General features: G+C 68.0%; 194 protein-coding genes, 1 pseudogene and 2 riboswitches (2 of these 197 cut by a window edge). Of the genes and pseudogenes, 99 read left to right on the forward strand and 96 right to left on the reverse strand.

Going from position 1 to position 227628, the window contains the following annotated elements:
• The 6 genes from putA to AAD027_RS02710 form a co-directional block, all read left to right on the forward strand.
• Nucleotides 1-1373, forward strand: partial view of a bifunctional proline dehydrogenase/L-glutamate gamma-semialdehyde dehydrogenase PutA gene (gene putA, locus AAD027_RS02685; RefSeq protein ID WP_341724457.1) — the final stretch only. It extends 1849 nt beyond the left edge of the window; 1373 of the gene's 3222 nt are visible here — the last part of the coding sequence; its start codon lies off the left edge, out of view; the stop codon is at nt 1371-1373.
• A gap of 248 nt (nt 1374-1621) precedes the next feature.
• On the forward strand, nt 1622-2623 hold the full coding sequence (locus tag AAD027_RS02690) for a transglutaminase family protein (RefSeq protein ID WP_341724458.1): 1002 nt from the start codon (nt 1622-1624) through the stop codon (nt 2621-2623).
• Nucleotides 2620-3300, forward strand: coding sequence for an RHS repeat-associated core domain-containing protein (locus AAD027_RS02695; RefSeq protein WP_341724459.1), 681 nt, complete (start codon nt 2620-2622; stop codon nt 3298-3300). The genes AAD027_RS02690 and AAD027_RS02695 overlap by 4 nt, the downstream gene beginning before the upstream one ends.
• A 3-nt stretch (nt 3301-3303) precedes the next feature.
• Nucleotides 3304-3840: a hypothetical protein gene (locus tag AAD027_RS02700; protein WP_341724460.1), complete on the forward strand. Its 537-nt coding sequence runs from the start codon at nt 3304-3306 to the stop codon at nt 3838-3840.
• 346 nt (nt 3841-4186) lie between these two features.
• The gene (locus tag AAD027_RS02705) at nt 4187-5347 is read left to right on the forward strand and encodes a GGDEF domain-containing protein (protein WP_341724461.1); all 1161 of its coding nucleotides are present in this window, start codon (nt 4187-4189) and stop codon (nt 5345-5347) included.
• Nucleotides 5348-5363: 16 nt separating this feature from the next.
• Nucleotides 5364-6311, forward strand: a complete 948-nt coding sequence (locus AAD027_RS02710; RefSeq protein WP_341724462.1) for an SMP-30/gluconolactonase/LRE family protein — start codon at nt 5364-5366, stop codon at nt 6309-6311.
• A gap of 63 nt (nt 6312-6374) precedes the next feature.
• Here the strand turns inward: AAD027_RS02710 and AAD027_RS02715 are convergent, their stop codons facing one another.
• On the reverse strand, nt 6375-7760 hold the full coding sequence (locus AAD027_RS02715) for an OmpP1/FadL family transporter (RefSeq protein WP_341724463.1): 1386 nt from the start codon (nt 7758-7760) through the stop codon (nt 6375-6377).
• Between the two features lie 225 nt (nt 7761-7985).
• Here AAD027_RS02715 and AAD027_RS02720 point away from each other — a divergent pair, with 225 nt between their 5' ends.
• Both AAD027_RS02720 and AAD027_RS02725 read left to right on the forward strand, forming a co-directional pair.
• Nucleotides 7986-8678 (forward strand): rhomboid family intramembrane serine protease, encoded by a 693-nt coding sequence (locus AAD027_RS02720; protein ID WP_341724464.1) that lies wholly within the window; start codon nt 7986-7988, stop codon nt 8676-8678.
• Between the two features lie 159 nt (nt 8679-8837).
• Entirely contained in the window at nt 8838-9158 is a 321-nt protein-coding gene (locus tag AAD027_RS02725; protein ID WP_341724465.1) for a DUF1820 family protein, read from the forward strand.
• 388 nt (nt 9159-9546) lie between these two features.
• Here AAD027_RS02725 and AAD027_RS02730 read toward each other — a convergent pair.
• The 3 genes and pseudogenes from AAD027_RS02730 to gpmI form a co-directional block, all read right to left on the reverse strand.
• A pseudogene (locus AAD027_RS02730) lies at nt 9547-10878 on the reverse strand (S41 family peptidase); the annotation flags it as partial.
• A gap of 118 nt (nt 10879-10996) precedes the next feature.
• Nucleotides 10997-12232 carry a murein hydrolase activator EnvC family protein gene (locus tag AAD027_RS02735; protein WP_341724467.1) on the reverse strand — a complete coding sequence of 412 codons (1236 nt, stop codon included), beginning with the start codon at nt 12230-12232 and terminating at the stop codon, nt 10997-10999.
• The gene (gene gpmI, locus AAD027_RS02740; protein WP_341724468.1) at nt 12232-13779 is read right to left on the reverse strand and encodes a 2,3-bisphosphoglycerate-independent phosphoglycerate mutase; all 1548 of its coding nucleotides are present in this window, start codon (nt 13777-13779) and stop codon (nt 12232-12234) included. Before gpmI ends, AAD027_RS02735 begins: the two co-directional genes overlap by 1 nt.
• A 161-nt stretch (nt 13780-13940) precedes the next feature.
• On the opposite strand from gpmI, the gene AAD027_RS02745 reads away from it, so the two are divergent.
• The 3 genes from AAD027_RS02745 to AAD027_RS02755 all read left to right on the forward strand — a co-directional run bounded on the left by AAD027_RS02745 (nt 13941) and on the right by AAD027_RS02755 (nt 17032).
• On the forward strand, nt 13941-14600 hold the full coding sequence (locus tag AAD027_RS02745) for a DUF4097 family beta strand repeat-containing protein (protein ID WP_341724469.1): 660 nt from the start codon (nt 13941-13943) through the stop codon (nt 14598-14600).
• A 190-nt stretch (nt 14601-14790) separates the two neighbouring features.
• Nucleotides 14791-16479, forward strand: a complete 1689-nt coding sequence (locus AAD027_RS02750; protein ID WP_341724470.1) for a M28 family metallopeptidase — start codon at nt 14791-14793, stop codon at nt 16477-16479.
• Nucleotides 16480-16642: 163 nt separating this feature from the next.
• On the forward strand, nt 16643-17032 hold the full coding sequence (locus AAD027_RS02755) for an MAPEG family protein (RefSeq protein WP_341724471.1): 390 nt from the start codon (nt 16643-16645) through the stop codon (nt 17030-17032).
• An 85-nt stretch (nt 17033-17117) separates the two neighbouring features.
• Here the strand turns inward: AAD027_RS02755 and AAD027_RS02760 are convergent, their stop codons facing one another.
• A complete protein-coding gene (locus AAD027_RS02760) occupies nt 17118-17864 on the reverse strand; it encodes a pseudouridine synthase (RefSeq protein WP_341724472.1) in 747 nt (248 codons plus the stop codon).
• A gap of 85 nt (nt 17865-17949) precedes the next feature.
• Between AAD027_RS02760 and AAD027_RS02765 the strand changes: the two genes are divergently transcribed.
• The gene (locus AAD027_RS02765; protein WP_341724473.1) at nt 17950-20733 is read left to right on the forward strand and encodes a M16 family metallopeptidase; all 2784 of its coding nucleotides are present in this window, start codon (nt 17950-17952) and stop codon (nt 20731-20733) included.
• A 169-nt stretch (nt 20734-20902) separates the two neighbouring features.
• Nucleotides 20903-21580: a response regulator gene (locus AAD027_RS02770; RefSeq protein WP_341724474.1), complete on the forward strand. Its 678-nt coding sequence runs from the start codon at nt 20903-20905 to the stop codon at nt 21578-21580.
• A gap of 54 nt (nt 21581-21634) precedes the next feature.
• On the opposite strand, the gene AAD027_RS02775 is transcribed toward AAD027_RS02770, so the two are convergent.
• Nucleotides 21635-22504, reverse strand: a complete 870-nt coding sequence (locus AAD027_RS02775; protein WP_341724475.1) for an endonuclease/exonuclease/phosphatase family protein — start codon at nt 22502-22504, stop codon at nt 21635-21637.
• Nucleotides 22505-22594: 90 nt separating this feature from the next.
• Here AAD027_RS02775 and AAD027_RS02780 point away from each other — a divergent pair, with 90 nt between their 5' ends.
• Nucleotides 22595-22906: a hypothetical protein gene (locus tag AAD027_RS02780; protein WP_341724476.1), complete on the forward strand. Its 312-nt coding sequence runs from the start codon at nt 22595-22597 to the stop codon at nt 22904-22906.
• Nucleotides 22907-22966: 60 nt separating this feature from the next.
• Here the strand turns inward: AAD027_RS02780 and AAD027_RS02785 are convergent, their stop codons facing one another.
• From AAD027_RS02785 to oleC, 6 genes are all read right to left on the reverse strand, one after another.
• A complete protein-coding gene (locus tag AAD027_RS02785; protein WP_341724477.1) occupies nt 22967-23536 on the reverse strand; it encodes a type 1 glutamine amidotransferase domain-containing protein in 570 nt (189 codons plus the stop codon).
• 112 nt (nt 23537-23648) lie between these two features.
• Nucleotides 23649-25307 carry a ubiquinone biosynthesis regulatory protein kinase UbiB gene (gene ubiB, locus AAD027_RS02790; RefSeq protein WP_341724478.1) on the reverse strand — a complete coding sequence of 553 codons (1659 nt, stop codon included), beginning with the start codon at nt 25305-25307 and terminating at the stop codon, nt 23649-23651.
• Complete coding sequence (locus AAD027_RS02795; protein WP_341724479.1) at nt 25304-25945, reverse strand: ubiquinone biosynthesis accessory factor UbiJ; 642 nt, start codon at nt 25943-25945, stop codon at nt 25304-25306. Before AAD027_RS02795 ends, ubiB begins: the two co-directional genes overlap by 4 nt.
• Before the next feature lie 136 nt (nt 25946-26081).
• Nucleotides 26082-26240: a DUF1328 domain-containing protein gene (locus tag AAD027_RS02800; RefSeq protein WP_146388387.1), complete on the reverse strand. Its 159-nt coding sequence runs from the start codon at nt 26238-26240 to the stop codon at nt 26082-26084.
• A 153-nt stretch (nt 26241-26393) separates the two neighbouring features.
• Nucleotides 26394-27395 carry a 2-alkyl-3-oxoalkanoate reductase gene (oleD, locus tag AAD027_RS02805; RefSeq protein WP_341724480.1) on the reverse strand — a complete coding sequence of 334 codons (1002 nt, stop codon included), beginning with the start codon at nt 27393-27395 and terminating at the stop codon, nt 26394-26396.
• A complete protein-coding gene (oleC, locus tag AAD027_RS02810) occupies nt 27392-29095 on the reverse strand; it encodes an olefin beta-lactone synthetase (RefSeq protein WP_341724481.1) in 1704 nt (567 codons plus the stop codon). Before oleC ends, oleD begins: the two co-directional genes overlap by 4 nt.
• A gap of 159 nt (nt 29096-29254) precedes the next feature.
• Here oleC and AAD027_RS02815 point away from each other — a divergent pair, with 159 nt between their 5' ends.
• Nucleotides 29255-29635, forward strand: coding sequence for a YkgJ family cysteine cluster protein (locus AAD027_RS02815; protein WP_341724482.1), 381 nt, complete (start codon nt 29255-29257; stop codon nt 29633-29635).
• Between the two features lie 133 nt (nt 29636-29768).
• Here the strand turns inward: AAD027_RS02815 and AAD027_RS02820 are convergent, their stop codons facing one another.
• The 5 genes from AAD027_RS02820 to AAD027_RS02840 form a co-directional block, all read right to left on the reverse strand.
• Nucleotides 29769-30677, reverse strand: coding sequence for an alpha/beta fold hydrolase (locus AAD027_RS02820; protein ID WP_341724483.1), 909 nt, complete (start codon nt 30675-30677; stop codon nt 29769-29771).
• Nucleotides 30678-30701: 24 nt separating this feature from the next.
• The gene (locus tag AAD027_RS02825) at nt 30702-31763 is read right to left on the reverse strand and encodes an STAS-like domain-containing protein (protein ID WP_341724484.1); all 1062 of its coding nucleotides are present in this window, start codon (nt 31761-31763) and stop codon (nt 30702-30704) included.
• Between the two features lie 80 nt (nt 31764-31843).
• Nucleotides 31844-32860, reverse strand: a complete 1017-nt coding sequence (locus AAD027_RS02830; RefSeq protein ID WP_341724485.1) for a 3-oxoacyl-ACP synthase III — start codon at nt 32858-32860, stop codon at nt 31844-31846.
• A 133-nt stretch (nt 32861-32993) separates the two neighbouring features.
• Nucleotides 32994-33311 (reverse strand): DUF4156 domain-containing protein, encoded by a 318-nt coding sequence (locus tag AAD027_RS02835; RefSeq protein ID WP_341724486.1) that lies wholly within the window; start codon nt 33309-33311, stop codon nt 32994-32996.
• A 245-nt stretch (nt 33312-33556) separates the two neighbouring features.
• Nucleotides 33557-36421, reverse strand: coding sequence for a M16 family metallopeptidase (locus tag AAD027_RS02840; RefSeq protein ID WP_341724487.1), 2865 nt, complete (start codon nt 36419-36421; stop codon nt 33557-33559).
• A 157-nt stretch (nt 36422-36578) separates the two neighbouring features.
• On the opposite strand from AAD027_RS02840, the gene AAD027_RS02845 reads away from it, so the two are divergent.
• From AAD027_RS02845 to trmL, 3 genes are all read left to right on the forward strand, one after another.
• The gene (locus AAD027_RS02845) at nt 36579-37283 is read left to right on the forward strand and encodes an SDR family oxidoreductase (RefSeq protein ID WP_341724488.1); all 705 of its coding nucleotides are present in this window, start codon (nt 36579-36581) and stop codon (nt 37281-37283) included.
• A 403-nt stretch (nt 37284-37686) separates the two neighbouring features.
• Complete coding sequence (locus tag AAD027_RS02850) at nt 37687-38058, forward strand: hypothetical protein (RefSeq protein ID WP_341724489.1); 372 nt, start codon at nt 37687-37689, stop codon at nt 38056-38058.
• Between the two features lie 107 nt (nt 38059-38165).
• Nucleotides 38166-38645 (forward strand): tRNA (uridine(34)/cytosine(34)/5-carboxymethylaminomethyluridine(34)-2'-O)-methyltransferase TrmL, encoded by a 480-nt coding sequence (gene trmL / locus AAD027_RS02855; RefSeq protein ID WP_341724490.1) that lies wholly within the window; start codon nt 38166-38168, stop codon nt 38643-38645.
• 179 nt (nt 38646-38824) lie between these two features.
• Here the strand turns inward: trmL and AAD027_RS02860 are convergent, their stop codons facing one another.
• The 6 genes from AAD027_RS02860 to AAD027_RS02885 form a co-directional block, all read right to left on the reverse strand.
• Nucleotides 38825-40096: an NAD(P)/FAD-dependent oxidoreductase gene (locus tag AAD027_RS02860; RefSeq protein WP_341724491.1), complete on the reverse strand. Its 1272-nt coding sequence runs from the start codon at nt 40094-40096 to the stop codon at nt 38825-38827.
• Nucleotides 40093-40806, reverse strand: a complete 714-nt coding sequence (locus AAD027_RS02865) for a M15 family metallopeptidase (RefSeq protein ID WP_425605369.1) — start codon at nt 40804-40806, stop codon at nt 40093-40095. The genes AAD027_RS02860 and AAD027_RS02865 overlap by 4 nt, the downstream gene beginning before the upstream one ends.
• The gene (locus AAD027_RS02870) at nt 40806-42839 is read right to left on the reverse strand and encodes a hypothetical protein (protein WP_341724492.1); all 2034 of its coding nucleotides are present in this window, start codon (nt 42837-42839) and stop codon (nt 40806-40808) included. The genes AAD027_RS02865 and AAD027_RS02870 overlap by 1 nt, the downstream gene beginning before the upstream one ends.
• Before the next feature lie 197 nt (nt 42840-43036).
• Entirely contained in the window at nt 43037-43852 is an 816-nt protein-coding gene (locus AAD027_RS02875; RefSeq protein WP_425605370.1) for an N-acetylmuramoyl-L-alanine amidase, read from the reverse strand.
• Nucleotides 43853-43908: 56 nt separating this feature from the next.
• Complete coding sequence (locus tag AAD027_RS02880; protein WP_341724493.1) at nt 43909-45462, reverse strand: serine hydrolase; 1554 nt, start codon at nt 45460-45462, stop codon at nt 43909-43911.
• A 113-nt stretch (nt 45463-45575) separates the two neighbouring features.
• On the reverse strand, nt 45576-48464 hold the full coding sequence (locus AAD027_RS02885) for a TonB-dependent receptor plug domain-containing protein (RefSeq protein WP_341724494.1): 2889 nt from the start codon (nt 48462-48464) through the stop codon (nt 45576-45578).
• Nucleotides 48465-48958: 494 nt separating this feature from the next.
• On the opposite strand from AAD027_RS02885, the gene AAD027_RS02890 reads away from it, so the two are divergent.
• The 5 genes from AAD027_RS02890 to AAD027_RS02910 are packed head-to-tail and all read left to right on the forward strand — an operon-like array spanning nt 48959 to nt 54491.
• Nucleotides 48959-50383 (forward strand): SH3 domain-containing protein, encoded by a 1425-nt coding sequence (locus AAD027_RS02890; RefSeq protein ID WP_425605371.1) that lies wholly within the window; start codon nt 48959-48961, stop codon nt 50381-50383.
• 8 nt (nt 50384-50391) lie between these two features.
• Nucleotides 50392-51489 carry a dipeptide epimerase gene (locus AAD027_RS02895; RefSeq protein ID WP_341724495.1) on the forward strand — a complete coding sequence of 366 codons (1098 nt, stop codon included), beginning with the start codon at nt 50392-50394 and terminating at the stop codon, nt 51487-51489.
• A 15-nt stretch (nt 51490-51504) separates the two neighbouring features.
• A complete protein-coding gene (locus AAD027_RS02900; protein WP_341724496.1) occupies nt 51505-52359 on the forward strand; it encodes a MurR/RpiR family transcriptional regulator in 855 nt (284 codons plus the stop codon).
• A gap of 18 nt (nt 52360-52377) precedes the next feature.
• Nucleotides 52378-53190 carry a L,D-transpeptidase family protein gene (locus AAD027_RS02905; RefSeq protein ID WP_425605372.1) on the forward strand — a complete coding sequence of 271 codons (813 nt, stop codon included), beginning with the start codon at nt 52378-52380 and terminating at the stop codon, nt 53188-53190.
• Nucleotides 53191-53195: 5 nt separating this feature from the next.
• Complete coding sequence (locus AAD027_RS02910) at nt 53196-54491, forward strand: APC family permease (RefSeq protein WP_425605384.1); 1296 nt, start codon at nt 53196-53198, stop codon at nt 54489-54491.
• A gap of 196 nt (nt 54492-54687) precedes the next feature.
• On the opposite strand, the gene AAD027_RS02915 is transcribed toward AAD027_RS02910, so the two are convergent.
• The 5 genes from AAD027_RS02915 to AAD027_RS02935 all read right to left on the reverse strand — a co-directional run bounded on the left by AAD027_RS02915 (nt 54688) and on the right by AAD027_RS02935 (nt 64073).
• On the reverse strand, nt 54688-57258 hold the full coding sequence (locus AAD027_RS02915; RefSeq protein ID WP_341724499.1) for a glycoside hydrolase family 3 protein: 2571 nt from the start codon (nt 57256-57258) through the stop codon (nt 54688-54690).
• A 60-nt stretch (nt 57259-57318) separates the two neighbouring features.
• Entirely contained in the window at nt 57319-58902 is a 1584-nt protein-coding gene (locus AAD027_RS02920; RefSeq protein ID WP_341724500.1) for a tryptophan halogenase family protein, read from the reverse strand.
• Nucleotides 58903-59013: 111 nt separating this feature from the next.
• Complete coding sequence (locus tag AAD027_RS02925) at nt 59014-60036, reverse strand: cupin-like domain-containing protein (protein WP_341724501.1); 1023 nt, start codon at nt 60034-60036, stop codon at nt 59014-59016.
• Nucleotides 60037-60043: 7 nt separating this feature from the next.
• Nucleotides 60044-60802 carry a SapC family protein gene (locus tag AAD027_RS02930; RefSeq protein WP_341724502.1) on the reverse strand — a complete coding sequence of 253 codons (759 nt, stop codon included), beginning with the start codon at nt 60800-60802 and terminating at the stop codon, nt 60044-60046.
• Nucleotides 60803-60905: 103 nt separating this feature from the next.
• Nucleotides 60906-64073, reverse strand: coding sequence for a TonB-dependent receptor (locus AAD027_RS02935; RefSeq protein ID WP_341724503.1), 3168 nt, complete (start codon nt 64071-64073; stop codon nt 60906-60908).
• A gap of 670 nt (nt 64074-64743) precedes the next feature.
• Between AAD027_RS02935 and AAD027_RS02940 the strand changes: the two genes are divergently transcribed.
• A complete protein-coding gene (locus AAD027_RS02940; RefSeq protein ID WP_341724504.1) occupies nt 64744-65814 on the forward strand; it encodes a LacI family DNA-binding transcriptional regulator in 1071 nt (356 codons plus the stop codon).
• A gap of 55 nt (nt 65815-65869) precedes the next feature.
• Here the strand turns inward: AAD027_RS02940 and AAD027_RS02945 are convergent, their stop codons facing one another.
• Both AAD027_RS02945 and AAD027_RS02950 read right to left on the reverse strand, forming a co-directional pair.
• A complete protein-coding gene (locus AAD027_RS02945; RefSeq protein ID WP_341724505.1) occupies nt 65870-67282 on the reverse strand; it encodes an FAD/NAD(P)-binding protein in 1413 nt (470 codons plus the stop codon).
• Nucleotides 67283-67614: 332 nt separating this feature from the next.
• Nucleotides 67615-70248, reverse strand: coding sequence for a TonB-dependent receptor plug domain-containing protein (locus AAD027_RS02950; RefSeq protein WP_341724506.1), 2634 nt, complete (start codon nt 70246-70248; stop codon nt 67615-67617).
• Nucleotides 70249-70844: 596 nt separating this feature from the next.
• Here AAD027_RS02950 and AAD027_RS02955 point away from each other — a divergent pair.
• Nucleotides 70845-71111 (forward strand): hypothetical protein, encoded by a 267-nt coding sequence (locus AAD027_RS02955; protein ID WP_341724507.1) that lies wholly within the window; start codon nt 70845-70847, stop codon nt 71109-71111.
• A gap of 7 nt (nt 71112-71118) precedes the next feature.
• On the opposite strand, the gene AAD027_RS02960 is transcribed toward AAD027_RS02955, so the two are convergent.
• The 4 genes from AAD027_RS02960 to AAD027_RS02975 form a co-directional block, all read right to left on the reverse strand.
• On the reverse strand, nt 71119-72741 hold the full coding sequence (locus AAD027_RS02960) for an ABC-F family ATP-binding cassette domain-containing protein (RefSeq protein WP_341724508.1): 1623 nt from the start codon (nt 72739-72741) through the stop codon (nt 71119-71121).
• Between the two features lie 163 nt (nt 72742-72904).
• On the reverse strand, nt 72905-74254 hold the full coding sequence (locus AAD027_RS02965) for a sensor histidine kinase (RefSeq protein ID WP_341724509.1): 1350 nt from the start codon (nt 74252-74254) through the stop codon (nt 72905-72907).
• Complete coding sequence (locus AAD027_RS02970; protein WP_341724510.1) at nt 74251-74991, reverse strand: response regulator; 741 nt, start codon at nt 74989-74991, stop codon at nt 74251-74253. The genes AAD027_RS02965 and AAD027_RS02970 overlap by 4 nt, the downstream gene beginning before the upstream one ends.
• 94 nt (nt 74992-75085) lie before the next feature.
• Nucleotides 75086-75883 (reverse strand): alpha/beta fold hydrolase, encoded by a 798-nt coding sequence (locus AAD027_RS02975; RefSeq protein WP_341724511.1) that lies wholly within the window; start codon nt 75881-75883, stop codon nt 75086-75088.
• Nucleotides 75884-76163: 280 nt separating this feature from the next.
• Here AAD027_RS02975 and AAD027_RS02980 point away from each other — a divergent pair, with 280 nt between their 5' ends.
• The 7 genes from AAD027_RS02980 to AAD027_RS03010 all read left to right on the forward strand — a co-directional run bounded on the left by AAD027_RS02980 (nt 76164) and on the right by AAD027_RS03010 (nt 81159).
• Nucleotides 76164-76292, forward strand: a complete 129-nt coding sequence (locus AAD027_RS02980; protein ID WP_341724512.1) for a hypothetical protein — start codon at nt 76164-76166, stop codon at nt 76290-76292.
• A 109-nt stretch (nt 76293-76401) separates the two neighbouring features.
• Complete coding sequence (locus AAD027_RS02985) at nt 76402-77739, forward strand: epoxide hydrolase family protein (RefSeq protein WP_341724513.1); 1338 nt, start codon at nt 76402-76404, stop codon at nt 77737-77739.
• A 35-nt stretch (nt 77740-77774) separates the two neighbouring features.
• Nucleotides 77775-78788, forward strand: a complete 1014-nt coding sequence (locus AAD027_RS02990) for an alpha/beta fold hydrolase (protein ID WP_341724514.1) — start codon at nt 77775-77777, stop codon at nt 78786-78788.
• A 16-nt stretch (nt 78789-78804) separates the two neighbouring features.
• Nucleotides 78805-79308, forward strand: a complete 504-nt coding sequence (locus tag AAD027_RS02995) for a cytochrome P460 family protein (RefSeq protein WP_341724515.1) — start codon at nt 78805-78807, stop codon at nt 79306-79308.
• Between the two features lie 36 nt (nt 79309-79344).
• Nucleotides 79345-79761, forward strand: coding sequence for an organic hydroperoxide resistance protein (locus AAD027_RS03000; RefSeq protein WP_341724516.1), 417 nt, complete (start codon nt 79345-79347; stop codon nt 79759-79761).
• Between the two features lie 148 nt (nt 79762-79909).
• Nucleotides 79910-80599 carry a cytochrome c biogenesis CcdA family protein gene (locus AAD027_RS03005; RefSeq protein ID WP_341724517.1) on the forward strand — a complete coding sequence of 230 codons (690 nt, stop codon included), beginning with the start codon at nt 79910-79912 and terminating at the stop codon, nt 80597-80599.
• A gap of 2 nt (nt 80600-80601) precedes the next feature.
• Complete coding sequence (locus tag AAD027_RS03010) at nt 80602-81159, forward strand: thioredoxin family protein (RefSeq protein WP_341724518.1); 558 nt, start codon at nt 80602-80604, stop codon at nt 81157-81159.
• Between the two features lie 120 nt (nt 81160-81279).
• Here the strand turns inward: AAD027_RS03010 and AAD027_RS03015 are convergent, their stop codons facing one another.
• Nucleotides 81280-82032: an SDR family oxidoreductase gene (locus tag AAD027_RS03015; RefSeq protein WP_341724519.1), complete on the reverse strand. Its 753-nt coding sequence runs from the start codon at nt 82030-82032 to the stop codon at nt 81280-81282.
• A 101-nt stretch (nt 82033-82133) separates the two neighbouring features.
• On the opposite strand from AAD027_RS03015, the gene AAD027_RS03020 reads away from it, so the two are divergent.
• Complete coding sequence (locus tag AAD027_RS03020) at nt 82134-83030, forward strand: AraC family transcriptional regulator (RefSeq protein ID WP_341724520.1); 897 nt, start codon at nt 82134-82136, stop codon at nt 83028-83030.
• Between the two features lie 38 nt (nt 83031-83068).
• Here the strand turns inward: AAD027_RS03020 and AAD027_RS03025 are convergent, their stop codons facing one another.
• The 9 genes from AAD027_RS03025 to AAD027_RS03065 form a co-directional block, all read right to left on the reverse strand.
• Complete coding sequence (locus AAD027_RS03025; RefSeq protein WP_341724521.1) at nt 83069-83482, reverse strand: HAD-IA family hydrolase; 414 nt, start codon at nt 83480-83482, stop codon at nt 83069-83071.
• Between the two features lie 9 nt (nt 83483-83491).
• A complete protein-coding gene (locus tag AAD027_RS03030) occupies nt 83492-84802 on the reverse strand; it encodes a ComEC/Rec2 family competence protein (RefSeq protein ID WP_341724522.1) in 1311 nt (436 codons plus the stop codon).
• Between the two features lies 1 nt (nt 84803).
• Nucleotides 84804-86411, reverse strand: coding sequence for an alkaline phosphatase D family protein (locus AAD027_RS03035; protein WP_341724523.1), 1608 nt, complete (start codon nt 86409-86411; stop codon nt 84804-84806).
• Nucleotides 86412-86484: 73 nt separating this feature from the next.
• Nucleotides 86485-89853: a TonB-dependent receptor domain-containing protein gene (locus tag AAD027_RS03040; protein ID WP_341724524.1), complete on the reverse strand. Its 3369-nt coding sequence runs from the start codon at nt 89851-89853 to the stop codon at nt 86485-86487.
• A gap of 89 nt (nt 89854-89942) precedes the next feature.
• Nucleotides 89943-90926 (reverse strand): FecR family protein, encoded by a 984-nt coding sequence (locus AAD027_RS03045; RefSeq protein WP_341724525.1) that lies wholly within the window; start codon nt 90924-90926, stop codon nt 89943-89945.
• Entirely contained in the window at nt 90901-91569 is a 669-nt protein-coding gene (locus AAD027_RS03050; RefSeq protein ID WP_341724526.1) for an RNA polymerase sigma factor, read from the reverse strand. The genes AAD027_RS03045 and AAD027_RS03050 overlap by 26 nt, the downstream gene beginning before the upstream one ends.
• 95 nt (nt 91570-91664) lie before the next feature.
• Nucleotides 91665-92699, reverse strand: a complete 1035-nt coding sequence (locus AAD027_RS03055; RefSeq protein WP_341724527.1) for a hypothetical protein — start codon at nt 92697-92699, stop codon at nt 91665-91667.
• 256 nt (nt 92700-92955) lie between these two features.
• Nucleotides 92956-93993 carry a pyridoxal-phosphate dependent enzyme gene (locus AAD027_RS03060; protein ID WP_341724528.1) on the reverse strand — a complete coding sequence of 346 codons (1038 nt, stop codon included), beginning with the start codon at nt 93991-93993 and terminating at the stop codon, nt 92956-92958.
• An 81-nt stretch (nt 93994-94074) separates the two neighbouring features.
• Entirely contained in the window at nt 94075-94551 is a 477-nt protein-coding gene (locus AAD027_RS03065; protein WP_341724529.1) for an Lrp/AsnC family transcriptional regulator, read from the reverse strand.
• Nucleotides 94552-94669: 118 nt separating this feature from the next.
• On the opposite strand from AAD027_RS03065, the gene AAD027_RS03070 reads away from it, so the two are divergent.
• The 3 genes from AAD027_RS03070 to AAD027_RS03080 all read left to right on the forward strand — a co-directional run bounded on the left by AAD027_RS03070 (nt 94670) and on the right by AAD027_RS03080 (nt 97675).
• Nucleotides 94670-96073, forward strand: a complete 1404-nt coding sequence (locus AAD027_RS03070; protein WP_341724530.1) for a M20/M25/M40 family metallo-hydrolase — start codon at nt 94670-94672, stop codon at nt 96071-96073.
• A gap of 59 nt (nt 96074-96132) precedes the next feature.
• Complete coding sequence (locus AAD027_RS03075; RefSeq protein ID WP_341724531.1) at nt 96133-96750, forward strand: glutathione S-transferase; 618 nt, start codon at nt 96133-96135, stop codon at nt 96748-96750.
• 343 nt (nt 96751-97093) lie between these two features.
• On the forward strand, nt 97094-97675 hold the full coding sequence (locus tag AAD027_RS03080) for an OmpO family porin (RefSeq protein ID WP_341724532.1): 582 nt from the start codon (nt 97094-97096) through the stop codon (nt 97673-97675).
• A 189-nt stretch (nt 97676-97864) separates the two neighbouring features.
• Here the strand turns inward: AAD027_RS03080 and AAD027_RS03085 are convergent, their stop codons facing one another.
• From AAD027_RS03085 to AAD027_RS03105, 5 genes are all read right to left on the reverse strand, one after another.
• Nucleotides 97865-98902 carry an NAD(P)H-dependent glycerol-3-phosphate dehydrogenase gene (locus AAD027_RS03085; RefSeq protein WP_341724533.1) on the reverse strand — a complete coding sequence of 346 codons (1038 nt, stop codon included), beginning with the start codon at nt 98900-98902 and terminating at the stop codon, nt 97865-97867.
• A gap of 49 nt (nt 98903-98951) precedes the next feature.
• The gene (gene secB / locus AAD027_RS03090) at nt 98952-99470 is read right to left on the reverse strand and encodes a protein-export chaperone SecB (protein WP_341724534.1); all 519 of its coding nucleotides are present in this window, start codon (nt 99468-99470) and stop codon (nt 98952-98954) included.
• Between the two features lie 100 nt (nt 99471-99570).
• Nucleotides 99571-100014 carry a rhodanese-like domain-containing protein gene (locus AAD027_RS03095; RefSeq protein ID WP_341724535.1) on the reverse strand — a complete coding sequence of 148 codons (444 nt, stop codon included), beginning with the start codon at nt 100012-100014 and terminating at the stop codon, nt 99571-99573.
• Between the two features lie 69 nt (nt 100015-100083).
• On the reverse strand, nt 100084-100506 hold the full coding sequence (locus tag AAD027_RS03100; RefSeq protein ID WP_341724536.1) for a hypothetical protein: 423 nt from the start codon (nt 100504-100506) through the stop codon (nt 100084-100086).
• A gap of 30 nt (nt 100507-100536) precedes the next feature.
• On the reverse strand, nt 100537-100995 hold the full coding sequence (locus tag AAD027_RS03105; protein ID WP_341724537.1) for a YiiD C-terminal domain-containing protein: 459 nt from the start codon (nt 100993-100995) through the stop codon (nt 100537-100539).
• Between the two features lie 16 nt (nt 100996-101011).
• Here AAD027_RS03105 and AAD027_RS03110 point away from each other — a divergent pair, with 16 nt between their 5' ends.
• The 3 genes from AAD027_RS03110 to AAD027_RS03120 are packed head-to-tail and all read left to right on the forward strand — an operon-like array spanning nt 101012 to nt 104123.
• Nucleotides 101012-101782 carry a uroporphyrinogen-III synthase gene (locus AAD027_RS03110; RefSeq protein WP_341724538.1) on the forward strand — a complete coding sequence of 257 codons (771 nt, stop codon included), beginning with the start codon at nt 101012-101014 and terminating at the stop codon, nt 101780-101782.
• A gap of 47 nt (nt 101783-101829) precedes the next feature.
• The gene (locus AAD027_RS03115; RefSeq protein ID WP_341724539.1) at nt 101830-102867 is read left to right on the forward strand and encodes a hypothetical protein; all 1038 of its coding nucleotides are present in this window, start codon (nt 101830-101832) and stop codon (nt 102865-102867) included.
• Nucleotides 102864-104123 (forward strand): heme biosynthesis HemY N-terminal domain-containing protein, encoded by a 1260-nt coding sequence (locus AAD027_RS03120; RefSeq protein ID WP_341724540.1) that lies wholly within the window; start codon nt 102864-102866, stop codon nt 104121-104123. Before AAD027_RS03115 ends, AAD027_RS03120 begins: the two co-directional genes overlap by 4 nt.
• Before the next feature lie 160 nt (nt 104124-104283).
• On the opposite strand, the gene AAD027_RS03125 is transcribed toward AAD027_RS03120, so the two are convergent.
• The gene (locus tag AAD027_RS03125) at nt 104284-105564 is read right to left on the reverse strand and encodes an acetyl-CoA C-acetyltransferase (RefSeq protein ID WP_341724541.1); all 1281 of its coding nucleotides are present in this window, start codon (nt 105562-105564) and stop codon (nt 104284-104286) included.
• 94 nt (nt 105565-105658) lie between these two features.
• Here AAD027_RS03125 and AAD027_RS03130 point away from each other — a divergent pair, with 94 nt between their 5' ends.
• Entirely contained in the window at nt 105659-106546 is an 888-nt protein-coding gene (locus tag AAD027_RS03130) for a hypothetical protein (protein WP_341724542.1), read from the forward strand.
• A gap of 89 nt (nt 106547-106635) precedes the next feature.
• Here AAD027_RS03130 and AAD027_RS03135 read toward each other — a convergent pair whose 3' ends face one another.
• From AAD027_RS03135 to glnA, 6 genes are all read right to left on the reverse strand, one after another.
• Entirely contained in the window at nt 106636-107196 is a 561-nt protein-coding gene (locus AAD027_RS03135) for a superoxide dismutase family protein (protein WP_341724543.1), read from the reverse strand.
• 167 nt (nt 107197-107363) lie between these two features.
• Nucleotides 107364-108794 (reverse strand): nitrogen regulation protein NR(I), encoded by a 1431-nt coding sequence (ntrC, locus tag AAD027_RS03140; protein ID WP_341724741.1) that lies wholly within the window; start codon nt 108792-108794, stop codon nt 107364-107366.
• Between the two features lie 4 nt (nt 108795-108798).
• On the reverse strand, nt 108799-109854 hold the full coding sequence (locus tag AAD027_RS03145) for a two-component system sensor histidine kinase NtrB (RefSeq protein ID WP_341724544.1): 1056 nt from the start codon (nt 109852-109854) through the stop codon (nt 108799-108801).
• A 62-nt stretch (nt 109855-109916) separates the two neighbouring features.
• Complete coding sequence (locus AAD027_RS03150) at nt 109917-111362, reverse strand: ammonium transporter (protein ID WP_341724545.1); 1446 nt, start codon at nt 111360-111362, stop codon at nt 109917-109919.
• A gap of 15 nt (nt 111363-111377) precedes the next feature.
• Nucleotides 111378-111716, reverse strand: a complete 339-nt coding sequence (locus tag AAD027_RS03155) for a P-II family nitrogen regulator (protein WP_341724546.1) — start codon at nt 111714-111716, stop codon at nt 111378-111380.
• Nucleotides 111717-112199: 483 nt separating this feature from the next.
• Nucleotides 112200-113609: a type I glutamate--ammonia ligase gene (gene glnA, locus AAD027_RS03160; protein ID WP_341724547.1), complete on the reverse strand. Its 1410-nt coding sequence runs from the start codon at nt 113607-113609 to the stop codon at nt 112200-112202.
• Nucleotides 113610-113825: 216 nt separating this feature from the next.
• Between glnA and AAD027_RS03165 the strand changes: the two genes are divergently transcribed.
• Nucleotides 113826-114620: an undecaprenyl-diphosphate phosphatase gene (locus tag AAD027_RS03165; protein WP_341724548.1), complete on the forward strand. Its 795-nt coding sequence runs from the start codon at nt 113826-113828 to the stop codon at nt 114618-114620.
• A gap of 154 nt (nt 114621-114774) precedes the next feature.
• Nucleotides 114775-115596 (forward strand): DUF4377 domain-containing protein, encoded by an 822-nt coding sequence (locus AAD027_RS03170; protein WP_341724549.1) that lies wholly within the window; start codon nt 114775-114777, stop codon nt 115594-115596.
• Between the two features lie 202 nt (nt 115597-115798).
• On the opposite strand, the gene AAD027_RS03175 is transcribed toward AAD027_RS03170, so the two are convergent.
• From AAD027_RS03175 to AAD027_RS03215, 9 genes are all read right to left on the reverse strand, one after another.
• Nucleotides 115799-116413: a YbhB/YbcL family Raf kinase inhibitor-like protein gene (locus tag AAD027_RS03175; RefSeq protein WP_341724550.1), complete on the reverse strand. Its 615-nt coding sequence runs from the start codon at nt 116411-116413 to the stop codon at nt 115799-115801.
• Between the two features lie 39 nt (nt 116414-116452).
• Nucleotides 116453-118522 (reverse strand): tetratricopeptide repeat protein, encoded by a 2070-nt coding sequence (locus AAD027_RS03180; RefSeq protein WP_341724551.1) that lies wholly within the window; start codon nt 118520-118522, stop codon nt 116453-116455.
• A gap of 48 nt (nt 118523-118570) precedes the next feature.
• Nucleotides 118571-119560, reverse strand: coding sequence for a YheT family hydrolase (locus AAD027_RS03185; protein WP_341724552.1), 990 nt, complete (start codon nt 119558-119560; stop codon nt 118571-118573).
• 92 nt (nt 119561-119652) lie between these two features.
• Nucleotides 119653-120450 (reverse strand): lysophospholipid acyltransferase family protein, encoded by a 798-nt coding sequence (locus AAD027_RS03190; protein WP_341724553.1) that lies wholly within the window; start codon nt 120448-120450, stop codon nt 119653-119655.
• 72 nt (nt 120451-120522) lie between these two features.
• Nucleotides 120523-120951, reverse strand: a complete 429-nt coding sequence (locus AAD027_RS03195; protein ID WP_341724554.1) for a hotdog fold thioesterase — start codon at nt 120949-120951, stop codon at nt 120523-120525.
• Between the two features lie 223 nt (nt 120952-121174).
• Complete coding sequence (locus AAD027_RS03200) at nt 121175-123124, reverse strand: phospholipase D family protein (protein WP_425605385.1); 1950 nt, start codon at nt 123122-123124, stop codon at nt 121175-121177.
• Nucleotides 123125-123135: 11 nt separating this feature from the next.
• Nucleotides 123136-123708 (reverse strand): YceI family protein, encoded by a 573-nt coding sequence (locus AAD027_RS03205; protein ID WP_341724556.1) that lies wholly within the window; start codon nt 123706-123708, stop codon nt 123136-123138.
• 5 nt (nt 123709-123713) lie between these two features.
• On the reverse strand, nt 123714-124190 hold the full coding sequence (locus tag AAD027_RS03210; RefSeq protein WP_341724557.1) for a SixA phosphatase family protein: 477 nt from the start codon (nt 124188-124190) through the stop codon (nt 123714-123716).
• A gap of 37 nt (nt 124191-124227) precedes the next feature.
• On the reverse strand, nt 124228-124860 hold the full coding sequence (locus tag AAD027_RS03215; RefSeq protein ID WP_341724558.1) for a nucleotide-binding protein: 633 nt from the start codon (nt 124858-124860) through the stop codon (nt 124228-124230).
• Nucleotides 124861-125018: 158 nt separating this feature from the next.
• On the opposite strand from AAD027_RS03215, the gene AAD027_RS03220 reads away from it, so the two are divergent.
• Nucleotides 125019-126518, forward strand: a complete 1500-nt coding sequence (locus AAD027_RS03220) for an AAA family ATPase (RefSeq protein ID WP_341724559.1) — start codon at nt 125019-125021, stop codon at nt 126516-126518.
• Nucleotides 126519-126840: 322 nt separating this feature from the next.
• On the opposite strand, the gene AAD027_RS03225 is transcribed toward AAD027_RS03220, so the two are convergent.
• Nucleotides 126841-127170, reverse strand: coding sequence for a TfoX/Sxy family protein (locus AAD027_RS03225; protein WP_341724560.1), 330 nt, complete (start codon nt 127168-127170; stop codon nt 126841-126843).
• Nucleotides 127171-127552: 382 nt separating this feature from the next.
• Here AAD027_RS03225 and AAD027_RS03230 point away from each other — a divergent pair, with 382 nt between their 5' ends.
• Nucleotides 127553-128335: an alpha/beta fold hydrolase gene (locus tag AAD027_RS03230; protein ID WP_341724561.1), complete on the forward strand. Its 783-nt coding sequence runs from the start codon at nt 127553-127555 to the stop codon at nt 128333-128335.
• A gap of 83 nt (nt 128336-128418) precedes the next feature.
• On the opposite strand, the gene AAD027_RS03235 is transcribed toward AAD027_RS03230, so the two are convergent.
• On the reverse strand, nt 128419-129333 hold the full coding sequence (locus AAD027_RS03235; protein ID WP_341724562.1) for an AEC family transporter: 915 nt from the start codon (nt 129331-129333) through the stop codon (nt 128419-128421).
• Between the two features lie 280 nt (nt 129334-129613).
• Between AAD027_RS03235 and AAD027_RS03240 the strand changes: the two genes are divergently transcribed.
• From AAD027_RS03240 to AAD027_RS03300, 13 genes are all read left to right on the forward strand, one after another.
• Nucleotides 129614-130276, forward strand: a complete 663-nt coding sequence (locus AAD027_RS03240) for an alpha/beta hydrolase (RefSeq protein ID WP_341724563.1) — start codon at nt 129614-129616, stop codon at nt 130274-130276.
• A 14-nt stretch (nt 130277-130290) separates the two neighbouring features.
• Entirely contained in the window at nt 130291-131448 is a 1158-nt protein-coding gene (gene zapE / locus AAD027_RS03245; RefSeq protein ID WP_341724564.1) for a cell division protein ZapE, read from the forward strand.
• Between the two features lie 6 nt (nt 131449-131454).
• Nucleotides 131455-132219, forward strand: coding sequence for an SIR2 family NAD-dependent protein deacylase (locus AAD027_RS03250; protein ID WP_341724565.1), 765 nt, complete (start codon nt 131455-131457; stop codon nt 132217-132219).
• Between the two features lie 94 nt (nt 132220-132313).
• Entirely contained in the window at nt 132314-132982 is a 669-nt protein-coding gene (locus AAD027_RS03255; protein WP_341724566.1) for a hypothetical protein, read from the forward strand.
• 627 nt (nt 132983-133609) lie between these two features.
• Nucleotides 133610-133807, forward strand: a complete 198-nt coding sequence (locus AAD027_RS03260) for a hypothetical protein (protein ID WP_341724567.1) — start codon at nt 133610-133612, stop codon at nt 133805-133807.
• Nucleotides 133808-133962: 155 nt separating this feature from the next.
• Nucleotides 133963-134142 carry a hypothetical protein gene (locus AAD027_RS03265; RefSeq protein WP_341724568.1) on the forward strand — a complete coding sequence of 60 codons (180 nt, stop codon included), beginning with the start codon at nt 133963-133965 and terminating at the stop codon, nt 134140-134142.
• Nucleotides 134143-134205: 63 nt separating this feature from the next.
• Nucleotides 134206-134676 carry a hypothetical protein gene (locus tag AAD027_RS03270; RefSeq protein ID WP_341724569.1) on the forward strand — a complete coding sequence of 157 codons (471 nt, stop codon included), beginning with the start codon at nt 134206-134208 and terminating at the stop codon, nt 134674-134676.
• Between the two features lie 266 nt (nt 134677-134942).
• A riboswitch (cobalamin riboswitch) is annotated at nt 134943-135166 on the forward strand.
• Nucleotides 135167-135443: 277 nt separating this feature from the next.
• The gene (locus AAD027_RS03275) at nt 135444-137780 is read left to right on the forward strand and encodes a ribonucleoside-diphosphate reductase subunit alpha (protein WP_341724742.1); all 2337 of its coding nucleotides are present in this window, start codon (nt 135444-135446) and stop codon (nt 137778-137780) included.
• Nucleotides 137781-138002: 222 nt separating this feature from the next.
• A complete protein-coding gene (locus AAD027_RS03280) occupies nt 138003-139022 on the forward strand; it encodes a ribonucleotide-diphosphate reductase subunit beta (protein WP_341724570.1) in 1020 nt (339 codons plus the stop codon).
• Between the two features lie 232 nt (nt 139023-139254).
• Nucleotides 139255-139659 (forward strand): acyl-CoA thioesterase, encoded by a 405-nt coding sequence (locus tag AAD027_RS03285; RefSeq protein WP_341724571.1) that lies wholly within the window; start codon nt 139255-139257, stop codon nt 139657-139659.
• A 200-nt stretch (nt 139660-139859) separates the two neighbouring features.
• On the forward strand, nt 139860-140867 hold the full coding sequence (locus tag AAD027_RS03290) for a methionine ABC transporter ATP-binding protein (RefSeq protein WP_341724743.1): 1008 nt from the start codon (nt 139860-139862) through the stop codon (nt 140865-140867).
• A complete protein-coding gene (locus AAD027_RS03295; protein ID WP_341724572.1) occupies nt 140864-141553 on the forward strand; it encodes a methionine ABC transporter permease in 690 nt (229 codons plus the stop codon). The genes AAD027_RS03290 and AAD027_RS03295 overlap by 4 nt, the downstream gene beginning before the upstream one ends.
• A 26-nt stretch (nt 141554-141579) precedes the next feature.
• Nucleotides 141580-142380 (forward strand): MetQ/NlpA family ABC transporter substrate-binding protein, encoded by an 801-nt coding sequence (locus AAD027_RS03300; RefSeq protein WP_341724573.1) that lies wholly within the window; start codon nt 141580-141582, stop codon nt 142378-142380.
• A 49-nt stretch (nt 142381-142429) separates the two neighbouring features.
• Here the strand turns inward: AAD027_RS03300 and metE are convergent, their stop codons facing one another.
• Entirely contained in the window at nt 142430-144721 is a 2292-nt protein-coding gene (gene metE, locus AAD027_RS03305) for a 5-methyltetrahydropteroyltriglutamate--homocysteine S-methyltransferase (protein WP_341724574.1), read from the reverse strand.
• A gap of 199 nt (nt 144722-144920) precedes the next feature.
• Nucleotides 144921-145154: riboswitch (cobalamin riboswitch) on the reverse strand.
• Nucleotides 145155-145649: 495 nt separating this feature from the next.
• On the opposite strand from metE, the gene AAD027_RS03310 reads away from it, so the two are divergent.
• From AAD027_RS03310 to purU, 12 genes are all read left to right on the forward strand, one after another.
• Nucleotides 145650-146288, forward strand: a complete 639-nt coding sequence (locus AAD027_RS03310; protein ID WP_341724744.1) for a polysaccharide biosynthesis/export family protein — start codon at nt 145650-145652, stop codon at nt 146286-146288.
• Nucleotides 146270-147664 carry a GumC family protein gene (locus AAD027_RS03315; protein WP_425605373.1) on the forward strand — a complete coding sequence of 465 codons (1395 nt, stop codon included), beginning with the start codon at nt 146270-146272 and terminating at the stop codon, nt 147662-147664. Before AAD027_RS03310 ends, AAD027_RS03315 begins: the two co-directional genes overlap by 19 nt.
• 498 nt (nt 147665-148162) lie before the next feature.
• The gene (locus tag AAD027_RS03320; protein ID WP_341724745.1) at nt 148163-149611 is read left to right on the forward strand and encodes an undecaprenyl-phosphate glucose phosphotransferase; all 1449 of its coding nucleotides are present in this window, start codon (nt 148163-148165) and stop codon (nt 149609-149611) included.
• A 48-nt stretch (nt 149612-149659) separates the two neighbouring features.
• On the forward strand, nt 149660-150946 hold the full coding sequence (locus AAD027_RS03325) for a polysaccharide biosynthesis protein GumE (RefSeq protein WP_341724576.1): 1287 nt from the start codon (nt 149660-149662) through the stop codon (nt 150944-150946).
• 18 nt (nt 150947-150964) lie between these two features.
• On the forward strand, nt 150965-152044 hold the full coding sequence (locus tag AAD027_RS03330) for an acyltransferase family protein (protein ID WP_341724577.1): 1080 nt from the start codon (nt 150965-150967) through the stop codon (nt 152042-152044).
• A 28-nt stretch (nt 152045-152072) separates the two neighbouring features.
• Complete coding sequence (locus AAD027_RS03335) at nt 152073-153209, forward strand: glycosyltransferase family 4 protein (RefSeq protein ID WP_341724578.1); 1137 nt, start codon at nt 152073-152075, stop codon at nt 153207-153209.
• Nucleotides 153206-154243 carry a glycosyltransferase gene (locus tag AAD027_RS03340; protein ID WP_341724579.1) on the forward strand — a complete coding sequence of 346 codons (1038 nt, stop codon included), beginning with the start codon at nt 153206-153208 and terminating at the stop codon, nt 154241-154243. The genes AAD027_RS03335 and AAD027_RS03340 overlap by 4 nt, the downstream gene beginning before the upstream one ends.
• On the forward strand, nt 154243-155733 hold the full coding sequence (locus tag AAD027_RS03345; RefSeq protein ID WP_341724580.1) for a lipopolysaccharide biosynthesis protein: 1491 nt from the start codon (nt 154243-154245) through the stop codon (nt 155731-155733). Before AAD027_RS03340 ends, AAD027_RS03345 begins: the two co-directional genes overlap by 1 nt.
• A 16-nt stretch (nt 155734-155749) precedes the next feature.
• A complete protein-coding gene (locus AAD027_RS03350; protein WP_341724581.1) occupies nt 155750-156982 on the forward strand; it encodes a GumK N-terminal domain-containing glycosyltransferase in 1233 nt (410 codons plus the stop codon).
• Nucleotides 156969-157757: a polysaccharide pyruvyl transferase family protein gene (locus AAD027_RS03355; RefSeq protein ID WP_341724582.1), complete on the forward strand. Its 789-nt coding sequence runs from the start codon at nt 156969-156971 to the stop codon at nt 157755-157757. Before AAD027_RS03350 ends, AAD027_RS03355 begins: the two co-directional genes overlap by 14 nt.
• A 65-nt stretch (nt 157758-157822) precedes the next feature.
• Complete coding sequence (locus tag AAD027_RS03360) at nt 157823-158602, forward strand: WecB/TagA/CpsF family glycosyltransferase (RefSeq protein WP_341724583.1); 780 nt, start codon at nt 157823-157825, stop codon at nt 158600-158602.
• 175 nt (nt 158603-158777) lie between these two features.
• Nucleotides 158778-159629, forward strand: coding sequence for a formyltetrahydrofolate deformylase (gene purU / locus AAD027_RS03365; RefSeq protein WP_341724584.1), 852 nt, complete (start codon nt 158778-158780; stop codon nt 159627-159629).
• Nucleotides 159630-159887: 258 nt separating this feature from the next.
• On the opposite strand, the gene AAD027_RS03370 is transcribed toward purU, so the two are convergent.
• Nucleotides 159888-161222: an APC family permease gene (locus tag AAD027_RS03370; RefSeq protein ID WP_341724585.1), complete on the reverse strand. Its 1335-nt coding sequence runs from the start codon at nt 161220-161222 to the stop codon at nt 159888-159890.
• Nucleotides 161223-161456: 234 nt separating this feature from the next.
• Between AAD027_RS03370 and AAD027_RS03375 the strand changes: the two genes are divergently transcribed.
• Nucleotides 161457-162770 (forward strand): amidohydrolase, encoded by a 1314-nt coding sequence (locus tag AAD027_RS03375; protein WP_341724586.1) that lies wholly within the window; start codon nt 161457-161459, stop codon nt 162768-162770.
• A gap of 316 nt (nt 162771-163086) precedes the next feature.
• Nucleotides 163087-164415: a M20 family metallopeptidase gene (locus AAD027_RS03380; protein WP_341724587.1), complete on the forward strand. Its 1329-nt coding sequence runs from the start codon at nt 163087-163089 to the stop codon at nt 164413-164415.
• 260 nt (nt 164416-164675) lie between these two features.
• Here the strand turns inward: AAD027_RS03380 and AAD027_RS03385 are convergent, their stop codons facing one another.
• The 3 genes from AAD027_RS03385 to folE all read right to left on the reverse strand — a co-directional run bounded on the left by AAD027_RS03385 (nt 164676) and on the right by folE (nt 167302).
• Nucleotides 164676-165794 carry a baeRF11 domain-containing protein gene (locus AAD027_RS03385; RefSeq protein WP_341724588.1) on the reverse strand — a complete coding sequence of 373 codons (1119 nt, stop codon included), beginning with the start codon at nt 165792-165794 and terminating at the stop codon, nt 164676-164678.
• Nucleotides 165795-166111: 317 nt separating this feature from the next.
• Complete coding sequence (locus tag AAD027_RS03390) at nt 166112-166501, reverse strand: YchJ family protein (protein ID WP_341724589.1); 390 nt, start codon at nt 166499-166501, stop codon at nt 166112-166114.
• A 195-nt stretch (nt 166502-166696) separates the two neighbouring features.
• Nucleotides 166697-167302, reverse strand: coding sequence for a GTP cyclohydrolase I FolE (gene folE, locus AAD027_RS03395; RefSeq protein ID WP_341724590.1), 606 nt, complete (start codon nt 167300-167302; stop codon nt 166697-166699).
• Between the two features lie 274 nt (nt 167303-167576).
• Here folE and dcp point away from each other — a divergent pair, with 274 nt between their 5' ends.
• Entirely contained in the window at nt 167577-169727 is a 2151-nt protein-coding gene (gene dcp, locus AAD027_RS03400) for a peptidyl-dipeptidase Dcp (protein ID WP_341724591.1), read from the forward strand.
• A 189-nt stretch (nt 169728-169916) separates the two neighbouring features.
• On the opposite strand, the gene AAD027_RS03405 is transcribed toward dcp, so the two are convergent.
• Nucleotides 169917-170828 carry a LysR family transcriptional regulator gene (locus AAD027_RS03405; protein WP_341724592.1) on the reverse strand — a complete coding sequence of 304 codons (912 nt, stop codon included), beginning with the start codon at nt 170826-170828 and terminating at the stop codon, nt 169917-169919.
• A gap of 123 nt (nt 170829-170951) precedes the next feature.
• Between AAD027_RS03405 and AAD027_RS03410 the strand changes: the two genes are divergently transcribed.
• Nucleotides 170952-171629, forward strand: coding sequence for a type 1 glutamine amidotransferase domain-containing protein (locus AAD027_RS03410; protein ID WP_341724593.1), 678 nt, complete (start codon nt 170952-170954; stop codon nt 171627-171629).
• Between the two features lie 5 nt (nt 171630-171634).
• Entirely contained in the window at nt 171635-171937 is a 303-nt protein-coding gene (locus tag AAD027_RS03415; protein WP_341724594.1) for a putative quinol monooxygenase, read from the forward strand.
• 93 nt (nt 171938-172030) lie between these two features.
• Here AAD027_RS03415 and AAD027_RS03420 read toward each other — a convergent pair whose 3' ends face one another.
• On the reverse strand, nt 172031-172396 hold the full coding sequence (locus AAD027_RS03420) for a SymE family type I addiction module toxin (RefSeq protein ID WP_341724595.1): 366 nt from the start codon (nt 172394-172396) through the stop codon (nt 172031-172033).
• Between the two features lie 418 nt (nt 172397-172814).
• A complete protein-coding gene (locus AAD027_RS03425) occupies nt 172815-174788 on the reverse strand; it encodes a hypothetical protein (protein WP_341724596.1) in 1974 nt (657 codons plus the stop codon).
• A gap of 866 nt (nt 174789-175654) precedes the next feature.
• On the opposite strand from AAD027_RS03425, the gene AAD027_RS03430 reads away from it, so the two are divergent.
• Complete coding sequence (locus AAD027_RS03430) at nt 175655-176047, forward strand: GFA family protein (protein WP_341724597.1); 393 nt, start codon at nt 175655-175657, stop codon at nt 176045-176047.
• A gap of 91 nt (nt 176048-176138) precedes the next feature.
• On the opposite strand, the gene AAD027_RS03435 is transcribed toward AAD027_RS03430, so the two are convergent.
• Genes AAD027_RS03435 through recC form a run of 5 tightly spaced genes read right to left on the reverse strand, consistent with a single transcriptional unit; the run spans nt 176139 to nt 187000 of the window.
• The gene (locus AAD027_RS03435; protein WP_341724598.1) at nt 176139-176627 is read right to left on the reverse strand and encodes a LuxR family transcriptional regulator; all 489 of its coding nucleotides are present in this window, start codon (nt 176625-176627) and stop codon (nt 176139-176141) included.
• A 48-nt stretch (nt 176628-176675) separates the two neighbouring features.
• Nucleotides 176676-177719 (reverse strand): virulence RhuM family protein, encoded by a 1044-nt coding sequence (locus tag AAD027_RS03440; protein WP_341724599.1) that lies wholly within the window; start codon nt 177717-177719, stop codon nt 176676-176678.
• A 31-nt stretch (nt 177720-177750) separates the two neighbouring features.
• Complete coding sequence (gene recD / locus AAD027_RS03445) at nt 177751-179928, reverse strand: exodeoxyribonuclease V subunit alpha (RefSeq protein WP_341724600.1); 2178 nt, start codon at nt 179926-179928, stop codon at nt 177751-177753.
• Nucleotides 179925-183650, reverse strand: coding sequence for an exodeoxyribonuclease V subunit beta (recB, locus tag AAD027_RS03450; RefSeq protein WP_341724601.1), 3726 nt, complete (start codon nt 183648-183650; stop codon nt 179925-179927). The genes recD and recB overlap by 4 nt, the downstream gene beginning before the upstream one ends.
• Nucleotides 183647-187000: an exodeoxyribonuclease V subunit gamma gene (recC, locus tag AAD027_RS03455; RefSeq protein WP_341724602.1), complete on the reverse strand. Its 3354-nt coding sequence runs from the start codon at nt 186998-187000 to the stop codon at nt 183647-183649. The genes recB and recC overlap by 4 nt, the downstream gene beginning before the upstream one ends.
• Nucleotides 187001-187400: 400 nt before the next feature.
• Here recC and AAD027_RS03460 point away from each other — a divergent pair, with 400 nt between their 5' ends.
• The 6 genes from AAD027_RS03460 (at nt 187401) to AAD027_RS03485 (ending at nt 191657) form a co-directional block, all read left to right on the forward strand.
• On the forward strand, nt 187401-188189 hold the full coding sequence (locus AAD027_RS03460) for an ABC transporter ATP-binding protein (protein WP_341724603.1): 789 nt from the start codon (nt 187401-187403) through the stop codon (nt 188187-188189).
• 130 nt (nt 188190-188319) lie between these two features.
• Nucleotides 188320-189072, forward strand: coding sequence for an MlaE family lipid ABC transporter permease subunit (locus AAD027_RS03465; RefSeq protein ID WP_341724604.1), 753 nt, complete (start codon nt 188320-188322; stop codon nt 189070-189072).
• A 4-nt stretch (nt 189073-189076) separates the two neighbouring features.
• Nucleotides 189077-189619 carry an outer membrane lipid asymmetry maintenance protein MlaD gene (mlaD, locus tag AAD027_RS03470; RefSeq protein WP_341724605.1) on the forward strand — a complete coding sequence of 181 codons (543 nt, stop codon included), beginning with the start codon at nt 189077-189079 and terminating at the stop codon, nt 189617-189619.
• A gap of 8 nt (nt 189620-189627) precedes the next feature.
• Nucleotides 189628-190302: an MlaC/ttg2D family ABC transporter substrate-binding protein gene (locus AAD027_RS03475; RefSeq protein WP_341724606.1), complete on the forward strand. Its 675-nt coding sequence runs from the start codon at nt 189628-189630 to the stop codon at nt 190300-190302.
• A complete protein-coding gene (locus tag AAD027_RS03480; protein ID WP_341724607.1) occupies nt 190283-190588 on the forward strand; it encodes an STAS domain-containing protein in 306 nt (101 codons plus the stop codon). The genes AAD027_RS03475 and AAD027_RS03480 overlap by 20 nt, the downstream gene beginning before the upstream one ends.
• Before the next feature lie 49 nt (nt 190589-190637).
• Entirely contained in the window at nt 190638-191657 is a 1020-nt protein-coding gene (locus AAD027_RS03485) for an MlaA family lipoprotein (RefSeq protein WP_341724608.1), read from the forward strand.
• Between the two features lie 222 nt (nt 191658-191879).
• Here AAD027_RS03485 and AAD027_RS03490 read toward each other — a convergent pair whose 3' ends face one another.
• The gene (locus AAD027_RS03490) at nt 191880-193223 is read right to left on the reverse strand and encodes a DNA recombination protein RmuC (RefSeq protein WP_341724609.1); all 1344 of its coding nucleotides are present in this window, start codon (nt 193221-193223) and stop codon (nt 191880-191882) included.
• Nucleotides 193224-193351: 128 nt separating this feature from the next.
• Here AAD027_RS03490 and AAD027_RS03495 point away from each other — a divergent pair, with 128 nt between their 5' ends.
• The 3 genes from AAD027_RS03495 to fabV all read left to right on the forward strand — a co-directional run bounded on the left by AAD027_RS03495 (nt 193352) and on the right by fabV (nt 197584).
• Nucleotides 193352-194470 carry a hypothetical protein gene (locus AAD027_RS03495; RefSeq protein ID WP_341724610.1) on the forward strand — a complete coding sequence of 373 codons (1119 nt, stop codon included), beginning with the start codon at nt 193352-193354 and terminating at the stop codon, nt 194468-194470.
• Between the two features lie 233 nt (nt 194471-194703).
• A complete protein-coding gene (locus AAD027_RS03500; protein WP_341724611.1) occupies nt 194704-196125 on the forward strand; it encodes an amino acid permease in 1422 nt (473 codons plus the stop codon).
• A gap of 241 nt (nt 196126-196366) precedes the next feature.
• The gene (gene fabV / locus AAD027_RS03505; RefSeq protein WP_341724612.1) at nt 196367-197584 is read left to right on the forward strand and encodes an enoyl-ACP reductase FabV; all 1218 of its coding nucleotides are present in this window, start codon (nt 196367-196369) and stop codon (nt 197582-197584) included.
• A gap of 130 nt (nt 197585-197714) precedes the next feature.
• Here fabV and AAD027_RS03510 read toward each other — a convergent pair whose 3' ends face one another.
• The 3 genes from AAD027_RS03510 to AAD027_RS03520 form a co-directional block, all read right to left on the reverse strand.
• Entirely contained in the window at nt 197715-198422 is a 708-nt protein-coding gene (locus AAD027_RS03510; protein WP_341724613.1) for a 3-keto-disaccharide hydrolase, read from the reverse strand.
• Nucleotides 198419-199480, reverse strand: coding sequence for a DUF5694 domain-containing protein (locus tag AAD027_RS03515; RefSeq protein ID WP_341724614.1), 1062 nt, complete (start codon nt 199478-199480; stop codon nt 198419-198421). The genes AAD027_RS03510 and AAD027_RS03515 overlap by 4 nt, the downstream gene beginning before the upstream one ends.
• A 278-nt stretch (nt 199481-199758) precedes the next feature.
• A complete protein-coding gene (locus AAD027_RS03520) occupies nt 199759-200928 on the reverse strand; it encodes a class I SAM-dependent rRNA methyltransferase (protein ID WP_341724615.1) in 1170 nt (389 codons plus the stop codon).
• A 255-nt stretch (nt 200929-201183) separates the two neighbouring features.
• Here AAD027_RS03520 and AAD027_RS03525 point away from each other — a divergent pair, with 255 nt between their 5' ends.
• Nucleotides 201184-201966, forward strand: coding sequence for a rhomboid family intramembrane serine protease (locus AAD027_RS03525; RefSeq protein ID WP_341724616.1), 783 nt, complete (start codon nt 201184-201186; stop codon nt 201964-201966).
• Nucleotides 201967-202266: 300 nt separating this feature from the next.
• Here AAD027_RS03525 and AAD027_RS03530 read toward each other — a convergent pair whose 3' ends face one another.
• Nucleotides 202267-204561 (reverse strand): TonB-dependent receptor, encoded by a 2295-nt coding sequence (locus AAD027_RS03530; protein WP_341724617.1) that lies wholly within the window; start codon nt 204559-204561, stop codon nt 202267-202269.
• A 527-nt stretch (nt 204562-205088) separates the two neighbouring features.
• On the opposite strand from AAD027_RS03530, the gene AAD027_RS03535 reads away from it, so the two are divergent.
• A complete protein-coding gene (locus tag AAD027_RS03535) occupies nt 205089-206126 on the forward strand; it encodes a patatin-like phospholipase family protein (protein ID WP_341724618.1) in 1038 nt (345 codons plus the stop codon).
• A 217-nt stretch (nt 206127-206343) separates the two neighbouring features.
• Here AAD027_RS03535 and AAD027_RS03540 read toward each other — a convergent pair whose 3' ends face one another.
• The 4 genes from AAD027_RS03540 to AAD027_RS03555 form a co-directional block, all read right to left on the reverse strand.
• Nucleotides 206344-206955 (reverse strand): HD domain-containing protein, encoded by a 612-nt coding sequence (locus tag AAD027_RS03540; protein WP_341724619.1) that lies wholly within the window; start codon nt 206953-206955, stop codon nt 206344-206346.
• A gap of 206 nt (nt 206956-207161) precedes the next feature.
• Nucleotides 207162-207464, reverse strand: coding sequence for a putative quinol monooxygenase (locus AAD027_RS03545; RefSeq protein WP_341724620.1), 303 nt, complete (start codon nt 207462-207464; stop codon nt 207162-207164).
• Between the two features lie 107 nt (nt 207465-207571).
• Nucleotides 207572-207994: a GFA family protein gene (locus tag AAD027_RS03550; RefSeq protein ID WP_425605374.1), complete on the reverse strand. Its 423-nt coding sequence runs from the start codon at nt 207992-207994 to the stop codon at nt 207572-207574.
• A gap of 74 nt (nt 207995-208068) precedes the next feature.
• A complete protein-coding gene (locus AAD027_RS03555) occupies nt 208069-208548 on the reverse strand; it encodes an Lrp/AsnC family transcriptional regulator (RefSeq protein ID WP_341724622.1) in 480 nt (159 codons plus the stop codon).
• Nucleotides 208549-208680: 132 nt separating this feature from the next.
• On the opposite strand from AAD027_RS03555, the gene phhA reads away from it, so the two are divergent.
• On the forward strand, nt 208681-209565 hold the full coding sequence (gene phhA, locus AAD027_RS03560) for a phenylalanine 4-monooxygenase (RefSeq protein ID WP_341724623.1): 885 nt from the start codon (nt 208681-208683) through the stop codon (nt 209563-209565).
• A gap of 9 nt (nt 209566-209574) precedes the next feature.
• On the opposite strand, the gene AAD027_RS03565 is transcribed toward phhA, so the two are convergent.
• Entirely contained in the window at nt 209575-209751 is a 177-nt protein-coding gene (locus AAD027_RS03565) for a YciI family protein (protein ID WP_341724624.1), read from the reverse strand.
• 342 nt (nt 209752-210093) lie between these two features.
• On the opposite strand from AAD027_RS03565, the gene azu reads away from it, so the two are divergent.
• The 7 genes from azu to AAD027_RS03600 all read left to right on the forward strand — a co-directional run bounded on the left by azu (nt 210094) and on the right by AAD027_RS03600 (nt 219075).
• Nucleotides 210094-210549: an azurin gene (gene azu / locus AAD027_RS03570; RefSeq protein ID WP_341724625.1), complete on the forward strand. Its 456-nt coding sequence runs from the start codon at nt 210094-210096 to the stop codon at nt 210547-210549.
• Nucleotides 210546-212672, forward strand: coding sequence for a TonB-dependent receptor family protein (locus AAD027_RS03575; protein WP_341724626.1), 2127 nt, complete (start codon nt 210546-210548; stop codon nt 212670-212672). The genes azu and AAD027_RS03575 overlap by 4 nt, the downstream gene beginning before the upstream one ends.
• A gap of 172 nt (nt 212673-212844) precedes the next feature.
• Nucleotides 212845-215460: a Fe/S-dependent 2-methylisocitrate dehydratase AcnD gene (gene acnD, locus AAD027_RS03580; protein ID WP_341724627.1), complete on the forward strand. Its 2616-nt coding sequence runs from the start codon at nt 212845-212847 to the stop codon at nt 215458-215460.
• A 45-nt stretch (nt 215461-215505) separates the two neighbouring features.
• Nucleotides 215506-215967, forward strand: coding sequence for an SRPBCC family protein (locus AAD027_RS03585; RefSeq protein WP_341724628.1), 462 nt, complete (start codon nt 215506-215508; stop codon nt 215965-215967).
• Nucleotides 215968-216060: 93 nt separating this feature from the next.
• Complete coding sequence (prpF, locus tag AAD027_RS03590; protein ID WP_341724629.1) at nt 216061-217254, forward strand: 2-methylaconitate cis-trans isomerase PrpF; 1194 nt, start codon at nt 216061-216063, stop codon at nt 217252-217254.
• An 88-nt stretch (nt 217255-217342) separates the two neighbouring features.
• Nucleotides 217343-218449, forward strand: coding sequence for a sensor histidine kinase (locus AAD027_RS03595; protein ID WP_341724630.1), 1107 nt, complete (start codon nt 217343-217345; stop codon nt 218447-218449).
• Nucleotides 218446-219075 (forward strand): response regulator transcription factor, encoded by a 630-nt coding sequence (locus tag AAD027_RS03600; RefSeq protein WP_341724631.1) that lies wholly within the window; start codon nt 218446-218448, stop codon nt 219073-219075. The genes AAD027_RS03595 and AAD027_RS03600 overlap by 4 nt, the downstream gene beginning before the upstream one ends.
• A gap of 111 nt (nt 219076-219186) precedes the next feature.
• On the opposite strand, the gene AAD027_RS03605 is transcribed toward AAD027_RS03600, so the two are convergent.
• Nucleotides 219187-220419, reverse strand: coding sequence for an MgtC/SapB family protein (locus tag AAD027_RS03605; protein WP_341724632.1), 1233 nt, complete (start codon nt 220417-220419; stop codon nt 219187-219189).
• Nucleotides 220420-220515: 96 nt separating this feature from the next.
• Between AAD027_RS03605 and AAD027_RS03610 the strand changes: the two genes are divergently transcribed.
• Both AAD027_RS03610 and AAD027_RS03615 read left to right on the forward strand, forming a co-directional pair.
• Complete coding sequence (locus AAD027_RS03610; protein WP_341724633.1) at nt 220516-221547, forward strand: class 1 fructose-bisphosphatase; 1032 nt, start codon at nt 220516-220518, stop codon at nt 221545-221547.
• A 34-nt stretch (nt 221548-221581) separates the two neighbouring features.
• Complete coding sequence (locus AAD027_RS03615) at nt 221582-222289, forward strand: 2OG-Fe(II) oxygenase (RefSeq protein ID WP_341724634.1); 708 nt, start codon at nt 221582-221584, stop codon at nt 222287-222289.
• A gap of 10 nt (nt 222290-222299) precedes the next feature.
• Here AAD027_RS03615 and AAD027_RS03620 read toward each other — a convergent pair whose 3' ends face one another.
• Nucleotides 222300-223388, reverse strand: a complete 1089-nt coding sequence (locus AAD027_RS03620; RefSeq protein ID WP_341724635.1) for a PA0069 family radical SAM protein — start codon at nt 223386-223388, stop codon at nt 222300-222302.
• 56 nt (nt 223389-223444) lie between these two features.
• Between AAD027_RS03620 and cls the strand changes: the two genes are divergently transcribed.
• The 3 genes from cls to AAD027_RS03635 all read left to right on the forward strand — a co-directional run bounded on the left by cls (nt 223445) and on the right by AAD027_RS03635 (nt 226032).
• Nucleotides 223445-224899 (forward strand): cardiolipin synthase, encoded by a 1455-nt coding sequence (gene cls / locus AAD027_RS03625; RefSeq protein WP_341724636.1) that lies wholly within the window; start codon nt 223445-223447, stop codon nt 224897-224899.
• Between the two features lie 65 nt (nt 224900-224964).
• Entirely contained in the window at nt 224965-225228 is a 264-nt protein-coding gene (locus AAD027_RS03630) for a hypothetical protein (RefSeq protein ID WP_341724637.1), read from the forward strand.
• Nucleotides 225229-225258: 30 nt separating this feature from the next.
• On the forward strand, nt 225259-226032 hold the full coding sequence (locus tag AAD027_RS03635; RefSeq protein WP_341724638.1) for a pyridoxine 5'-phosphate synthase: 774 nt from the start codon (nt 225259-225261) through the stop codon (nt 226030-226032).
• A 24-nt stretch (nt 226033-226056) separates the two neighbouring features.
• Here the strand turns inward: AAD027_RS03635 and AAD027_RS03640 are convergent, their stop codons facing one another.
• The 4 genes from AAD027_RS03640 to exbB all read right to left on the reverse strand — a co-directional run.
• Nucleotides 226057-226458: an ExbD/TolR family protein gene (locus tag AAD027_RS03640; RefSeq protein WP_341724639.1), complete on the reverse strand. Its 402-nt coding sequence runs from the start codon at nt 226456-226458 to the stop codon at nt 226057-226059.
• 165 nt (nt 226459-226623) lie between these two features.
• The gene (locus AAD027_RS03645; RefSeq protein ID WP_341724640.1) at nt 226624-227034 is read right to left on the reverse strand and encodes an ExbD/TolR family protein; all 411 of its coding nucleotides are present in this window, start codon (nt 227032-227034) and stop codon (nt 226624-226626) included.
• A 3-nt stretch (nt 227035-227037) separates the two neighbouring features.
• Nucleotides 227038-227463, reverse strand: coding sequence for an ExbD/TolR family protein (locus AAD027_RS03650; protein WP_341724641.1), 426 nt, complete (start codon nt 227461-227463; stop codon nt 227038-227040).
• 46 nt (nt 227464-227509) lie between these two features.
• Nucleotides 227510-227628: the 3' portion of a TonB-system energizer ExbB gene (gene exbB / locus AAD027_RS03655; RefSeq protein WP_341724642.1), read on the reverse strand. Its footprint extends 637 nt past the window's final position; 119 of the gene's 756 nt are visible here — the last part of the coding sequence; the start codon falls outside the window, past its right edge; its stop codon occupies nt 227510-227512.

Below are 227628 nucleotides of genomic sequence, written 5' to 3' on the forward strand. Positions count from 1 at the left end.
CGGTGGAGAAGGCGCTGGGCAACGCGGTGGCCGCGCAGCCGGCCTGGGACCGCACGCCGGCCGCCAGCCGCGCCGCCATCCTGGAACACGCCGCCAACCTGCTGGAAGCGCGCCTGCCGGAGTACATCGCGCTGTGCGTGAAGGAAGCCGGCAAGACCATCCCCGACAGCGTGGCCGAAGTGCGCGAGGCGGTGGATTTCCTGCGCTACTACGCCGCGCAGGCGCGCGCGCAGTTCGGCGCGCCGGAACACCTGCCCGGCCCGACCGGCGAATCCAACCAGTTGCAGTTGCAGGGCCGCGGCGTGTTCGTCTGCATCAGCCCGTGGAACTTCCCGCTGGCGATCTTCCTGGGCCAGGTCGGCGCCGCGCTGGCCGCCGGCAACAGCGTGATCGCCAAGCCGGCCGAGCAGACCAACCTGGTCGGCTACCACGCGGTCAAGCTGCTGCACGAGGCCGGCGTGCCGGAAGCGGTGCTGCAGTTCCTGCCCGGCGACGGCGCCACCGTCGGCGTCGCGCTGACGAAGGACCCGCGCGTGGCCGGCGTGGCCTTCACCGGCTCCACCGACACCGCGCGCGCGATCAACCGCGCGCTGGCCGGCCGCGAGGCCGGCCCCATCGCCACGCTGATCGCCGAGACCGGCGGCCAGAACGCCTTCATCGCCGACTCCTCGGCGCTGCCGGAACAACTGGTGAAGGACGCCATCGGTTCGGCCTTCACCTCCGCCGGCCAGCGCTGCTCGGCCGCGCGCGTGCTGTTCGTGCAGGACGACATCGCCGACAAGGTGATGACGATGCTGGCCGGCGCGATGGACGAACTGAAGATCGGCGACCCGGGCCTGCTGTCCACCGACGTCGGCCCGGTGATCGATGCCGACGCGCTGAAGCTGCTCGACGACCACGCCGCCCGCATGGCGAAGGAAGCGCGCCTGATCAAGCAGGCCAACGTGGACGAGAGCACGGCGCACGGCACTTTCTTCGCCCCGCGCGCGTGGGAGCTGAAGTCGCTGGACCCGTTGCACAAGGAGGTCTTCGGGCCGGCGCTGCACGTGGTGCGCTGGAAGGCCGACCAGCTGGACCAGGTGATCGACGCGATCAACGCCACCGGCTACGGCCTGACCCTGGGCGTGCATTCGCGCATCGACGAAACCATCGACCGCATCGCCTCGCGGGTGAAGGTGGGCAACGTGTACGTCAACCGCAACCAGATCGGTGCGGTGGTCGGCGTGCAGCCGTTCGGCGGCCAGGGCCTGTCCGGCACCGGCCCCAAGGCCGGCGGCCCGCACTACCTGCCGCGCTTCGCCACCGAGAAGACCGTCACCGTCAACACCACCGCGGCCGGCGGCAACGCGTCGCTGCTGACGCTGGGCGACTGACGCCACGCGGTCCGGCGTGCCTGCGAAGAACCCCGCCGGCGGCGGGGTTTTTCTTGCGCATACGGATTTTAGTGTTGGGCTGCTTGGTCAAGATGGTTCCTGACTGCCGCTGCCGTTTGTTGGAATCGGTCATTTAGCTAACCTCCCTCGGAGAGTGGCTGCGTGGGAAATGCCTCCCAGAGAACAGATGGACAGAGTCACTCTGGCAGCACTAGGATGCAGCAGGGCAGGGAGGGCGCAAGGAGCGTATGAAGACACGACTGCACCGCTGGACCACTTGGGGGCTAGGCACGCTGTTGTTGTCTTTGGCTTCCGTCGTGTGGGCCGCTGGTGATCTCACCCCACTTCGCGCTCAGTTCCAACTCTCCGAAGAGCAAGTGGACTACGCCGCCACCAAGCTGACGGTGGATCGCCTCATCGACCCATCCACCGACGACGACGCCGTCCATCGCGAACTGGACGCTTGGGAGCGTGCGGTGCGCGGCAACGTGCCCCAGGATCCGACGGCACGCCAAGTCCTCGATGCGCTGCTCAAGACGCTCTACGAGCCGGGTCCTTGGAATCAAGGCAAGCCTTTCAGCTACGATCTGACCGACCCACTGGGTAAGAACCCGAAGAACAAGCAACTGGCCACTTACTTAGCCACGCGCAAGGGCAACTGCGTGTCGATGCCCATCCTTTTTCTCATTCTGGGCCAGCGGTTGGGCCTTCCGGTTGCGCTAGTCACCGCGCCCAACCACGTGATGGTGAAGTTCGCTGACAACGCGCAACAGGCGTGGTTGAACGTGGAAGCCACAGCTGGCGGCTTCAAATATGACAGCAGCTACGAGCGCGAAACCGGCATCACCGAAAAAGCGATCGAGAACGGGCTTTACTTGCGCCCGCTGCTGCCGCGCGAGGGAATGGGCGTCATCGCCAGCTCGCTGATGGAGCACTACGGCGCAACAAAGGATGGTGATGCGCTGATGGCCGTGGCGGATCTAGCGCTGGGGGCCAATCCGAAAGACCCGGTGGCGCTGGTGTGGAAGGCCAATGCCTATTATCTCCAGTTGCAGCAGCGCTACGTGTCCAAATATCCGAACGCAACCAACATTCCACCGGCTCAGGTCGCCGACTATCAACATTTGAGCCGGGAGAACCTAGTGTGGTTCTCCAAGGCCGAAGCCTTGGGCTGGGTGCAAAAAACGCCCGAGCAGGAAGCCAGTTACTTACAATCGATTCAGCGCGAAAAAACGCGAAGAGGGCAATGATGCATAAAATCGCTTTAAGAATATTGGCCTTCCCGTTGTGTATGCTCGCATGCGACGCATCAGCGCGATTTGTCTCTACCGACCCTGTCCAAGCCAACCCAAATACAGGAACGAATTTCAATCGTTACTACTATGGAAACAACAACCCGTACATCTTTACGGATCCCGATGGCCGAGTTGTCAGGTCGATTAACCCGGCTAACAATCAGAAGATTGAGCAGTACGTTAACACTCGTGCTAACGGGGAGTTTCGCTTCGATAAGAACAATGAGTTGCAACGAGTTGGTGACGGACCTCAGGCATACCCGCAATCCGACTATTACAACACCCAAATGAAAGCAGGAATTCAGTCCTCCACTAATATCTTGGTTGGCATTCAACCGACCATAAACGGCCAGAGTATCGATGCAGCCCATGGCGGCGGCGTGACTGGCGCTCTTCCGAACGGTGATATTGCAGCTCTAGTATCAGGCAATCCATTGAGCACGGTAGGTGCTAACGGCAGCCCCATTGTCGAGCAGGCGGCGGACATCTTCATGCACGAAATGGTCGGTCACGCCATTCCTCAAGCATTGAACCCCAACCCTGCAGGCAACGCTATTACTAACGACAACAAGGCTCGTGGGGAAATCGGGCTGCCATTGGCTCCGCCCGACTCAAACCACAAGGAGAAGTGAAATATGTGTCGGTGGCTGGACCTTGGCTTGCTCTCCATACTGACTCTGACCGGTAGCGACGCCGCTTACGCGCGCGAAACGCGCGAGCTTTGCTTGGATGAAAAGATTGAATCGTCAGAAGCCATTTTCATCGGCAGAGCTGTTTTATTGGAGGAGCCATCGCCTCATCTGGCCGGCGTGAGTCAGTATGCCGCTGTAAAAGTGGAGAATGTACTCAAAGGCAATGTTGCTGATGAAGTCCGATTTGTAGTGCGCGGGTTCAGCTCCGAGCTCAACCCGCCTTGCTGCGAAACTGACAAGGTCTATTTGTTCTTTGCTAAGCACGGTTATGAGCTGCTTGAGCTTTCTGGCACCGAGATTAGCAGTACCATCCAGGACCAAGATCGCTTCCTTTCTGGAACTAACGGGCCATTCAGCACTTTCCAGATTCACGATGACATCGTAGCTGGATGGAATGTCGGCAATACATGTGGTTCTACTTCAGCATCCGTTGCCGACGTTCAAACCTGCATACGATCCAAAGTCTCTGCTGGCCGATAACAGCAAGCTTCATGTGGTTATTTCGGCGAGCGTCTTGCAGTTCTTACCATCGAACTGTGTCGCTGTACGATTGGGTTCGTACTACTCGAAATGACCTTCTTCGAGTAGCCGTGCCAACGGTGGTAGATAGGGGCCATATTCGACCACGCGCGTGACTTTCTTCTCGCATGCAGATGATGTATGGCACTGACGCCGCGCCACCGGCCCACGGGATGCTGCATTTCCGCGATCGACGTCGCTGTACCGCTCAGGCCGATGCCCCACGTCGGCGCGGCCCTGCCGGATATCCCCGCTTTCTGCGTTCACACGACGACGGGAAGCTTCATGGCCATAATGGCCGGGTACGATGACGACGGATTTCTACAACCTGCTGCTCAGCGACTGCGTGCTTGCCGCCGTGCTGCTGGGCCTTTTCTACTACGTGGGCAGGGTGTCGCGCGGCGTGCGCGGCATCGCCATGTGGGGCGTGGCCCATTTCCTGTACTCGCTGGGCGCGGCCATGCTGGACGGCACCTCGCAGGAGCTATCGCGCGCGGGCGACACGACGCTGGCCCATGGCATCGCCGGCGTCGGCGGGCTGCTGGCCTGCGCCGGCCTGGTGGGGCTGGCGTGGTCGATGATCCAGTTCGTCCAGCAGCGCGCGCTGTACCGGTGGGAAATCGCATTGCTGCCGCTGTGCATGGGCTTCTCGATGGCGGGCTGGCTGTTCGTCGACACGGTGGACGCGCAGGGCGCGGCGATGAGCGCGGCCGAAGTGATCATGCTGGTGCTGGTCATCCGCCACCTGTTCGCGCTGCGCAATCCGCCCGACCACGTGCCCGCGCGGTTGATGATCCTGGGCTGCGTCGCCCTGCTGTGGCTGTACGGCAACGACCTGCTGGCGGCGCTGACCGGCCGCTACGGCCCCAACCCGCTGTGGGTGAACGCCGACCTGTCGATCTGGTTCCTGATGAACTTCTGCATGCTGATGCTGACCAGCTTCCGCGCGGCAGAGTCGTTGCGGCAGAGCGCCCTGTTCGACCCGCTGACCGGCGCGCTCAACCGGCGCGGGTTGAACAGCGAACTGCACGCGCGCAGCCCGTGGCGTTCGGCCGAGCATGGCCTGGCGGTCATCGCACTGGACCTGGACCATTTCAAGACGGTCAACGACGACCACGGCCACGATGCCGGCGACGAAGTGCTGCAGCGGTTCTCCGACGTGGTGCGCGGCTGCATCCGCAGCGACGACCTGTTCGCGCGGCTGGGCGGCGAGGAATTCATGCTGGTGCTGCGCGACACCCATGCCGAGACCGCGCAGGCTTTGGCCGAGCGCATCCGCCAGCAGGTGATGGGGATGGAATTCGCGCCGGTGGGCGCTTCGTTCCGCATCACCGTCAGCCTGGGCATGTCGTTCACCGCCAACCGGAACGCGCAGTACAGCACGCTGATGCGGCTGGCCGACGAGGCGCTGTACGAAGCCAAGCACAAGGGACGCAACCGGATCGAGGTACGCTGGCATCCCGCCTGACCCGGGATATCCGCCCATGCCGCTCCGCCACGCCCTGTCCGCCCTCCTGCTGCTGTCCGCCCCGCCGGCCTTCGCCGATGCCGTTCACCCCGCCTGTCCTGCCGAGCCCGGCCAAGCGCCCCGCGGCGAACTGACCGCCACGCGCGTGGCTGCCGCGCAGCCGGGCGACGATCTGGACCGTCTTTACGAAGGCCCGGTCTGGCGTGACGGGGCGCTGTACCTGTCGGATTTCGTGCACGCCGGGACGTTTCCCTCGCGCATCCGCCGGTTCACGCCGCCGGACGGCTGGGAAACCGTGGTGCCCGACTCCGGCAGCAACGGCCTGGCGCTGGACAACGACGGCGCGCTGATCGCCGCCACCCACGACCGCAAGCAGGTCGCGCGCATCGCGCTGCCCGGCGGCGCGCGCACGCCACTGGTGTCCTCGTTCGAAGGACAGCCCTTCAACTCGCCCAACGACCTGGCGATGGCCGCCGACGGTACGCTGTACTTCACCGACCCTGACTACCAGCGCAAGGCGGCGCCGGGCGGCCAGCCGCTGACGCGCGTCTACCGCCACGCCGGCGGCGTCACGACGGTGGTCGCCGACGACCTGCGCAACCCCAACGGCATCGCGCTGTCGCCCGACGGCGGCACGCTCTACGTGGTCGGTGCCGTGGAGGACGGCGACGTGCTGCGCGCCTACGCGCTGAAGGCTGGCGTACCCGATGCGGGCCGCGTGCTGGCCCGCGTCTCCGGCGCCGATGGCCTGGCGGTGGATTGCCTGGGCAACGTCTATGTCACCGAGCATGCGGAACGGCGCGCGCGCGTGTTTTCGCCCGCCGGCGAGGTGCTGGCCACGATCCGCGTGGATGCCAACATCACCAACGCCGCCTTCGGCGGCGCCGACCGGCGCACGCTGTTCCTCACGGGTGCGGCCAGCCTGTGGTCGATCGACCTCGACGTGGCCGGCCTGCCGTACTGAGATTGCAGGGGCAAAAGAAAACCCCGCCGAGGCGGGGTTTTCCGTGTCCGGTCGCGGGCGCGATCAGAACCTGTACTGCACCGACACGCCGAACAGGTCGGCGCCGCCGTCGTAGGTACCCACCAGGCGCGAACCGCTGGACGACACCAGGTCGATGTCCGGATCGTTGGCCAGGTCCAGCTTCACGTAGCTGGCGTTGAGCTCGAAGTTCTCGCTGACGTTCCAGGTCAGGCCGATCGAGTACCAGTTGCGGTCCTGGTCGGGCATGCGCGGGGTACGGTGCGCCGTGGCCACCGGCGACTCGTCGCGGGCGATGCCGGCGCGCAGGGTGAACTTGTCGTTGAGCGCGAATTCGCCGCCCAGCGCATAGAACCAGCTGTCGTGCCAGTTGTAGTTCTCCACCGCGTCGGCCTGCAGCGGGTTGTCGAATTCGATGCGGATTTCCTTCAGCGAATCCCAGCCGGTGTGCACGCCTTCGGCCATGATCGCGAAGCGGTCGGTGGCCTGGTAGGTCACGCTGAGCGTATGCGTGGCCGGGGTGGTCAGCTTGGCGCCGCCACCGTCGCGATCCATGTAGACGTTCGGGCCGAACACGGCGCGCACGTTGGCGGGCACGGTGAACTCGGCGCTGCCGCGCAGCTCATGGTCGATCTCGGAGCGGTAGGCGTAACCCAGCGACAGCTTGTCGGTCGGGCGCAGGTTGACGCCGGCCAGCCAGCCGAAGCTGTTGTCGGTGCCGGAGATGCTGGCCACGCCGTCGTTCTTCTGCGGGCCGTAGGGACCGGTGATCGGGTTGGGCATGAAGCACAGCGCCTGCGAAGCCGGGTTGGCGCAGATGCCGCTGCCGAAATCGACGGCGTTGGTCAGGGTGACGTCGGAATGTTCATAGATCACGCCCAGGCCCACCGAGAGACGCTCGTTCAGCTCCAGCGAGGCCGCCAGGGTCAGATCGATGATCTTCACGTCCGATTCCAGCGCGTGGTAGCGGCCGACCCAGTCGGAGTCGTAGTCGGTCTTCAGGCCGAACGGCGCGCTGATCATCGCGCCCAGGGTCAGGTACTCGAAGTCGCCGCTCAGCGGCAGGATGAACGAAGCGGCCGGCACGGCGGCCAGGTCGCCGGCGTCGCCGCCCTGGCCACCGGTCAGCGGCTGCTGCAGCGGGCTGCCCGCCGCCGCGTTGCCGCCACCCTGGAACTTGAACGACAGGTCGACCGCGGTGACGTCGGCCTGGATGGTCTTCTCGGTGAAGGTGGACATGACGGCCGGGTTGTTGACCACGACCGAGGCGTCGCCCTTGGCGGAGGCCGAACCGGCCATCGCGCGGCCCTGGGCCTTGACGCTGTTTTCCTTCAGCTGGAAGGCGGCGGCGTGCACGTCGCCGTAGGCCAGCACGCCGGCGATACCGAGGGCCAGCGCCGAAACGCGGGTGATGTTCTTAGCAAATTCCATGAATGATCTCTCCGGAGACGTGGGTAAAAGAACGCCTGCGCCGCAACGACCGCGAGTGTGTGGTCCACCCGTTCGGCCTGCCGGAAGCCCCTCCCGACATACGACGCCGTATGCAGTATACCTGCTAACTAAACGCTAACAATCCGTCGTAAGTCATTAGCCCTGTTCAGGTTTGCGAGCGCAGCACTTGGGCTGCGCGGGGTGAAGCGGCTACAGTGCCGCCGCATGTTCGTGTCCATCCCGTCCCGCCGGAAATCGCCAGTGCGCTGGGCCACGCCCGCGCTGCTGGTGCTGCTGTCGGTCGCGTTCTGCTGGGCCGTGACCCGTGGCGGCGAGGCGCAGCGCAGCCTGGTGACCGAGTGGGGAGCGCTGACCGGCGGCATGGTCGCGCCGGAGGTCTGGCTGGCGTCGTTGAAGAGCGGCACGGTGCTGCGGCTGTTCACCGCATTGTTCCTGCACGCCGACTGGGCCCACCTGCTGGGCAACCTGGTGTTCCTGCTGATCTTCGGCCTGCCGGCGGAACGGGCGATGGGGCCGTGGCGGTTCCTGCTGCTGTTCCTGCTGGGCGGGGCGGTGGCCAACCTGGCGGCGGTGCTGACCATCGGCGCGCCGGACCGGGTGGTGATCGGCGCCAGCGGGGCGGTTTCGGCGGTGATCGGGGCGTACCTGGCGCTGTTCCCCACCGCCAAGCTGGGCGTGGTGGTGCCGCTGGGGCTGTTCCTGGAGTTCGTTAAGGCGCCCGCCTCGCTGCTGATCGGCATCTGGGCGCTGCTGCAGGTGGTGTTCGCCTACATCGGCCCGGCGTTCGGCGCGGTGGCCTGGTCGGCGCACATCGCCGGCTTCCTGTTCGGCGTGGTGTTCGCCCTGTTCGTGCGCGCCGCCATCGCCCGGAGGATGCGCAAGCGGCAGGGGTATTGAGGCGGGAAGTCGCCCGCGAAGCGGGCTGTGAGTCGGCGGCTGCGCCACCTGCAGGAGTCAGCAGGAGCGAGACCTTGGCTTTTGCTGACAGCGCCGAAGGCGCGACTTCCCCCTTTACAGGCCGCGTAGCGGCCGACTTCCCCGCCCTATAATCCGGCCATGAAGAACAAGCTCTACAAGATCACCTTCCTCAACCACAGCAAGGTCTACGAGCTGTACGCGCGCAAGGTCGCCGCCAGCGGATTGTGGGGATTCACCGAGGTCGCGGACCTGGTGTTCGACGTGCACGACGGCCTGGTCGTGGATCCCACCGAGGAACGCCTGCGCGACGAGTTCGGCAACACGCAGGTGCTGCACCTGCCCATGCAGAGCATCATCCGCGTGGAGGAAGTCGAAAGGAAAGGCCAGTCGGCGATCCGCGACGCCGCCACCGGCGAGAAGGTGGTGACGCCGTTCCCGATGCCGGCGAAGCCGCGGTAGGGACTGACCGCCCCTTCTTGTGGGAGCGACGTGAGTCGCGACGCAGGTGTTTCCGGTCGCGACTCACGTCGCTCCCACACGGACTTACGGCCCTGCATCACGGCGCCTGCGTGCGCGATCCCGACGGGCACAGGATCGAAGCGGCCTTCCAGGATGCGGCGCTGGCCGGCCAAGGTTGTCGCACCCCTGTAGGAGCGGCTTCAGCCGCGACCGTGCCCCGATGACCGTTCCGTGGGTACCGCGACAAGCGCGCCCGGACGGCGAACAGATAATAATCTTCATGGCCTGCTTGCGATGGCAGCGGTACGCCAGGGCGCACCCTACGCCAGCGCGGTCGCGGCTGAAGCCGCTCCTACAAGAGCATGTCGCCTCAGCGCATCTGCCTGCCGGCGGCCGCGGCGCGGGCGGCGGTGACGCTCTTCTTCAGTTCCGCCAGCGCGGCGGCGATGGGCTGGTCGCCATCCAGCACGTCGCCGGGCTGGTAGCCTTCCGTGCCCTCCTCGTCGCCGCGTAGATGGCCGGGCAACGTGGCCTCGGTGATGTAGAGCTGGCCGTCTTTTTCCAGCACCGAGCCGATGGCGCCTTCCTCGCGCTCGGGCTTCAGCACCACGTCCGGCACGATGCCGCTGGCCTGGATCGACTTGCCGCTGGGCGTGTAGTAGCGCGCGGTGGTCAGCTTGACCGAGTCGCCATTGTCCAGCGGCAGCACCGTCTGCACCGAGCCCTTGCCGAACGTGCGACTGCCGACCACGCGCGCGCGGTCGTTGTCGCGCAGCGCGCCGGCCAGTACTTCCGATGCGCTGGCCGAACCGGCATCCACCAGCACCACGATGGGCGCGCCGTCGAGGCGGTCGCCCGGCGTGGCGTCGAACTTGGAATCGCTGATCGACAGCCGCCCGCGCGTGCTGACGATGTTGCCCTTGTCCAGCAGTTCGTCGGCCACCTGCACCGCGGCCAGCAGCAGGCCGCCCGGATTGCTGCGCAGGTCCAACACCAGGCCGCGCAGCGGGCCCTTGGCCTGCAACTGCTCCAGCTGACGCTGGAAATCCGCGGCGGTGTCGGTCTGGAACGCGCTGATGCGCACGTAGCCGTAGCCCGGTTCCAGCAGGCGGCTGCGCACGCTGGCGATGCGGATGGTGTCGCGTACCAGGCTGACGTCGAACGGCTTGGGCGCGCTTTCGCGCACGATGGTCAGGGTGATCCTGCTGCCGGGCACGCCGCGCAGCGGTTCCATGCCGTCCTTCGCGCTGATCGGCTTGCCGTCGATGGCGGTGATGACGTCGCCGGACTTGATGCCGGCCTTGGCGGCGGGCGTGTCGTCGATGGGCGAAATCACCCGCAGGGTGTTGTCCGGCTGTTGCAGCAGTTCCACGCCGATGCCCTCGTAGGCACCGGTGGATTGCTCGTCGAAGGCCTGGCTGTCTTCCTTGTCGAAATAGGTGCTGTGCGGGTCCAGGTCCAGCAGCAGGCCTCGGATGGCCGACTGCATCAGCTTGCGGTCCTCGACCGGCTCCACATAGGCGTCCTTCACCGCATTGAACACCGCCACGTAACGGCGGATCTCTTCCAGCGGCACCTTGGCCGGCGCGGTCTCGGCACCGTCCGGATCGTCGCTGGGCGCCACCACCGGCGGCTTGTCCTGCGCGGGCACGGGCTGCTGTGCCAACGCGGGCGTGCCCAGCAGGGCGAGGGTCAGGGCCAGGGAAAGACGCGAACGCATGCAGGAACTCCGTAAGGAACCACCGTGGTGACTGCGCGCCGGAGCGCGAAGTTCACCGGATTATGCGCGAACCGGCGATGGCGGTTTGTTCAAGCCGGGTTACGACTGACAGGGCCGTTCATCGACGTTGCAGCCACGAGGACGGATCGACCGGCTGGCCGTTGCGGCGCAGTTCGAAATACAGCGCCGGCGTGCCCTGCCCGCCGGAGGTGCCCACGCGCGCCACGGCGTCGCCGCGCTTGACCTGGTCGCCGCTGTCCTTCAGCAGGCTGTCGTTGTGCGCGTACAGGCTCATGTAGCCGTTGCCATGGTCGACGATCAGGATCAGGCCGTAGCCGGTCATCCATTCGGAGAACACCACCGTGCCGTCCGCCACCGCGGTGACGGGGGTGCCGGCGGGCGCGCCGATCAGCACGCCGGTGCTGGCGCGGCCGTCCGGCATGCGGCCGCCGTAGCGCGCCAGCAGGCTGCCGGACACGGGCCAGCCCAGGCCACCGACCTTCAACGCGGGCGCCGAGGCCACCGCCGGGCGCGGCGGTGCGGTGCGCGAAGCGGTGCCGCCCTGCGCCTCGCGCTTCTGCGCGGCGGCGCGCTGTGCGGCGGCCCGGCGCTCGGCTTCGGCGCGGGCGGCCGCGACACGCAGGTTGGCCAGCAGCCGTTCCAGCGAACGCGCGTCCTGGCCCAGCGCCTTCTCGCGCGCGGCGCGGTCCTCGTAGCGCTTGTCCAGGTCGGCGACCAATCCAGCGCGCGAGGTGCGGTCCTTCTCCAGCTGCGCGACCTGGCTGCGCTGCTGCTGGCGGGCGGCATCCAGTTGCGCGCGACGCGCGGCGATGTCCTGTTCCACCTGGTCCAGCGCCGCCAGTTCGGTCGACAGCGCATCGATGCGTTGCGCCTGGTCGCGTTGCACGTAGCGGTGATAGGCCAGCAGGCGGTTGGCGTCGGCCACCCGGTCCTGCGACAGCAGCACCTTCAGCGGCGCATCGTCGCCCAACTGGTAGGCGGCGCGGACCAATCCCGCGAGCTGCCGGCGCTGCGTGCCCAACTGCCGGCGCATGGCATCGCGCTTGCCTTGCAGTTCGGCGAGCGCGGCTTCCTCGCGGCGCAGGGCGGCTTCCGTTTCGGCCAGCGAGCGGGCGGTGCGGCTGACCTGTTCGTCGGCTTCGCGCAGTTTGCGCGAGGCGGCGCCGCGCTCGCCTTCCAGCCGGCGGCGCTCCTGCGCGATCGACTTCAGTTCGCCGCGCACGCGCTCCAGCTTGCGTTCGGTCTCGCGCGGATTCTGCGCGGCCGCCGCCGCCGCGATGGCCAGCCCGGCGACGAGGGCCGCGATGAACGCAAGGCGCCGGGGCTGGGGCATCAGGCGGCGATCAGGCTGCGGCCGCTCATGTCGGCCGGTTGCGGCAAGCCCAGCAGGTCGAGCAGGGTGGGCGCCACGTCGCGCAAGGCGCCGCCGCTGCGCAGCGTGACCGCGCGCTCGCCGACGTACACCAGCGGCACCGGGCCGACGGTATGCGCAGTGTGCGGCTGCCCGGTCTGCGGATCGCGCATCATTTCCAGGTTGCCGTGGTCGGCGGTGATCACCAGCGCGCCGCCGGCGGCGCGGACGGCGGCAACGACTTCGCCGATGGCCAGGTCCACCGCCTGCGCGGCGAGGATCGCGGCCTTCAGGTCGCCGCTGTGGCCGACCATGTCGGGATTGGCGATGTTGCAGACGATGGCGTCGAAACGGCCGGAGCCGATCGCCTCCACCAGCTTCGCGGTCAGTTCCGGACAGCTCATTTCCGGCTGCAGGTCGTAGGTGGCGACCTTGGGGCTGGGGATCAGGATGCGCTCCTCGCCGGGGAACACGTCCTCGCGCCCGCCGCTGAAGAAGAACGTCACGTGCGCATACTTCTCGGTCTCGGCGATGCGCAGCTGGGTCAGGCCATGCTCGGCCAGCAGTTCGCCGAAGGTATGGCGCAGGTCGTCCGGCGCGAAGGCCACCGGTGCCGGCAGCCTGGCGTCGTACTCGGTCAGGCAGACGAAGCGCGACAGCCTGGGCACGCGCGCCTCGAAACCGTCGAACGCCGGCGACACGAACGCCGCGGTCAGCTGGCGCGCGCGGTCGGCGCGGAAGTTCATGAACACCACCGCGTCGCCATCGGCCATCGGCCGTGCGCCGTCGATCACCGTCGGCAGCACGAACTCGTCGTTCTCGCCGCGCGCGTAGGCGGCCTGCAGCGCGGCCACGCCGCTGGCGGCATGGTGCTCGCTCTTGGCCTCGACGATGGCGTCCCATGCCTTGCGCAGGCGGTCCCAGCGCTTGTCGCGGTCCATCGCGTAGTAGCGGCCGCTGACCGAGGCGACATGCGCGTTGCCCAGCCTCGCGCACAGGTCCTGCAGCGCGCGCAGGCTGGATTCGGCCGACTGCGGCGGCGTGTCGCGGCCGTCGAGGAAGGCGTGCACGGCCACGCGCGGCACGCCCTGCCGCCTGGCCAGGTCCAGCATCGCGAAGATGTGCTGTTCATGACTGTGAACGCCACCGGGCGACAACAAGCCGAACACATGCAGCGTCCTGCCATCCGCCTTCGCCGCGTCGCAGGCCGCGACCAGTTCGGCATTGCTGTAGAAGCTGCCATCCTCGATGGCGGCGTCGATGCGGGTCAGGTCCTGGTAGACGATGCGGCCGGCGCCCAGGTTCATGTGGCCCACCTCGGAATTGCCCATCTGTCCGTCGGGCAGGCCGACATGACGGCCTTCGGTATGGATCAGCGTGTGCGGGCAGGTCGCCAGCAGGCGCCGCCAGTTCGGCAACTCGGCCTGCGCCAGCGCGTTGTCGGCGGGGTCCTCGCGATGCCCCCAGCCATCCAGGATCAGCAGCACGACGGGCTTGGGACGCTTCAGGGACGTGGAGGATGCGGACACAGGGATGTTCCAGTGACTTCAGGCAGGTGACGATTGTAGCGAAGCGTGGTGCCATGGCACCCCGATGACGACCCCGGGATCCATCCGATGGCGACCGCAGGCTTTAAACCTTCTCCCGCCTCGGTGCATCCCAGTCATCAACACCACCCGAGGATGACCCCATGACCCGTACCCGCACCGCGCTGCTGCTGACCCTGGCCCTGGCCGCCACGCCCGCGCTGGCCCAGCAGGAGATCTCCAAGGTCAACGGCAGCATCACCGCCGAAGCCGGCCAGACCTATGGCGACCTGGAGACCGTCAACGGCAGCATCCGCATCCACGATGGCGCCGTGGTCGAGGACGCCAGCACCGTCAATGGCAGCATCACCCTGGGCGACAAGGTCCGCGTGGATTCGCTGGAAGCCGTCAACGGCAGCGTCCGCGCCGGTAAGGACGTGCAGGTACGCAAGGGCGTGGAAACCGTCAACGGCAGCGTCTTCTTCGACCGCGGCAGCGTGGTCGGCGGCGATATCGAAACGGTCAACGGCTCCATCGGCCTGGTCGCCACGCAACTGGCCCGCGGCATCAAGACGGTGACCGGCGACATCACCGTGGGCATCGACTCGCACGTGAAAGGCGGCATCAAGGTCGAGAAGCCGCGTGGCTTCAACCTCCGTCCCAAGCGCGACCCGCGCGTGATCATCGGCCCCAACGCCATCGTCGAAGGCCCGCTGGTGTTCGAGCGCGAGGTCACCCTGTACGTGCACACCAGCGCCAGGACCGGTCCGGTCACCGGCGCCACCGCCAAGCCGTTCAGCACCGATACCGCGCCGGCCAACTGAGCCCGGTCGCACCCCTGACCCCATCAGGCGGGGGTCAGGGTCGGCCCGTCGGTGCGGCATGGCCGCGTGCGCCGGCGGAATGCCCGGCATGCTGTGCCGGGCTGGATGGATGAGCGGACGCGCGCTTCGCGCAAAGCTTCCCCCCGCGATTCCCCGCTAGAATCGGGATTCCTTCCGTTGAGGAATCCCGATGTCCCGCAAGTTGATGCTGGCGCTTGCCGCCACCGCCGCACTGACGGCATGCAAGCGCGAATCCACCGATGCTCCCGCCGCCGCGCCGCCCGCCTCCACCCACGCCTTCACCGCCGACATCACCGAGGCCGACTTCGCCGAACTGGTGAAGACGCTGGCGTCCGACGAGTTCGAGGGCCGCGGGCCCGGTTCGGTCGGCGAGGAGAAGACCGTCGCCTACCTGGAAGCGCAGATGAAGCGCATCGGCCTGCAGCCGGGCAACAACGGCAGCTGGTTCCAGGACGTGCCGATGGTGGAAACCACCGCCGATCCGTCCACCGTGATGACGCTGGACGTGGCCGGCAAGCCGCGCGACCTGAAGTTCGGCACCGACTTCGTGGTCGGCACCCGCACCGGCCAGCCGGAAGTGAAGGTCGAAGGCAGCGAGATGGTCTTCGTCGGCTACGGCGTGGACGCGCCGGAACAGGACTGGAACGACTACGCCGGACAAGACTGGAAGGGCAAGACGGTGGTGATGTTCGTCAACGACCCCGGTTTCCACAGCGGCGACGAGCAGTTGTTCGACGGCAAGCGGATGACCTACTACGGCCGCTGGACCTACAAGTACGAGGAAGCCGCGCGCAAGGGCGCCGCCGCCGCGCTGATCGTCCACGACACCGCCGGCGCCAGCTACGGCTGGGACGTGGTGAAGAACTCCTGGGCCGGCCCGCAGTACGACCTGCCCGCCAAGGACGACCCGGAACCGCGCGTGCCGCTGCAGGGCTGGCTGAGCGCCGAGGCCGCCCGGCAGTTGTTCGCCGATGCCGGCCTCGACCTGGACGCCGCCTACCAGGCCGCCGGCCAGCGCGGTTTCAAGCCGGTGCCGCTGAAGAGCACGCTGTCGGTGGACCTGAAGAGCGCCATCGCCGAGAAGACCTCGCGCAATGTAGTCGGTGTGCTGCCGGGCAGCACGAAACCCGACGAAGCCGTCGTCTACATGGCCCACTGGGACCACCTGGGCAAGCACGAGGGCGAGGAGGGCGACAACATCTACAACGGCGCCATCGACAACGCCACCGGCGTGGCCGGCATCCTGGAGATCGCCGAGGCCTTCGCCCATCAGGAACCCAAGCCGGAGCGCTCGGTGGTGTTCCTGGCGGTGACCCTGGAGGAATCCGGCCTGCTGGGCTCCAAGTACTACGTCGCCCACCCGACCTTCCCGCTGGAGAAGATCGCCGGCGTCATCAACATCGATGCGATGTCGGTGGCCGGCAAGGCGCGCGACTTCGTGGTCACCGGCTACGGCAGTTCCGAGCTGGAGGACATCCTGAAGCCGATCGCCGCCGAGCAGGGCCGCACGCTGCGCGGCGAGACCTCGGTGCAGAGCGGCTTCTACTTCCGTTCCGACCACTTCAACTTCGCCAAGGCCGGCGTGCCCGCGCTGTACGCGGACGGCGGCGAGGACCTGGTGGAAGGCGGCATCGACGCCGGCAAGAAGGCGGCCGAGGACTACGCCAGCCACTACCACGGCCCCAGCGACCAGTACTATCCGGAAACCTGGAAGCTGGACGGCACCGTGCAGGACCTGCAGGCGCTGTACGGCGTGGGCAGGGAGCTGTCCACCGCCGGCAAGTGGCCCAACTGGTACGACGGCAATCCGTTCAAGGCCGCGCGCGACAGGATGATGCAGGCGGCCGCGGCGGAATAAGCCGCTCGTTCCTGGTATCGCGGTACGCGACGGCGCCTTCGGGCGCCGTCTTTCTTTCGATGCTCCCCTCTGCCCGCAAGCGGGAAGAGGGATCCAGGCGCAAGCGGTGGACGCCACGCGCCGCCTCGCCTTACGCTGCCCGCCTTCCTTGGAGGGAACCCGCATGTCGATCGCGTACTGGTGCATCCTGATCACCGCCCTGCTGCCCTATCTCTGGGTGACCATCGCCAAGCGTTCGGGCGAGCGCTACAACAACCGCGACCCGCGCGGCTGGCAGGCCAAGCAGACCAATCCCCGCTCGCACCGCGCCCATGCCGCGCAGCTCAACGGTTTCGAGTCGTTTCCGATCTTCGTGGCCGGCGTGCTGATGGCGCAGGCGGCCGGCGTGGCGCCGCACACCATCGCCATCCTGGCGGTGGTGTTCACGCTGGCGCGCGTACTGCATGGCGTGTTCTACCTGGCCAACCAGCACGGCCTGCGCAGCCTGGTGTGGTTCGTGGCTTTCGCCAACGCGCTGGCGCTGATCGTGCTGGCGGCGTTGCGGGTGGGCTGATGCGATGCCCCTTGTAGGAGCGACGTCAGTCGCGACGGATTGCCAGTAAAGCCTCATCGCGACTGACGTCGCTCCTACAGGGAACTTATCGCAGGTCTTCTTCCCAGCCGAACAACGCGAACGCCTTGCGGAACTCGCCATCCAGCGGCGCCACCGCCTCGATGCGTTCGCCACCGACCGGGTGCCGGAACGAAAGCCGCGACGCGTGCAGCAGCATGCGGTGCACGCCACGCATGCGGAAATGCCGGTTGTGACGGCCATCGCCGTGGCTGGTGTCGCCGATCAGGTGATGGAACGCGTGCTTCAGGTGCCGGCGGATCTGGCGGAAGCGGCCGGTCTCCGGCTGGCAACGCAGCAGGGCATAGCGCGAGGTCTCGAATCCCGCTGACGGCACCGGCAGTTCGCCCGTCGCCAGGCGCACGAAACGCGTCACCGCCGGTTTCTTCTCCGGCTTGCCGGGGCCGCCGTCCAGCGGATGATCGACGGTGAAGGCCGGCTCCGGCCAGCCGCGGCAGACGGCCAGGTAATCCTTCTCCACTTCGCGCGACATGAAGACCTTGCCGAGCGCGGACGCGCTGTCGCGGTCGAACGCCACCAGCAGGCAGCCGCTGGTCGCACGGTCGAGCCGGTGGATCAGGAAAATGGGGCGCCCGAATTGCGCGCGCAGCCGGTCGGCGACGAAATCGGTCTCGCCGCCGGCCAGCTTGCTGTCGTGCGCCATCACGCCCGCGGGCTTGTTGACCACCGCGATCCACGCATCGGCATACAGCACCGGCAGCGTGGTGCCTTCGTGCCCAACGCCGTCGTCTGGCAGCTTCTCACATTTATCCATTTCGTCCGATACGCCCGTTGAAATCTGCGACACTCCGGAAATACCGCCTGCGACGGACGCGGGCGGGATCGCTGGAGGATCGTGAATGAAGTCGCTTCGTTTTATTGTCGCACTTGGCCTGGCTGTGACGCTGAGCCTGGGACAACCCACCCTGCTGCATGCGCAGTCGCCGTTGCCGAAGGGCATCACCGCCGGCCCCAGCATCGAGGGCATCAGCGAGTACACGCTGTCCAACGGCCTGCGCGTGCTGCTGTTCCCCGACGCCACCAAGCCCACCGTCACCGTCAACCTGGTCTACGGCGTCGGCTCCGTGCACGAGAACTACGGCGAGACCGGCATGGCGCACCTGCTGGAGCACCTGCTGTTCAAGGGCACGCCCACGCAGGCCGACATCAGCGGCGAGATGAAGAAGCGGGGCATCGACTTCAACGCCACCACCGGCCTGGACCGCACCAACTACTACGCCTCGTTCCCCGCCAACAACGACACCCTGGACTGGGTGCTGGCGATGGAAGCCGACCGCATGGTCAATTCCAACATCGCCAGGAAGGACCTGGACAGCGAGATGACCGTGGTCCGCAACGAGTTGGAGGCCAACGAGAACAACCCGGGCGGCGTGCTGTTCCAGCGCATCCGTTCCACCGCCTTCCTGTGGCACAACTACGGCAACACCACCATCGGCGCGCGCAGCGACGTGGAAGGCGTGCCGATCGACAAGCTGCAGGCGTTCTACCGCCAGTGGTACCAGCCGGACAACGCCACGCTGATCGTCGCCGGCCGCATCGACACCGCCGACGTGCTCAAGCGCATCGGCACCCACCTGGGCAAGCTGAAGAGGCCCACCCGCCCGCTGCCGCGCTTCTACACCATCGAACCCACCCAGGACGGCGAGCGCGAGGTGACCGTGCGCCGCGTCGGCGACCTCAGGCTGGTCGCGGCCGCCTACCATGTACCGGCGCTGGCGCATCCGGACAGCGCGCCGCTCAGCGTGCTGGCCAACGTGCTGGGCCACACGCCCAGCGGCCGCCTGCACAAGACGCTGGTGGAAGCCAAGCTGGCCGCGGCCACCGGCGCCAGCAGCGAATCCATGCGCGACCCCGGCCTGCTCAGCGTCGTCGCCGTGGTGCCGAAGGACGGCGACACCGCCCGGGCCGAGGCCGAACTGCTGAAGCAGGCCGAGCAGGTGGCCGCGCAGCCCATCACCCAACAGGAAGTGGACGAGGCCAAGCAGCGCATCGGCAACGGCTACGACCTGTACTTCACCGACGTCAACGCGGTGGGCATGGGGCTGTCCGAGTTCCAGGCCGCCGGCGACTGGCGCCTGCTGTTCACCAGCCGCGACGCCATCGAGAAGGTCATCGCCGCCGACGTCAACCGCGTCGCCGCCGCATACCTGAAATCCAGCAACCGCACGCTGGGGCGCTTCATCCCCACCGAGAAGCCCGACCGCGCCGAGATCGCCGCCGCGCCGCCGGTGGCCTCGCTGGTCGAAGGCTACACGGGCCGGGCCGCCGTCAACGCGGGCGAAAACTTCGATCCGTCGCCGCAGAACATCCAGGCGCGCACGCAGACCTTCACCCTGGGCGATGGCCTGAAGGTGTCGCTGCTGCCGAAGAAGACCCGCGGCGAAACCGTCATCGTGAACGCCAACTTCCGCTTCGGCGACGAGGCCTCCATCGCCGGCCGCGAAGGCGCCGCCGGCATGGCCGGCGCCATGCTGATGCGCGGCAGCAAGACCATGACGCGCGAACAGATCGACCAGCGGCTGGAGCAACTGAAGACGCAGGGCAGCATCAGCGGCAACCTGCAGGGCGCCGGCATCGGCCTGCAGACGCGCCGCGCGCACCTGGCCGACGCGCTGGCGCTGGCGGCGGACGTCCTGCGCAACCCGGCGTTCCCGGAAAGCGAATTCGAGCAGCTGCGCGTGCAGGCGATCACCGGCCTGGAAGCCTCGCGCAAGGAACCCGGCAGCATCGCCGGCCGCGCACTGGCGCAATACTTCGACCCGTGGCCGGTAGGCCATCCGCTGCGCGCGAAGACGCTGGACGAATCGCTGGCGCAACTGCAGGCGCTGAAGCTGGACGACCTGCGCACGTTCCACCGCGACTTCTACGGCACGGCCTACGGCGAGATCGCCGTCGTCGGCGACTTCGATCCGGTGGAAGTGCGCGCACAGTTGGAGGCGCTGTTCGCCGGCTGGGCGCCGGGCCACGCCTACGCGCCCATCGATACGCGCTACAACGCACTGCCGGCCAAGCGCGAACGCTTCGAGACGCCGGACAAGCCCAATGCCGTGCTGCTGGCCCGCCACAACCTGTCGCTGCGCGTGGCCGACGACGACTACCCGGCCATGGTGATCGCCAACCGCATCTTCGGCGGCGGCGCGCTGAAGTCGCGCCTGGGCGACCGCATCCGCCAGCAGGAAGGCCTGAGCTACGGCGTCTCCAGCGGCGTGCGCGCCGACGACAGCCGCAGCGGGGAGGACGATGCCGGCAGCCTGACCATCCAGGCCATCGCCGCGCCGGAAAACATGGACAAGGTGGAGACGCTGGTGCGCGAGGAACTGGCGAAGCTGGTCAGCGACGGCATCACCGCCGAGGAACTGAAGGATGCGGTGAGCGGCACGCTGACCGAACGCCAGCAGTCCCGCGCCGAGGACGGCAGCGTCGCCGGCATGCTGGCCGACCAGCTCTACTACGGCCGCACCATGCAGTTCACCGCCGACCTGGACGCCAAGTACCAGGCGCTGACGCTGGAGCAGGTGAACGCGGCGATCCGCAAGCACTTCAAGCCGGAGCAGTTGAGCGTGTACGTGGCGGGCGACTTCGCCAAGGCGGCGGACAAGGCATCCACATCCGCCGGCGAATAGGGCCGGCGGCGCATATGACACAGGAAGACGGCCCGGAAACGGGCCGTTTTTCCTTGTCCATGCCGTTGCCCGGAATGGAAGGTCCCGATGCCCGCGCCGCATGCCGGTCCGGCATGCCTGTCCTCGAGAGTCGGGAACCCGTACCTGGACCGGACCATGGGAGAACGCAATGGTGGACGCTAACGCAATGGTGGACGCTCTGGCCAAACTCATCTCAGCCGTCGCGGCACTGGCGTGGCCGCTGGTGCTGGCGGCCCTTCTTTACAAGCTCTATGAGCCGATCCGGGCGCTGGTGGAATCCGGGCGGAACAGGAAGTTCACCATCAAGGTGGCCGGCAACGAACTCACGATGGAGGAAGCCTCCGAGCAACAGCGCCTGATACTGAGCGATCTGCAGGCGAAGCTTGCCGAGCTTGAAAGGAACATCCGCGTGGACCCGGTCGCCACGATGGACGCTCCGCTCGTCGAGGCAACCACCGCGAAGCGCATCCTCTGGGTCGACGACAATCCCAGGAACAACAGTTTCCTGGTGGCGTCCCTCGAGGATCGCGGCGTCCACGTCGACACGGCGCTGTCCACGGACCAGGCCATGGCCGCATTCAGGAAGAAGCACTACGACATCGTGCTGTCGGACATGGGGCGGCCGGAAGGGGAAAAGGCGGGCATCGACCTGACCCGGCAGATCAAATCGATCAGGCCGGATACTCCCGTTTTCATCTTCTGCGGATCGTGGGCCGCAAGGCATTGGCGAAAGGAGGCGCTGGAGGCGGGCGCCTCCGGAATAACATCGTCGGGGACTTCCCTGCTCAGCCTGTTGCCGCTGGATCCGGGCCCGCCTCCCCGGTAGCGCGAAGCGAGCGGACATCGCTCCGGCATGCCGGGCGACCTTCCGGATCGCCTTTCAATCGTGGCCCGAATCCTCGGGCCACGCGAGCACGGCAACCACCGGGAAATGGTCCGAAGGGTAGCGGCCGTTCCAGCGCGTCGTCACCGACTTCACCGATTCGACTTCAATGCCGCGCACGAAGATCCAGTCGATGCGCTTGTCGGGAACGCCGCGGAAGGCATGGAACGTGGCGTCGATACCCTCCACGCGCGGCGCGGTCGTCCAGGCATCCTGCAGGGTGCGCGAGAGCACCGCATGCACCTCGCCGCCGGGGCCGGTGTTGAAGTCGCCCGTGAGCACCACGGGAATGTCCTTCGGCAAGGCCGCCAGTCTTTGCGCGATGGCCTGCGCACCCTTCACCCGTGCCGCCTCGTCCCCTTCGCGATAGGGCAGGTGCGTGTTGAACAGGTAGAAGCGCTTCGCGTCGCTGCGGCGCTGGAACAATGCCCACGTCACCATGCGCGGATGCAGGTGGTTCCAGCTGATGCTGCCCGGCATGTCCGGCGTGTCGGACAACCAGAAATCCCCGGACTCGACGACCTCGACGCGATCCTTGCGATAGAAGACCCCCATGCGTTCGCCGCTGCCGTCCGCCTCGCGGCCACGCCCCAGCCAGGCGTACTGCGGCAATTCGCGGACGAGGTAATCGGCCTGGCCTTCCACCAGTTCCTGCATGCCGATCACGTCGGGCGCTTCCTCGCGCAGCATGCGCGCGGCCAGCGGTTTGCGCGTTTCCCAGTAGTCCGGGCCATCGGACTCCACCGGCAGGCGGATGTTGAAGCTCATCACGCTTATCGTCCCGTCGCCGGACGCGGATAAATCCGCACTGAAGGACAGGGACGCGGCAAGCGCCGCCATCGCCAGCAGTCGTGCAATCCTGTTCATCCGCGACACTTCATGGCATGGACCGGCCGCCATTATAGGGGCATGCCCGTGCACCACGGCCACCCGCACCCCGTCTAAGGAGAGATCGCCATGACCCTTATCGCTGTCCTGTTCGCCCTGGCGACGGGCCCTGCCGCAACGCACGACCCCTATTACCTGGACCGCACGGTGGGCGCCGCCAGCGAACTGGTCGGCTGGTGCCGCGCCGAGGCCGAGGCACGCTACGCCGCCAAGGGCGTGTCCACCTACCAGTGGACCTCGTCCTACCACGACCGCGGCAACACGCTGTTCGTGGAGGGCAAGCTGCGGGCCAACGGCAACGACATCCCCGTGCATTGCCGCATCGCCCGCGGCGCCCAGCTCCGTTACGCGAGCATCGAGATAGACGATCCCACGCTGTGAACGGACCTGCCGGACCGGCGGTTGCGATGAAGGGCGGCTCGCCGGTCCGATGACGATGCGTCAGGCGGCCGAGCGCTGCTGTCCGCGGTGCCTGCCTTCGGCGATCTCCTCGACCAGCTTGGCACAGAACGCGGGTAGGTCCTTCGGCGTGCGGCTGGTGACCAGGCCCTTGTCGACCACCACCTCGTCGTCCTGCCATTTCGCGCCGGCGCGTTCCAGGTCCCTGCGGATGTTGGGCACGGAGGTGAGAGTGCGGCCGTCGATCACGTCGGCGTTCGCCAGCACCCACGGGCCATGGCAGATCGCGCCGACCGGCTTGCCGGCCTCGAAGAAGCCACGGGTGAACGCCAGCGCCTGGTCGTCCACGCGCAGCGCATCGGGATTGAACAGGCCGCCCGGTATCACCAGCGCGTCGTAGTCCTTGGCGGACACTTCGGACAGCATATGGTCCACCTCGACGGTATCGCCCTTGTCGAAGTGCTTGAAGCCCTGGATGCGGCCGCCGTCCTGCGACACGATGTCGACCTGGGCGTCGTGCTCGCGCAGGACGCGCAGCGGTTCGGTCAGCTCGGATTGCTCGAAGCCATCGGTGGCGAGGATGGCGACACGTTTTCCGGTCAGATGGCTCATGCGGTTTCTCCGCGTTCGAATGAGCCGCCACCGTAGCGCGTGGCGTGCGCACGCAGCGCGAAGGAAACGTTGTGCGTGCGTCAACGCAGGATTGCGCCCGCGTTGCGCCCGTTCAGCGCCGCGGCCACGCCGCCAGCAACGCCCACAGGCCGCCGATGCCGGCGATCCACGAGGACGCGGGAATCGACAGGATGCTCGGACCGCCGGCCTCGAAGCCGTACAGCACCGCCGCCACGATCAGCAGGCCCACCCCGAGGATGGCGGCCACCACCCGGCGCTGCATGCCGTTCATGATCTGGGTCAGCTCGGCCAGGTCGCGCGAGCGCATCGCCAGTTCGTGCTTGCCGTTCACCTGCTGGGTGAGCCAGGCATGGACCAGGCGCGGCATGTCGGGGGCGTGCGTCATGATCTCCGGCAGGCGCTTGCGGAATTCCTGGGCGGCGCGCTGCGGGCTGTAGCGTTCCACCAGGATGCGCTCCAGCACCGGCTTGGCCACCGCCCAGATGTCCAACTGCGGGTCCATCAGCCGCCCCACGCCCTCGATGTTGAGCAGCGTCTTCTGCAGCAGGATCAGCTGCGGCTGCAGGGTCAGTTCGTACTTCTGCGCGGTGCGGAACAACTTCAGCAGGACCTCGGCCAGCGAGATTTCCGACAGCGGCCGGGTGAAGTAGGGCTCGCACACCGAGCGCGCCGCCGCCTCCAGTTCGTCGATGCGCACGGTGGCGGGCATCCAGCCGGCCTCCACGTGCAGTTCGGCGATGCGCCGGTAGTCCTTGTTGAAGATGGCCATGAAGTTCTCGGCCAGGTAGTACTGGTCCTCGGGCGAGAGTTGGCCGGTGATGCCGAAGTCGAGCGCGATGAAGCGCGGGTCGGCCTTGCGGGCGGGATCGCTGTCCACCCAGATGTTGCCGGCATGCGCGTCGGCGTGGAAGAAGTTGTCGCGGAACACCTGCGTGTAGAACACGCGCACGCCCTTGGCCGCCAGCGCCTTGCGGTCGATGCCTGCGGCGTCCAGCGCGGCGATGTCATCGGACGGAATGCCGTGCACGCGTTCCATGGTCAGCGCGCGCTCGGCGGTATGCGACCAGATCACTTCCGGCACGTACAGGTCCGGCGAATCCTTCCAGAAGCGGCGCATCACGCTGGCGTTGGCGCCTTCGCGTTGCAAGTCCAGTTCGGCGGCCAGGGTGGACTCGATCTCGGCGACGATCTCGCGGGGACGGATCTTGTCCGCGCTGGGATGGGCGCGGTCCACCAGCGCGGCCACGGAATTGAGCAGCGAGATGTCGGCGGCGATCTGCTTCTCGATGCCCGGACGCAGCACCTTGACCACCACCTCGCGTCCGCCGGGCAGCGTGGCCTCGTGCACCTGCGCGATCGAGGCCGAGGCCAGCGGCGTGGTGTTGAACGATTCGAACGACGTGCCGGTCGGCCGGCCCAGCGCCTGTTCGACGATGCAGCGCGCGGCCTCGCCGTCGAAGGGTTTGACGCGGTCCTGCAGCAACGCCAGTTCCAACGCCACGTCCGGCGGGATCAGGTCGCGGCGGGTGGACAGGATCTGCCCGAACTTGACGAAGATCGGCCCCAGTTCCTGCAAGGCCAGGCGCAGCCGCGCGCCGCGCGGCTGGGCGGCGATCTCGGCCGAGGCCCGGGGCACGAACGGCCGCGCCAGCCGCAGCCAGCGCTCGGCCGGGGTGTCGTCCAGCAGGTCGTCCAGGCGGTAGCGCAGCAGTACGCGGCCGATCTTGCTGGCCCGCAGGACCGACCTCATGCGCGGTCCTCCGCGCGCGCGGCCAACCGGCCGACGCGCACGGCAAGGCGCTCGACGTCGTCGCGGACCGCATCGACGTCGTCGTGGAAGGCATTGAGTTCCGCGCGTCCCACCACGTCGCGCGATTCCTCGGTGGCGTACTCGGCGGCCGTTTCCGCCAGGTTGCCCGCGGCCACGCGCGCCTGCCGCAACGCACCGCGCGCGGCATTGGCCACCTGCACGCCGATCACATCGCCGAACACGCGGGTGAACGGCAGCGACCAGTCCGGGTCGAAGCGCGTGGCCAGCGACTGCAGCCGGCGCGCGAGTTCGGCGTCGCCGGAAACGCGCACGCGGCCCACGGGCGTGGCCTGGTCGCGCCGGAAGAAGGGCAGCTGGCCCAGCAGGCCGCCCAGCGTGCTCTGCACGGCGAGGTCCGGCTCGACGACTTCGCTGGCCGGACCCACCTGCAACTGCCCGCCACCGACGATGATTTCCATCGCCAGTGCGGGCGCGTCGATCTTCAGCTGGATGCGCCGCCCCTCCAGCGGACGCAGCGCGGCCTGCGTGTCCGGATCCAGCGCGAGCGCGTGGTTCAGCGCGGTTTCCAGGGCACGGCCGGCAAGGGGTTTGAGGGCGTCGAACGGGGACAGGTCCATGCCGCCATTCTAGCGGTAATGAACAGGGCTTCCCCGGTCGCGGTCTTCGGGAAGACAGGAGGTGGGAGCGGCCTCCGGCCGCGAGCTCTTACGAGAACTCGCGCCGGGACGGCGCTCCCACCAACACCCGTCTTGGTCAGACCCGTTTGCCGCGCAGCAGCGAGATGATCGCCAGGATCACGAAGACGACGAACAACACCCAGGCGATGTTGGTGGCGGCACCGGCGATGCCGCTGAAGCCGAGCACGGCGGCGATCAGGGCGATGACGAAGAAGATGACGGCGTAGCGCAGCATGGAGAACTCCTTGTGGCATGTGGCCACGAAGTGGAGCCGGTAGTGGCGTGGACCATGCTGGTGGCCGGAAGGTCATGGCGGCGTGAGCATGCGGCGGCGGCGGAAGGAGAGCCTTCAGCCTTGTGATCGAGATGTAAACGCAGCGACCGTCCGTCAGAGAGGATGGTCGCGCAGCCACGCGCGCAGCCGCTCGAACCCTTCTTCCATGCCGACGCGCGGCTGGTAGCCGAAATCGCGCCGCGCCGGCCCCATGTCGTACCAGTGCGCCGTGCTCAATTGTTCGGCCAGGAAACGCGTCATCGGTGGTTCGCCCTTCAACGGAAGCACGGTCCACAAGGCCTCGCAGACCGCGCCGATGCGGTACGCGGCCTTGAAGGACAGGTGCTTGTCCGCAGGCGGCGCGCCCGCGCTGTCGAGCAATGCGTTCAACAGCCTGCGCATCGGCCACGGCTCGCCGTTGGAGATGAAGTACGCCTTGCCCGCGCAGGCCGCGGCGGGGGCAAGACGGTCGAACGCGTCGAAATGCGCCTGCGCCGCGTTATCGATGTAGGTGGTGTCCACGAAGTTCTCGCCGCTGCCGACGATGCGGAGGCGGCCGGCCTTCGCGCGCGATACCAGCCGCGGCAGGATCTGGTGGTCGCCGGGACCCCAGATCAGGCGCGGCCGCAGCGCCACGGTGGCGAGCGCCGGGCCGTTGGCCGCCAGCACCGCCTTCTCGGCGATGGCCTTGGTGGTGGCATAGGGCGCCTTGAAGCCTTCGCCGTACGGCACGCTGTCGGCGGTGCCGCCTTCGACCGGGTGCGTCGCGCGATGCGTCACGCTGGGCGTGGAGGTGTAGACCAGCCTGCCGATGCCATGCGTCCGGCACGCGTCCAGCACGTTCTGCGTGCCGACGACGTTGGCGTCGTGGTAGCTCCTGTAACTCCCCCAAGCCCCGGCTTTCGCCGCATTGTGGAAGACGGCATCGACGCCCTGCGCCGCATGCATCACCGCATGCGCGTCGGCCAGGTCGCCCTGTACCTGCCCCACGCCCAGTGCGCCCAGCACCGGGTAGTGCCCGCGGTTGAAGCTGATGACCTGATGGCCGCGTTCCACCAGGCCACGGCACAACGCCTGTCCCAGGAAACCGCCGCCTCCGGTGACGAGAACTCTCATGCGGTCTTCTCCAGTTGCGCCGTCGCCCATGCCGCCAGCTTCTCGCGCCCGATCTTGGCGTTGTGGCGGATGTCCACGGGGAAGGCGGGATGGCACAGGAAGGTGTCGATGCGCGCGGTATGGGCATGCGCTGCGGCAATGGACTTCAGCGCGGCAACGATGTCCTGCTTGTCCGGCGCAGTGGCCTGCGGCCGCAGTTCGTAGCACAGCACCGGCCGTTGGCGGCCGGGTTCGCCCACGCCGACCAGCGCGGTGCGGCGGATCGCGGGGTGGGTGTTGAACACCGGCTCCACCTGCTCGGTGTAGAGCGGGCCGCCGGCGGTTTCCACGCGCTGCGTCTTGCGGCCGCAGAACCATAGCCGGCCTTCGCGATCGAAATAGCCGACATCGCCCATGCGGTGGACGATGCGCACGCCGCCTCCGGGCAACGTTTCGCCGATCTTCGCCGCGCGGGTGGCGGCGTCGCGGTGGAAATAGCTGTCGGTGGCGGTGGGGCCGGCGACGGTGATCTCGCCCACTTCGCCCGCAGGCAATACTTCCGCGCCGGACCACTCGGCAATGGGCGCATCGACGATGCGGATGATGCGCACCTCGTTGGGCGGCACGGGTCGGCCCACGCAGGTGCCGGCGCCGGCTTCGGTCGCGGTGCGGGTGTCCTGCAGTTCGCGGCCCTCGATGACGGCGACGGGCAGGCATTCGGTGGCGCCGTAAGGCGTCCAGAACTGCGCGGTCTCCGGCAGCAGCGTGCGGATCTTCGCCACCACGTCCGGGGGCACCGGCGCGCCGGCCGAGGTCGCGCGCTGCACGGTGGGCAGCGGTTCGCCGAAGTCGGCCAGCACCTTCATCAGGGCCGGCGAACCGAACAGCTGGGTCACGCCGAAGCGCGCGATGGCCGCGTGCAGCTTGCGCGGATCGGCATTGGCCGGGCGCGTGGGATCCATGTCGGGGATGATCGAGGTCAACCCCAGCGCCGGATCGAACAGCGCGAACGGCGGGAACGTCGGCAGGTCGACGCCGCCGGGCTGCATGCCGAAGGCGTTGCGGAGCAGTTCGATCTGCGCGACGAAGTGGCGGTGGCGGTACACCACGCCCTTGGGCACGCCGGTGGAGCCGCTGGTGAACAGGATGCCGGCCACGTCGTCCGGTACAGTCGCCGCCAGTTGCGGACCGGCATCGGCGCCCATCGCTTCGATGCGCGCCAACGTGGTGCCGCCCCAGGCGCAGCGCGTGCCGACGGTGACGATCTTCTTCGCGCTGCGCGCCCAGCCCAGCAGCACGCGCGCCAGCTGCGCCAGCGGGATGCCGATGAAGGCGTCCGGCTGCGCTTCGTCCAGGCACTGCTTCAGCGCGCGCCTGTCGATGCCCGGGTCCACCAGCACCGGCACGGCGCCGGCCTTGAACAGCGCGAACATCAGCAGGAAGAACTCCGGCGTGGGCCGCACCATCACCACGGTGCGGCTTCCGCGCACGATGCCATGCTTCGCCAGTCCGGCGGCGATGGCGTCGCTGCGCGCATCGAGTTGCGCGTAGGTCAGTTCGGCGGTGTAGCGGCCGGCGCTGTCCGGGCAGCGCATGGCCACGCGGTCGGGCTGTTCGCGGGCCAGCCGCGGCAGGCTGGCGGCGATGTTGCAAGATGAAGGGTCGCGGTCGGACGACACCCCGTCGGCATCGGCTGTGGACCCGGAGGTTCGGCCAGGCATGGCCGGGCCGGACGATCCGTCGGGACTGTGCGGTGACGCCATGGAGGGCGGACGCCTTGTTCTGAGGAATGGGCCGCCCATTGTCGCCGCTGGGCGGGGCTTGCGTCAGCCAATGGCGTTGGCAGAATGCGCTTCCCGCCAGCCCATGACGCCAGCACGATGTCCCACCCCTGCCTGACCTGCGGCGCCTGCTGCGCGTTCTACCGGGTCAGCCTCCACTGGAGCGAAGCGGATCCGGCCCTCGGCGGACAGGTTCCGTTCGAGCTGACCGAGCCGTTGCGCGCGCATGAGCGCGCGATGCGCGGGACGTCGCGATCGCAGCCGCGCTGCATCGCGCTGGACGCCGACATCGGCCGCTACAGCCGCTGCACCATCCACGACCGCCGCCCCTCGGCGTGCGCGGCGGTGGCCGCCTCGCTGGAATTCGGCGAGCGCAGCCCGCAGTGCGACAAGGCTCGCCTGGCCTGGGGATTGCCGATGCTGATGGAAGCGGACTGGACAGGCGTCGGCGAGGCGGAACGCATTCCCATGCCGCTGTAGGAGCGGGCCATGCCCGCGATGCTTTTGGGCCGGCGTGGGAAAGAGCATCGCGCCCAAGGGCGCTCCTACAAACCTCCAATGCCTTGTAGGAGCGCCCTCGGGCGCGATGCTTTAAGTGGATTGTGTAAAGGCATCACGCACGCCCCAGGGCGCTCCTACAGGGATGGCGGCCCAGGAAGTCGCGGACCAGCGGCACCAGGATCTCGTGCTTGTCCTCAAGCACGTAATGGCCGGCATCCTCGTAGGCATGCACTTCGGCGTCCGGCAACGCGGCCTGGAAACCGGCCAGGAAATGCCGGTCGAACACGAAGTCCTTCAGACCCCAGCCAAGGAACGCGGGGCGGTCGGCGAACTCGTGCAGGCGGCGACCGGCCTGCTCCAGCAACGGCCACGCCTTGTCCTGCGGCCCCAGCGGGATGTCCTGCATGAAGCGCACCGTGCCGATGCGGTTCTTCCAGCTGTCATAGGGCGACACGTACGCGCGGCGGATGTCGGCCGGCATTTTCCGCTCCACACCCAGGTACGAGGCGCCGCCGGAGAACGCATTGAACGCGCGGATGACGAAGGCGCCCAGCTTCCAGTCGCGGCCCAGCGCGATCTGCCACGGCATCTTCTTCGCCGCCGGCATCGGGAACGCCGCGGTGTTGGTGACCACCAGCCGCCTGACCTGCGCCGCGTGCGACAGCGCCCAGCCGAAACCGATCATGCCGCCCCAGTCGTGCACCGCCAGCGTCACCGGGCCATCGATGCCCAGATGCTCCAGCAGCGCGGCCACGTCGTCCACGCGCGACTGCAGGGTGTAGTCGTAGCGATCGTCGTCCGGCTTGTCCGACAGGCCCATGCCGATGTGGTCCGGCACGATGCAACGGTACTTGTCCGACAGACCCGACACCAGCGCGCGCCAGTAGTAGCTCCACGACGGATTGCCGTGCAGCATCACCACCACTTCGCCGTCGCGCGGACCCTCGTCGAGATAGCTCATCGACAGGCCGGGGCGGATCTCGAAGCGGTGCGGGGTGAAGGGATAGCCGGGAAGGTTCATCGATTTCTCTGGGCGACGACAGGGTTACAACAAGGGAAGCTGGTCGCCGCCTTCATCCCGCAGGACTTCGGCGCGGCGGATCATCTGCTGGACATCCGGAACCGCATGGATGGCGACGAGTTCGACCTCGGGATGCTCATTCGCGAATACGCGGAAGATTTCGTCCGCGAACGCCTGGCCGATGCTGGTCACTCCCTCGAAATCCAGCATGACGCAACGGAACCTCTCGACCCGCTGCAACAGGCGCTTGGCCTGGGACCGGGAAATGAGGTTTTCGTCTCCGACCTTCGCCAGCCGCACCGGCACCACGGTTTTCGCGAAGGCATATTCATCCGGACCACTGGAGAATTCGTCGAATACCTGCCTCGCGGTCCGCTGGGAATCGGTTGCGATTTCCATGCGGACCGCCGTGCCCCGCATGTCGGCGGTCTCGTCGAGATCGAGGAGGATATCGTCCGGCTCCGTGGCATCGTGATCGAACACGAGCCCTGTCGAGTCGATCTCGAAATGATCGAACATGCGGGAAGTGAAGAACACGCCTTCGCCCGAATGGCGCCTGGGGTCGGTGGTCAGCTTGCCTTTGGACAGTTCGAGCAGGGCCAAACGTTCGTCCGGCAATGCGAGGGCCCGGGTAATCTTGCGGAATATCCCGACACCGTCGTCCACGACGGCCAATGAGACACGGCGGGCATCGCGCATCACCTCGACGCGGACCGTGGCACCCTCGGAATGATCGATGGCGTTGTTGACCATTTCGGTGATGGCATGGTGGCAGATGTCCAGCACGTTGCTCCGCAGACCCTGCAACAGCGGCGAGACGTCGCGAGTCCAGACGTGGTCCTCCTGCAGACCATCCACGCGATAGCGGAATTCCGCCCGACGATTGGGGCCAAGCCGATAGACCGGTCGGGTTGTTCCTTCCTTCTCGAGGAAACCGGTTTCAGCCAACGCCCTAGCCCGCGTGGCGACGGCGGCACGGCTCAGCCCCAACTGCGCGGCCACCACCCGGATCAGATCGCGCGGGTGCTCTCCGACCTGCCGCAACAAGGCTTGTTCGATTTCCTGTGACCGATCCGGGCGTGCCATCGTCGGATTGTAAAGTTAAGCGCTCTTACTTGATAGTTAAGCGCTCTTACTTGATAGTTAATCTCAATATATATTGAGACTTACCAGACCACTTCCGCCATCGAGCAGTTCAGCCCGGAGCCGATGCCCAGCAGGGCGATGCGGTCGCCTTTCTTCAGGCGGCCCAGCTCCTTCAGCTTGCTCAGCACGATCGGCACGCTGGCCGGACCGATGTTGCCGTGTTCGCTGAAGATGGTCATGACCTTCTGCGGGTCGATGCCGAAGGCCTTGATGAAGGCCTGGGTGTGCGGGCGGCTGACCTGGTGGATGACGAACTGGTCCAGTTCGTCCACCGCCCAGCCCAGCGCGATCTTGGCGGCGGCGAAGGTCTTGTTGGCCAGCTTCATGCCCTCGATCAGCAGCATGCGGGTGTCGGTGACCATGCGGTCCAGGTTGCCGCGGCACAGCTTGTTCCACTCGGTCGCCGAGCGGGTCACGCCGCCCTTGTAGCGCGGGGCGTCCGGGGTCAGGTCGACCCGCGACAGCACCATCGCGGCGGCGCCGCAGCCCAGGGTCAGCGCGGCCAGTTCGTCGCGGAACTGCTGTTCGGTGATGTCCGGGGCGTTCAGGCGCTCGATGGTCTTTTCGTAGACGAGGTTGGCGGTTTCGCCGTCCACCACCAGCGCATAGTCGATCTCGCCGCGCTCCAGCATGCGGGCGGCGATGTCCATGCCGTTGATGAAGGCCAGGCAGGCGTTGGCCACGTCGAAGGTCTGGCAGTGGTCGCTCACGCCCAGGTTGCCGCAGACGATGCTGGCGGTGGACGGCTCCAGGTAGTCGCGGCTGACCGAGGTGTTGACCACTAGGCCGATCTTGTCCGCGCCGATGCCGGCATCGATCAGCGCCTTCCTCGCGGCCAGCGTGGCGGCGTCGGAGGCCTGCACGTCGGCGTCCCACAGGCGGCGCTCGCGCACGCCGGCGACATCGTTCAGGACGTCCGTCTTGATCCCCAGCCGGTCCAGCGTGGGCTGCAGGCGGGTGTTGATTTCGTCGGAGGTCAGCGTGTGCGGCGCGTCGACGTGCGCCAGCCCCGCGATGGAGACGTTCTTGAAGAGCATCGAAGTTAGCGCCAAGGCTCAGGCGAAGGGGGCGACAAGGGTAACGGCTTCCGGTCTTCACCGCATCTTTATAAATAGGGCATCCCGGCCTGCCCTTCAGATTAAATGTGATTTACATCACATTTATGCCGCATCAGCGTCCGCAGCGGTAAGCCGCGAAGCGCTGCTCGCCATTGGCGGGGTCGCCCAGCGGCTGCAGGGTGTCGGCCTGCAGGCCGGGGGCCTCGTTGCGGGCCAGGGTTTCCAGTTCGTCCCGTACGCGCAGGGCATTGCGCTCGTAGAAGGCCACGCTGTCCTTCACCGTCACCGAGACCTCGCCACGCTTCTCGCACTGGGCGGGCGCCGGTCCGCCGGCGATGACGCGGACATCCTTCGCACTGGGGGCCAGATGCACCCAGGTACAGGCGGACAGCAGCAGGGTGGAAGCGGCGGCAAGCAGGACAAGTCGCATGGAGGCACCGGTTGGCGGAGGTGAGTGGGCATTCTGGCCCACGTTTCATGAATCGGATGGGGGATAGCATGTCAAAGGCGCATCGCCCCTGCCAGCAAGGCTTCGGCCGTGAACCGGGCGACTGCAAACGCTGGTCTTCGACGCCCCTCACCCGCCCCCACCTTCGCGGGGGCAGGCTCTTCGGCACCCTCTCCCCGCAAGCGGGGAGAAGGGTGGCAATTGGCAGGCACGGCGCGCAGGCTCACTTACTTCTTCGGCCTGCCGTCGGCGTCCAGCACCTGCACCTCGCCCAGTTGCAACGCGCGCACCGGCTGCTCGATCTTGGCCAGGTCGCCCACCACCACCCAGGTCAGCGACTGCGGTTGCAGGCGCCGGGCGGCGGCGGTCACGTCGGCCGGGCCGATGGCTTCGTTGCGGGCCTTGTACTGCAGGATGTAGTCGTCCGGGCGGCCGAAGCGCTGGTTGCTGGCGATCTGGCTCATCACCGCGCTGGCGGTCTCATAGGCGCCCGGCAGTTCCAGCGTGTTGGCGGCGCGGATCTTGGCGATCTCGTCGGCGCTCGCCGGCTTGGCGCCGGTCGCGAAGCCGGTGATCTCCAACTTCAGCTCCTTGATCGAATCGGCGGTCCTGTCGCTCTGCACCGCCGCCTGCGCGAACCACGGGCGCTGGCCCAGCACGTTGGTCGCGCCGCTGTAGGAGCCGTACGCCCAGTGCTTGTCCTCGCGCAGGTTCATGTTGAGGCGCGAGCTGAACTGCCCGCCCAGCACGCCGTTGGCGAAGTCGAAGTCGATGCTGCCGGCATCGCGCGTGGACGGCACCAGCTGGCCCACGTAGATGTTGGACTGGATGGCGCCGGGCTGGTCCACCAGGAACACGCGCGGCTGGGCCGGCAGCTTCACTTCGGTCACCGCCGGCACCGACGGCGCGTCGGCGGGCGACTTCCAGTCGCCGAAGCGCGCCTCAAGCAACGGCACGATCTGCGCCAGCGTGGTGTCGCCGACCACGATGAGGCGGGCTTTCTCCGGCTGCAGCCACTTGGCGTGGTAGTCGACCAGGTCGTCGCGGGTCAGCGAGGCGATGGATTCCTCGGTGCCGCTGCCGGTGAACGGGATGGCGTAGGCGTGGCCTTCGCCGTACAGCAGCGGCGGCATCACCCGCAGCGCGGCGGTCTGCGGGCGCGCCTTCTCCTGCTTGATGCCGGCGATCCAGGTGGCGCGCACGCGCTCGATCTCGGCGTCGTCGTAGGTCGGGCGGCGCAGCACGTCGGCGTACAGGTCCAGCGATTCGGCCAGCTTGTCGCTCAGCGCGGACAGGCTGACGGCCGCGTAGTCCAGGCCGGCACCGACGCCGATCTGCGCGCCCAGCGCCTCCTGGCGGGCGGCCAGTTCCAGCGCACTGTACTCGCCGGCGCCGTCATCGAGCATCTGCATGGCGAAGTTGGCGCGGCCCAGCTTGGCGCCGACGTCGCTGCTGTAGCCGCCGGGGAACTCCATGTTCATCTGCACCACCGGCGTCTCATGGCGCTCGGCCAGCACCACCTGCAGGCCGTTGGACAGGGTGGCGCGCTGCACGGCCGGGAACTTCAGGTCGGGGAAGGTGGTGGTCTTCGGCACGCCCTGGCTGCGGTCAACGTCGGTCCTGACCGTCCTGAACTTCGGATCGACCGGCGGGATGGCGGCCGGCGCGGTGGCCGGGGCCGCGTGCACGGTCTCCGGCAACGAGGAGGCCGGCGTTTCGCTGGGCTGCACGATCAGGGTGTGCGAACCCACGCCCAGCCATTTCTTCGCCGCGGCCCGGATGCTGGCCGGGGTGGCGCTGGCGATGTCGTCGAGTTCGTCCTGGTAGCAGTCCGGCCTGCCCTGGTAGACCGCGCACGAGGCCAGCACGTCGGACTTGCCGCCGAAGCCGCCGATGCGCTCGATGCCGCGCACGAAGCCGGCGCGGGCCACGGTGCGGGCCTGCTCCACTTCCTGCGCGGTCGGGCCCTCGGCGATCAGGCGCTGGATCTCCTCGTCGAGGATCTTCTCCACCTGAGCCGGGTCCACGCCTTCCTTCACCGTGGCGGTGACGAAGAAGGTGCCGCTGATCTCGCTGCTCCAGCTGTACGCGCTGACCTGGTCGGCCAGCTTGTCGCCATGCACCAGCCGGCTGTCCAGGCGCGAGGACGCGCTGCCGCCCAGCACCTGCGCGTACAGGTCCAGCAACGTGGCGTCCTTGCTGCCCAGTTCCGCCACCGGCCAGGCGCGGTAGATGCGCACCTGCGGCACGCGGTCGGGCACGGTTTCGCGGGTGTCCTGCGCGCGTCTGGGGATGTTGGTCTTCATGTCGGCCAGCGTGGCGCTGGCCGGGATGTCGCCGAAGTAGCGGGTGACCTTCTCCCTGGCGGTGGCCGCGTCGATGTCGCCGGCCAGCACCAGCACGGCGTTGTTGGGGCCGTACCAGCTCTTGAACCAGGTCTTCACGTCGTCCAGCGTGGCCGCGTCCAGGTCGGCCATCGAACCGATGGTCTGCCAGCTGTAGGGATGGCCCGCCGGGTACAGGGCCTCGAAGATCCTGGCGGTGATGCGGCGGCCGTAAGGCTGGTTCTCGCCCTGGCGCTTCTCGTTCTGCACCACGCCGCGCTGCTCGTCCAGCGCCTTCTGGTCGATCGCGCCCAGCAGGTGGCCCATGCGGTCCGACTCCATCCACAGCGCCATGTCCAGCGCGGTGGTCGGCACGTTCTGGAAGTAGTTGGTGCGGTCCTGGTTGGTGGTGCCGTTCTGGTCGGTGGCGCCGACCAGCTCGAACGGCGCGAAGAACTCGCCGTCGTGGTTCTCCGAACCCTGGAACATCAGGTGCTCGAACAGGTGCGCGAAGCCGGTGCGCCCCGGGGTCTCGTTCTTGCTGCCCACGTGGTACCAGACGTTCACCGCCACGATCGGCGCCTTGCGGTCGGTGTGCACGATCACCCGCAGGCCGTTGGGCAGGGTGAATTCCTCGTAGGGGATGACGATGTCCGCACCGGCGGCGGGTTTGGCCAGCAATGGCGCCGGCGAATACGCCAGCCCCCCCAGGGCGGCGGACAGGGCGACGGCAAGCAGGGCGGCGCGGGGCCGGCGGGAAACGATCATCGGATACTCCTTGTATGTAGGTGGTGCAGCCTGGAGAACCCCCCGATGCTAACCGGGGCAAACGGTCATTACACTAGGCCAACAGGCACGGCCGCCTCCTCGGGCGCCCGGCCCGCACGGCCCCCACCACGTTGTCCCGCCACAGCAGGGAGGCACCATGGACCGGAAGCATTGCCTGATCACCGGAGCCAACCGCGGCCTGGGGCTGGAATTCGCCCGCCAGTTGCTGGCGCGCCGCTGCCACGTGGTCGCCACCTGCCGGCAGCCCGGCAAGGCCACCGCCCTGAACACCCTGGCCGGCGAGTACCCCGGCCGCCTGCACGTGCTGCCGCTGGATGTGGCCGACGCCCGCAGCCGTGCCGAACTGGTCCGCGAACTGCCGCTGGTCACCGACGGCGAACCCCTGCACCTGCTGGTCAACAACGCCGGCGTGCTGCGTGGCGGCGAACGCTTCGGCCAGGTCGCGGCCGCCGACCTGGACGCCAGCTTCCACACCAACGCGGCCGGTCCGTTCCTGCTGGTGCAGGCCATCGCCGCGCAGATCGCCGACGGCGGCACCGTCGCCAACATTTCCTCCGAAGTGGGCTCGATCGCCCTGCGGCAGGAATTCCGCACGCCCAGCTACGCCATCGGCAAGGCGGCGCAGAACATGGCCACCTCGCTGCTGTCGCAGGCACTGGCGCCGCGCGGGATCGCCGTGGTGGCGCTGCATCCCGGCTGGGTACAGACCGACATGGGCGGGGCGAATGCGGCGTTGACCGTGCAGGATGCGGTGGCCGGCCTGCTGCAGGTCATCGGCCAGCTGAAGCCCGAGGACTCGGGGCGCTTCCTGGACTGGCAGGGACAGGCATTGCCCTGGTGAATCATGAACGGCAACCCCGGCGCAAGGCCGCGATTGCAACCGTTGCCGGTTAAACGACATCCAAACCAGCAAGCCCGGCACTGACCGGGGCCGGATCGAAGCGGCGTGTTGGTAGTCACAAATGCGGCCCTGAGGCGTCTTGTCACCTGTAGGACGGACAACCCGGGCGGACACGCGCAACGGACACCGGACACGGCAATAGCAACATTTTTATCAATTGGATCAATAACTTGAATTTGGCACGGTTCCTGCTTTACCCATAACAAGCAAACAGTCGTTCCGCACCAATCCTGACTGAACCCTGAATAAAATCACCGAAACGAAAGGTTTCGCTTGACCGATCTGTCTAGGTGTACTACTTTACTACCACACCACCCAACAACATCACTACAGAGGCATGACAATGAACGCCAAGAACCTGCTCCCGCTGACCGCCGCCGCCGTGTTCGCCCTGTGCGCCGGTTCCATGGTCATCTCCGCCACCCACGCCGACAACAACCACGGCGCCGCCGAGCGCATCGTCACCCTGCCGACCGTGTCGGTCACGCCGGACCCGGCCGACCTGGCCCACTACAACACGTACAAGGACGCCAAGATCGTCGACCTGGCCACCGTCTCGGTGACCCCGGCCGCGGAAGACGTGGCGTACTACGTCGCCAACCAGGCGGTGCGCATCGTCGACATGCCGGTCGTCACCGTGCGTCCGTCGGCCGACGACATGCAGCAGATCGCCGTCCAGGCGGGCGTGCTGGCCAGCCAGCTGGCTTCGCGTTGATACGCAGGCAACACGTTCACCCCGCGTAACACGCAAGCCGGCTGCGGCCGGAGTTCCACCGCACCACCCGCCAAGCCGGTCACGCAGCGCCGCGTAGAATGCGCGCCATGACCGCCGCCCTGGACATCGACGTCCTGCTGTACCAGCCGGAAATTCCCCCGAATACCGGCAATGCCATCCGCCTTTGCGCGAACACCGGCGCGCGGCTGCACCTGATCGAGCCCCTCGGCTTCGACCTGGAAGACAAGCAGCTCCGCCGCGCCGGCCTGGATTACCACGAATACGCATCGCTGCAGGTCCATGCTTCGCTGGAAGCGGCCTTGGCGCACGTGCGGCCGGCCCGCCTGTTCGCGCTCAGCACGCGCGGCGCCCAGCGCTACGACCGGCCCCGCTACCAGCCCGGCGACGCCTTCCTGTTCGGCCCGGAAACCCGCGGCCTGCCGCAGGACGTGCTGGAGGCGCTGCCGCCGGCCCAGCGCCTGCGCCTGCCGATGCGCCCCGACAACCGCAGCCTCAACCTGTCCAACAGCATCGCCGTGGTGGTGTTCGAGGCGTGGCGTCAGGCCGGGTTTCCCGGCGGCGCCTGAGCATCCCCTGTAGGAGCGACGCCAGTCGCGACCGCGGACCGAAAGCCATTCCTACCTCGAACCCGGACGGATTGAGGCGGAGAAGGCGGACGCCTTTTCCATGGACCCCACTTTGATCCCAGATCCTCGATAGCCAATGTCTGCGGTCGCGACTGGCGTCGCTCCTACAAAGGATGCGCCTAAGGCTGCGTGAAGCGCGACAGCCGATACGGCGCCAGCGGGATGTCGGTGGCTTCGCCCGCCATCATCTGGTCGATCAGCCTGCCCGTCACCGGCCCCTGGGTCAGGCCGAGATGGCCGTGGCCCGTGGCCACGTAGATGTCCTGGTCCGGCACGCGGTCGATGATGGGCAGCGAATCCGGTGTGCACGGGCGCATGCCCGCCCATTCGGCCACCGGCTTGTCCGACAATGCGGGAAACAGCTTGTGCGCCTCCGGGTCCAGCCGGCGGATCAGGTGGTAGTGCGGGTCGCGGCCCAGCGCGGTCAGTTCCTTGATGCTGGTCATGCGGATGCCCGCCTGCATCGGCGACACCACCATGTAGCGCTCCGCCCACAGCGTGGGCCGCTTCACCAAGGCTTCGGCCTGCGGATACATCAGGTGGTAGCCGCGTGCCGGAATCACCGGCAGCTTCACCCCGAACGGCGCCAGCAGCCGGTTGCTCCATGCCCCGGCCGCCACCACCACGCGCCCGGCATGCACGGCACCGTGGTCGGTGGTGACCCGGTAGCCACCGCCCTCCCTGCGTATTTCCGACACGGTGGCGATCAGCGGCGCGGCGCCGCGCGCACTGAGATGGTTGAACAGGCGACGGCAGAAATCGCCCGGGTCGCGCATCGCCAGCGAATCGCGCTGGAACACCGCGCGCTGGAATCCCGCGCCGATGCCCGGCTCCAGTTCGCGCAACTGCTGCGCATCCAGCACGTCGAAGGCCACGCCGCGCCGGCGCATCAGCTGCCGCTCCCATTCGCCCCGGGCGAAGGTGGCTTCCTCGCTGTAGACGTGCAGGTAGCCGGTATGCGCGATCAGGTCGCCCGCGCCGATGCGCTCGCCGATGTCCAGCCATGCGCCCCGCGAGGCCGCATTGATGGCGCCCAGCGCGTCGACGATGGGCAGTACGCGCGCGTGGCGTCCCTGGCCGATGAACTGCAGCAGCCACCTGGCGTAGCCGGGGCTGACGCCCCAGTCCAGCTTCAGCGGCGCCAGCGGATTGGCCAGCATGCGCAATGCCTTCCATGCGATGCCCGGCGTGGACTGCGGCAGGACGTTGCCGACGGAGATCGAACCCGCGTTGCCGAACGACGTCTCGCCGGCCGGGCCCTTGGCGTCGATCAGCGTGCACGACAGGCCGCGGTCCAGCAGGTGGTGCGCGGCCGACAGGCCGACGATGCCGCTGCCGATCACCGCGACGTCGGTGACGCGCGGCGGCTTGGGGGGAAGGGGGGAGGTCATTCGATGGGAACGTCGTAGGCGGTGTGGGGATCGGGCTCCGGCTGCAGGGTGTAATGCCACCACTCCATCGGATAGTTGCGGAAGCCGTGCCGCGCCATCGCCCGCACCAGCGTCTGGCGATTGTCGCGCTGTTCGGCGCTGAGCTGCGGATGCGCGGTGTTGGCGCGCGGATCGAAGAAGTCGAACGGCGTGCCCATGTCCAGCTCGGCGCAGGCATCGCCGTCGCAACGGGCGAGCGTCGCGTCGAGCGTGGCGCCGCGGCTGTGCCCCGACGTCTCCGCGATGTAGCCATCGAGCAGTTGCGACTTGTCCAGCATCGGGTAGTACACCGGCTTGGTGCGCTGGTCGGCGGCGTCGCCGGCCCAGCGGACGAAGTGCTTCACCGCCCGCACCGGACGGTAGCAATCATGGATGACCAGCCGCAGGTTTTCGGCGCGCAGGTCCGCCGCCACGCCGGCGAGCGCTTCGGCCACTGGGCGCAACAGGTAGCATTTCGGCGCGTCGTAGCCATCCACCACTGCACCGATGAAGTTGCGTTCGCCGGCGTAGCGGATGTCCAGCGTGGCATCGGGAATCCATCCGGCCACATCGACCAGATCGGTCTGCGCGAACGTCCGCGCGGGCGACACCTGCACCGGCGGCGCGGCCTGCGCCAACACGGCGGCCAGCATGCCCATGACCGCCAGGCACGTCCCCGCGGCACGCGCCATCAGTCCCGGTACTCCCGCAGGTAGCCGTTCAGGCCCTGCCGGTCCAGGATCGCGGCGGCGTCCGGCCACGACAGCGGATATTGCCGCGCCAGTCCTTCCAGGATGGCCACCACCGACAGCTCCACTTCGGCGGCCTGCGCCGTACCGCCCAGTTCGCCGCGCTGGCCGATCGCCTCGAACAGCACGGCGTTGGCCTCGGCATAGCTCAGCGGTTCGGTCGGACCGTGCCGCTCGCGCCATGCCGCGCCGGCCAGCACGGCGTTGACGTGCGACTGGACCAGGTAGGTCGCGCGGCCGACCAGCTTGAGGTTGCCCGGCTGCACGGCGGTCATGGTGTTGCCGACCACGCGCCCGAGCTTGGCCATCACCCCGCTCGAATGCGCGTTGAGCAGCATCTTCAACGCGATCGTCCGGTTGAGCCCCAGCGGATCGCGCCACGGCACCGTCACCGCGACCAGCGGCACCGGTCGCGGCAACGCCGACAACGTTCCCAGCACCGGCGACGGAAGCGGTCCGTTGCCGACCGAGAACACCACCAGCTCCGCGCCCGCCGCGGCGTAGGCCTCCAGCCAGGCGACCTGCAGCGGCGACAGTTCGTCCTCGCCGCACAGCACCAGCACGCCCAGGTCGCCCGCCTGCGGACCATTGAGGGCCAGATTGCGTGGCGAAACCGCCAGGTCGTAGAGCCCCTGCTGGTCCGAGCCCGCCTGTTCCAGGCTGCGCAGGGCGGTCGCCCGCAGGTAGGGATCGTCGATCGACCGTTCGAAGGCATCGCGGTAGCGCTGCGGCTCCAGCCCGCGGAAGGGGCGCTGCAGCAAGGCCTGCCACGCATCGGCCGGGTCCTCGGTCGGTGTCCAGACCTGTATCCACGAACGCCGCTGCGGCGCATCGGTCCGGTCCAGCGGCGCCAGGCGGAAGGTCGGTGCGCGCTCGGTCACGTCGACGAATACCGGCATCAACGCCTGTCGCGCCAGGTAGGTGGCGTGCCGGCCACCCGCATAGGCACGCGCTTCGTGGTCGGTCCAGGTCGCCAGGCGCTGCACGGCGGCGGCGGCCTGGCGCTGGATCGGCGCGAAATCGCGCAGCCGCGATTCCAGCGTGGCCGACGCGGAAAACCCCAGCGCCTGCATGTCGGCCGGAGAAAGGTGTTCGCCCAGCAACCGGCCGATGGCATCTTCCAGCACGACGCCCAGCACGTACAGGCTGGTGGTGGTGGCCTGCATGCGGGTGGAGCCGGCGATGGCCTGCGGGCCGGTGGGCAGCGCGAGTTTCTGGATGCGCGGATCCTGCAGCACGCGCCGGCTGCGATCGAACGGCAGCAGCAGATCATCGGGATTGTTGTAGACGAACCACACGCGATCGCCGCCGGCCGACTGCGCGGCGGCGGCCAGTGCGGTGCCGATCACCGCCGATGTCTCGCCGCCCTCGGTCACCGCGAACACGACGTCCTGCGGCCCGATCCCGTTGTCCTGCAACTGCAGTTCGCCGATCAGCGGCAGGTCCTCGAAGCCTTCCAGCGAACTGATCAGCGCGCGGTCGCCGCCGGTGATCTCGCCGCGCACGCGCTCGCCGATGTCCGGCAGGCCGCGCGCGATGCGCGGCCAGGCCGGCGACTGCGCCGCCCGCGTCCAGAACGGACGCCACAGTCCGCTCTCCAGCGTCTCCGCCAGGCGGCCGGTCGAGCCGGTGCCGTAGAAATAGATGCGATGGCCGTCGCGCAGCGCAGCCTGGACGGCCTGCGACGCCTTCCGCAGCTGGGCCATGCGCGCGGGATCGCCGGCCACCTCATCCAGCGTCCGCGCGACGTCCTCGTCCACCGACAGCAGCGCGGCCAGTCCAGCGGCGGTGTCCGCGCCGATGGCTTCGCTCAGGTCGCGCGTGCGTGGATGCCGCTGCTCGGTCAGCAGCGAATGCAGCTGGAACTGCTGCCGGTTCTCCACGAAATCGCGCGATTGCGGCGACGCCTCCACGCCCAGCCGCGAAGCCGCGAACGTGGGCAGGCTGATGGAAACAAGGCACAGGGAGAGCAGCATGGTGAGGATTGTCGGCTTGGACATGTAGTCGGCGTCATCTCGCGGTGGTGGGGCATCCCGGTGGCACGGAACCGGACGGCCGCCGCGCCTGGGCTTGCCATCGGCGCTGGCGGGGGGAATGGACATACGGCGGGAAAGGATCCGCATCCGAACCGGGACGATGGACGTTCGAAGCGAGCATGGGCTTCCGGCCTTCCTCAAAGTGCGTCTGATTCGGCCGGGACATCGACAGGATCGGTAGCGGTGGCGGAAGGCGTCGCCGGCGGCTGCGTCAGCGCGTACAGGATGCGCAGGTCCTCTTCATCCAGCTCGGTTCCCTCGCTGCCGCGAAAGCGGTGGCGGAAGGCGCGCACGGTGGCGGCGCGGTCGTCCAGCGCATACCCCATCAATCGCAGCGCCACCCACGGATCGAAACCGGGTGGCGCCGGCGGCGCATCCGCCGCCGGCCACACGCCGAACCCCGCCTCGGCCAGCCGCTTCCACGGGAACAGTGGGCCCGGATCGACCTTGCGTACCGGCGCGACATCCGAATGGCCGACGATCTGCCTGCGCGGAATGCGCAGCCGCGTGCACAGGTCCTCCAGCAGCACCAGCAGGCTGTCGATCTGCGCTTCGGCGAACGGACTCTTGCCGTCGTTGTCCAGCTCGATGCCGATCGAGGCGGAATTGATGTCGGTGATGGTGCCCCAGCGCCCGGCGCCGCCGTGCCAGGCGCGGCGCTCGTCGCTGACCAACTGGAAGCGCTTGCCGTCGGCGCCGATCAGGTAGTGGGCGCTGACCGGGCCGCCGCTGTTGCGCGTGCGCAGCGTGTCCAGGCTCTGCTGCACCGAATGCTGGTCGGTGAAGTGGATCACGATCAGCACCGGGCGGCGCAGGTCCTGGTTCGGCGACGGCACCCATTCGGCCAGCGGGTTGCGCGACGGCGCGTGCGCGCACGCCGTCAGCAACAGGGCCAGCAGCATCGGCGACCATCGCAGCCGATGCAGCGGAAAGCGGGACAGGCGACGGAGCATGGCGATTCCTCGGAACGGAGTGTCAGGGCGCGACGGGTGCATCGACAGGGACAGGTTCATCGGCTGTTCGACTCCGCGCAGGGAGCGACCCAGACGAAATCCAGGTCGGCGAAGTCGTAGCTGAAGTCCGCCGCGGGATCGACGTGGGACAGCTTCAGCGTCCCACGCCCGCCATCGCCCGCCTCGAAGATCAGCCACGGCTCGGCATCGACGCTGGCATCGTCCCAGTCCACCAGCCAGCGCCCGCCTGCCTGCATGACCGTGCCGGCCAGCATGGGCGAGCGGGCCGCATTGAAACGCACCCGCTTGCCTTCGCTGCATATCGCCACGTCGCCGAACCAGGGATCGCGATACCGGCCCAGCATCCTGTTCAACGCGGAGGCCCTGGCTGGCGTGCGCGCACGCGTGTCGACGACACTGGCGGCGGACGCGCGCTCCTTGCCGCGTTCCGCTTCCAGCAGGTCGGCGTAATGCGCCACCGAGGTCGTCTTGGCCGGTGCGGTGAAGTGATCGGTCAGCACCTGGCCCAGCACGGTCCGCGCCGCCTCGCCTTCGCCATTGATCAGGATCACGATGCCGGTGCGCTGGTCCGGCAACAGGATGACGGAGGAATACATGCCCGCCAGCGTGCCGGTGTGCGCGACCTTCCATGCGCCATTCGCATCGGACAGGCGCCAGCCATAGCCATAGGCGGAGTAATGGGTGTCGTCCCATTGCCGCATGCGCGCGCTGACCGGCATGGGCATCTGCGGCGTCCACACCGCCTTGCGCTGCGCGGGCGACAGCCATGCCGGCGTCGCATCGGGCGACAACCACATGCCGACCCAGGCGAGCATGTCGTTGAGGCTGCAGCGGATGCCGCCGGCCGCCATCGAAGGCATGTCGGGCACCACCTCGCCATCGGCGCGGATCACGCGGTTGCCTTGCGGCGTACGCATGTGCGGCTGCGCCACGTTGCCGACTTCCGCGCGGTTCCACTCGCCGACCTGGCACCGCGCCAGGCCCAGCGGCCGGAACAGCTCGCGCTTCACCAGTTCCTCGTAGGGCGCCCCGCCGGCCACCGCCGCCACTTCGCCGGCCACCACGTACAGCAGGTTGTCGTAGCTGTAATGCGAACGGAAGCTGTGCGTGGGCTTCAGGTGCGCCAACCCTGCGATGATGTCGGCACGGGTGAACCGGTTGGGCTCCGGCCACAGCATCAGGTCGCCCGCGCCCAGGCCCAGGCCGCTGTTGTGGATCAGCAGGTCGCGGACCTGCATGTTCCGCGTGACCCACGGATCGTGCATGCGGAACTGCGGCAGGTATTTCGTGACCGGATCGTCCCAGTCCAGCTTGCCGGCATCCACCAGGCGCGCCAGCACGCCCGTCGTCATCGCCTTGCTGTTGGACGCGATCTTGAACAGCGTGTCGGCATCGACGGGCTGGCCACCGCCGGCCTCGATTTCGCCCAGCGTCCTCGTGTAGACGATCTCGCCGTCCTCGATGATGCCGACGGCGAGCCCGGGCAAGCGGTAGCGATCGAAAGCCTGCTCGACCGCCGTGTCGAACGCCACCGGCGCGGCATGGGCGGGTGGCACGAGCAGCACGAGGGAAACCAGCAAGCGTCTCATCGGATCGATTCGATAGTTGAGCGGATCATCCGCGGGATTCCGCAACGTCCCTGGAAACGCCGCCGCCCATCAGGCGGCGGCGGTGCCCGCGCCGGGCCATGCGACCCTTCGCATCAATCGAACCTGTACTCGACCAGCAGGCTGAAGGAACGCCCGCGAGGATCGGCCACGCGCGGCTCCCAGGCGGCGCCCGACGCGAAGTCGTTCTGGTGCGCGGTGAACGGCGGGTCGGTATTCAACAGGTTGCGGACGACGAAGGTGAATCTCGCGTTCTCCAGGCCCGTCCAGGCCAGGCTGTAGTTGTAGGTGATGTAATCGTCGACATCCGGATCCCAGTCCTCCGGGATGAAACTGCCGTTGGCGACGCTGACCGGCCTTTCGTCCTTGTAGCCGGAACGATAGATCTGCGTGAGCGTATGCGACCAGTCGCCCTTGGCCCAGCCGAAGCCCAGCGTGTGCTTCCATCTCAATGGCAGGCTGTAGTAGCGGATGTACTCGCCGACCTGGTTGCTGCCGTACGGCGTGGACTCCAGGGCTTTCTCCTGGAAGTTGTCGATGTAGCTGCCGTTGAGGTTGACCCGCCACTGGCCGCCGGCGAGGTCGCCGGTGAGGTTGGCGTCGAGTTCGATGCCGCTGATCAGGGTGCCGCCCGAGTTGATGAAGCGCCGGTCGATGGCGACCACTTCGCCGCCGGTACCGCGGATCCAGTTGTCGACGAACAGGTCGTAGTTGTTGATCAACGTCTGCTGGTTGGGCACGCGGATCGTATTGATGCGCTCGATTTCCCACCAGTCCAAGCTGACGTTGAAGTTGCCGGTGGGCGCGAACACCACACCGAAGCTCTTCTGCTTGGCCTCCTCCGGCCTCAGGTCGGACTTGCCTCCAGTCAGGATGTTCGGCTGGATCGCCTCGCAGCCGGGAACCGCCGGATTGGCCACGCCGCCGGGACAGGTGCCCGGGTCGGCCAGGTCGAAGCCGGTGTACGGGCTCTCGGTGACGCCGCTGAACAGCTTGGTGAACTCGGGCACCTTGAAGCCGGTGCTGTACGCGCCGCGGAAGGCCAGCGCATCGATCGGCTGCCACTTGAACGAATACTTCGGATTGGTGGTGGCGCCGAAACCGTCGTAGTCGTCGCGACGCACGGCCACGCTCACTTCCAGGCTGTCCAGTACCGGCAGGTACACCTCCGCGTACACCGCCTTCACGTCCCGCTGGACCTTGGGCATGTTGTTGGTCGCATCGAAGGGCGCGCCGAAGATGTAGCTGTTGTCGAGGGTGATGCCTTCCTTCACCGAACCGAACTCGAACTCCTCGCGGCGCAGGTCGATGCCCGTCGCCGCCTGCACTTCGCCGCCCCACAGGTTGAAGCCGAGGCCGCCGGAGAAACTGGCATCCAGCGTGGTGACGGTCGATTCGCCGCCATAGAGCCTCACTCCGGCCGCCGACGCGGCCTGCAGCATGGCCACGCCTTCCGCGCTTTGCGCCTGTCCGGGCATCAGGAAGGGATTGAGGAATCCGCTGCCCAGCGCCGCCTTGAACCCGGGCGTGAAGTAGTAGCCGCTGCCGAGGACGGATTCGGATTCGCTGGAGGCGCGCGACAGGCCGATGTCGTAGTCCCAACTGCCGATGTTGCCCTCGAAGCCGGCCAGCAGGCGGTAGGCCTTGGTCGTGGTCTTGATCTGGCGCGGGCCGCAGACCTCGCAGCGCCAGCGATAGGCGATCCGGTTCTCATACACGAGATTGTCCGTGCCGAAGTAGCCGGCCAACGCGTCGTAGATCATGTTGTAGGTATCGCGCGTGTAGTCGTTCAACGGATACCAGGTGTCCGGACCGAGCGTGGTGGGACTGTCCGTCGCGCTGGAAGTGATCTGCTGCGCCTCGAACTGCCGGTTGGACTCCACGCGCGACCCCATCGCCTCGGCATAGAAGCGATGGTTGTCGTTGATCTTGAACGTGGCGCGGCCGAGGGCCTGCAGGCTTTCCTGCGGCTGCTGCATGACCTGGGCAGCCGGGTAATCCCAGGCGCAGGCGTACCTGGAGTTGGCCACGCCCCACAGTTGATAGGCATAGGGCCCCATCATGTCGCCGCCGGCTTCGCATCCCGGCCCACCCGGCAGGTTGAGGGTGTTGACCAGGGCCTGGTTGACGCCCCCGGCCGGATCGACAAGCGTCCCGTTGATCAGACCGCCGGCGATGTTGGCCACCGTGGCGAACGGCGTCCCGCGCGTGTCGGGCGACAGGCCGCGATTGGGCTGGAACGTGTTGGAGAAGTCCCGGTCGGTGCCGCGCAGTATCTCGTTCTCCCTGAAGTTGAGCGTGCCCCACACGTTCCAGCCGTCGGTATCGATGTCGCCGGTGCCGCCCAGCACGCTGTAGGTGTAGACGTCGCCTCCGCCCTCCTGGGTCACGTCGAAGCCGGCGGTGACCGTGATGCCCTGATAGTCGTTGCGGGTGATGAAGTTGATCACGCCGCCGATGGCGTCGGTGCCGTATACGGCCGATGCGCCGTCGCGCAGCACTTCGACGCGGTCGATCGCGGCGAACGGAATGGAGTTCAAGTCCACCGCCTGGCCGCGAAGGCCGTGGGTGGCGACCCGGCGGCCGTTGAGCAGCACCAGCGTGGCATCGGCGCCCTGGCCGCGCAGGTTGGCGCCCGACACGCCGTTGTTGCCGCGCAGGTCGGCCGGGGCTATGCCCGCGTTCGAGGCCAGGTTGTCCGACCCGTTGCTGGCGATGTTGAGGAACTGCAACAGTTGCTCGGCCGACGTGATGCCCTGCGCCTCGATTTCGGTTTTGTGGACGATGGTGATCGGCAGCGCCGCCTCCACGTCGGTGCGCTTGATGCGCGAACCGGTGACGGTGACCTTGTCCATGTCCTTCGCGGCGCTGGGCGCGGAAGAATCCGGCGTGGTCTGGGCGACGGCGATGGCGGGCATGCACAGCGATGCCACCAACGCCATGGCGAGGCGATGGCGCTTGGGAAGCGGGGCTCGTACGGACATGGGTCTCTCTCTCCTGGACCGATGGTTGGATACGTTGAACATCTGAAGAACCGCAACCCGCAGCCCGCTTGATCTCCCGACTTCCCCTGGATCCGCTTGTGCGTCCGTGCCGGTTGCGTACGACTGGCCGGCGCCGCCTCCCTTCAGGCATCCGGCCGCGCGGGGGTATCGATGGCCCCCGCGGTATTGCCACACTCCGTGCCCCTGACACCGCCGGGCCGGGAACGACGGAATGCGCCGGGCCGGATGAGGCACCGTCACCTTCCATCTGCTTGCCGGATTCCCGCCGGAGATCGACCCCGGAGCACGGAAGACATCCCCCTGCACGACACGCCCCTACAAGACACGTCCCCTGCAGCACGCCATAAGTGTTGTCATATGGACGCAATGCCGATGTAGCACGGACCGGGACCTTCGTCAATAATTTATTCTTGCAATTTCTCACCTGAGGAATAACTATTCTGGGAAGGCACCACGAGTCGGGAGACAAGGGAATGGGGGAGACGGCGGAGAGCAGGTCCGCGGGACGTTGGCGCCTGTCCGCCGCCCTGTGGCTGGCCACGGCCTTCGTGTCCTCCGCCATGGCCGCGGCGCCGGCGCCGATGCCTGGCGCGCTCGCCGTGCCGGGCATCGAGGAGGTACATCTGCAGGCAGAGCACTGGATATCGCGATTGCAGGCACCGGACCGGGTGATCCTCGACCGTGCCGGCATCGACGCGCAGAACGCCCGGATGCAGGCGCTCGATCCCACCCTGCACGATCTGGAGACGTTGCCTGCGCGGCTGCCCGCCGCGCAGGTGCGCGACGCGATCGGCAAACTGTCCGCGCCGCCGGCCCGCACCCTGTACGACGCGCAGGGTCGCGAACTCACCGGTACGCAGCTGGCCGCCTTCGCCGACAACCTCGCGCTGGACGCGATCCCCGACATGCGGCCACTGGAATACGGGCTGGTCACCCGGCGCGCCGACCTGCGCGCCTTTCCCACCACCGAGCGCGTGTTCAGCAGCGTCGGCGACACCGACATCGACCGGTTCCAGGAATCGGCGCTGTTCCCCGGCGATGCGGTCGCGGTGATGCACCGGAGCCGCGACGGGCAATGGCTGTTCGTGGCCAGCCAGCGCTACCTGGCCTGGATCGAGAAGCGCTTCGTCGCCGTTGGCGACGCCGGGCAGGTGTTCGGCTACGCGCGAAGGATGCCGTACCGGATCGTGACCGGCGCCACCGTGTCCACCGCCTACACGCCGGAACAACCGCAGGTCTCGCGGCTGCAACTGGACATGGGCGTGCGCGTGCCGGTGCTGGCCGACTGGCCCGCGGACACGCCGGTCAACGGCCAGCACCCGTACACGTCGCACGTGATCGAACTGCCGATCCGCGACGACGACGGCCGCCTGCGGCTGGTGCCCGCGCTGCTGCCCAGGAACGCCGACACCCGCGCCGACTACCTGCCGCTGACCGCGCGCAACCTGCTCCTGCAAAGCTTCAAGTTCCTCGGCGAGCGTTACGGCTGGGGCCACGCCTACGATGCGCGCGACTGCAGCGGGTTCGTCTCCGAGGTGTACCGCAGCTTCGGCGTGCTGCTGCCGCGCAACACCAGCGCGCAGGCGGTCAGTCCCGCGCTGGACCGGGTGCCGTTGACCGGCACGGACGGCGAACGCAAGCGCCGGCGAGCCATCGCGCAACTGCAGGTCGGCGACCTGATCTACATCCCCGGCCACGTGATGATGGCGATCGGCCGCGAGAACGGCCTGACCTACGTGATCCACGACACCGCCGGCGGCAGCTGGCGCGACGGCGACGGCCAACGGGTGCAGGCCCGGCTCAACGGCGTCGCGGTCACTCCGCTCGAACCGCTGCTGGCCGGCGATGCCGCCAGCTACATCGACCGCATCACCAGCATCCAGAGAATCCGTCCCTAAGGACCTCCATGAAGATCACCGACATCCGGTTCGGCATGCTGCGCGTGCCGCTGAAGACGCCGTTCAAGACCGCGCTGCGCACCGTGGACACGGTGGAGGACATCGTGGTGATCGTGCACACCGACAGCGGGCACGTCGGCTACGGCGAAGCGCCGGCCACCGCCGTGATCACCGGAGACACGCACGGCTCCATCATCGAGGCCATCGGCAAGTTCATCCGCCCGCGCCTGGTCGGGCAGGACATCGCCGACCTCAACCACATCACCCAGCTCGTCCAGACGTCGCTGGAACGCAACTTCAGCGCCAAGGCCGCGGTGGAGATCGCCGTCTACGACCTGTTCGGCCAGCTCTACAACGCCCCGCTGTACAAGATGCTGGGCGGCGGCGACCCGGTCATCACCACCGACATCACCATCAGCGTGGACTACATCGACAAGATGGTGGCCGACTCGATCAGCGCGGTGGAGCGCGGCTTCGAGTCGCTGAAGATCAAGGTGGGCAAGGACATCGGCCTGGACATCGAACGGGTCAAGGCGATCTATTCGGCGGTGGAAGGCAAGGCCTTGCTGCGGCTGGACGCCAACCAGGGCTGGACCGCCAAGCAGGCGGTGTTCGCCATGCAGCACCTGGAGGACGCCGGCGTGGTGCTCGAACTGCTGGAGCAGCCGGTCAGGGCGCGCGACATCGACGGCCTGAAGTACGTCACCGACCGCGTGCACACGCCGGTGATGGCCGACGAGAGCGTGTTCGGCCCCATCGAGGTCATCGACCTGATCAAGATGCGCGCGGCCGACATCATCAACATCAAGCTGATGAAGACCGGCGGCATCTCCAACGCCATCCGCATCGCCGACATCGCCGCGCTGTACGGCGTGGACTGCATGATCGGCTGCATGATCGAGACCAGCATCAGCGTGGCCGCGGCCGTGCACGTGGCGGTGGCCAAGGCCGACGTGATCACCAAGGTGGACCTGGACGGGCCGTCGCTGTGCCAGTTCAACCCGGTCGAGGGCGGGGTGATCTTCGACGAATCGGAGATCTCCATCACCGACGCGCCCGGCCTGGGCATCCGCGAGATCCGCGGGCTGGAAATGATCCCCGGCTGAGGTAGAGTCGCCACGATGCCGCCCCTGGTGAAAATCCGATCCGAGCGCGACCAGATGTCGGCCATCGAGCGCCGCATCACCGATTTCATCCTCGAGAACGCCCACCTGCTGCGCGACTATTCCTCGCAGCAACTGGCCAATGCGCTGGGCATCAGCCAGTCCAGCGTGGTCAAGTTCGCGCAGAAGTTCGGCTTCAAGGGCTATCCCGACCTGAAGTACTCCGTCGGCGAGGCGGTGGCGCGCAACGGCAACGGCCAGCCGCTGCCGCCGCTGGACGCGCCGGCGGATGCGGGCGATGCCTACACGCGGCTGCAGGAAGGCCTGCGGCGCAGCAAGGCCGCCGCCGAGGAGGAGACCCGCTCGCTCAACCCCCGCGGGCACGTCGAGCCCATCGTGGACATGATCGACCGGGCCGACAAGGTGTTCGTCTGCGGCCTGGGCGACGACGGCCTGTTCGCGCGCGAGTTCGCCATGCGGCTGTCGCTGCTGGGCGTACTGACCGTGCACCACGCCGATCCCATCCTGATGATGGCCAACCTCGCCGCCGCGCGTCCGGGCGACGTGCTGCTGATGTTCTCAGAGTTCGGCAAGCTGCCGCAGCTCTCACAGATCAGCCGCCAGTTCCAGGCCTGCGAGGGCAAGGTCATCTCGATCACGCGGCACACCGCCAACCCGCTGCGCGCGCACGCCGACGCGGCGCTGGTGATCTCCGCGCACGACCCGGCACCGCACGTGGAACAGCTGCTGTACCGTTCCTCGCTGCAATCGCTGCTCGATTTCCTGTTCGTACTGCTGTGCCAGGCCAACCCGGCCCGGCACCAGCAACTCAACATCAACCTCGAACGCATCCAGCACCTGCTGGACAGCTGACCCGGAACGGAACCGCAGATGACGCCGACAGCCCCGCATGCACCGCCCCATCGCTGGCACGCCCTGTTGGCAAGCCTGCTTTTGCCGTTCTGCGCGGCTGCCGTGCACGCCGAGCCGCCATCCGCGGCGACGCACGGCGCAAGGCAACTGGTGGTGGTCACCACCGCCGACTGGGATGCCGACCAGGGCATCCTGCGCCGTTTCGAACGCGATGCCGGGGAATCGCCCTGGCGCGAAGTCGGCGCCTTCGCGGTCGGCATCGGCCGCAACGGCAGCGCCTGGGGCGACGGCCTGCATGCGCGCGACGAACAGGGCGACGGTCCCGAAAAGCGGGAGGGCGACGGCCGCAGTCCGGCGGGCGTGTTCGACCTGGGCATCGCCTTCGGGTACGCGCCTGCCGCCGATACGGAACTGCACCTGCCGTACCGGCAGATGGACGCCGGCGACTACTGCATCGACGTGCCCGATTCGCCGCTCTACAACCGCATCGTCGATGCGCGCGAGGTGGGCGCCGACGCGGTGAAGGATTCCACCGAGCCCATGCGGCTGGACCTGCACAACGAGGGCGATCCGCGCTACCGGCTGGGCTTCGTGGTCGAGCACAACCCGGCGAACATGCCGCGCCGCGGCAGCTGCATCTTCGCGCATCTCTGGCGCCGGCCGGGCGAGGCCACCGCCGGCTGCACCGCCATGGCCGAAGGCGACATGCGCGCATTGCTGGCATGGCTGGATCCAACGGCGCGCCCGCGCTTCGTATTGTTGCCCGAGGCCGAGTACGACCGGCACCAGCCTGGCTGGCAGCTGCCGCCGCGTGGGGAGATCGCACGATGAACGACGTGAATACGCCCGGTGGGGATGCAGGTTCCGCCCAGTTCGTCCGCGCCGTGAGCCGCTGGCAGATCGTCGGACTCTCCATCAACGACGTGATCGGCAGCGGCATCTACCTGCTGCCGGCCGCGACGGCGTTGCTGCTCGGCCCCGCCAGCCTGTGGGCGGTGCTGCTGGCCGGGCTGGCGGTGGCGCTGCTGGTGCTGTGCTACGCGCAGGCCGCCAGTTACTTCGATCAGCCCGGCGGAAGCTACCTGTATGCGCGCGAGGCGTTCGGGCCCTTCGTCGGCTTCGAGATCGGCTGGATGGTGTGGCTGACCCGCATCGCGTCCGCCGCCGCGCTGAGCAACGGCCTGGCCGACGCGGTGGCCCGCTTCTGGCCGGCCGCGGCCGATGGCGCGGGGCGGCTGGCGATCATCGTCGGCTCGCTGGGGCTGCTGACGCTGGTCAATGTCATCGGCATCAAATCGGCCGCGCGTACCGGCGTGGCGCTGGTGATCGGCAAGCTGGTGCCGCTGCTGCTGTTCATCGCCATCGGCGCGTTCTACATCGACCCGGCGGCGCTGGCGGCGGGCGAGGCGCCGCGCATGGACAAGCTGGGCGAAGCGGCGCTGCTGCTGTTGTTCGCCTATGCCGGTTTCGAGAACATCCCGGCCGCCGCCGGCGAGTTCAAGAACCCGCGCCGCGACGTGCCGTTCGCGCTGCTGACGATGATCGCCACCGTCACGCTGGTGTACGCGGCGGTGCAACTGGTCGCGCAGGGCACCCTGCCCGGGCTGGCGCAGTCGGCGACGCCGCTGGCCGATGCCGCCTCGCGCTTCAGCGGCGAGACGCTGGCGTTGATCCTGACCGTGGGCGCCACGATCTCCATCCTGGGCACCAACAGCAACACCATGCTGTTCGGTCCGCGCGTGCTGTATTCGCTGGCGCAGGACGGCTTCGGCCCACGCGTGCTGGCGCGCATCCATCCGCGCTTCCACACGCCGGCCTGGGCCATCGTCACCCAGGGCGCCCTGGCGTTGGCGCTGGCCTTGTCGGGCTCGTTCGTGCAGCTGGCGATGCTGTCGGTGGTCGCGCGACTGTGCGCCTACGTCGCCACCACGCTGGCGGTGCTGGTGCTGCGCAAGCGCCATGGCCACCGCGAGGAAGCGTTGAAACTGCCGGGCGGCCCCTTGATCCCGCTGGGCGCGCTGGTCATCTCGCTGGGCCTGCTGGCCAGCGCCACGCTCGGCAACCTGATCGCGGCGGCATGCGCGTTGCTGCTGGGGGCGGTGATCTACCTGTTGCGGCGGCGCGACGCCTGATACTGGATGCCCAGGATGGCGATGCCGCTTTCCGGGGCGGCGTCCCGTCGCACTACCGCATGGTCTTCCACCGGCAGGGGCAACCCGCATGAAGGGATTGCCCCTGCCGCAACAATTCGCGTAGCCGCGGCAGGCAGCCAGGCTGCGGACGCGAGACCACAACAGGGGAAGTGGAAGTCTCTTCCCCCGGAACCGCTCAGCGCGTGCAGGGCAGCATGTGCTGGGCCTCGTTCAACGCGCCCAGCGCCACGCGCGAAACGGACAGCTGCAGCTCGCCCGCCGTGCGCAGTTGCAGCACCGAATCCAGCTTGCCGGTGTCGGCACCGGCGGTGGCCAGGCACTTCAGCGGTACGCCCAGCGTGGTCCACTGGTCGGCCGGCAGGCCGGCGAGCGCGTCGCGCAGCGGCAGGCTGGCGCGACAGCCGTCGCCGCAGCTTGCGCCCAGCGAGACTTCTTCCGTCGGGATCCGTTCGGGCCGCAGCGTCAGCACCAGCATCACGTCGCCGTTGGTTTCGCGCTGCAGGTCGATAGGCGAATGCGATTGCAGGACCACGCTGGCAGGACCGGCACCGGACCACGCGAAGCGGCGCGCATCTTCCTGCGCAAGATGATCGACGCCGGTGACGCGGAGAAGATCGCCCTCGAGCGCGCCCGGCAACGAGGTCACCGTCAGGCTCTGCCCCTGGTCTCCTTCCAGCCGCAGCGCCATGCCCGGCGCCAGATCGCCACGCGCATAGAACACGCCGCTGGCGCCCTGCTCGCCGGTGACGCCCGATTCTTCCGGCAGCGGCGCCAGGTCGCCGTTGTCGGCATAGGTCAGGCCGAAGCCGAACGCGAACAGCGGGTCGTAGCCTTCCTGCCCCACGTTGTTGGCGTACTGCGTGGCGGTGCGCGGCCAGCTGAAACTCAGCTTGCCGGTGAAGTCGTGCTGCACGCCGCCATCGGGCTTGCGCAGCAGCACGTCGGCGATGCCGCCGCCTTCCGAACCGGGCAGCCAGGCCGCCACGAACGCATCGGCGGCGTTGAGTTCGCGATTCACCCACAGCGGACGGCCGCTCAGGAACACCGCCACCACCGGAATACCGTCGGCCTTCAGCCGCCTGATCAGTTCCAGGTCGGTGTCGTTGCCCGGCTTGTACAGCAGGTTGGGAAGGTCGCCCTGGAACTCCGCATACGGGTCTTCGCCGAACACCACGATGGCCACGTCCGGCTTCTGCCTGTAATCGCCGTCGATGGCGAGGGCCGCTTCGCCACCGGCGGCCTTGGCCTGCCGGGCGATGCCTTCGAAGATCGAATCCGCATTCGGGAAATCGATGCGCCGGGTGCCCGTGCCCTGCCAGTTCAGCGTCCAGCCGCCGGCCTGCTTGCCGACATCGTGGGCGCCGTCGCCGGCCACCAGGATGCGCTGCCTGGGCTGCAACGGCAGCAGGCCGCCCTGGTTCTTCAGCAGCACCAGCGACTCGCGCACGGCCTGGCGCGCGACCGCGCGGTGTTCCTGCGCGCCGAGCAGCGCGAACTTGCCACCCACGGCGCGCTGCGAGGGCTTGCCGGCCTCGAACAGCCCCAGGCGGAACTTCACCCGCAGGATGCGGCGCACCGCATCGTCCAGGCGTTCCTGCGGAATCGTGCCGGCCTTCACCGCCGCCAGCGTGCTCTCGTAGAAGCCCTTCCAGCTGTCCGACGCCATCGCCATGTCCAGGCCGGCGTTGATCGTGGCCGGGCAGTCGGTGTTGGTGCAGCCCTCGACCTGTCCGTGACCGTTCCAGTCGCCGACGACGAAACCGCCGAAGTTCATGCGGCCCTTCAACGCATCGGCGAGCAGCGGCTTGTTGCCGTGCATCTTCACGCCGTTGACGCTGTTGAACGAAGCCATGACCGTCTGCGCGCCGGCCGCGATCGCCGGCGGATAACCGGCAGCGTGGATGCGGACCAGTTCGGCTTCGCCGATCCGCGTGTCGCCCTGGTCCTTGCCGTTGGTGGTGCCGCCGTCGCCGAGGAAATGCTTGACCGAAGCGGCCACGCGGCGACCATCGAGGAACTCCGGCGTGCCCGGCCTGCCCTGCAACCCCTCGACCATGGCGCCGGCGAAACTGGCGACGACCTCGGGCGATTCGGAATAGCCTTCGTAGCTGCGGCCCCAGCGGTCGTCCTGCGGCACCGCCACGGTCGGCGCGAACGCCCACTCCATGCCGGTGACGCGCGTCTCCAGCGCGGTGATCTCGCCGATGCGGCGCAGCAGGTCCGGGTTGCGGGTGGCGCCCAGGCCGATGTTGTGCGGGAACAGCGTGGCGCCGACGATATTGCTCTGCCCGTGCACGGCATCGATGCCGAACATGACCGGGATCGCCTTGCCGCCCTGCGAGGTGTCCATCGACGCCTCGTAGAACGCGTCGGCCAGCGCCAGCCATTCGGCCGGCGCGGCGTCGTAGCGGCCGCCGGGGTCCGAATTGCCGCCGGCCAGGATCGAACCCAGCCGATACTTGCGCACGTCGTCCGGGGTGATGCTGGCGATGTCGCCCTGCACCACCTGGCCCACCTTCTCTTCCATCGTCAGCGTGGCCAGCAGGGCGTCGATGCGCTGTTCCAGCGCCGCGTCTTCCGCCAGGGGCCACTTCACTTCGGGCCACGGCGAGGCGTTCGCGCCGGCCTGCGTGGACGCCGCATCCTGGTCCGCCTTGCCGTCGCCCTTGCAGGAAACCAGTGCGAGCAGCAGCGCCGCCAGCAGTACGCCGCCACCGACGCGCGTGAAATCACGTCCATTCGCCATGTTCGATCCTCCTCCGTTCCGGTTCCGTATTGTGGCCTGTCCCAATAGCGTCAACAGGCCCTAGGCCTCCATCGCCGGCTTCCTGGCTTCCCATACTTCGGGCGCGGCCTTGCAGTAGCGGTCGAGGAATTCCTGGTGCGAGGGCATGGCCTCCACCGCGCGGTCGATCGGCTGCCGGATCGCATCGAACAGGCGGCGCAGGTCCGGATCGGACAGCGCACGGCCGAGCAGGTGGTGCTGTTTCGGCACCACGCCCTGGCCCAGCATCACGTGGGTCCACGAATCCAGCCGGAACAGTTCGTCCTCGCCCTGCCAGGCGTAGGCACGGTCGCGGAACAGCCGGATGCGTTGCGCCAACCCGTCCGGCAGCTTCATCTCGCGACAGTCGCGCCACAGCGGCTCGTCGCGCTGGTTGAGGTGGTAATGCATGATGATGAAGTCGCGCACGTGCTCCATCTCGGCGCGGCTGACATCGTTGTAGCGCTCGACCAGCGAGTCGTCGATGCCGGCATGGGGGAACAGATGGATCAGCCGCGCCACCGAGCTGAGGGCCAAGTGGATGCTGGTCGACTCCAGCGGCTCGATGAAGCCGCTGGCCAGGCCCAGCGAGACCACGTTCTTGTTCCAGGCCTTGAGCCGGCGGCCGGTGCGGAACGGCACCAGCCAGGGATCGCGGATGGCCGGCGCGCCGGCGTCCCGCCGCAGCTTGGCCGCCGCCTCGTCGTCGGACATGTGCCGGCCGGAGAAGACCAGCCCGCAGCCCACCCGATGCTGCAACGGGATATGCCACCGCCAGCCGGCCTCGTGCGCGATGGCGCGCGTGTAGGGCACCGCCGGGCCGACCGATTCGGTCTGCAGCGCCACCGCGCGGTCGCAGGGCAGCCACTGGTTCCAGTCCTCGTAGCCGGTCCTGAGCGTCTGCTCGATCAACAGTCCGCGGAAACCGCTGCAGTCGATGAACAGGTCGCCCTCCACGATGCGGCCGTCCTCCATCACCAGCGCCTGGACGAAGCCGTTCTCCGGATCCTGCCGCACTTCGCGGATCTTGCCCTCGATGCGGGTAAGCCCGCGCCCTTCCGACTTGCGCCGCAGGTAGGCGGCGTACAGGGCCGCGTCGAAGTGGTAGGCGTAGTTGACGTCCGGCCGCCCGGGCGCGTTGGGATTGCGCGTCCAGCGCACGGACCATTGCGGGACGCCGCCCTCGGCCTGCTCGAACAGGGCGAAGCGGTCCACCCGCGAGGCCACCGTTTCCAGGCAGTAGTCGCCCAGCTCCGACTTCATGCCGCGGCGCAGGCTGTCCAGCCAGAAATGGTGGAACTCGCACGACCAAGTGCCCGCACCGGTGTAGCCGAACGGATGGAAGTAGCGATCGCCCTGGTGCTTCCAGTTCTCGAAGGAGATCGACAGTTTGAAGCTGCCGGCCACCGAGCTGAGGAACTCGCGCTCGTCGATCTGCAGCAGGCGGTGGAAGGTGCGGATCGTCGGAATCGTCGATTCGCCCACGCCCACGGTGCCGATCTGCTCCGACTCGACCAGGACGATGTCCAGCAACTCGCGGAACTGGTGCGTCAGCGCGCACGCGGCGGCCCAGCCCGCGGTGCCGCCGCCGGCGATCACGACCCTGCGTATCCTGCCTTCGTCCATGACCTGTCCTCTTTCGTTTGTCTGTTTGATTCGGGATTGGGGATTGAGGATTCGGAAGGCGAGGAGCCGCGGTGCTTCAGCTTTCACGAATCCCCAATCCCGAATCCCCAATCACCGATTGAGCTTGTCGATCAGCATCGCCCGCAGCTGCCGCGCCAGGATTTCATCGACCGGGCCGAGCATGTTGCGCGCCGCTTCCGGAAGATGCTCGCCGGCGCGATCCGCAGGGCCGAACACGTAGTAGTCGAAGACTTCGCGCCAGGCCCGTTTCTCCCGCTCCGGCCGGTCGCGGATCGTCCACAGCGCGTGGTAGAGCGCATGCATCGGCGTCGGGATGTACGCCGGCATGCTGCTCCACCAGTAGTTGACCAGCACGTTGAACGCATCCAGTCCCTGCACGTGGTGCCACCACATGCTGGGGATGAAGATCGCATCGCCCGGTTCGAGCACGGCGCTCTGCCCGACCGCCAGCGCTTCGCGGAAGCGCGGGTAACGCGCGAAGTCGGGATGGTCGAAATCCACCACGCTGACCGCCTGCCCGCCGGGTGTCGGTTCCAGCGGTCCCGGATACAGGTTGCCGATCTGGTCCGGGGGAAACACGGTGAAGCGGCGCCGGCCCACGGTGCAGCAGGCGATGTTGTTCGGCGCATCGTAGTGGCACGACGCGGTCACCCGGTTGCCGATCCAGATGCTCGGCGGCGCCTGCACGCCATGGGCATCGAAGTCCAGGTCGTTGTCCGCGCGGAAACCCGGCAGGCTGGCATCCACCAGCAGCGAGGCGACGTAGTACGTGGGTGGATGCGGATCGTCCAGGTGCGCGGCGATCCCGTCCAGTACCTGGTCCAGGCCGCTGCGCCGGACTTCGCAGTTCAGGCCGGTGAAGCCGTCGTCGTAGAAGGGCCGTCCGGCGACTTCCGGACCGCCGTACGAGTACTGCACCGGCCGGCCGTTGTAGCGGCCGCGCAGGTAGTCCATCGCCGGGCGGTGTCCTCCCAGGCCCGCCCGCACCAGTCCCCAGTCGCGCGCCAGTCCCTTGAGCAGCGCGGGCCGGCCGGCCGCGATCAACGCGTCGAGCGGCAGCGCGTCGGGCCGGCAACCTTCCAGTACGCGGACGCTGGCGGCCAGCTCGACCATGGCCCGTTCAGGCAGCGCGCCCGGATGGCATGGCGGCCTCTTCGCGCAACCGGCGCTGCTTCTCGGCGATCAGCCGGCGCATGTTGTGCAGCGAGGCCAGCACCAGGTAGACGCCTTCCAGATAGCCCGCCTGGTGCAGGCGGTGCAGCGAGGCGGCATCCAGCGCCGCCAGCCGTTCGCGGTCGATCCCGTACAGGCCGGTCAGGTTGACGCCGTGCTCGTTGTCGAACCGCACGTCCAGCCCGACCGGCTGGATCAGTTCCAGCGCGTCGAGCGCGGCGAACATGGCCTTGCCGCCCTCGACGCCGTCGTTGATGCCGCGCAGCACGGTGATGATGTGCTGCAGGTAGGGGCTGTGCCCGCCCTGCGGCAGGAACACCGGCTCGCCCTCGCCGGTGGCGACGCGCGCATGCTCCAGGTCGACGTGGATCACCGGCTCGCGGCGCAGTTCGCCATCGACCTGCTGCTCCTGGAAGCCGATCAGGAACGGACCGCGGGCGATCACGCCCGGCAGGTAGCTGGCGTTCCAGCGTTCGCCCTGGAGGAAAAGGTTCTCGTCGCGATCGAAACCCAGCAATGCGACCGAGTGGAATCCATCGCTGTCGCCGTCCTTGCGGAAGAAGATCGGATACTCCCGCTGGAGTTCGGCGTACTCGGTCGGGAACGCCGGCACCATGCCGATCGCGTCCCCGAATTCCCGGCCGAAGCGGGTGACGACGCGCAGATCCTTGTGCGTCACGTTGTTGAGCAGTTCGTATCGGGCCATCGGGCTCTGCGTCGATTCTGTTCGTGTCGGACGTTATGCACCTTCGACGCGCGGAAAGAAAGGGGGCCGCTGCTCGCGCAGCGGCCCCTTCGCGGTAGCTGTCTCAGAACTTGTAGCGCAGGCCCAGCGTGTAGCGCGGGCTCTGGTCCACCAGGCGGACGATCTGCTTGGCGTCGCGTGCGTGCCAGCGCACGTCCTCGCCGGTCAGGTTGATCGCCTCGATGCCGACCGACAAGCGGTCGCTGAACGCGTAGCTCACGCTCAGGTCGATCTGGTCGTAGGCCTCGACGTAGAACGGATTCCTGCTGCCGCCCTGGTTGGCCAGGATCAGATAGTCGTCGCGCCAGTTCCATGCCAGGCGCGCCGACCAGCCGTACTTCTCGTACATCAGCATCAGGTTGGCGGTGTCGCTCAGGCCCAGCAGCGCGAACTGGTCCACGCTGGGATCGCCCGCGTTGTTGAAGCCCACGTCGCCATTGACGACGGTGTAGTTGGCGTACACGCCGAAGCCGGTATCGCCGAAGAAGTACTGGCCGCCGATCTCCCAGCCGTGCAGCTTGGCGGAGTTCTGGTTGATCGGGCGGTTGACGTTGAACATGTACAGCGGATCGTCCGCCTCTCCATACAGATCGTAGGCGTTCTCCATCGCCAGCACCTGCGCACCGCTGCCGTTGTAGGCCGCCAGGCCGCCGGTCGCGGCCGCGTTGCGGTACATGGCCAGGGCGGTGAACAGGGCGGTGTCGTTGGCCGCGCACGCCGCACCGACGTCGTTGCCGGCCGCGCTCACCTGCGCGGTGCATTGCGCGCTCTGCAGGAAGGCCAGCGCCGCCTGGGCGTCCGGGCCCGAGGTCGGATCGGTCAGGCCGTACAGGTTCTCCTGGACCACCGAGTTGCCGATGAAGTTGTCCACGCGCTTGTTCCAGTACGTCACCGAGATATAGCTGGCGTCGGCGAAGTACCACTCCAGGGCCAGGTCGAGGTTCTTGGACTCGATCGGATCCAGCGTCGGGGTATTGGCGTTGCCCGTGGCGCGGCCGGCTTCGCTGATCAGCACCGAACCGTTGGGCTGGTTCGGTCCCGGACCCGCGTACAGATTGCCGTACGGCGCGCGCGCGATGGTCTGGCTGAACGAAGCGCGGCCCTTCAGGTCGTCGAGCAGGTCGATGCTGAAGTCCAGGTTGGGCAGCAGGTAGCTGTAGCTGTGCTTCTCGGAGAACGGCTGCACCTCGCTGGAACGGACGATGCGGAAGTCGTTGTTGGCCTGCCACTCGATCGACTGGGGAACGGCAACGGCCGACGTCGACACCAGGTCGGTCGTCTCGTAGCGCACACCGATGCGGGTGTGCGTGGCCATGCCGCCCAGCTGGCCGTCCAGTTCCACCTGCACATAGACGGAGTCGGTCTTCTCCTCGATGCGGTTGTCCGCGGCCAGCACCGGGTCCACGCTCATGCTCGCGCCGTACGCGTCCACGGCCCACAGGCCCAGCGCGCTGGTGTTGCCGCGCCACGCGCCACGCGGCGCCCCCGCGGTGCCGAAGTCGTCGAACAGGCCGATGATGCTGGTCGCGGTCAGCAGCGGGTACATGCCCGGCTCGTTGCCGGTGTTGGCCGCGCTCCAGTCGCCCAGCGTGCTGTAGTTCTCGGTCGCCTGCTTGCGGTTCATCGTGACCTTCGAGGAATCGACGCCGAACTGGAAGCGGCCGTTGTCGAAGTCCAGGATGCCGTCGATGCGGCCCTGCCTGATCTCGGTTTCCTGCCTCACCGAGTTGACGCGCAGGACCTGGGCGCCGATCTGTTCGACCGGGAAGTCCGGGTTCAGCACGCCGTTGGCGCCGGCGGCGGCATCGGTCATCGACGGATACCAGGTACGCGCCGCGATCGGCAATCCGCTGTTGAAGAACATTTCCTGCGACCAGGCGCCACCGCAGTACGGGCCGTTGGTGCAGTTGTTGGTGCCGGCGATGCTGAAGTAGGTCGCGCTGCCGCCGGTGACGGGATCGTTCGGCGTGCTCTCCGACTTGGTGTTGTGTCCGTCGAACACCAGGCGGAAGCGGTCGGTGACCTGCCAGTCGGCATTGAACCCGAACGAGTCCAGCGTGTACTTCTGCATGTTGCGCTGCTGCTCGTAGCCGAAATCCTTGGTCTCGACGATCTCGCGCAGGTACACCGGCGTGGCCACCTCGTTGCCGTCGAACTCCAGGTGGGTGTAACTGCCCTGCTGCAGCCACTGGGTCTGCTCCCCGCGGTCTTCCTTGATCTCGTTTCGCGAGTAGGTGTAGTCCAGGGTCAGGGTCAGCGCGTCGGTCGGAGCGAACTGCAGCACGGCCTGGCCGTTGGTGCGCTCGCGCTCGAAGTCGGCGAAGGCGTAGCGCAGATCGTTCGGCAACGCATAGAGCTGGCCGATCTGCGGCGCGTTGACGATGGTGCCATCCGGGCGCAGGACGCCCGCCGGGCCGTTCCAGCGCTGGATGTTCCAGTTGTTCTCGGTGGCCTGCACCGAACCGCCATGGCGCTTCTGGTAGCTGGCGCTCAGGCCGATGCCCCAGGTCTTGTCGGGGTTGGCGTAGCTGAAGATGCCTGAGACTTCAGGGGTGATGCTGCTGCCGAACACCTGCGAATCGTCGGACACCGCCTTGACGCCCGCGCTGGCCACCACCTCGCCGCCGTTGTGGTTGAACGGACGGTCGGTCAGGATGTTGATGGTGGCACCGATGCCGCCGCTGGGTACGCTGGCCTGCCCGGTCTTGTAGACCTCCAGGCCGCTGATCGCCTCGGAAGCCAGCTGGGCGAAGTTGAACGCGCGCGTACCCGCTTCGACACCGCCGATGGGCACTTGGCCGGCCGCGCCGAACGCGTCCGCGCCCGGGATCTGGCGGCCGTTGAGGGTGATCAGGTTGAACTGCGGGCCGAAGCCGCGCGCGGTGACCTGCGCGCCCTCGCCGTCGCGGCGTTCGATCGAGATGCCGGTGATGCGCGACAGCGATTCGGCCAGGTTGGTGTCGGGGAACTTGCCGATGTCCTCGGCGCTGACGGCGTCGACCACGCCCGCCGAGTCGCGCTTGATGTTCATCGCCTGGTTGAGGCTGCTGCGTATGCCGGTGACGACGACCGTATCCAGCGTGGTCGCATCGCCCGTGGTCTGCTGCTGCGCCTCCTGCGCCGACGACTCGGACGCCGGAGCCTCCTGGGCGAACGCGGGATTGACGACCAGCATGCCCCCCACGAAGGTGAACATGGCCCTCGACTTGAATCTCGCCAACTTGCTGCTCATCGGCATGCCCTCTGGTCTGGAGTTGGACGACCGACGGCATCATTCCCGGCATGCGGCACGGCGCGGCCAGCCGTCCGGCTGCCGGAAACCGTGATCGCCAGGGTCGTCGTCGGTACGTGGAATCGGAACCTGCACTCTTTCATGCGCCCTCCCCTCATCACTTCGATAGATGGATGTATCGCCCCCCCCAGGGCACCCGCGGGCCATAGCGCAGCCCGCTCTTTTTTCCAGACCGGGCGTTGAGCCCGTTGCAGCCATGCCGGTTGTTCAGGCCTTTCCCGGCGAATCCAAACCCGATGCGACGACGCTTCCAGCGGAATTCCCAAGCGACTGCCCGTCAGTGGGCGGCCGAATGTGGTAGCGCTACCATTTGGTGGGCGCAGACTAATCATGCCCGCCTGCGTTTGTCACCGTGCAGCGCAGCAAATATCCTTGCCATACGCCGGGGGAAAGCATCGGGCGGAGTCCGCAGCGCGGCATCTCCATCGCCATATGCGGGCTGCCTAACGCGCCCGATCGCCGCATCGTCCTGTTAGCGTTACCACCCGAAGGACGTAACGCTGGATACTGTTGCGCAATCGGGGGACTGCATTCGCCGCTGCGGCGTAGCCTGCACGTTGCCACAATCGCACCTGCAAAACGGTGGAGGGGACGCACGTTGGAGAAACCTATGAAGTCTGTCCGCCGGAAGGGACGCGCCGTCACGATCGACGAGGTGGCTTCGCATGCGGGCGTGTCGCCGATGACGGTCTCGCGCGTGGTCAATGGCCACGGCGGAGTGCGCGACGCGACCCGTGAACGCGTCATGCACACGGTGCGCGAACTCGGCTACAGGCCCAACCTGGCGGCCAGCTCGCTGGCCGCGGCCCAGCACACCTGCATCGCGCTGATCTACACCAATCCCAGCTCGTCCTATCTGCGCGAACTGCTGGTCGGTGCGTTGAGCGGCTCCGCGCGCACCTCCGCGCAGTTGGTCATCGCCACCTGGGACACCCTGGATGCCGACGCCCGGCGCAATGCCGCGCGCCTGCTGGCCAAGAGCGTGGCCGGCGTCATCCTGCCACCACCGCTGTGCGAATCGAAGTCGGTGGTCATGGAGTTCGTCGGCGCCGGCGTTCCCGTGGTGTCCATCGCCTCGGGGCGCTTCAGCAACGACATTTCCTGCGTGCGCATCGACGATTTCTTCGCCAGCAAGGAGATCACCGCGCACCTGATCGCCCATGGCCATACGCGCATCGGCTACATCAAGGGCAATCCCAACCAGACCGCCAGCGCGCACCGCTTCGAGGGCTTCAAGGCGGCGCTGGACGAAGCCGGCATAGCGCTGGACGAAACGCTGGTCCAGCAGGGGTACTACACGTACCGGTCAGGCCTGGATGCGACCGAGAAGCTGCTCTCGCTCGGCCATCGGCCGACCGCCATCTTCGCCAGCAACGACGACATGGCCGCCGCCGTGGTGTCGGTCGCCCACCGGCGCGGCATGGATGTGCCGCACGACCTGTCGGTGGTGGGCTTCGACGACACGTCCGCCGCGACCATGGTCTGGCCCGAACTCACCACCATCCACCAGCCCATCGCCTCGATGGCCGACACCGCCATCGACATCCTGTTGCGCACGATCCGCCGCAAGGACGCGAACGCCCGCGTCATCGTCAACCATGTCGTGCCGCATCAACTCGTCGCGCGCGATTCCGTGGCGCCGCTGAAGCCATCCAGGCGCGGAACCGCCGCAAGGAAATGACCTTGCACGGCGCCCGCCGCCGCGACGCGCGACGGCAGGGCCGGTAACAGGCCGCTCAGAAACTCCTCGACAGCACCAGCTCGCGTTCCAGGCTGCGGGATTGGCCGCGGCTGTTGGCCGCGGCCAGGCTTTCCGACTGCAGTCCCTGCGCGAGCGCCTTGGCCGCGGTCCGCAGTTCGGGGACGGCCGTGATCTCCCAGAGGTGCCCGCGAAGAAGGGGCCCGAGACAGTACAGGCCGGGGACGCGATCGCCATGGTGATCGAGCACCTCGAAATCGTCCGCCACGTTCACGCCCAACCCCTGTTCGTCCGCGCTGATCAGGCCCGCCTCGCGCAGATGGGACGCGAGCGGGTGCGTGGTGCGAAGCACGTCGGTATCCAGGCCGGTCGCGCGGACCACGTAGTCGTACTGTTCGACCTGGATCTGATCCTTGCCGCGCTCGCGGATCAGCACCTCCGCGCTGTTCGCGCGCAGTCCGGCCCTGAGCAGGCGGGCGGCGCGCACCTTGAGCCGTCCCGACGCCTGCAGGCCGTCCAGCAGGCCGGCGATTTCCGGGGCGACACGATGGCGGGCGACTTCCCAGTAGGAACGGACGTGGCGCAGGAAGCGGGCGCGTTCCGGCGTCGGCAATCCGCGCCAGAACGCCTGCGTGTGCGGCCGCAGCGCGTCGACCGCGCCACGCCAGTCCGGCACGACGTGGGACAACGAGCGGATGGCGGCGACCAGTTGGCGGACATCGTGCTTGCGGAGCGCCTGCTGGACGCTGGGCGGCAGTTCGATCGGCGCGCCCGGCGTGGCCGGGTGGGATTGCGGCAACAACCCGTGCCGCGAGATGGCGACGATTTCCCCGCGGTGATTCCGGTTCGCCAGGCTGGCCACCACGTCCGCCATGGTCAGTCCGGTGCCGACGACCAGCACGCGCGCGCCCGGATCGATCTGGTCCAGGGCATCGTCCTGCCACGGCCAGGCGATGTAGCGGGGATTGCGGGCCAATCGCGGCCCGATGCCGGTCAGCCGTTGCGGCGGCAGGGCGCCCAGCGCAAGCACGACCCGGTCGCTGGCGAAGTAGCTGCCGTCGTCCAGGTGCACGCGGAAGCCGTCGCCGATGCGGTTGATGGCGATGGCCTCCTGGCGCAGCAGGCTCAGGTTGTTGGCCCGGTCCTTGGCTTTCTGCAGGCGGTCCGCCAGGTATTCGCCGTAGGCCAGGCGGGGCAGGAAGCCTTCCCGCCCCTGTCGCCCCAGGTTCAGCCATTCGGCGAACTCCTCCGGATTGTCCGGATCCGCGCCCAGTTGCCTGGCGCGCACGTTCAGCACGTGCTCCGGCCGCGTTTCCCCGTAGGCCACGCCGCGCGCGAAGGTTTCTTCGACGCCGACCAGGCAGACTTCCGTGGTTTCGTCGCTGTCCGATGCCAGCAATGTCGCCAGGGTGCCGCCAGTGAACCCCGCGCCGATGATCGTGATCCGCATCGCCCGTCTCCCGTTAAGGCCGAGTGACTTTCTAGCAATCGGCCCGCGCGGAAGTGTGATGAAAAGGTTATCGCCGCCGACTTTTTTCGCCGTTCCCGGCGACGATGGCGCGAATGCATTGGCCTGCAATGCTTGCCGGTGCCGACCGCGGTTGATAACCCATCGTCATCTGCTTATGACCGGACATCACCAGGCCTGGCAAACGGCTTGCGGATGCGTGACGTCCCGACATGCATGGACGGCACGAACGCGAATGGCCGCACCGGCTGCCGCCGGGAGAGACGGCGGGACAGTCGGTGCGGCACGCTCACTCGCAGGCGGAGGATGCGCTGCTAGAAACGGTAGTCGAAGCCCACCGTCACGTAACGGCCACGCAGGTCGTACTGGGTGATGTCGTAGGGCACGCGGATGCCGGCAAAGCCCGCGGGATCGTAGGGTGGTTCCTCGTCCAGCACGTTCTCCACCTTCGCGTACAGGTTCCATCCCTCGAAGCCCGCGTAACCGAAGTACAGGTCGAACTGGTTGCCGGCCTTCACCCGCGCGGGGATCGCCGCGCCGGTCACCGAGCGCTGGTCGTAGCCGCCGGTGTAGAACCAGGTCACGCTGGTGCTGAAGTCCTTCACGTCCCAACCTAACGTCGTGGTGGCCTTGTTGCGCGGCAGCGACGGTCCCAGGTTGCTGCCTGCGTAGTCCACCAGCGGGCCGCCGATGGTGGCCGGACGGCGATAGTCGCGTACGTGCGTGTAGACGGAGGAGAGCGTGAAATCGCCCGCCGCCTCCGTGCGCAGGCGCTGGCGGAACTCCACGTCGAAGCCGGATGTCTTCAGCTCGCTCAGGTTCTGGTAGCGGTTGCGGATGGCCACCAGCTTGCCGTCCTCGTCGCGGATCACTTCACTGGGATCGTTGCGGTTGACGATGGCCGTGGTGTTGTTGGTGCCGATCAGGTTGTCCAGTTCGATCCTGTAGTAGTCCACGCTCAGGCTGGTATCGGCCCACGGCGACAGCACGATGCCCACGTTGTAGCTGTGCGTGCGCTCCGGGTCCAGGTCGCTGTTGCCCACGGTGAAGAACGTGGGCCGCTGGGTGGAATTGGGCAGGTCCGGATCGTAGGGATCGACCACCGCGCCATAGGAGATGTTGGTGCTGTCGGCGTTCTCCGACAGCGACGGCGCGCGGAACCCGCGCGAGGCGGCGGCGCGCACCAGCAGCGCGTCGAACGGCTGCCAGCGCAGGCTGGCCTTGGGCGAGAAGGCGTTGCCGAAGTCGCTGTAGTGGTCGCCGCGCCCGGCCAGCTGCAGTTCCAGCGTGGAGGCCAGCGGCACGTTGAACTCCGCATACAGCGCCGACACCTTGCGCTCGCCGTCCACCGCCGCGATGGCCGGGCGGATCTGCAGGCCGGCGTCGATCTGCCACGGATTGCGCGACTCCAGTTTCTCCTGCCGCCACTCCGCGCCGGCGGCGAAGCCGACGCTGCCGGCCGGCAGGTCGAACAACTGGCCCGATACCTTGGCATCGATGCCGTTGAGTTCCGATTCGGCCGGACGCACGGTACGCAGGTTGATCGCATCGAGCACCGATTGCGGCGTGGCCGCCGGATCGTGCAGGTTGTAGCTGCCGTCGGCCAGCGCGTCGGCCAGCGCGTAGCGGTTGGCGAAGCCGGCGGTGACGGTTTCGCGTTCGCGGCTGCGCGAGGTGAACACCGCGCTTTCCCAGTCCCAGCGGTCGGTGCGGCCGCGCACGCCGCCCAGCACGCGGTAGAAGCGCGAGCGGCTGATCTTGTCGGACCGGCCCAGGTTGAAGAAGGTGTATTCGATGGGCGTATCCACGCCGTACGGGTTGTACGGATTGGCCGCCGGCAGGATCGCCGGCACCGGCTCGGCCAGGCCGGTGTCGGGGTTCAGCGCGAAGCGCCCGCCTTCCAGGGTGAAGTACGGACTGGACCCGAAGATGGAGTCGCCGCGGATCTGGCTGTAGATGGCTTCGGCGAACGCCTCCGTGCGATCACTGATCCTGAAGGTGCCGTTGACGTAGGCCTGGTAGCGTTCGGTCCCCGGGATCAGCGTGGTGTACGGCGCCAGGTTGAAGGCGCAGGTGTCGCCGGCGCGGCCGTCGATCGGCGCGCTGGCGGTCAGCACGGTGCCGGCCGGGCAGTTGCCGTTCGCATCCAGCAACGGCACGGAAGCGCCGGTGCCGGTCAGGAAGCGCGCGCCCTTGGCCGACCAGCCGTTCCAGGTGCCGCCGGGCTTGTCCGAATAGATGCCCGACTTGGTCAGGTCGCGTTCGTCCTGGTTCAACCGGTCGCGCTGGAAGTACTCGAAGCTGTACAGCACGTTGAAACGGTCGGCCTCCAGGTCGCCGACGCCGCCGACCAGCTTGAAGCGGTTCTGGTCCAGCCCGCCCTCGGTGGAGGTGCCGGTGCTGCCGCCGATCTCCAGCCCTTCGAAGTTCTGGCGGGTGATGATGTTGACCACGCCGGCCACGGCATCGGAGCCGTATACCGCCGAGGCGCCGTCCTTCAGCACTTCGATGCGTTCCACCGCCACCAGCGGCAGCGCGTTGAGGTTGACGAAAGTGTCGGACAAACCGCCCTGCGGGAAGCCGTTGTTGGCCAGCCGGCGCCCGTTGAGCAGCACCAGGGTGTTCTTCTGCGACAGCCCGCGCAGGCCGATGCCCGCCGAACCGGCCGCCCAGCCATTGTTGTAGGTCTCGTTGTAGGCGTTGCCGGTGTTGGCGGAGATGGAGCGCAGCACGTCGGCGACGGTCTGCTTGCCGGACCGCTCCAGTTGCTGGCGATCGATGACCTGGACCGGATTGGGTCCTTCGCTGTCGCTGCGCTTGATGTTGGAGCCGGTGACCACGACGGTGGCCAGGGTCTTGCCTTCGGAATCGGGGGCGGTCTGTGCCGCGGCGAAAGAGGAAACGAGCGCCAGCGCGATGGCCAGCGCGAGGGGTGAAGCGGTCTGCATCTACGACGTCCGGAATTCGATCAGCGGGCGGCACAGTAGGCCACAGCGCGTCCGTTTCGCTTAATGACCGCTGTTCATACGCACATGCCAAAACGGTGTTGCATCGCCCGGCCTGTTCGTGCGCAGCGAGACCCTCTCATCGCTCGCCTTCAGCGCGATGGATGCGCGGGTCCGTCCCAGTCTGCGGGCGACATCGGCGGCCGAGTGGGAACCGTCCGCCATCTCCCTGAGCGTTCTTATCTCGTCAGGAGTCCAGGGCTTTCCCGCGTTGATCGGTCTTCTTCCCATTGCGTTTCCGCCGGATATCGTGTCCGTCGAGTCTCGCGCCATCGGCCGCGGGCGATCAACCGGATCGGCGCGCATCGACATGACGGCGCGACATAAGTCCATAACCAACCGGCCGCGGATTCCGACCCATCTTTAACCACCGTCTAACCGCATCTGGTGCACTTTCTTCTCCGTCCATCCGACGACTTACTTTCCGTACGGCGGGATGGTTTCCTGCCAGGCGTTGTCGCCGGCCGGTCGCGGCTCGCACGATCCAGCGCCGCTTGGCGCCTGGCAGGCCATGACAGGATCACGATGAGGATTACGAGATGCCCACGCCTTCCTTCAAGACGCGAGAAGATCTTGACGGCATGATCGCCGAGCTCGATGGCAAGCTCGAAACGCTGTACCGGAACGCGGACAACGTGACCCGCCCGGAGATATGGGCCAACCTGACCAACGCCACGTTGAAGCTGGTCGCCCCGGACGACCAGGACTACGCCTACGAACGCCTGTATGCCCTCTTCAAGGCGCACCAGGCATCTTCGTCCACGCCGCGACGCACGGCAGTCGAGGAAGTTCCGACGACCGGGTGAGCTGCCATCACCCAACCTCCCGCAGCATGCCGCCGGAGAGCCGCAGCCTGCGCGTCAGTCCCAGGGCATCGAGGAAGGATTCATCGTGACTGACCACGACCAGCGCGCCCTCGTAGGCGTTCAAGGCTTGCTCCAACTGGGCCACGGATGCCAGGTCGAGATTGTTGGTCGGCTCGTCCAGCAGCAACAGTTGCGGGGCCGGCTCGGCGTGCAGGATGCACAGCAGCGTGGCCCGGAGCCTTTCGCCACCGGACAGCGCGCCGACCGGCAGGTCGCGGCGCGATCCCCGGAACTGCAGGCGCGCCAGTAACCGGGCGCGTTCCGGCGCCGGCATGGCGGGCGCGGAATCGGCGAAGTTCTCCGCCACCGTACGCGCGGGATCCAGCAGGTCGAGCCGCTGCGGCAAGCCGGCGACGCGGAGGTTCGCGCGACGGACGGTGCCTTCGTCCGGGTCCTGCTGGCCCGCCAGGATCCGCAGCAACGTCGTCTTGCCCACGCCATTGCCGCCGATCAAGGCGATGCGCTCGGGCCCGCGTATCGTCAGCGACACGCCGTCCGCGCCGAACAACGCACGCTCGCCCAGCGACACTCGCAGGCCATCGCCGTGGAAGATCACCCGGTCGCCAGGCACCCGCGTCGCGGGCAGCGAGAAGTCCATGTCGACGACGTCTTCCAGCGCTTGCGAAGCCTCGAGAAGCTGCAGGCGTACGTCGGCCAACCGCCCCGCATGCACCTCGTCGGTCCTGCCCGCGCTCACCTGCGCCGAACGCTTCCGGTTGCCCGCGACGATCCGCGGCATGCCGCCGTCGGCAAAGCGGCGGGAGGCCGTTCCCGCGCGGCGGTCGGCGCGTTCGCGCGCCTGCTGCCGCTCGCGCTGCTCCCGCTGCACTTCGCCGCGCAGATGGCGCACACGCTGCTCTGCGGCCCGCTGCTCCTCCTCGACGGCCTGCCGATGGAAATCGAATCCCCCGCCATACACACGTAGAGTGGACGGCCTGAGCACGGCGATCTGTTCCATGCCCTCCAACAGCTCGCGATCATGGCTGGCCACCAGCAGGCAACCCTGCCATCCCGCCAGCACTTCGCGCAGCCGCTGCCGCGCCTCGCGGTCGAGGTGATTGGTGGGTTCATCGAGCAGCAGCACGTCCGGGCGTCGCAGCAGTCTGGCCGCGAGCGCCAGACTCATCGCCTCGCCGCCGCTGAATGTCGACAAGCGCCGCTGCAAGGACACTTCGCCCAATCCCAGACGCACGAGCAACGTGGCTACCCGCTCGCGCAGATCCCAGTGGCCGTCGATCGTGTCGAAGTCCGATGCGGTCGCTTCACCGGCCAGCACCGCCTCCAGCGCGCGCAAGCGCCGGGCCACGCCGAGCACGTCGGCCACGCTTGCTTGCGCGTCCAGCGACGCGTGCTGCGGCAGGTAGGCGAGCGTTCCCTGCGTTTCGATGCGACCTGCCGAGGGTTGGAGTTGCCCGGCCAGCAGTTTCAACAAGGTGCTCTTGCCCGCGCCGTTGGGCGCGACCAGGCCGGTGCGCGAAGCGCCGAGGGAAAAAGAAAGACCATCCAGGACGGGCGTGCCGTCCGGCCAGGAAAACGAAAGTTGCGAGACGCGGATGCGTGCGTCGGTCATGCGGGATTCCTCCATCACGGACCCGGCCGGGCTCGGAAGCCGGCGAGGCGGGACACCCGTCGAGACGCGCGCTGCCATCGGCAGCGCTGCGGGGACGATCGGGATCTATGAGGAAACCGTGTTGCTCACATGTCCGGGGGAATCTCCTTCAACGAGCGGTAGTTTAGCGCTCCGCGCCGGGAACAGGCTGAGCGGCCGCCAACGCCACCGTGGCGCGCAGCCCGCCGCCTTCGCGATTGCTCAGTCGCAGCGTGCCGCCCAGCGCCTGCGCCAGTTGCTGCGCGATCGCCAGTCCCAGCCCCGTGCCGCCGCTGCTGCGGCTGCGCGAAGACTCCAGCCGGTGGAACGGCTGCATCACCGCTTCCAGCTGATCCTCGGGAATGCCGGGACCCCGATCCAGCACGTCGATGCACACGCGGCCATCGGGCTCGACACGCAACGCGGTTTCGGCGCCGCCGCCATAGGCCAACGCGTTGTCGATCAGGTTCTGCACGACGCGGCGCAGGACCTGGGGGTGCGTCTGCAGCGAGGCGTGGTCGCCTTCGATGTGCCGCACCGGCTTGCCGGTATCCTGATAGTCGCCCACCACGCTGTCGAGGAAGGAAGGCAGGTCCAGGCGTACCGAGGGTCCCATGGCGACATTGGTGCTGCGGGCGTAGCTGACGCCTTCGCGCACCAGTTGACTGATCTGGCCGACATCGTCCAGCAAGCGTGCGTGCGCCGGACTTTCCTCCATGGACTCCAGGCGCAGGCGCATGCGGGTGATCGGGGTCTGCAAGTCGTGCGAGATCGCGGCCAGGATCTGCATGCGTTCGGTGACGTGCGCGGACACGCGCGACTGCAAGGCATTGAGTGCGCGTGCGGCCTTCGCCACCTCGATGGGGCCCTCCTGCGACAGCGGCGGGCCTGCCTGCGCGGGATCCAGCCGCTCGGCGGCCTCGGCCAAGCGCGCCAGCGGCCGCGTCGCCAGCCGCACCGCCAGCCAGGCGCACGCCAGCAGCAAGGCCACCTGCGCGGCCAGCATCCACGGCAACCAGCGCGCGAGCGGCAGCAGCGACGGCGTGACTTCGATGGTCAGGGGATGTCCGTCGGCCAGCGTCAGTTCCACTTCGTACCGCTCGGGCGATGCGGAAACGGCGCGCGGACGCAGCGGGTAGCGATGCCGCAGCGAGCCATCGATCAGCGCCGTCACCTGCCGCGCGCGGTCGCTGGCCAGGGGCGTTCCCGGTTGCGCCGGACGCAGCAGATAGCGGTACGTGCGGCGTTCCAGTTGCGGAAGCCACTGCTTTCGCTCCGCGGGAGGCAGGTGTTCGAGCAAGGCCACGCTCAGGGGAACGTCCTGCTCCAGGTTGGTCAACATCATCGAGCGCGTGGCGGTCGCGCGTTCGTGGAACAGCAGGGCGAACGACAGCGCGTGCGCCAGCAGCAACCCGGCCGCCAGGATCATCAACAGGCGAGCGGCCAGCGTGCGCGGCAACAGGCGGAAACGCGGCGGGGTCGTCTCCCGGCTCATGCCCCGTCCCCGATCAACGTGACCGGCTGGCAGAACACGTAGCCTTCGCTGCGCACGGTCTTGATGTACGTCTGCTCGCGTGCGCCATCGCCCAAGCGCTGCCGCAACCGGCTGACCAGCAGGTCGATGGAGCGATCGAACACTTCCGCATCGCGGCCCTGCGTCAGGTTGAGCAACTGGTCGCGGCTCAGCACGCGCTGGGGATGGTCCACGAAGACACGCAGCAAGCGGAACTCGGCGCCGCTGAGCGGATAGGCGGTGCCGTCCTCGTCCAGCAGGTGGCGTGCGGTGGTATCCAGCTTCCAATGACCGAAACCGATCAGCCGTGCCGCCTCGCTCACCTGCAGGTTCGGCGGCAGCATGCGCGCGCGACGGATGACCGCGTTGATGCGCGCCAGCAGTTCGCGCGAGGAAAAGGGCTTGATGACGTAGTCGTCCGCGCCCATTTCCAGGCCGACGATGCGGTCGGTCTCGTCATCGCGGGCGGTGAGCATGACCACCGGCACCGCGCGATGCTTGCCCGCGCGCAGGTTGCGGCACAACGACAGGCCGTCTTCGCCGGGCATCATCACGTCCAGCACGATCAGATCGACGTCGCTGGTGTCCAGCGCCGCACGCATTTCGCGGCCGTCCGCCGCCAGCGAGACACGCAAGCCATTCCGGCGCAGGTAGTCGCCGACCATCTGGCGGATGTCGCGGTCGTCGTCGACGACCAGGACATGATCGGTATGGGACATCGTTGCTCTCCGGTTGCGCGGACCTGCGGGCCGTCGTGGGCCGCGGTTTGGATGTTAGCGCGAGCGCGTGCGCCCAGGCGTCGGCGTGCTTCGATCAACCGCCATTAGAGCCGGGAGCCGGTTCCGATAGTTTGAGACCAGCAGCTTCCAGAATGGTATCGCTCACTTCGTGCGGGGCCGACAACGGCGATGCGTGCCCCGCATCGACCGACCGCCACTCGGCGCCGATGCGCCGCGCGGTCGCCACCTGCAATTCAGGCGAGAGCATACGGTCCTTGCGCGAAACGACATACCAGCTGGGCAGCGAACGCCATGCGGCGACGGCGACGCGCTCGGACAGCGCGTCCGCCTTCAGCGGAAGCTGGTGCGCGTAGGCGGCCCGCACCTGTGCCGGCTTGAGGTCCTGCGCGAAATCGCTGGCCATGGTCTGCTCCGAAAGCGACAGGAAACCCGCACGTTCCACCAGCTTCTGCAGACCGGGCGCGACGGGGAAGCGTTCGCCCTGCTGCGCGGAGTTCTCGCCCGCATCCGGCGCGAAGGCGGCCACATACACCAGCGCCTTCACCTTGGGGTCGCGACCGGCTTGCGTGATCACGGTGCCGCCCCAGGAATGCCCCACCAGCACGACCTTGCCTGGCGCGGCGGCGATGGCGCGCCGGGTCGCGGCCACGTCGTCTTCGAGCGAGGTCAGTGGATTGTCCACCGCCACCACCGGCACGCCACGCATCCGCAAACGCGCGGCCACCTTGTCCCAGCTGGAGGCATCGGCAAAGGCGCCATGCACCAGGACGACGGTCGGGGCATCCGGATCGACGGGGCGCGCGCGCGCCTGCGCGGCGGCGGGAAGCGCGGCGGCGGCCATCAGCATGGCCAGCAGGGGGAAGCGCAGCATGGTGAAGCTCCGGTTGGACGGGGAGCGCCATTGCAGCCTTCCGCTGTGTCGGCGCCTTGTCGGCGGGCGACCGGCTTCGTATCCCAACGCGTCGCCACGGGCCGCGCGTACATTCCGATACAAACCCGCGCCGTTTGTAAGCGTGTGTATCGGAAGGCACGTCCGCGTGGTTCGCTGACAAATCCGCGGGTTCCCCGACACGCGGGCGACGAGCCCGCGGCGTGCAATGGCCCCATCGCCAACGGCTCCCCCGCCGGTATGACCCCTCGAAGGAAACGCCATGCACCCTGTCCTGCGCTCACAGAAAGTCGCCCTCGTCTTCGGTGGCTCCGGAAGAAGGGCTGCACCGGTCGCCTACCCGGCCGGCGATGAAGCCGGCTACATGGCCGGCGCCGGCCTGACCGTCTGACGGCCGGCCGGCCGATCCGACACGACGCGGCGCTTCCCGCCGCGTTCCCTTTCCTCCCTCCCCCTGGTCGCGCCATGTCGCGTGCGCCTGCCACCCCAAGGAGTTCTTCATGTCGTCTTTCAACCCCAACGAGACCATCGACTTCCAGCGCCGGCGGCTGATCGGATCGACCGCGCTGGCCGCGGCATCCGTCGGCGTGCTGAACCTGCTGCCCGCCGTCGCCGTCCAGGCCATGGAGAACCATGGCGGCAACGGCGGCAGTGGCATCCGCCCCTTCCAGGTGCACGTGGCCGAGCGCGACCTGCAGGACCTGCGTCGGCGCGTGCAAGCCACGCGCTGGCCGGATCGCGAACTCGTCGCCGACGAATCACAAGGCCTGCAGCTGGCCACGTTGCAGGCCCTGGTGAACTACTGGGGCGGCGACTACGACTGGCGCAGGCTGGAAGCCAGGCTCAACCGCCTGCCGCAGTTCATCACCACCATCGACAGCGTGGATATCCATTTCATCCACGTGCGCTCCCGGCATCGCAACGCATTGCCGGTGATCCTGACGCACGGCTGGCCCGGCTCCATCCTGGAGTTCGTCGACACCATCGAGCCCCTGACGAATCCGACGGCATTCGGCGGTCGTGCCGAGGATGCGTTCGACGTCGTCATCCCTTCCATCCCCGGTTACGGCTTCTCGGGCCGCCCGGCCGAGTTGGGCTGGGGACCGGATCGTGTCGGACGTGCGTGGGACGTACTGATGCGACGCCTCGGCTACGACCACTACGTGTCGCAGGGAGGCGACCACGGTTCGGTGATCTCCGACGTGATGGGCCGGCAAGCGCCGTCGGGCCTTCGGGGCATCCATCTGACCATGCCGGCGACGGTCCCCGACGAGTTGGTCGGCGCGATCAACAGCGGCGCGGCGGCGCCGGCCGGGTTGACCCAGGTCGAGCGGACCGCCTTCGTGACGCTGAGCCGCTTCTTCGGTCGCAACGCCGCCTACGGCGCGATGATGGTCACGCGGCCGCAGACGATCGGGTATGCCCTGAACGATTCGCCGGTCGGCCTGGCGGCATGGATGTACGACAAGATCGCGCAGTGGACCGATAGCGACGGCGTGCCGGAAAACGTGCTCGGGCGCGATGCCATCCTGGACGACATCAGCCTGTACTGGCTCACCGGCACCGCGACCTCGGCCGGCCGGTTCTACTGGGAAAACAACAACAACAACTTCAGCGCCGTTGCGCAGAAGACCGATCAGATCACCGTGCCGGTCGCGGTATCGGTGTTCCCGGGCGAGATCTATCGCGCGCCGCGCAGCTGGACCGAACGCGCCTATCCGACCCTCTACTACTTCAACGAAGTCGACAAGGGCGGCCATTTCGCCGCCTGGGAACAACCGCAGTTGTTCAGCGCCGAACTTCGCGCGGCCTTCCGGCCTTTGCGCGGGACCGCGTGAGCCCCGCAGCCCCCTTCCCAACAAGGAGAACATCCATGCAACCGATCAAGTACCGTTTCACCCGGCTGGCGCCCTGGCTGCTGGCCGTGCAATGCGCACTGGCCGGCGTGGCAAGCGCCGCATCGCCAGCCACGCACGCCGGCACTCCGCTACCCCTGGTCGCGGACAAGCGGATCGACGCCGGCGATCTGAACATCGGCTATGCCGAGCTGGGTCCATCGCGCGGCGAGGTCGTCATCCTGCTGCACGGATGGCCGTACGACATCAACAGTTACGCGGAGGTGGCGCCGCAACTGGCGGCCCGCGGCTATCGCGTCATCGTGCCGCACCTGCGCGGCTACGGCAGCACGCGCTTCCGCTCCGCGGACACGCCGCGCAACGGCGAGCCGGCGGCGCTGGCGTCGGACGTCATCGCCCTGATGGATGCCCTGAAGATCCAGCGCGCCACCATCGCCGGCTTCGACTGGGGCGCGCGGTCGGCCGGCATCGTGGCGGCGCTGTGGCCGGAGCGGGTCGAGGCGCTCGTGTCGGTCAGCGGTTATCTCATCAGCAGCCAGGAAGCCGGCAAGACGCCCTTGCCGCCGCAAGCCGAGCTGCAGTGGTGGTACCAGTACTACTTCGCCACCGATCGCGGCCGCGCCGGCTACGCGCAATACACGCACGACTTCGCCAAGCAGATCTGGCAACTCGCATCGCCGCAATGGAAGTTCGACGACGCCACTTTCGACCGCAGCGCCGCGGCGCTGGACAACCCCGACCACGTGGCCATCGTGGTGCACAACTATCGCTGGCGCCTGGGCCTGGCCGAGGGAGAACCGAAGTACGCGGCGCTGGAGCAGCGCCTGGCGCAAGCACCGGCGATCACCGTGCCGACGATCACCATCGAAGGCGACGCCAACGGCGCACCGCATCCGTTGCCGGCGGCCTACGCCGCCAAGTTCACCGGCAAGTACGAGCACCGCACCTTCACCGGCGGCGTCGGCCACAACCCGCCGCAGGAAGCGCCGCGCGAGTTCGCGCAAGCGGTGATCGACGCCACCCGCCTGTGATCCGGGGAGCCCTGCCATGAAACCCATGCACGCTGTCGCATTGTTGGTCGCCGTCGCCGCCGTCGCGCTGATCGCCACCGCGCGCGGTGGCGAGGAACCGCCTCCGGCCGCGCCCGTCTTCGGGGTTACGCTGCCCGACGGGTATCGCGACTGGCCGCTCATCGCTCCGGCGCAGGAGGCCGCGCCCTTCGACGAACTGCGCGCGGTCGTCGGCAATGCGGTGGCGATGCGCGCGTTCCGCGACCACCAGCGCCCCTTTCCCGATGGCACCGTCCTGGTCAAGCGGGCCTGGAAACGCGTGCCGTCACCGGACTTCGCTTCGGCTTCCATTCCCGGCGGCGCCACCACCGTGCAGGTGATGGTGAAGGACTCCAGACGCTACGCCGCCACCGGCGGCTGGGGCTACGGGCGCTTCATCGACGGCCAGCCCGTGGACGAGGCGCAGCACCGCACCTGCCATGCCTGCCACGCCGCGCGCGTGAAGGACCGCGACTACGTTTTCACCCACCTGGCGCCGTAACCGCCAGATTTTTTCCCTCACTCCAAGGAAACTTCCATGACTGCTCTCGACAAGATCCTCTACACCGGCAAGACCCACACCGTCGGCGGCCGCGAAGGCCACGCGCGCAGCGACGACGGCCAACTCGACGTCGCTCTGGCGCCGCCGGGCAGCGGCCGCCCCGGCACCAACCCGGAACAATTGTTCGCCGCCGGCTGGTCGGCCTGTTTCGAAGGCGCGATGGGACTGGCTGCCCGCAAGTTCAGGATCGCGATTCCGGCGGATGCGGCCATCGATGCCGAAATCGACCTGGGCCTGGTGGGCGACGGCTACCAGTTGCAGGCACGCCTGAACGTCTCGCTGCCGGGTCTGCCGCGCGAACAGGCGCAGGCCCTGATCGACGAGGCGCATCGCACGTGTCCGTATTCCAAGGCCACGCGCGGCAACATCGACGTGCAGATCCTTTTGGCGTGACGCCCCCCTTGTAGCGCAGTGTCGCCACAGCCGCAGTCCCTACTTCCGGTTACAAAACTCCTTCATCGGCACACAACCCGGTGACATCCGGGCGGTGGAATGGCCATCCATCCACCGCATCGCACGCGCCCCCATGATCGAATTCGCATTGGCCATCGCCGCCGGCATGGCCACCATCCTCTCCCCGTGCATCCTGCCCATCCTGCCCATCGTGCTGGCCACCGGCACCGGCCGTCGCCGCGAGGATCCGCTGCTGGTGATCGCCGGCTTCGTGGCGACTTTCGCGGCCGGCGGGATAGCGATCGGCGTCCTCTCGGCATCGTCGGGCGCATTGCAGGGCATCATCCGCAGCGCGTCCATCGTGGTGCTGCTGATCGCCGGCCTGGCATGTTTCTGGTCGGCGCCCTTCGACTGGGCCGTCGATCGGATGCGCCGGTGGCGCGCGCGCCGCGCCACGGTCGCGACACATCGACTTCCGATGGGCGGCCGGATCGGCGCTTTCCTGATCGGCGCTTCGCTGGGCCTGGCATGGACGCCCTGCGCCGGCCCCGTGCTCGCCTCGGTGTTGTCGCTGGCCGCAAGCGCACAGGCGCCGGCCCGAGCGACCGCCCTGCTGGGGCTTTATGCGCTGGGTGCCGGCATTCCGATGCTGCTCGTCGCCTATGGCGGCCATTGGGTGACGTCGCGCCTGGTGTTCCTCCAGCGGCATGCCGGCTCGCTGCGTCGCCTCTTCGGCGCATTGGCCGTCGCCGTGGCCGTTCTCCAACTGCTCCAGTACGACGTGTTGGCGTCGGCCTGGGCAACGCAGTGGCTCCCCTCCGTTTCGCAAGGACTATGACCATGAAACTGATCAAACCCGCCATCACACTCCTGGCCGCCTGCCTGTTCGCCTCCGCCTGTTCGCCGAGCGTGGCCGCCGATCCGGTCCAACCCACCCACACCTCGCCCGCGCCGGTCGCGCCGGAGTTCAAAGGCATCGGCCAGTGGCTCAATGGCCCGCCGCTGACGCTGCAAGAACTGCGCGGGAAAGTGGTGCTGGTGGAGTTCTGGACCTATTCCTGCATCAACTGCATCCGTGTGCTCCCGCATACCAAGGCATGGGATGCAAAGTACCGCGACCAGGGCCTGGTGGTGGTCGGCGTGCACACGCCCGAATACGGGTACGAAAAGCGGCTGTCGAACCTGCAAGCCGCGGTGAAGCGGTTCGGCATCGCCTATCCCGTCGCGCAGGACAACGACTATCGCACCTGGAACGCCTACGGCAACCGGTACTGGCCCGCGCTGTACCTGATCGATCAGGAAGGCCGCATCGTCTACCAGCATTTCGGGGAAGGCGAGTACGAGACGACCGAAGCGAGGATCCGGCAACTGCTGTCGGCGAAGCGCGTCGCCGAATGACGGCGCCGGCTCGCGAGCTGGAAGGCGGGAAGAGACAAGAGCGTGCTTGATCATGGAGGGATCCTCATGGGGTAGCGGAGTGCGGCGTCCGCAAGCGCGGATCGCCGCACTCGCGCGGACTCAAGAGAGCGGGCGCTTTTCCGCCAGTGCCACGGCGTCCGCACCGGCCGGAAAGTGCAGTCGATCCGAGACGTCATTGGCGGCACGCCAGACGCCTTCGGCCACGTCGGTTTCCTTGGTGAAGGCCGCGACCCTGGCGAACCCGGCAAACACGTCGTGGGCGAACGCCTCGTAGGCTTCCGGAATCAGGCCCTGCATCCGCTGCTGGCCGTTGGCGGTGAAGCTGGTCGAGGGGCCGTAGCCAGGTTCCACCAGCTTGACCCGTACGCCGAAGGCCCGGAGTTCGTGCTGCAGCGAGGCGGTGAATCCCTCGATGGCGGTTTTGCTGGCCGTATAGGCGGCAACGAGCGGGAAGGGCGCCAGGGTGGCGCTGGAGGTCACGTTCACGATGGTGCCGGCCCGGCGCTCGCGGAACCGGGGGATGACGGCCTGGCACATGGCCATTGCGCCGAAGGTGTTGGTTTCGAAGACCTCGTGCACGGTGGACATGGGCGTGGCCTCGAAGGCGCCGAACAGGCCGATGCCGGCGTTGTTCACGAGCACGTCAAGGGGACCGGCGGCCTCGAGGGCGCGCGCGATGCTGTCGGCCCGGGTGACATCCAGTGCCAGGACGCGCAGGTTGCCGGAGGCGGGGAGCAGACCCTCCCGCGGGGTGCGCATGGTGGCGATGACCTGCCAGCCTTGTGCGAGGAAGTAGCGGGCGGTCTCCAGGCCATAGCCGGACGAGCAGCCGGTGATCAATACGGTCTTCATTTCGTGCTCCGAGGTGTGGGTTGACTCGGAGGGAACGATAAGTCGGCATCGCCGGATTATCGATGGTATAAAATCCGCAATTATTTAGCGAACGTCCGAATGTGAGCGACCCGCTTTCCGAGGTAGTCCGGCTCCTCCATCCCCGTGCCGTCTTTGCCAACGTCATCAGCGGCAAGGGCAATTGGGCCGTGCGCTACGCCGAGTACGGACAGCCCGGTTTCTGCATCGTGCTTGAAGGCCGTTGCCTGCTGGCAGTTGACGGGCACGAGCCGATCGCCATCGCCGCGGGCGATTTCGTCCTGCTGCCGACCACGCCGCCCTTCACCCTCTCCAGCTTCGTGCCTGCGCCGCCGGTCTTCATCGATCCCAAGGTCGTTCCCGGCGGCGACGGGGAACGACGCCATGGCGAACAGGAAGGTCCACCGGACATGCGGTCGCTGGGGGGCGCCTTCCTGTTCGACAGCGCCGATTCGGGGCTTCTGGTTTCCCTGCTGCCGGAGGTCGTCCATGTACGAGGATCCCAGCGGCTCATCCAGTTGGTCCAGATGGTGGGCGAGGAATACGCGGACCAGAAGCCAGGCCACGACTTCATGCTCTCCCGGCTGGTCGAAATGTTGCTCATCGAGGCCATGCGTTCGAGCACGGCCGGCAGTGCCCCTCCCGGCATGCTGCGCGGCCTGGGCGATGAAAGACTGGCGCTCGCCTTGAAGCAAATGCACGCCCGCATCGATCGCCCATGGACGGTGGCCCAGCTCGCGAAGGCAGCCGCTCTCTCACGCTCCACTTTCTTCGAGCGCTTCACGCGGACCGTGGGCGTGCCGCCGATGGAATATCTGCTCGCATGGCGCATGGAGATCGCCAAGGATCTGCTCAGGCGCGACGGACTGAATGTCTCGGAAGTGGCGGAGCGGGTCGGATACGGGTCCACGAGCACATTCAGCGTCGCTTTCAGCAGGCACGTGGGACGACCGCCGAGCCGATATGCACGGACCGGATAAGCGGCCGCCGCGATCTCCCTGACCGGATTCGCCTCCTTTCAAGCGCCAATCGGCGTGAAGCGCCCGTCCGTCTCCTCGATGACCTCCAACCCGGTGTAGTCGCGGGCACTGAGGTGCCGTCCTGCATCCACCGGGTGCGCGTGAGCGGAGGTGATGACAAGTACCCTGGCCCCGGCGGCTTCCTTCGCCAGGATCCCGGCCGGCGCATCCTCGAACACCAGACACTCGCCCGGCAGGACGCCAAGACGCGCCGCGGCCAATACGTATCCCTCGGGGGACGGCTTTCCGCTTGCCACGTCGCCGCCATCCGCAGAGAGCGCTTCAACCGAGCCGAGAAGAGAGGGAGCGCAAGCTACCCGCAGGAGCCGCCTGCGCACGCTGCAGGCCGGTCGGCAACCCACCGGGTCGAAGAGGTGGAGAGGAAAATCCGGCGCTTGGGACGCGAGCGCCACCGTGCTCGATCAATTCGACGCGTACGGCCCGAACACCGCCTTGACCCGCATCTCTTCGTCGTCGTCGTCCAGCACGAAGACGCGGTAGCTCGCTCCGCCGGCAGCCACGCGGATGACCACATGGCCCTGCGTACTCTTCGCGGTTTCCTCGATGCCGTACGTGGTCGCGGCGGTGGCCGGAGCAACGTTGGTGACGAAAATGTCGCGCTCGCCCGGCCACACGTCCTTCGAGGTCATGTGCTTCCACGCGTTGATGGCCGGATGGCCTTCGGCACGCGAAGTGACGACGATGACGCGCGGCTTCAGGTTGCCGAGCAGGCCGATGCTGTTCGCGTCCCAGCTTCCATGATGGTTGGCCTTCATCGCATCCACCGCGCCGGCCGCCAGCGCCACCGGCGTTTCGACATTCTTCCACGCCGGTGGGTCGAAGGCGGTTTCCGCATCGTTGTTGGAAAGGTCGCCTCCATGGAAATAGTCGAACTTGCCGTAGCTCACTCGGAACACGAGGCTCAGGGTGTTCTCGATGGGATAGTCGGCCGGCGCGAGGTCCCTTACCGACGGGAACAGGCTGCGCGTTCCGCTGTCCTTGCCCGTCCACACGACACCGTTGGTGTAGATGTTGCGAATCTCGAAGTCTGGATACGACCCGGCATCGTGCAGCAGCTTGATCTGGTCGTTGCGACCCGGCTGGAACCGCTCGACCTCCAGGCCCTGGCGCACGATCTGCCAATCGAGGAACTTCCGGTAGTTGTCCACCGTGGGGTTCTTGATCGGCGCAGGATAGTCGTAGGTCGGCCAGCCGCGGTCGATGATCTTCGCCACGTGCAGGTGCTCGGCCACTTCGGTGATGCCGCTCAATTGGTACGCGCCATTCGGCGCAAGCGGCGAATCCGGCACGATCGCGCCCATGTGATCGCCATGGAAATGCGAGAGCATGAAGTAGTCGAGTTGCCGCCGCGACCGCTCCGGCAACGCGCGGCTGGACAACACGCGCTGCACATAGCGGGCCACCCACGTGCCCGGCGGATGCGAGGCGTCCGGCTTGGTCGGCAGCGAGAACGGCGCTTGCTCCACGGTCTTGCCGCTGGCATCGGAAAGCAGGCTGGTGCCGTCGGGCAGGAGCAAGAACACCGCGTCGCCGCGGCCGGTATTGATGTGGTGGATGTCCAGTTCGCCCTTGCTCCATGCGGGCAGCGATTTGCCTACTTCGGGCGCGACTATGCCGGCCTGCGCATCGGACGTGCTGTTCTTCGCGGCCGCGTTCGCCGCGAGCAGCGCCGCCAGGAACAGCATGGAAAGCATCGGGAACTTCGTCTTCATCTCAGGCCTTGTGCAATTTCGGTCGATCCGGGGTGACGACGAAGCTGGCGCGGGTGCGCAGTTCGCCTCCCTTGCGCTGCACCTGGTCCATCGCCTTCACGTCGGTGCGCCATTCCTTCGCGCCGATCTCGTACAGGTGGTAGCCGCGCAGGTTGTCGCACAGCTTCAGGAAGGGATTGTCGGCGTCCAGGAAGCGCTTCACGCTCGGCGAATCCAGCCCGCCGTCGCCATTGGATGAAATCGACGTGGCGAGGAATTCGGTCGCCGCCGCCGGGCCGTCCGGCTCGTCGTCGCGCAACGGGACCTCGCCCACGGCGTTCATGTGCGCATCGCCGGTGGCGATCACCACATTGGTCAGCTTCCTGTCGGTGATGGACTTGACCAGGCGCTGGCGCGAATCGGGATAGCCATCCCACTTGTCCTCGAAGGAACTGCGGATGGTTCCGTCCGGATTCTTCGCCTTCAGCGGCATCACGAATACCTGCTGCGCGATCAGGTTCCAGCGCGCGTCGTTGCGCAGGCCTTCGTCCAGCCAGGCTTCCTGCTGCGCACCGAGGATGCTGGAACCCTTGCCGGCCTCGAACCTGCACTTCGGCGACAGCGGGTCGCTGCAGGCTTGGTTGGCGCGGTGGCTGCGCGTGTCCAGCACGTGCATGCGCAGCAGATTGCCGAAATCGAGGCGGCGGAAATAGCGCGTGCCGCCATCGGTGCGCGGGAATTGCGCACGGCGCACCGGCAGGTTCTCGTACCAGGCCTGCATGGCCACGAACTTGCGCAGGGCGAACACTTCCGGCGGCTTCCGGTCCTGGTCCCACTCGCCGCCCCAGTCGTTGTCGGTTTCGTGGTCGTCGAAGGACATGATGAAGGCCGCGGCCGCGTGCGCCGCCTGCAGATCGGGATCGCTCTTGTATTGGGCGTAGCGGCGGCGGTAGTCGTCGAGGGTATAGATCTCGTCGCCGAAATGGTCGCGTTCGGCGACCAGGTCGCCGGCGGCATCGTAGGTCGGGAACTTGTCCTTGTTGCGGCCGGCCGGGCCTTCGTAGATGTAGTCGCCGTAGTGGAACACGGCGTCCAGGTCGTTCTCCTCGCTCAGGTGGCGATACGCGTCGAACCAGCCCTGGTAATAGGCCTGGCAGCCGGCCACGGCGATGCGCGCGCGCTTCGGGACGTCGTTGGCCGCGGGCGCGGTACGCACCCTGCCGGTCGGGCTGGCATCCGCGCCCTCGACGAGGAAGCGATACCAGTACGTGCGCGCCGGCTTCAGCCCTTCGAGTTCGACATGCACGCTGTGGCCGAGTTCGGGGAAGGCCAGTTCCTCGCCGCTGCGCACGGTACGCTTGAACCTGTCGTCCTCGGCCACTTCCCAGCGCACCGGCACGGCCACCATCGGCATGCCGCCGTGTTCGGCCAGCGGCCTGGGCGCCAGGCGCGTCCAGATCACGAAGCCGTCCGGCAGCGGATCGCCGGAAGCCACGCCTAGCGTGAAGGGATAGCCGTCCAGTTTCGGTGCGGCCAGCACCTTGTTGAACGGGGATACACCGGCGAACAGCGCCAGCGAACCGGCGCCGAGCAGGAACTTGCGGCGATCGAGCGATGCGAACTTGCCCATGGGCGACTTCTTCCTCCGGAAGCGCGAGAACCGGGCACGCCGCGAAGGCACGCCCGGCCGGTTGATGCCACGATCAGAAACGCGCGCGGATGCCGATGGACGCGCGACGGCCGCTGGTAATGTAGATCTGGCTGTGATGGCCGCTTTCGCCCAGGCCGACCGGACCGTTCGAGTAGACGGTGTGGCGGTTCTGGTTGAAGATGTTGTTGGCGCTGAAATACGCCTCCAGACCGAACCAGTTGTTCCTGGTCTTCTTGATGAAGGTGTAGGCGCCGGACATGTTCACTTCCAGGTAGTCGTCGAACGGCTGTTCCTGGTTGATCACATAGGAACCGTTGCCGTTGTTCACCGTCACGTTGGCGGTCGGGCCGCGATCCTTTTCGTCGCTCCACACGGCGTTGATGTTCAGGCGCACCGGGCCGTACTTCCAGCCAAGGCCGAAACCGGCCACCTGCTGGGCCACGCGCGACATCACCACCGACGGGTTGGTGTGGGTGTAGGAACCGCGCACGGTCAGGCCCTTCAACGCGCCCGGCAGGTAGTCCATGGCGTGGTTGAACTCGAACTCGTAGCCATTGACGCTGATGTCGCCGTCGCTGTTGGCCGTGGTGTTGACCAGGCTGATGTCCTCGTCGCCGCTGTAGCCGAATTCTTCGGCGCTCATCGTGGTGGCGTTGATCAGGTTCTTGATCTTGTTGTGGAACAGGCCGAAGGCCACCAGGCCGACCGGCTCGAAGTACTGCGTGGCGCGGATCGAGAAGTTGTCCGAGTATTCCGGCTTCAGGTTCGCGTTCGGCGCGGTGAGCACGTTGCCGTCTTCGGTGCCGTAGGCGATCGACCACACGCCGGCCAGGTCACCCACTTCCGGGCGCATGATGGTCTTGCTGTAACCGGCGTGGATGTCCAGGCCGTTGGTGACGCTGTACTTGAGCGAGGCGCTGGGGAAGAAGTCGTCGTAGCGGCCTTCGCTTTCCTTGCGCGGATTGGTGAGGTACTGGTACTTCAGTCCTTCGACGGTGGTGGCGCGACCGGTGGCGGCGTTGACCTGGTAACCGGCGGCGGCCGTTTCTTCCGGGCTCAGCGGGACGAAGTCATGGCCGATTTCCCTGGTCTGCTCCCAGCGGATGCCGGCCTGGCCCTTGAGCTTGTGGGTGAATTCCGCCGTGCCCATGAAGTAGAGCGAGGTGATCTTCTCGTCCATCTTGTTCACGTTGGCCACGTTGGCGTTGTACCACTGCGCCGGGGTTTCGCTGTGCACCCACTGTTCCGGGTTGGCCTGCATCATCTGGTAGATCTTGCGCAGGCTGTACACGTACAGGTCGCCGCCGCTCAAGGTGGTGATGTCCATGCCGGATTCGCCGGCGTGCCATTGGTTCGCGCTCTGCACCGCGCGCAGGAATTCGGCATTGGTGAGCGGGCCATCGTAGGTGTAGATGTTGGCGTCGGAGGTGTTGCCGAACTCGTAAGCGGCCCTGGTGGCCTTCATGCCGGTCTTCCAGGTCACCGGCACGTTGCCGATGTCCTGGTAGAACTCGAAGTTCAGGCTGCCGCCGCGATAGTCCAGGTCGGCGGTGCTGCCGCTGGTGGTGCGGATCGACGGTCGGCTCGAAGCGCCGAGCGCGCCGCTGTACGAACCGAGGGTGAAGGCATCCGGGCTGGCCCAGTCGATGCCGTCGATTTGCCGGATGTTCCAGTCCTGGTGCATCCAGTCGCTGCGCGAGGCGCTGTAGTTGCCCTTCGCGTTCAGCGCGTTGAGCAGGGTGGACACCATGCCTTTCTTGCCGGAATCGTAGCGGCTGGTCGAGTTGGCCGAGAACAGGTTGCCGTCCAGCTTGAAGTTCTCGTTCTGCCACACGAAGCTCGGCACGAAGTTGCGCGAATAGCCGACCTTGTAGGTGTACGTGTGGGCCAAGGCCAGCGTGTTGGTGCTCGCCGGGAAATGCGTGGTCCAATCCAGCGACGGGTCGCCTTCATGCGGATTGGCCGCGGTGGCGCGCCCATTGGTCAGGGTCGGGGTGATGGTGTTCGGGTCGATGTCGCCGCGGCCCACGTTCGCGGCCAGCGACAGGATCAGCTCGTCGGTGGCCTTGAAGTCGGCGCTGAACGACGCGACGCGACGGTTGTATTCGCGGTCGTAGCCGGCGGCGGCGATCGAGGTCACCGCGTAGGGATACGGGCTGGCCGCGGTAGCCACGTAGTTGCGGCCGGAGGTGATCTGCGTTTGTTCCACCAGGCTCGTCGTGCTGCTGATGCCGGCGGCGATGCCGAGGCGGTTGTCCAGGAACACGTCCGAGTAGGTGATCGAGCTGCTGGGCAGCCACTTGCTGTCGTAGCCGCCTTCCATCCAGCCGGTGTTCTTGCTGTCCCACAGGCCGGAATGGGTGTTGCCGCCCAGCGAAACCGTGATGCGGCGGCCCTTGGCGTCGAAGGCCTTCTTGGTGCGGATGTCGATGGTGCCGGCCGGCGCGTTGGCGTCCATGTCGGCGCTGGTGGTCTTGTTGATGCTGATCGAATCCACGCCGGCCAGCGCGCTCTGCTCGAAGCTGAAGGTACGCGAGCTGGACGAGTTGGCGTCGATGCCCGGCAGGCTCACGCCGTTGAGGGTGACGCCGGTGTACTTGGCCGGCAGGCCGCGCAGACTGATGTTGCGCGGGGCATCGTCGGCCACGACGTCGAAATCCACGCCCGGCATGTACTTCAGGAATTCGCCCGGGTTGCCGTCGCCGATTTCGCCGAAGCTGTCGGCCGACAGGGTATTGGTGATGTTCATCGAGGCGCGCTGTTCCATGATCGCGCGGGCGTCGCCTTCGCGCGTGCCCACCGCCTGCACGGTGTCCAGGGTGGCCGCGTCGCTGGCGCCGCCGACGGTGCTGAACAGTTCGAACACCGGCTCGCTGGTTTCGCCGGCGCGCACTTCCACTTCCTTCCGCACGGTGCCGAAGCCCGTGAACTCGACGGTCAGCACCTGGGTGCCGGTCGGCACGTCGTTGATGCGGAACTCGCCGCGTTCGCCGGAGGTGGCGACCTGGCGGCCGTCGATCTTCACGCGCGCATTGCGCAGGTACTCACCGGTCGCCGGGTCGAACACGCGGCCGAGGATGAATCCGCGGCCGGCCACCTGCCGTGCCGGCGCGGCGGACGCTTCGCGCAGGGTGATGACGTTGCCGTCGTCCGACTGGATCTCCAGGTTCGTGCCCACCAGCAGCTTGCGCAGGGCTTCGCGGGCATCCATTTCGCCGTTGACGGCCTGGGCCTGGATGCCTTGCAGGGCATCGGCGGGCGCCACGATCTGCAACTGCGCCTGGCGCGCCAATTCGGGAATGGCGTTCACCGCCGATTGCGCCGGCACGTTGAACTGGCGCTGCTGCGCCAGGGCTTGCGGCGCAGTGGCCAGCGCGGCGAGCACGGCACTGGCCAGCAGGAGTTGCCTGTGGTGGATCATCGGACTTTGCTCTCGATAAGCCGCGAGGAGATACGGCACTAAGAACAAAGAGACGCCGGCCTTGCGAATCCGCCATCGGTCACAAAAATTTAATCTGCACGCCCCACGACGACCCGGTTCCGCTCCTCCCGCACGTCGGTATCGAACACCTTGGCCACGGCACGCCCGAATCCGACCGGATTGTTGGCCGCGAACAGGCCCGTGATCGGCATCCTGGCCAGCTCGGGGTCGGCGATGACGATGCGGGTATCGCTGTAGCGGGCGAAGTCGGCGACGGCTTCGGCCAGGGTTTCGCCCTGGAAAGAGATCTTGCCTTCGCGCCAGGCCAGTCTGCTTTGCAACTGGTCCGGCGACAGCGATGCCGTCTGGACCTTGCCGTGCCTGTCCGGCAGCGAGAGATGGGTGTTCGCGGCCACGGTGGTCGACGTGGCCGCCAGTTCGACTTCACCGTCCTGCACGGTGACCTGGGCGGGCTGGCCGGCGAGCATGCGCACCACGAAGACGGCGGCGCTGGCATTCAGGCGGCGGCCGTCGACTTCCACCACCAGCGGCGGCGCCACGTGCGCGGCTTCGATGAAGACTTCCCCGCGTTTGACCTTGACCCGCAGCCGGCCCGCGTCGTCGTATACCTCGACCTTGCTGTCGGTGTTGAGGGTCAAGGCGGAACCGTCGGCCAGCGACACCCGGCGCATTTCCCCCTTGGTCGTGGCATAGGCGGTCGGCACCGGCACGCTGACGAACAGGAACACGGCCAGCAGCAACGACGCCGCCATGGCGCCGGACCATTGCAACAGGCGGCGGCGATGCGGGTCCCAGCGCCGCTGCGGAGGCGAGGCAACCGTTGCCGCGCGCGGCGCGGCATTCAATTCGCGCAACTGCCCGGTGCCGCGCAGGGACTCGGCTTGCAACCACAGCGCCTTGGCGCGCAACAGGGCGCCGCGGCGGCGCGCGTCGCCGGCCAGCCAGCGCTGCAGCCGTGCCTCGTCCTTCGCCGACAGCGGCGCACGATCCATCCGCGCGACCCAGTGCGCGGCGGTGCGTTCGATGTCACGACTGGTTTCGCGTCCGTCCATTGGTCTGTCTCAGGTCCCGCTCCAACTGCCTAGAGGTTCTGACAGGCAGGTTTCCGCCATTGGCGGCCCATTCTCCCAGCCAGCGGATGCCACGGGCGATGTGCTTTTCGACGGTGCTCTCGGAAAGGCCCATGCGAGTGGCGATTTCCCGCTGGGGCAGGTCGTGCACGCGGCGCAGGACGAAGGCTTCGCGAGTCCGGCCGGGCATGGACGCGATCGCCTCGGCCAGCAAGCGCAGCTCGTCGCGCTCGAGCGCGCTTTCTTCGGGGGTGGCGGCTCCGTCGGCGAATTCGACGCGGCCAAGGTCCTCCACGGCCAGGATCGGCACGATCCGCGCACGACGGATGTTGCGCACCACCAGCGATTGCGCCACCTGGAACAGGTAGGCGCGCGGGTTGTGGATGTCGTCGAGGCGCTCGCGTTCGGCCAGGATCGCGTAGCTCTCCTGGACGATGTCGTCCACGTCGAAGCCTGCGCTGTGCCGCCGCCCCAGCCAGGCGCGCAGGGCGGGCTCGTGCGGCAGGATGTGGTGCAGGAACCAGCGCGTCCTTTCCACGTCGTCGGGGAAACCTTCCACGGCTCCCCCCGTTCCAGTCAGATGAGACAAACGGCTTTCCCCGATACGCACCGCCCCGATGCGCAAGCATGCGATTCTGGCCGGGGGCGATTGCGCCCGCATTACAAGGCCCGGCGGTATCGGCCGGACTTCCCGCATGCACCCGGCGTGGTCGTACCCTGCTACTGGCCCGTCAGCTTGTGGATGCCGTCGATGTTCGCGGTGCCCGCCGGGTTGGTGATGTTGGAAGCGACGAACAATTTCCCGCCGGCATCGCGGGAAAGACCCTCGATCTCGAATTTCGAGGCATCCGATGCCGGGACGGTGAGGTCGATCCAGCGCCTGGGCGCGTAGACGCGGCCATCCTGGATGTTGCCCAGCTTGACGACGATGATCCGGTTCTTCCGGCCTGTCGCCGTGCCCACGGTGTTCTTGCCGTCCCACACCGGCACCAGCAGCTCGTCGTCGGCCGGTTCGTAGTGGATGTCCTGCCCGATGTTGAACTGCTTCGTGGTGGGCACGTAGAACATATCGCCCAACTCGAACCAGTCGCCATCGATGATGGCCGTGTAATACGGCTTCAGGATCTGGTTCGCATCGCTCGGATCGGCAATGTTCTCGCCACCGGTGCCGACGATGAAGATCCCGCCGCCGTAGTGGGCGATGGATGCGATCTTCTTCTCGACCGCCCCCTGCCGGGCCTTGAAAAAGGCCGTGATTTCTCCCTGATTGTTCACCTGCGCGATCTGGTGGTCGCCCACGGCCTTCAACATCGGGATGTAGAACGAGCCGACTTCCAGCGGATCGGTACCGGGCCAGCGGTAGTACGCCATCCCGTTGACGTGGCCCATGTCCACCGGCGCAGTACTGCCTTTCATCCGGATCGTACGCGGCGCGACAACCGCGCTCGGTGTATTGAAGTTGTCGATGTGGTAGAAGGTCGCCCAGCCAGTGCCGTTGTCGTCCGGGACATCGTTCTTGGTCACGTAGGCATCGGCGCCGACGATGACCAGTCCGCCCATGCTGAAGGTGGGACGGGTGACGCCATTGTGGGAAACGCTGCCGTCCTGCACCCGAAGAATCAGCGTTCTGTTGGCGGTCGTGATGGGCGGGTTTGCCGCGATGGCGACGCCGAACACCGCCATCAGGCCAACCGCGATCAAAAGGCCGGCTACGTTCCCCGGAAGCGCGATGCCCGGGAGCCCCAATTTGCCCATGATTCACCCCTTTGCTCGGTCGGCCCCGCGGGATGCGGGGGAGATACACCCAAGAGGCTCTTGGGCGCGCACTTCCGCCATCGGTCACAAAAGATTCATGAGCGCGACCGTCGGCGGCGAGGCTCACCGGCCGCTGTCGCATGGCCGCACCAGGAATTTCCGGACCTCCACGCGGATTGACGGAAGCTGCCATTCCGCCTGTCAGGTCCCTGTCGGCCAGAAGTGGATATCAACCCCGGGAGGGGCCAGTCCACTTCTATAACGCTGCTTCGGTGATGAGCAGCAGCACGCAACTCTCGCTGCTCAGCATGTGCACCGACCGCATGCCGGGATCCCCGGCCACCCGCAACAAGCCGGCAACGCCCGCAGCGCCGGAAGGCGTCGTCGCCGGGCCGCCATCCCGGGCGAGCACGTGGACGGCGGCCTCCAGTTCCGCGTCGGATACGGTCATCCCCCGGGCGCCATGGCGGCGCAACGTCTGCACGGCCGGAGCCGATGCCAGGCCGCAGGCCAGCATGGTGGCCGTGGTCCGCAGATCGCCGCCGACAAGCCGGGGGTGTCCATACTCGAGTGCGGTGGCGACGCATGCCGCATGCTCGGGCTCCACTGTCAGCAGTTGCCCCGGCCAACGCCAGTGGTCTGCCAGGCCGCGCGCCATCGCAGCGGCCAGGCCGCCCACGCCCGCCTGGATGAAGCCATGCGATGGCCTGTCTCCAATCAGTTCCCGGAACTGCACGGCCAGTTCGCGGGCGATCACCGCGTAGCCATCCATGACATCGGCCACGGCGACATCGAATGGATCGTTGGACGTATCGGGTATCAGCAGTCCCGCACCGGCGGCTTCAGCGTCCTTCGCCGCCTGCACCGCATCGTCGTAGGTGCCGTCGACCCGGATGACCCGGGAACCCAGACCCTCGATGCGCGCGGCGCGTTGATCCGACACGCCGGCGGACAGGTACACGCAGGCCCGGGTCCCGGCATGCTGCGCGGCCGCGGCGACCGCGAGCCCATGGTTGCCTTCGCTGGCGCACAACAGGGGCGGCAGGACGCCCCGATGGGAACGCACCTGCTCCAGCGACCGCAGGCCGGCGTGACGTGCGAGCGCGCGCAGGCCCGCACAGAAGCCACCCAGCGACTTGAAGTTGCTCAGGGGCCGTTGGTTCTCCAGCTTGGCCAGCACGCGGCCGACACCGGCATGGCGGGCCAGCGCGGGCAGTTCGACCAGATCGGTCGGCCGGTATTCCGGCCAGCAGGTTCGTGGATGGAAGTCCAGGGGCGAGCGTTGAGTGTCCATGCCGCCTACTGTGCACGCACCCTCGTGCGGCCGGACCGCGGATTCCACGGGCTTGGTGCGGTTCGGCGGCGTTCTGCAGGCTCAGTCCGCCGGATGGGGCGGGATGGGAATGGACAGTCCGCGCTTGACCACGCTCAGGGCGACGTTGGTCGTGAAGCGGGACACATTGGGGTTCTCGCTCACCAGGCGTCCCATCAGCGCGTCGTAGGACTCGGTGTCCGGTGCGGCGACCACCAGCACGAAATCGCTCTCGCCGGTGACGTAGAACGCCTGTTGTATGTGCTCCTGCGCCGCCAGCCAGCGGCGGAGCTGGTTGAGCAGTTCGGGCCGTTCGCGCTCGACCTGCAGCGACACGATGAAGAAGGTCGGGCGTCCCAGCGCGGCGGGATCGACGACGGCGACCTCGCGTTCGATGACCCCGGCCTCGCGCATGCGCCTAAGGCGGCGCTGGATCGACGAGGGCGACAAGGGAACCTGCGCGGCGAGCTGCTCGGCGGAGGCACCGATATCGTCCTGGACGAGGCGCAGCAGGTGTCGGTCGTGGCGATCCAGTTCCATGCGACAACTTTACGCCAGGCCCGTGCGCGAAAACGGCAACGAAGGGCGCCGGATTGCGGCGTGACGGCGGCGTGGTGCAGCCAAGATGTGCTCCCCGTTCAACCCGTACTGCCTGCCGATGAACCTGCCGGACCTGAAGAAAGACATCGACATCGCCTGGGACAGGAGCATCCTGCCGACCCTGCTCGACTACATCGCCATTCCATGCCTGTCGCCGGCGTTCGACGCCGACTGGGCCAGCGCAGGCCACATGGATCGCGCCCTGGACCTGCTGACGGGCTGGGCCCGCGAACAGTTGGCCGACATGCCGGGCGTCTCGATCGAGGCGCTGCATCTTCCCGGCAGGACACCGGTACTGCTGGTCGATATGCCCGGCAGCAGCGCCGCCACGACGCTCATCTATGGCCATCTGGACAAGCAGCCGGCCATGGAGGGCTGGACGAACGGCCGCAGCGCGTGGAGCCCCCGCCTGGAGGGCGATCGCCTCTATGGCCGCGGCGGGGCCGACGATGGCTATGCGCTCTTTGCGGCCGTGGCGGCGATCAAGGCGCTGCACGGGTGCGGCATGGAGCGGCCCCGTTGCCTGATCCTGATCGAGGCCAGCGAAGAATCGGGCAGTCCCGATCTGTCCGCCTATCTGGCGCTGCTCGCACCGCGACTGGAAACCGTCTCGCTGGTCGTCGCACTCGATGGCAGCTGCGGCAACTACGATCAGCTCTGGACCACGACCTCGCTGCGCGGCCAGGTAGCCGGTACGCTGGAGGTGCGGACGCTGGAATCGGGCGTGCACTCCGGCGATGCCTCCGGCGTGGTGGCGTCCAGTTTCCGGATCGCGCGGCATCTTCTCTCCCGCATCGAAGATCCGCGGACCGGCGAAGTGGTGCCGGCATTCCATGTCCCGATCCCACAGGCCCGGCGGCGGGAAGCACGTGACGCCGCCGGTTCGCTGGGCAGCGGCCTCGCCACCGCATTGCCCATCATTGCGGGCTTGCACCCGGTTCATACCGAGTCCTCCGAAGTCGTACTGAATCGCAGTTGGCGTCCGCAGCTGGCCGTGACCGGACTGGATGGTCTGCCCGGTGTAGCCCACGCCGCCGCGGTGATGCAACCGGCCACGCGACTGAAAGTCAGCCTGCGGCTACCGCCGACCCTTGACGCGGAGGCGGCCTCGCAACGCCTCAAGGCGATACTGGAGGATGCACCACCCCATGCCTGTCGTGTCGGGTTCTCGGTGGACATGGTGTCTCCCGGCTGGAACGCGCCCGCCACGCCGGCGTGGTTGCAGCGCAGTCTGGACAACGCATCGCAACAGGCCTTTGGCCGGCCCAGCGCGGCCATCGGCGGCGGCGGCGGCATCCCGTTCCTGGCGATGCTGGGCAAGCAACTCCCGAATGCGCAATTCGTCGTGACCGGCGTGCAGGGTCCGCTGTCGAACGCGCATGGGCCCGACGAATTCCTGCATCTGCCCACCGCGCGACGACTGACGATGGCGCTGGCGCTGCTGCTGCATGGCTTGGAATAGATGTCCAACGGCCGCCGCGATCCGCTGGCCCTGCTTTCCCACCTCCGATGGAAGATTCCATGAGACTGCTCTACCAGACGCATTCCCCCTACGCCCGCAAGGTACTGGTCTTCGCCCATGAAACCGGGCTGGCGGACCGGATCGAGGTCATCCATCACGAGACCAGCCCGACGCTGCGCAACGAGGAGGTCTTCTCGCAGAATCCGCTCGGCAAGGTCCCGGTCCTGTTGCGCGACAGGCTACCGCCGATCTTCGAATCCGACGTCATCTGCGCGTACCTGGACACGCTGCACGGCGGCCGGCCGCTCATCCCGTTGGTTGGAGAAACCAGGTGGAAGACCCTGCAGACGCAGGCCGTGGCGCAAGGCATCGCCGATGCCGGGATCGCCGTGCGCTGGGAGAGCGTGCGGCGTCCGGAGGCGCTCCGCTATCCGGCGCTGCGCGATGGCCATATCGACAAGCTGGTCGCCAGCTACGACTGGCTTGAGCGCGAACTGGACGTGGATGGACCCATCGATGTCGGCCACATCGCGATCGCGGCGGCGCTGAGCTGGATCGAGTTCCGGGCGCTTCCGGATTTTCGCGGCAATCGCCCGCGACTCGCCCATTGGTTCGATGCATTCGGGAACCGGCCTTCGATGCGGGCAACCCGACTGACAGGGGACACCCACGACTGACTGACGCTTGCAGATCGGATCCGCCCGCGATCGCTCACGCTCATTCGGCATGGCGAGGAGATGACATCAAGGCGTGGGTGAACGTCTGATCCGGATACCGGTTCCGGTATCCGCTCGGGATCGGCGCGGACATCGACACCGAAATAAATTTTGCGTGGATGTATCCGAACTATGGTGTTCCCCCAAACGCCACTGCACAAAGTTCCCGGTACTTCCGGCCAATTTATATACTGGTCAGTTTGATATTCAGTGAGTGTTGTGACGCTAAACGGATACTTCACGGGCCGGTCGCTGTCCCGCAGCGGCTGGACCACAAAACAACAAGAGAAAGAGGCCCGTTTTCATGAAGAAGTCCTTGCTTGCCCTGACCCTGCTGGCTGCCGCTCCTTTCGCTGCTTCGGCGGCCGAAGGCGTTTCGTACAACTACGTGGAAGGCGGCTACACCGCGACCAACATCGATGGTCCCGACGCCGATGGCTGGGCCCTGAAGGGTTCCGTCGCCATCCACCCGAACTTCCATGTCTTCGCCGACTACAGCACGCAGGAAGTCGATGACGTCAACGTCGACTTCGACCAGTGGCGCATCGGCGTGGGCTACAACCACGAGCTCTCGCAGCGCGTCGATCTGCTGACCCGCGTGGCCTACGAGAAGGCCAAGACCGACAGCTTCACCGTCGGCGGCATCCGCCAGCCCGGCTTGAGCGCCGATGGCTACAGCGTCGAAGTGGGCGTGAACAGCGCGCTGACCAACCGCCTCAACGGCTACGCGCTGGCGGGCTACGAAGACGGCGACGACTACGACGGCGAGTTCTACGGCCGCCTGGGCGCGCAGGTGAAGTTCACCCCGAACTGGAGCGCCTCGGCCGACGTGAAGCTGGTCGATGGCGATACCCAGTGGTTCGTCGGCCCGCGCTTCAGCTGGTAACACGCGACACCGCTCCCCCGCGACGCGCCCCTCTCTCCCCGCGTCGCACCCCAAAGCCCGGCCCTGGTGGCCGGGCTTTCCTGTTGTGGGGATTGGATATTCGGGATTGGGGATTCGAGTAAGGGCAGCGGGCATTGGCGAGCTGTCCGCTTTTGCCGATCCCCAATCCCTACTCCCGAATCCCGGCCTTTACCGGAACAACGTCTCCGGATACTCCGGTTTCTGCTCGCGCGCGAGCAACTGCTGCAGGCCATCGGTGGGCGTCATGTCGCCATGCAGGACCGAACGCACGGCGCTGGAAATGGGCAGGTCGATGCCGTGGCGGTCGGCCTGGCGCATCACCTCGTCCGCCGTCTGCACCGATTCGACCACCTGGCCGATCTCGCGCACGGCGTCCTTCAAGGTCTGCCCGCGGCCCAGGGCCAGGCCCAGGCGGCGGTTGCGCGACAGGTCGCCGGTGCAGGTCAGCACCAGGTCGCCCAGGCCGGCCAGGCCCATCAGCGTTTCCGGCTTGGCACCGATGGCGGCGGACAGGCGCAGCATTTCGTTGAGGCCGCGGGTGATCAGGCCGGCGCGGGCGTTGAGGCCCAACTGCATGCCATCGGCCACGCCGGTGGCCACGGCCAGCACGTTCTTCATCGCGCCGCCGAGTTCGGCGCCGACCATGTCGTCGCCGGTGTAGGCGCGGAAGGCCGGGCCATGCATCACGTCGGCGACGGACTGGGCGAAGGCCGCATCGGCGCCGTGCACGGTCACCGCGGTGGGCAGGCCCAGCGCGACTTCCTTGGCGAACGAAGGGCCGGTGACCACGGCCAGCGGCACGTCCGGGCCCAGGATGTCCTCGGCCACCTCGTGCAGGAACCGGCCGGAACCGGTCTCGAAGCCCTTGGTGGCCCAGGCCACGCCGGCGCGCGCCGGACGCAGCGGGGCGACCAGCCTCAAGGTCTCGGTGAAGGCGTGCGACGGCACCACCACCAGCACCTGGTCGGCATCGGCGAGCGATGCGGCCAGGTCGGTGGTCGCGCGCAGGTTGTCCGGCAGGGCGATGCCGGGCAGGTAGCGGGTGTTTTCGTGCTGCCGGTCGATGGCCGCGGAGACCACGGGATCGCGGCCCCACAGGGTGACCGCGTGCCCGTGCCGGGCCATCAGCGCCGCCAGTGCGGTGCCCCAGGAACCGGCACCCAGGACGGCGATCTTCAATGGACCGCTCGATTGCGGATCAGCCATCCGTCACCCCTGCGCGAAACGTCGCCTCGACGGGAACGTGCGGCACCGATCAGGCGTTGCCGGCGGGTTCCGAATTGGCCAGCCCGGCATTGTCGCCCTGCGCGGCGCGCTGGCGCAGCGATTCGGCGTACAGCGCCTCGAAGTTGATCGGCTGCAGGAAGAACGGCGGGAAACCGCCGGCCTGCACCAGGTCGCTGACCAGCTGGCGCACATACGGGAACAGGATGTTCGGGCACTGCGTGCCCAACAGCACGTCGACCGCCTGCGGCTCCAGGCCCATCAGGCCGAAGATGCCCGCCTGCTGCACTTCCGCCACGTAGGCGGTCTTGTCGCCGGCCTTGCAGGTCAGGGTCACGCCCAGCACCACCTCGAAGGCGTTCTCGCCCAGCCGCTGCACGCGCTGGTTGAGGTTGAGCTGCAGCTCCGGCTGCACGTTCTCGGCGAAGATGGCGGGCGCGCCGGGAACCTCGAAGGAAACGTCCTTGACGTAGATCTTCTCGACGGTGAAAGCGGGGCCAGCGGCTTCGGCGGCAGGCGCGACCGCGCCGTTGGTGGTTTCGTCGGACATTTCTTCTAACTCCGGAATCTGGAATGCAGCGGTGAATGGACGATTATGTCATGGCGGCGCCCGCCACCCTGTTCAAGGGCGCGAGCGGCCAGGCGGGGGATCAGCGACCCTTGACCAGCGGCAGGTCGGCCTGCTGCCAGGCGGCCACGCCGCCGTCCAGCCAGTAGACCTGTTCGAAACCGGCCTTCTTCAGCCGCTTGGCGGCGCCGGCCGAGGCCTGGCCATTGCGGCAGACCAGCACCACCGGCAGGGACTTGGCCTGGGCCAGCAGCTTGTTCTCGGGGTCGAAACTGCTGGGCAGCACGTTGCGGCTGCTGGCGATGTGGCCTTTCTCGAAGTCGTTGCTCGCCGACAGATCGACGACCAGGGCGTTCTCGGTGTTGATGAGACGGGTCAGTTCGGCCGGCCGCAGCGGCTTGTAGCCGCGGAACAGGCGGGCGATCTCGGTGTACGCGATGGCCACGGTCAGGCCGACCAGCGCCATCGACAGGATCATGTTGAATTGGTTGCGGCCGGCGAAGGCCAGCAATTCGTCGAAGTTCACAGGGTATCGGCGGCAATGGAGCGGGCGGCGATTGTCGCACAGGACGCCGCCCGGGGCGCCTGGGGCGGGCTATTCGCCGTGCCACAGGTCCGGCAGGCCCACCACCAGCCACCAGCGCTTGGCCTCGGGGTCCCAGCGCCAGCGCTCGCGGTAGCGCATGGTCCGCTCGGCCATGGTGTGCTTGTTGATCACCCGCAGCTCGACCTGGCGCTCCACCGTGCCTTCGGGGCCGGTGCTGCTGTTGAGGTCGCGGTAGCCGGAAATCTGCACCTGCTGGTAGCGCTCGAATTCCAGCTCGCTCATCGGGTGTTCGGCCCGGTAGACCGGATCCACCGCCTGCCAGGCATTCTCGAAATCGCCCCAGCGCACCGCGGCCGCGTAGGCGTCCTGCACCTGCTGCAGCTTGCCTCGCTGGAGCCTGCTCTGCGCACCGGCCGGCGACAGCGCCGCCATCAGCCCGATCAGCACCACTATCTGAAGCACCATCCGCATCATCGCGACCCCCTTGTCCGGACCTGCATGCTACTGCTTCAGCAGGGCGACATAGCGCCCGCCGAGCGTGGTCGCCAGCCCGCCGTCCGGCAGCGGCACCCGCGCTTCGATCTGGATGCGCGCCCGGCCGCGCTGCGCCAGCGTATCCAGGAACGTATCCCAGGACTGCCCCTCGGCGAAGCCGGCTTCCGCCACCAGGTCCGCATACAGCGGCGCCAGATAGCGGATCTGGCTGTCGGCGACGAACACCTCGGCCTTCAATCCGGCCAGCCGCAGCCGCAGCGTGACCAACCCCCAGCCGGCGACCGTCATCAACGAGGTCAGGCTGCCGCCGAACGCCGTGCCCTTGTCGTTGACGTTGGCCGACAGCGGCGCGGTCAGGCGCAGGTGGCGGCCGTCGTAGCCGTCCACGGCCACCCGCATGGCCGCCACCGGCGGCATGCCGCGGCAGTAGTCGCGCAGTTCCTGCAGGGCTTGCTCGATACTCATCGCTCATAATCCGCGCATGGGACATCCAGCGCCGCCGGCATGGTACGTCATCTCGTTGCGGCCCTTAGGTGCGCACGGGGCCTTGCGCCGGGCCGCGCAACGGCATGGCGCCGGCCTGCTGGCGCTGTCGCCCTGGCGCGTGCGCGAGAACGACGACGCCCGCACCCGGGCCGACCTGCGCGCCGCGCTGGCGGCGCGCAAGGTGCTGTTCACCAGCCCCGCCGCCGTCGCGGCCGCGCGACGGCTGCAGGCCCTGCGCGCCGCGCCCGGCCAGGCCTGGCTGGCGGTGGGCAGCGGGACCGCCGCCGCACTGCGCCGCGCCGGGATCGGCGACGTCGTGGCGCCGGCACGGATGGACAGCGAGGGGCTGCTGGCCCTTCCGGAACTGCGGCACGTCGAAGGCGAGAGCATCGGCTTCGTCACCGCGCCCGACGGCCGCAACCTGCTGGCGCCCACGCTGGAGGCGCGCGGCGCGGACCTGCGCCGCGCGGAGGTCTATCGCCGCGAACCCCTGCCGCTTTCTCCCCGCAGCGTGCGGCGGCTGGCCGCGCTGGAGGCGCCGGCGTGCCTGTTGCTCAGCAGCGGCGGGGCGCTGGAACAGGTGCTGGCGCAGCTTCCCGCCGGCGTCTCGGGCACGTTGAAACGGAGTACGGCGGTGGCCGCCAGCGCACGGCTGGCCGATGCCGCGCGTAATGCCGGTTTCCAGCGGGTGGTGCAGGCGGAAGGGCCGCGTCCCGCGCAGATGATGAACGCCGCCGCGACCGCGATGGCGGGCCGCATCCGTTAGCATCTGCGCAACAGATCACGGTTCTGCCTGTCGACAAGGATGCTTGCGTGAACGACGAAACGCCCGCCACCTCCCGCCCGCGCGGCCATCGCGCCCTCATCGCGCTGCTGCTGATCATCGCACTGGTGGCCGTGGCGGGCTGGCGCGGCTGGGTCGAGTGGCAGGCGCGCACGGCGCAGGCACGGGCCGCTGCCGCCGATGCGGAACAGCGCGTGGCCGCGCTGGAGGGTCGGCTGGAAACCCTGCGCGACGAGCAGCGCAGGCAGACGCAACGCCTGCAGGACGTGATCGCCACCAACCGCGTGTTGCGCGACGAAGTGCTGGGCCTGGGCCAGCGCGGCGCATTGCTGGAGGAAAGCGTCGCCAAGCTGACCGATCCCAGTCGCCATGGCGCGCAGGCGTTGCGGCTGGATGAAGTGGAACTGTTGCTGTCGCAGGCCTCGCAACGCCTCGACATCGCGCGCGACGTGGAGGGCGCCAGGCGCGCCTATGCGCTGGCGGCCGGCGCGCTGGAAGGCGTGGACGATCACCGCCTGCTGAACCTGAAGCAGGCGCTGGCGCAGGAACGCACCGCGCTGGACGCGCCGGGCGAGGATCCGCAGGCCGCGCGGATCGCCCGGCTGGATGCCTTCGCCAGCACGCTGGCGCAGTTGCCGCGCGCACGCGATGCGACGGCGCCGGCCGAAGCGCGCCCCGCCTGGCAGCGCGTGCTGGCGCCGTTGGCGGACGTGCGTCCCTCGCGCGACGCCACGATCATCGCGCCGTCCGAGCGCACCGCCGCCGAAACCGCGCTGCAGATCGAGCTTTCGCTGGCGCGCGCCGCGCTGGAGCGGGGCGACGACGAAGGCTTCGGCGCCGCGCTGGCCCGCGTCGATGGCTGGCTGACCCGGTTGTGGCCCGATTCACCCGCACTGCGCCAAGGTCGGGCGCAACTGCAGGCGCTGCGCGCATCCCCCGCGCCTACCGGCTCGCCCGTGCTGGGCAGCACGCTGCAGCAGCTGCGCGCGTTGCGCGGCGCCGGCGCGCAGCTGCGCCTGCCGCCGGTCGCGCCCGCGTCCGACGGCACGGAGGAGGTGATGCCATGAAAGTCTTCCGCACGGTAGTCGTCCTGCTGGTACTCATGCTGGTGGGAGTCCTCGCTTCGCAATGGCTCTCCGGCACCGACCGCGACCTGGGCGAAGTGTTCGTTCGCTTCGCCGGTTACGACCTGCACACCAACGTGCCGCGCGCGGTGCTGTCGCTGCTGCTGGCCGGCTTCGTGCTGTGGCTGGCATGGCGGCTGTTGAGCCTGCCGTTCCTCGCCTGGGGCCGCTACCGCCGCAAGCAGGCGCGCGCGCGGCTGATCGAGGGCCTGGAGGCCCTGCATGCGGGCCGCTGGCAGAAAGCGGGGAAACTGCTGGAACGCGCCGCCGAAGACGACGAGGTCGGCACCATCGCGCGGGCCGCCGCCATCCGCGCCGCGGATGCGGCCGGCGACAGCGACGCCGCGTCGCGGCATCTCGCCGCGCTGGCGGAACGCGCCCCGGTGTCGCACGCGCTGGTGGTGGCCGAGCGCGCCCTCGCCGCCGGGCAGCCCGCACAGGCGCTGGACGCGCTGGACGCGCCCGCCGCGCAACCGCTTCCCCCGCGTGGACTGGCGTTGCGTGCCGAAGCATTGGCGGCCACCGCGCGCTCCGGCGAGGCCTACGGCCTGCTGGGTGCGTTGAAGCAGCAGCAAGCGATGACCGCGCCCGTGCTGGACGCCCTGGAAGTGCGCCTGGCCACGCAGTCGCTGCATGAAGCGGCCGACGCCAATGTGCTGGCCGAACGCTGGGAAAGCCTGACCAAGCCGCTGCGCAACCAGCCTTCGGTCGTGTCCGCCTACGCCGAACGCGCCGCGGCCCTGCGCTGGGAGGACGCCGCCGCCCGCAGCATCGAGCAGGCCCTGGATGCGCAATGGGACGAATCGCTGGCCGCCCTTTACGGCCGCCTGCCGATCGGCAAACTCGACTCGCGTCGCGCCAGCGCACAACGCTGGCTGCAGACGCGTCCCGCCAGCCCCGCGCTGCTGGTCACGCTGGCGCGGCTGGCACGGCAGCAGGGGCAATGGGGGCAGGCGCAGGAGTTCCTGCACCGCGCGCTGGCGCAGGGCGCCGGCGCGGATGCCTGGGAGGAGTTGGGCGAGGGTTTCGCCGCCGCGGGCGACGACGCGCTCGCGCAGCACTGCTACGGCAATGCATTGAAGGCAGCCCGCGGCGAAGCGACGCGCGAACTGCCCGGCCGCGATCTCAGGCAAAAGATCCACGACGAAGCCGTGGTGGAAGAACGCGACGAACACGGCGTGCCGCGCCTGCGCACGTAGGGTGCGCCCTGGCGCACCTACATGAAGGCTTGACGAAGATCGCGGGATGGTGCGCCGGGGCGCACCCTACGGTTGATCGTGGGAGCGACGTGAGTCGCGACCGGAACGCCAACGTCGCGACTCACGTCGCTCCCACAAGAGCCTGCGCGCTACGGCGAACTCAGCGCTCGACGATCGCCACCACGCCCATGCCGCCGGCGGTGCAGATGGACACCAGCGCGCGGCCGCCGCCGCGTTCCTTCAGTTCCTTGGCCACGGTGGCGACGATGCGCGCGCCGGTGGCGGCGAACGGGTGACCGGTGGCCAGCGAGGAACCATTCGGGTTCATCTTCGCCGGATCGATCCTGCCCAGCGGTGCGTCCAGGCCCAGGCGGTTGCGGCAGTAGTCCTCGCTTTCCCACGCACGCAAGGTGCACAGCACCTGCGCGGCGAAGGCTTCGTGGATCTCGTAGATGTCGAAGTCCTGCAGGGTCAGGCCGTGGCGCTTCAGCATTTCCGGCACCGCGATGGTGGGCGCCATCAGCAGGCCCTCGCCATGCACGAAGTCCACCGCCGACACCTGCGCGTCGCGCAGCCAGGCCAGCGGCTCGTGGCCATGCGCCTGCGCCCATTCTTCCGACGCCAGCAGCACCGCGGCGGCGCCGTCGGTGAGCGGGGTGGAATTGGCGGCGGTCAGCGTGCCGCGGCCGGAGGTCTTGTCGAACGCCGGCTTCAGCGTCGCCAGTTTTTCCAGCGACGTGTCCGGGCGCAGGATGTTGTCGCGCTCCAGGCCGCGGAACGGCGCGATGAGGTCGCTGAAGAAACCGCGCTCGTAGGCCGCGGCCAGCTTCTTGTGCGACGCCACCGCCAGTTCGTCCTGCGAATCGCGCGAGATGTTCCACTGCTTGGCCATGTCCTCGCAATGGTCGCCCATGCTCTTGCCGGTGCGCGGCTCGGCCACGCCCGGGAACTCGGGCTTGAGCTCGCCGAACCTGAAGCCGCTGACCAGCGCCTTGATCTTCGCCTGCGTGGTCTTGGCGCGGTTGGCCGCCAGCAGGCGCGCGCGCAGCTTCTTGCCGTAGACGATCGGCACTTCGGACGTGGTGTCCGAACCGCCGCCGATGCCCGAGTCGATCTGCCCCAGCGCGATCTTGTTGGCGATGGTGATGATCGAATCCAGGCTGGTGCCACAGGCGCGCTGCAGGGTGATGCCCGGGGTCAGCGGCGACAGGCCGGACGACAGCGCGGCTTCGCGGCCCAGATTCCAGTCCGACGAATGCTTGATCACCGCGCCCATCGCGACTTCGCCCAACTGCTGGCCGTGCAGGCCGAAGCGTTCGACCAGCGCCCCCAGCGTGCGCACCGACATGCCCAGGTTGCCGACATCCGAGTAGGCGGTGTTCTGCCTGCAAAACGGAATGCGGACGCCGCCGAGGATGGCGACGGGGCGGGCTGCTGGCATGGGGAACCTCTCTGGAGCGGTCGGGTGGGTCGCCGCGGTGGCGACAGGCATAATGCAAGTGTAATGCTCCCCCACACAGCCGCCAAACGCTGACATGACTCGATCCCCAACAAACACCACGGTGATGGGCGTGATCGCGCTGGAATTGTCGGCGGGTCGCATGCCGCAGCGCGCGGCGTTGCCGCCGTCGCAGGCCAGCGAACTGGCCGGACGGCTGGGCCGCGACCTGGCCCAACTGGCTCCGCAGGTGCGCGAACTGGACCTGGTGCTGGCCGCCGCCCACTTCGACCCGGCCGAGGCCCTGCGCCCCGGATGGCCGCTGCACCAGCGCCTGCGCGAGCTGCACCAGCGCGCGCCCGGTCGCAACCAGGGCGCGCGCGTGATCGCCTTCGGTGCGGACGAAGCGGGCGATGTACCGCTGCCCTTCCAGGCCGACGCCACGCTGGGCGGCGGGCAGCTGCGCGTGCTGCCGTTCCTGCTGAGCGGCGAGGACCACCATACGGTGAGCGAAGTAGCCGAACGGTTGGAGGAGGTCCTGCTGGAAACCGGCATGGCCCAGGCCGATACCGCGCTGCTGGCGCAGCAGGCGTTCGGTGCGCAGATCGAGCACGCGCGCTACCTGACCGTGCACGACCTGGCCGCGATGACCGCGATGCAGTACGACCACGGCGGCCTGGGCGCACTGTGGCCGGTCATCGAAACCGCGCTGATGGCGCCGGAATCCGAGCAATGGCTGGACGCTCCGCCGGAACCGCTGCTGCGCTACGCCAACGGCGAGGCGCACATCGCCCTGTTCGAACCGGCGGCGTGGCGCGCGCGCTATGCCCCGCAGGAAGCCACCGACGAGCGGCTGGAACGCGCCTACGGGTATTTCCAGGCCCGCCAGCAGCAGATCGCCGCCGTGCTGGAAGCGCACGGCATCCCGGTGACGTTCGCGCACTGCCCGGGCAAGGCGGATGCGCGGGAAACCCTGAAGTCCTGAAACGACGAGTGGGAGCGGCCTCCGGCCGCGAGCTTTCCGTCGCTGAAGGAAAAGCCCGCGCCGGGACGGCGCTCCCACATGGCGATCGTCTACTGCGTGATCTTGATGATCCCGCACGCCACGCGCGCACCGGCGTTGCCGGCCGGCTGGCTGGTGTAGTCGTCCGGTGCCGCGTGCACGATCAGCGCGCGATTGGCGACGTCGTTGACCGCACCGCCGCCCAGGGTGACGCCTTCGACGTGCGCGTTGATCGTCGCCACGCCCTCGGCGTTGGCGACGATGTTGTTCATGTCGCCGGCGTGGTGCGCGCCGCTGCCGGCCTGGCCGTGCTCGGTGTCGAACGGATTGAAGTGCGGGCCCGCGCTGGAGGCGTCGGCGGCGCTGCAATCGCCCTTCTCGTGCACGTGGAAGGCATGGGTGCTGTTGGCGGGCAGGCCGCCGACCTCGCCGGTCAGGTGCAAGCCCGTGCCCATCGGCGTGACGGTGACCGTGCCGCTGACCAGGCTGCCGGACGCCGACGCCAGCACGGCGACCGCCTGCTGGGCGGCACTGACGGTGGGAATGGCGGGCGCGGCCGGCGGTTGCTGCGGCGACGTGCCGCAGGCGGCCAGGAACACCACGGTGGAGGCGGCCAACAATGCGATGCGCATGGGGGAACTCCAGGACGAAAGGAAGGAGGGTTACCGTAACGGCGATAACCTTCACGTTCAATGAAGCCGACGGCGCTGTGCCCCGGCACCCGTCCGTGCGGCGAAAACCAGAGGACTACCCGGGTCCCCGCGATGCCGGCTTCTCACCGCACGCGGGGAGCCAAGCCTCAAGCGCCGCGCTTGCGCCCCGGCCCCAGCTTGCGCGTCACCGTGTTGCGGCCCACGCCCAGCTTCACCGCCGCCTCGGCGCGGCGGCCGTGGGTGATCTCCAGCGCGACTTCCAGCAGCGTGCGGTCCAGCCGTTCGCGTGCTTCGGCATGCAGCGACCCGGCGCCTTCGTTCAGCCGCCGCCGCGCCCATTCCGCCAATGCGCCATCCCATTCGCCGCTGGCGCCGCCGGCAGCCGGGCCCGTCAATATGGCCCCCTGCAGGTCGGCCGCGGTGATCAGGTCCGCCGGCGCCAATGCCGCCAGGCGCCAGCAGACGTTTTCCAGTTCGCGCACGTTGCCGGGCCAGTCGTGGGCCTGCAATGCCTCCAGCGCGGCGGTGCTGAAACGCTTGGACGCGATGTCCAGCTTGCGGGTGGCCACGGCGAGGAAGTTCTCGGCCAGTTGCGGCACGTCGGCGCGGCGTTCGCGCAAGGGCGGCAGTTGCAGGCGCACCACGTTGAGCCGGTGCAGCAGGTCGGCGCGGAAGCGGCCTTCGGCCACCAGCGCGTCGAGGTCCTGGTGGGTGGCGGCGATCACGCGCACGTCCACGCGGATCAGCTCGCGCCCGCCGACGCGGAAGAACTCGCCCTCGGCCAGCACGCGCAGCAACCGCGTCTGCAGCGGCAGCGGCATGTCGCCGATCTCGTCGAGGAACAGCGTGCCTCCGTCCGCCTGCTCGAAGCGGCCGATGTGGCGTTTCTGCGCGCCGGTGAACGCGCCGGCCTCGTGGCCGAACAGTTCGCTTTCCAGCAGTTCGGCGGGAATCGCGGCGGTGTTCAGCGCGACGAACGGCCTGCGCGAACGCGGCGATTCGTGGTGCAGCGCGTGCGCGACCAGTTCCTTGCCGGTGCCGGTCTCGCCGGTGACCAGCACCGACAGCGGCGCCTGCGCCAACCGGCCGATCGCGCGGAACAGCGCGCGCATCGCCGGCGTGTCGCCGATCAGCTGCGGGGTTCCGGAAGACGGTGCGATCTCCGCGCCCTCCGCCTCACCCGATTCCTCGCTGCCCGGCAACGTGCGCGCGGCCAACGCCACCGCATCGTCCAGGTCGAAGGGCTTGGACAGGAACTCGTGCGCGCCGCCACGGAAGGCGCCGGCGGTGCTGGCGACATCGGTATAGGCCGACATCACGATGACGGGAAGCTGCGGATGGGTGGACTTCAGCCTGTCCAGCAGCACCAGCCCGTCGTCGCCGGGCATGCGCACGTCGGTGAACAACAGGTCCGGCGCACCGCGCGCGCCCAGCGCCTGCAGGGCGGCGGCGGCGCTGTCGAAGCCGTCGACGGCGTAGCCGGCATCGCGCAGCGCGGTGGCCAGCACGAAACGCACCGAACGGTCGTCGTCGACCACCCAGATGCGTTGGGCATCGGCGTGCACGGGCGTGCTCATCCGGTCAGTGGTGGGCATGACGTTCCTCGTCGTGATCGTGCGGCAATTGCGGCAGCAACAGGGTGAAGACGGTGTGGCCGGGGCGCGAGCGGTAGGCCAGCGAACCGCGGTGCTCGCGCGCGACCTGCTGCGCCAGCGCCAGGCCCAGGCCGCTGCCGTCGGCGCGGCCGCTGACCAGCGGCAGGAACAGGTGCTCGGCCAGTTCCTCGGGCACGCCGCGGCCGTCGTCGACGATCTCCACCCGCAGCGCCATCGCATGCAGGTGGTCGTGGATGCGCGAGCCGTGTTCGACCCGGGTGCGCAGGATGATGCTGGCGGCGCCGGCCTGGATGGCATTGCGCACCAGGTTCCAGACTGCCTGGGTCAGGCGGTCGGGGTCGCCGGACAGCTCCGGCAGGCTGGGGTCGTAGTCGCGCTGCAGGCGCACCGACCAGCCGCCCTCGTTCTCGGCCAGACGCAGCACGCGCTCCAGCACGGCGTGGATGTTGATCGGCGCGTGCGGGCGCTGCGGCGAGGGCGACAGCAGCTGTTCCAGCAGGCTGTTGAGGCGGTTGATCTCCGACTCGATCAGCCCGATCAGCTCGCGCTCGTCGTCGTTGTCGTCGCGATGGCCGGCACGGCGGGCCAGCAGCTGCGCGGCGCCCTTCAGCCCGGCCAGCGGGTTGCGCAGTTCGTGCGCCAGTCCCTTCAGGGCGGCGCTCAACGCGTTGGGCAGCGCCTGGGCGGGGTCCAGCGCGGGGAATTCGTCCACCGGGTGGGCCTCCAGCAGCCAGCCACCGCCATCCAGCCGCGACAGCCAGCCCTCGGCGAAGCACGGCGCCTCGCCGGGCATGCCCAGCGCCATGCGGTGCAGACGCAGGACGTCGCGGTCGGTGTTGTCCAGGAAGCGCGCCATGGCGTCGCTCTCGATCTCCAGGGCCGCCAGCGGTTGTCCCATCAGGCGGCGGGTGCTGACGCCCAACCAGCGGGCGAAGGCAGGATTGACGCCGCGGATCAGGCCGCTGGCGTCGGCCCAGGCCACCGGCGTGCTGAGCGCGTCGGTGGTGGGTTCGGAAAGCATTGCGGAGGAGTTCGGGGACGGCATTGCACCAGTTTAGTGCAAAGCCGTCCCCGGCAAGCCGGTCAGGCCTCGTAGGCCGATTCGCCGTGCGAGGTGATGTCCAGGCCCTCGCGTTCGGCTTCCTCGCTGACCCGCAGGCCGAACAACAGCTTGGCGATCAGGATCGCGATGGAGGTCACCACGGCGCACCAGACGATGGTGAACCCGACGCTGATCGCCTGCACCCAGACCTGCGCGCCGATGGCCAGGTCCGCTTCGGTGCCGCCCAGCGATTCGGCGCTGAACACACCGGTCAGGATGGCGCCGACGATGCCGCCGATGCCGTGCACGCCGAACACGTCCAGGCTGTCGTCCGCGCCCAGCAGCCGCTTCAGGCCGTTGACGCCCCACACGCAGATCACGCCGGCCGCGAAACCGATCACGATGGCACCCATCGGCCCGACCGTGCCGGCCGCCGGGGTGATGCCGACCAGGCCGGCGATGGCGCCGGAGGCCGCGCCCAGCGCCGACGGCTTGCCCTTGGTGACGGCTTCCACCAGCGTCCAGCCGATCACCGCGGCCGAGGTGGCGACCATGGTGTTGATCATCGCCAGCGACGCGCTGGCGTCGGCGGCCAGGGCCGAACCGGCGTTGAAGCCGAACCAGCCCACCCACAGCAGCGCGGCGCCGACGAAGGTGAACGGCACGTTGTGCGGCTTGAGCGCCTCCTTGCCGTAGCCCAGGCGCTTGCCCAGGAAGTACGCGCCGACCAGGCCGGCCACGCCCGCGTTGATGTGCACCACGGTGCCGCCGGCGAAGTCGATCACGCCCTTGTGCGCCAGGAAACCGCCTTCGCCGCTCCACACCATGTGCACCATCGGCAGGTAGCCGAAGGTCACCCACAGCACCGCGAACAGCAGCACCGCGGCGAACTTGATGCGCTCGGCGAACGAACCGACGATCAGCGCGGTGGTGATGCCGGCGAAGGTGGACTGGAACACGACGAACAGGAACTCCGGCAGGCCGTCGGCATCGGTGTCGGCGACGATCCCCTTCAGGAACGCCTTCTCGGTGAACGAGCCGAAGAACGCATTGCCCTCGGTGAAGGCGGCGCTGTAGCCGTAGGCGACCCAGATGATCACCACCACCGAATACACCACCAGCACCTGCATCAGCACCGACAGCACGTTCTTCGAGCGGACCATGCCGCCGTAGAACAGCGCCAGGCCGGGCACCACCATCAGCAGCACCAGCAGGGTGGAGGTCAGCATCCAGGCGACGTTGCCGCTGTCGAAGGCGGGGGCCTCCTCGGCCTCCTCAACGGCGGCTTCCTCGGCCACCGCGGCGGCGTCGACCGCCGTTTCGGCCGCTTCGATGGCCACTTCCTCGGCCACCGCTTCGGCCGGCGGCGCCGGATCCTGCGCGGCGACGGCGTTGAACGCGGCGCCGGCGGCCATCACACCGCACAGCGCGGCCAGGCACAGCACTTGGGCACGGGCTTTCCACCCGGAAAACAGTCGAGTCTTCATGTGGGGCTCCGAGTATTAGAGTGCGTCCGCGCCGACTTCGCCGGTGCGGATGCGGATGACCTGGTCGATGGAGGTGACGAAGATCTTGCCGTCGCCGATCTTGCCGGTGCCGGCGGCCTGCTGGATGGCTTCGACCACCGCATCCAGGCGCTCGTCGGTGACGACGGTCTCGATCTTGATCTTGGGCAGGAAATCGACGACGTACTCGGCGCCGCGGTAGAGCTCGGTGTGGCCCTTCTGCCGGCCGAAGCCCTTGACTTCGGTGACGGTGATGCCGGACACGCCCGCCTGCGACAAGGACTCTCGTACCTCGTCGAGCTTGAACGGCCGGATGATGGCGGTGATCAGTTTCATGCGCATACCCCGATGGTGGATGGAACCGGCCGGCCCAAGCCGGCCGGCGGTTTCAGGTCACCCGTGCGCGCAGCCCCCTGACAGCGGACACGTTGTCGGTGCGAAGCGATGCATGAACCACAGCCGCGCCCACCGCGATCGTTTGCGGCGGGAACGGATGACGTGGGAGGGAGTTGCGGTTCATGGACCTCTCTTGTGGTTCCCCTGTTGCGGCGACAGCGTTGGTGCGATCTCCGGAATCGATGCCCGGTGTTGCTCCGGCTCCCCAGCCGGATGGAGGGTGCGGCGATGGCGACGGGTGGGAGGGGTGATCCGTCGCCATCGCCGCGGTTGCTCAGTTGGCGTAGTACAGCTGGGATTCGAGCGGGTGAGGAAGGGATGCTTGCGCGGCACTGCCGCGCATCCCTTCCGAACGCCCGCCGTGCTGCGGCGGGCCGGACATCCGCCCCTCCGCAGCCACATTGCTGGTCAGTCCCTGACGCATCAGTTGGCGTAGTACAACTGGTATTCGAGCGGATGCGTGGCCGCGCGGAACTTGGTCACTTCCTGCATCTTCAGCGCGATGTAGCCATCGATCAGGTCGTCGGTGAACACACCGCCGGCCTTGAGGAAGTCGCGGTCGGCGTCCAGCGCTTCCAGCGCCTGGTCGAGGCTGGAGCAGACCTGCGGAATGTTCTTCTCCTCCTCCGGCGGCAGGTCGTACAGGTCCTTGTCGCTGGGCGCGCCCGGGTCGATCTGGTTCTTGATGCCGTCCAGGCCGGCCATCATCAGCGCGGCGAAGGTCAGGTAGCCGGACTGCAGCGGATCGGGGAAGCGGATCTCGATGCGGCGGGCCTTCGGGTTGGACACCCACGGAATGCGGCACGAGGCCGAGCGGTTGCGTGCGGAGTAAGCCAGCATCACTGGCGCCTCGAAGCCCGGCACCAGGCGCTTGTAGCTGTTGGTGCCCGAGTTGGCGAACGCGTTGATCGCCTTGGCGTGCTTGAAGATGCCGCCGATGTACCACAGCGCCAGCTGGCTCAGGCCGCCGTAGCCGTCGCCGGAGAACAGGTTGTTGCCGCCCTTGGCCAGCGACTGGTGCACGTGCATGCCGCTGCCGTTGTCGCCGACGACCGGCTTGGGCATGAAGGTGGCGGTCTTGCCGTTGCGGTAGGCGACGTTCTTGACGATGTACTTCAGCATCAGCAGTTCGTCGGCCTTCTTGACCAGCGAGTTGAATTTGGTGCCGATCTCGCACTGGCCGGCGGCGGCCACTTCATGGTGGTGCACCTCGACCTCGATGCCGACCTGTTCCAGCGTCTTGCACATCTCCGCGCGCAGGTCCTGCAGCGAGTCGGTCGGCGGGACCGGGAAGTAACCGCCCTTCACCGCCGGGCGATAGCCGCTGTTGCCGCCTTCGATCTTGGCACCGCTGCTCCAGGCCGCCTCTTCCGAGTCGATCTTGAAGAAGGTGTGGCCCATCTCGTTGCCGAAACGCACGCCGTCGAACACGAAGAACTCCGGCTCCGGGCCGAAGAAGGCCTGGTCGGCGATGCCGCTGGACTTCAGGTAGGCCTCGGCGCGCTTGGCCACGCCGCGCGGACAGCGCGCGTAGCCCTGCATGGTGGCCGGATCCAGGATGTCGCAGGTCAGCACGACGGTCGGATCGGCCATGAACGGGTCCAGATAGGCGGTGCCGGCGTCGGGCAGCAGCACCATGTCGGACTCGTTGATGCCCTTCCAGCCCGCGATCGAGGAACCGTCGAACATCTTGCCGTCCTCGAACAGCGCCGGTTCCACGATGCTGGCGGGGAAGGTGACGTGCTGCTGCACGCCTCGCATGTCGACGAAACGCAGGTCGACGAACTCGACCTTGTTGTCCTTGATCAGCTTTTCAACATTGTCCGCAGACATCTTCGGAAACCTCGGGGTTGGTTAAAGGGTCGTGGCATGGGTACAGCAATCGCCGTGCCAACTCCCGGCGCATCCCAAGCGATTGATTCGATTGGGCCAACGTGAAGACGGCGCGATGTTATCGCACCTTTTAGGGGACTAAATTCAACAAATTGCACCAATACAGTGCGTTGCGGATTCCACTATGCTTGGCCGCTTTCCGCCGCTCGCACTCCCATGACCGACCTGCTCGCCGCGCTGCTGCTCGGCATCCTCGAAGGCCTGACCGAATTCCTGCCGATCTCCAGCACCGGGCACCTGCTGATCGCCCAGCACTGGCTGGGCGCGCAGTCGGATTTCTTCAACATCGTCATCCAGGCCGGCGCCATCCTGGCCACCACGCTGGTGTTCCGCCGGCGCCTGTGGGAACTGGCCACCGGCTGGCGCGATCCGGTCCATCGCGACTATGCGTTGAAGCTGGCCGTCGCCTTCCTGGTCACCGCGCTGGTGGGCCTGCCCGTGCGCCTGGCCGGCTGGGAGCTGCCGGAGACCGTCACGCCGATCGCCTGGGCGCTGATCATCGGCGGCGTGTGGATGCTGGTGGCCGAGCATTTCGCCGAGAAGCGCGGCGACATCGCCACCGTGACCTGGAAGGTGGCCGTGCTGGTCGGCCTGGCGCAGGTGGTGGCCGGCGTGTTCCCGGGCACCTCGCGTTCGGCGGCGGCCATCTTCATGGCCATGCTGGCCGGCACCAGCCGGCGCTCGTCGGCGGCGGAGTTCGTGTTCCTGGTGGGCATTCCCACCATGTTCGCGGCCAGCGGCTACGCGTTCCTCGAACTGGTGAAGGACGACGCGCTGGGTAGCGAGAACTGGGCGGCGGTGGCCCTGGCCTTCGCCGCCGCCACCGCCACCGGTTTCGTCGTGGTGAAGTGGCTACTGGGCTTCATCAAGGAGCACCGCTTCACCGGCTTCGCGGTCTACCGCTTCGTGCTGGGCGGACTGTTGCTGTTGCTGATGCCGGCGGGAAGCTGAGCCCTCCATGTAGGAGCGCCCCATGGGCGCGATGCTCTTCGTTCCGCCGACGAGAAGCATCGCGCCCATGGGGCGCTCCTACAGCAGACGGGGAACCTTCACCCCATTCAAACCCGCCACGCGTTTGCATAAGCCACCCTTGGAGGAGCGTGCCATGAAACGACTGTTGCTGCTGACCCTGCCCTTGCTGCTGGCCGGTTGCCCGAAACCCGCCGAAGATACCGCCACACCGCCCGTCGCCGAAACACCGGTCACGCCCGATGCGACCGCCGCACCGGCCGCCGCCGGCGACTTGCTGCCGCGGTACCACTGGCGGCTGAGCGATGCCACCGACGCGCGGAACGCGCGTATCGACGCCTTGTTCGTGCGCGCGGACCAGCCGGTGCAACTCGATTTCGCCGACGGCCGCGCCAGCATCAGCAATACCTGCAACCGCATGGGTGGCGGCTACACCCTGGAAGGCAACACACTGACGCTGGGCCGGCTGGCCTCGACGATGATGGCCTGTGCGGACAACAAGCTGATGGCGCTGGACCAGGAGATCGGCAAGCGACTGGAAGGCCCGCTGACGCTGAGCACCGCGAGCGGCGACCCGAACCGGCTCACCCTGACCAACGCCGCCGGCGACACGCTGGCATTCGCGGGCGAGCCCACCGCCGAAACGCGCTACGGCGTCCCGGGCGAGCGCGTGTTCCTCGAAGTCGCGGCGGAAACGAAGTCGTGCAGCCATCCGCTGATCCCCGACAAGCAGTGCCTGCAGGTGCGCGAGATCGGCTACGACGACAAGGGCATCAAGACCGGCACGCAGGGCGAGTTCCAGCACTTCTACGACGCCATCGAGGGCTACACCCACGAACCCGGCGTTCGCAACGTGCTGCGCGTGAAGCGCTACACCGTGGAGAACCCGCCCGCCGATGCGTCATCGAACGCCTACGTGCTGGACATGGTGGTCGAATCGGAAACGGTGAAGCCGTAGGCGCCGCCGCCTTCCCAACGTGGGAGCGACGTCAGTCGCGACTGGGTACCGAAAAGCGTTTCCTTGCCACAGATTGCGCGGATGCACGCGGATCAAACACAAACGCTTTATCCGTGTTCATCCGCGCAATCCGTGGCTAAAGAGCTTTTTCCGGCATCCGGTCGCGATTGACGTCGCTCCCACGCCTGGGTAGGGGAGCGAGTCAGCCGTTGAGCCTGGCGTTCAACGAATAGGTGCCGTGAACGATCGCCTCGGCCAGCACATGCTGGTGCATGGCGCGGAACACATCGGCCGCGGTGAAGCGCGCGGGCAGGTCCAGCTTTTCGACATCCAGCGCGAACAGGCGGAAGAAGTAACGGTGCGTGCGCAGGTCGTTGAAAGGCGGGTAGGGACCGTCGTAGCCGGAATAGTCGCCGCCCATTTGCGCGTCGCCGGCGAACCAGCCGGTGTAGTCGTTCAGGCCTTGCCGCGCGCCTTTGGGGCCCGGCGGGTTCCGCTTGCCTTGCGCGGTGACGCCGTCGCTGCAACTGCCGGCCGCGATGTCGCGCACGTCCGGCGCGATGTCGATCATCGTCCAGTGGACGAAGTCGCCACGCGGCTGCTCCACCGGAATCTGCAGGTCGTCGCGGCCGACGGTTTCCGGCACCGTCGGCGCATCCGGGTCGATGCACAGCAGCGCGAACGATTTCGTCCCGGCGGGTACGTCATCCCACGCCAGGTGCGGGTTGCGGTTGGGCGCGAAACCATCCGGCTGGCCCATCGCGAACTCGGCGGGGATCGGCTTGCTGTTCTCGAAACTGTCGCTCCACAAACGCATCGCGCACACTCCTGCTGGTCGTACCAGCACGTTGTCGGATCAGGCTTCCGGATAACCCAGCCGCACCGCCACCGGCGTGAGCGCCGCGAACGGATCAGACAGCACCTGAGCATACCGGCGCCAATGGCCCTCGGGGAAACGGCGCGCGCCGGAGGACGGCGGCACCGGCAGCTGGGTGCCCAGCGCTTCGCCGAGCGCGGCGGACACCGCGCCGGCATCGTCCTTGATGGCATCCATGCGGATCAGGCGGCTGGGATAAAGATCTTGCTCATGCAGGTCGGCGATCTGTTCGAACAGGCGCGCCAGCCACTGCGCGCCCTGTTGCAGGTCGTCCAGCGCCAGCGGCGCGGGCGATCCGAAGGCCAGCCAATCGAGGAGGGCGTCGCGCGGATCGCGCACGGCGATCAGCAACAGTCCTTCTGGCAGATGAGGACGCAAGGCATGCAGCAGCGTGTTGTCCCACCAGAGCAGCCAGTCGATCACGCCGGTGTCGACGCTGCGCGCCGACAGGGCGGTGCGCCACTCGGCGATCAGCGCTTCTCCGGTCAACTCGCCCGACAGCAGTCGCGCGGGCGTGTTGTAGTTCTGGAACCCGTCCGACGGCGGCTGCGGCAGGAATCGGTCGCCGCGCAGACGGTCGCTGACGAAGCCCAGCACGCCGGCCAGCGATTCGACCACCGTGCCCGGCGCGCCCCACAGCAGAATCGGCCGCGACTGTGTCGGCTCTTGTATCGCGCCGAATTCCGGCCAGGGCCCCTGCGCGCCGGTTGCCGTCCACAGCGGCAGGCGCGAAGGCGCCAGTTCATGCGCCAAGGCAGCCCATGTATCCGCCGCGTCGGCGAAGCGTCCCGCGCGGTCCCGCACGAAACCCTGCCAATTACGCATACGACGCTGCTGGTCCGTGTTCTCCGCCTTCGAGGCGAGTTCGCCCACGCGTGCGATGGCGGCCATCGGATCACGCTCCAGCAAGGCATCGACCAGACGCGTCTCGCCGCTGATGCGGCCAGGTTCCAGTTCGACGATACGCTTGGCGATCGCTTCGGCGGCCTCATGCTCGCCCGCGTCGTCCAGCACCGTCATCTGCGCTTCCAGCGCCGGCACGTGCCCGGGCATCGCCGACATCCACCGTTCCACCACCGTGCGCGCTCCGGCACTGCCCACCGTTTCGAACAGCAGGCGCGCCAGCCACAACTCATGCGAATCGGAGGTGGTGGCCAGCGCTGCGTCCAGGCTGGCGCGCGCGTCGTCCTGCGCGCCCAGCCGGCGCCAGGCTTCGATGATCGCCAGCAAGGTGTCGCGGTCGCGCGGCTGGCCGGCCAGCGCGACGCGCAGCGAATCCAGCGCGTCCTGGTTCTGGCCGGCGGCCAGGCGCAGATGGCCGATGTAGCGGTGCAGGCCCGGCGAGGCCGTGCTGGCGTTGGCGACCAACGGCAGCAATTCGTCCGCGGCATCCGCAGGACGCCCCTGGCGACGGATCAGGTCGGCGATCAGGCTGCGCAGGGTGTCCGTGCCCGGGGTCTTTTCCATCACGCCGCGGAACGCCTGCTCGGCGAAGGCCCAATGGCCCAGCGCCATGTGGACGAAGCCCAGCGTGTAGCGCAACTGCGTGTCGTCGGGCGCCGCCTGGATGGCAGGCGTGACGATCTTCAGCGCGCTGTTCGGGTCGCCCCGGCGCAGGGCGACCATGCCGTCGACGGCAGCCAGCTGCGGATGGTCGGGCGAGACGCGCGCGGCCAGGCGGTTCAGGCGCTCGGCTTCGTCCAGGTCGCCCCGGCCCAGCGCCAGCTGGGCCTGGATGATGTAGGCGGTGAACTGGTTGGGGTCCAGCCCGGTGGCCTGCGCCAGGGCGGCTTGCGCCTCGTCGGTGCGGCGGCTGCCCACCAGCACGCCGGCGCGGGCCAGGTGCAGGTCGGCGTTTTCCGGGGCCAGCGCCAGGGCGTGGTCGATGCTGGCCAGCGCGGCCTCGACCTGGCCGTCCTGCTGCTGCGCGGCGGACAGCCAGCGGTGCGCCTGGGCGTCGTCGGGGTGTTCGGCCACCAGCGCTTCGGCGGCGGCCAGGGCGTCGCCCACGGCGCCGCGGCGCAGGGCATCGATGATGGTGTCGTACATGGGCTACCGGCGTTCGGACAAACGCCTATTGTAGCGGCGGCGGCGGGATCAGGCCGTGCGGTCGGCCAGCCGGTCGGCCACCCAACGCTCGGCGTAGCCGTCGCAGGCGGCATTCTCGATGAACGCGCAGTGCCCGCCCCACGGGGCGATCTCCAGCGTGGCCTGCGCCGGCAGCGCCCAGTCGCGGAAGGTGTCGAAGGGGATCACCGGGTCGTCCTCGGCCATCAGGATGTGCGCCGGCACCTGCAGCCCGGCCAACCGGTCGCCGCCGATGGAATACCCGTCGAAATACGCTTCCAGCGAACCGAACGCGGTATGCCGCTGCACCAGCCAGTCGGTCAGGGAGCGGATATCCAGCGACAGCGTGGCATCGTCGAAATTGTGCAGCTGCGGGAACAGGTCGCGCTTGCGCACCAGCGAGCTGCGCCATTTGCGGGTGAAGTACCAGTCGTACAGCGGCATGCCCTGCTGGATGCGGTCCATCGTGGTGGCCGGGTCAAGCAGCGGGCAGACCGCGGCCACGTGCACCAGCGGCAGTCCGGCGCCGGGCGCGCGCAGGGCCAGCCGCAGGGCGAAATTGCCGCCCAGCGAGTATCCCGCGACCATCATCGGCCCTTGCGCGAACCGCCGCGACACGTCCAGCGCCGCGTGCACCACTTCATCCAGCCGGTTGGAGTGGAACAGGTCCTCGTTCAGGTGGTGGGTGTCGCCATGGTCGCGGAAGTTCAGCCTGAACACCTCGAACCCGCGCGCCAGCAGCTGCGCGGCGGTCATCCGCATGTAGCTGGAGTCGGCGCTGCCTTCCCAGCCGTGCAGCAGCAGCACCAACCCGCGCGGCTCGCGCCCGGGCAAGTGGCTGTGGAAGCCCTGCAGGCGGACACCGTCGCCACCATCGACGATGTGCTCGGTGGTCACCGCGCCGCTGCCGGACAGCGCGCGCAGGCCGCGGCTGCGGCGCAGCGCGCTGGAACCCAGCACCGATTGCAGGTGCGGATTGCGCAGCCAGCGGGGCGGGCGGTAGTCGGCGGCGGTGATCATGGGGTTATCGCGGTGACGTCGGTCTCAGAGTGGCACTGTGGATTCGAGTATTCCTTCGACTCTGACGGAACGCCGTCAGCACCGGTGGGCGGTCACGCCTCCGCCATCGCCCGCACGATGCGCTCGCGCGACAGCTCGGCGATGCGGCGGCGTCCTTCGACGTCGGCGATCCGGATCGGCTCCAGGAAGCAGATGTCCGCCGTGCGCGACGGCTCGCCCAGCAGGCGCAGGAAGTTGGCGAAGAAGCTTTCCTTCGGCCCGAACGCCACCACCGGCTGCGCGCTGCCATGGGCACCATAGCGCAATGCCACCGGTTGCACCGGTACGCCCGCCTCGACCGCGGCCAGGAAGATGCGTGCATGGAACGGCCCCACCGCATGCCCGTCACGCGTGCGGCCTTCCGGGAACACCCCCACCGACTTGCCGCTGCGCAGGCGCTGCATCATCTCGTGCAGCACGCCGCCCAGGGATTCCTGGCTGCCGCGCTGGTGGAAGATGGTCTGCCCGCGCGCCGCCAGCCAGCCCACCACCGGCCAGCCCCGGATCTCGTGCTTGGCCACGAACCCCATCATGCGCTGGCTGTGCAGCGCCTCGATGTCGATCCAGCTGACATGGTTGGCCACGAACAGGGTCGCGCCCGGCAGCGGCGTGCCCACCCGGCGCAGGCGGAAACCGAAGATGCGCATCAGGCCGGCGGACCACTTGCGGACCACCCACTCCTCCAGCCGTTCGTCGCCCACGGCGATGCCGCCTTGCGGGGGCAGCATGCACACCAGGATGAGGGGCAGGACGACCAGCAGGTGGACCAGCAGCAGCGGCACGCGGTACAGGTAACGGAATACGCGCGCCACACCACCGCCGCTGGCGGCAGGAAGGGGGGAGTGGCTCATGCCGCCACGATACCGGATGGCGCGGCCCGGCGGAATGCGTCCACGCACGGTTCGCGCGCGACTCGCCCACCGTCAGGACGTGGGCAGCGGCACCACGGCCAGGGTCAGGCGCGAGATGCAGACCGGCTTGCCGTCGTCGTTCTCGATGCGGATCTCCCACACCTGGGTGCTGCGGCCCATGTGCACCGCGCGCGCGGTGCCGGTGACCACGCCGCTCCGCATCGCGCGCAGGTGATTGGCGTTGATCTCCAGGCCGACCACCATTTCCCGGGCGGTGTCCACGCACAGGTTGCCGGCCACGCTGCCCAGCGTCTCGGCCAGCGCCACCGACGCGCCGCCGTGCAGGATGCCGTAGGGCTGCACCGTGCGCGCATCCACCGGCATCGTGCCCCGCAACCAGTCCTCGCCCGCCTCGGTGACGACGATGCCCAGGTTCGACACCAGCGTGTCGGCGGCGTGGGCGTTGATGGCGGCGATGTCGACGGGAGCGCGGAAGGTCATGGGTTGCGGATCGGAGTCAGGGTTACCGGAATTCTAGTGTGGAAACAGCACGGCCATTCTGCTGTAGGAGGGGCTTCAGCCCCGATGCTTTTCGACCAGACCGCAGGAAACCCGGCATCGGAAGGCATCGGGCTGCGACCGACAGGCATCGGGCCGTGATGGAAAGCATCGGGGCTGAAGCCCCTCCTACAGGGATTCTGCCGCCAATCCCGGCGCCCGGCTCTCAAAGAATCGGCACCAACCCCGCGCCGAAGGCGGTCAGGACGCGCGTGTAGAGCCATTTCGCCCCCACGTTGACCTCGGGGAAGTCGCCCACCGCCACGTAGCACCGGTGGAACGCGGGATCCTTCGGGCTCACCGGCAAGGGGCACTCGGGGCTGGGCCTGAATTCGTAGCTGGTCGCATAGCGCCACGGCCAGATGTCGAACACCGGCAGCGCCTCGGACACCTTGCCCAGGCTGTAGTCCAGCCCGGAGAACACGACCGGCTTGACGCGCGGCGCGATCACCCACGCATTGCGCGGCGACATGTCGCGGCGGATGCTGTCGGCCAGCGCCTGCGCGAACGCTTCGTCGCGGATCACCACCGCCGCCTCGGTGTTGTAGGTCTCCGAACGCGGGTCGAAGTTGTGCGTGCCGATCACCGCCGTCCTGCCGTCGATCACCATCGACTTGGCGTGCAGGCCCATGCGCACGCCGGCGCGCTTCAGCGGCAGCGGCTCGGTGGCGGCGCCGCTGCTGAAGAAGGAAGGGCGCGACTCGGTGCGCTGCAGGCGGCGCGTCGTTTCGCCGGACTGCGAACCGCCCGAGGGGCCGATCGACCCGGACGGCCCACGGAGGCGGCCACTGCCGCCGCCCGCGCCGTCCGTCCCCGCCGCCAGCGGCGGTCCCTCCGGCATCAGCGCGGCGTAATCCACCGGCGCGTCCTCCGGGAACGGCTTGTATTCGTGGATCTGGAAGCCGAACTCGCGCAGGTAGCGGCGCTTGTACTTGAACGACATCGAGTAGACGATCGGGTTGTCGGTCGCCGCCAGGCTGTTGGTGGACACGACGACCTGCGGCGGCGGTTGCCGCTGGCGCATCTCGCGGAACAGGGCCTGCGCCTGCTTCGACATCACCAGGTACGGCGTCTGCAGCAGCACTTCCGATTGCGCGCCCCCGATCAGCGCCTCCAGTTCCGGCGCCGCGGGTGCGGCCCCATCGCCCGGCTCGCGCCGGTGCTTCTGCGGCAGGTCGGCCACGTACTGCACCTCGCCGACGGCGAAGGCCGGCGCGACGAACCGTGCGCGGATCACGTCCACGTCGGCCGCGTCGGCCGACGCGGCCTGCACGCGTTCGGGGCGAAGATACTGCGGCACCGGCATCGCCGGCACGCCGTCGCGCAGCAGCGTACGGCCGACATCGTTCAGGCGTTCGGCCGGCACGCTGCGGCGCGCGTTCCAGAACGCCTGGAAGTTGCGCGCCATCGCCGCCGCTTCCGGCCCGGCCACCAGCACGTCGCGGTCGCGGAAGTTGTACTCGGCGTCCCAGTCGTAATAGTCGTCCTGGTAGTTGCGGCCGCCGCTGATGCCGATGCGGTCGTCCACCAGCAACAGCTTGGTGTGCATGCGCTGGTTGAAGCGGCGGAAACAGCACAGCACGCTGCCGGCGTAGTCCAGGTAGTTGAGCTTGGCCTTGCCGAAGCTGGGGTTGTAGATGCGGATGGCGAAGTTGGTGTGCGCGCCGGACAGCGCGGCCAGGATCTCCAGGTCGGCGATGGCCGACAGCTGGTCGATCAGCACGCGCACCCGCACGCCGCGCCGGGCCGCCGCCAGCAGTTCGTCCAGCACCAGCCGCGCGCTGTCGTCCTTGTCGAAGATGTAGGTCTGCAGGTCGATGCGCTGGCGTGCGCTGCGGATCAGGTTGAGCCGCGCCAGCAGCGCGTCCCGGCCTTCGTCCAGGATCACCGCGTAGTGGCGCGGCGCCTGCGGGGCGGATTCGGCCAGCGCGCGGTCGCCCAGGCCGTACAACGGCGACGGGATGGCGCACGCGTCGGCCTGCGCGCAATCCACCACATCGGAGCGGGCGGCCGCGGCGATGCCGGCAGCGCGGCCGCGCTGCTGCTCGCTCAGGCTGGCGCAGGCGCTGCACAGCAGCGCGAGCCACAACACCGCGCAGCGCGCGGCCAGGGACACGGCACGCGGGTTCACGGATGCGTTCCATCCTTGACGCGCGCGCGCAGCACGAACACCACGCGGTCGCTGACCGCCAGCAGCCAGTCGTCCATGTCGTAGTCGCTGCGGCGCACCGCGCCGGTGGCCAGCACGTCGCAATCCTTGGCCGGTCGGTCGCAGGTGGACGGGGACACGTCCAGGCTGCGCGGGCGGCTGATGCCCTTGATGCTCAGTTCGCCTTCCAGTTTGCCGCCCTCGCGCAGCAGCGTTTCGTCGTAGGGCCTGGAGGTGAACACCACCACCGGATAACGGTCGGCATCGAAGAACTTCTCGCTGCGCGCCCACTCGCTGTAGCGCGGATGGCCGATGATCTCCACGTCGCGCGTGTACATGCGCAGCCGCGCCTGCTGGCGGCCATCGGGCAGGTGGGTGATTTCGCCGTCGTAGTGGGTGAACACGCCGTCCAGCACCTGTCCCCAGCGCGTGCGCAGCTCGAACCCCAGCCGGGTATGGTCGGGATCGAAATCGGTCTTCTCACCAGCGTGCAGCGGACAGGCCGCCAACAGGCCCAGGCCAAGCGCACCCAGCCGGACCAGGGTCGCCACGGGCGTCATGGCCACCAGAAGGCGGACAGGCTGGCCACGCCCGGCTCGATGCTGGCGTCCACCGGCAGCGTCAGCACCGCCACCGAGGCGGTGGGCATGCCGCGGTAGTCGCCGGACTGACCGCTGTGCATCAGCGCGGCCAATCGCTCGAACCCGGGGTTGTGGCCCACCATCAGCAGGCGTTCGGCCTCGCGGTGCTGGTCGGCCAGGTCGGCCAGGGTGCCGGCGGTGGCCTCGTAGATGCGGTCTTCCAGCCGCTGTTCGACATAGCCGATGGCGCCCAGCACGGCTTCCATCGTCTCGCGCGCGCGCCGTGCCGGCGAACACAGCACGCGGTCCGGCACCAGACCCTGCCCGGCCAGCCAGCGGGCGGCCGCCTCGGCTTCGGCCAGGCCTTGCGGCGACAGCGGGCGGTCGAGATCCGACTGCCCGGGCGTGGCCGGTTCGGCGTGGGCGTGGCGAAGCAGGATCAGTTCACGCATGGGACGGCAGCTCCTTCGGCTTGGGCCTGTTAACGCCCTAGGCCTTCTTTATCCATTTCAACAACGGTTCCCAGTCGGACTGGTGGTCCCGCACCTGCGCGGACCGGTAGTCGAACAGGCTGCGGCCCAGGCCCGCCAGCACCACGTAAGCCTGAGTGTCGCGCAATTGCGCCACCACCGGATAGGGCCAGGTGTTCAGCATCTCCACCGCCTGCTGCGAGGTGTTGGTCCACGGCTTGCTGCGGTTGACCACCAGGCCCACCGGCAGCTTGCGCTTGTGCACGCGCGGGACCTTGGCCAGGGTGTTCAGGAAACCCACCGTGGCCTCGATGTCCAGCGCCGACGGCAGCACCGGCACCACCACGGCGTCGGCATGCTCCAGGAAACTGTCCAGGTCGTCGGCCATCGAACCGGCCGGCGCGTCGATCACCACCCGTTCGGCATCCTCCGGCAACCAGGCCCGCCAGGCGCGCTTGCCGCTGGCATCGATGGGCAGCACGGCGGTGTCCAGCTCCGACCGGCGCTCGGCCCAACGGGTGGAGGAATGCTGCGGATCCGCATCCACCAGCACCGTGCGTTTGCCGTCCAGCGCGAAATATGCGGCCAGATTGGTCGCCAGGGTGGTCTTGCCCGCGCCGCCCTTGGAGCTGGCGACCAGAATCGTCTTCATGCGCGCACCTCGTTGCCCGGGGAAGCCGCAGGGTACACCGGGCGGACGGGATTGGGGATTGGGGGTTCAGGATGGATCGGCGCGGGTCCGCGACCTCGAATCCCGAATCCCCACTCCCGGCCCTGCTATCTTTCCCGTCCCCACGGACCGGATATTCCATGAACGACCTGCAGGACCTGACCGCGCTGATCCGCGCCAACACGCCGCTGATCGTCATCGAGACCCAGGACGAGGCCCGCGTGGTCGGACTGTTCCGGCAGGCGCTGGGCCAGGTGTGGCGCGCGCTGCACCGCTGGACCATCACCGAAGGCCTGCGCCGGCTGGACATGGACCGGGAAGACGAGCCGGAGGGCCCGCCCGACGCCAGCGCCGCCCTGCAGGCGATGAAGCTGGCCGACCAGCGCGGCATCTACCTGCTGCTCGATTTCCACCCCTACCTGGGCTACGCCAGCAGCCAGCGCCAGCTGCGCGACATCCTGCAGCGCCGCCACTGCCTGCCGCACGTGGTGGTGCTGGTCGGCGCGAAGGTGGAACTGCCGCCGGAACTGGACGCGCTGGCGGTGCGCTTCAGCCCGCGCCTGCCGGACGGCAATGCGCTGCTGAAGATGGTGCGCGAGGAAGCCGAGCACTACGCCCGCGAACACGGCGGCCGCCGGGTCGAAGCCGATGGCGACGCGGTCAAGCAGATCGTGCGCAACCTGCAGGGCCTGAGTCTGGTGGATGCGCGGCGCATCGCGCGGCAACTGATCTTCGCCGACGGCGCGCTCAACGGCAGCGACTTGCCGGCGCTGAACAAGCTGAAGTTCGAACTGCTCAACCGCAGCGGCCACCTGCACTACGAATACGACACCGCCAAGTTCGCCGACGTGGCCGGGGCCGGCCGGCTGAAGCGCTGGATCGAGCAGCGCCGCGCGGTGTTCGTGTCCGGCAACCCGCCGCCGGGGCTGGACCTGCCCAAGGGCGTGCTGCTGCTGGGCGTGCAGGGCTGCGGCAAGTCGATGCTGGCCAAGGCCACCGCCGCCGGCTTCGGCGTGCCGCTGCTGCGGCTGGACTTCGGCACGCTGTACGACAAGTACCACGGCGAAACCGAGAAGAACCTGCGCGCCGCGCTGGCCTCGGCCGAGCAGCTGGCGCCGTGCGTGCTGTGGATCGACGAAATCGAGAAGGGACTGGCCAGCGGCGGCAGCGAGGACGGCGGCGTGTCGCGCCGCGTGCTGGGTTACCTGCTGACCTGGATGGCCGAACGCAAGAGCACCGCGGACGCGGGGCAGGTGTTCCTCGTCGCCACCGCCAACCAGGTGCACGAGCTGCCGCCGGAACTGCTGCGCAAGGGCCGCTTCGACGAGATCTTCTTCGTCGACCTGCCCTCGCCCGATGCGCGCGTCGACGTGCTGCGCGTGCACCTCGCCCGCCGGCAGCTGGACCCCGAAGCCTTCAACCTGCCCGCGCTGGCCGCGGCCTCCGACGGTTTCTCCGGCGCGGAGCTGGAGCAGGCCATCGTCTCGGCGCTGTACGCGGCGCACGCCGAACAGAAACCGCTGGATACCGAGCTGGTGATGCACGAGATCCGCAGCACGCGACCGCTGTCGGTGCTGATGGCCGAGCAGGTGCAGGCGTTGCGTGAGTGGGCGCGGGAGCGGACGGTGCCGGCGGATTAAGGCCGCCTCTGTAGGAGCGGCTTCAGCCGCGACCATGGATTCGGCACATCCGGGAAACCGGGCCGGAGCATCGGCTGGGTGTGAACGAAAAGAACCCCAACACCGCGCACCATCGCCGGTTCAAGTGTCGGAGCTCGGGGCCCTGCCCCCAATCCATTCTTTCTCACCGAATCCAGCCGGCCCGCGAAGCGATTCCGCTTGAATGGATCGTCAGGTGGACGCCGGTCGTAGCGTCGCAGGATCACTGCGCATTCCTGAACAGTCCCGCTTGAACGCATGGCCAGGCCGCAGCCGCTGTCGGCCGCATGCGGCGGGATGAATGCTACTTCGCCGGAAGAGAGCGAACAAACTCGACGGCACGGGATAGCAGATCCTTGCGAAGCCGGTCTTCGCCGTACACGTCCGGGCCGCAACGCACCCAGCCTTGCATGGTCCTGCCGCGTGAAAGCATGGGCACGACTCCCTCGATCCGGAGCGCCCAGGCATCCTGCCCCTTGCCCAGGCGAACGAGCATGCCGTCATCGCGCGCGCCGCAAAGCAGGTTGCCGTTGAGCAACCACGCCCATCCACCAAACATCGCCTTTTCCGAAAGGCCAGGACTCGACGAAAGTTCGTCGCGCATCAATTCCTCCAGACCTTTGTCGCGAGCCATGGCACCTGGCCTTCATGAGGTCAACCGTGTGCAGGAAGTCTTGCATGACGCCCGAATTGAACCGACCCGCGAGGCGGGTCCGGCTTCAAATCGCCATGGCGCCGACGAAGTACGCGCGAAGCGGAGAATGACCCATTTTCCGATGCGTGCGAGCGGCGCCAGCGGCGAGAAGGGCCAGGCTGCTGCGCGCTTCTTGCCCGATTCTCCGGGCCACTGATGCACTCGACCCGATGAAGCGCGCTGGATGCCCTCATCGCGATACGAATGATCAAGTTTTCAGGATCTTTGGCCACCTATCGTCCTGCGCGCTCCGCCAGAGTACGTCCACCGAGCGCGGTCCTGCGCCAGGCATCCCACCCAACGACGATCTGAGGACTTACCGATGAAACTGCTGCCGCTGGCCCTGCTGGCCTCCACATTCGCCCTGGGCACCATCTCGCCCGTCCTGGCCGCCGACAAGCCGGCCACGGATCCCGCCGCCATTCCCACCGTGGTCCTGGTGCACGGCGCCTTCGCCGATGGCTCGTCCTGGAACAAGGTCATCCCGCTGCTGCAGGCCAAGGGCCTGAAGGCGGTCGCCGTGCAGAACCCGCTGACCTCGCTGGAAGACGACGTGGCCGCCGCCAACCGCATCATCGACGCGCAGACCGGGCCGGTCGTGCTGGTGGGCCACTCCTGGGCGGGCACGGTGATCACCCAGGCCGGCGGCCATGACAAGGTGAAGGCGCTGGTCTACGTGGCGTCGTTCGCGCCCGCGTTGGGCGAGGCCTCGGTGGATGCCATCCAGTCGCACCCCACCCCGCCCGGCGTGGCGCATTTCATCCAGGACGCCGCCGGCTTCCTGACCCTGCCGCCGGATGCCATCGCCCGCGACTTCGCCCAGGACGTGAGCGCGGAGGAAGCCAGCCTCATCGCCGCCACGCAGGGCCCGGTGCGTGCCGCCAACTTCGCCCAGAAGGTGACCATCGCCGCGTGGAACAGCAAGCCGTCCTGGTACATCGTGGCCGCCAACGACCGCATGATCGACCCGCAGGCGCAGCGCGCGCTGGCTGCCCGCATCGGCGCCGCCACCACCGTGCTGCCGACCAGCCACGTGCCGATGTCGTCGGATCCCGCCGCTGTGGCCGAGGTGATCGCGGCGGCGGCACGGTCGGCGGCGAAGTAAACAGCGCCGATGGAAAGTCCGCCGGGGAAATCCGTTGCTTGCGGGTTTTCCCGGCGGATGCCGTTTCATAGCGGCGGCTTCATTCAGACCAGCCGCGCCACGATCCACGCCCACATCGGCAGCGTGGCCAGCGACAGCAGGATGCCGTAGCCGACCAGCGCGGCGGCCAGGCGTGGCGCCAACTGGTGCGAGATGGCCAGCGCGGCGGCGGTGATCATGGTGGGCATGGCCGATTCCAGCACGTTGGCCTGCAGCATTTCGCCGTCCATGCCCAGCAGCAGCGACAACGGCAGGGCCAGCGCCGGCATCACCAGCAGGCGCAGCAGCAGGCCGACGGCCAGGGGCTTCAGTTCGTCGCGCGGCAGTTTCAGCTGGATGGTCAGTCCCACCGCCAGCATCACCAGCGGCAGCATCGCATCGGCCAGTTTCTGCAGGCCGGCGGCGATCCACGCGGGCGGCTGTTCCGGCATCACCGTGAGTCCCACCGCCAGCGCCCAGATCGGTGGGAACCGGACGATGCGCAGGCCGATGTCGCGCGCGGTGGGTGGCGTGTCGCCGCCATAGCGGGCCAGCACGTACAGGCCGAACGTGGACAGCAGCACGAAGGTGCCGAACTGGTCGTACACCACCGCGTAAGGCAGCGCGTGTTCGCCCAGCAGCGCGCGCACCATCGGGTAGCCGATGAAACTGCTATTGCACAGGCCCACGCACAGCAGCAGCACGGCGTGTTCGTCGCGGCGGAACTTCAGCCAGCGCGTGGACAGCGACACCAGTACCACGGTCGCGCCGGTCAGCAGCCACGGCGTGACGGCCACGCCCAGCAGCGAGGCATCCATGTGCAGCCTGGGCACGTAGGTCAGCACGGCCGCGGGCAGGCAAACGTACAGCACGACGCGGTTCAACACCTCCGCCGCATCGTCGGGAAACGCCCGCAGGCGCGCAAACACCATGCCGAGCGCCAGCATGGCCAGGATCAGGGCGAATGCATCGAACGCCATGGCGTGAGGGGGAACCGTGGGGGCGCGCAGCATCGCACATCCGCTCGCGCGGCGGGTTGCGGCTTTCGTCGATGCCACCGTCCTCACAACCCCGTCTTCCGGCGCAAGCCGAACGTTCTTCAACCGCCGAATGGAGGTCAACCTGGCGACTTCAATGCATGAAAGGCAAAGGCGCTGGGTTCCGGCTTGCGTCGGAATGACGGGGGAGGGATGCCCGGGATTCCGGTGCGCGGAAAGCGTCGCCGCCCGGCCCGCCGTGGGCAGGGCTTATCATGGACGCATGAGCAATCCCGTCTTTCCCGCCGAATCCGGCCCGATCACCCTCGATGGCCCCGAAGGCCCGCTGGAAGCCTTCGTCGACTGGCCCGAGGACGGCGCCGCCGCGTTGCCGCTGACCGCCGTGGTCTGCCATCCGCTGCCCACCGAGGGCGGCACCATGCACAACAAGGTGGTGGTGATGGCGGCGCGCAGCCTGCGCGAACTGGGGGCGGTGACGGTGCGCTTCAACTTCCGCGGCACCGGCGAATCGGCCGGCAGCTTCGATCATGGCGACGGCGAAGGCGACGACCTGCGCGCGGTGGTGCAATGGGTGCGCGAACAGCGTCCCGGCACCGCGGTGTGGCTGGCCGGTTTCAGCTTCGGCGCCTATGTGTCGCTGCGCATGACGGACGAGCTGAAGCCCGATGCCCTGCTGTCGATCGCGCCGCCGGCCGGCCGCTGGGATTTCGGCATCCTCGTGCCGCCGGCCTGTCCGTGGCTGGTGGTGCAGGGCGAAGAGGACGAGATCGTCGACCCGCAGGCGGTCTACGACTGGATCGACAGCCTGAAGGATCCGCCGGAACTCATCCGCATGCCGGAGACCGGCCACTTCTTCCACCGCAAGCTGATGGACCTGCGCGGCGCCATCAAGCACGCGATGAAAGCCTACGTGCCGGCGGCATGATGGCGGACGGTCGCATGGACGGGGCGCCGACGCCTTCGCAGAGCTACGCGCGCGGCGTGGCGCAGGGGCAATGGCAGGACGATCCGGCGCAGCACCCGGCGCTGGCGGAACTGGATCGCATCCACGCCGCGCTGCTTTCCACGCCCGTGGAGAATGGTTTCCTCGGCCGCCTGCTGGGCAGGAAGCTGGAACCGGTGAAGGGCCTTTACTACTGGGGCGAGGTGGGCCGCGGCAAGACCTTCCTGGTGGATCTGTTCTACGACCACCTGCCGCTGCCGACCTGGTCGGCCTCGGGCCGCACCGGCGTGCCGCACGCGCAGGACGGACAGTCGGGAGATGGCGGCAAGTACCGCACCCACTTCCACCGCTTCATGCGCGGCGTGCACGACCGGCTGCGCCAGCACGCCGGCGAGAGCGATCCGCTGGCGAAGATCGTGCGCGAGGTGCGCGGCAAGCTGCGCGTGCTGGTGCTGGACGAGTTCTTCGTCACCGACATCGGCGACGCGATGCTGCTGGCGCGCCTGCTGGACCGCATGTTCGCCGAGGGCGTGACGCTGGTGACCACGTCGAACACCGCGCCGGAAAACCTGTACAGGGACGGCCTGCAGCGCGCCGGCTTCCTGCCCGCCATCGACCTGCTGCAACGGCATTGCGTGGTGCTGCGCTCGGATGGCGAGGAGGACTACCGCCTGCGCGCGCTGACCCGTTCGCCGGTGTACCGCGCGCCGCTGGACGAGGGATCGGATGCCTGGCTGGCCTCGCGCTGGCGCGAACTGAGCGGCGGCACCGACGCGCAGCCCGGCAACATCGAGATCGACAGCCGCAAGATTCCCGTGCGCGCACGCGGCAAGAGCATCGCCTGGTTCGATTTCGCCGCCCTGTGCGAGGGCCCGCGCGGCACCACCGACTACATCGAGGTGGCGCGCGAGTTCAACACCCTGCTGCTGGGCGACATCCCGCGCTTCGACGCGCTCAACGAGGACGCCGCGCGCCGCTTCGTCAACCTGATCGACGAACTCTACGACCGCCACGTCAACCTGGTCTGCACCGCCGCCGGCCTGCCGCCCGCGCTGTACTCCGGCACGCGCCTGCAAGGCGCCTTCGAGCGCACCGCGTCGCGCCTGATCGAGATGCAGAGCGCCGAATACCTGGCGACGCAGCACAAGGCCTGAACGCGGATGGACACGATGCCGGATGCCATCGCTTCGGCCGTTGCGCGGCGCGTCGACGAGGCCGGCCGCGTCTGCGTGCTGACCGGCGCCGGCATGTCCGCGGAGAGTGGCGTGCCCACTTTCCGCGGCACGCAGGACAGCCTGTGGTCGCGCTTCGATCCGATGCGGCTCGCCACCGCGGATGCGTGGCGCGCCGACGCGTCGCTGGTGTGGGCGTGGTACCGCTGGCGGATGCGGATCGTGCGGCAGGCGCAGCCGCATGCCGGCCACCGCGCGCTGGCCGCGCTGGCGCGGCGCCATCCTTGCGTATCGCTGGTGACGCAGAACGTGGACGACCTGCACGAGCGTGCGGGCAGTACGGTCAACGCGCACGTGCACGGCAGCCTGTTCGCGCTGCGCTGCTTCGACTGCGGGCTTGCCTACGACGGCCCCCTCGGGGATTTCCTGTCGGATGCCCAACGCGTACCGCCGATGGCCTGCCCCGCGTGCGGTGGAGGCATCCGTCCCGGCGTGGTCTGGTTCGGCGAAGCGCTGCCGGACGATGCCTGGGACGCGGCCACCGATGCCGCGCGGCGCTGCGATCTGATGCTGGTCGTGGGGACGTCGGGTCTGGTCCATCCCGCCGCCGGCTTGCCCGCGCTGGCCAGGCGCCATGGCGCGACGGTGGTGGAGATCAACCCGGAACCCACCGCGCTTTCCGGCGAAGCGGACCACGTGTGGCGGGCGACCGCGGCGGAAGCGCTCCCGGGCCTGCTGGCGGCGTCCGCGTAACCGCGTCCGGCGCTTCATGCCCGCCCGCGATCCGCGCACGGGCTTCACGTGGCGCCTGCGAAACTGCGAGTTCGTCGCCGCCACGGGTACACCGATGAAACAGCTGCCGTTCCCCGCCTGCCTGCCGATGGTGCTGGGCGCGATCCTGCTGGCCGGTTGTGGCCGCATGCCCGGCAAGGAAGATGCCGCCGACGCCGCGCGCACCGCATCGGCGATCGCCGGGCAGGCCTCGCCAGCACGCGAGGCGCCGCGGATGCAGTTCGCCGACGAGGCTCTCGGCATCGCCATCCTGCCGACGCCGGGCTTCACCCTGCGGCACGACTTCCGGCGCGCCTACCTGGCCGCCGGCGACTGGAAGGCGTTCGCCGAACCCGACAGTCCCGGCACGCCGCTGGCGGCGCTGGTGCTGGACGGTTCCAACGCAGTGACCGCGGCCGAGCTGCGCGTGGGCGCCAGCGACGACACCCGTGCCGTGGCCACCTGCCTGGACGTCGCCAACTCCGCCACGCCGGACGAGACGGAGGAGGTGCGCATCGATGGCCAGCCCTTCCGCCGTTTCCGCGCATCGGACGCGGCGATGAGCCACTACCTGTCGGTGGATGCCTATCGCGCCGTGCGCCACGGGCACTGCATCGCCATCGACTTGCTGGTCGCCGGCACGCGCCCGGAGGTCTACGACCCGCCGCGCACGCCGCCGTTCGACCAGGACACCGCCCACGCGCGCCTGCTGGAAGCACTGGCCGCGGTCCGTTTCACCCGCTGAGCGCCGGAAACGGCACCCCTCAAGCAAAGTTACAGAGAATCGCTGCGACTGAATGGAGCAAATGTCGGCGCGGGAAAAGTACGCCTGATTTCTCCGCTCTTTTTTCGCCCCATGCGCACGCGAATTTCATGCAAGCTCATCCGATGAGAACGGATGTCAAAGCCAGCGACAGAGGACCTGCAAGACAAGTCACATTTATGCGCAAGCAATATTGGCATCAATCCGTACAGAACCGCTTGCACACGGTCGCAAGTAGTTGATGTGAAAGGTGCTAGTTAATGTGATTGCAAGCCAGACTTGCGCGCTGCGGAGCAACGCCCATTGCGGACGTTCCGGATTCTGAGTAAGGATCGGCAACAGGCAGATAATGCCCTGCTGCCCAGATCACTTCACCGGTTATAGGGGACGTGGAAGCTCAGGCTTCATGTCACGCAAGGAATCGCAGTCCGCATGTCGCAGCCGCTGTTTCGCAAGGAAGTGCTCGATGCCAAGCGCGGCAGCTGGCAGGGCGGTACTCGCTGGCGTAACCGTTGCGGCTGTGGGTGCTGACGCTGACGGCGATCGTTGCGGCTGCCGTGGTCGCCAATGGAACGCTTGCGCGAGCTGGAAGACGGGTAGTACCTCAGCGTGCTGCAGATCAAACAAAAGGAAGCCGATGTGCTCGAGTACACCGGGCAGATGCAGGCCTTGCAACGGCAGGCCATCGGCACGTGGTGGCTGATCACGCAACTGCAGCAGGCCATGCAGGAATTGCCGGGACAGCAGCAAGCCGCGGGCGCGGGCGTTGAAGCCGGGAATGCTGCTGGATGCGGACATTCTGGGTGAGAGACGCCGGCTGATCGAATGGATTTTCGAGCCGTTGTATTCGCTAAAGAAGAAGGTAGGGAGTGGATGACCTCGCTTGAACAATGAGATTGCCGGGTGTGTTCCTGGTCCTACGGCACAGGGGCTGTGCCAACCAATGTAAAGGAGAAGTAAGAATGCGAGAGTTGTCTATGCTGGAAGCTTCCGAGGTTTCAGGCGGAAACAAAATACTTGTTGAGGTCATCAAATGGATTGCAGGTAGTCTTGCTTGGGATGCTCTTAAAGGCGGAGAGGAGCAGGATTCTGATAAGTTCATCGTTGATAAGCCGGGCCCCTCCAGTGCAGTGTCTGGTTAAATTGTGAGATTGGGGCTGGCCTCCGAGTGGAGGCTGGCCTCATCTTGAGGAGAATTTTGCTCGGTGCACGACGCAAGAAGAATAGTTTTCACAAGTGCGAAGGCAGCATTGTTTAGCTTCTTCGCGGCAGTTTTCGTTGCGCTTGTCCTTTATTTTACTGCCGGATACGCGCTATCAGGGAGCAATGAGAACATATGCAGGGTTAATTACCTTCCAGGCTTATTTCTCGGAATCGTGTTCGTTGCGCCGCTAATTGAAACCGTCGTGCTGGCTGCAATTTATGGCTTGGCTAGATTTTTCTTTAGCGCCATAGCATCGGCTCGCCTAGCAGCCATCATTCTCGCCTTATTGCATAGCTTGGTTTGGTGGGGTTGGACTCTTATTCTGATTGTTCCGTTCCTCGTCTTCGCCAATCCTCTTTCAAGCTATCGAAACGGGATAGAGAGCAGGGTGGCGGCTTCGCTGTTCACCCATGGGTTCCACAACTTTTATGTGTTCCTTGTTACTGCGATGGCGGTATGGGGTGACTGCTGATCAATGAGCCATGCTCGCCAGCCGGCCGAGACCGTGTTCACGCAGCCTCTACCTTGGCCACCTGCGTACATACCTGATGAAGTTGGCCCATGCTGGTCGCCTTGGACTTGATCCTTGATCAGCTCGGCCAACGGGTGGGCCGTGCAGATGGCATGCGATGGAGTCGCAGACCGTGTCGTTGATACAGCTCGGACCGCGTGGAACACCCGGAGTTGCGTCAGGCTGCGTTCCACACCACATCTGGTGTTGACGTAGAAAGCCTACCCCACTATGTTGTGGCCGTCGGTTTCCCCGGCCAGCAAGCCGGGGAATGAAAAGGGAAGCCGGTGCGGCTCGTTCGAGCCCATTCCGGCACTGCCCCGCAGCGGTAATTGGGAACGACCCCGCCACACGCACTGGGATGCACGTCCCGGGAAGCGGCGGATGTAGGAGGAAGGCCACGCCTTCCGCGCCCATGAGTCCGAAGACCTGCCGACAGCCGCGCGTTGCACACCGCGCGGTGCCGGCCGCGGATTCTCCGGGGGGGAGATGGCTGGCGAAGCAGGGCACCCGCAGTCCGTCTGCGCGGTCTCGCCCCCTGCGACGCCGCTTCCCCACGCTGGTCCTCCATCCGGCCTTGCGCTACCTGCGAGGGACAGGTCGCCGCGTGCATCACGCATGGAGGAACACCCGTGACCCAGACCGATACAGCCGTGGCCGACGCCGCCGGCACCACCCCATCCCAGAAGGACGCGTTCCTGCTGACCCCGCCGCCCACCGCCACCGCGATGAGCGTGACCAAGCGCAACGGCGGCCGCGAGCCGGTGGACCTGAACAAGATCGTCCGCGCCGTGCAGCGCAACTGCGAAGGCCTGCACGCCATCGATCCGATGCGCGTGGCCACGCGCACCATCTCCGGCCTGTACGACGGCGCCAGCACGCGCGAACTGGACGAACTGTCCATCCGTACCGCCGCGCTGCTGACCGCCGAGGAACCCGAATACAGCCGCCTGGCCGCGCGCCTGCTGGCCGGCTACATCACCAAGGAAGTCACCGGGCAGGAGATCCACGCGTTCTCGCAGTCGGTCACCCGCGGCCACGAGGTCGGCCTGATCAACGAGCGCCTGCTGGGCTTCGTGCAGACCAACGCGCGCAAGTTGAACGACGCGCTGGACGCCTCGCTGGACCTGCAATTCGACTACTTCGGCCTGCGCACGCTGTACGACCGCTACCTGCTGCGCCACCCGCACACGCGCAAGGTGATCGAGACGCCGCAGCAGTTCTTCCTGCGCATCGCCTGCGCACTGAGCGAGGACGTGCTCGAGGCGCTGGCGCTGTACCGGCGCATGGGCAACCTGGATTACCTGCCCAGCTCGCCGACGCTGTTCAACAGCGGCACCACGCACGAGCAGCTCTCTTCGTGCTTCCTGCTGGACTCGCCGCAGGACTCGCTGGAATCGATCTACCAGAAGTACGGCGACATCGCCCAGTTGTCCAAGTTCAGCGGCGGCATCGGCGTGTCGTACACGCGCGTGCGTTCGCGCGGCTCGCTGATCAAGTCCACCAACGGCCACAGCAACGGCATCGTGCCGTGGCTGAAGACATTGGATTCCTCGGTCGCGGCGGTCAACCAGGGCGGCAAGCGCAAGGGCGCGGCCTGCGTGTACCTGGAGCCGTGGCACGCGGACGTGGAAGAGTTCCTGGAGCTGCGCGAGAACACCGGCGACGAGGCGCGCCGCACGCACAACCTCAACCTGGCCAACTGGGTGCCGGACCTGTTCATGAAGCGGGTGGAAGCGGATGCCGACTGGTCGCTGTTCGATCCACGCATCGTGCCGGAGTTCACCGACCTGTACGGCGACGCGTTCGAACGCGCCTACGAGCAGGCCGAGGCGCAGGGCAAGGCGGTCAAGTCGATCAAGGCGCGCGAGCTGTACGCGCGGATGATGCGCACGCTGGCGCAGACCGGCAACGGCTGGATGACCTTCAAGGACAAGTGCAACCGGGCCAGCAACCAGACCCTGCGCGCCGGCAACGTGATCCACCTGTCCAACCTGTGCACCGAGATCCTGGAAGTGACCTCGGCCGAGGAAACGGCGGTGTGCAACCTGGGGTCGATCAACCTGGGCCGGCACTTCGACGAGGACGGTTATTTCGATTTCGACAAGCTGGCCGAGACCGTGCGCCTGGCCGTGCGCCAGCTGGACCGCGTGATCGACCTGAACTTCTATCCCATCGAATCGGCCCGCCGCGGCAACCTGCGCTGGCGCCCGGTCGGGCTGGGCGTGATGGGCCTGCAGGACGTGTTCTTCAAGCAGCGCCTGGCCTTCGACAGCGACGAAGCGCGCGCGCTGTCGGCGAAGATCGCCGAGACCATCTACTTCAACGCGCTGGACACCTCGGTGGAACTGGCGCAGGAACGCGGCAGGCATCCCTCGTTCGCCGACACCCGCGCGGCGCAGGGCGAACTGCAGTTCGACGCCTGGGGCGTGGTGCCGTCCGATGCCGCGCGCTGGGACGCGCTGCGCGAGCGGATCCGGCAGCACGGCCTGCGCAACTCGCTGCTGATCGCCATCGCGCCGACCGCGACCATCGCCTCGATCGCCGGCTGCTACGAATGCGTGGAGCCGCAGGTCAGCAACCTGTTCAAGCGCGAGACGCTGTCGGGCGACTTCCTGCAGGTCAACCGCTACCTGGTGGAAGAACTGAAGAAGCTGGGCCTGTGGACGCCGGAAGTGCGCGACGCCATCAAGCAAGCGGAGGGCTCCATCCAGGGCGTGATGCAGATTCCCGACACGCTGCGGCACATCTACCGCACCACGTGGGAAATCCCGATGCGCTCGCTGATCGACATGGCCGCCGACCGCGGCGCCTTCATCGACCAGTCGGCCTCGCTGAACCTGTTCATGGAAAGCCCGAACATCGGCGCGATGTCGTCCATGTACATGTACGCGTGGAAGAAGGGCATCAAGACCACCTACTACCTGCGCTCGCGCCCGGCCACCAAGATCGCCAAGACCACGGTGGGCAGCGCGGCGGCCACCGCGCCCAAGCCGGAGTACACCCCGACCGAGGCCATCGCCTGCTCGCTGGAGAACCCGGAAGCCTGCGAGGCCTGCCAGTAACACGCTCCTCTTGTCGGCGCCGCCGACGGACGACGGAATACGGATGTTCCAGGCGCAGGGACGCGCCAGCCCATGAATCCACAAGCCCCTCTCCCGCCGGGAGAGGGGTTGGGGTGAGGGTACGGCAAAGTGACGTTGGTTCACCGCCGCTGTCCTCGCCGCACCCTCATCCGCCCTTCGGGCACCTTCTCCCGGTGGGAGAAGGGAAAAGCGAGAACCACCATGTCCACCCACAACCGCCAACTCCTGCTCGACCCCGGCTTCGAACTGACCCTGCGCCCGATGCGCTATCCGCAGTTCTACGAGATGTACCGGGACGCCATCCGCAACACGTGGACGGTGGAGGAAGTGGATTTCTCGCTGGACACCAACGACCTGAAGAACAAGTTCGGGCCGGCCGAGCGCCACCTGATCGAGCGGCTGATCGCGTTCTTCGCCACCGGCGACTCCATCGTGTCCAACAACCTGGTGCTGAACCTGTACCAGCACATCAACGCGCCCGAGGCGCGCATGTACCTGTCGCGCCAGCTGTACGAGGAAGCGCTGCACGTGCAGTTCTACCTGACCCTGCTGGACACCTACCTGCCCGACCCCAACGAGCGCGCCAAGGCGTTCGCGGCGGTGGACAACATCCCGTCGATCAAGAAGAAGGCCGAGTTCTGCTTCAAGTGGATCGACTCCATCCAGGACCTGCGCCGCATCGAGACCCGCGAGCAGCGTCGGCAGTTCCTGCTCAACATGGTCTGCTTCGCCGGCTGCATCGAGGGACTGTTCTTCTTCGGCGCGTTCGCCTACGTCTACTACCTGCGCTCGCGCGGGCTGCTGCACGGGCTGGCCAGCGGCACCAACTGGGTGTTCCGCGACGAGAGCTGCCACATGGCGTTCGCGTTCGAGGTGATCAAGACCGCGCGCGAGGAAGAGCCCGACCTGTTCGACGACGACCTGAAGGCTCAGATCGTGCAGATGATGCGCGAAGCGGTGGATTGCGAGGTCGCCTTCGCCGAGGACACGCTGTCCGGCGGCGTCGCCGGGCTGTCGATCAAGGACATGCGCCAGTACCTGGAATACTGCGCCGACCAGCGCATGGCCCAGTTGGGCATGCCCAAGCATTTCGGCTCGGCCAACCCGTTCCCGTTCATGGACCTGCAGGACGTGCAGGAACTGACCAATTTCTTCGAGCGCCGCGTGTCCGCCTACCAGGTGGGCGTGCAAGGCGAAGTCGGCTTCGACCACGCGTTCTGATCACGCCTCCCCCTGTAGGAGCGGCTTCAGCCGCGACCGCGGAAGCAAGAGGCCTTCCGACACGGATCGACGCGGATAAAAGCCAATAAAGCTTTATCCGAGTCATCCATGGCCAATAGCGTTTCTGTTTCCACGAGAGTCGCGGCTGAAGCCGCTCCTACAGCTACTTACAGCCCCGCCGGCCCTGGCGCGCTATGCTGCGGACGGGAACGGCGAGCACCGGAGCACCGCAATGAGCGAACATCCTTCTTCGGAACCGCGCCCGACCGAGGCGCGGCTGCTGCACATGGTCTTTCCCGACCACACCAACCACCTGGGCACGCTGTTCGGCGGGCAGGCGCTGGCGTGGATGGACATGTCCGCCTTCATCGTCGCTTCGCGCTATGCGCGCACCACGGTGGTCACCGCGCGCTCGGAGCAGGTGGACTTCAACCAGCCCATCCACAAGGGCGACCTGGTCGAAGTCGTCGCGCGGCTCGTCAAGGTCGGCCGCAGTTCGATGAACGTGGACGTGGAAGTCATCACCGAGGATCTGCTGAGCGGCGAGCGCAAGCTGTGCACGCGGGGCCACTTCGTGATGATCGCGCTGGACCCGCTGGGCCGGCCCACCCAGGCGCCGCCGCTGCCGGCGGCGTGATCTCGCCCGTGGGAGCGACGCAAGTCGCGACGAAGCATCCGGTTTGTCGCGACTTGCGTCGCTCCCACAAGTGAGGGAAGGCGGCCCGGCCCCGCCGGAGCCCCCGGCGCCGGTTATAAGCTCATGCCGATTGCGGCATGAGCCGGACAGGGCGACACTGCTAGGCTATGCACCCCCGCGTTCCGGCAGATGTCCCCACGGTGATCGAGTTCCAGCAGGTCCACAAGTCCTACCGTGCCGGTGCGCACGAGGTCGCCGCCCTGAGACCCCTGGATCTGGAGATCGGCGCCGGCCAGGTGTTCGGCATCATCGGCCATTCCGGCGCGGGCAAGTCCACCCTGATCCGGCTGATCAACGGCCTGGAGACGCCCAGCGGCGGCCGCGTGCTGGTCGATGGCGATGAGGTGAACGCGCTGGATGGCGCCGGCCTGCGTGCGCTGCGCCGAAGGATCGGCATGATCTTCCAGCACTTCAACCTGCTGTCGGCCAAGACCGTGGCGGCCAACGTCGCCTTTCCGCTGGAGCTGGCCGGCGCATCGCGTGCGCGGATCGATGCGCGCGTGGACGAGCTGCTGCACAAGGTCGGGCTGGAGGCCCACCGCGACAAGTACCCGGCGCAACTGTCCGGCGGCCAGAAGCAGCGGGTCGGCATCGCCCGCGCGCTGGCCACCGAGCCGAAGATCCTGCTGTGCGACGAGGCCACCAGCGCGCTGGACCCGCAGACCACCGCCTCGGTGCTGCAACTGCTGGACCGGATCAACCGCGAGCTGGGCCTGACCATCGTGCTGATCACCCACGAGATGGACGTGATCCGCCGGGTCTGCGACCGCGTCGCCGTGCTGGACGCCGGCGCCCTGGTCGAGACCGGGCCGGTCACCGAGGTGTTCCTGCATCCGCGGCATCCGACCACCCGCCGCTTCGTGGCCGAAGCCGAACAGCTGGACGAGAACGAACTGCACCGGGATTTCGAGGCGGTGGCCGGCCGCATCCTGCGCCTCACCTTCACCGGCGGCGATACCTACCGGCCGCTGCTGGGGCGGGTCGCGCGCGAGACGCAGATCGACTACACCATCCTCGCCGGGCGCATCGACCGGATCAAGAACATGCCCTACGGCCAATTGACCGTGGCCGTGGTCGGCGACGGCATCGACGCGGCGCAGGCGCGTTTCGCCGAGGCCGGCGTGCACATCGAGGAACTGCGCCGATGAGCCTCTCCTTCGGACAACAGTGGTTTCCCCACCTGGATGCGGGCAAGTGGTCGGAAATCGGCAACGCCACCGTCGATACGCTGCTGATGCTGGGCGGCTCGCTGCCGCTGACCCTGCTGATCGGGCTGCCGCTGGGCGTGCTGCTGTTCCTGACCGGCCCGCGCCAGCTGCACGCGAAGCCGGCGCTGTACGCCGTGCTGTCGCTGCTGGTGAACCTGCTGCGCTCGGTCCCCTTCATCATCCTGATGATCGTGCTGATCCCGGTCACGCTGGCGGCGATGGGCACCTCGCTGGGCGTGCGCGGGGCGATCCTGCCGCTGGTGGTCGGCGCCGCGCCGTTCTATGCGCGGCTGGTGGAAACCGCATTGCGCGAAGTGGACCGCGGGGTGATCGAGGCCAGCCTGGCGATGGGCGCCACCACCCGCCAACTGGTCCTGCGCGTGCTGCTGTCCGAGGCCCTGCCCGGACTGATCGCCGGCGCCACCGTCACCACCATCGCGCTGATCGGCTTCACCGCGATGGGTGGCGCCATCGGCTCCGGCGGACTGGGCGACCTGGCCTACCGCGACGGCTACCTGCGCTCGCATACCGATGTCGCCTTCGTCACCGTGATCGCCCTGGTGATCCTGGTGCAGATCCTGCAGATGACCGGCGACCGCCTGGTCGTCCGGTTCAACCGCCGCTGATGTTCCCTTCCCCAACGATGACCGCCATGAAAAAACCATTCGCTTCCCTGTTGCTGGTTGGTTCCCTGTTGCTGCTGTCCGCCTGCGGCGGCAAGGACGGGGCCGCGGAACAGCGACTGAGCGTTGCCGCCACCGCCGTGCCGCACGCCGAAATCCTGGAAGTGGTCAAGCCGCTGCTGGCCGAGCAGGGGGTGAAGCTGGACGTGCGGGTGTTCAACGACTACGTGCAGCCCAACGACCAGGTGGTGCAGAAGCTGATCGACGTCAACTACTTCCAGACGGCGCCCTACCTGGAGGCCTACAACCGCGACCGCGGCACCGGGCTGATCACCCTGGTCGGCGTGCATATCGAACCCTTCGGCGCCTACTCGCGGCGCTTCGCCTCGCTGGACGAACTGCCCGAGGGCGCCTCGGTGGTCATTCCCAACGATCCCAGCAACAACAGCCGTGCGCTGATCCTGCTGCACCACGCCGGCCTGATCCAGCTGAAGGACCCGGACAACGCGCTCGCCACCCAGCGCGACATCGTCGCCAACCCGAAACGGCTGGCGTTCCGCGAGCTGGATTCGGCCATGCTGCCGCGCGTGCTGGACCAGGTGGACCTGGCCCTGATCAACACCAACTACGCGCTGGATGCCGGGCTGGACCCCAGGCGCGATGCCCTGACCATCGAAGGCAAGGATTCGCCCTACGTCAACTTCCTGGTCGGGCGCCCCGACAACCAGGACGATCCGCGCGTGCAGAAGCTGATCGCCGCGCTGACCGGTCCGGAGGTCAAGGCCTTCATCGAGGCCAAGTACAACGACGCCGTGGTGCCGGCGTTCTGAACGCCGGCCACGGTCGCCGGGCCATGCGGACATGGCCCGGCGGACCGGTTCACGCGACCGCCACGACCTCGGAACGGATCTGCCGCGCGGCCGCGACCAGGGCCTCCAGCGCGGCGCGGGTCTCCGGCCAGGCGCGCGTCTTCAGGCCGCAGTCCGGGTTCACCCACAGTTGCTCCGGCGCGATCACCTCGCGCGCCTTGCGCAACAGGGCCAGCATCTCCTCGCGATCGGGCACGCGCGGGGAGTGGATGTCGTACACGCCCGGCCCGATCTCGTTGGGATAGCGGAACTCCGCGAACGCCTCCAGCAGTTCCATCCGCGAGCGCGAGGTCTCGATGGAGATGACGTCCGCGTCCATCGCCGCCACCGCTTCCATGATGTCGTTGAATTCCGAGTAGCACATGTGGGTGTGGACCTGCGTTTCGTCGGCCACGCCCGAGGCGGTGATGCGGAAGCATTCCACCGCCCAGTCCAGGTACGCCTGCCAGTCGGCGCGGCGCAGCGGCAGGCCTTCGCGCAGGGCGGGCTCGTCGATCTGGATGACGCCGATGCCGGCGGCTTCCAGGTCCAGCACCTCGTCGCGCAGCGCCAGCGCGATCTGCCGGCAGGTCTGCGCGCGCGGCTGGTCGTCGCGCACGAACGACCACTGCAGCACCGTCACCGGCCCGGTCAGCATGCCCTTCATCGGCCGGTCGGTCAGCGACTGCGCATACTGCGACCAGCGCACCGTCATCGGCACGGGCCGCTGCACGTCGCCGTAGATGACCGGCGGCTTGACGCAGCGCGAACCGTAGCTCTGCACCCAGCCATTGCGGGTGAAGGCGAAACCGTCGAGCTGTTCGCCGAAATACTCCACCATGTCGTTGCGCTCGAACTCGCCGTGCACCAGCACGTCCAGGCCGATCTCTTCCTGGAAGCGCACGCAGCGCTCGGTTTCCTCGGCCAGGAAGCGGTCGTAGTCGGCGTCGCTCCACTTGCCGGCCTTGTGATGGGCGCGCGCCTCGCGCACGGCCTGGGTCTGCGGGAAGGAACCGATGGTGGTGGTGGGGAAGGCGGGCAGCCGCAGCGCGGCCGCCTGCTTCTGCCGGCGCTGCGGATACGGCGAGGCGCGATGCGCGGCGGCGCCGTCCAGTGCGGCCAGGCGCGACGCGATGGCGGCACGGTGCACCTTGTCCGAACGTCGCCGCGATTCGATCCGGTCGCGCGCATCGGCCAGCGCGGCCTCGGCCGCTCGCGGCGACGCCAGCGCATCGGACAGCACGCGCAGTTCCTCGATCTTCTGCCGCGCGAACGCCAGCCAGCTGCGCAGGTCGCCGGACAGGTTCTTCTCGCCGGTCGCGTCCACCGGCACGTGCAGCAACGAGCATGACGGCGCCAGCCACAGACGCTCTTCGCCCACGTGGCCCAGCGCGTACTTGGCCAGGATCAGCGCATTGTCCAGGTTCGCGCGCCAGATGTTGCGGCCGTCGACCAGCCCGGCCGACAGCACGCGGCCCTTCGGCAATACCTTCAGCACTTCGTCCAGTTGGTCCAGTCCACGCACCAGGTCCAGGTGCAGGCCGTCGACGGGCAGCGCCGCCGCCAGCGGCAGGTTGTCGCCCAGCTTGCCGAAGTAGGTGGCGAGCAGCAGGTTGGGCCGGTCCGCCTCCGCCAGCGCGCCGTAGGCCTTGAGGAAGGCCGCGCGATCGTCGTCGTCCAGGTCCAGCACCAGGCAGGGTTCGTCGATCTGCACCCACTCGGCGCCGGCCTGCTTCAGGCGCGACAACAGTTCGGCGTACACCGGCAGCAGGCGGTCCAGCAAGGCGAGGCGGTCGCTGCCGTCCACCGTCTTGGACAGCAGCAGGAAGCTCACCGGCCCCAGCAGCACCGGCCGCGCCACGTGGCCGTCGGCGATGGCTTCGAGGTATTCCGCCACCGGCTTGTCGCCGCGCAGGCGGAAGCTCTGCCCGCCGTGCAGTTCCGGCACCAGGTAGTGGTAGTTGGTGTCGAACCACTTGGTCATCTCCAGCGCGCGCAGGTCCGCGCCGTCCTTCTGCACGCCGCGGGCGAGGGCGAAGTAGCCGGCCAGCGGGTCGGCATCGGCCAGCGCGCGGTAGGCATCGGGGATGGCGTCGAACAGGAAGGCGGTGTCGAGCACGTGGTCGTACAGCGAGAAGTCGTTGCACGGCACGGCATCGGCGCCGGCGTCGCGTTGCAGCCGCCAGTGGCGGCGGCGCAGTTCGCGCGCGGTGTCCCGCAGCGCGTCGGCGGTGGTGTCGCCACGCCAGTACGATTCCAGTGCGAACTTCAGCTCCCGCCTGGCGCCGATGCGCGGGAAGCCGAGGGTGGTAACGGTGGTCATGGTGCGTTTCCTCATGCGGTTGCGGATGAGGAACGAAGGAACCGCGCGCCGGGCCGGAACCCGCCACGCCAGCGACCTTCGCCCCCGCGGGCGAACCGGAATGCCGACGGCAGGCGCAGGAGGACGCATCCGGGCGCAGGGCCACGGACGCAGGCTCCGGCCGCCTCCCCTCGGAAGCTCCAGGTCAGGCGAAGGACGGTCGTGTCCTCCGGCCAGGGCAGGTCTTCGGGCTCATGGACGGGCGCGTGAGCGCTGGCCTACTTCCCGCCGCTTCCCGGTCCGCCAGGACCAGTGCTGTTGGCGAGGTTCGTTTCCAAATACCGCTGCGGGGCAGCGCCGGAATGGGACGTTGGAGCAGTCCGCACCGGCTTCCCTTTTAATTCCATCGCTATATCTGGATAAAGCGATGGAAACCTTGGCGTGGCGACGATACGGCGGATCGCGCGCGCGGTCAAGAAGATGCATGGCCGCTCGAAGCCATCACTTGGCGCGTACCGGTCATGGCGGGACAGGCCCTCACGCGCAGGTCGTACGCGACACGGCGCGCTCCCTGAAGCCAGTGCGCATCGCGGATCTTTCACGGCTTCTTCGCAATCATGTGCAAAGAATGAATCCGGCGCGCCGCTGGCGCGCTTCCTAACCGCCGCAGGGACGCAATTCACGGCGGATCGGAACGGGGTCGTGTTAGTTGTACTCCCTCGATGGATGGGTCGAATCGGCGCCCGGACCGGAACGAGGTCCGATTGCCCGGTTCTGTCGCCGCCGGTGAAACCAGGCCGGCGCGGCTGCGAGAGTGATTGATCAGTACCGCCAGGGTTGGGCAGTTTGCCGGCGACAACAGGCCGGCTATCGAGTAGAACGGCGCCGAATCCAGAGGTGGCATGTGAGCAGGATCAATCGAACGATTGGAGTGGCGCTGGTTTGCCTGATGGCATTGAGCGCATGCGGCAGCGGCGCGCCCACCCGGGACCTGCCGCCGGCCGACCCGGTGGGCAGTGCGCTCGGCCGGCCCGAGTACTGGCTCGGCCCGGGCGACCTGCTCAAGGTGCAGGTGTTCCAGCTCCCCGACCTGGAGCGCGAGATACGCGTCGACAACGCGGGCCGCATCACCCTGCCGCTGATAGGCGCCGTGCAGGCGGCGGGCACCAGCCTCAGCCAGATGGAAACCCAGGTGGCGGCGCTGTACGGCGACCGTTACCTGCAGGACCCGCAGGTCACCATCACACTGCTGGAGTCGCCCAACCAGCAGGTGACGGTGGGCGGTGCGGTGGAGCAGACCGGCATCTACCCGATGGGCGCGCCGCACCTGACCCTGCAACAGGCCGTCGCCCTGGCCAAGGGCGTCAGCAATGTCGCCGACCGGCGCAACGTCATCGTGTTCCGCACCGTCGGCGGCGAGCGCATGTTCGCCCGGTTCGACCTGCTGCAGATCCAGCAGGGCAAGCTGAACGACCCCGACATCTACGGGGGCGACATCATCATCGTCGACCGTTCGGATGCGCGCGTGCTGCTGCGGACCCTGATCGAACTCACGCCCTTCGTCGCCGTGTGGCGGGCCTACCGATGAGTACGGACCCGCATCTGGACCCGCACGACGCGCCCGTCGAGGGCACGCTGGGCGAATACGCCAGAGCGCTGTTGCGGCGCTGGCTGTTGATCGTCGCCATCGCTGCGGCGGTGGTGCTGGCGACCGTGGCGATCAGCCTGATGCTGACACCCAAGTATCGCGCCACGACCACGCTGCAGATCGAGCGGGAAGCGATGAAGGTGCTGGACATGAAGGACCTGATCCCGAGCGAATCGCCGATGGATCGCGACTTCTACCAGACCCAGTACGAGCTGCTGATGAGCCGTTCGCTGGCGCGGCGGGTGATCGCCAAGACCGGCCTGGCCGATCATCCGGCCTATCGCGAGGAAGTCGAAGCGCTGACGAAGAAGCTCGACGGAAAGGCCGCGCCGTCGCGGCGCGTGCTGATCGAGCGCGCCCTGACCGAGCAGGTGCTGGCATCGTTGCAGATCGAGCCCGTGCGCAACTCGCGCCTGGTGAAGGTGCACTTCGAGTCGCCCGACCCGGCCCTGTCGGCCCGCGTGGCCAACACCTACGCCAGCGAGTTCATCGCCAGCGGGCTGGAACGCCGGCTGCAGGCTTCCTCCTTCGCCACCGACTACCTGTCCGACCGCCTCGCCCAGCTCAGGCAGCGCCTGGAGGATTCGGAGAAGAACTTCGTGGAGTTCGCCGGCCAGGAGAAGATCGTGTCGGTGGGCGAAGACAGGCCTTCGCTGCCGGCGCAGAACCTGGCCGAGCTCAACGCCCTGCTGGCGACGGCACAGGATGCGCGCATCAAGAGCGAGGCCGCCTGGCGCCAGGCCAGGTACGGCAGCGGGCTGGCCCTGCCGCAGGTCGTGTCGAACCCGCTGATCCAGAGCCTGATGCAGACGCGCGCGCAGCTCTCCGCCGAATACCAGCAGAAGTTGTCCACCTTCAAGCCGGATTATCCGGACATGCTGCGCCTGAACCGCCAGCTCGGCGAGGTGGGCCAGCAGATCAACTTCCACGTCGCCAACATCCGCGAGTCCATCAAGGCGGAATACGACGCCGCCAGCGCGCAGGAGCAGATGCTGGAGAACCGGATCGAGCAGTTGAAGGGCGCCGAACTGGACCTGCAGGACCGCAGCATCCGCTACAACATGCTCAAGCGCGAGGTGGACACCAACCGGCAGCTGTACGACGGGATGCTGCAGCGCTTCAAGGAGATCGGCGTGGGCGGGAACGTGGGCGCCAACAACATCTCGGTGGTGGATCCGGCCGACGTGCCCGGCAGGCCGAGTTCGCCGCGATGGGCGTTCAATCTCGCGCTGGCCGCCATCTTCGGTCTCTTCGCCGGCGTGCTCGCCGCGCTGCTGCTGCATGTCGCGCGTGTTCCGCGCCGACCGCGTCCGTGATCCCATCGAGGATCGCCGTCCGTCGGAATCCGCCTACCGCCTGTTCCACCGCATGGTCGATGCGCGCACCCGATGCGCGTGCGAATGCGCGTCCGTCCGTCGCTGCGTCGTGGTTGCACGCGTGATCGCTATCACGCAATGCAGTCCGGCGACAGCGATTCCGCGCAACCCGTCGCGTTTACCTAGATGACTCGCGCGCCGAACGCGTGAACAGGAAACCGTTGCATGCACGCCGCTTTCACGGCCACATGCTCTATTTTTGCACTGCAACAAAACGATCCATCCAACGCAAAGCGACAACGGCGCGTGCGCTCCGGCCCTGGTCTCCAGGGCGGCGCGACACGTTTCCTCCAACCCAGCAAGCAAGGCTTGCCGTTCGCCTGGGGTCGATGCTGGAGGGCATCGAAATAGGCATCGGCAAGGACGGTTAACAGCGCGGTCCGTTGCCCGGTGTCCCCCTGCACCGATGCGTTCCACGCATGTTACGGAATGCTCGACATGCTCCTGGCGAATCTCAGTGCCGACACTTCGGCACCTTCCCCCCGTTTGCTTTCGAAATACTCGACCGCCGCCGATGCATGCCTGCGGATCTCGGATCTGGCGATGGTCTTGGTCGCCGCATTGCTCGCATATCGCCTGCGCTTCGACACGTGGACGCCCGCCATCGGGGACTGGATCCCGATCAGCACTTCGATCCTCTCCGCGGCCCTGTGCTTCAACGCATTCCCGTTGTACCGCAGCTGGCGCGGACGCGGCGTGCTGAGCGAAGTCTGGATACTGGGCCTGGCCTGGACCACCGTGCTGGCGCTGATCTCCGTCCATACCTGGCTGCTGCAGCTGGACCGGCCCACGTATCTCCTGTGGGTGGGCCTGTGGTACGTGCTCGGATTCGCGCTGCTCGGTTTCTCGCGCGTCGCGGTGCGCGGCGTGCTGAGCATGCTTCGCAGCGCGGGCATCGACGTGCGGCGGGTGGTGGTGGTGGGCATGCGCCCGCCCGTGATCAGGATCCATCGCTACCTGCGGCAGAACGCCTGGGTCGGCATGCAGATCGTCGGTTATTTCAGCACGCGCGACGACATCAACATCGCCGACAGCACGGACCTGCACTGCCTGGGTCCGGTGCAGAACCTGCGCGAGTACCTGGCCGGCGACCGGGTCGAGGAAGTCTGGATCTCGCTGCCCATGGGCAAGCTGGGACGGATCAAGTCGGTGCTGACGATGCTGGACAAAACGCCGGTCAAGGTGAAGCTGGTCCCGGACACCTCCGAACTCGCCGCGCTCAACCAGTCGGGAGAGCAGATCGGCAGCGTGCCGGTGATCAACCTGCGCCAAGGCAGCGATGCGCCCGACAATTCCTTCTTCATCATCAAGGCCGCCATGGACCGCACGCTCGCGCTGGTTGCATTGGTGGGGCTGGCGCCGCTCATGCTGGCCATCGCGCTGGCCGTGAAGCTCAGTTCGCCCGGGCCCGTGCTGTTCCGCCAGAAGCGCCATGGGCGGGCGGGCGAGGAATTCTCGATGCTCAAGTTCCGGTCGATGCGCGCCGACCTGCCCGCGAGCGCCGAGGTCAGGCAGGCGACGCGCGGCGATCCGCGGGTGACGCGGCTGGGCGCGTTCCTGCGGCGCAGCAGCCTGGACGAACTGCCGCAGCTGTTCAACGTGCTGGGCGGCAGCATGTCCCTCGTCGGCCCGCGCCCGCACGCGATCCAGCACAACCGCCAGTACGGGATGCTGATCAACTGCTACATGCAGCGGCACTACGTGAAACCCGGCATCACCGGCTGGGCGCAGGTCAACGGCTTCCGCGGCGAGACGCCGCGGCTGCGCGACATGAAGAAGCGGGTGCAGTACGACATGGACTACATCCGCCGCTGGTCGCCGTGGCTGGACCTGAAGATCATGGCGCTGACCGCGGTCAGGCTTTTCGGCCAGAAGCAGGCGTACTGACATGGTCGCGCCCTGTTCCCGCGCGTCTCCATGCGGGAGACGCCCGCGATGACGTCGCCGCGCGTCGCCGAAGGACGCCTCGGCGATCCCGCCGTGGTGGCCGTGCTGCTGCTGGCCGTGGGCTACAACTTCCTGCTGGCGCTGTTCAACGCGCAGGTCATCGCGGTCGGGCCGTCGTGGGCGTACGCGCTGGAACTGGCCATCTACGCGGCCTGCTTCCTGCTGGGCCTGCGTGCGCTGGGCCGCGACGGGCAGCTGCTGGTATTCGCAGGCCTGGGCGTGGTGCTGGCCTTCAACCTGCTGCGCTTCCTCGGGACCTGGAGCTTCGACATGAAGCTGCTGCGCGACGCGATCATCCCGTTCGCGTTCCTGGCCCTGGGCGCGGCGTACCGCGGCCGGCTGCACAGGCTGGTGGTGGGGCTGGCGGTCGTCGTCGCGCTGGTGGCGGCCTTCGAGATGGCGTTCCCGGACCTCTACGGCGACCTGGTCGATCCACGCAGCTATTTCGTCAACACGCGCGGCAACTACGAGGACGATTTCTGGAACGAGGAAAGCAAGCTCTACGTCAGCGCCACCCGCCCGGGCGAGCGGAACTGGCTGGGGGGCTTCGATCTGCCGCGGGTCTCCTCGATCTTCGTCGAGCCGGTGACGATGGGCAACTTCATCATCTTCTTCTGCGCGGCGGCGATCACCTTCTGGCGCTCCCTGCGCGTCGCCGGCGTGGCGTTCTCGCTGCTGCTGATCCTGTTCCTGCTGGTCGCTTCCGACGGACGCCTGGCCAGTGCGACCTGCCTGTCGATGCTGCTGCTGGCGCCGTTGCTGAGACGGACCGACCAGGCGCTGGCCGGGACGCTCTTCGTCGGCGTGCTGCTGGCCGGCTGGCTCGCCGTATGGACGCTCGGCGTCACCGCGTACCAGGACACCCTGCTGGGCCGCGTGTTCGTATCGGTCGCCGCGATCGAGGGAATGACGCCGCGGGAGTGGTTCGGCATGGACCTGGCCGCGCCCTACCGCTATTCCGACAGCGGGATCGCGTACTTCATCGCCGGACAGTCCATCGTGGTGGTGCTCGCCTTCCTGCTCGGCTATTCGTTCCTGTTGAGGATGCCGACCAGCAACGGCCAGCTGTTCAAGAACCTCTTCATGGTGGCGTTCGCGCTCAGCCTGCTGGTTTCCAACGCCTACTTCTCGATCAAGACCGCGGGACTGTGGTGGTTCGCGTGCGGCTACTTCTGGAAGCTGCGCATTCCGCAGACGGCACCGGCGCCCAAGCGCCGTTCGACCGCGCTCGCGTCCCGGGACCCAACGGGCGCGCGGGCGGCCGCATCGTCATGAACAGAACCGGAGCCCCGCATGGCCTCGCTCACCCGCACCTCTCCACGACACGGCGACGCGGCCACTCCCATCGCCGAAGCGCGCGATGCGCGCATCGATGCCGCCAAGGGCGTGGCCATCGTGCTGGTGGTGGTGGGCCATGCCAAGGGAGTCCCGCAGCTGGTGGCGTTGCTGGCCTACAGCTTCCACGTGCCGCTGTTCTTCCTGCTGTCGGGCTGGCTGTCGCAGCGGCGCGGGATGCGCGCTCCCGCCGAGGCGACGGCGACGCTGGCCCGTTCGCTGCTGGTGCCGTACGCCTTCTTCTTCCTGCTGGCTTACGCGTACTGGCTGCTCACGCGCCAGATCGGCGAGAAGGCAGCGCGTTGGGGCCAGACGCCCTGGTGGGACCCCATCGGCGGATTCCTGACCGGCATCGGGCCGCGCCTGTACGTGCATCCGGCGCTGTGGTTCCTGCCGGCGCTGTTCACCACCGCACTGGCGTATCTGCTGCTGGGCAAGCGGTTGCAACCCGGCGCCATCGCGCTGCTGTCGCTGCCGCTGGCGCTGCTGTGGATCGCGGCGTTTCCCGGTGCGGGCGTGCGCCTGCCGTTCGCCCTGGACATCCTGCCGGTCGCGCTGTTCTTCTACGCCTGCGGGGCGTTCTGCGTCCGCGCGCTTCCGTTGCCGCGATCAGCGCCGACAGGCGCCGCGTGCGCCGCGGCGTTGCTGGTGCCGTGGCTGTGGCTGGCGTGGAGCAATGGACGGGTGGACATCAACCAGCTGCGCTTCGGCGCTTCGGGCTGGAAGTTCGTCCTGGCCAGCCTGTCGGGCACCGCGATCGTCCTGCTGGCCAGCCCGCTGGCGGCGCGGTCGGCCGCGCTGCGCTGGATCGGCCGCAACACGCTGCTGATCCTGTGCACGCACATGCTGGTCTTCTTCGTGCTGTCGGGGATCGCGTCCTTGCTCGGCCTGTTTCCGTCGGGCAGCAAGCCGGGCCCGGCCTGGGCACTGGGCGTTTCCACCATCGCGATCGCGCTGTGCGTGCCGTTGCGCGGGCTGTTCGCGCGCCATGCGCCGTGGGCGCTGGGCCTGCGCGGCGCCCCGGTGCCGGCGGCATGAAGGCGGCCACCGCCCGCGGTGCGGCCCCATGAAGGTCGTGCACGTGGTCCGGCAGTTCCACCCCTCGGTGGGCGGCATGGAGGAAGTCGTGCTGAACATCGCGCGCCGCCACCTGGCCGCCAGCGACGACGAGGTGGAAGTGGTGACGCTGAACCGGATCTTCCACGACGGCGCGCGCCGGCTGGATGCGAGCGAACGGCACCAGGGCGTGCCGGTGCGGCGCCTCGCCTACGCCGGATCCACCCGCTATCCGCTGTGTCCGCAGGTGCTGGGCGCGCTGCGCGGCGCCGATGTCGTCCACGTGCACGGCATCGATTTCTTCTACGACTACCTGGCCTTGACCGGCGCGGTGCACCGCAAGCCGCTGATCGCCTCCACCCATGGCGGCTTCTTCCACACGGCGTACGCGTCGCGGCTCAAGCGGTTGTGGTTCGGCACCATCACCCGCGCTTCCGCGCGCGCCTATCGGCGCATCGTCGCGACCAGCCGCAACGACGGCGAGATGTTCGCCCCGCTGATGGCGACCGAACGCCTGCGCGTGATCGAGAACGGCGTGGACGTCGGCAAGTTCGCCGGGGCGGGCGCGCGGGCGCCGGGCAAGACCCTGATCAGTTTCGGGCGCTGGTCGGCGAACAAGGGCATTCCGGAGACCCTGGACCTGTTGCGGCGGCTGGTCGCGGACGATCCGGCCTGGCGGCTGATCCTGGCGGGACGCGAGTTCGACCTCAAGCGTGCGGACATCGACCAGGGCATCCACGCGCGCGGGCTGCAGGCGCACGTGGAGGTCGCCGAGGCGCCATCGCAGGCACAGCTGGCCCAGTTGCTGGCGCGTGCCCAGTACTTCGTCTCGCTGTCGCGCCACGAAGGGTTCGGCATCGCCGCGATCGAGGCGATGAGCGCGGGACTGGTTCCCGTGCTCGCCGACATCCCGCCCTACGCCAAGCTGCATGCCGAATCGCGGCTCGGGATCGTGGTCGACGCGCAGGACCCCACATCCGCCGCGCACGCGGTCGGCGAACTGGCCGCCGTGGACCCGGACGCCTTCATGGCGCGCCGGCGACAGGCCATCGCGCACGTCGCCCGTTACGACTGGGATGCGGTGGTGGACCGCTACCGGGACGAATACCGCTGGGCGGTGGCGCACGCCGCCGGGGGCGTGCCATGAGCGCCACGCGGACCACATCCCCGCTTGCGGCGCCGGCCGCCCGCCGGTTCACCGTGCTGCAATCCACCGGCGCGCCGGACGACACCACCAACCCCTACCTGGTGCAGTTGCTGCGCGCGCTGCCGCGGAACGTGGAGATCCGCTACTTCACGATGCGCACCGCCCTGTTCTCTTCCTACGACCTGTTCCACGTCCACTGGCCGGAATACCTGGTGCGGCACCGCGCTCCCGCCGCCGCCCTGGCCAAGCAGGCATGCTTCGCCCTGCTGCTGCTGCGCCTGTGGCTGGCGCGCGTGCCGGTGGTGCGCACGCTGCACAATGCGCAGCCGCACGAGCAGGGCGGACCGGTCGAGCGCTTGCTGTTGCGCTGGCTGGATCGGCTGACCACGCGCAGGATCAGCATCAACGCGGCGGAAGAGGCGGCGGCCACCGACACCATCCTGCACGGCCACTACCGCGACTGGTTCGCGGCGCGGCAGGTGCCGCCACAGGTGAAGGGACGCCTGCTCTGTTTCGGGCTGATAAGGCCCTACAAGGGAGTGGAAACCCTGCTCGCGGCATTCCGCGAATTGCCGGACGACGACGCCACCCTGCGCATCGTCGGCAATCCGGTCAACGACGAGATGCACCGGGTCGTGGAAGCTGCCTGCGCCGCCGATGCACGGACCAGCGCGCGGCTGGAGTACGTCGGCGACGACGTGCTGGCGCACGAGATCGGCGAAGCGCAATGCGTGGTGCTGCCCTACCGGCACATGCAGAACTCGGGCGCGCTGCTGCTGGCCCTTTCGCTGGCGCGCCCGGTGCTGGTGCCGCGCAACGAGCCCAATGCGGCGCTCGCGGCCGAGGTCGGTCCGGACTGGGTCAGGCTCTACGACGGCACGCTGGACGCGCAGGACCTGGCCGCCGCGTTGCACGCGCAGGACCTGCCGCGCCACGGACAGGCCCCGGACTTGTCGCGGCGAGAATGGCCGGCGCTGGGAAGGCAGCACCACGCCGCCTACGTGGCCGCCTTGAACGCAGGAGGCCGGGGGTGATGGAGACGGGAAAACCCTCCGCCAGCGCCGTGCCCGCCACGCCCTCGCTGGGCCGCCTTGCCGCTGGCGGCGCCCTGGTGACCATGGGCGGCCAGTTGGCGAAGATCGCGGTGCAGTTCGGCGGCATCGTGCTGCTGGCGCGCCTGCTGACGCCGCGCGACTACGGGCTGGTCGCGATGGTGGTGGCGATCATCGGCGTCGGCGAAGTGCTGCGCGATTTCGGCCTGTCCTCGGCGGCGATCCAGGCCAGGCATCTCAGCCGCGGGCAGCGCGACAACCTGTTCTGGATCAATTCCGGCATCGGCCTGGCGCTCGCGGCCACCGTCTTCCTGTCCGCCGGCGCCATCGCCGATTTCTACCGCGAGCCGCTGCTCGGACCGGTGGCGCAGGCGATATCGGCGACACTGCTGCTCAATGGGCTGACCACGCAGTTCCGCGCGCACCTGAACCGCGAGATGCGGTTCGGACCACTGGCCCTGGCCGATGTCGCCGGGCAGTTGGTAGGGCTGGGCGCGGCCGTGGCGGCGGCGCTGGCCGGCTGGGGCTACTGGGCGCTGGTGGTGCAGGCGCTGGTGCAGGCATCGACGCTGCTGGCGTTGATGGCGCTGGCGTCGCGCTGGTGGCCGCGCCTGCCGCAGCGGGACGTGGAGATGCGCGGCCTGCTGCGGTTCGGCGGCAACCTGGTGGCCTCGCAGTTGCTGGTCTACTTCAGCAACAACCTCGGCCAGATCCTGGTCGGCAACCGCTTGGGTGCGGTCCCGCTGGGCCATTACAACCGCGCCTTCGCCTTGCTCATGATGCCGCTGACCCAGCTCAACGCGCCGGCCACGACCGTCGCGTTGCCGGTGCTGTCGCGGCTGCAGGGCGACCCCGCGCGCTATTCGGCGTTCCTGCTGCGCGGACAGGCCACGCTGATGCACTTCGTCATCGCCATCCTGGCTTTCGCCTGCGCGCAGGCCGGCCCGTTGATCCACCTGGTCCTGGGCGAACGCTGGGCGATGACGGTGCCCATCTTCCGGATACTCGTGGTGGGCGGCCTGTTCCAGGCGGCGGGCTACGCGGCCTACTGGGTGTTCCTTTCCAAGGGCCTGACCGGCCCGCAGCTGCGGTACTCGATCGTCAGCCGCACGCTGGTGATCGCCTGCATCGCGATCGGCTCGCAATGGGGCGTGCTGGGCGTCGCCGGCGGATACGCCTGCGGCATGGCGGTTTCCTGGCCGCTGGTGCTGTGGTGGCTGGGCCGCGCATCCGATGCGCCCACCCGCGGCATGCTGACCGGCGGCCTGCGCGCGCTCGCCGGCTACGGCCTGTGCGGACTCATCTCGCATGCCGCTTCCCTGCCGTTCGCCGACGCGTGGATGCCGTGGCGACTGCTGGCCGGCAGCGTCGCATTCGCGGCCGCGTTCGCGCTGCTCTGCCTGGCCTGGCCCGCGTTCCGCCGCGACGTGGCCGGCATCCTGCACACCCGCACGCTCCTGCGAAACGCATGACGAGGAGGCTCCCGCCATGTCCACGATCGACGCAACCACCGAACACCCTCCCCATGCCGATGCCGGCGCGGCGCGTCCACGCCCTCGCGCCGCACCCGGGAACTTCCTGATCCTGTCCGCGCACGACTACCGCACGCCGCGCCGGGCCAACATCCATTTCATCGCCGACGAGCTGGCCAGGCGCGGGCAGGCGCGCTTCTTCTCGCTCCGCTACAGCGCGCTGTCGCGGTGGAAGCACGACATCCGGCTGCCGCTGGACGCGCGGGCCAACACGGTCGAACGCCATGGCGACGTCGAATGCTTCCTGTGGAAGGCCGTGCTTCACCCGTTCAACACGCGCAGGCGCTGGCTGCGGCCGCTGGAACACTTGATGTTCCGCTGGTATGCGCGCCGCCCGCCGCCCGTCCTGGTGTCCTGGCTGCGCGAAGCCGACGTGGTGATCTTCGAGAGCGGCACGGCGGTCGTGTTCGCGGAGCTGGCCAGGAGGATCAACCCCTCGGCCCGCCTGATCTATCGCGCCTCCGACAGCCTGGACGCGATCGACAGCGCGCACTACGTGCGACAGGCCTTCGCGCGCGCGGCGGCGGACATGGATGCGATCGCGCTGGTGTCGCCGGCGATGGCGGACGGGGTCGCCAGCCGGCACAACGTGTACCACGTGGGCCATGGCATCGATCCCCGGATCGACCGCCAAGCCGATCCTTCGCCCTACCGGGCCGGCCTGCATGCCGTCGCGGTCGGCTCGATGCTGTTCGATCCCGCGGCCATCGCCATCGCCAGCCGCGCGTTCCCCGAGATCACCTTCCACGTGATCGGCTCGGGCCGCGGCCGCATGCCCGGGTATGGCGACAACGTGGAGGTGTACGGCGAGATGCCGCACGCGCGGACGCTGCGCTACATCAAGCATGCCGACCTCGGCATCGCGCCGTACGCGTCGGCGCGGTTGCCCGCCTACCTGGCCGACAGTTCGCTGAAGCTGCTGCAGTACGACTTCTTCGCGCTCCCGGCCATCTGCCCGCATGCGGTCGTCGGAGGATACGCGTCGCGCTTCGGCTACACGCCCGGCGACGCGGAATCCGTGGTCGCCGCGATCCGCCTCGCCCTGCGGGCGCCGCGGGTGCGTTCCCGCGAACCCCTGGACTGGCCGCAGACGGTGGACCGGCTGCTGGAACCCGAGCGCTATCCGGAAACCCGACTGGCGCCGTCCTCCACGGCGGATTCCGGGAGGCGGGTCCATGTCGATGCTTGAGGCCTGGCATGCGCGCCGGCTGCGCCGCGCCCTGTACTGGTGGCAGCCCGCGGACGGCCGGATCAACGTCGGCGACCACCTGTCGAAGGTGATCGTGGAAGCGATGCTGGCCCTGCGCGACCTGGAGCTTCCGCGCAAGCGCGACCCGGGGCGGCGCTTGTTCGCGATCGGCTCGGTCCTGCACAACGCGCGCGATGGCGAAACGGTATGGGGCAGCGGCATCAACGCGAAGATCCCCGACGACCGGCACCGGTTCCGCACGCTGGATGTCCGCGCGGTGCGCGGACCGCTGACGCGGCGGTGGCTGATGGATCGCGGCCTGAGCGTGCCGCAGGTGTATGGCGACCCCGCGCTGCTGATGCCGGCGTTCTACCCCCGCGAACTGGTCGGCGCGGCGGCGGCGACCGATTTCGTGGTGGTGCCGCACTTCAACGAGCCGGCCGCCAAGTACGCCGCCTACCAGGACAGGTTGCTGTCGCCGGCCACCCTGCCGCTGGCGTTCGTGCGCACGCTGCTGGGCGCGGGCAGGGTGGTCTCCAGTTCGCTGCACGGGGTCATCCTGGCGGAGGCCTACGGCGTCCCCGCCGTCTACCTGGACAGCGGCAACGGCGAGAACCGCTTCAAGTACGACGACTACTACGCCGGTACCGGCCGGCCGTCCTGGCATGCGGGGCGCACGGTCGAAGAATGCCTCGACCTGGGCGCCAACGGACGCTTCGACCTGCACGGCATCCAGCAAGGCCTGCGCGAGACGTTTCCCTATGACCTGTGGTGATGCGCCCGCCCGCCGCGCGGATGTTCCGGCGGACAGGCGCCCCACACCGACACCGAGGATGCCTCATGAGCGCAACCGACACCGAACGAACGCGTGCCGAACCGGCAGCCGCGAATCCACAGCCGATCTGGCTGGGCGGCTATCCGATACATTCGCCCACGCGCGAACAACTGGCGGATGAACTGCTGGAAGCGGTGGCATCCGGCCGCAAGCGCCAGGTGTTCTTCGCCAACACCAATTTCGTCGTGCAGTGCCAACCGTTGCGCGCGCGCCTGCGGGCGCCGTCGGTGCGCGTGGTGAACGACGGGATCGGCATGGACCTGGCGGCCCGGCTGGTGCACGGGCGCCGTTTCGCCGAGAACCTCAATGGCACCGACTTCATCCCCTACCTGTCCGCCCGCAGCCCCCGCCCGCTGCGGTTCTTCCTGCTCGGCTCGCGCCCGGGCGTGGCGGCGCAGGCGGCCCGGCACATGGTGCGGGCGCTGGGACAGGAGGTGGTGGGCACCTGCGACGGGTACGCGGAGTACGCCGCCGCCGGCAACGGCCTGGTGGACCGCATCAATGCCTCGGGCGCGGATGTGGTGCTCGTCGCCTTCGGCAACCCCGCGCAGGAAGCCTGGATACTGGATCACTGCGCCGCCTGCACCGCTCCGGCGATGTTCGGCGTGGGCGCCCTGCTGGATTTCCTTTCCGGCAACGCCAGGCGCGCGCCGCCGTGGATGCGCTCGCTGCACCTGGAGTGGCTGTTCCGGCTGATGTGCGAACCCAGGCGTTTGTTGAAGCGCTACACCTGGGACCTGGCCGGCTTCTTCCGGATCTGCCTGCGCGCCGGCAAGTCGCCCTGACCCATCGCGGGGTTCGCGCCCGACATGCGCCGGCACCGCGGGTTCCTGCGGCCGGCACCCGCTCCGGGCCGCCGCAAGTGTGCTAAACAGCAGCCCTTGGCCTGCCGGCTCGCCGAAGCGAACGGTGCGCCACCGCTGCCGTTGCCCACACTTATTTCCGGACCCAAGCCGCCCCATGCGTCGCGACCACATCCTCACCCTGTCCTGCCCGGACCGCACCGGCATCGTCTACCGCGTCACCGGCCTGCTCTACGAATCGGGCTGCAACATCCTCGACGCGCAGCAGTTCGGCGACGAGGAATCCGGCCGCTTCTTCCTGCGCGTGCACTTCGACGTGCCCGGGCCCGCGGAGATCGAGGTGCTGCACGAGGGCTTCGACTCGCTGGCCGAAGTGTTCGGCATGGACTGGCGGATCCACGACGCCAGCCGCAAGGCGCGGCTGATGGTGCTGGTCAGCAAACAGGGACATTGCCTCAACGACCTGCTGTTCCGCGTGCACAGCCGGCAGCTGCCGGTGCGGATCGCCTGCATCGTGTCCAACCACGAGGATTTTGCGGCGCTGGCGCAGTCGTACAACGTGCCCTTCCACCACCTGCCGGTGACCGCGGCCAACCGCGCGGCGCAGGAACGGCAGATCGTCGACCTGGCGGAACAGGAGGGGATCGACCTGGTGGTGCTGGCGCGCTACATGCAGATCCTGTCGCCGGAACTGTGCGATGCGCTGGCCGGTCGCGCCATCAACATCCACCATAGCTTCCTGCCCAGCTTCAAGGGCGCCAAACCCTATCACCAGGCGCACCAGCGCGGGGTCAAGATCATCGGCGCCACCGCGCACTACGTGACCCGCGACCTGGACGAAGGCCCGATCATCGAACAGGACGTGGCGCGCGTGGACCACGCGATGACGCCGAAGGAACTGGTGCGCATGGGCAGCGACATCGAATCGCTGGTGCTGGCGCGCGCCGTGCGCCGCCACGTGGAGCACCGCATCCTGTTGAACGGGCACCGCACGGTGGTGTTCCGGTAGGGCGGGCCCCGGCCCGCCGCTTCATTGCATCTGCGTTTGGCCGCATGGCTTACGAGAAGGCCTCCCTTGTGGGAGCGACGTCAGTCGCGACCGCATACCCACGTCGCGACTGACGTCGCTCCCACAGGTCCTTAGCCACGGATCACGCGGATAAGGCTTTTTATCCTGATCCGCGTTTTTCCGCGTGATCCGTGGCGAATGGCTTTTCTCGACTTCGCTGTCGCGACTCACGTCGCTCCTGCAGAGGAGCTCGGGGAACTACACCGTCTCCGCGCGCTTCACGGTTCTCACCAGGGCATACACCGCCACCAGAACGGCCAGGGCGATGCCGATGGCCAGCCATTCGCGGGCGGTCAGGGTGGCGACGATGGCGGTCATGCCGCCTGCCGCCAGCAGCGGGATCAGCGGGCCGCCCCACAGCACGAACGGCTGGCCGTGTTCGCGCAGGTCGATCTTCTGCGCGCGCCAGGCGGCGATGCCGACCAGCGCGTAGACCACGCAGACCGCGCCGCCGGACACCAGCGCCAAGGCCTCGAAGCTGCCCAGCACGGCGAACAGGCAGGCCAGCGCCGCATGCACGGACAAGGCCAGCAACGGCACGCGATGCGCGGCGCTGACGCGGCTGAAGGCATGCGGCAGGAAGCCGTCGCGGCCCAGCGCGAACAGCAGCCGCGACGAGCCCAGCAGGTTGCCCAGCAGGAAGCCGGCCATCGAGATGCAGGCGGTGGCCAGCAGCAGCGCGCGCGCCGGCGCCCACAGCCGGCCGGCGGTATCGGCGATGGGCACGCCGCTGTCGGCCAGCGCGCGGCCCATCACGCCCTGGCCCACGATCTGCAGGCCGATGTACAGCAGCACCACCAGCAGGATGGCGGCCACCGCCGCGCGCGGCACATTGCGCGAGGGATCGCGCAACTCGCCTGTCGGCATCAGCGCGGTCTCGATGCCGGAGTAGGCGAACATCACCAGCACCATCGAGGAACCCAGCGCCGCCCACGACGGCACGTCGCCGATCCGGAAACTGACCTGCCCCCGATCGACGAAGAATGCGCCGATGGCGATCAGCAGGAACAGCGGCGCCAGCTTCAGCGCCGCCAGCACGGTAATGGCGCGCGCACCCAACCTGACCCCGAAGGCGTTGAGCGCGAACACGCCGGCATAGGCGGCGACCAGCAGCGCGGCGCGCCAGCCCGGCTGCGCGAACGCCGGCGCCAGGCTGGCGACCTGCAGCGACAGCGCCGCCGCCACGCCGGCACTGGACGCCACGTTGCAGATCCACATCAACGCACCGGCCAGGAAGCCCGGCAACGGGCCGAACACGACGCCGACGTAGGTATAGGGACCGCCGGTGGCGGCGGCGCGGCTGCCGATGGCGGCGAAGCACAGCACGATGGGCACGATGGCCAGGGCGCCGGCCACCAGCGCCAGCGGCGCGGCGATGCCCATCTGCGCGGTCAGCGCGCCAGGCATCTTGAAGATGCCGCCGCCGACGATGACGTTGATGACCGCCGCGGTCAGCGCGAAGGTGCCGACCGCGCGGATCAGGGCGCCCTCGCCTTCCAGCGGGCTGCGATGGGGGGGTGGATCGGCGCTCATCGGCATCTCGTCCCGGGGACGGGCAGCGTCGCACGACCGATGGCCGATTGCGAGGCATGCGCGGCGTGCCGATATGACTTTCCCTCATGTAGGAGCGGCTTCAGCCGCGACCGCGATCCGTGGCCTCCGGAAAATTCCTGGAAGCCGATGATTCGCGGTCGCGGCTTACGCAGCTCCTACAGGTCGTCGGTCGGACCGCGCTACCATTCATCCACTCCCACGTGGAATGCCTTGATGCCTTCTCCGAACCGAATCGCGACCCGCCTGCTGTCCGCCGTGCTGCTGCTGCTCGCCGCCGCAGCATCCGCACAGGCCCAGGATTCCATCGCGACGAAAACCCTGCAGGACCTGCAACCCAAGCTCGTCGCCTGGCGCCGCGACATCCACCAGCACCCCGAGCTGGGCGAACAGGAAGTCCGCACCGCCAAGCTGGTCGCCGACCACCTGCGCGGACTTGGCTTGCCGGTGCGCACCGGCGTCGGCAAGACCGGCGTGGTGGCGGTGCTGAAAGGCGGCAGGCCCGGCCCGCGCATCGCACTGCGCGCCGACATGGACGCGCTGCCGGTGACCGAACAGACCGGCCTGCCATTCGCATCGAAGGTGAAGACCGAGTACCGCGGCCAATCCGTCGGCGTGATGCACGCCTGCGGCCACGACGCGCACGTGGCCATCCTGATGGGCGTGGCGCAGGCGCTGGTGGCGGCGAAGGACGAACTGGCGGGCGAGGTGATGTTCGTATTCCAGCCCGCCGAGGAAGGGCCGCCGGTGGCGGGCCAGGCCTTCGGCGCGGCGCTGATGCTGCAGGAAGGCGTGTTCGAGGATTTCAAGCCCGATGCCGTGTTCGGCCTGCACGTGTGGGCCGGCCTGCCGGTGGGCGCGGTCGGCTACCGCAGCGGCCCGTTGATGGCGGCGGCGGACGAATGGATGCTGACCGTGCGCGGCAAGCAGACGCATGGCTCGCGCCCATGGGACGGCGTGGACCCGATCACCCTGGGCGCGCAGATCCTGCTGGGCACGCAGAGCATGATCGCGCGCCAGGTCAACATCGCCAGCAGCCCGGTGGTGCTGACCGCCGGCCAGTTCCAGAGCGGCGTGCGCTTCAACATCATCCCGGACGAGGCCACCCTGGTCGGCACGCTGCGCACCTTCGACCCGGCCGTGCGCGAGGACGTGATCGCCCGCTTCCGTCGCATCGCCGACGATTACGCGCACGCCAGCGAAGGCGGCGCGGAACTGCAGGTGGTCAACAACGCGCCGGCCACGATCAACCAGCCCGCGCTGGCGCAGCGCGTGCGGCCCTCGCTGGAGAAGGCCGTCGGCGCCGGCAACATGGTGGAGATGCCGCTGGTGACCGTGGCGGAGGATTTCTCGCAGTTCGCCAACACGGTGCCGGGGTTCTACTTCTTCGTCGGCTCGACCTCCGCCGGCATCGACCCGGCCACCGCGCCGATCAACCATTCCCCGCAGTTCCTGCTGGACGAACAGGCGCTGGAAACCGGCAGCCGCGCGATGCTGCAGGTGGCGCTGGATTACCTCGCCTCGCCTTGATATTGAATCTCGTGTAGGAGCGCCCCATGGACGCAATGCTCTACCGATGAAAGCATCGCGGGCATCGCCCGCTCCTACGGGGAATAACGTCGGACCCTCGCCGTCGTCCCCGCGCAGGCGGGGATCCAGTGTCTTCGCTTTCAACGGCTTGGAGTCGCCGGGTCCCCGCTCGCGCGGGGACGACGAACGAATTGCAGTTGCCGGACCCTGCCCGGAGTCCTCCGCACGGCATGCTGCCTCTCCGGCATCGATCCCGTCGCAACCCCGCCACAGCCGTTGCGGTTAGGATCGTCCCATCCCACCGGAGCCCGACACGATGCGCCACGCACGTCCCCTCGCCCTTTCCCTGCTCACCGCCGCGCTGTGCTGTGCGCTGCCCGCCGCCGCACAGGACATCACACCCGCGCAACGCCCCGAAGTCGTCGCCGCCAGCAAGGCGGTGCAGGCGCAGGTGGTCGATTGGCGCCGGCATTTCCACCAGCATCCGGAACTGTCCAACCGCGAGGAGCAGACCGCCAGGCGCGTGGCCGAGGAACTGCGCAAGCTCGGCCTGCAGCCGCGCACCGGCATCGCCCACCACGGCGTCACCGCGATCATCACCGGCGGCAGGCCCGGCCCGCGCATCGCGTTGCGCGCGGACATGGACGCGCTGCCGGTGACCGAGCGCAATTCGCTGCCGTTCGCCTCCAAGGCGACGGCGACCTATCGCGGCGAGACGGTCGGCGTGATGCACGCGTGCGGGCACGATGCGCATACCGGCATCCTGCTGGGCGTGGCGAAGTCGCTGGTGGCGATGCAGGACCAGTTGCCGGGCGAGGTGATGCTGGTATTCCAGCCGTCCGAGGAAGGCGCGCCGGCCGGCGAGGAGGGCGGCGCTTCGCTGATGCTGGAGGAAGGACTGTTCGCCGACTTCAAGCCGGAGGCGATGTTCGGCCTGCACGTGTTCTCGTCGATCCCGGTCGGCCGGATCGGCGTGCGCCAGGGGCCGCTGATGGCCGCGTCGGACAGCTTCAACCTGAAGGTGATCGGCCGGCAGACGCACGGCTCGCGGCCGTGGGGCGGGGTGGACCCGATCGTGGCGATGGCCGACGTGATCGGCACTGCGCAGACCATCGTCAGCCGCCGCACCGACATCTCCAAGCTGCCGGCGGTGGTGACCTTCGGCGCCATCAAGGGCGGCATCCGCTACAACATCATCCCCGACGACGTGGAGGTGGTGGGCACCATCCGCACCTTCGACGAGGGCATGCGGCAGAAGATCTTCGCCGACCTGAAGAACGTGGCCACGCACGTGGCCGCCGCGCACGGCGCCCGGGTGGAAGCCAACGTGCCGGACAGCGACGGCAATCCGGTCACGGTCAACGACCCCGCGCTGACGGCCCGCATGACGCCCAGCCTGAAGGCCGTGGTGGGCGCGGACAACGTGATCGAACCGCCGCTGCAGATGGGCGCGGAGGACTTCTCGTTCTACGCGCGGGAAGTGCCTTCGATGTTCTTCTTCGTCGGCAGCACCGCCAAGGGCACCGACCCGCTCACCGCGCCCAGCAACCACTCGCCCGAGTTCATGCTGGACGAAGGCGCGCTGGACGTCGGCCTGCGCGCGCTTCTGCAGGTGACGCTGGATTACCTGCACGGCGGTTCGTAAGTACCGCCATCTTTTTTGTAGGAGCGACGTCAGTCGCGACCGGAAGCCTCCACGTCGCGACTGACCCGTATCGACATGCCGATACGACTCCTGCAGTCGCGGATCAGGGGTGGTCGCCGTCGAGGCGGTACCAGCGGCCAATCGACGGCTCGCCGCAAGGCATGGCGCGACGGGTGCTCGTGGAAGCCGCGTGCGACGTTCTGGCAGCGACCCGTCGGCAATGATGGGAAGCGGCGCGCGGAATCCGCTTCAGGGCACCGTCAGAGCGGGCTTCGCAGGATCGCGGCGAGCGATTTCCCGTCGGGGATGTCGCCCTTGCGGACCCCGAGCACCTTCGCGCCCGAGCGCAGCGCACGGCCTGCGATCTCATCGACAACACCGTAGTTGCGTGCATCGCCGGCCTCGTCGAACGTCACCTCGCCGGTTTCCTCATCCACAGTCCCATCCACTACGTTGTCGATGTCGACCAGGAGCTGATCGATATTGCCGAACGTCGCCGCCCGCGCGGCGTCGGAGATATCGGTCGTGGCGCGGCGCTGGCCGCTGCGCGTTTCGAACACGGCCCGGAAGTCCGCGACCTGCTTGTCGTAGTACGCATCGAGGATCGGTCGCGCGGCGTTTGCGAGATCGGCGTCGCTGGTCCTGTCGTGGCTCCCCGATATGGCCTGCGGCAGGGCGGCGACGGAACTCACCGAGCGGAAGATGGCCTCCACCGGCTGCGTCGCGGCGAGAATGACGGGAAGGTCGCTGCCGGCGAGGATCGGGCGCAGGGCCGCGTCGACCTTGCGCACATATTGCGCCAGACGGGTCTTCTGTCCCTCGCTGCCCTGCACTCGCCCGCTCGGCGAGCGGTCGTTGATGGTGGACTTGCCGACGGCGCTGGCTGCGTCCTTCGGCAGATCAGGCACTTTCACCGTCGCCGCCGGCAGATCGGCCGAGACTTCGACCAGCCGCACGGCGTTCTCCGAGATCGCCAGCACATAAGCCGCGTGCGGGAAGGTGATGGCACGGATCAGCGGCTTCAGATGAAAGCGGTCCGATACTTCCACGATCTCGCTCAGCTTGTTGGCCAAGCGGAAGGTGCGCAGGAAATCCGGCGTGGCGAAGACGGCGAGGCTATGCGCCTGGAACCGCCAGAACTCATCGTCATCGGCGAGATCGTGCAGATGCTCCTCGAGCGCGGCAAGGCGCCGCTTGTCCGCTCCCCCGTCGCGAATCTGTCCGACCGCCTCCCTGGCGAGGTTGGCGAGCTCGATGCGCGCCTTGTGGATGTCCTGGGTGATGGGCGTCGTCGGCAGATAGATCGAGACGCAGACGTCCGCGCGCAACCCGTTCAGGGTGGACAAGTCACGTGCTGTCGGAGTATCGAGATAAAGCATGAGGTTCTTCCTTCGGCAGATGGAGGATGGTGGCTTGCCGGACCGAACAGGAAAAGTCGGCGCCAGGCGAAAACCCGGTCATCGGGTGGTCGAACATATCCATGTGCAGCGACCTCGAGTATCAATGCGCATCCTTGCCCACGGACATAGTCGCATGTCTCCGTAAACAAGCCCGTCACGACGGCGGCGCTGTCCTTCTCCTCCGGGTCGATCGCGATACGCCCCCGCGATCGCGCCGATCAGTGCCGGACGATCGGCCTTGATGGAGGCAACCTCGCGATTCCGACAGATCTCACAGACGAAAACGCGGGGATACCTCAGGACCGGGGGTGGTCGCCGTCGAGGTAGTACCAGCGGCCCTCGATGCGCACGAAGCGGCTGCGTTCGTGCAAGCGGACCGCGGAGCCGCCGCCGACGCGGTAGCGGGCGACGAACTCCACTTCCGCCGCATCCGGGCCGGTGACGCGATGCCGCTTGACGCTCAGGTCCAGCCAGACGGTGTGCGCATCCGGACCGTCTTCCACGCCCAACTCGGCCGGACGGGTGTCGGGATGCCAGCTGGCGCGCAGGTAGGCGGCGTCGCGCAGCACGAAGGCGCTGTAGCGCGAACGCATCAGCGCCTCGGCATCGGGCGCGGCTTCCCCGGCATGGTAGCGGCCGCAGCAGGCGGCATAGGCGCGGCCGGTGCCGCAGGGACAAGCATTCATGCTGTCGATACCCCTGTAGGAGCGGCTTCGGCCGCGACCGGAAACACAAGGAGTTTTAGACACGGATCAAAGCGAACAACCACAGATAAAGCCTTTGCTTCTGATCCGCCTTTATTCGCTTTGATCCGTGTCGAAATGCTTTCCAGAGTTTGCGGTCGCGGCTGAAGCCGCTCCTACAAAAGACCGGCAGACTCGTTAGCGCCGGCCGGTCCCGGATTCGATGAAGCGCAGGAACTCGGCGCGCGTGCGCGCATCCTCGCGGAACTCGCCCAGCATCTTGCTGGTGACCATGCTGACGCCGCGCTTGTGCACGCCGCGGGTGGTCATGCACTCGTGCGCGCCGTCCACCACCACGGCCACGCCGCGCGGCTGCAGCACGTCCTGGATGCACTGCGCGATCTGCGCGGTCATCTTCTCCTGCACCTGGAAGCGGCGCGCGTACACGTCCACCACGCGGGCCAGCTTGCTGATGCCGACCACCTTGCCGTTGGGCAGGTAGCCCACGTGCGCCTTGCCGATGATCGGCGCCATGTGGTGCTCGCAATGGCTCTCGAACTCGATGTCGCGCAGCACGATCATCTCGTCGTAGCCGGCCACTTCCTCGAACGTGCGCGCCAGGTATTCGCGCGGATCGATCTGGTAGCCGCTGAACCAGTCGCGGTACGCCTTGGCCACGCGCTTGGGCGTGTCCAGCAGGCCCTCGCGGCGCGGGTCCTCGCCGGCCCATTCCAGCAGCACGCGCACCGCGTCCTCGGCCTGCGCCTGGGTGATCTTGCCGGTGGTGTCGTCGGAGGCGCTCATCACGGAGATTCCTTCGGGGGGCGTGGATGGTAACCCATCGGGCCGCTGCACCCTGTTCCATGGCATGAACGACGGGCGATGCGCGCCATGCGGAACGATGGGCGGGATCGGCCGGCGCCCGCGTGCCTTCGCCCGCCTTGCCGGAATGCCCGCCACCGCCGGATGGCATGCCCAATGGCATTTCCGAACCCGGGCGGCCGGGCGCACACTATGCTGACGCCTGCCGCCCTGCGACATACCTTTACCCGTGTAGTACTGTCCCGGAGTCCCTCCCATGTTGCGCAAGCTGTTCCTGCCTTCCGCGATCGCCCTGGCCCTGGCCGCCTGCGGCGACCGCCCCGCTTCCGAATCCACGATGCCCGCCACCGATACCGCCACGCCCGCCCAGGGCGAGAACCCCCTGTTCGCCACCAGCACGCTGCCGTTCCAGGCGCCGCCGTTCGACAGCATCAAGGACGCCGACTACCAACCGGCCATCGAGGAAGGCATGCGCCGCCACCTCGCCGAAGTCCGCGAGATCGCCGATAACCCGGAACCGGCCACCTTCGCCAACACGTTCGAAGCGCTCGAGCGCAGCGGCGCGCTGCTCACCCGCGCTTCGACGATCTTCTTCGCGATGACCTCGGCCAACACCAACCCGACGCTGCAGGCCGCCGAGGAAGCGCTGGCGCCGAAGCTGGCCGAGCACAGCGACGCGATCCACCTGGACCCGGCGCTGTTCGCCCGGGTGAAGACGGTGTACGACCAGCGCGACGGCCTGGACCTGACGCCCGAGCAGAAGACCCTGGTCGAGCACAGCTACGACGACTTCGTGCGCGCCGGCGCGCAGCTGTCGGACACCGACAAGGCCGAGCTGCGCAAGCTCAACAGCGAGGAGTCCTCGCTGACCACCGCTTTCAGCAACAAGCTGCTGGCGGCCGGCAACGCCGGCGGCGTGTTCGTCGCCGACGCCGCCCGGCTCGATGGGCTGGACGAAGGCGCCATCGCCGCCGCCGCGGAAGCCGCCAAGGCGGCCGGCAAGGAAGGCCAGTGGCTGCTGGGCCTGCAGAACACCACCCAGCAGCCGGCGCTGGGCTCGCTGAAGGACCGCGCGCTGCGCGAGCAGGTGATGGCCGCCTCGCTGGGCCGCGCCGAGCACGGCGACGGCAACGACACCCGCGCCACCATCCAGCGCCTGGCCGAACTGCGCGCGCGCAAGGCACAGCTGCTGGGCTTCCCCAGCTACGCCGCCTACAGCATCGCCGACCAGATGGCCGGCACGCCGGAAACCGCGCTCAAGCTGCTCAACGACACCGTGCCCGCCGCCACCGCCCGCGCGCGCGCCGAGCTGGCCAAGATCCAGGGCGTGGTGGACGCGCAGCAGGGCGGCTTCACCGCCGGCGCCGCCGACTGGGATTTCTACGCCGAACAGGTGCGCAAGGCCGAGTTCGACCTGGACGAATCGCAGATCCGCCCGTACTTCGAACTGGACCGCGTGCTGAAGGACGGCGTGTTCTTCGCCGCCAACCAGCTCTACGGCATCAGCCTGCACGAGCGCACCGACATCCCGGTCTACCACCCGGACGTGCGCGTGTTCGACGTGCTGGACACCGACGGCAAGCAGCTGGCGCTGTTCTACCTGGACCCGTTCAAGCGCGAGAGCAAGCAGGGCGGCGCGTGGATGGGCAACTTCGTCGAACAGAACGGCCTGACCGGCGACATCCCGGTGATCTACAACGTGGAGAACTTCACCAAGCCCGCCGCCGGCCAGCCCGCGCTGCTGAGCTTCGACGAGGCGACCACGCTGTTCCACGAGTTCGGCCATGCGCTGCACGGCATGTTCTCGAAGACCACCTACCCCAGCGTGGCCGGCACCAACGTGCCCCGCGACTTCGTCGAGTTCCCCTCGCAGTTCAACGAGCACTGGGCGCTGGACCCGAAGGTGTTCGCCCACTACGCCAGGCACCACCAGACCGGCGAGGCGATGCCGCAGGCGCTGGTGGACAAGATCGTCAAGGCGCGCACCTTCAACCAGGGCTACGCCACCACCGAATACCTGTCGGCGGCGCTGCTGGACCTGGCCTGGCACCTGCTGCCGGCCGGCGCCGGCAAGCAGGACGTGGACGCGTTCGAGAAGCAGGCGCTGGCCAAGTACAAGGTGGACCTGCCGGCGGTGCCGCCGCGCTACCGCACCAGCTACTTCAGCCACATCTGGGGCGGCGGCTACGCGGCCGGTTACTACGCCTATTTCGGCGCCGAGGTGCTGGACCACGACGCCTTCCAGTGGTTCCGCGAGAACGGCGGCCTGACCCGCGAGAACGGCCAGGCGTTCCGCGACAAGATCCTCTCCATCGGCCACTCCCGCGACCTCGCCGTCGCCTACCGCGACTTCCGCGGCAAGGACCCGAGCGTGGAGCCGCTGCTGGAACATCGCGGCTTGAAGTAACAGCACTCCGGATCGTGGCACGAATCCTTCGCCCGCGACGCAAGTTCCTGGTGGAGAAGCGGGAGGCATGGGAAAAACAAGCACCCCCCGGCAACGCCGGGGGTTTCCCTCAAGGCGAATGAAGCCGGAACATCCGTTCGCTCATCATGCCCATCGACGGGATCCATCCGGATCGCTCCGGCAAGCGCTCTAGTCGTGCTCTGACCCCTGTCTTGCCGCATCCAGCAGGAAATCGCGCAGCAGCCGTGCGCTCGGGCCGATGCGCCTGGAATGCACCAGGTGGATTTCCAGCGGTGCGGTTTCGACATCCGGCAGCACGCGCACCAGCTCGCCGGAAGCCAGCGGCGCGGCGGCGTCGTACGCGGGCAGGCGCGCGATGCCCTCGCCGGCCAGCACGAAGGCCAGCCGCGACGCCGCGCTGTCGGTGACGACATCGCCTTGGACCGGGATATCGACGGGCGATCCGCCGAGGGTCGCCGTCACCGTGCGCAAGGTCGGGGGATAGACCACCCAGCGATGCTGTTCTAGCTCGGCGACCGATGCCGGGGCGCGGTAGCGGCGCAGGTAGGCCGGCGCGGCGCACAGCATCGTGGGCTCGCTGACCAGGCGACGCGCGACCAGGTCCGAATCCGCCAGCGGCCCCGCGCGCACGGCCAGTTCGATGCCCTGCTGCACAAGGTCGACGTTGGCATCGTTCATCGCCACGTGCAGGCGGATGGCGGGATAACGCCGTCGGAACTGGAGCAGGGCCGGCACGATGCGGGTGCTGCCGAAATGGTGCGAGCAGGTGATGCGCACTTCGCCGCGCGGCTCGGCGCGCAGCAGTTCCATGCCGCGGATGCCGTCGTGGGCTTCATCGACCAGACGCTCGCAATGCACGCGGAACGCCTCGCCGGCCGGCGTCAGGCTGAAGCTGCGCGTGCTCCGCTGCGCCAGCGGCACGCCGAGTTTCGTCTCCAGCGCGCGCACGTGGTGGCTGACCACCGCGCGGGTGAGGCCCAGTGCGCGTGCGCCCGCCGCGAAGCTGCCATGGCGCACGACCGTCGCGAAGATCGCCATGGCGCGGAGTTCGTCCAGGACGGGCGTGGGCTGGTCCTCCATGCCCTGATTGTCTTATCTACTTTGACAATCTGTCAACGCTTTCGGATCTACTCGTGCCCCGCTGGCGTCAATAGATTGTTTCCTGCCCGGAATCGCCGGGTTTGCGAAACAAAGGAGCGTGTCATGAGCGTCAAGCATGTCCTGTTTGTTGTGACAAATGCCGCGGTGATCGGCCCGAACGACCGCGCCACCGGTTTCTTCTTCCCGGAGATCGCGCACCCGTTCGAAGCCCTCGACAAGGCCGGCATCGCGGTGGAATACGCTTCGCCGCAGGGCGGCAAGCCGCCGGAAGACGGGTTCGATGGCGACGATGCCGCGCAGGCCGGTTTCCTGCGCAGCGCGTCGTACCGCCGCCTGGCACGCAGCCGCAAGCTGTCCGAGGTCGACGTGCTGGACTACGACGCGATCTTCTTCCCCGGCGGCCTGGGTCCGATGGTCGACATCGCCCGGAACCCGGAGGTGCAGGCGGCGGTCCTCCGTGCGTGGAACGGCGGCAAGATCGTGGCGGCGGTGTGCCACGGCCCCTCGGCCCTGCTGGGCGTCACGCTCGACAACGGCACGCCGCTGGTGCGCGGCCGCAAGGTCGCCGGCTTTTCGACGGCGGAAGAAGACGGTTACGCCCGCGCCGACGTGCCGTTCGACCTGGAAAGCGCGCTGCGCGAGGAAGGCGGTCTGTACGAGTCGGCATCCCCATGGCAGCCGAAGCTGGTGGTCGATGGGCGGCTGATCACCGGCCAGAATCCAGCCTCGAGCGCGCTGGTCGGCGAGGCGATCGTCGAAGCCCTGAGGAAGCAGGCGTGATGGCCGTGCGCGGGCCTCTGGTGGTGATGGCGCACTGGCGGACCACCGAAGCCGCGCTTGGCGACGTGCTCGCCCACGTCGCCGAGCTTCGCGCCGCATCGCTGGCGGAGCCGGGTTGCCTGGGCTACGACGTGTTCCGGGCGATCGACGCCCCCGACACGCTGCTGCTGCTGGAGCGCTACCGCGACGCCGCGGCGCTGGAGTCGCACCGGCAGTCGCCGCACTACGCTGCATTGGTGGTCGGGCGCATCGTGCCGCTGCTGGCGGAGCGGCGGGTGGAGGTTCTGCAGGCGCGGGAGCCGGGTTGAGGGCGTTGCGCTTTGCAGCCGCATAGGCGGCGTGGTTGGTTCATGGGAAGGCCCCGCGGTGCGGGGCCTTTTTGTGTGCGGGAACCGGCGGCGTCAGCCGTCTTGCCTGCGCCGGGTCACCAGCAAGACGCCACGGCCGACGGTGACGTGCAGTTGGTCGCCGACGGCGAAGCCGCAGTGTTCCAGCCAGCGGCCGGCGAGACGGAGCTTGGGTACGGCGCGGCCGATGGTGCGTTCGCCGTGGCGTTCGTCGTAGTACTGGGCGCCCAGGGTGCAGCGTTGGGGGGTGCGGTGGCGGGGGCTTGGCGGGGACGCGGGTTTCGCAGGGACAAGGAGCACAGGTTGTGGTGCGTCGGTGACGGGCGGGTCTTCTGCCAAAGTCAGTTTGCAGGTGGCACGGCGGGGTTTGCGGGTGGACTTGGGCGCGGTGGTGCGCGCGAATGATTTGCGTTGGGTCATGGTGGATTCCTTGTGTGATTTGGAATCCGTCGCCTCGCTGTCAACCAAGGCGGCGGACGATGCGCGGTTGACAGACCGGCCACAAGGAACCGGCAGACCTTGCGGTCTCCGCGCACCGCCCGCCATGTAGCGGGCACGCTTCCATGCTCCGAAGATCGGGCAAGAAAAAAGCGCCGGTCATCGGTCGATGGGCGCTGGTGCGCCTTGTGGTTACAGGCTGTCAAACCCGGCTGCTGGTTTTACGGCAGCGGGAGGATGGTGCTACTGCGGAGGGTGAAGCGTCAACTGGTGTGGCGAATAGGATTGCGGTGGCCGACTCTCGGCTAGAGAACGTGAAACGGTAAGCTCACGAGCTAGACAAGAGGATTCCCCCTCGACTCGTCTCCCAGATATACAAGCTATCCCAGGTGGCCCGAGCTTAGGACGCCAGTGCAATAGCCGCCATACCATATGGCATATCCCATTGATCTAATATCTTCACAATCACTGTGACGCGCTTACGGCCGGTGGACTCTAGTATCTCACTCGTGAGTTGACTAACTCTCTCAGTGCGCTCGGGCACTAGAGTGCGATGGAGAACCACCACTGCGATCGCCGCCTCGTGCCCGTGCGGAACCGCCACCATCGCGCACTCGTGCTTTGGATCCTTATACGATTTAGGGATGGCATACCGCAGCTTCGTTACGCCGTCCCAAAGCACGCTCTGGTTGCGAATGCTGCCTACCTCAAGCAGATCAATAGTCATAGTTGTCCACCCTGAAGGTTGCCGGGTAAAAAGTGCCTCCAGAACTGTACGAATTGGAGAGTTGATTGCTAGTTGCGGCTTTCGGGCGGTCATACCCGCTTCAACGCATGCATAGTAATCGTCGACTGACTTGGATTCCCCCGTTGCGACAAATGTAGTGGGGATGTCGTTGATCTCTGGAATGTGAAACAGCGTCGATAGATATACACCCAGAAGATCAAGCTCATCTGCGACCAAAAGAGCTGTCCTTTGAAATCTAGGATGCTTAACGAAGTAATGCAGAATCACTCCTGGACTCTCAAGGATGTCGATGACAGTTTCGAAGTCTGCAAGACTCAAGGTAGCTGGAAGCTCAAGATCTTTCGGGACCCATCCCACCTTCTTCAGGTCGTTCTCTAGTGCAGTAATCATCGAAAAGTCGTCCAACGTGATAGATAGGCGAATGACGGTATCTATAGTATTAGGATCAACTTTAATCTCGGCAGCAATCCGGGTTGATTCTATATCTCCACTCTTTGCACGTTTAATGATCTCAGTGAGGCGGCTGGATTGAAGTGCCGGCGCAACGACTAGTTCACCTATGTGTTTCTTCAGGCGGTCGGCGGAACCTCTGAGTGCTTCCGATGTCAGAGCCGCAGACTTAGCCTCGACAATGAGTAACGTCCTATCCAGATTGATAAGCCAATCGGTTTCATACTGTTCCCGGCCCAGCTTCCATTTCACTGATGGGTCTACACTTGCAGTCGGGAATGCACGTCGAAGCACTTCACCCACCCTTCTCTCAAGAAATTGGGCCCTTCGACGCTCGTATATCTTCTTAAGACCAAATTCCTCAATGAGGGATCTCATGATCCTATGAATATGACTGAAGGCGGCTTGAGGCAGTGGGAATAAGTAGTTCTCACCATGCTTGATTCCTGGCTTTGACCATACCGGATTGTCCATAAAAAAAAGCATGATGGAGCCTTGAGCCAAGCTACCCGGCTCTCTTGAAAGATACTCAAAGATGGCTTTTACAGCTTCGCAAGATTCTTGTATATCACGCGCAACATCCTCAGGATCAAAAGTTGCTGCGTTGAGCAAAGCCAAGTCTGCGTGTGAGAGGAGGAGTTGCTTCAACTGCCCTATAGACATCCGAGGGATGTTGGATAGGAATTCTTTTGGTGTTCCCTGTAGCGGAGCAAACTCTCTAAAATACTTCCTAACCAGTTCTGATCTCTTGCTTGATTGCATTACTCTCTTCAATCGCTGGAAACGATTGCTAGCCCTTTCTTCGTATATTCTGACCATCGCTCTAATGCATTTGATCAATTGACGAGCGGTGAATCCAACGGCAGCCATCAATTCAACATCCATCGACCCATAAAGCTCAGATGCAATCTCCCGCACTTGATGGGAATAACCCCAATTCCGGACGATCTGCGTATGCAGCCTCATTCTTTCCTGAAGGGCGAGCTGTACGCTCTCTTCCGCCCCCATCTCGTTGGCCATCCTGGCCATACGAGACTCAGAGAATGCACCTGCAAGATCGCGCACGCTGTCTATAGCTTCGCCGATGACATGTGGCGTCGGGGGTAAGGCGCCAATTTCTTCTGCTGATACGGTGAGAGCGATTGCCTGCAGCATCTCCACATGGTGCTGATTCATATGCGAGATCATCGGTTGCCCCGAGGGGCCATCGGGGCCAATCCCTTGCACTGATACGTAGTGACCAAGGATTGCGACGAGTGCTATCGGGTCCTGCTCCAAAAAGAGCCGTCGTATACGTTCGACAAATGACGGCAAGCACTCTGTAGCGCTCTTTCCGCGCTTTGCGAAGGCCTCAATTAGAAGCTCCCGGTCTACCCTGTTGAAAGGATGGGGAGCAAGCCTCATCTGTGGCTGCTGACTTCCAGCCTTAAGCTTACCTTTGCTCTTCCGTCCACCACGCCCTGTCATTTAGCTACCTTAGCCTTAGTTAGCAGTCGCAGTTAAATAATTTCTAGAATCGATATACGGACGCCAGCGCACTTTCTCCGCATTGAACTGAACGCCTTAGAAGAGTACGCACGACCAAGAATCCTACTCTGATCCCGCGCCATGGAAGTTCAGATTCGACTGAATGATTCGCTTGCTTACAGATTCTTTGGGAGCGCCCTCGACGTACCAAATCTGAGAAGCCTTTCCACGCTCTGCTAGTGATTGGCTTCGTGCTTCCGTTAATTGACTGACCTTCGACGAAGTAAGGCCGCCAATATCTGGGGAAACAGGGGGACTCCAGAGCACTATTTTTTACCACGAAGACCCCACCATCACCCCGCGTTTCCAGTCGATCTTCGCGGACCCGCCCACAATGGCCGGGAAGACGAAGCCCCTCACCTTGCCGCCCATGGGCAACGGCCATTGTGGCTTCTCTGGCGAACAGATCGGCAGCGCGTTCAAGACGTGGGTGGACTGGGTGCAGAGCGGCCATCGTCCCCGCATGGAGTAGCCTGCACACGCAGCGCACCTGCCTGCGTTGAAGGAGAACCCGCATGGACCACTTCACCGGCGGCTGCCTCTGCGGAAGCGTCTGCTTCGTGGCATCGGGACGCCCCCACCGCGTGGGCCTGTGCCACTGCCTGGACTGCCGCAAGCACCATGGCGCCCTGTTCCATGCGTCAGCGATCTTCCCCCAGGACGCCGTGACCGTGGAGGGCGAAACCCGCGACTACGCCGGCCGGTTCTTCTGCCCCCGCTGCGGCTCGCCCGTGTTCGCCCGCACCGCCGACGAGATTGAAGTGAACCTGGGCTCCCTGGACGCCCCCGACCAACTGCAGCCCACCTACGAACTGTGGACCGTCCGCCGCGAATCCTGGCTGCCGCCGTTCCCGCTGGCGAAGCACTATGTGCGTGATCGCGAGGGTGTGGGGCGTGCGGAGGAGTAGGTGCTTGGCTCAGCGCGGGACCTGATGCGGCCACAAAGAGTCAAGGCGAAAGGCGCTGGGTCCCCGCCTGCGCGGGGATGACGGCAGAACATCACGGCCGTCCATCCACCCGGGTGAACTGCGCCGTGCGCATCACCGGCGTCGCGTCTTCCTTGAAGTAGGCCTCGGTTTCGGTCAGCACCTTGCCATCCGCGCTCACCGAGTACACCCGCGTGGATCGCGGCACGCCTTCATAGACGAACTGCATGACCAGCACGTTGGGCGCCGGCATCTTGGCGGCCAGTACATCGACCCAGTACGTGCCCGAAGCGCGTCCCGGCGTGCCGTCCAGCGACAGCGTGGATTCCGAAGTCATCGCGCGGTCGTTCTGATCGACGATCAGCACCTGCGTGGCGATCCTGCCGTCGGCCACCGGATCGAAACTCAGCGTGACCCGCTTCGGCCGCATCTCGGGCGGCATCGGCAACGTGGCGGTGTCCAACGTCCACCGGCCGAACAGCGGCGATTCCGGCGCGGCCGCCGAAACGGGCGCGGCCTGCAGCGCGGCGCTGGCGAAGAATGCGACGAGTAGTGCCTTCATGCGGACTCCTTCATGGATTCAACACTTGCAGCCGACCGGACACCCCGATCATTTTCCTTTTTCCTTCCCGTGAGCCTTCAACGCCCTCTCGGCCGCTTCCAGCGCCCCAATATCCTCTGCATCCGCCGCCACCGCTTCCGCTCGGCGACGGTGGGAGTCGAACACGTCGTAGCATTCGTGCGCGACGACCTTCATCGCCGCGTGACTGACAGAGCCCGCCCCTTCCAGCACCGGACGGTCGTTGAAGGCCAACAGCCGGTCCACGTTTTCGCGCCAGTAATCCAGCGTGAGCGCCTTGCGGTCCTTGACCCTCAGCTCGGCCTGCTCCAGGAAGATCACCACCAGCCGGTTGAGCGAATCGACCTCGTCGGCGCTGAGGTAGTTCTTGGCAACGAGAACATCCCCCTTGCGCACGCGGCTTCCCTCCCAATGGCTCAACCCCATGTTGGGCCGACCGGGGTCCGCACGCGCGACGACCAGCTCGGCGGCGGTCTTGCCGGCGACTGCATACAGCAGCTTGTTCTGGACCTCGGCGAAGAACAGCGATGCCTGCTGCTCACTATCACGGTAATCCACGCTCAGGGCGAACAGGTCGCGGACCTTCTGGTAGAAGCGCTTCTCCGACGCGCGGATGTCGCGGATGCGCGCCAGCAGTTCGTCGAAGTAGTCCCAGCCGCCGGGATCCTTCAGGCGCGCGTCGTCCATGACGAAGCCCTTGACCAAGTATTCGGATAGCTGGGCGGTGGCCCACTGCCGGAACTGGGTGCCGCGGGCGGACCGGACGCGGTAACCGACGGCGAGGATGGCGTCGAGGTGGTAGTGATCTACCTGTCGGCGAACCTGCCGTTCACCTTCAATTTGAACTATCCGGAGTTTCCGGATAGTTCGTTCAGCTTCCAATTCGCCTTCTGCAAGGACGTTCTGCAAATGCTCGCTGACCGTCTTTACCGTGACTTGGTACAGCTCGGCCATCTGCGCCTGCGTCAGCCAGACCGACCCGCCTTCCAACCGCACCTGGATGCGGGTCTGCGCATCCTCCGTGCGATAAAGGATCAGATCCGAAGCCGGATTCTCGGCGTCCTGCGTACTCATGCAACCTCCTTGTACTTGCCTTGGTCGATCATCAGGATAACGCCGCCGCGCCGGCATCCAACCTCCACCCCAACCCCGACCACCTACTCGCATGCCGCCCCAGCGCCTCGCGGATCACCGCCTCGCCGCCGGCTACATGCAACTCCCGCCGCGCGCGGGTGATGCCGGTATAGACCAGTTCGCGCGACAGCGCGCGGTTGCCGCGCGTGGGCAGCAGTAGCCAGACCGTGTCGAACTCCGAGCCTTGCGCCTTGTGCACGGTCATGGCGAAGGCCGGTTCGTGCGCCGGCAATGCCGCCGGATGGAACGCGCGCGGCTGCGCGGGGTCGTCGCCGGGGAACCAGGCCACCAGCGCACCCTGCCCGTCCCGCAGGCAGATACCGATGTCGCCGTTGAACAGGCGGTGGCGGTAGCTGTTTTCGGTGACGATCAGCAATTGGCCGTGGAAGTGGCCGGGGCCGGCGCGCTGCGGGCCGGTTGCCCCGCTTTCCGTCAGCAGGCGCTCGATGCGGGCGTTGAGCGTGCGCGCGCCCTGCGGGCCTTCACGCACGGCGGTGAGGATGCGCAGGCGGGTGGACAGCGCCAGCGCCTCGGCCGGCGACGCGGCATTGCCCAGCGCGCGCCAGTGCGTGAGCAGGCGTTCGCGTTGCGCCTGTAGCGGATCGGCCAGGTCTTCGTGGAAGTGCACGTTGGACAGTTCGCCGCTGCGCAGCAGGGACAGTGCGGTGTCGGCATCGCCTTCGCGCACGGCGGCGGCCAGGGGGGCGAGGTCGAGGGCTTCGGATTGACGGTAGCCGCGTTGAAGGTGGACGCGGCGACCTGCGAAGCCGCTTTGGTCGTCATCCCCGCGTGGGCGGGGATCCAGTGCCTTCGCGTTGGGATCATCGGGAGGCGCTGGGTTCCGGCGTTCGCCGGGATGACGGCTTGAAAGATCACCGAGCAACGGACGCAACGCCTCGGCATCTTCGGGGGCGAGGCGGTCGCCTTCGCCCGCCGCACTGAGGATCGCGGACAGCACGTCGCCGGCTTCCACCGAGGGCAACTGGTCGGGATCGCCCAGCAGCACCAGGCGCGTGCCGTCGGCCACGGCATCCACCAGCTTGGCCATCAGCGGCAGGTCGATCATCGAGGCTTCGTCCACCACCACCACGTCGAACGGCAGCGGATGGTCGGCATCGTGGCGGAAGCGCGGCGAGTCGGGGATGGTGCCGAGCAGGCGGTGCAGGGTGGTGCCGGTGGTGGGCAGCGATGCGAGCAGGGCGTCGTCGATGCCGGCGGCGGCCAGCGACTGCACGGCGTGGCGCACGCTTTCGGCCATGCGTTCGGCGGCGCGGCCGGTCGGCGCGGCCAGCGCGATGCGCGGCGGCGCGTGGCCGGCGTGGCGCGCCTGCGCGGCCAGCAGCACCAGCAGGCGCGCGGTGGTGGTGGTCTTGCCGGTGCCGGGGCCCCCGGTGACCAGCAGCAGGGCGTGGCGCAGGGCGAGGGCGGCGGCTTGGGCCTGGCGGTCGTCGGTTGCCGCCCCCTCTCCCGCTTGCGGGAGAGGGTTGGGGTGCGAAGCGGAGCTGGGGTGAGGGTTGCTGGTAGAAAGAGCGCCCTCATCCGGCCTTCGGCCACCTTCCCCCGTAAACGGGGGAAGGGAACTGTCGGAGGGAAGGGAACTGTCGGAGGGAAGGGAACTGTCGGAGGGAAGGGAACTGTCGGAGGGAAGGGAACTGTCGGAGGGAAGGGAACTGTCGGAGGGAAGGGAACTGTCGGGGAAGAGCTGTGCGAACAGCGGTGCGAGCGGTTCGATTCCTATTTCCGGCACCATGTGTGCGCCGATGCGTTGCAGGCCCAGCGCGAGACTGCGTTCGTATTCGCGGTAGCGGCGCAGGTAGAGAAGGCCGTGCTCCAGCACCAAGGGCGCCCGCGGGTCGGAGGCGGCGGCTTCGTCCGGGGTGGCGACCCAGCGCGAGGCGGCGAGTTGCGCTTGCCAGTCGTCGGCGGTGGGCCAGGCGATGCCGGTATCGGTGGCGAGCAACGCCTGCGGTTCGGCCAGCAGCAGGCCGGCATGGCCCTTGGAGACGGCCAGCGAGGCCAACGCGGCGGCGGCCAGCACGGTGTCGGGCGTGTCGCGGTCCAGGCGGCGCAGGCTTTGGGCGAGAGCGTGGTCCAGCGTGCGCAGGTGGCCGGCGAGCCAGAGGTCGTTGAGGAGGGTGGGGGCGCTCATGCGCGGTCACCTCCCTGCTGCTTGCCCTCACCCCAACCCTCTCCCGCAAGCGGGAGAGGGGGCGGATTGTCGGGGGATAGGGGCTCCAGCGCACTACCGGCGAACAGGGCATCGAGTGCGTGCACTAACTCGGGGGCGAAGCGCTGCGCGTGCACGCCGGGCGAGGGGTGCTGGGCCAGGTTCAGGCCGCGGCAGAACAGGTAGCGGATGCCGCCGAAGTCGCGCGCGTAGTCGTAGGCCTCGCCCAGCCGGAAGCGCAGCCAGCGGTGCAGCGCCAGGGTGTAGATCAGCGCCTGCAGGTCGTATTCGCTGTGCGCCATCGCCTGCCGCATGGACGCTTCGTCGTAGCCCGGCAACTGGTTGGACTTGTAGTCGAGCACGTACCAGCGCCCGTCGGCGCGGTAGGTCAGGTCGATCAGGCCGGTCATCAGGCCTTCCAGCCGTTGCCGCATGCCGAAGGCGTTGCGCCCGCGCAGCAGGCCGTGGCGGTGCAGCAGCGCGAGCAGCGCCGGCACGGGCGTGGACGCCATGGCGAAGTGGAATTCGATCTCGGCACGGCGCGCGTCCATCGGCAGGTCGGCCAGCCGGCCGCCCTCGGGCAATGTGGTGCCAAGGGTGTGGCCGACCAGCGGCGCCAGCACGGCCAGGCCGTCGGCGATGTCGGCTTCGGCATAGCCGCCTTCGCGCAGGGCGTCGGCGATGACCGCGTCCTGCCCGGCGGGTGCGGGATCGCCCGGCCGCCAGTCGCGCCAGGCGGCGAAGTCGGCGTTCTCCAGCGCGGCGTGCATCACCACGCCGAAGCGGCTGCCGGCGAAACGCGGATCGACGGCGATGGGCGATGCGGCGGCTTCGGTGGGTGTCTCGTCGATCTCTGTCGCCGGGGTTTCGTCCTCGCCGCCGGGATCGGCCTCGGTGGCGGCGGCCAGCGGATCGGCGCCGCCTTCGGCATGGGCGAGCTGGGTGAAGCTGTAGACCCACCAGTCCGGGGCGATGCGGCGGTGGGCGGTGCGGGCGGCGGCGACCTTGGCGTCGCGTTCGGCCGGCAGGCGCGGCGGCGGCGGTTCGGCCGGGCCTTCGACGATGCGGATGTCGGCATGGTCGCGCAACGCGGCGATGTCGGCCAGCAGCGGCGCCAGCCGGCTGTTGGCGAAGCCGGCCACGTCGCCGGCGGCGATCCACAGCGCGTGTTCGGCGCGGGTCAGGCCGACGTAGAGCAGGCGCGCGTCCTCGGCCTGGGCTTCGCGCCTGGCCGCCTCGCCGGCGGATTTCCAGTCCGGGTCGTCCTTGTCGATCTTCCATTGCAGCACGCGGCGGTCGCCTTCGTGCACGACGCGATGGCGGCCGGTGTCGGGGCGGCCGGTGCCGAGGCCGGCGAACGGCAGGTAGACCAGCGGGTATTCCAGGCCCTTGCTCTTGTGCAGGGTGACGATCTGCACGCGGTGCGCGTCCGATTCCAGCCGCAGCAGTTGCGCCTCGTCGTTGGGGTCGGCGCTGGCGATGCGCGCCTGCAACCAGTCGAGCAAGCCATGCAGGCCCAGCGTGCGGGCGGCGGCTTCCTGCAGGTGTTCGGCCAGTTGCAGGTAGTTGGTCAGGCGGCGCTCGCCGTCGAGCAGGCCGAGCAGGCGTTCGGCCTGCTCGGCGCACAGATCGGACACCAGCGCGAACGGACCGCCGCGCTGCCAGCGCTCGCGCCAGTGCAGCAGGCGTGCCTGGTGGTGTCGCTGCGCGTCGCCTTCGGTTTCCAGCGCGGCGATGGCGCCCGCGTCCTCGCCCAGCAGCACGGTGGACAATGCGGCGCGCAGGCGTCCGCTGTCGGACGGTTGCAGCAGCGCAAGCAGCAGCATGCGCAGTTCGCCGGCCTCGGCGCTTTCGAACAGGCTCTGCTTGCCGGCGGCCACGGCCGGCACGCCGGCGCGGGCCAGCGCCTGCTGCATGCGCGCGGCGTCCTTGTGGTTGCGCACCAGCACGGCGATGTCGCCTGGTTGCACGGGACGGCCATCGACCATCGCGTGGCCTTTGCGCGCGTCGGACAGTACGCGATGGATGTCGGCCACGCAGGCGACGGTGGCGGCCTCGCGCGAGGCATCGGCGTCGAGCGGCCCGTCTTCGCCTTGCAGCAGGCGCAGGGTCAGCGCCGGTGCCGGCGCGCCATCGCGCAGGCAGTCGTCGTCGCGGCGCCGGCCGCCCGCTTGCACCGGCTCGAAGCGGATGTCCGGGGTGGCGAAGGCCTCCTGGCCAGCCGCGTCGGCGCCGTCGTACAGCGCCTGGATCGCGCGCAGCACGGCCGGGCGCGAGCGGAAGTTGTGGTCCAGCCGCGGCGCTTCGTCGGCCACGCGGCGCGCGAGCAGGTAGGTGGCCACGTCGCCGCCGCGGAAGCCGTATATGGCCTGCTTGGGATCGCCGATCAGGAACAGCGCCGGCACGTCGCCGATCGCGCGCACTTCGTCGGAATCGCCGAACACGCGTGCGAAGATCCGCCACTGGCGTTCGTCGGTGTCCTGGAACTCGTCCACCAGCGCGACGCGGTACTGCGCGCGCAGCTTCGCCACCAGCGCCTGCCGCCGCGGACCTTCCAGCGCTTCGGCGACGCGCTCGATCAGGTCGTCGTAGGTCTGCACGCGGCGGGTGCGCTTGAGCGCGTCCAGGCGCTGGCGCGCTTCGTCGCGCAGGCGGTGCAGCAGGCGGACCGACTGCCCGCGCCGCCATTGCGCATGGCGTTCGAGCGCCTGCACGTAGTCGGCGATCAGCGGTTGCAGTGGCGACACCGGCGTCTTGCCGGCATGCGCCTTGTTGGTCTTGGCCGAAAGGGCGTCGAAGGTGAGCCGGCCGATGCGTTCGTCCAGGGCCGCGTGCGGATCCGGCCGCACGCTCCATTGCCGCAACTGGCGCTGCAAGGCCGACAGCCAGTCGGCCTTGTAGGACGTCTTGTTGAGTACGCCCGCCTCCAGCGCGGCCAGCACCTGCGCGAAGTATTCATCGCCATGCGCGACGATGCCGGCCGCGAGCCGGTCGCAGGCATCCGCCAGTGCGGACCGTGCTTCGTCCGGTCGTGCTTCATCCGATCGGGGATCCGCCGCATCCGCCGGCGCCTGCGGATACAGCGGCAGCGGCCCGCACAGCGCCGGCAGGTCGGCCGCCAGCGCGTCCGGACCGCTCCACAGGCCGGCCAGCGCGTCGGCGCTTTCCGCGTCGGCCGCATGCACGCGCCACAGGTCGGCGGCCAGTTCCGCGTACAGCTCGCGCGCATTGCCGAGCAGTTCGCCGGCGTCGAAGCCCTGCCCGGCTTCCAGCGCGTGTTCGCGCAGCACGCGGGCGCAGAAGCCGTGGATGGTGAAGATCGCGGCCAGGTCGGTTTCCTCGGCCGCGGTGCGCAGGCGACGGCCGAGCTGGGCCGGGGTTTCCCCGCCCTGGGCGAGATGGCGGTCGAGGATGCGGCGGGTCAGCGCGACTTCGTGGCTGTCGTCCTCGCGCGCGGCGGTACCGGCCAGGTCGGCGGCCAGCGACAGCCGCTCGCGGATGCGCTTGCGCAGTTCCTGCGTGGCGGCCTCGGTATAGGTCACCGCCAGCACCTCGCCCATGCGCAGGCGCTGTTCGACGATCAGGCGGGTGAACAGCGTGGCCAGCGTGTAGGTCTTGCCGGTGCCGGCGCTGGCTTCGATCAGCTGCACGCCTTCCAGCGCGCGGGTCAGGTAGGGCTCGTCGGCCAGGTCGAGGGCGCTCATGCGGCGTCTCCTTCCGTGGCGGCATCCGAACGGGCATGGCCGTGGCGCACCAGGTCGTAGATCAGCAGGCTGGTGCGCTCCAGCGCCCGGTAGTCGGCGTCGCTGGCGAACGGATCGCGGCCGCGCAGCGCCAGGCGGATCGCCTCGCCGTCGCCTTCGGCCCAGCCGCCGTTGCCGTCGCCATGCCAGCGCTTCCAACCCGCCGCGCGGCGCTTCTCCGGCTCGGCGTTCCAGATGTCCCAGCCGGTGTAGGGCGCGAACGGCAGCGGTTCGCGCTGGCCTTTCGCGTACAGGGCCAGCAACTGGCGCAGCGCCTCGCGGGCCTGGGCTTCGTCCAATGCGTCGATCACGTGCGGGCCGGGCCCGTCGCCGCCGTCGTGGAACTGCACCAGCGGCAGGCGCGCGCCCGCGGCGTTGGCCAGCAGCCAATCCAGCCCCCAGCGCAGCGCGGCGTTGCCGTTGACCACATCCGGACGCATCCGCACCAGTCCACGCGGATGCACGTCATCGATGCGGCCCTGCAGGCGCAGCGCCTGCCCCGGATCCGATCCGGGGCAGGCGAGGTCCACTTCGAAGCGTTCGGATACGGTGGATTCGCCCGCCAGCCAGTCCCGGCGCGCCTGCGCGAACGGCCGGGTCTGCGCGAGCAGGGCCTCGAACTGGCGTTCGCCCAGCGCGCCGGACGGCAGCAGCGCGCGCGCGCGCAGGCGATCGCGCAGGCCGGCTTCGCGGCCGCTGTCCAGCGCCTCGACCAGCGCCTGCTGCAAGGCCGTGCGTTCCAGCCCGCGGCCGGGCAGCACGAGCGGTTCGACATCCTCGCTCTCGTCCACGGGCTCGGGCAGGCGCAGGCCCAGCCGTTGGCTCAGGAAGCGGCCATGCGGATCGGCGAAGAACCGGCGCAGCGCGTCCAGCGACAGCTCGTCCTCGGCGTCTTCCCGCGATGGCAACGGCTGCGCCAGCCACGGCGGTAGCGCGCGCCGCGCGCCACCGAGGCGGTCGGCGGCCGGCCGCCACTGCGCGCGATAGCTGAAACGGCGCGGCTCATCGTCGCCGCCGAACGCGGCCGGAGCGAACGGTTGCAGCGTGTGATGCACGACCAACTGTTGCCCCGCCGCCGGATCGGCGTGGTACCGCGCCGCCACGTCCACCAGTTCGCTGACCAGCACCGACGGCTCGCGCACGCTGCCGTCGCGCGCATCGGCGCCGAGGTAGCTGACGTAGAACACGTCCTGGGCCGCGGCGAACAGCTGCAGGAACAGGAAGCGGTCGTCCTCGCGGGTGGAGCGGTCGCCGGGTCGGCGGCGGTCGGTGCCGAGTTCGGCGGTGAGGCGGTTGAGCCCGGCGGCCGGGTCGCGGCGCGGGAAGTCGCCATCGTTCATGCCCAGCAGGCAGATCACCCGGAACGGCAGCAGGCGCATCGGCACCATGCGGCCCATGCTGATGCCGCCGGTCAGCAGCGGCGCGCGCGTGTCGGCCTGCGACAGCACATCGGCGAAGTGCGCGCGCACGACCTCGGCCGGCACATTGCCGGTATAGCCGGCGGCTTCCGCATCGCGGGCGAAGCGGTCGATCAGCGTGCGCAGGCGGTCCAGCGCACGCTGGGCGCGCGGCGCGGACGGGCGTTCCGGCAGCAGCGCGTCGAGCAGGCGCAGCAGGCGTTCGCGCCACTGCGCCGGCGGCAGCGCCTGGCCCAGGTCGCGGCGCTGCCGGGCCAGCTCGCGCAGCAGGCGGACCAGCGTGTCCAGCGCGTCCAGCGCGCCGCCTTCCAGTTCCGGCCACGGTGCGACGCCGGCGATATCGTCCCCGGCGCCGCTGGCGTGGCCGAGCAGCAGTCGGTCCAGCGCGAACTGCCAGGTGTAGGCATCGTCGGCCGGCGCGTCGGACGCGGCCCGGTGCGCGGCGTCCAGGCCCCAGCGCGCGCCGGCCGCGCGCAGCCAGCCGTGCAGGCGCTCGATGGCCTCGGTATCCAGCCCGGACGCCTCGGCGATGGGCGCGCTGGCCAGCAGGTCGAGGATCTCGTCCAGGCCGAAGCGCGACACCGGCAGGCCCAGCAGACGCAGGAACACTTCGGCCAGCGGTTCGCTCGCCAGCGGGCTGGTGTCGGCCAGCGCCCACGGCAGCGCATCGTCGTGCCCCTGGCCGCCGAACACCGCGTCCAGGTACGGCACGTAGGGGTCGATGTCCGGCGCCAGCACCGCGATCTCGCGCGGTTGCAGCGGCGGATCGAAGCGATCGTCCTCCAGCAGCGCGCGCAGCTGGTCGTGCAGCACCTGCAGTTCGCGCAGGCGGGTGTGGCAGGCATGGACCTGCAGGCTGGGATCGGCCAGGTCGAGCGCCGCGCGCGGCGGCGGCACGGCCGGGGCGCGGCGATGGAACAGGTCCGACTGCATGCGCCGCAGCAGCGTGTCGGGGCCGCCTTCGGCCAGCGGATCGGCGTAGACGTCGATCTCGGCGCGCGGATGCACCACTTCGTAGTCGCCCAGCAGGGCCATGAAGTCGCGCCCGGCCGCGCCCCAGGCCTGCAACAGGGGGTTCTCCTGCACGTCCTCGGCGAACAGGTCGGTGCCGCCTTCGCGGCGCCGGTCGCGCAGGGTCTGCAGGTCGCCCCAGTAGCCGCGCGCCGGCGTGGGCAGGTAGAAATGCAGCGTGCCCACCCGCGCCTGCGTCGCCAGCACGCGCAGCACGTCCGGCGACACGTTGAGCGTGGCGAAGACCAGCAGCCGCTTCGGCAAGCCCTGCGGCAACGGACCGTCGTCGCGGCCGAAGCGCGCCAGGTAGTCGTTGATCCGCCGCGCGCGGTACTGCCGCCCCGCCGCCACCGCGCGCCACAGGCACGCCTGCGGATCGTCGCGGTCGGCGCCGGCCTCCCAGCGCAGCAGCCAGTCGCGGCGCCAGGCCTGGTATTTCTCGAACACACCGGCCAGTTCCCCGGCCAGGGTCCAGGGCTTCAGCGGATCGGCGTCGGCCAGCCAGGCGTCGATGGCCGCCAACGCCGGGTCGGCGCGCACGGCCGGATCGCCCAGCGCGCCATACAGGCGCCACTGCATGGCGGCCATGTCCAGGTCGTCGTGCGTCTGCCCCGGACCCGCTCCGGGGTTGGCGTCCAGCGCGCGGGCGACGAACTCGCCGGGGGTGAGGAATTCCAGGTTGGCGGCGATGCCGTACTCGGCCGCCAGCGTGGCCTGCAGCCAGCGGCGCATGGCCACCTGCGGGATCAGCACCACGTCCGGGGCCAGCAGCGGCTGCCCCGGTGCCGGCCGGCGCAGCTCGTCGGCCAGCAACGCCGCCAGCAACTCCAGCGCATTGGACGGGTACAGGCGGAAGTCGGGCGTGGAAGCAGTTGCGGGCATCGCGCCATCTTGCCGCACCACCGCCACGAATGCCGAGATGCCGGCCGCCCGAAGCGGGCTTCGGCCCGATGCTGGCTTTAAGGAGTTCTTAAAGCGGTTCGGGGAGCATGCAGGCTTGGACACGTGCCTTCGAGCGTGCGCGGCCGATCTCCGCGTGGCGTGCGCGATCCGGGCATCGCGCCATCCTGCATCGCGAATGCCCGGCTGCCCGCATGCGGGAAACAGCATCCCGCACGGCCGTGCGCGATCGCCGGTCAGGCGATGCCACAATAAGCAAACTCCACGGTACGGTTATGTTCAGCCGTGGGCCGCGAAGCTACCACGTTGTTTTTCCGTTAACGCATGCGCCGTGCCAGCCGTGCGTCGCTCCCCCACATCCACCGGGTCCACCGCTCACGCCATGACGCCTGCCGCCACCCCTGCCGTGCACCTGTCCGACCTCCGCCTGGATCGCGGCGGGCGCACGATCCTGCGCGGCATCAACCTGAGCGTGCAGACCGGCAGCATCACCGCGGTGCTGGGCCCGTCCGGCAGCGGCAAGTCCACCCTGCTGGCGGCGCTGACCGGCGAACTGCCCCCGGCCGCCGGCACGGTGGAGCTGTTCGGCCAGCCGGTGCCGCAGCGCAGCCATGCGCTGCTGGAGATGCGCAAGGGCATCGGCGTGTTGCTGCAGGGCAACGGCCTGCTGACCGACCTGAGCGTGGCCGAGAACGTGGCGCTGCCGCTGCGCGCGCATACGAAGCTGGCGGACGCGCTGATCCGCCGGATCGTCGACTTCAAGTTGAACGCGGTCGGCCTGCGCGCCGCCGCCGAGGCCTACCCGCGCGAGCTGTCCGGCGGCATGGCCCGCCGCGTGGCGCTGGCGCGGGCGCTGGCGCTGGACCCGCCGCTGATGCTCTACGACGAACCGCTGACCGGGCTGGACCCGATCGCCAGCGGCGTCATCATGAGCCTGATCCAGCGCCTCAACGACACCCTGGGGCTGACCAGCATCATCGTGACCCACCACGTGCACGAGACCCTGCCCATCGCCGACCAGGCGCTGGTGATCGCCAACGGCGGACTGGTGTTCTCCGGCACTCCGGCCGAACTGGAAGGCAGCGCCGACCCGCTGGTGCGCCAGTTCCTGCGCGGCGAACCGGATGGGCCGATCGCGTTCGATGCGGTGAAGCGGGGGGTGGCGGCGTGAGGATGGGCATGGGATTCGGGATTCGTGATTGGGGATTCGCAACAGCGTGCAGCAAAAGCGCCGCATGCCCGCGCGCTTTTGCTTTCACGAATCCCCAATCCCGAATCACGAATCACGGAGGCGCCCCCTGATGCCCTTCATCGCCGCCACCCGCTCGCTGGGCCGCGCCGGGCTGTTCTCGCTGTCGGTGTTCCGGGCGTCGAAGCCGACCCGCGATTTCTTCGCCGAGCTGACCCGCGAGGTCTACAAGATCGGCGGGCGCTCGCTGCCCATCATCGCGGTCGGCGGCGCCTTCGTCGGGCTGGTGCTGACCCTGCAGGGCTACCGCACGCTGACCACGTTCGGCGCGTCCGACGCGCTGTCCACGCTGCTGGGCCTGTCGCTGTACCGCGAACTGGGCCCGGTGCTGACCGCGCTGCTGTTCATCGGCCGCGCCGGTTCGTCCATCGCGGCGGAACTGGGCCTGATGCGCGCCACCGACCAGATCAAGGCGCTGGAACTGATGGCCATCGACCCGGTCGCCAAGGCGGTGGCCCCGCGCTTCTGGGCGGCGGTGCTGACCGTGCCGCTGCTGACCGGCTTCTTCTGCTCGCTGGCGATCAGCGCCAGCTACTTCGAAGCCGTGCACGTGCTGGGCCTGGACAACGGCACGTTCTGGTCGGCGCTGCAGGGCAGCGTGGATTTCTGGGACGACTTCGGCGTGGCGATGCTGAAGTCGGTCGTGTTCGGCGGCACCGCCGCGCTGGTGGCCGCCTACGTGGGCTACCACGCCGAGCCGACCATCGAGGGCACCTCGGTCGCCACCACGCGCGCGGTGGTCAACGCCTCGCTGCTGGTGCTGATGTTCAATTTCGTTCTTTCCGCGTTGCTTTTCAGGAGTTGATGCCATGGCCGTCCGTGGACCCCGTCTCGAATTCGCCGTCGGCGCCTTCCTGCTGCTGGCCCTGGCCTCGCTGCTGGTGCTGGCGCTGGCCTCCACCAACAAGCGCTTCGGTCTCGGCGGCGGCAGCTACGAGCTGACCGCGCGCTTCAGCAACCTGGGCCAGCTGCGCGCGCAGGCGCCGGTGAAGATCGGCGGCGTGGTGATCGGGCAGGTGGCCGACATTCAGCTGGATCCGGTCAAGTTCGATTCCGTCGTCACCCTGTCCATCGACGGCAAGTACAAGGATCTGCCCGGCGACACCGCGGCCGGCATCTTCACCAGCGGCCTGCTGGGCGAGAACTACATCGGCCTGTCGCCCGGCGGCGATCCGGAGCCATTGAAGCCCGGCGACGAGATCGCCTTCACCCAGCCCGCGGTCGACCTGCTGCAGCTGGCCGGCAAGTACCTGTTCAGCGGCGGCACCGGTGGTGCCAGCGCCGCACCCGAGGACGACGCCGCAACCGGCGACGCCCCCGCTCCCCCCGCTACGGAAGAACCCCAGCCATGAAGATCGCGATGAAACGTTCCCTCCTCACCGCCGTGCTGTCCTCGGCCCTGCTGGCCGCCGCGCCGGCCGTCGTGCTGGCACAGAATGCCGCCCAGGCCGCCGCGCCGGCGCAGGCCGCGCCCAGCAGCGCCAGCCAGGTGGTGCTGAGCAGCAGCACGCGCATCCTGGCCACGCTGGACAAGCGCCGCCCCGAGTTCAAGGCCGATCCGGCGGCGCTGCGCCAGTATGTGACCAGCGAGTTCAACACCCTGTTCGACAGCGACTACGCCGCCCGCCTGGTGCTGGGCGTGCATGGCCGCGGCGCGGCCGAGGCGGACGTGAAGCAGTTCGGCGCCGCCCTGACCGAGAAGCTGCTGTCCGCCTACGGCGCGCGCCTGCTGGATTTCAACGCCCGCCTGCAGGTGAAGGTGAAGTCCGAATCCCTGCTGCCGGGAGGCCGCGGCGTGAAGGTCGCCACCGAGTTCACCCAGGCCGACCAGACGGTCACGCCGATCATCTTCTATGCGCGCCAGGTCGGCAGCCAGTGGAAGGTCTTCGACGTGGAAGTGGAAGGCATGTCGTTCGTGCAGACCTTCAAGAACCAGTTCGACGCACCGCTGCGGCAGAAGTCCATCGCCCAGGTCGCGGCCGACCTGCGCGAAGGCAAGCTCCAGGTCAACACGAATGCCAGCGGTCGCAACTGACGCCCGCGTGGGCCGCGACGCCGACGCGCTGGTGTTCGCCGGCGCGCTGGACCGTGCGGCCGCGGCGGCACTGTGGCCGCAGGCCTCGGCGCAGCTGGCCGGCGTGCAACGCATCGTCCTGACCAATGTCACTACCGTGGACAGTGCCGGGCTGGCATTGTTGGCCGAGCTGGCTTCGCGCCTGCGCACCGGCGGCGTTGCGCCGCGTTTCGAAGGACAGCCCGCCGGTCTCGCCGACCTGCAGGCCGCCTACCGCCTGACGCCGGAACTGGATTTTCCGGCATAACGGCAGGCCGGTACGGTCCCCACCCCCACGCCACACCCAAGGAAGCGGGATGAATTTGTTCCACACGAGCCTGTTCCGCGTCTCTACCGTCGCCCTGTTCGCCGCGCTGGCTTCGGCCTGCGCCTCCGCGCCCAAGCCGTCCACCGATGCGCCGCCGGAACCGGTAGCGATCGACGCCACGGCCGCCGTCGAGGCGCCTCCCGCCGACGACGCCGTCGATGCGCCCGTGGATGCCGTGCCGGTCGCCGATGCGCCGGTCCGCGACGACGCCACCAGCGCCGAAGGCGACTTCGCCGCCATCTACGGACAGGACGAATACAACCCGGTCGCCGATCCCACCCTGCCCGCCCCCGCGCAGGCGCCGGCGTCGTACGACCCCTGGGAGAAGTACAACCGCAAGGTGCACACTTTCAACAACGCGGTGGACCGCACCATCGCCAGGCCATTGGCCCTTGCCTATACCAACGTGGTGCCGCGCCCAGTGCGGCTGGGCGTCAGCAACTTCTTCGACAACCTGGGCCAGCCGCTGGCCATGGTCAACCAGCTGCTGCAGGGCAACCCGAAGCAGGCAGGGCAGACGCTGGGGCGCTTCCTGCTGAACTCCACGCTGGGCATCGGCGGCATCTTCGACCCGGCCAGCGACGCCAGGCTGCCGCGCCGCCGCGGCGATTTCGGCCAGACGCTGGGCGTGTGGGGATGGAAGCGCTCGCGCTACGTCGAACTGCCGTTCTTCGGCCCGCGCACCGTCCGCGACGTGCTGGGCCTGGCCGGCGACATGCCGCTCAGCCCGGTACGCCAGATCGACGACGACAAGACCCGCATCTTCCTGCAGGGCCTGAACCTGGTGGACACCCGCGCGCAACTGCTGTCGCTGGACAGCCTGCGCGAAGGCGCGGTGGACGACTACTCGCTGGTCCGCGATTCGTGGCTGCAACGCCGCAACTACCTGATCGAAGGCAGCCGCAAGCAAGAGCAGGACGACAACCTGCCCGATTACATGCTGGACGAGACCGACCCCACCGTGCCGGTGGACGCCATGCCGATGCCGGAGATCAACCCGGGCCGGTGATTCGCAGGCCTGATGGAATGCACGGAAACGGCGCCCCTGGGGCGCCGTTTTTCCATGCACCGCGCACTGTAGGAGCGACGTAAGTCGCGACCGGGCGCCATATATCCGCGTCGAGAGTGGTTGTTCACCATTCGGGCGCGCTGCGGCGCGCTCGACATCGTGCACAGTGAACGGCTATCGGGGCGCGGTCGCGACTTGCGTCGCTCCTACAAGGGCCTTCGGCTATTCCGCTTCGTCGCCGCCCAGCAGCTTCTGGCTATCGTCGCTGGGCAGCGATTCGACCTCGCGCAGCCTGCGGGCGATGGCGCGGGTGCGCACGCCGGTCTTCTCGATCTCGCCGCTGGCCTGGTCCAGCTTGCGCTTCACCGAATCCAGCACGTCGGCGAACTTGGCGAACTCGGTCTTCACCGCGCCCAGCGTCTGCCACACCTCGGCGGAGCGCTTCTCGATGGCCACGGTGCGGAAGCCCACCTGCAGGCTGGTCAGCAGCGCCAGCAGCGTGGTCGGCCCGGCGATGGTGATGCGATGGTCGCGCTGGATGGCTTCGAACAGGCCCGGCCGGCGCAACACTTCCGCGTACAGCCCCTCGGTGGGCAGGAACATGATCGCGAACTCGGTGGTGTGCGGCACCGCGACGTACTTGCGGATTTCCTGCGCCTGCTTGCGCACCGCGCGCTCCAGCGCGTCGCCGGCCTGCTTCACCGCCTCGGCGTCCACGCGGTCCTGCGCGTCGAGCAGGCGCTCGTAGTCCTCGCGCGGGAACTTGGCGTCGATCGGCAGCCACACCACCGCATCGTTCGACGAACCGGGGAAGCGCACGGCGAATTCCACCCGCTCGCCGCTGCCCGGCACGGTGGCCACGTTGCCGGCGTACTGGTCCGGCGCGAACACCTGTTCCAGCAGTCCGGCCAACTGCACTTCGCCGAACACACCACGCGTCTTCACGTTGGTCAGCACCCGCTGCAGGCCGCCCACGTCGGCCGCCAGCTTGGTCATGTCGCCCAGGCCCTGGTGCACCTGCGCCAGCATGCGGGTGACGTTGCCGAAGCTTTCGGTCAACCGCGTTTCCAGCGTGGCGTGCAGCTTCTCGTCCACCGTCTGCCGCATCTGTTCCAGCTTGGCGGTGTTGTCGGCCTGCAATTCCTTCAGCCGCGCCTCCAGCGTGGCGCGCATCTCGCCGATGCGCTGCTCGTTGCGCTGGATGAGTTCGTTGAGCCGCAGGCCCAGCGCGTCGGCGAAACGCTGCTGCGATTCGGCCGCCTCCAGCCGGCCCTTGCGCGCGTCCTCGGCCAGGCTGTCGCGCAGCACGTCCAGCCGCTGGTCGGTGCGCGTGCTCAGGTCGGCCAGGTTGCGGCCGAAGCCGTCGATGCGGACTTCCTGCGCGCGCGACAGGGCTTCGAGTTGCTCGCGCAGTTCGCCGCGGCCATCGCGCTGTTCCTCGCGCAACGCGCGCTCCAGCAAGGCGCCGATGCGGTCCTCCGGCCGGCGCAGGAACAGCGCCAGCAACAGCACGATGGCGGCGGCGGCCAGGCCGAGGAGGACGAAAAGCAGGGCTTGGATATCCATGCAGGGAGTTTAGCCGAGCCGATCTCAGGAACCGAGAACGGAGGGGAATACAAGACATCCGGCTTCCGCCAACCGCCGTGCCGGTCCTTGCCGCCGCGCGGAAACAACAACCATCACAGGGGTCGTCCATGCATCAGCCCACGCAGCCGGCAACCGCCGACAACAGCGAAGCACCGTCTCCCATCGTGGAGTTCTCCTTCCGGGAAGTGGAAGAATTCTGCCAATGGCTGGGCAGGCACTGGCTCGTCCTGGGCATCTTCATGCTGTCGCTGGCGGCGATCTATTTCCTGCAGTTCACCGCAACCCACCATGTTCCGATAAGCCTGACCTCGACCTCGACGATCTCTGCGCTGCCCATACTGATGGCGTTGATCGCCTTCACTTTCATCGTGCTGCTTGCGTTCGCATTGATTCCGGTCAGCGTGATCTTCACCAAAAAGGAGACCGATGCTCCGTCTCCGGTCAGTGCGCTGTTATTCTCCTCCGAGAACAGGCGATTCCAGCATCAACTGTTCCGGCGGTGGGCGACTCTGGTGGTGCTTCTTGCCGCGATCTGGAGCGCGACACTCGCGCTTTTCACTTTCTGGGGAGCGCCCACGGGCGCCAGCGTGCTGGTGGCTTATGGGGCCGGGCTACTGGCCGGGTTCGCCAACCTCGTCGGCTGGCGCCCCAAGCAATGGCGACGGACGCACCTCGACTATTGGCTGTCGGCGCTCTTCAGCCTGTCCGTGCAGTTCCTGGCCGTATTCTTGTGCTTCTATCCCGCCGCCTGGATCGTGCGCGGCGCGTCGTCGCCTTTCTGGGGCACGCTGGGATTGTTCGCAAGCTTTTTCCTGATCGTCCTGATGCTGGGCATGCTGCAAATGGCGTTTGCCACCTGGGTCGGCAATGTCATCGGACAACAGCAACGGTTGCGGAAAGCCAGTGCGCTGGTGATGGGCTTGCTGGTCGTGTGCGCCCTGGTGCCCGGTATCGGCGGAAACCTGGCCGCCTACCCTTTCCAGGTCACCGCATCGGGCGGCCGCGGCTGCGCCGTGCTGGATCTCTTGCCGGAAGCGCACACGCGAATGGATCCCCGCATCGTGAAGGAAGACCATAAGGCCACTGTCGGGTTGCGCATCCTCGCCGAAGTGGACGGCGACTACTACGTCCGTCCGACCGCAGCGGACACCGACGATGTGTCGATCGTGCGTCGCGAAGCGGTTTCCGGCATGCGCGCCTGCCCCAGGGAAAAATCCTCCCGCTGAGCCGGCGCGGCACGCGGGATGGGATCGTCGCGCCCAACCCATCCCGCGTGCCTCCGGGAAGCCAGCGCGATCGCCTCGCCGGCCACTCCTGCCGGCGGACGCACGGGCGCGTGTTCCCGATCATCGGGTTCCATCACTCCGCGCCTGCCGGCCTGCACATGGCGTCCCGGCCCCCGATCCCGCACTATGTGCCACCCCCCAACATCCGCAACCGCGACATCACGAGGGCACGCATGCAGACCTGGCACCGGCGCAAATCCATCGATCGGATCACCCAACACGAGGAAGGGCGGCGGCTGGTGCCCACCCTCAGCTGGCCGCATCTGGTCGCGCTGGGCATCGGCGCCATCGTCGGCACCGGCATCTACACGCTGATCGGCGTGGGCGCCAACCTGGCCGGGCCCGCGGTGCTGCTGTCGTTCGCCGTGGCCGGCGTGGTCTGCGCCTGCGCGGCGCTGGCCTACGCCGAGATGGCCACGATGATGCCGGCGGCCGGCAGCGCCTACACCTACAGCTACGCGGTGCTGGGCGAATCGATCGCGTGGATCGTCGGCTGGAGCCTGATCCTGGAGTACTCGCTGGTGGTCAGCGCGGTGGCGGTGGGCTGGTCGGGTTCGGTGATGGAGTTCGTCAACAGCATGGGCATCCACGTGCCGCAGGCGTTGACCGCCGGGCCGCACGCCGGCGGCATCGTCAACCTGCCGGCCGTGCTGATCACCTTCGTGGTGGCCGGCATCCTGATCGCCGGCACCAAGGAGAGCGCCACGCTCAACGCGGTGCTGGTGGTGGTCAAGGTGGTGGCGCTGGGCGTGTTCGTCGCCATCGCGCTGCCGCACTTCAACCCGGACAACCTGGAACCGTTCATGCCGTTCGGCTTCGCCAAGCAGATGGGCGCCGACGGCGTGGAACGCGGCGTGATGGCGGCGGCGGCGATCATCTTCTTCGCCTTCTACGGCTTCGACGCCATCTCGACCGCGGCCGAGGAAACCAAGAACCCGAAGCGCGACCTGTCCATCGGCATCATCGGTTCGATGGTCGGCTGCACGCTGATCTACATCGTCGTGGCGCTGGCCGCGGTGGGCGCGATGAGCTACGTGGCGTTCGGCCAGAGCCCGGCGCCGCTGGCGCTGATCATGCGCGAACTGGGCCAGGGCACGGCCGCCAGGATCGTCGCCGGCGCCGCGGTGGTCGCGCTGCCGACCGTGCTGCTGGCGTTCTTCTACGGCCAGAGCCGCATCTTCTTCGTGATGTCGCGCGACGGCCTGCTGCCGCGCGGCCTGTCGAAGGTCAATCCGCGCACCGGCACGCCGGTGGCGATCACCGTGTTCACCGCGATCCTGGTGGCGGCGCTGGCCGGCGTGGCGCGGCTGGACGAGATCGCCGCGCTGGCCAACGCCGGCACGCTGGCGGCGTTCGTCGCGGTGGCGGTATGCCTGCTGGTGCTGCGCACGCGCGACCCGCAGCGCCCGCGCGTGTTCCGCACGCCGCTGGCGTGGGTGGTCGGCCCGGTGGCGATCCTGGGCTGCCTGTACCTGTTCTGGAGCCTGCCGCAGAAGACGCAGCTGTGGTTCCTGCTGTGGAACGCGATCGGCGTGGTGGCCTACCTGGCCTACGGCCGCCGCAACAGCGTGCTGGGCAGGGGTGGCGGCGCCTGAATCTACACGTAGGGTGCGCCAAGGCGCACCGCGCGATCCGCAGACGCGTAACGAAAGCCTGCCTGTTCGTCATCCGGACACGCTCGTCATGGTGCATGCGGTATGGCCATCGGGGCGTGGTGCGCCAGGGCGCACCCTACGGTGTCGTAGCGGCCATACGCATGCGTGTGCATGCGCACGACTTCATTCCCGGCGCCCACGGCACTAAGATGCCGCGCAGGCACTCATCCCGGTAACGACGTTGATCATCCATCCCAAAGTCCGCGGCTTCATCTGCACCACCACCCATCCGCTCGGCTGCGAGCTCAACGTGCGCGACCAGATCGCCGCCACGCGCGCGCAGGGCGTGCGCACCGACGGGCCGAAGAAGGTGCTGGTGATCGGCGCCTCCAGCGGCTACGGGCTGGCCGCGCGCATCAGCGCGGCGTTCGGCTTCGGCGCGGACACGCTGGGGGTGTTCTTCGAGAAGCCGGGCAGCGAGAAGAAGGCCGGCACCGCGGGCTGGTACAACTCGGCCGCGTTTGACCGGTTCGCCAAGGCCGAGGGCCTTTACAGCCGCTCGATCAACGGCGACGCGTTCTCCGACGAGGCGCGCGCCAAGGTGATCGAACTGATCAAGGCCGAGATGGGCGGCAAGGTGGACCTGGTGGTCTATTCGCTGGCCTCGCCGGTGCGCAGGCTGCCGTCCACGGGCGAGGTGAAGCGTTCGGCGCTGAAGCCGATCGGCGCGCCGTATACGTCCACCGCCATCGACACCAACAAGGACGCCATCACCCACGCCACCATCGAGCCCGCCACCGAGCAGGAGATCGCCGACACCGTCACCGTGATGGGCGGGCAGGACTGGGAACTGTGGATCGACGCGCTGGACGCCGCCGGCGTACTGGCGCCGGGCGCACGCACGGTGGCCTTCAGCTACATCGGCACCGACATCACCTGGCCGATCTACTGGCACGGCGCGCTGGGCCGCGCGAAGGTCGACCTGGATGCCACCGCGCAGCGCCTGGACCAGCGCCTGCAAGGCATCGGCGGCGGCGCCAACGTGGCCGTGCTGAAGTCGGTGGTGACCCAGGCCAGTTCCGCCATCCCGGTGATGCCGCTGTACATCAGCATCGTGTTCAAGGTGATGAAGGAACTCAGCCTGCACGAAGGCACCATCGAGCAACTGGATCGCCTGTTCCGCGACCGCATGTACCGCGCCGACGGCCAGCCGGCCGAAACCGACGACGAGAACCGCCTGCGCCTGGACGACTGGGAACTGAAGCCGGAAGTGCAGACCAGGGCCAAGGCGCTGTGGCCGCAGGTCACCACCGAGAACCTGTTCGAGCTGACCGACTACGCCAACTACAAGCACGAGTTCCTGAAACTGTTCGGCTTCGAACGCGGCGACGTGGACTACGACGCCGACGTGGACCCGGACGTGACGTTCGACTGCATCGAGCTGTCGCCGGAAGGCTGAGCGACGGAGAGGAAGGAAGGGCGCATGGAGATGCGAGCACGCATCCCCTATGGGAGCGACGTAAGTCGCGACTAGACGCCCCAACGTCGCGACTCACGTCGCTCCCACAGGGAAGACGCCGGCACGGCAGTCAATGCACTGGCGCGCAATCCGCTCCCAGCACGCGTATCCGGATGTTGCGCACGTTCACGACATCACCGTGGTCTTGCAAGCCGATATGGCCGCGCCGCGCCATGGCGAAATCCGCCTGCCCGGCGAACTTGCTGGCGGCCACGCGCCGGCGCCAGTCGTCGCTGTCCAGGTCGTAGGCCGCCACGCGCACGCCGTTGAGCCAGTGCTCCACGCGCGCGCCGCAGGCGACGACACGGGCCAGGTTGTACTCGTCCGCCGGCCGCAACGTTGCACCTTCGGGCACGACGAGATCGTAGACCGCACCCGCGCGATGACTGGCGATGAAGCGATCCTCGGCCCGCTGATCGTCCAGCAACTGGAACTCCACCGCGCGCATCCAGACCGGTTCCGCGTCGATGGCGCGATAGAACAGCCCGCTGTTGCCGCCCGGCGCCAGCCGCCATTCCAGTTCCAGTTCGAAATCGGCGAACGTTCCGACGCTGACGATGTCGCCCCCGCCGGGCGCTGTCAGCACCAATGCGCCATCGACGACCTGCCAGCGCGGATCCAGCGTGGTGCCGGCGACGTTGCGCCAGCCCTGCGTCGTCCGGCCGTCGAACAGGGACTGCCAACCCACCGTTTCCTTCTCCGGCGGCAGCGCACCGGCGCATCCGGCCGACAGGACGGCGGCGATCAACGCGGCGGCGTGGGCGCGCATCCCGCTCATTCCAGGATCCTCTCCGCGTCGACGATATCGACACCCAGCATCTGCCCGAGCAGCGCATCCATCCACGGCTTGTGCGAAGCGCCGACGATGAACAGCACGCGCGCGCCCGGCCGCTCGCGGAACGCGGCGCGCACGTTGGCGGCCATGCGCAGGTTGCGCGCTTCCCAGCCCGCCACGTACTGGCGGCCATAGCGCTCCGGCGACGGCTCGGCCATCGCCGCGCCGAAGTCGGCGGCCAGCGCGATGCGCAGGTAATCCGGACTGTTGACGAGACGGTACAGCGGCAACATGTCGCCCTTCGCGCCCAGCGCGATTTCCCTTTCGCGCGTCGCGCGCGCTTCCGGCGATGCGCCGTCCCATGCCTGCTGGATGGCGCTGCCATAAGCCTGCACGTCGCGTATGCGCAGATTGTCCCCGGTATGGTCGTCGCTGGGCACCACGTGCTGCAGGCCCAGCCGCGCCGCCAGCCGCGAGCCGATCTGGTAGCTCTCGTTGTTATAGCGTTCGCGCTTGCGCATGGCCGCGACCAGGGTCTCATCCAGTCCATCGCCGGCACGCCGTTCGGCCTCCGGCAGCAACAGCCACTGCACCAGCGCCGAGTCATTGTCGCCCGCGGCCAGGAAGACCGCGGCCAGGCGCCGGCGCTGCGCGGGCGTGGCGCTGTCGAAGCCGCCCTCCAGCAAGCGCTCCGCTTCCGCGATCGCAGTCGGCACGTCCAGGCCGGTGGCGGCCTTTGCCGCACTTGGATCCGGGCAGTACGTGTCCACATCGTCCTCGCCGTACACAGCCGCATGCCGCCGCATCAGGTCGCAGGTCTCGCCCGGCATCGACTCGATGGCGATGACATCGGGCTTGAACGCCGCCAGCCGGTCCAGCACCGGCTCCAGCGATTCGGCGCGGAATCCTTCCGGCATGCTCGACAGGTGCACGCTGCCGAGCACCAGCACCTGGGCGCGGGGACCGGCCATGCCGTCATCCAGCGTCGACAGATCGATCTGCGCCGATACGGGAAAGGACGGGAGAAGTCCCAGCGACAACCATGCGAACCATTTGCCCATGTGCTGCTCCGAAGAAAGAACGCAGGCGCCATGATTCGGTAAAGCACGCCTGCGGGGATGTGCCGTTAGTCCACCCGCCAGGCACACCCTGTTGTAGGAGCGACGTCAGTCGCGACCGTGAACGTTGGGGGGTTTAGCCACGGATCACGCGGATGGACGCGGATAAAGCTTTGGGGCTTTTTATCCGCTTTATCTGCTTCATCCGCGTGATCCGTGGCTTCCGCTCTCTTCGGTCCCCGGTCGCGACTGACGTCGCTCCTACAGGGGATTCGGGCAGCTCAGTCCACCACGCGGCAGAACACCGCCTTGAGGTAGCGCGATTCCTGCACGTGCGCCATGAACGGATGATCGGCGCCGGCGCCGGCGACCTTGAGGATCTGGATCGTGCGGCCGGAGAAGTAGGCGGCGCGGCGCAGCATGTCGAGGAACTGTTCCTCGCTGACCAGGCCGGTGCACGAGAACGTGGCGAACAGGCCGCCGGGCTTCACCATGCCCAGCGCCAGCTTGTTCATGTCCAGGTATTTCTTCAGCGCGGCGATGACCTGCTCGCGGTCGCGGGTCATCTTGGCCGGATCCAGGATCACCACGTCGTACCGTTCGCCGCGATTGGCCGCGTCGCGCAGGTACGGGAAGATGTCGGCCTGCACGAACTTCGGCCGCACGTTGTTGAGCTTGGCGTTGCCCTTGGCGATGGCGATGACGTCCTCGTCGATGTCCACGCCGATCACCTCGGCGGCGCCGCGCGCGGCCGCGTACACCGCGAAGCCGCCGGTGTTGCAGCACAGGTCCAGCACGGTCTTGCCTTCCACCTGCCGACTCAGCCACTCGCGGTTCTCGCGCTGGTCGGCGAAGAAGCCGGTCTTGTGCGCGCCGGCCGGGTCGGCGCGGAACTTGATGCCGTATTCGGTGATGACCTCGGCTTCGGTGGTGGTGTTGCCGTGGAAGTCGAAACTCTCCTGCTTCTGCACGTGCTCGTCGGCGAAGCTGTGGAAGCGGCAGCCGGGGAACTGTTCGCGCAGCGCTTCGTAGATCCATTCGCGGTGGCGGAACATGCCGGCGGCGAAGAACTCCACCACGATCAGATCGCCGTAGCGGTCCACCACCAGCCCGGACAGGCCGTCGCCCTCAGCGTGCACCACGCGCCAGGCGTCGCTCACCGCGTCCAGCTTCAGCACGTCGCGGCGCAGCGACACCGCGTCGGCGATCCTGCGCGAGAACCAGCCCGCGTCCACCGGCACGTCCGGGTGCGTTTCCAGGATGCGCACGGCGATGCGCGAGTGGCCGTTGTAGAAACCGCGGCCGATCCACTCGCCGTCCACGCCGACCACTTCGACGATGCTGCCGGGTTTGGGCTTGGCGGCCGGCTTCTCGACCAGTTTCTGGAAGATCCACGGGTGGCTGGAACGCCAGGCGTTCTTCAGGCGTACGGTCGGGTTGGGCGTGTTCATCCGTGCATTTTACGCGGTTGCGCCCGGCCCACGTCCGGCTGCGGATCCGGTCCGGGCATTGCGCCCCTGCAGGAGCGGCTTTACCTGTGGGAGCGGCTTCAGCCGCGACGGGCGCTGCAGCAAAGCGTCGCGACTGAAGCCGCCCCCACAGCCCTTTCGCACCCGGTCCGTATGGCGATGGCCCGCCCGTGATGGGATAGTGTGGCCCAGTCCGCCGCCCTTGTATTCGGCCGCTTCGCCGCCAGAAAAAGGAACATGGACCTGCATCCCGACGATCCGGCCTTCGATCCGGAAACCCAGCAGCGCTACGACCGCAAGCGCCTGCTGCGCGCGCTGAACCTGAGCCTGGCCTTCGTGCTGCTGCTGGCCATCGTGTATTCGGCGCAGGGCAGTTTCGACATCCGTCCGTTCGCCATCGCGCCATTGGCCGGCGAAGGCCTGCTGGGCATCCTGACCGCGCCGCTGCTGCACGGCTCGATTGAGCACATCGCGGCGAACGCGTCCGCGTTGCTGATCCTCGGCACGCTGGCCGGCAGCGTCTACCCGCGCGCCACGCTGCGGGCGATCCCGCTGGTGTGGCTGGGCGCCGGGCTGGGGCCGTGGCTGCTGGGCGAACCAGGCTCGCACCATCTCGGCGCCAGCGGTCTGACCCACGGGCTGATGTTCATGGTCTTCATGCTGGGCCTGCTGCGCCGCGACCGCGCGGCCCTCGCCGCCGGCATGATCGCGTTCCTGTTCTACGGCGGCATGGTGCTGACCATCCTGCCGCGCGAGCCCGGCGTGTCGTGGCAGGCGCACATGGGCGGCGCCGTGGCCGGGCTGCTGGCCGCGTTCCTGTTCCGCCGGCTGGACCCGGCGCTGCCGCGCAAGAAGTACAGCTGGGAAATCGAAGAGGAAGAGGCCGAGGCCGCCCGCGCCGACGACGAGCTGGAACTGCCCGCGCCGCGCGAGGTGCCGCTGCTGTGGGTGCGCCCGGAGAATCCCGAAGAAGAGCAGCGTGGCGTGGTGCTGCATTTCCCGCCACGCAAGCCCGAATAGCCTCGCCTTGCCTGTAGGAGCGCCCTCGGGCGCGATGCCTTTGCTTGTTTCCTTGTGAAAGAAGCATCGCGCCCGAGGGCGCTCCTACAACGTTACCCGTCCCGAGGGCGCTCTTACGGGGTTTTCGTATGGTGGCGGCTCTGCCCGATGAGCGCGCCACAGCGCGCCCAGATGACCAAAGAGGACTTCACTGCACATGTGGCGCCGTGGGTACGCTTGTGCCTGCGGTCGGGGCTAACGCCCCTCCCACGAACGACGCGGGCGCCACTGGGGCGCCCGCGCTTGAACGGACTCGGCCGGTCAGAACTTCGCGGTGAACTCCACGCCCACCGTGCGCGGCTCGTTGATGAAGCCGGTCAGGTTGTTGAAGTCGATGCCGCCGACGATGCGGGTGGTGTCGGTGATGTTGCGGCCGAACAGCGCCACTTCGTAATCGCCGTAGTTCCAGCCGTAGCCCACGCGCAGGCCGCCTTCCAGCGAGGACCTGCCGGTGAACTCGATGGAGTCGTACAGGAAGAAGTTCACTTCGCTGCGGTAGGCCCAGTCGGTGTAGAAGTACAGCTCGCTGCCGTCGCCCAGGCCGATGCTGTAACGCGCGGTCAGGTTGTGCACCCACTCGGGCGCCTGCGGCAGGCGGTTGCCGTCGATCAACGCCAGGCCGCCGGCATTGAGCGGGTCGGTCACGGTGCATTGCGCGCAGACGGCCACGGCCAGGCCGGCATCCTTGATCTCGGTATCGTTGTAGCTGCTGCCCAGCGTGACCAGCAGGTTGTCGGTGACGTAGGCCTGCAGGTCCAGCTCGAAGCCCTTGCCCACCGACTTCTCGGCGTTGAGCAGGATGTTGGCATTGGCACCGCCGCCCACGGCGGTGAGCTGCTGGTCCTTGACGCGGTAGTAGAAGACGCCGGCGCTGAGGCGCGCGCGCTTGTCCCACAGGTCGGCCTTCACGCCGGTCTCGAACGAGGTCACCGTCTCCGGGCCGGCCACCGACTTGGCGTTGAACGCGCCGGCGCTCTGGATGCTGCTGCCGCGGAAACCGGTGGCGGCGCGGGCGTACAGGTTGACGTCGTCGTTGAGCGCGTAGGTCGCGGCCAGGTCCCAGTTGAACTTCTTGTCTTCGGGCGAGGCGGACAGGTTGCCGTCGGGCTCGTCCGCGGCCAGGTCCTGCAGCGTGCAGCGGATCGGCGGCGGCAGGATGCCCAGCGTCGGGCCGATGCAAGCGGCGAAGCCCGTGTTCCAGTAGTCCTCGACGGTCAGCTTCTTCTCGTCGACGGTGTAGCGCACGCCGCCGCGCAGTTCCAGCTTGTCGGTGACCTGCCAGGTGGCGGCCGCGAACACCGCCCAGGCGTCGTTGGTCTGGCGGATGCGCTGGTAGCCGTCCTGCACGCTGCCGGCGGTAGAGTCGTAGCTGAAGCTTTCGACCTTGTAGTCCTCCTTGAAGTAGAACAGGCCGGCCTGCCAGTTCCACGGGCCGGCGTATTCGGACTCGATGCGCAGTTCCTGCGTCCACTGCGAGTGGTCGGGAATGCCGTCGGCGGTTTCCGAGGCGAAGGGGATGAATCCCGGGCCAGCCGGCGTGCCGCCGTCGATGTCGCCGCGGTTGATCGTCTCCACGCTTTCGTAGCCGGTGATCGAATACAGCTTGTAACCGCCCAGGTCCCAGCTCAGGCGCGCGCTGGCGCCCTGGGAATCCAGCTCCGAGAAATTCAGGCCGTCCTGGCTGACGCGGTCGCGGTCGAAGCCGGCGACCAGGCGGTTGCTGCCCGGCTCGATGATGTTGGCGCGGAACAAGCGCGCGGTGCCGTTCAACTTGCGCGCATGGGCGTTGAGCAACGCCTCGAAGGCCTCGCCTTCGTACAGGAACTGCACGCGGCCGGCGGATTCGTCGTAGCCCTCGTAGCCATCGTTCGGGCCCGGGCCATCGTTCGTCACCCAGTCGTCGCGGCGCTGGTACAGCACCGAGGCGCGCGCCGACCAGCGATCGCTCAATGCGCCGCCCACCGCGCCTTCCACGTTCCACATGTTGTCGCTGCCGTAGCCGACCTTGCCGTAGCCGCTGGTTTCCTGCGACGGCTTGGCCGATTCGAACTTGACCACACCGGCCGGCGTGTTGCGGCCGAACAGCGAACCCTGCGGACCGCGCAGCACTTCGATCTGCTCCAGGTCGAACAGCGGGAAGCCCTTGAGGATCGGGTTCTCCTGCACCACGTCGTCGTACACCAGCGATACCGGCTGCGAGGTGTTGAGGCGGAAATCGGTGTTGCCGTAGCCGCGGATGTAGAAGCGCGGGAACGCGCGGCCGAACGAGGATTCGATGTTCAGGCTGGGCACGCGGCCGGACAGGAAGCGGATGTCGGTGCCGCCGGAGGCCAGCACGCCCAGTTGTTCGCCGTTGATGGTGCTGATGGACACCGGCACGTCCTGGATGTTCTCGACCCTGCGCTGCGCGGTGACTTCGATCGTGTCCAGGGTGGAGGCCTCGCTCTGCGCGGCGGCCGGGGCTTCCTGGGCGAGGGCGGTACCGAAAGGCAGCAGCGCGGCGATGGCGAAGGCAAGGCGATGCGGCCTGGCGGTGGCAGGACGGAGTCGGGACATGGCGTTGGCTTTCCGAGTGGGTGGGGATCGGGGCGCCCGGCGGCGCTAGCACACGGATGTTGCATTACAGCAACAGCCGGGGCAATGGCCGGAAGTCGTGTTCGCGACGAAGGTAACCCCGGTTCCCACGGGCACCGGCGATTTCCATACGCCGCCCCGCATGTCCGTACGTTCGGGGTGCCGCGCGATGACCTTCGACAGATGACGCCGGGACGGTGATAACCGCTTCTGACCCCGCCCCCCTGTAGGAGCGGCTGACCAGCCATTCGGCTGTTGAAGGCCAGCCGCGACTGAAAGGCCAAAACGATATTCGCCACGGATTGACGCGGATAAAGCGCTTTGTTGCTGTATCCGTGGGAATCCGCGTTGATCCGTGGCCTTGATCGGCTTCCCTGGGCGCGCGGTCGCGGCTGGCCTTCAACAGCCGAATGGCTGGTCAGCCGCTCCTACAGGGGGCTCCGGCGGTTCGCCGGGGTTGGGGGATGGGCGTGTATGCTCCGCCGCTGATCGCCACCCTGCCCTGCCCCATGACCCTGCTCCGTCGCTCGCGCCCGCTGTTGCTGCTGTGCTCCGCCCTGCTGCTGACCGCCTGCTTCGGCGACAACGCCAAACCCGCGCCACCGCCCGCCGTGGTCGCGCCGCCTCCGCCGGCGCCCAAGGTCCGCGTGGGCATCGCGCTGGGCGGCGGCGCGGCGAAGGGCTTCGCGCATATCGGCGTCATCAAGATGCTGGAAGCCAACGGCATCGAGCCGGTGGTCGTCTCCGGCACCAGCGCCGGCAGCGTGGTCGGCGCGCTGTACGCCAGCGGCATGGACCCGTTCCAGATGCAGAAGCAGGCCTTCGCGCTGGACGAGGCGAAGATCCGCGACGTGCGGCTGTTCTCCGGCGGGCTGGTGCAGGGGCTGAAGCTGCAGGACTACGTCAACGAGCTGGTCGGCAAGCGCAACATCCAGCAACTGAAGAAGCCGTTCGCCGCTGTCGCGACCCGACTGGAGACCGGCGAGCGCACGGTGTTCGTGCGCGGCAACACCGGCCAGGCGGTGCGCGCGTCCAGCAGCATCCCGGGCGTGTTCGAGCCGGTGGTGATCGGCCAGGCCAGCTACGTGGACGGCGGCGTGGTCAGCCCGGTGCCGGTGGATGCGGCGCGCGAACTGGGCGCGGATTTCGTCATCGCGGTGGACATCTCCACCAAGGCGCCGGGGACCAAGCCGGGCAGCATGCTGGGCATCGTCAACCAGTCCATCGCCATCATGGGCCAGCGGCTGGGCGAACAGGAACTGGGGCGCGCCGACATCGTCGTGCGCCCCAGGGTCAACGACATCGGTCCGGCCGACTTCCAGCAGAAGAACAACGCCATCCTGGAAGGCGAGCGCGCCGCGCTGGCGGCGATGCCGCAGATCAAGGCCAAGCTGGCCGAACTCCAGCACGCGCGCGACACCGCGCACGCGGCCAAGCATGCGCCACCCAAGCCGGACCCGCGCTGCCTGGAAGAACCCTCGCGCCTGGGCCGGCTGTTGGGCCGCGACGTGAAGTGCGATGCCGCGGGCCAACCGGCGAAGCAGTGAGGGACCAAGCTGCCGGGCCCTGCGCCCCCTGTAGGAGGGGCTTCAGCCCCGACCGTGGAATCGCATCATCATTGACATTGACGACACGCATGATGCTGCGGATCAAGACATCTCTCCCGTGCTCGCGTTCGTCCGCGGGACCCTTTGCTGGGAATTCTGTTTGGCTGCGTCGGGGCTGAAGCCCCTCCTACAGAAGCCCTCCTACATAGGCCCGGTGTCACGCCGTAACGCGCGCCAAATTCGCCCGGGCACGTCGTTCCAATGCATCGTGGAAATGCGGCGTGCTGTAGATCGCCGGCCGATCCAGGAAGCCCTTGAGGATCTCGCGCCGCTTGCGCCGGAACAGGAAGCCGGGCACGTACGCGTATTCCTTGCGGATCTGCCGTTCGTACTCGTCGAAGCGCGCGCGTTCGGCGCCGAGGATGGACAGGTCGATGTCGACCAGCAGCCGCTCGTCCCGCCCGACAGGCACCGCCGTGTGCCGCGTCGCCATGACCAGCGCATGCACGCGCGCGGCGGCATCGGGATCGACGCCGCCCGCCAGCAACGCTTCGCGCGCCCAGTCGGCACTGCGTTCCTCGTTGTCGTGCCGCTTCACCTCGTAGATGGCGTCGTGGAACCACAAGGCCATTTCCACTTCGTGCGGATGCGCGGCCAGGTGGCGCGCGGCATCGAATGCGGAGAGGCATTCCTGCAAGTGTTGCAGCGTGTGGTAGTGGCGCTGGGGCTCGGCATAGGCCGCCTTCAACCGTTCAAACAGCGCACCGCCCCCGCCCGTCGCGCCGATGCCGGGCCAGGCGCGCTGCCAGGATGCGCGGAGGATTTCCATGGCCAGAGTCTATGCCGAAAGAATGCCGTGGATCGTGGCTGCACCGAGCTTGCCGTCCACCAGTCTCCCTGTAGGAGCGGCTTCAGCCGCGACCGCGGACCGGGCCGGATTGGAACCGTCGTTCGTCATCTTCGCGCGCTGCGGCGCGGTCGCGGCTGAAGCCGCTCCTACAAGGGATGATCGCATTCGGACAGCAAAGCCCTGCCCTATCCGGCCTTCGCCAACCCATGCCCGCCCACCGGCACGGTTTCGACATGACTGTCGAAGCCGGCGATCAGCGGCCTCGCCTTCGCGATGGCCTGCTGTACCGCCGGCAACGTCAGCGAGGCCTTGTGGCTTTCCTGGTCGGTCCAGACTTCGGTGATCCAGATCGCGTCGGCGTCGGCGGGATCGTGAGCGACGACGTAGCTCAGGCAACCCGGCATCGGGCCGACGTCCTGCAACAGGATCGTCGCCAGCGCATCGCGCTGGCCGGGGACGGCTTTCATCTTTCCGATCAGTCCATACATGGCGGGTTCTCCTCCGGGGGCAGCAAGAAGGGGATGCGATGCCGCGGGCGCGGCGGCGGCCGCCACCGCGCCACCCAATGCCGCGACGATGCAACGACGGGACGGGTTCATGGCGTCGCGTCCATGCGATCGGCGGGATGGCGGATGCCATCGCTCACCGGCACGTCGGCGATCAGGAAGGGATCGACGCCATCCAGGCAACCGACGTTGTAGCCGTATTCCTGCGGATTGGAGCGGCGCCGGTGATGGGTGTAGATGCCGCAGACCGAGCAGAAGAAATGCTGCGCCGTGTGCGTGTTGAACGTGTAGCGGGTCAGGACCTCGCGTCCCTGCACCATGGTCAGGTCCGGCAATGGCACGGAAGCGACCACCGCGCCCTTGCGCCGGCAGATCGAGCAATCGCAACGGCGTGGATCGACGATGCCGTCGGGCAAGGCCAGTTCCAGCACCACGGCCCCGCAATGGCAGCGCGCGCGGTGCACGGGCTGGATCACGGTATCGCCCACCTGCCGGATCATGCGGACCTCCATCGCCTTCCCGGGTCCGCGTTGTACCACGGGGCGAGGGCAGCCGCTGTGCGGCGTTGTCCTCGATGCGCCGCCGGTCAGCCCTTCGGCAGCGGCAACCCGCCGAAGGTCTTCACCGCGCGCAGCACGAAGCTGGAATTGACGTCGGCCACGCCGCTGGCGTTGAGCAGCTTGTCCAGCAGGAACCGCGAGAAGTGCTCCAGGTCCTGCACCACCACGTGCAGCAGGTAGTCCATGTCGCCGGTCAGCGCATAGCAGGCCACCACTTCGTCCCAGCCCTGCACGGCGTCGCCGAAGTGGTCGATGCTGGTCTGGCCGTGCTTCTCCAGCTGCACGCGGACGAAGGCCTGCAGGCCCAGGCCGACGGCCTTGGGCTCGACCCGGGCGGAATAGCCGGCGATCACCCCCGCCGCCTCCAGCCGCTGGATGCGGCGCAGGCAGGCGGACGGGGACAGGTTCACCTGCGCGGCGATGTCGGTGTTGGCCGCCCGGCCCTCGCGCTGCAGCAGGGCCAGCAGGCGCAGGTCGGTGCGGTCCAACGGCAGGGATGCAGGCATTTAATGTTCACATAACAATGTTTGCGCAACATTATTGCGCCGAGAGGGCCGTGATGCGCAACTTCGCAACCCTGTTGCGCCGATGAGCGGCTAGCATCGATCCGTCCGATCCCGCCCCGTCCGGAGAGCCCCATGAACGAGCCGCGCCGCGTCGAGCACCAGCAGACCGACAAGGGCTACGTGCCGGTCTACACGACCGCCATCGTGGAGCAGCCCGCGGACTACCCCGCCGCCGACCACGACACCTGGGGCACGCTGTACGAACGCCAGCGCGCGCTGCTGGTGGGCCGCGCCTGCGACGAGTTCCTGCAGGCGCAGGACGCCATGGGCATGAGCCCGGACCGCATCCCGCGCTTTTCCGAACTCAACCAGGTGCTGGGCGCCACGACCGGCTGGCAATTGATCGGCGTGGAAGGCCTGCTGCCGGAACTGGAGTTCTTCGACCATCTGGCCCATCGCCGTTTCCCGGTCACCTGGTGGATCCGTCGGCCGGACCAGATCGACTACATCGCCGAACCGGACCTGTTCCACGACCTGTTCGGCCACGTGCCGCTGCTGATGAACCCGGTGTTCGCCGACTACATGGAAGCGTACGGCAAGGGCGGGGTGAAGGCTCACGACATCAATGCCGATGCGCTGCAGTACCTCACGCGGCTGTACTGGTACACGGTGGAGTTCGGCCTGATCGACACCCCTGAGGGCCTGCGCATCTACGGCGCCGGCATCCTGTCGTCGAAAAGCGAGTCGCTGTACTCGCTGGAGTCGGAGGCGCCCAACCGGATCGGCTTCGACCTGGAGCGGATCATGCGCACGCGCTACCGCATCGACACCTACCAGAAGACCTACTTCGTCATCGACAGCTTCGAGCAGTTGATGGCCGCCACCGCGCCGGACTTCACCCCGATCTACGCGCGCCTGACCGAGCAGGACGCGATCCCGGCCGGCGACGTGCGCGAGGGCGACACGGTGTTCACCCGCGGCACCGGCGAAGGCTGGGCCACCGACGGCGACGTCTAGGTCGCGGGCTTACTTCACGTACTGCTGCCAGGGCACCGGCGCCCAGGGGTGGATCCGGTAGTGGAACACGCCCTCGGACACGGCCGGGTCTGCCTTGATCAGCGCTTCGGCCTCGGCCGCATTGGCCACGGTCAGCACGATGGCGGCGCCGGAATCGTCCGGGAACGAGCCGGACCTTGCGGACAATGAAGCAAGCGTGCCGCGAGCCACGCGATGTGGCTGTGCCGATCTTGCGTGTACGTTCGACCGCCATCGCCGGAATGCCGGAATGCCGGAATGCCGGAATGCCGAATGGTGGCGATGCCTGAGTTCCTGTAGGAGCGGCTTCAGCCGCGACCAGAGAACCAAAAAAGCTCCGTTACCGATCAAAGTGAATGAACGCGGATCAAAGCAGGAGCTTCATCCGCCATTGTCCGCCTTGATCCGTGTCTAATGCTTTTCGGCCATTCCCGGTCGCGGCTTCAGCCGCTCCTACAAGGGTGAGGCGGGTGCTTTAGAATCGCGGCGATCCCCCAGCCTCCGCACCCGATGACACGTCGCCTCCCTGTATTGCTGGCGCTGCTCGCGCTGCTGCCGCTTTCCGCCACCGCCCTGGCCCGCAACTGCGCCATCGCCATCGAAGCCGATGACCTGATGACGTTCAACCTGAAGACGATCCGCGTACCCGGCGATTGCGTGCAGCTGCGGGTGACGCTGAAGCATGTCGGCCGCATGCCGGCCACGGCGATGGGGCACAACTGGGTGCTGGCCGAGACGCGCCACCACCGCGACCTGGGCCTGGCCGGCGGGCGCATGAAGATCGCCGATGCCTACCTGCCGCGCGACGACGCGCGCGTGATCGCGCATACGCCGGTGATCGGCGGCGGCCAGTCGGTGGACGTGGTGTTCCCCACCTCGCGCCTGCGCAAGGGCGGCGACTACACCTATTTCTGCTCGTTCCCCGGCCACTGGAACATGATGAAAGGCCGGCTGGTGTTCGAATGAACACGCCGCGCACGCTCACCGGCGCCATCGCATTCGCGCTGCTGGGACTGGCGGCGACGGCGGAGGCGCAATCCGGCGCCGACGCGCGCACGCTGGACCGCGTGGTGGTCGAGGCCACGCGCCTGCGCGGCGTCGATGGCTTCGACACCCCGGCGTCGGTGACGCGCATCGACCTGGGCGAAGAAGCGAGCGGGGCGAACGTGCAGGCCTCCGAACGCCTGGGCGGCGTGCCGGGCCTGCTGGCGCGCGAACGGCAGAATCTTGCGCAGGACACGCAGCTGTCGATCCGCGGCTTCGGCGCGCGTTCCACCTTCGGCGTGCGCGGCGTGCGGCTGTACGCCGACGGCATTCCCGCCACGCTGCCGGACGGGCAGGGCCAGCTGTCGCACTTCAACCTGGCCGCGGGCGATCGCATCGAGGTGATGCGCGGCCCGTTCTCCGCGTTGTACGGCAATTCCTCGGGCGGTGTCGTGCGGATCACCAGCGCGGAAGGCGTGCAGCCCGCTCGGGTCGATGCGCGCATCACCGCCGGCAGCGACGACAGCATCGGCGCTTCCGCGCGCTGGCTGGGCCGCGCGGGCAGGGTGGGGTTCAACCTCGCCGCCGGCGTGTTCGACACGCAGGGCTATCGCGACCACAGCGCGGCACGGCGCGAATCGGCCAATGCGCGCATCGACATCGACACGCGCGGCGACGACCGGCTGACGCTGGTCTTCAACCACGTGGACATTCCGCAGGCGCAGGATCCACTGGGCCTGACGCGCGAACAGGCCGACGCCGATCCGCGCCAGGCCGTCGCGGTGGCGCGGCAGTTCGACACCCGCAAGTCGGTGTCGCAGCAGCAGGGCGGCGCGACGTACGCCTGGCGCCCGTCCGCGGCGCACGAGGTCGCGCTGTCCACGTATGGCGGGCAACGCGAAGTCGAACAGTTCCTGGCGCTGCCGGCGGCGGCGCAGGGCAACCCTCTCAATTCCGGCGGCGTGATCGACCTGGACAACGACTACGCCGGTGCCGACCTGCGCTGGGCGTGGCAGAGCGAATGGGCGGGACGCCCGGCCGAATGGACGCTGGGCGCCAACACGGACCGGATGCGCCAGCACCGGCGCGGCTTCGAGAACTTCGTCGGCGACACGCTGGGCGTGCGCGGTCGGCTGCGCCGCGACGAGCGCAACCGCGTCGACAACCGCGACCAGTACGCGCAGGCGTGGTGGCAGGCCTCGCCGCGCTGGTCGCTGCTGGCGGGCGCGCGGCGCAGCGAAGTGCGGTTCCGTTCCGACGACCGCTACGTCACCGCGCAGAACCCCGACGACAGCGGCCGCGTGGCCTATCGCGAAACGACGCCGGTGGCGGGCGTGGTGTTCCATGCCGACGACGATCTCCGCCTGTATGCCTCGGCGGGGCGCGGCTTCGAGACGCCGACGTTCAACGAACTGGGCTACCGCGCCGATGGCGGCGCGGGCCTAGCGCTGGACCTGCGCCCCGCGGTCAGCCGCAACTTCGAAACCGGCCTGAAGTGGCGGACCGGCGACGGCATGCGGCTGGAAGCCGCGCTGTTCCGCGCCGACACCGACGACGAACTCGCCGTCGCCAGCAACGTGGGCGGGCGCAGCACCTACCGCAATGCCGGCCGGACGCGCCGGCAGGGCCTGGAAGCCTCGCTGGAGGCGCCGTTGCGCGGGGAAGGGCGCTGGCAACTGGCCTACACGCGGTTGCAGGCCGAATTCCGCGATGCGTTCCTGGTCTGCGCGCGCAGCGGCTGCACGGTGCCGGACACGCCGGTCGCCGCCGGCACGCGCATTCCCGGCGTGCCGCGCGACCAGGCGTTCGCGCGCCTCGAATGGCCGGTCGCCGCATGGCGTGCGGCGGCCGAGGCGGTGGCCGTCGGCGCCGTCGGCGTCAACGACCTGGGCACCGAATCGGCGCCCGGCTACGCGCTGCTGCACCTGGAACTGTCGCGGCGCTGGGTGCTGCGCGGAAGCACGCTGCGCGCGTTCACGCGGATCGACAACGCGCTGGACCACCGCTACCTCGGTTCGGTGATCGTCAACGAAGGCAATGGCCGTTTCTACGAACCGGGGCCGGACCGCAGCTGGTTGCTGGGCCTGGAGTGGAACCTGCGCTGACCGGAATCGTCCTTGGCCGATACGAAGCCATGTTGACGGTCACCATCAACACATTCGCCGTCCGCCGGTTTTAGACCATCGTTTGCCGCCGGTAACGCGTGCGTCCGGTAGCATGTCGGTCTGCCACGCGCCCCGCGGCGCGCAGCGCCACTTTCACAGCAGACGGCACGCCATGAATACCGACTACCGCAAACCGCTTCCCGGCACGGACCTGGACTATTTCGACGCGCGCGCCGCGGTCGACGACATCCAGCCGGGCGCGTGGGACACGCTGCCGTACACCTCGCGCGTATACGCCGAGAACCTGGTGCGCCGCTGCGATCCGGATACGTTGACCGAGTCGCTCAAGCAATTGATCGAACGCCGCCGCGACCGCGACTTCCCGTGGTTCCCGGCGCGCGTGGTCTGCCACGACATCCTCGGCCAGACCGCGCTGGTGGATTTGGCCGGCCTGCGCGACGCCATCGCCGACCAGGGCGGCGATCCGGCGCAGGTGAACCCGGTGGTGCCGGTGCAGCTGATCGTGGACCACTCGCTGGCGGTGGAATGCGGCGGCTACGACCCGGACGCGTTCACCAAGAACCGCGCCATCGAGGATCGCCGCAACGAGGACCGCTTCCATTTCATTGACTGGACCAAGCTCGCGTTCAAGAACGTGGACGTTATCCCGCCGGGCAACGGGATCATGCACCAGATCAACCTGGAGAAGATGTCGCCGGTGATCTACGTGCAGGACGGCGTGGCGTTCCCCGACACCTGCGTGGGCACCGACAGCCACACGCCGCACGTGGACGCGCTGGGCGTGATCGCCGTCGGCGTGGGCGGGCTGGAGGCGGAGAACGTCATGCTCGGCCGCGCGTCGTGGATGCGCCTGCCGGACATCGTCGGCGTGGAGTTGAGCGGCAAGCCGCAGCCCGGCATCACCGCCACCGACATCGTGCTGGCGCTGACCGAATTCCTGCGCCAGTCCAAGGTCGTCGGCGCGTACCTGGAGTTCCGCGGCGAAGGCGCGGCGGCGCTGACCATCGGCGACCGCGCGACGATCTCCAACATGGCGCCGGAGTACGGCGCGACCGCCGCGATGTTCTTCATCGACGACAACACGCTGGACTACCTGCGCCTGACCGGCCGCACCGACGAGCAGGTCGCGCTGGTGGAGAACTACGCGAAGACCGCCGGCCTGTGGGCCGACGCGCTGGCCCACGCGCAGTACGAACGAACGCTGCGTTTCGACCTGTCCACGGTCGTGCGCAACATGGCCGGCCCGTCGAATCCGCACAAGCGTCTGCCGACTTCGGCGCTGGCCGAGCGCGGCATCGCCGACGAGGCCAAGCTGGAAGCCGGCAAGGCCGAGGAAGCGCAGGGCCTGATGCCCGACGGCGCGGTCATCATCGCCGCGATCACCAGCTGCACCAACACCAGCAACCCGCGCAACGTCATCGCCGCCGCGCTGCTGGCGCGCAACGCCAACGCGAAGGGACTGGTGCGCAAGCCATGGGTGAAGACTTCGCTGGCCCCCGGCTCCAAGGCCGTGCAGCTGTACCTGGAGGAATCCGGATTGATGCCGGAACTGGAGAAGCTCGGCTTCGGCATCGTCGGCTTTGCCTGCACCACCTGCAACGGCATGAGCGGCGCGCTGGACCCGGCGATCCAGCAGGAGATCATCGACCGCGACCTGTACGCCACCGCCGTGCTGTCGGGCAACCGCAACTTCGACGGCCGCATCCATCCGTACGCCAAGCAGGCCTTCCTGGCCTCGCCGCCGCTGGTGATCGCCTACGCCATCGCCGGTACCATCCGCTTCGACATCGAGAAGGACACGCTCGGCTACGACAGCGAGGGCAACGCCGTCACGCTGAAGGATCTCTGGCCGAGCGACGAGGAGATCGACGCGATCGTGAAACGGAGCGTCAAGCCCGAGCAGTTCCGCAAGGTCTATGGGCCGATGTTCAACATCCGCGTCGAGCATGGCGGCAAAGTGGAGCCCTTGTATGCGTGGCGCCCGCAGAGCACCTACATCCGCCGTCCGCCGTACTGGGAAGGCGCACTGGCCGGCGAGCGCACGCTGCGCGGCATGCGTCCGCTGGCGGTGCTGCCGGACAACATCACCACCGACCACCTGTCGCCGTCCAACGCGATCCTGCCGGACAGCGCCGCCGGCGAGTACCTGGCGAAGATGGGCCTGCCGGAAGAGGACTTCAATTCCTACGCGACCCATCGCGGCGACCACCTGACCGCGCAGCGCGCGACCTTCGCCAACCCGAAACTGATCAACGAGATGGCGGTGGTCGATGGGCAGGTGAAGCAGGGCTCGCTGGCGCGCATCGAGCCGGAAGGACGGGTCGTGCGCATGTGGGAGGCCATCGAGACCTACATGCAGCGCAAGCAGCCGCTGATCATCGTCGCCGGCGCCGACTACGGGCAGGGCAGCTCGCGCGACTGGGCCGCCAAGGGCGTGCGCCTGGCCGGCGTGGAGGCCATCGTCGCCGAGGGCTTCGAGCGCATCCACCGCACCAACCTGATCGGCATGGGCGTGCTGCCGCTGGAGTTCAAGCCGGGCACCGACCGCAAGACGCTGGGCATCGACGGTACCGAGACCTTCGACGTGGTGGGCGAACGCACGCCGCGCGCGGACCTGACGCTGGTGATCCACCGCAGGGATGGCGAGCGGGTCGAAGTGCCGGTGACCTGCCGGCTGGATTCGGACGAGGAAGTCTCGATCTACGAGGCGGGTGGCGTATTGCAGCGTTTCGCACAGGATTTCCTCGAGTCGTCGAAAGTCGCCTGAGTCGTTCGTCGGTATCCCGTAAGTCCACCCAACAGGAGACCGATCATGTCCGACAACGCCACCGGCACCGTCCGCCTACACCGCGTACTGCGCGCGCCCGCCGAACGCGTCTACCGCGCCTTCCTCGACCCCGACGCGCTGGTGAAATGGCTGCCGCCGCACGGCTTCACCTGCAAGGTCCACCGCATGGACGCGCGCGTGGGCGGCGGCCACACGATGTCGTTCACCAACTTCGGCACCGGTTCCAGCCATTCCTTCGGCGGCACCTACGTCGAACTGGTACCGAACGAGCTGATCCGCTACACCGACCGGTTCGACGATCCCGGCCTGCCCGGCGAGATGCAGGTCACGGTGACCCTGAAGCAAGGCATCGCCGGCACCGAACTGCACATCGTGCAGGAAGGCATTCCGGCGGCGATCCCGGTGGAGTTCTGCTACCTGGGCTGGCAGGAGTCGCTGGCGTTGCTGGCGAACGTGGTGGAACCGGAGATTCCGGACGACGCATGATGCGCGCGCCGGCAACCAACGCAGCAAGGATGCTGCATGCCCCTCTCCCCTTGTGGGAGAGGGGAGAAGATCAACCCTGATACGAGTCCGTCCATGACCCACGCTCCCCAGATCCGCATCCCCGCCACCTACATGCGCGGCGGCACGTCCAAGGGCGTGTTCTTCCGCCTGGACGACCTGCCCGAACGCGCGCAGGTGCCCGGACCGGCGCGCGACGCGCTGCTGATGCGGGTGATCGGTTCGCCCGATCCGTACGGCAAGCATACCGACGGCATGGGCGGCGCCACGTCCAGCACCAGCAAGTGCGTGATCATCTCGAAGAGCACGCAGCCGGATCATGACGTGGATTACCTGTACGGGCAGGTCTCCATCGACACCGCGTTCGTGGACTGGAGCGGCAACTGCGGCAACCTCAGCACGGCGGTGGGGCCGTTCGCGATCGCCAACGGTTTCATCGATCCGGCGCGGCTGCCGAAGGACGGCACGTTCGCGGTCCGCGTGTGGCAGGCGAACATCGGCAAGACCATCGTCGTGCACGTCCCCATCGCGAACGGCGAGGTGCAGGAAACCGGCGACTTCGAGCTCGATGGCGTCACGTTCCCGGCGGCGGAGATCGTGCTGGAGTTCCTCGATCCGGCCGACGAGGGCGAAGGCCAGGGCGGCGGGGCCATGCTCCCCACCGGCAACCTCGTCGACGATCTGGAAGTGCCCGGCGTCGGCACGCTGAAGGCGACACTGATCGATGCCGGCATCCCGACCGTCTTCATCAACGCGGCCGACATCGGCTACACCGGCACGGAACTGCAGCCCGACATCAACGAGGACAAGGCCGCGCTGTCGCGGCTGGAGGCGATCCGCGTGGCCGGCGCGCTGCGGATGGGGTTGATCCGGACGCCGGAGGAAGCGGCCTCGCGCCAGCACACGCCCAAGGTCGCCTTCGTGGCACCGGCGACGACCTACACCGCGTCCAGCGGCAGGGTGATCGAGGCCGCCGGCATCGACCTCAACGTCCGCGCCCTGTCGATGGGCAAGCTGCACCACGCGATGATGGGCACGGCGGCAGTGGCCATCGGCACCGCCGCGGCGATTCCCGGCACGCTGGTCAACCTGGCCGCCGGGGGCGGCGAGCGTACGGCGGTGCGCTTCGGCCATCCCTCCGGCACGCTGCGGGTGGGCGCGGAAGCCAGGCACGTGGACGGCCAATGGACCGTCGCCAAGGCGATCATGAGCCGCAGCGCGCGCGTGCTGATGGAAGGCGCGGTGCGCGTCCCTGGCGACGCGTTCTGAGGCCGACACGCCGGCGGGCCACCTGCCGGAAGTCACCAGTTGCGCCGGAACCATTGCCTCTACCCGCGGGGCGACGCAGCATGGCCGCATGGACCAGGCCCTGAAACGACTGCGCGAACCGATGACCCTGGCGGGCGTGTTCACGCTCGCGGCGGTCTCACTCGGCCTGCGCTTCCTCCCGGCGCACCTGTTGCTGGCGGCGGTCGCGACACTGGTCGCTTTCGCCGTCGCCTTCCTGCTGCTGGCGATCGGCCCGGACGCCTGGCGGCGCACCAAACTGATCGCGCTCGCCGCGATGGCGGCGCTGGCCCTGCTGCTGGCCGCGTTGACGCCGCCACTGGGCGTGGCCCAGGTGCTGCTGGTGATCTGGGTCGCATGCGCGGTCAGCCTGCTGGAACCGCGCTGGGTGGTGGCGGCAATGCTGCCGCTCAACACCGCGTTCTATTTGCTGATGCTGCAAAGCGGCTTCGGCGCACCGTTGACGATGACGCTGATCAACCTGGGCTTCCAGTCGCTGGCCGGCCTGTGCGTGCATTACGCGCGCAGCGCCGAGGAGTCGCGCGACCGGCTGGCGCTGGTCAACGCCGATTTGCTAGCCACGCGCGCGTTGCTGGCCGACAGCACGCGCGACGCCGAACGACTGCGGCTGGCGCGCGAACTGCACGACGTGGCCGGCCACAAGCTCACCGCGATGAAGCTCAACCTGCGCGCACTGGCCAACGACCCCGCCTTCGCCCAGCGCGACGAGGTGAAGCTGGCCCACCAGCTGTCCACCGAACTGCTGGACGATATCCGCAACGTGGTGCAGGCGCTGCGCGATTCGCGCGGACTGGACCTGCAGACCGCATTGCGCGCACTGGCCGCGCCGCTGCCGCGCCCGGCGCTGTCGCTGCATATCGACGAAGGCGTCACCGTCACCGACCCGGCGGTGGCCGAAACCCTGGCCCGCATCGTGCAGGAAAGCCTGACCAACGCCGCGCGGCACGCCAATGCCGACACGCTCTTCGTCACCCTGGAAAAGGATCGCGACGCCCTGCACCTGCGCATCGAGGACGATGGACGACTGCAGGCCGGGATGGTCGAGGGCAACGGCCTGTCGGGCATCCGCGAGCGCGTGGCCGCCGTGCACGGCGAACTGCGGCTGGAGGCCTCGCCGCGCGGCAGCCTGCGCCTGGACGTGAGGCTGCCGGCATGACGGTGCGCGTGGCCCTGGCCGACGACCAGGCGCTGGTGCGCGCCGGCCTGCGCGCGTTGCTGGGCCAGCAGCAGGTGGAGGTGGCGTTCGAGGCCGAGGACGGCGGGGACCTCCTGGCGAAGCTGGCCGCACAGCCGGTGGACGTGGTGCTCAGCGATATCCGCATGCCGGGCGTGGACGGCATCGAAGCGCTGGTGCGGCTGCGCGAGCGCGGCGACCGCACGCCGGTGTTGCTGCTCACCACGTTCGACGACAGCGACCTGCTGTTGCGCGCGACCGAGGCCGGCGCGCAGGGCTTCCTGCTGAAGGACGCCGCGCCGGAAGACCTGCGCGATGCGATTCGGCGCGTGGCCTCCGGCGAAACGCTGCTGCAGCCGGTCAGCACCGACCCGGTGCGCGCGCGCTTCCGCTTCCGCGACGAGGCGCCGCCCAGCGACACCTTCAGCGAACGCGAGGTGGCGATCCTGCGCCTGCTGGCCGGCGGTTATTCCAACAAGGAGATCGCGCGCACGCTGTTCCTCGCCGAAGGCACGGTGAAGAACTACGTCTCCACCATCCTGGACAAGCTGGGCACGCGCGACCGCACTCGCGCGGTATTGAAGGCGATCACGCTACGGATCATCTGATCCATACGAAATTCCGTAGGAGCGCCCCATGGGCGCGATGCCCTCTTCTGGCTGCGGCGAAAAAAAGCATCGCGCCCATGGGGCGCTCCTACAGGATCTTGATCTTGGCGATTACACCCACACCACCGCCACGCCCGCGACCAGCGCCGTCAGCAGGCCGGCCGACACGCGCAGCCCATAGGCGCTTCCGCCGCTGACCCAGGCGATCACCGATTTGGCGATCAGGCTGGCCGCCAGCAAGGCCAGCATCCACCAGCGGGCTTCCGCTGCTTCCAGCCCGCCGCGCGAGAACTGGGTGGCCAGCGCCGCCACCGCCGCATGCAGTTCGGCCGTCGCCGACAGGGCGGCCGCGGCCATCGCGCCGCGCGGCCCGATCCATGCCGCCAGGGCCGCCGCCACGAAGGTCAGCGCCGCCACCAGCAAGGCGAAACCCAGTGCCTGGCGGAAGCGGAACATGCGGCTTTCCGAAGTGGGCGGCTTCACCGTTTCGTCCCGGCCGGCGCGCAGGCCCAGCAGGCCCCCGATCAGCAGCACCGCGCCGATCGCACAGAGCTCGGGCAACAGGTCGGTCACCAGCGGCGGCGAAACCGCCCACAGCACCGGCACGCACAGGCTGAGCGATGCGAGGTTGGACAACAGCGCGGCCGCCACCGCCGACCGCATCAGCGCCGGAGTTTCCTTCGCCCGCTGCCCGAACCCGATCACCGCCGCGGTCGACGACACATAGCCGGCGAAGAAACCGGCCGCCGCCAGTCCCCAGCGGTTGCCGACGATGCGCAGCACGACGTGGCCCAGCGCGCTGACCGCCATCACCAGCACCACCAGCTTCCAGATCGTCGCCAGGTTGATGGCGTCGAACGGGCCGATGGCGCGGTCGGGCAGGATCGGCAGGATCACCAGCGCGGAAGCCAGCAGCAGCAGGCCATCGAAGACCTCGCGTTCGCTCAGCGTCTCGCGGGTCAGTTCGTGCAACGGCTTCTTGGCGTACAGCAACACCGCCACCACCACGGCCAGGCCGGTCGCCAGCGCGGGCATGCGCATGGCCAGGGCACCCAGCAGGAAGGTCACCACCAGCGTGACCTCGCTGGTCAAACCGGGATCGTCCTGGTGGGTGGCGCGATAGCTCATGGCCGCCAGCACGCCGGTCACGCCCAGTCCCACCAGCAGCACCGGCTGGCCCAGCCAGGCCGCCACCGCCGCGCCCAGCGCCACCAGCGCATGCGTGCGCAGCCCGGCGATGGCGTGCGCGCGGCCATGGGCGCGTTCGCGCACCAGGCCGATCAGCAGGCCCAGGCCCAGTGCCGAGGACAGGGCAAGCCATGTGTCGGGCGATGCTTCGTCCATTCCATCCTCCCGTGGAAGCTCGTCAGCATAGCGAATGGTCTTGCATTGGTCCCATCAACCCGGACAATGCGCGCACCCTTCGCCGTGGAACCCATCATGCCCGCTTCCGCTTCGCCCGCCATCTCGCTGAGCCGCTACCTGATCGAGGAGCAGCGCGCCGGCCGCATCAGTGCCGACCTGCGCCAGCTGATCGCGGTGGTCGCCCGCGCCTGCACCAGCATCGCCATCGCGGTCGGCAAGGGTGCGCTGGGCGGCGTGCTGGGCGACGCCGGTACCGGCAACGTGCAGGGCGAAGCGCAGAAGAAGCTGGACGTGCTGAGCAACGACATCCTGCTGGAAGCCAACGCCTGGGGCGGGCACCTGGCCGCGTGCGCATCGGAGGAAATGGACCACAGCCAGCCGATTCCCGACGCCTACCCGCGCGGTGGCTTCCTGCTGCTGTTCGACCCGCTGGACGGCAGTTCCAACATCGACGTCAACGTTTCGGTGGGCACCATTTTCTCGGTGCTGCGCTGCCCGGACGGCGCGGGCAAGCCCGGGGACGAACACTTCCTGCAACCGGGCCGCGACCAGGTCGCCGCCGGCTACTGCATCTACGGCCCCAGCACGATGCTGGTGCTGACCACCGGCCACGGCACCCACGCCTTTACCCTGGACCGCGAGCAGGGCGCGTTCCTGCTGACCCAGCGCGACATGCGCGTTCCCGAGGAGACCAAGGAATTCGCCATCAACGTCTCCAACCAGCGCCACTGGGAAGCGCCGATGCAGGCCTACGTCGCCGACCTGCTGGCCGGCAGCGAAGGCCCGCGCGGCAAGGACTTCAACACGCGCTGGATCGCCAGCATGGTGGCCGACGTGCATCGCATCCTGACCCGCGGCGGCATCTTCGTCTATCCCTGGGACAGGAAGGACCCGGGCAAGCCCGGCAAGCTGCGCCTGATGTACGAGGCCAACCCGATGGGCCTGCTGGTGGAACAGGCCGGCGGCGCCGCCAGCACCGGCCGCGAGGACATCCTGTCGCTGCAGCCCACGCAGTTGCACCAGCGCGTGCCGGTGTTCCTGGGGTCGAAGAAGGAAGTGGAGGCCGCGGTGAGATACCACCGCGACCACGACGCCGTGCGGGCGTGACGGCACCCCGGCGAAGCGACGCTAGAATCGGGCGATGAGCCATGGGCACGCCGATTTCATCGAGGTCTACCCCGACGCACTGGACGCGGACACCTGCCGCACCATTGTCGCCCGTTTCGACGCCAGCCGGCAGGACCAGCCGGGCAAGATCGGGGGCGGGCACTATCCGGAGCTCAAGCACAGCCGCGACATCAGCATCAGCGGTCTGGCCGATTGGAAAGACGTGGAACAGCGGCTCAACCTGGCGATGTGCGCCGGCCTAGTCCACTACCTGCGCAAGTACCCGTACACGCTGATCGCCCCGCTGATGCTGCAGCGCCCCGGTGGGGACGGCCAGCTGCGCCGGCTGCATCACGGCGACGTGGCCGCGATGGACGATGCAGAACTGACCCGGCTGATCACCACGGTCTACGTGCCCGGCCGGATCAACCTGCAGCGCTATCCCGCCGGCGAAGGCGGCTACCCGTACTGGCATTGCGAGCTGTTTCCGAAGGACGCGACGGCCGATACGCTGCACCGCCACCTGCTGTGGACGCTCTACCTCAACGAGGATTTCGACGAAGGCGAAACCGAGTTCTTCCACCAGCAGCGCAAGATCGCACCGCGCACCGGCAGCCTGCTGATCGCGCCGACCGCCTTCACCCACACCCACCGAGGCAACCGCCCGCGGCGCGGCGACAAGTACATCGCCACCAGCTGGGTCCTGTTCCAGCGCGCGGAGCGGCTCTACGGGCAGGGCTGAAAGCGGAAGCTCAGAACAGCTCGCCCTGCGGCGAGGGCTTGCGCGGCGCCACGAACAGGCCGCACTCCAGCGGCGGATGCCGCCGGCCGGCGAAGCCAAAGCGCTTGTGCGCCAGCGTGAACCGCCTGGCCAGCAGGTCGGCGTAGACGCCTTCGCCGCGCATGCGCGTGCCGAAGCGCGAATCGTAGTCCTTGCCGCCGCGCAGCTGCTGGATCGTGCTCATCACGTGCTCTGCCCGTTGCGGCAGGTGGGTCCGCAGCCAGTCGCGGAACAGCGGCGCCACCTCGTGCGGCAACCGCAGCAGTACGTAGCCGGCCGACGTGGCGCCGGCATCGCGCGCGGCTTCCAGCACCGCTTCCAGCTCATGGTCGTTCACCCAGGGAATCACCGGCGCGAACATCACGCCCGCCGGCACGCCGGCTTCGCTGAGCCGCTTCACCGCCTTCAGCCGCGAGTGTGGCGCGGAGGCGCGAGGTTCCAGCCGCGAGGACAGGCCGTTGTCCAGCGTGGTGACGGAGAAATAGACATGCACCAGGTTCTCGCGCGCCATCGGGGCGAGCAGGTCCAGGTCGCGCTCGACCAGCGCGTTCTTGGTGATCAGCGAGAATGGATGCCGGGTCTCGGCCAATACTTCGATGATCCGCCGGGTCAGTTGCAATCGCCGTTCGGTCGGCTGGTAGGCATCGGTGTTGATGCCCAGCGAGATCGGGCTGACCTGGTAGCCGGGCTTGGCCAGCTCGCGCCGCAGCACTTCCGGTGCGTTGGTCTTGGCGTAGATCTTGGTCTCGAAGTCCAGCCCCGGCGACAGATCCAGGTAAGCGTGCGAAGGGCGCGCGAAGCAGTACGAGCAGCCATGCTCGCAACCCCGATAGGGATTCAACGACTGCGAGAACGGGATGTCCGGCGACTGGTTGCGGCTGATCACACTGCGCGCGGTTTCCTCGCGCACCTCGGTGCGTGGCGCGGATTCGATGTCGCCTTCGCCGTCGCGCTCGTGCCAGCCGTCATCGACGGCCTGCGGCGTGGTCACGGCGAAGCGGCCCGGCAGGTAGCCGGTGGAACCGCGTCCTTTGATGCCGGGGTGTTTGCGGGACTCCATGGGGGCAGCTTACGCCCGGGCCGTCGCAGCAACGGCGACACGGCTAGAATCCCCGCATGCTGCAGACACTGAATGATCTCTGGGCCGCGTTCTGGTCGATTCCGCATCTGAAGGCCTGGGTCACCGGGGCGTGGCTGCTCTACCTGGTGCCGCTGTGCGCCTGGATCATCCTGCAGAAGCGCGAGCCGGTGGCCACGCTCAGCTGGCTGCTGTCGCTGGCGATGCTGCCGTACATCGGCTACCTGGTGTATTTCCTGCTGGGGCCGCAGAAGATCAAGCGGCAGCAGTTGCGCCGTTCGCGCTCGCGCGAAGGGCTGGACACCTATGAAGTGTTCTGCGCCACCGACACGCGGTGCGCGGAACTGCCGATGCTGGGCCAGGCGGTGACCGGCCTGCCGCCCTCGACCGCCACTTCGGTGCAGCTGCTGGTGGACGGGTGCGCCACCTACCTGACCCTGCTGGACGCGATCGCTGGCGCGCGTAACCACGTGCACCTGGAGTACTACATCTTCAACGGCGACCGCACCGGCCTGCGCATGCTCGAGGCGCTGGCCGAGCGCGCCCGCGCCGGGGTGAAGGTGCGGTTGCTGCTGGACGCGGTGGGCTCGGGCCGCTTGAAGCAGCGCGCATTGCAGTCGCTGGTGGACGCCGGCGGCGAGTACGCCTGGTTCCATCCCACGCGCTTCCGCCCGTTCACCCGTCCCTGGCTGAACCTGCGCACGCACCGCAAGATCGTGGTGGTGGACGGCGCGATCGCCTTCACCGGCGGCATCAACATCACCGACGAACAGGACGAATCCCTGCGCGACGATGCCTACCGCGACCTGCACCTGCGGATGGAGGGCGAGGTGGTGCGCAGCGTGCAGCAGGTGTTCGTGGAGGACTGGGTCTACGCCACCGGCCAGCAGCGCAAGGACTTCCAGGGCACCCGGTTGTGGAGCGCCACCGAGGCCAACGTGCAGGGAGGCATCGTCACCCAGACGCTGATCTCCGGCCCGGACTCGGCCTGGGAACCGATCCACCGCATGCAGGTGGCGGCCATCCACGAGGCCAAGCGTCGCGTGTGGCTGGTGACGCCCTATTTCGTCCCGGGCGAGGCCGCGCGCATGGCGCTGACCTCGGCCGCACTGGGCGGCCTGGACGTGCGGCTGGTGGTGCCGAAGATCAGCGATTCGCGGCTGGTCACGCTGGCCGCGCGTTCCTACTTCGACGAACTGCTGGCCGCGGGCGTGAAGGTCTACGAATACGGCCCGCGGATGATGCACAGCAAAGCGCTGCTGTGCGACGACGAGCTGGCCATCATCGGCAGCGCCAACTTCGACCACCGCAGTTTCCGGCTGAACTTCGAGATCTCGATGATGTTCCGCGACCGTGGCATGGCGGGCACGCTGGCGCAGCTGCTGGAGGGCGAGATCGCCGCGTCCTCGCAGGTGCACCCGCAGCGTCACCGGTCGCTTTGGCGCCACCGCCTGCCCGAGGCGATGGCCCGGCTGATGTCGCCGTTGCTGTGAACGGCGGCCATTTTTGGCGGCCGGCGGAAACGGTAAGATGCGCCAGGATTCCCCGGGGGTGGACGATGCATTGGCTCTTCCTGCTGCTTGCCATGGGCTCGCTGGTCATCGCGATGCGGACCTCGTCGATGGCGCTGATGGTGGTCTGCCTGCTGGCCTCGCTGGGCCTGTTCGTCGCGTGGATCGTCGGCTGGTACGCGCAACGCGTCGGCGACGGCAGCCGCGACGAGGCGCAGATGATCGATCCTTCCGAGCTGCGCCGCCTGCGCGAACTCGCCGAGGCCCGGCGCAACGCGACGCCCCCCTCCGGCGAGCCGCCCGCGCTGTGACGCCCACGGCGCGGAAGACGCGTTGACGCGATGACCCTGCTCAGCGTCAACGTCAACAAGATCGCGGTGCTGCGCAACTCGCGCGGCGGCGGCGAGCCGGACGTGGTGCGCGCCGCGCGCACCTGCCTGTATGCCGGCGCCCACGGCATCACCGTGCATCCGCGTCCGGACCAGCGCCACATCCGCACCGACGACGTGCTGGCGCTGTCCGCGCTGACCCGCGAGAGCGGGGTGGAATTGAACCTGGAAGGCAACCCGTTCGCCCCGCCACGCGACGGCTACCCGGGCTTCCTGGCCCTGTGCGAACAGGTCCGCCCGGCCCAGGCCACGCTGGTGCCCGACGGCGACGGGCAGATCACCTCCGATCATGGCTTCGACTTCGTCCGCGATGCCGAGCGCCTGCGCCCGCTGGTGGCCGAACTGAAGGCGCTGGGCTGCCGGGTCAGCCTGTTCGCCGATGCCGGCTGCGAGGGACTGGAGAACGCGGCGGCCATCGGCGCCGATCGCATCGAGATCTACACCGGGCCCTTCGCCGAAGCGCTGGCCCGGGGCGACGCGTCGACGGAACTGGCGCGCTGCGCCGCCACCGCCCGGCACGCGCAGGCGCTGGGGTTGGGCGTCAATGCCGGACACGACCTCAGCCAGGCCAACCTGGACGAGTTCCTGGAAGCCGTTCCCGGCGTACTGGAAGTCTCCATCGGCCACGCGTTGATCGGCGAAGCGCTGTATGCGGGCCTGCAACGCACCGTGCACAAGTATCTGGCCATCCTGGACGAGGCAGGGCAAGCCCGCCGGGCCAGCTAGCAGGCCCGGCCACGCGACGGCCGGTTATTGCCTCAGGCTGATCTGGTCGAAACCACTGGCCTCCGCCACGGCCAGGGCGGTGACCATCTGCTGGTACTCCGCGCCGGACGCCGACTGCACCTGCAATACCGTCTTCGGGTCGGACACATGCGCTTCTTCCAGCTGCGTGCGCAGCTGGCCCAGCGTCATCGGGCGATCGTCCAGCCGGTAGCCGCCGTCGACATCCACCTGCAGCAGCAATTGCGGCGGCGGATCCACGCGCCGTTGGTCGATGGGCCGCGGCTGCGGCAGGATCAGGTTGATCGGTCGCGACAGCAGCGGCGCGGTGACCATGAAGATCACCAGCAGCACCAGCATGACGTCGACCAGCGGGGTGATGTTGATTTCGGCCAGGGCGGCGCGGGGTGCGGGGTCGGAGAAAGCCATTGCGAACTCCTTCTGTTGGGGACCGTCCCGGCCGACGCTACGCCTGCTCCCGCGGCACCGCAAGTCCCGCCCTGCGGGCAACGGGCCGGCCGCGCACCAGGCGCCGCGCAAAGAAAAACGCCGCCCTTGCAGGCGGCGTTTCAATTTGTTGCGCAAGCGTCGGGTTTACTGCACGAAACCGATCTTCAGCATCTGCGCGTTCTTGGCGGCGGCCAGCACCTTGGCCATCACCTCGTACTGCGCTTCCGAATTGGCTTCGATGCGCAGCTCCGGCTGGTTGGTCGGATCGCGCTGGACTTCGTCTTCCATCCGCCGCTGCAGATCGTTCACGTTGACCGGGCTGTTGTTCCAGTACACGGAACCGGCCGCGTCGATGCGCAGGTCGATCGGCGGCGGCGGTTCGCGCAGCTGCGGCGGCGGGTTGATCACCCGCTGCGGCAGCGCCACTTCGATCGGGTAGGTCATGATCGGCGCGGTCACGATGAAGATGATCAGCAGCACCAGCATCACGTCCACGAGGGGCGTGACGTTGATGTCGGCCATGGGGCCCTTGCTTCCACTGCTACTGAATGCCATGGCTTACTGCCCCTTCTCTTTCGTCGCCACGTAGCCGATGTCCAGCATGCCCTGGCTCTGCGCGATCTTGGTGACTTCGGCGATGGTGCCCATCTTGGTGGTGCGGTCGCCGCGCAGATTCAGCTTGGGCTGCGGCTGCAACTGCGCCGCGCTGGACAGGCGCGATTCCAGGATTTCCTTGCTGACGGGCTCGTCGCCCCAGTACAGGGAACCGTCTTCCCTCACCGAGATGGTGATCGGCGGGGTCTTCGGCGCTTCCTGATCCTTGTCCTGGACCAGGTTCGCCTCGGGCAGCTCGATCTTCACCTTGTGCGACATCAGCGGCGCGGTGATGATGAAGATGATCAGCAGCACCAGCATCACGTCCACGAGGGGCGTGACGTTGATTTCGGCCATCGGGCCGCCGCTATTACCACTACTGAACGCCATAACAGGCTCCGTTTAAAACGTTGCGTTGACTGCTGCTGCCGCCGGCTCAGCGGACGCGCGAGCCGGTGGCGAAGAAGTCGTGCAGATCGTGAGCGAACGTGTCGAACTTGGCGATCGTCGAGCTGTTGATCTTGCTGAAGAAGTTGTAGGCGAACACCGCCGGGA

Source organism: Pseudoxanthomonas putridarboris, assembly GCF_038321125.1.
GTDB classification, from domain to species: Bacteria; Pseudomonadota; Gammaproteobacteria; order Xanthomonadales; family Xanthomonadaceae; genus Pseudoxanthomonas_A; species Pseudoxanthomonas_A putridarboris.

Excerpts from the sequence above, each read along its gene's own strand:
- AAD027_RS02690 (WP_341724458.1), top strand. The coding sequence starts at position 1,622 with ATGAAGACACGACTGCACCGCTGGACCACTTGGGGGCTAGGCACGCTG.
- AAD027_RS02695 (WP_341724459.1), top strand. The coding sequence starts at position 2,620 with ATGATGCATAAAATCGCTTTAAGAATATTGGCCTTCCCGTTGTGTATG.
- AAD027_RS02700 (WP_341724460.1), top strand. The coding sequence starts at position 3,304 with ATGTGTCGGTGGCTGGACCTTGGCTTGCTCTCCATACTGACTCTGACC.
- AAD027_RS02705 (WP_341724461.1), top strand. The coding sequence starts at position 4,187 with ATGACGACGGATTTCTACAACCTGCTGCTCAGCGACTGCGTGCTTGCC.
- AAD027_RS02710 (WP_341724462.1), top strand. The coding sequence starts at position 5,364 with ATGCCGCTCCGCCACGCCCTGTCCGCCCTCCTGCTGCTGTCCGCCCCG.
- AAD027_RS02715 (WP_341724463.1), bottom strand. The coding sequence starts at position 7,760 with ATGGAATTTGCTAAGAACATCACCCGCGTTTCGGCGCTGGCCCTCGGT.
- AAD027_RS02720 (WP_341724464.1), top strand. The coding sequence starts at position 7,986 with ATGTTCGTGTCCATCCCGTCCCGCCGGAAATCGCCAGTGCGCTGGGCC.
- AAD027_RS02725 (WP_341724465.1), top strand. The coding sequence starts at position 8,838 with ATGAAGAACAAGCTCTACAAGATCACCTTCCTCAACCACAGCAAGGTC.
- AAD027_RS02735 (WP_341724467.1), bottom strand. The coding sequence starts at position 12,232 with ATGCCCCAGCCCCGGCGCCTTGCGTTCATCGCGGCCCTCGTCGCCGGG.
- AAD027_RS02745 (WP_341724469.1), top strand. The coding sequence starts at position 13,941 with ATGACCCGTACCCGCACCGCGCTGCTGCTGACCCTGGCCCTGGCCGCC.
- AAD027_RS02750 (WP_341724470.1), top strand. The coding sequence starts at position 14,791 with ATGTCCCGCAAGTTGATGCTGGCGCTTGCCGCCACCGCCGCACTGACG.
- AAD027_RS02755 (WP_341724471.1), top strand. The coding sequence starts at position 16,643 with ATGTCGATCGCGTACTGGTGCATCCTGATCACCGCCCTGCTGCCCTAT.
- AAD027_RS02760 (WP_341724472.1), bottom strand. The coding sequence starts at position 17,864 with ATGGATAAATGTGAGAAGCTGCCAGACGACGGCGTTGGGCACGAAGGC.
- AAD027_RS02765 (WP_341724473.1), top strand. The coding sequence starts at position 17,950 with ATGAAGTCGCTTCGTTTTATTGTCGCACTTGGCCTGGCTGTGACGCTG.
- AAD027_RS02770 (WP_341724474.1), top strand. The coding sequence starts at position 20,903 with ATGGTGGACGCTAACGCAATGGTGGACGCTCTGGCCAAACTCATCTCA.
- AAD027_RS02775 (WP_341724475.1), bottom strand. The coding sequence starts at position 22,504 with ATGAACAGGATTGCACGACTGCTGGCGATGGCGGCGCTTGCCGCGTCC.
- AAD027_RS02780 (WP_341724476.1), top strand. The coding sequence starts at position 22,595 with ATGACCCTTATCGCTGTCCTGTTCGCCCTGGCGACGGGCCCTGCCGCA.
- AAD027_RS02785 (WP_341724477.1), bottom strand. The coding sequence starts at position 23,536 with ATGAGCCATCTGACCGGAAAACGTGTCGCCATCCTCGCCACCGATGGC.
- ubiB (WP_341724478.1), bottom strand. The coding sequence starts at position 25,307 with ATGAGGTCGGTCCTGCGGGCCAGCAAGATCGGCCGCGTACTGCTGCGC.
- AAD027_RS02795 (WP_341724479.1), bottom strand. The coding sequence starts at position 25,945 with ATGGACCTGTCCCCGTTCGACGCCCTCAAACCCCTTGCCGGCCGTGCC.
- AAD027_RS02800 (WP_146388387.1), bottom strand. The coding sequence starts at position 26,240 with ATGCTGCGCTACGCCGTCATCTTCTTCGTCATCGCCCTGATCGCCGCC.
- oleD (WP_341724480.1), bottom strand. The coding sequence starts at position 27,395 with ATGAGAGTTCTCGTCACCGGAGGCGGCGGTTTCCTGGGACAGGCGTTG.
- oleC (WP_341724481.1), bottom strand. The coding sequence starts at position 29,095 with ATGCCTGGCCGAACCTCCGGGTCCACAGCCGATGCCGACGGGGTGTCG.
- AAD027_RS02815 (WP_341724482.1), top strand. The coding sequence starts at position 29,255 with ATGTCCCACCCCTGCCTGACCTGCGGCGCCTGCTGCGCGTTCTACCGG.
- AAD027_RS02820 (WP_341724483.1), bottom strand. The coding sequence starts at position 30,677 with ATGAACCTTCCCGGCTATCCCTTCACCCCGCACCGCTTCGAGATCCGC.
- AAD027_RS02825 (WP_341724484.1), bottom strand. The coding sequence starts at position 31,763 with ATGGCACGCCCGGATCGGTCACAGGAAATCGAACAAGCCTTGTTGCGG.
- AAD027_RS02830 (WP_341724485.1), bottom strand. The coding sequence starts at position 32,860 with ATGCTCTTCAAGAACGTCTCCATCGCGGGGCTGGCGCACGTCGACGCG.
- AAD027_RS02835 (WP_341724486.1), bottom strand. The coding sequence starts at position 33,311 with ATGCGACTTGTCCTGCTTGCCGCCGCTTCCACCCTGCTGCTGTCCGCC.
- AAD027_RS02840 (WP_341724487.1), bottom strand. The coding sequence starts at position 36,421 with ATGATCGTTTCCCGCCGGCCCCGCGCCGCCCTGCTTGCCGTCGCCCTG.
- AAD027_RS02845 (WP_341724488.1), top strand. The coding sequence starts at position 36,579 with ATGGACCGGAAGCATTGCCTGATCACCGGAGCCAACCGCGGCCTGGGG.
- AAD027_RS02850 (WP_341724489.1), top strand. The coding sequence starts at position 37,687 with ATGAACGCCAAGAACCTGCTCCCGCTGACCGCCGCCGCCGTGTTCGCC.
- trmL (WP_341724490.1), top strand. The coding sequence starts at position 38,166 with ATGACCGCCGCCCTGGACATCGACGTCCTGCTGTACCAGCCGGAAATT.
- AAD027_RS02860 (WP_341724491.1), bottom strand. The coding sequence starts at position 40,096 with ATGACCTCCCCCCTTCCCCCCAAGCCGCCGCGCGTCACCGACGTCGCG.
- AAD027_RS02865 (WP_425605369.1), bottom strand. The coding sequence starts at position 40,806 with ATGGCGCGTGCCGCGGGGACGTGCCTGGCGGTCATGGGCATGCTGGCC.
- AAD027_RS02870 (WP_341724492.1), bottom strand. The coding sequence starts at position 42,839 with ATGCTGCTCTCCCTGTGCCTTGTTTCCATCAGCCTGCCCACGTTCGCG.
- AAD027_RS02875 (WP_425605370.1), bottom strand. The coding sequence starts at position 43,852 with ATGCTCCGTCGCCTGTCCCGCTTTCCGCTGCATCGGCTGCGATGGTCG.
- AAD027_RS02880 (WP_341724493.1), bottom strand. The coding sequence starts at position 45,462 with ATGAGACGCTTGCTGGTTTCCCTCGTGCTGCTCGTGCCACCCGCCCAT.
- AAD027_RS02885 (WP_341724494.1), bottom strand. The coding sequence starts at position 48,464 with ATGTCCGTACGAGCCCCGCTTCCCAAGCGCCATCGCCTCGCCATGGCG.
- AAD027_RS02890 (WP_425605371.1), top strand. The coding sequence starts at position 48,959 with ATGGGGGAGACGGCGGAGAGCAGGTCCGCGGGACGTTGGCGCCTGTCC.
- AAD027_RS02895 (WP_341724495.1), top strand. The coding sequence starts at position 50,392 with ATGAAGATCACCGACATCCGGTTCGGCATGCTGCGCGTGCCGCTGAAG.
- AAD027_RS02900 (WP_341724496.1), top strand. The coding sequence starts at position 51,505 with ATGCCGCCCCTGGTGAAAATCCGATCCGAGCGCGACCAGATGTCGGCC.
- AAD027_RS02905 (WP_425605372.1), top strand. The coding sequence starts at position 52,378 with ATGACGCCGACAGCCCCGCATGCACCGCCCCATCGCTGGCACGCCCTG.
- AAD027_RS02915 (WP_341724499.1), bottom strand. The coding sequence starts at position 57,258 with ATGGCGAATGGACGTGATTTCACGCGCGTCGGTGGCGGCGTACTGCTG.
- AAD027_RS02920 (WP_341724500.1), bottom strand. The coding sequence starts at position 58,902 with ATGGACGAAGGCAGGATACGCAGGGTCGTGATCGCCGGCGGCGGCACC.
- AAD027_RS02925 (WP_341724501.1), bottom strand. The coding sequence starts at position 60,036 with ATGGTCGAGCTGGCCGCCAGCGTCCGCGTACTGGAAGGTTGCCGGCCC.
- AAD027_RS02930 (WP_341724502.1), bottom strand. The coding sequence starts at position 60,802 with ATGGCCCGATACGAACTGCTCAACAACGTGACGCACAAGGATCTGCGC.
- AAD027_RS02935 (WP_341724503.1), bottom strand. The coding sequence starts at position 64,073 with ATGAGCAGCAAGTTGGCGAGATTCAAGTCGAGGGCCATGTTCACCTTC.
- AAD027_RS02940 (WP_341724504.1), top strand. The coding sequence starts at position 64,744 with ATGAAGTCTGTCCGCCGGAAGGGACGCGCCGTCACGATCGACGAGGTG.
- AAD027_RS02945 (WP_341724505.1), bottom strand. The coding sequence starts at position 67,282 with ATGCGGATCACGATCATCGGCGCGGGGTTCACTGGCGGCACCCTGGCG.
- AAD027_RS02950 (WP_341724506.1), bottom strand. The coding sequence starts at position 70,248 with ATGCAGACCGCTTCACCCCTCGCGCTGGCCATCGCGCTGGCGCTCGTT.
- AAD027_RS02955 (WP_341724507.1), top strand. The coding sequence starts at position 70,845 with ATGCCCACGCCTTCCTTCAAGACGCGAGAAGATCTTGACGGCATGATC.
- AAD027_RS02960 (WP_341724508.1), bottom strand. The coding sequence starts at position 72,741 with ATGACCGACGCACGCATCCGCGTCTCGCAACTTTCGTTTTCCTGGCCG.
- AAD027_RS02965 (WP_341724509.1), bottom strand. The coding sequence starts at position 74,254 with ATGAGCCGGGAGACGACCCCGCCGCGTTTCCGCCTGTTGCCGCGCACG.
- AAD027_RS02970 (WP_341724510.1), bottom strand. The coding sequence starts at position 74,991 with ATGTCCCATACCGATCATGTCCTGGTCGTCGACGACGACCGCGACATC.
- AAD027_RS02975 (WP_341724511.1), bottom strand. The coding sequence starts at position 75,883 with ATGCTGCGCTTCCCCCTGCTGGCCATGCTGATGGCCGCCGCCGCGCTT.
- AAD027_RS02980 (WP_341724512.1), top strand. The coding sequence starts at position 76,164 with ATGCACCCTGTCCTGCGCTCACAGAAAGTCGCCCTCGTCTTCGGTGGC.
- AAD027_RS02985 (WP_341724513.1), top strand. The coding sequence starts at position 76,402 with ATGTCGTCTTTCAACCCCAACGAGACCATCGACTTCCAGCGCCGGCGG.
- AAD027_RS02990 (WP_341724514.1), top strand. The coding sequence starts at position 77,775 with ATGCAACCGATCAAGTACCGTTTCACCCGGCTGGCGCCCTGGCTGCTG.
- AAD027_RS02995 (WP_341724515.1), top strand. The coding sequence starts at position 78,805 with ATGAAACCCATGCACGCTGTCGCATTGTTGGTCGCCGTCGCCGCCGTC.
- AAD027_RS03000 (WP_341724516.1), top strand. The coding sequence starts at position 79,345 with ATGACTGCTCTCGACAAGATCCTCTACACCGGCAAGACCCACACCGTC.
- AAD027_RS03010 (WP_341724518.1), top strand. The coding sequence starts at position 80,602 with ATGAAACTGATCAAACCCGCCATCACACTCCTGGCCGCCTGCCTGTTC.
- AAD027_RS03015 (WP_341724519.1), bottom strand. The coding sequence starts at position 82,032 with ATGAAGACCGTATTGATCACCGGCTGCTCGTCCGGCTATGGCCTGGAG.
- AAD027_RS03030 (WP_341724522.1), bottom strand. The coding sequence starts at position 84,802 with ATGAAGACGAAGTTCCCGATGCTTTCCATGCTGTTCCTGGCGGCGCTG.
- AAD027_RS03035 (WP_341724523.1), bottom strand. The coding sequence starts at position 86,411 with ATGGGCAAGTTCGCATCGCTCGATCGCCGCAAGTTCCTGCTCGGCGCC.
- AAD027_RS03040 (WP_341724524.1), bottom strand. The coding sequence starts at position 89,853 with ATGATCCACCACAGGCAACTCCTGCTGGCCAGTGCCGTGCTCGCCGCG.
- AAD027_RS03045 (WP_341724525.1), bottom strand. The coding sequence starts at position 90,926 with ATGGACGGACGCGAAACCAGTCGTGACATCGAACGCACCGCCGCGCAC.
- AAD027_RS03055 (WP_341724527.1), bottom strand. The coding sequence starts at position 92,699 with ATGGGCAAATTGGGGCTCCCGGGCATCGCGCTTCCGGGGAACGTAGCC.
- AAD027_RS03060 (WP_341724528.1), bottom strand. The coding sequence starts at position 93,993 with ATGGACACTCAACGCTCGCCCCTGGACTTCCATCCACGAACCTGCTGG.
- AAD027_RS03065 (WP_341724529.1), bottom strand. The coding sequence starts at position 94,551 with ATGGAACTGGATCGCCACGACCGACACCTGCTGCGCCTCGTCCAGGAC.
- AAD027_RS03070 (WP_341724530.1), top strand. The coding sequence starts at position 94,670 with ATGAACCTGCCGGACCTGAAGAAAGACATCGACATCGCCTGGGACAGG.
- AAD027_RS03075 (WP_341724531.1), top strand. The coding sequence starts at position 96,133 with ATGAGACTGCTCTACCAGACGCATTCCCCCTACGCCCGCAAGGTACTG.
- AAD027_RS03080 (WP_341724532.1), top strand. The coding sequence starts at position 97,094 with ATGAAGAAGTCCTTGCTTGCCCTGACCCTGCTGGCTGCCGCTCCTTTC.
- AAD027_RS03085 (WP_341724533.1), bottom strand. The coding sequence starts at position 98,902 with ATGGCTGATCCGCAATCGAGCGGTCCATTGAAGATCGCCGTCCTGGGT.
- secB (WP_341724534.1), bottom strand. The coding sequence starts at position 99,470 with ATGTCCGACGAAACCACCAACGGCGCGGTCGCGCCTGCCGCCGAAGCC.
- AAD027_RS03100 (WP_341724536.1), bottom strand. The coding sequence starts at position 100,506 with ATGCGGATGGTGCTTCAGATAGTGGTGCTGATCGGGCTGATGGCGGCG.
- AAD027_RS03105 (WP_341724537.1), bottom strand. The coding sequence starts at position 100,995 with ATGAGTATCGAGCAAGCCCTGCAGGAACTGCGCGACTACTGCCGCGGC.
- AAD027_RS03110 (WP_341724538.1), top strand. The coding sequence starts at position 101,012 with ATGGGACATCCAGCGCCGCCGGCATGGTACGTCATCTCGTTGCGGCCC.
- AAD027_RS03120 (WP_341724540.1), top strand. The coding sequence starts at position 102,864 with ATGAAAGTCTTCCGCACGGTAGTCGTCCTGCTGGTACTCATGCTGGTG.
- AAD027_RS03125 (WP_341724541.1), bottom strand. The coding sequence starts at position 105,564 with ATGCCAGCAGCCCGCCCCGTCGCCATCCTCGGCGGCGTCCGCATTCCG.
- AAD027_RS03130 (WP_341724542.1), top strand. The coding sequence starts at position 105,659 with ATGACTCGATCCCCAACAAACACCACGGTGATGGGCGTGATCGCGCTG.
- AAD027_RS03135 (WP_341724543.1), bottom strand. The coding sequence starts at position 107,196 with ATGCGCATCGCATTGTTGGCCGCCTCCACCGTGGTGTTCCTGGCCGCC.
- ntrC (WP_341724741.1), bottom strand. The coding sequence starts at position 108,794 with ATGAGCACGCCCGTGCACGCCGATGCCCAACGCATCTGGGTGGTCGAC.
- AAD027_RS03145 (WP_341724544.1), bottom strand. The coding sequence starts at position 109,854 with ATGCTTTCCGAACCCACCACCGACGCGCTCAGCACGCCGGTGGCCTGG.
- AAD027_RS03150 (WP_341724545.1), bottom strand. The coding sequence starts at position 111,362 with ATGAAGACTCGACTGTTTTCCGGGTGGAAAGCCCGTGCCCAAGTGCTG.
- AAD027_RS03155 (WP_341724546.1), bottom strand. The coding sequence starts at position 111,716 with ATGAAACTGATCACCGCCATCATCCGGCCGTTCAAGCTCGACGAGGTA.
- glnA (WP_341724547.1), bottom strand. The coding sequence starts at position 113,609 with ATGTCTGCGGACAATGTTGAAAAGCTGATCAAGGACAACAAGGTCGAG.
- AAD027_RS03165 (WP_341724548.1), top strand. The coding sequence starts at position 113,826 with ATGACCGACCTGCTCGCCGCGCTGCTGCTCGGCATCCTCGAAGGCCTG.
- AAD027_RS03170 (WP_341724549.1), top strand. The coding sequence starts at position 114,775 with ATGAAACGACTGTTGCTGCTGACCCTGCCCTTGCTGCTGGCCGGTTGC.
- AAD027_RS03175 (WP_341724550.1), bottom strand. The coding sequence starts at position 116,413 with ATGCGTTTGTGGAGCGACAGTTTCGAGAACAGCAAGCCGATCCCCGCC.
- AAD027_RS03180 (WP_341724551.1), bottom strand. The coding sequence starts at position 118,522 with ATGTACGACACCATCATCGATGCCCTGCGCCGCGGCGCCGTGGGCGAC.
- AAD027_RS03185 (WP_341724552.1), bottom strand. The coding sequence starts at position 119,560 with ATGATCACCGCCGCCGACTACCGCCCGCCCCGCTGGCTGCGCAATCCG.
- AAD027_RS03190 (WP_341724553.1), bottom strand. The coding sequence starts at position 120,450 with ATGAGCCACTCCCCCCTTCCTGCCGCCAGCGGCGGTGGTGTGGCGCGC.
- AAD027_RS03195 (WP_341724554.1), bottom strand. The coding sequence starts at position 120,951 with ATGACCTTCCGCGCTCCCGTCGACATCGCCGCCATCAACGCCCACGCC.
- AAD027_RS03210 (WP_341724557.1), bottom strand. The coding sequence starts at position 124,190 with ATGCGTGAACTGATCCTGCTTCGCCACGCCCACGCCGAACCGGCCACG.
- AAD027_RS03215 (WP_341724558.1), bottom strand. The coding sequence starts at position 124,860 with ATGAAGACGATTCTGGTCGCCAGCTCCAAGGGCGGCGCGGGCAAGACC.
- AAD027_RS03220 (WP_341724559.1), top strand. The coding sequence starts at position 125,019 with ATGAACGACCTGCAGGACCTGACCGCGCTGATCCGCGCCAACACGCCG.
- AAD027_RS03225 (WP_341724560.1), bottom strand. The coding sequence starts at position 127,170 with ATGGCTCGCGACAAAGGTCTGGAGGAATTGATGCGCGACGAACTTTCG.
- AAD027_RS03230 (WP_341724561.1), top strand. The coding sequence starts at position 127,553 with ATGAAACTGCTGCCGCTGGCCCTGCTGGCCTCCACATTCGCCCTGGGC.
- AAD027_RS03235 (WP_341724562.1), bottom strand. The coding sequence starts at position 129,333 with ATGGCGTTCGATGCATTCGCCCTGATCCTGGCCATGCTGGCGCTCGGC.
- AAD027_RS03240 (WP_341724563.1), top strand. The coding sequence starts at position 129,614 with ATGAGCAATCCCGTCTTTCCCGCCGAATCCGGCCCGATCACCCTCGAT.
- zapE (WP_341724564.1), top strand. The coding sequence starts at position 130,291 with ATGGACGGGGCGCCGACGCCTTCGCAGAGCTACGCGCGCGGCGTGGCG.
- AAD027_RS03250 (WP_341724565.1), top strand. The coding sequence starts at position 131,455 with ATGGACACGATGCCGGATGCCATCGCTTCGGCCGTTGCGCGGCGCGTC.
- AAD027_RS03255 (WP_341724566.1), top strand. The coding sequence starts at position 132,314 with ATGAAACAGCTGCCGTTCCCCGCCTGCCTGCCGATGGTGCTGGGCGCG.
- AAD027_RS03265 (WP_341724568.1), top strand. The coding sequence starts at position 133,963 with ATGCGAGAGTTGTCTATGCTGGAAGCTTCCGAGGTTTCAGGCGGAAAC.
- AAD027_RS03275 (WP_341724742.1), top strand. The coding sequence starts at position 135,444 with ATGAGCGTGACCAAGCGCAACGGCGGCCGCGAGCCGGTGGACCTGAAC.
- AAD027_RS03280 (WP_341724570.1), top strand. The coding sequence starts at position 138,003 with ATGTCCACCCACAACCGCCAACTCCTGCTCGACCCCGGCTTCGAACTG.
- AAD027_RS03285 (WP_341724571.1), top strand. The coding sequence starts at position 139,255 with ATGAGCGAACATCCTTCTTCGGAACCGCGCCCGACCGAGGCGCGGCTG.
- AAD027_RS03295 (WP_341724572.1), top strand. The coding sequence starts at position 140,864 with ATGAGCCTCTCCTTCGGACAACAGTGGTTTCCCCACCTGGATGCGGGC.
- AAD027_RS03300 (WP_341724573.1), top strand. The coding sequence starts at position 141,580 with ATGAAAAAACCATTCGCTTCCCTGTTGCTGGTTGGTTCCCTGTTGCTG.
- metE (WP_341724574.1), bottom strand. The coding sequence starts at position 144,721 with ATGACCACCGTTACCACCCTCGGCTTCCCGCGCATCGGCGCCAGGCGG.
- AAD027_RS03310 (WP_341724744.1), top strand. The coding sequence starts at position 145,650 with ATGGCATTGAGCGCATGCGGCAGCGGCGCGCCCACCCGGGACCTGCCG.
- AAD027_RS03320 (WP_341724745.1), top strand. The coding sequence starts at position 148,163 with ATGCTCCTGGCGAATCTCAGTGCCGACACTTCGGCACCTTCCCCCCGT.
- AAD027_RS03325 (WP_341724576.1), top strand. The coding sequence starts at position 149,660 with ATGACGTCGCCGCGCGTCGCCGAAGGACGCCTCGGCGATCCCGCCGTG.
- AAD027_RS03330 (WP_341724577.1), top strand. The coding sequence starts at position 150,965 with ATGGCCTCGCTCACCCGCACCTCTCCACGACACGGCGACGCGGCCACT.
- AAD027_RS03335 (WP_341724578.1), top strand. The coding sequence starts at position 152,073 with ATGAAGGTCGTGCACGTGGTCCGGCAGTTCCACCCCTCGGTGGGCGGC.
- AAD027_RS03340 (WP_341724579.1), top strand. The coding sequence starts at position 153,206 with ATGAGCGCCACGCGGACCACATCCCCGCTTGCGGCGCCGGCCGCCCGC.
- AAD027_RS03345 (WP_341724580.1), top strand. The coding sequence starts at position 154,243 with ATGGAGACGGGAAAACCCTCCGCCAGCGCCGTGCCCGCCACGCCCTCG.
- AAD027_RS03350 (WP_341724581.1), top strand. The coding sequence starts at position 155,750 with ATGTCCACGATCGACGCAACCACCGAACACCCTCCCCATGCCGATGCC.
- AAD027_RS03355 (WP_341724582.1), top strand. The coding sequence starts at position 156,969 with ATGTCGATGCTTGAGGCCTGGCATGCGCGCCGGCTGCGCCGCGCCCTG.
- AAD027_RS03360 (WP_341724583.1), top strand. The coding sequence starts at position 157,823 with ATGAGCGCAACCGACACCGAACGAACGCGTGCCGAACCGGCAGCCGCG.
- purU (WP_341724584.1), top strand. The coding sequence starts at position 158,778 with ATGCGTCGCGACCACATCCTCACCCTGTCCTGCCCGGACCGCACCGGC.
- AAD027_RS03370 (WP_341724585.1), bottom strand. The coding sequence starts at position 161,222 with ATGAGCGCCGATCCACCCCCCCATCGCAGCCCGCTGGAAGGCGAGGGC.
- AAD027_RS03375 (WP_341724586.1), top strand. The coding sequence starts at position 161,457 with ATGCCTTCTCCGAACCGAATCGCGACCCGCCTGCTGTCCGCCGTGCTG.
- AAD027_RS03380 (WP_341724587.1), top strand. The coding sequence starts at position 163,087 with ATGCGCCACGCACGTCCCCTCGCCCTTTCCCTGCTCACCGCCGCGCTG.
- AAD027_RS03385 (WP_341724588.1), bottom strand. The coding sequence starts at position 165,794 with ATGCTTTATCTCGATACTCCGACAGCACGTGACTTGTCCACCCTGAAC.
- AAD027_RS03390 (WP_341724589.1), bottom strand. The coding sequence starts at position 166,501 with ATGAATGCTTGTCCCTGCGGCACCGGCCGCGCCTATGCCGCCTGCTGC.
- folE (WP_341724590.1), bottom strand. The coding sequence starts at position 167,302 with ATGAGCGCCTCCGACGACACCACCGGCAAGATCACCCAGGCGCAGGCC.
- dcp (WP_341724591.1), top strand. The coding sequence starts at position 167,577 with ATGTTGCGCAAGCTGTTCCTGCCTTCCGCGATCGCCCTGGCCCTGGCC.
- AAD027_RS03405 (WP_341724592.1), bottom strand. The coding sequence starts at position 170,828 with ATGGAGGACCAGCCCACGCCCGTCCTGGACGAACTCCGCGCCATGGCG.
- AAD027_RS03410 (WP_341724593.1), top strand. The coding sequence starts at position 170,952 with ATGAGCGTCAAGCATGTCCTGTTTGTTGTGACAAATGCCGCGGTGATC.
- AAD027_RS03420 (WP_341724595.1), bottom strand. The coding sequence starts at position 172,396 with ATGACCCAACGCAAATCATTCGCGCGCACCACCGCGCCCAAGTCCACC.
- AAD027_RS03425 (WP_341724596.1), bottom strand. The coding sequence starts at position 174,788 with ATGAATCAGCACCATGTGGAGATGCTGCAGGCAATCGCTCTCACCGTA.
- AAD027_RS03430 (WP_341724597.1), top strand. The coding sequence starts at position 175,655 with ATGGACCACTTCACCGGCGGCTGCCTCTGCGGAAGCGTCTGCTTCGTG.
- AAD027_RS03435 (WP_341724598.1), bottom strand. The coding sequence starts at position 176,627 with ATGAAGGCACTACTCGTCGCATTCTTCGCCAGCGCCGCGCTGCAGGCC.
- AAD027_RS03440 (WP_341724599.1), bottom strand. The coding sequence starts at position 177,719 with ATGAGTACGCAGGACGCCGAGAATCCGGCTTCGGATCTGATCCTTTAT.
- recD (WP_341724600.1), bottom strand. The coding sequence starts at position 179,928 with ATGAGCGCCCCCACCCTCCTCAACGACCTCTGGCTCGCCGGCCACCTG.
- recB (WP_341724601.1), bottom strand. The coding sequence starts at position 183,650 with ATGAGCGCCCTCGACCTGGCCGACGAGCCCTACCTGACCCGCGCGCTG.
- recC (WP_341724602.1), bottom strand. The coding sequence starts at position 187,000 with ATGCCCGCAACTGCTTCCACGCCCGACTTCCGCCTGTACCCGTCCAAT.
- AAD027_RS03460 (WP_341724603.1), top strand. The coding sequence starts at position 187,401 with ATGACGCCTGCCGCCACCCCTGCCGTGCACCTGTCCGACCTCCGCCTG.
- AAD027_RS03465 (WP_341724604.1), top strand. The coding sequence starts at position 188,320 with ATGCCCTTCATCGCCGCCACCCGCTCGCTGGGCCGCGCCGGGCTGTTC.
- mlaD (WP_341724605.1), top strand. The coding sequence starts at position 189,077 with ATGGCCGTCCGTGGACCCCGTCTCGAATTCGCCGTCGGCGCCTTCCTG.
- AAD027_RS03475 (WP_341724606.1), top strand. The coding sequence starts at position 189,628 with ATGAAACGTTCCCTCCTCACCGCCGTGCTGTCCTCGGCCCTGCTGGCC.
- AAD027_RS03480 (WP_341724607.1), top strand. The coding sequence starts at position 190,283 with ATGCCAGCGGTCGCAACTGACGCCCGCGTGGGCCGCGACGCCGACGCG.
- AAD027_RS03485 (WP_341724608.1), top strand. The coding sequence starts at position 190,638 with ATGAATTTGTTCCACACGAGCCTGTTCCGCGTCTCTACCGTCGCCCTG.
- AAD027_RS03490 (WP_341724609.1), bottom strand. The coding sequence starts at position 193,223 with ATGGATATCCAAGCCCTGCTTTTCGTCCTCCTCGGCCTGGCCGCCGCC.
- AAD027_RS03495 (WP_341724610.1), top strand. The coding sequence starts at position 193,352 with ATGCATCAGCCCACGCAGCCGGCAACCGCCGACAACAGCGAAGCACCG.
- AAD027_RS03500 (WP_341724611.1), top strand. The coding sequence starts at position 194,704 with ATGCAGACCTGGCACCGGCGCAAATCCATCGATCGGATCACCCAACAC.
- AAD027_RS03510 (WP_341724613.1), bottom strand. The coding sequence starts at position 198,422 with ATGAGCGGGATGCGCGCCCACGCCGCCGCGTTGATCGCCGCCGTCCTG.
- AAD027_RS03515 (WP_341724614.1), bottom strand. The coding sequence starts at position 199,480 with ATGGGCAAATGGTTCGCATGGTTGTCGCTGGGACTTCTCCCGTCCTTT.
- AAD027_RS03520 (WP_341724615.1), bottom strand. The coding sequence starts at position 200,928 with ATGAACACGCCCAACCCGACCGTACGCCTGAAGAACGCCTGGCGTTCC.
- AAD027_RS03525 (WP_341724616.1), top strand. The coding sequence starts at position 201,184 with ATGGACCTGCATCCCGACGATCCGGCCTTCGATCCGGAAACCCAGCAG.
- AAD027_RS03530 (WP_341724617.1), bottom strand. The coding sequence starts at position 204,561 with ATGTCCCGACTCCGTCCTGCCACCGCCAGGCCGCATCGCCTTGCCTTC.
- AAD027_RS03535 (WP_341724618.1), top strand. The coding sequence starts at position 205,089 with ATGACCCTGCTCCGTCGCTCGCGCCCGCTGTTGCTGCTGTGCTCCGCC.
- AAD027_RS03540 (WP_341724619.1), bottom strand. The coding sequence starts at position 206,955 with ATGGAAATCCTCCGCGCATCCTGGCAGCGCGCCTGGCCCGGCATCGGC.
- AAD027_RS03545 (WP_341724620.1), bottom strand. The coding sequence starts at position 207,464 with ATGTATGGACTGATCGGAAAGATGAAAGCCGTCCCCGGCCAGCGCGAT.
- AAD027_RS03550 (WP_425605374.1), bottom strand. The coding sequence starts at position 207,994 with ATGGAGGTCCGCATGATCCGGCAGGTGGGCGATACCGTGATCCAGCCC.
- AAD027_RS03555 (WP_341724622.1), bottom strand. The coding sequence starts at position 208,548 with ATGCCTGCATCCCTGCCGTTGGACCGCACCGACCTGCGCCTGCTGGCC.
- phhA (WP_341724623.1), top strand. The coding sequence starts at position 208,681 with ATGAACGAGCCGCGCCGCGTCGAGCACCAGCAGACCGACAAGGGCTAC.
- azu (WP_341724625.1), top strand. The coding sequence starts at position 210,094 with ATGACACGTCGCCTCCCTGTATTGCTGGCGCTGCTCGCGCTGCTGCCG.
- AAD027_RS03575 (WP_341724626.1), top strand. The coding sequence starts at position 210,546 with ATGAACACGCCGCGCACGCTCACCGGCGCCATCGCATTCGCGCTGCTG.
- acnD (WP_341724627.1), top strand. The coding sequence starts at position 212,845 with ATGAATACCGACTACCGCAAACCGCTTCCCGGCACGGACCTGGACTAT.
- AAD027_RS03585 (WP_341724628.1), top strand. The coding sequence starts at position 215,506 with ATGTCCGACAACGCCACCGGCACCGTCCGCCTACACCGCGTACTGCGC.
- prpF (WP_341724629.1), top strand. The coding sequence starts at position 216,061 with ATGACCCACGCTCCCCAGATCCGCATCCCCGCCACCTACATGCGCGGC.
- AAD027_RS03595 (WP_341724630.1), top strand. The coding sequence starts at position 217,343 with ATGGACCAGGCCCTGAAACGACTGCGCGAACCGATGACCCTGGCGGGC.
- AAD027_RS03600 (WP_341724631.1), top strand. The coding sequence starts at position 218,446 with ATGACGGTGCGCGTGGCCCTGGCCGACGACCAGGCGCTGGTGCGCGCC.
- AAD027_RS03605 (WP_341724632.1), bottom strand. The coding sequence starts at position 220,419 with ATGGACGAAGCATCGCCCGACACATGGCTTGCCCTGTCCTCGGCACTG.
- AAD027_RS03610 (WP_341724633.1), top strand. The coding sequence starts at position 220,516 with ATGCCCGCTTCCGCTTCGCCCGCCATCTCGCTGAGCCGCTACCTGATC.
- AAD027_RS03615 (WP_341724634.1), top strand. The coding sequence starts at position 221,582 with ATGAGCCATGGGCACGCCGATTTCATCGAGGTCTACCCCGACGCACTG.
- AAD027_RS03620 (WP_341724635.1), bottom strand. The coding sequence starts at position 223,388 with ATGGAGTCCCGCAAACACCCCGGCATCAAAGGACGCGGTTCCACCGGC.
- cls (WP_341724636.1), top strand. The coding sequence starts at position 223,445 with ATGCTGCAGACACTGAATGATCTCTGGGCCGCGTTCTGGTCGATTCCG.
- AAD027_RS03630 (WP_341724637.1), top strand. The coding sequence starts at position 224,965 with ATGCATTGGCTCTTCCTGCTGCTTGCCATGGGCTCGCTGGTCATCGCG.
- AAD027_RS03635 (WP_341724638.1), top strand. The coding sequence starts at position 225,259 with ATGACCCTGCTCAGCGTCAACGTCAACAAGATCGCGGTGCTGCGCAAC.
- AAD027_RS03640 (WP_341724639.1), bottom strand. The coding sequence starts at position 226,458 with ATGGCTTTCTCCGACCCCGCACCCCGCGCCGCCCTGGCCGAAATCAAC.
- AAD027_RS03645 (WP_341724640.1), bottom strand. The coding sequence starts at position 227,034 with ATGGCATTCAGTAGCAGTGGAAGCAAGGGCCCCATGGCCGACATCAAC.
- AAD027_RS03650 (WP_341724641.1), bottom strand. The coding sequence starts at position 227,463 with ATGGCGTTCAGTAGTGGTAATAGCGGCGGCCCGATGGCCGAAATCAAC.